202 protein-coding genes, 6 tRNA genes and 1 pseudogene are annotated in these 226,362 nt (G+C 43.3%); 79 read left to right on the top strand and 130 right to left on the bottom strand.

Translation table 11 applies throughout. The features are described from left to right. Positions 1 to 170: 170 nt before the first annotated feature. Entirely contained in the window at positions 171 to 728 is a 558-nt protein-coding gene (locus CW749_RS21620; protein ID WP_101114460.1) for a PhnA domain-containing protein, read from the top strand. A gap of 68 nt (positions 729 to 796) precedes the next feature. Here CW749_RS21620 and CW749_RS21615 read toward each other — a convergent pair whose 3' ends face one another. Next, positions 797 to 988 (bottom strand): hypothetical protein, encoded by a 192-nt coding sequence (locus tag CW749_RS21615; protein ID WP_101114459.1) that lies wholly within the window; start codon positions 986 to 988, stop codon positions 797 to 799. Positions 989 to 1,696: 708 nt separating this feature from the next. Between CW749_RS21615 and CW749_RS28265 the strand changes: the two genes are divergently transcribed. Then, positions 1,697 to 3,334 carry a methyl-accepting chemotaxis protein gene (locus CW749_RS28265; protein WP_180958467.1) on the top strand — a complete coding sequence of 546 codons (1,638 nt, stop codon included), beginning with the start codon at positions 1,697 to 1,699 and terminating at the stop codon, positions 3,332 to 3,334. Positions 3,335 to 3,375: 41 nt separating this feature from the next. Here the strand turns inward: CW749_RS28265 and CW749_RS21605 are convergent, their stop codons facing one another. Further along, positions 3,376 to 4,224 carry a LysR family transcriptional regulator gene (locus tag CW749_RS21605; protein WP_101114457.1) on the bottom strand — a complete coding sequence of 283 codons (849 nt, stop codon included), beginning with the start codon at positions 4,222 to 4,224 and terminating at the stop codon, positions 3,376 to 3,378. 157 nt (positions 4,225 to 4,381) lie between these two features. Here CW749_RS21605 and CW749_RS21600 point away from each other — a divergent pair, with 157 nt between their 5' ends. Then, positions 4,382 to 5,038, top strand: coding sequence for a glutathione S-transferase family protein (locus CW749_RS21600; protein ID WP_101114456.1), 657 nt, complete (start codon positions 4,382 to 4,384; stop codon positions 5,036 to 5,038). 106 nt (positions 5,039 to 5,144) lie between these two features. Here the strand turns inward: CW749_RS21600 and CW749_RS21595 are convergent, their stop codons facing one another. Then, the gene (locus tag CW749_RS21595; protein ID WP_101114455.1) at positions 5,145 to 7,055 is read right to left on the bottom strand and encodes a DEAD/DEAH box helicase; all 1,911 of its coding nucleotides are present in this window, start codon (positions 7,053 to 7,055) and stop codon (positions 5,145 to 5,147) included. A gap of 380 nt (positions 7,056 to 7,435) precedes the next feature. Between CW749_RS21595 and rnb the strand changes: the two genes are divergently transcribed. Continuing rightward, complete coding sequence (gene rnb, locus CW749_RS21590) at positions 7,436 to 9,406, top strand: exoribonuclease II (protein ID WP_101114454.1); 1,971 nt, start codon at positions 7,436 to 7,438, stop codon at positions 9,404 to 9,406. A gap of 245 nt (positions 9,407 to 9,651) precedes the next feature. Next, positions 9,652 to 10,482, top strand: coding sequence for an AraC family transcriptional regulator (locus CW749_RS21585; protein WP_101114453.1), 831 nt, complete (start codon positions 9,652 to 9,654; stop codon positions 10,480 to 10,482). A gap of 63 nt (positions 10,483 to 10,545) precedes the next feature. Here CW749_RS21585 and CW749_RS21580 read toward each other — a convergent pair whose 3' ends face one another. Next, entirely contained in the window at positions 10,546 to 10,905 is a 360-nt protein-coding gene (locus CW749_RS21580) for a DUF3024 domain-containing protein (RefSeq protein WP_101114452.1), read from the bottom strand. Positions 10,906 to 11,172: 267 nt separating this feature from the next. Here CW749_RS21580 and CW749_RS21575 point away from each other — a divergent pair, with 267 nt between their 5' ends. Then, positions 11,173 to 11,991, top strand: a complete 819-nt coding sequence (locus tag CW749_RS21575; RefSeq protein ID WP_101114451.1) for a phosphate ABC transporter substrate-binding protein — start codon at positions 11,173 to 11,175, stop codon at positions 11,989 to 11,991. Between the two features lie 62 nt (positions 11,992 to 12,053). On the opposite strand, the gene CW749_RS21570 is transcribed toward CW749_RS21575, so the two are convergent. Next, positions 12,054 to 12,740, bottom strand: coding sequence for a MaoC family dehydratase (locus CW749_RS21570; RefSeq protein WP_101114450.1), 687 nt, complete (start codon positions 12,738 to 12,740; stop codon positions 12,054 to 12,056). A gap of 348 nt (positions 12,741 to 13,088) precedes the next feature. On the opposite strand from CW749_RS21570, the gene CW749_RS21565 reads away from it, so the two are divergent. Next, positions 13,089 to 13,179: transfer RNA gene (locus CW749_RS21565), tRNA-Ser, on the top strand. A gap of 265 nt (positions 13,180 to 13,444) precedes the next feature. On the opposite strand, the gene CW749_RS21560 is transcribed toward CW749_RS21565, so the two are convergent. The 3 genes from CW749_RS21560 to CW749_RS21550 form a co-directional block, all read right to left on the bottom strand. Beyond that, entirely contained in the window at positions 13,445 to 14,554 is a 1,110-nt protein-coding gene (locus tag CW749_RS21560; protein WP_101114449.1) for a hybrid sensor histidine kinase/response regulator, read from the bottom strand. Positions 14,555 to 14,678: 124 nt separating this feature from the next. Next, on the bottom strand, positions 14,679 to 17,357 hold the full coding sequence (locus tag CW749_RS21555; RefSeq protein ID WP_101114448.1) for an ATP-binding protein: 2,679 nt from the start codon (positions 17,355 to 17,357) through the stop codon (positions 14,679 to 14,681). Positions 17,358 to 17,443: 86 nt separating this feature from the next. Then, complete coding sequence (locus CW749_RS21550; RefSeq protein ID WP_101114447.1) at positions 17,444 to 18,886, bottom strand: substrate-binding domain-containing protein; 1,443 nt, start codon at positions 18,884 to 18,886, stop codon at positions 17,444 to 17,446. Between the two features lie 450 nt (positions 18,887 to 19,336). On the opposite strand from CW749_RS21550, the gene CW749_RS21540 reads away from it, so the two are divergent. After that, entirely contained in the window at positions 19,337 to 19,756 is a 420-nt protein-coding gene (locus CW749_RS21540; RefSeq protein WP_101114445.1) for an MbcA/ParS/Xre antitoxin family protein, read from the top strand. Continuing rightward, entirely contained in the window at positions 19,753 to 20,445 is a 693-nt protein-coding gene (locus tag CW749_RS21535) for an RES family NAD+ phosphorylase (RefSeq protein ID WP_201797027.1), read from the top strand. The genes CW749_RS21540 and CW749_RS21535 overlap by 4 nt, the downstream gene beginning before the upstream one ends. A gap of 56 nt (positions 20,446 to 20,501) precedes the next feature. On the opposite strand, the gene CW749_RS21530 is transcribed toward CW749_RS21535, so the two are convergent. The 4 genes from CW749_RS21530 to CW749_RS21515 form a co-directional block, all read right to left on the bottom strand. Next, on the bottom strand, positions 20,502 to 20,906 hold the full coding sequence (locus CW749_RS21530; protein ID WP_101114443.1) for a PPC domain-containing DNA-binding protein: 405 nt from the start codon (positions 20,904 to 20,906) through the stop codon (positions 20,502 to 20,504). 79 nt (positions 20,907 to 20,985) lie between these two features. Next, positions 20,986 to 21,465: a hypothetical protein gene (locus tag CW749_RS21525; RefSeq protein ID WP_101114442.1), complete on the bottom strand. Its 480-nt coding sequence runs from the start codon at positions 21,463 to 21,465 to the stop codon at positions 20,986 to 20,988. 336 nt (positions 21,466 to 21,801) lie between these two features. Then, positions 21,802 to 22,320, bottom strand: a complete 519-nt coding sequence (locus CW749_RS21520) for an NUDIX hydrolase (protein WP_101114441.1) — start codon at positions 22,318 to 22,320, stop codon at positions 21,802 to 21,804. 122 nt (positions 22,321 to 22,442) lie between these two features. Then, positions 22,443 to 23,375: an exopolyphosphatase gene (locus CW749_RS21515; protein WP_101114440.1), complete on the bottom strand. Its 933-nt coding sequence runs from the start codon at positions 23,373 to 23,375 to the stop codon at positions 22,443 to 22,445. A gap of 274 nt (positions 23,376 to 23,649) precedes the next feature. Here CW749_RS21515 and CW749_RS21510 point away from each other — a divergent pair, with 274 nt between their 5' ends. Beyond that, entirely contained in the window at positions 23,650 to 23,892 is a 243-nt protein-coding gene (locus CW749_RS21510) for a DUF333 domain-containing protein (RefSeq protein ID WP_101114439.1), read from the top strand. A gap of 82 nt (positions 23,893 to 23,974) precedes the next feature. On the opposite strand, the gene CW749_RS21505 is transcribed toward CW749_RS21510, so the two are convergent. The 3 genes from CW749_RS21505 to CW749_RS28455 all read right to left on the bottom strand — a co-directional run bounded on the left by CW749_RS21505 (position 23,975) and on the right by CW749_RS28455 (position 25,679). Beyond that, the gene (locus CW749_RS21505; protein WP_101114438.1) at positions 23,975 to 24,847 is read right to left on the bottom strand and encodes a YdcF family protein; all 873 of its coding nucleotides are present in this window, start codon (positions 24,845 to 24,847) and stop codon (positions 23,975 to 23,977) included. Positions 24,848 to 24,921: 74 nt separating this feature from the next. Continuing rightward, on the bottom strand, positions 24,922 to 25,326 hold the full coding sequence (locus CW749_RS21500) for an OsmC family protein (RefSeq protein WP_101114437.1): 405 nt from the start codon (positions 25,324 to 25,326) through the stop codon (positions 24,922 to 24,924). A gap of 20 nt (positions 25,327 to 25,346) precedes the next feature. Further along, a complete protein-coding gene (locus CW749_RS28455) occupies positions 25,347 to 25,679 on the bottom strand; it encodes a hypothetical protein (RefSeq protein WP_237322522.1) in 333 nt (110 codons plus the stop codon). 376 nt (positions 25,680 to 26,055) lie between these two features. Between CW749_RS28455 and CW749_RS21490 the strand changes: the two genes are divergently transcribed. Beyond that, entirely contained in the window at positions 26,056 to 26,268 is a 213-nt protein-coding gene (locus tag CW749_RS21490) for a hypothetical protein (RefSeq protein WP_101114435.1), read from the top strand. A 71-nt stretch (positions 26,269 to 26,339) separates the two neighbouring features. Here the strand turns inward: CW749_RS21490 and CW749_RS21485 are convergent, their stop codons facing one another. Next, the gene (locus CW749_RS21485; RefSeq protein WP_101114434.1) at positions 26,340 to 26,789 is read right to left on the bottom strand and encodes a GNAT family N-acetyltransferase; all 450 of its coding nucleotides are present in this window, start codon (positions 26,787 to 26,789) and stop codon (positions 26,340 to 26,342) included. A gap of 263 nt (positions 26,790 to 27,052) precedes the next feature. Here CW749_RS21485 and CW749_RS21480 point away from each other — a divergent pair, with 263 nt between their 5' ends. Together CW749_RS21480 and CW749_RS21475 are read left to right on the top strand one after the other, a co-directional pair. After that, on the top strand, positions 27,053 to 28,153 hold the full coding sequence (locus tag CW749_RS21480; RefSeq protein WP_101114433.1) for a mechanosensitive ion channel family protein: 1,101 nt from the start codon (positions 27,053 to 27,055) through the stop codon (positions 28,151 to 28,153). Between the two features lie 206 nt (positions 28,154 to 28,359). Next, a complete protein-coding gene (locus CW749_RS21475; protein WP_101114432.1) occupies positions 28,360 to 30,108 on the top strand; it encodes a formate--tetrahydrofolate ligase in 1,749 nt (582 codons plus the stop codon). A 169-nt stretch (positions 30,109 to 30,277) separates the two neighbouring features. On the opposite strand, the gene CW749_RS21470 is transcribed toward CW749_RS21475, so the two are convergent. Next, positions 30,278 to 30,943 carry an OmpA family protein gene (locus CW749_RS21470; RefSeq protein ID WP_101114431.1) on the bottom strand — a complete coding sequence of 222 codons (666 nt, stop codon included), beginning with the start codon at positions 30,941 to 30,943 and terminating at the stop codon, positions 30,278 to 30,280. A gap of 270 nt (positions 30,944 to 31,213) precedes the next feature. Between CW749_RS21470 and CW749_RS21465 the strand changes: the two genes are divergently transcribed. From CW749_RS21465 to CW749_RS21455, 3 genes are all read left to right on the top strand, one after another. After that, the gene (locus CW749_RS21465) at positions 31,214 to 31,837 is read left to right on the top strand and encodes a thiol:disulfide interchange protein DsbA/DsbL (protein ID WP_101114430.1); all 624 of its coding nucleotides are present in this window, start codon (positions 31,214 to 31,216) and stop codon (positions 31,835 to 31,837) included. A gap of 50 nt (positions 31,838 to 31,887) precedes the next feature. Next, positions 31,888 to 32,361, top strand: coding sequence for an FKBP-type peptidyl-prolyl cis-trans isomerase (locus CW749_RS21460; protein WP_101114429.1), 474 nt, complete (start codon positions 31,888 to 31,890; stop codon positions 32,359 to 32,361). Positions 32,362 to 32,947: 586 nt separating this feature from the next. Then, positions 32,948 to 34,711 (top strand): methyl-accepting chemotaxis protein, encoded by a 1,764-nt coding sequence (locus CW749_RS21455; RefSeq protein ID WP_101114474.1) that lies wholly within the window; start codon positions 32,948 to 32,950, stop codon positions 34,709 to 34,711. A 113-nt stretch (positions 34,712 to 34,824) separates the two neighbouring features. On the opposite strand, the gene folE is transcribed toward CW749_RS21455, so the two are convergent. Beyond that, positions 34,825 to 35,478, bottom strand: a complete 654-nt coding sequence (gene folE / locus CW749_RS21450) for a GTP cyclohydrolase I FolE (RefSeq protein WP_101114428.1) — start codon at positions 35,476 to 35,478, stop codon at positions 34,825 to 34,827. A 163-nt stretch (positions 35,479 to 35,641) separates the two neighbouring features. Here folE and moeA point away from each other — a divergent pair, with 163 nt between their 5' ends. From moeA to CW749_RS21430, 4 genes are all read left to right on the top strand, one after another. Beyond that, the gene (gene moeA, locus CW749_RS21445; protein WP_101114427.1) at positions 35,642 to 36,880 is read left to right on the top strand and encodes a molybdopterin molybdotransferase MoeA; all 1,239 of its coding nucleotides are present in this window, start codon (positions 35,642 to 35,644) and stop codon (positions 36,878 to 36,880) included. Between the two features lie 14 nt (positions 36,881 to 36,894). After that, complete coding sequence (gene moeB / locus CW749_RS21440) at positions 36,895 to 37,641, top strand: molybdopterin-synthase adenylyltransferase MoeB (protein WP_101114426.1); 747 nt, start codon at positions 36,895 to 36,897, stop codon at positions 37,639 to 37,641. A gap of 282 nt (positions 37,642 to 37,923) precedes the next feature. After that, complete coding sequence (locus CW749_RS21435) at positions 37,924 to 40,158, top strand: LruC domain-containing protein (protein ID WP_101114425.1); 2,235 nt, start codon at positions 37,924 to 37,926, stop codon at positions 40,156 to 40,158. Between the two features lie 12 nt (positions 40,159 to 40,170). Next, the gene (locus CW749_RS21430; protein ID WP_101114424.1) at positions 40,171 to 40,626 is read left to right on the top strand and encodes a hypothetical protein; all 456 of its coding nucleotides are present in this window, start codon (positions 40,171 to 40,173) and stop codon (positions 40,624 to 40,626) included. A gap of 139 nt (positions 40,627 to 40,765) precedes the next feature. On the opposite strand, the gene CW749_RS21425 is transcribed toward CW749_RS21430, so the two are convergent. Beyond that, positions 40,766 to 41,656, bottom strand: coding sequence for an MBL fold metallo-hydrolase (locus CW749_RS21425; protein ID WP_237322520.1), 891 nt, complete (start codon positions 41,654 to 41,656; stop codon positions 40,766 to 40,768). Between the two features lie 100 nt (positions 41,657 to 41,756). Here CW749_RS21425 and CW749_RS21420 point away from each other — a divergent pair, with 100 nt between their 5' ends. From CW749_RS21420 to CW749_RS21410, 3 genes are all read left to right on the top strand, one after another. Beyond that, entirely contained in the window at positions 41,757 to 42,668 is a 912-nt protein-coding gene (locus tag CW749_RS21420; protein ID WP_101114423.1) for a LysR family transcriptional regulator, read from the top strand. Positions 42,669 to 42,756: 88 nt separating this feature from the next. Next, positions 42,757 to 43,593: a sulfurtransferase gene (locus tag CW749_RS21415; RefSeq protein WP_101114422.1), complete on the top strand. Its 837-nt coding sequence runs from the start codon at positions 42,757 to 42,759 to the stop codon at positions 43,591 to 43,593. Positions 43,594 to 43,709: 116 nt separating this feature from the next. After that, positions 43,710 to 46,019, top strand: a complete 2,310-nt coding sequence (locus CW749_RS21410) for an EAL domain-containing protein (protein ID WP_101114421.1) — start codon at positions 43,710 to 43,712, stop codon at positions 46,017 to 46,019. Positions 46,020 to 46,112: 93 nt separating this feature from the next. Here CW749_RS21410 and CW749_RS21405 read toward each other — a convergent pair whose 3' ends face one another. Then, entirely contained in the window at positions 46,113 to 47,102 is a 990-nt protein-coding gene (locus tag CW749_RS21405) for a sugar-binding transcriptional regulator (protein WP_101114420.1), read from the bottom strand. A gap of 409 nt (positions 47,103 to 47,511) precedes the next feature. Here CW749_RS21405 and tal point away from each other — a divergent pair, with 409 nt between their 5' ends. Together tal and tkt are read left to right on the top strand one after the other, a co-directional pair. Continuing rightward, the gene (gene tal, locus CW749_RS21400) at positions 47,512 to 48,462 is read left to right on the top strand and encodes a transaldolase (RefSeq protein WP_101114419.1); all 951 of its coding nucleotides are present in this window, start codon (positions 47,512 to 47,514) and stop codon (positions 48,460 to 48,462) included. Between the two features lie 91 nt (positions 48,463 to 48,553). Continuing rightward, entirely contained in the window at positions 48,554 to 50,560 is a 2,007-nt protein-coding gene (gene tkt, locus CW749_RS21395) for a transketolase (RefSeq protein WP_101114418.1), read from the top strand. A gap of 48 nt (positions 50,561 to 50,608) precedes the next feature. Here the strand turns inward: tkt and CW749_RS21390 are convergent, their stop codons facing one another. The 3 genes from CW749_RS21390 to CW749_RS21380 form a co-directional block, all read right to left on the bottom strand. Beyond that, a complete protein-coding gene (locus CW749_RS21390) occupies positions 50,609 to 51,046 on the bottom strand; it encodes a nuclear transport factor 2 family protein (RefSeq protein WP_101114417.1) in 438 nt (145 codons plus the stop codon). A 465-nt stretch (positions 51,047 to 51,511) separates the two neighbouring features. Continuing rightward, positions 51,512 to 52,129, bottom strand: coding sequence for a DsbA family protein (locus tag CW749_RS21385; RefSeq protein ID WP_101114416.1), 618 nt, complete (start codon positions 52,127 to 52,129; stop codon positions 51,512 to 51,514). Then, positions 52,123 to 52,992, bottom strand: a complete 870-nt coding sequence (locus CW749_RS21380) for an MBL fold metallo-hydrolase (RefSeq protein WP_101114415.1) — start codon at positions 52,990 to 52,992, stop codon at positions 52,123 to 52,125. Before CW749_RS21380 ends, CW749_RS21385 begins: the two co-directional genes overlap by 7 nt. 108 nt (positions 52,993 to 53,100) lie before the next feature. Here CW749_RS21380 and CW749_RS21375 point away from each other — a divergent pair, with 108 nt between their 5' ends. Then, positions 53,101 to 53,988 (top strand): LysR family transcriptional regulator, encoded by an 888-nt coding sequence (locus CW749_RS21375; RefSeq protein WP_101114414.1) that lies wholly within the window; start codon positions 53,101 to 53,103, stop codon positions 53,986 to 53,988. Between the two features lies 1 nt (position 53,989). On the opposite strand, the gene CW749_RS21370 is transcribed toward CW749_RS21375, so the two are convergent. Continuing rightward, a complete protein-coding gene (locus tag CW749_RS21370) occupies positions 53,990 to 54,475 on the bottom strand; it encodes a cupin domain-containing protein (protein WP_101114413.1) in 486 nt (161 codons plus the stop codon). Between the two features lie 404 nt (positions 54,476 to 54,879). Here CW749_RS21370 and CW749_RS21365 point away from each other — a divergent pair, with 404 nt between their 5' ends. After that, complete coding sequence (locus tag CW749_RS21365) at positions 54,880 to 55,818, top strand: porin (RefSeq protein WP_101114412.1); 939 nt, start codon at positions 54,880 to 54,882, stop codon at positions 55,816 to 55,818. A gap of 188 nt (positions 55,819 to 56,006) precedes the next feature. On the opposite strand, the gene CW749_RS21360 is transcribed toward CW749_RS21365, so the two are convergent. From CW749_RS21360 to CW749_RS21320, 9 genes are all read right to left on the bottom strand, one after another. Further along, on the bottom strand, positions 56,007 to 56,351 hold the full coding sequence (locus CW749_RS21360; RefSeq protein ID WP_101114411.1) for a HopJ type III effector protein: 345 nt from the start codon (positions 56,349 to 56,351) through the stop codon (positions 56,007 to 56,009). A gap of 93 nt (positions 56,352 to 56,444) precedes the next feature. Next, the gene (locus CW749_RS21355) at positions 56,445 to 57,626 is read right to left on the bottom strand and encodes an MFS transporter (protein WP_101114410.1); all 1,182 of its coding nucleotides are present in this window, start codon (positions 57,624 to 57,626) and stop codon (positions 56,445 to 56,447) included. After that, complete coding sequence (locus CW749_RS21350; protein ID WP_101114409.1) at positions 57,619 to 58,581, bottom strand: GlxA family transcriptional regulator; 963 nt, start codon at positions 58,579 to 58,581, stop codon at positions 57,619 to 57,621. Before CW749_RS21350 ends, CW749_RS21355 begins: the two co-directional genes overlap by 8 nt. A 110-nt stretch (positions 58,582 to 58,691) precedes the next feature. Then, the gene (locus CW749_RS21345) at positions 58,692 to 61,112 is read right to left on the bottom strand and encodes a diguanylate cyclase (RefSeq protein ID WP_101114408.1); all 2,421 of its coding nucleotides are present in this window, start codon (positions 61,110 to 61,112) and stop codon (positions 58,692 to 58,694) included. Between the two features lie 412 nt (positions 61,113 to 61,524). Continuing rightward, the gene (gene agaR / locus CW749_RS21340; protein WP_101114407.1) at positions 61,525 to 62,289 is read right to left on the bottom strand and encodes a transcriptional repressor AgaR; all 765 of its coding nucleotides are present in this window, start codon (positions 62,287 to 62,289) and stop codon (positions 61,525 to 61,527) included. Positions 62,290 to 62,448: 159 nt separating this feature from the next. Further along, positions 62,449 to 63,372, bottom strand: coding sequence for a sugar kinase (locus CW749_RS21335; protein WP_101114406.1), 924 nt, complete (start codon positions 63,370 to 63,372; stop codon positions 62,449 to 62,451). Continuing rightward, positions 63,369 to 64,307, bottom strand: coding sequence for an ABC transporter permease (locus CW749_RS21330; protein ID WP_101114405.1), 939 nt, complete (start codon positions 64,305 to 64,307; stop codon positions 63,369 to 63,371). The genes CW749_RS21335 and CW749_RS21330 overlap by 4 nt, the downstream gene beginning before the upstream one ends. Next, positions 64,300 to 65,802 carry a sugar ABC transporter ATP-binding protein gene (locus tag CW749_RS21325; RefSeq protein ID WP_101114404.1) on the bottom strand — a complete coding sequence of 501 codons (1,503 nt, stop codon included), beginning with the start codon at positions 65,800 to 65,802 and terminating at the stop codon, positions 64,300 to 64,302. The genes CW749_RS21330 and CW749_RS21325 overlap by 8 nt, the downstream gene beginning before the upstream one ends. Positions 65,803 to 65,853: 51 nt before the next feature. Then, positions 65,854 to 66,738, bottom strand: a complete 885-nt coding sequence (locus tag CW749_RS21320) for a substrate-binding domain-containing protein (protein WP_101114403.1) — start codon at positions 66,736 to 66,738, stop codon at positions 65,854 to 65,856. A 406-nt stretch (positions 66,739 to 67,144) separates the two neighbouring features. On the opposite strand from CW749_RS21320, the gene CW749_RS21315 reads away from it, so the two are divergent. Both CW749_RS21315 and gatY read left to right on the top strand, forming a co-directional pair. Next, positions 67,145 to 68,428 (top strand): D-tagatose-bisphosphate aldolase, class II, non-catalytic subunit, encoded by a 1,284-nt coding sequence (locus CW749_RS21315; protein WP_101114402.1) that lies wholly within the window; start codon positions 67,145 to 67,147, stop codon positions 68,426 to 68,428. Between the two features lie 84 nt (positions 68,429 to 68,512). Further along, on the top strand, positions 68,513 to 69,370 hold the full coding sequence (gene gatY / locus CW749_RS21310) for a tagatose-bisphosphate aldolase subunit GatY (protein WP_101114401.1): 858 nt from the start codon (positions 68,513 to 68,515) through the stop codon (positions 69,368 to 69,370). 139 nt (positions 69,371 to 69,509) lie between these two features. Here the strand turns inward: gatY and CW749_RS21305 are convergent, their stop codons facing one another. Beyond that, positions 69,510 to 70,172, bottom strand: coding sequence for a carbonic anhydrase family protein (locus CW749_RS21305; RefSeq protein ID WP_237322527.1), 663 nt, complete (start codon positions 70,170 to 70,172; stop codon positions 69,510 to 69,512). Between the two features lie 426 nt (positions 70,173 to 70,598). Between CW749_RS21305 and CW749_RS21300 the strand changes: the two genes are divergently transcribed. After that, the gene (locus CW749_RS21300; protein ID WP_101114399.1) at positions 70,599 to 71,969 is read left to right on the top strand and encodes an MATE family efflux transporter; all 1,371 of its coding nucleotides are present in this window, start codon (positions 70,599 to 70,601) and stop codon (positions 71,967 to 71,969) included. An 84-nt stretch (positions 71,970 to 72,053) separates the two neighbouring features. Here the strand turns inward: CW749_RS21300 and tnpA are convergent, their stop codons facing one another. From tnpA to CW749_RS21235, 13 genes are all read right to left on the bottom strand, one after another. Continuing rightward, positions 72,054 to 72,488, bottom strand: coding sequence for an IS200/IS605 family transposase (gene tnpA / locus CW749_RS21295; RefSeq protein ID WP_101114398.1), 435 nt, complete (start codon positions 72,486 to 72,488; stop codon positions 72,054 to 72,056). 199 nt (positions 72,489 to 72,687) lie between these two features. Next, positions 72,688 to 74,070 carry a class II fumarate hydratase gene (locus CW749_RS21290; protein ID WP_101114397.1) on the bottom strand — a complete coding sequence of 461 codons (1,383 nt, stop codon included), beginning with the start codon at positions 74,068 to 74,070 and terminating at the stop codon, positions 72,688 to 72,690. Positions 74,071 to 74,080: 10 nt separating this feature from the next. After that, positions 74,081 to 74,464, bottom strand: a complete 384-nt coding sequence (locus CW749_RS21285) for a hypothetical protein (RefSeq protein ID WP_101114396.1) — start codon at positions 74,462 to 74,464, stop codon at positions 74,081 to 74,083. A gap of 76 nt (positions 74,465 to 74,540) precedes the next feature. Continuing rightward, positions 74,541 to 75,701 carry a mandelate racemase/muconate lactonizing enzyme family protein gene (locus CW749_RS21280; RefSeq protein WP_101114395.1) on the bottom strand — a complete coding sequence of 387 codons (1,161 nt, stop codon included), beginning with the start codon at positions 75,699 to 75,701 and terminating at the stop codon, positions 74,541 to 74,543. Positions 75,702 to 75,749: 48 nt separating this feature from the next. Then, on the bottom strand, positions 75,750 to 76,415 hold the full coding sequence (locus tag CW749_RS21275) for a 2-dehydro-3-deoxy-6-phosphogalactonate aldolase (protein WP_101114394.1): 666 nt from the start codon (positions 76,413 to 76,415) through the stop codon (positions 75,750 to 75,752). Beyond that, positions 76,385 to 77,338, bottom strand: coding sequence for a 2-dehydro-3-deoxygalactonokinase (locus tag CW749_RS21270; RefSeq protein WP_101114393.1), 954 nt, complete (start codon positions 77,336 to 77,338; stop codon positions 76,385 to 76,387). The genes CW749_RS21275 and CW749_RS21270 overlap by 31 nt, the downstream gene beginning before the upstream one ends. Before the next feature lie 12 nt (positions 77,339 to 77,350). Beyond that, the gene (locus CW749_RS21265; protein WP_101114392.1) at positions 77,351 to 78,778 is read right to left on the bottom strand and encodes an NAD-dependent succinate-semialdehyde dehydrogenase; all 1,428 of its coding nucleotides are present in this window, start codon (positions 78,776 to 78,778) and stop codon (positions 77,351 to 77,353) included. A gap of 9 nt (positions 78,779 to 78,787) precedes the next feature. Next, positions 78,788 to 79,762: an aldo/keto reductase gene (locus CW749_RS21260; protein ID WP_101114391.1), complete on the bottom strand. Its 975-nt coding sequence runs from the start codon at positions 79,760 to 79,762 to the stop codon at positions 78,788 to 78,790. A 77-nt stretch (positions 79,763 to 79,839) separates the two neighbouring features. After that, positions 79,840 to 81,015 carry an ABC transporter permease gene (locus CW749_RS21255; RefSeq protein WP_101114390.1) on the bottom strand — a complete coding sequence of 392 codons (1,176 nt, stop codon included), beginning with the start codon at positions 81,013 to 81,015 and terminating at the stop codon, positions 79,840 to 79,842. Then, a complete protein-coding gene (locus tag CW749_RS21250; protein WP_101114389.1) occupies positions 81,005 to 81,805 on the bottom strand; it encodes an ATP-binding cassette domain-containing protein in 801 nt (266 codons plus the stop codon). The genes CW749_RS21255 and CW749_RS21250 overlap by 11 nt, the downstream gene beginning before the upstream one ends. A gap of 106 nt (positions 81,806 to 81,911) precedes the next feature. Then, complete coding sequence (locus CW749_RS21245) at positions 81,912 to 82,979, bottom strand: sugar ABC transporter substrate-binding protein (protein WP_101114388.1); 1,068 nt, start codon at positions 82,977 to 82,979, stop codon at positions 81,912 to 81,914. An 84-nt stretch (positions 82,980 to 83,063) separates the two neighbouring features. Continuing rightward, a complete protein-coding gene (locus CW749_RS21240; protein ID WP_101114387.1) occupies positions 83,064 to 83,807 on the bottom strand; it encodes a FadR/GntR family transcriptional regulator in 744 nt (247 codons plus the stop codon). A 309-nt stretch (positions 83,808 to 84,116) separates the two neighbouring features. Further along, positions 84,117 to 85,022, bottom strand: coding sequence for a DUF808 domain-containing protein (locus tag CW749_RS21235; RefSeq protein ID WP_101114386.1), 906 nt, complete (start codon positions 85,020 to 85,022; stop codon positions 84,117 to 84,119). Positions 85,023 to 85,386: 364 nt separating this feature from the next. Between CW749_RS21235 and CW749_RS21230 the strand changes: the two genes are divergently transcribed. Next, positions 85,387 to 85,674 carry a hypothetical protein gene (locus CW749_RS21230; protein ID WP_101114385.1) on the top strand — a complete coding sequence of 96 codons (288 nt, stop codon included), beginning with the start codon at positions 85,387 to 85,389 and terminating at the stop codon, positions 85,672 to 85,674. Between the two features lie 19 nt (positions 85,675 to 85,693). On the opposite strand, the gene CW749_RS21225 is transcribed toward CW749_RS21230, so the two are convergent. After that, positions 85,694 to 87,187, bottom strand: coding sequence for a HAMP domain-containing sensor histidine kinase (locus tag CW749_RS21225; protein ID WP_101114384.1), 1,494 nt, complete (start codon positions 87,185 to 87,187; stop codon positions 85,694 to 85,696). 267 nt (positions 87,188 to 87,454) lie between these two features. Here CW749_RS21225 and CW749_RS21220 point away from each other — a divergent pair, with 267 nt between their 5' ends. The 8 genes from CW749_RS21220 to CW749_RS21185 all read left to right on the top strand — a co-directional run bounded on the left by CW749_RS21220 (position 87,455) and on the right by CW749_RS21185 (position 95,958). Further along, positions 87,455 to 88,471 (top strand): TRAP transporter substrate-binding protein, encoded by a 1,017-nt coding sequence (locus CW749_RS21220; RefSeq protein WP_101114383.1) that lies wholly within the window; start codon positions 87,455 to 87,457, stop codon positions 88,469 to 88,471. Between the two features lie 72 nt (positions 88,472 to 88,543). Beyond that, positions 88,544 to 89,095: a TRAP transporter small permease subunit gene (locus CW749_RS21215; protein ID WP_101114382.1), complete on the top strand. Its 552-nt coding sequence runs from the start codon at positions 88,544 to 88,546 to the stop codon at positions 89,093 to 89,095. After that, positions 89,088 to 90,410, top strand: coding sequence for a TRAP transporter large permease subunit (locus CW749_RS21210; RefSeq protein ID WP_101114381.1), 1,323 nt, complete (start codon positions 89,088 to 89,090; stop codon positions 90,408 to 90,410). Before CW749_RS21215 ends, CW749_RS21210 begins: the two co-directional genes overlap by 8 nt. A gap of 94 nt (positions 90,411 to 90,504) precedes the next feature. Continuing rightward, entirely contained in the window at positions 90,505 to 91,011 is a 507-nt protein-coding gene (locus tag CW749_RS21205; protein ID WP_101114380.1) for a gluconokinase, read from the top strand. Continuing rightward, a complete protein-coding gene (gene gndA / locus CW749_RS21200; protein ID WP_101114379.1) occupies positions 91,011 to 92,522 on the top strand; it encodes an NADP-dependent phosphogluconate dehydrogenase in 1,512 nt (503 codons plus the stop codon). The genes CW749_RS21205 and gndA overlap by 1 nt, the downstream gene beginning before the upstream one ends. 96 nt (positions 92,523 to 92,618) lie before the next feature. Beyond that, positions 92,619 to 93,629: a gluconate operon transcriptional repressor GntR gene (gene gntR / locus CW749_RS21195; protein ID WP_101114378.1), complete on the top strand. Its 1,011-nt coding sequence runs from the start codon at positions 92,619 to 92,621 to the stop codon at positions 93,627 to 93,629. A gap of 214 nt (positions 93,630 to 93,843) precedes the next feature. Beyond that, the gene (locus CW749_RS21190; RefSeq protein ID WP_101114377.1) at positions 93,844 to 94,620 is read left to right on the top strand and encodes a UDP-2,3-diacylglucosamine diphosphatase; all 777 of its coding nucleotides are present in this window, start codon (positions 93,844 to 93,846) and stop codon (positions 94,618 to 94,620) included. A 75-nt stretch (positions 94,621 to 94,695) separates the two neighbouring features. Then, positions 94,696 to 95,958, top strand: coding sequence for a sigma-70 family RNA polymerase sigma factor (locus CW749_RS21185; RefSeq protein WP_101114376.1), 1,263 nt, complete (start codon positions 94,696 to 94,698; stop codon positions 95,956 to 95,958). Positions 95,959 to 96,035: 77 nt separating this feature from the next. Here CW749_RS21185 and CW749_RS21180 read toward each other — a convergent pair whose 3' ends face one another. Continuing rightward, the gene (locus tag CW749_RS21180; RefSeq protein ID WP_101114375.1) at positions 96,036 to 96,389 is read right to left on the bottom strand and encodes a YciI family protein; all 354 of its coding nucleotides are present in this window, start codon (positions 96,387 to 96,389) and stop codon (positions 96,036 to 96,038) included. A 235-nt stretch (positions 96,390 to 96,624) separates the two neighbouring features. Here CW749_RS21180 and CW749_RS21175 point away from each other — a divergent pair, with 235 nt between their 5' ends. The 5 genes and pseudogenes from CW749_RS21175 to CW749_RS28445 all read left to right on the top strand — a co-directional run bounded on the left by CW749_RS21175 (position 96,625) and on the right by CW749_RS28445 (position 101,309). Further along, positions 96,625 to 98,322, top strand: coding sequence for an RluA family pseudouridine synthase (locus CW749_RS21175; RefSeq protein WP_101114374.1), 1,698 nt, complete (start codon positions 96,625 to 96,627; stop codon positions 98,320 to 98,322). Between the two features lie 163 nt (positions 98,323 to 98,485). Further along, positions 98,486 to 99,181 (top strand): CDP-alcohol phosphatidyltransferase family protein, encoded by a 696-nt coding sequence (locus CW749_RS21170; protein ID WP_101114373.1) that lies wholly within the window; start codon positions 98,486 to 98,488, stop codon positions 99,179 to 99,181. Position 99,182: 1 nt separating this feature from the next. Beyond that, a complete protein-coding gene (locus CW749_RS21165; protein ID WP_101114372.1) occupies positions 99,183 to 100,115 on the top strand; it encodes a phosphatidate cytidylyltransferase in 933 nt (310 codons plus the stop codon). A 12-nt stretch (positions 100,116 to 100,127) separates the two neighbouring features. Beyond that, positions 100,128 to 100,766, top strand: a pseudogene (locus tag CW749_RS28450) (lysophospholipid acyltransferase family protein); the annotation flags it as partial. A gap of 30 nt (positions 100,767 to 100,796) precedes the next feature. Then, positions 100,797 to 101,309, top strand: a complete 513-nt coding sequence (locus tag CW749_RS28445) for a GNAT family protein (protein WP_101114472.1) — start codon at positions 100,797 to 100,799, stop codon at positions 101,307 to 101,309. Positions 101,310 to 101,380: 71 nt separating this feature from the next. Here the strand turns inward: CW749_RS28445 and CW749_RS21150 are convergent, their stop codons facing one another. The 7 genes from CW749_RS21150 to CW749_RS21120 form a co-directional block, all read right to left on the bottom strand. Continuing rightward, the gene (locus CW749_RS21150) at positions 101,381 to 102,373 is read right to left on the bottom strand and encodes an ABC transporter permease (protein WP_201797025.1); all 993 of its coding nucleotides are present in this window, start codon (positions 102,371 to 102,373) and stop codon (positions 101,381 to 101,383) included. Between the two features lie 41 nt (positions 102,374 to 102,414). Beyond that, on the bottom strand, positions 102,415 to 103,164 hold the full coding sequence (locus CW749_RS21145) for an ATP-binding cassette domain-containing protein (RefSeq protein ID WP_101114370.1): 750 nt from the start codon (positions 103,162 to 103,164) through the stop codon (positions 102,415 to 102,417). Continuing rightward, positions 103,165 to 103,818, bottom strand: a complete 654-nt coding sequence (locus tag CW749_RS21140; protein WP_180958466.1) for an AAA family ATPase — start codon at positions 103,816 to 103,818, stop codon at positions 103,165 to 103,167. Further along, the gene (locus CW749_RS21135) at positions 103,815 to 104,675 is read right to left on the bottom strand and encodes a PfkB family carbohydrate kinase (RefSeq protein ID WP_180958465.1); all 861 of its coding nucleotides are present in this window, start codon (positions 104,673 to 104,675) and stop codon (positions 103,815 to 103,817) included. Before CW749_RS21135 ends, CW749_RS21140 begins: the two co-directional genes overlap by 4 nt. A gap of 97 nt (positions 104,676 to 104,772) precedes the next feature. Beyond that, on the bottom strand, positions 104,773 to 105,855 hold the full coding sequence (locus CW749_RS21130) for a substrate-binding domain-containing protein (protein ID WP_201797024.1): 1,083 nt from the start codon (positions 105,853 to 105,855) through the stop codon (positions 104,773 to 104,775). Positions 105,856 to 106,003: 148 nt separating this feature from the next. Continuing rightward, positions 106,004 to 107,062: a class II fructose-bisphosphate aldolase gene (fba, locus tag CW749_RS21125; RefSeq protein ID WP_101114367.1), complete on the bottom strand. Its 1,059-nt coding sequence runs from the start codon at positions 107,060 to 107,062 to the stop codon at positions 106,004 to 106,006. A 211-nt stretch (positions 107,063 to 107,273) separates the two neighbouring features. Next, on the bottom strand, positions 107,274 to 108,797 hold the full coding sequence (locus CW749_RS21120; RefSeq protein ID WP_101114366.1) for a glycoside hydrolase family 32 protein: 1,524 nt from the start codon (positions 108,795 to 108,797) through the stop codon (positions 107,274 to 107,276). 238 nt (positions 108,798 to 109,035) lie between these two features. Between CW749_RS21120 and CW749_RS21115 the strand changes: the two genes are divergently transcribed. Next, positions 109,036 to 110,241 (top strand): ROK family transcriptional regulator, encoded by a 1,206-nt coding sequence (locus CW749_RS21115; protein ID WP_101114365.1) that lies wholly within the window; start codon positions 109,036 to 109,038, stop codon positions 110,239 to 110,241. A 101-nt stretch (positions 110,242 to 110,342) separates the two neighbouring features. Here the strand turns inward: CW749_RS21115 and CW749_RS21110 are convergent, their stop codons facing one another. From CW749_RS21110 to fba (CW749_RS21005), 22 genes are all read right to left on the bottom strand, one after another. Further along, positions 110,343 to 112,535 carry a PAS domain-containing hybrid sensor histidine kinase/response regulator gene (locus CW749_RS21110; RefSeq protein WP_101114364.1) on the bottom strand — a complete coding sequence of 731 codons (2,193 nt, stop codon included), beginning with the start codon at positions 112,533 to 112,535 and terminating at the stop codon, positions 110,343 to 110,345. Continuing rightward, a complete protein-coding gene (locus tag CW749_RS21105) occupies positions 112,528 to 113,001 on the bottom strand; it encodes a hydrogenase maturation protease (RefSeq protein ID WP_180958464.1) in 474 nt (157 codons plus the stop codon). Before CW749_RS21105 ends, CW749_RS21110 begins: the two co-directional genes overlap by 8 nt. Positions 113,002 to 113,009: 8 nt before the next feature. Then, positions 113,010 to 114,530 (bottom strand): nickel-dependent hydrogenase large subunit, encoded by a 1,521-nt coding sequence (locus CW749_RS21100; RefSeq protein ID WP_101114362.1) that lies wholly within the window; start codon positions 114,528 to 114,530, stop codon positions 113,010 to 113,012. After that, positions 114,530 to 115,483, bottom strand: coding sequence for an NADH:ubiquinone oxidoreductase (locus tag CW749_RS21095; protein ID WP_101114361.1), 954 nt, complete (start codon positions 115,481 to 115,483; stop codon positions 114,530 to 114,532). Before CW749_RS21095 ends, CW749_RS21100 begins: the two co-directional genes overlap by 1 nt. Positions 115,484 to 115,573: 90 nt before the next feature. Then, positions 115,574 to 117,934 (bottom strand): carbamoyltransferase HypF, encoded by a 2,361-nt coding sequence (gene hypF, locus CW749_RS21090; protein ID WP_101114360.1) that lies wholly within the window; start codon positions 117,932 to 117,934, stop codon positions 115,574 to 115,576. Between the two features lie 79 nt (positions 117,935 to 118,013). Further along, the gene (locus CW749_RS21085) at positions 118,014 to 118,637 is read right to left on the bottom strand and encodes a HupE/UreJ family protein (protein WP_101114359.1); all 624 of its coding nucleotides are present in this window, start codon (positions 118,635 to 118,637) and stop codon (positions 118,014 to 118,016) included. Between the two features lie 46 nt (positions 118,638 to 118,683). Beyond that, the gene (gene hypE / locus CW749_RS21080; RefSeq protein ID WP_237322518.1) at positions 118,684 to 119,754 is read right to left on the bottom strand and encodes a hydrogenase expression/formation protein HypE; all 1,071 of its coding nucleotides are present in this window, start codon (positions 119,752 to 119,754) and stop codon (positions 118,684 to 118,686) included. A 47-nt stretch (positions 119,755 to 119,801) separates the two neighbouring features. Continuing rightward, positions 119,802 to 120,950: a hydrogenase formation protein HypD gene (gene hypD / locus CW749_RS21075; protein WP_101114358.1), complete on the bottom strand. Its 1,149-nt coding sequence runs from the start codon at positions 120,948 to 120,950 to the stop codon at positions 119,802 to 119,804. Positions 120,951 to 120,969: 19 nt separating this feature from the next. Next, positions 120,970 to 121,260, bottom strand: a complete 291-nt coding sequence (gene hypC / locus CW749_RS21070) for a HypC/HybG/HupF family hydrogenase formation chaperone (protein ID WP_101114357.1) — start codon at positions 121,258 to 121,260, stop codon at positions 120,970 to 120,972. Positions 121,261 to 121,334: 74 nt separating this feature from the next. After that, positions 121,335 to 122,873 (bottom strand): sigma-54 dependent transcriptional regulator, encoded by a 1,539-nt coding sequence (locus CW749_RS21065; protein WP_237322516.1) that lies wholly within the window; start codon positions 122,871 to 122,873, stop codon positions 121,335 to 121,337. Beyond that, positions 122,840 to 123,754, bottom strand: coding sequence for a hydrogenase nickel incorporation protein HypB (gene hypB, locus CW749_RS21060; RefSeq protein WP_101114355.1), 915 nt, complete (start codon positions 123,752 to 123,754; stop codon positions 122,840 to 122,842). Before hypB ends, CW749_RS21065 begins: the two co-directional genes overlap by 34 nt. Further along, entirely contained in the window at positions 123,754 to 124,230 is a 477-nt protein-coding gene (gene hypA / locus CW749_RS21055; protein ID WP_237322514.1) for a hydrogenase maturation nickel metallochaperone HypA, read from the bottom strand. Before hypA ends, hypB begins: the two co-directional genes overlap by 1 nt. 299 nt (positions 124,231 to 124,529) lie before the next feature. Then, positions 124,530 to 125,033 carry a cyclic nucleotide-binding domain-containing protein gene (locus CW749_RS21050; RefSeq protein WP_101114354.1) on the bottom strand — a complete coding sequence of 168 codons (504 nt, stop codon included), beginning with the start codon at positions 125,031 to 125,033 and terminating at the stop codon, positions 124,530 to 124,532. A 26-nt stretch (positions 125,034 to 125,059) separates the two neighbouring features. Further along, on the bottom strand, positions 125,060 to 125,554 hold the full coding sequence (locus tag CW749_RS21045) for a hydrogenase maturation protease (protein ID WP_101114353.1): 495 nt from the start codon (positions 125,552 to 125,554) through the stop codon (positions 125,060 to 125,062). Then, positions 125,538 to 127,004 carry a Ni/Fe hydrogenase subunit alpha gene (locus CW749_RS21040; protein WP_101114352.1) on the bottom strand — a complete coding sequence of 489 codons (1,467 nt, stop codon included), beginning with the start codon at positions 127,002 to 127,004 and terminating at the stop codon, positions 125,538 to 125,540. Before CW749_RS21040 ends, CW749_RS21045 begins: the two co-directional genes overlap by 17 nt. 36 nt (positions 127,005 to 127,040) lie before the next feature. Next, positions 127,041 to 127,667 (bottom strand): NADP oxidoreductase, encoded by a 627-nt coding sequence (locus tag CW749_RS21035; protein ID WP_101114351.1) that lies wholly within the window; start codon positions 127,665 to 127,667, stop codon positions 127,041 to 127,043. Continuing rightward, complete coding sequence (locus CW749_RS21030; protein ID WP_101114350.1) at positions 127,664 to 128,368, bottom strand: 2Fe-2S iron-sulfur cluster-binding protein; 705 nt, start codon at positions 128,366 to 128,368, stop codon at positions 127,664 to 127,666. The genes CW749_RS21035 and CW749_RS21030 overlap by 4 nt, the downstream gene beginning before the upstream one ends. Then, positions 128,365 to 130,206 carry an NAD(P)H-dependent oxidoreductase subunit E gene (locus CW749_RS21025; protein WP_101114349.1) on the bottom strand — a complete coding sequence of 614 codons (1,842 nt, stop codon included), beginning with the start codon at positions 130,204 to 130,206 and terminating at the stop codon, positions 128,365 to 128,367. The genes CW749_RS21030 and CW749_RS21025 overlap by 4 nt, the downstream gene beginning before the upstream one ends. 368 nt (positions 130,207 to 130,574) lie before the next feature. Continuing rightward, on the bottom strand, positions 130,575 to 131,270 hold the full coding sequence (gene rpe / locus CW749_RS21020; RefSeq protein ID WP_101114348.1) for a ribulose-phosphate 3-epimerase: 696 nt from the start codon (positions 131,268 to 131,270) through the stop codon (positions 130,575 to 130,577). A gap of 33 nt (positions 131,271 to 131,303) precedes the next feature. Then, positions 131,304 to 132,350: a class 1 fructose-bisphosphatase gene (locus CW749_RS21015; protein WP_101114347.1), complete on the bottom strand. Its 1,047-nt coding sequence runs from the start codon at positions 132,348 to 132,350 to the stop codon at positions 131,304 to 131,306. Positions 132,351 to 132,360: 10 nt separating this feature from the next. Further along, complete coding sequence (locus tag CW749_RS21010; protein WP_101114346.1) at positions 132,361 to 133,287, bottom strand: phosphoribulokinase; 927 nt, start codon at positions 133,285 to 133,287, stop codon at positions 132,361 to 132,363. A 12-nt stretch (positions 133,288 to 133,299) separates the two neighbouring features. Continuing rightward, positions 133,300 to 134,364: a class II fructose-bisphosphate aldolase gene (gene fba / locus CW749_RS21005; protein ID WP_101114345.1), complete on the bottom strand. Its 1,065-nt coding sequence runs from the start codon at positions 134,362 to 134,364 to the stop codon at positions 133,300 to 133,302. A gap of 518 nt (positions 134,365 to 134,882) precedes the next feature. Between fba (CW749_RS21005) and CW749_RS21000 the strand changes: the two genes are divergently transcribed. The 5 genes from CW749_RS21000 to CW749_RS20980 all read left to right on the top strand — a co-directional run bounded on the left by CW749_RS21000 (position 134,883) and on the right by CW749_RS20980 (position 141,355). Next, a complete protein-coding gene (locus tag CW749_RS21000; RefSeq protein ID WP_101114344.1) occupies positions 134,883 to 136,301 on the top strand; it encodes a form I ribulose bisphosphate carboxylase large subunit in 1,419 nt (472 codons plus the stop codon). A gap of 51 nt (positions 136,302 to 136,352) precedes the next feature. Continuing rightward, on the top strand, positions 136,353 to 136,712 hold the full coding sequence (locus CW749_RS20995) for a ribulose bisphosphate carboxylase small subunit (protein WP_101114343.1): 360 nt from the start codon (positions 136,353 to 136,355) through the stop codon (positions 136,710 to 136,712). A gap of 189 nt (positions 136,713 to 136,901) precedes the next feature. Beyond that, a complete protein-coding gene (locus CW749_RS20990; protein ID WP_101114342.1) occupies positions 136,902 to 137,723 on the top strand; it encodes a CbbQ/NirQ/NorQ/GpvN family protein in 822 nt (273 codons plus the stop codon). 34 nt (positions 137,724 to 137,757) lie between these two features. After that, positions 137,758 to 140,229 carry a VWA domain-containing protein gene (locus tag CW749_RS20985; protein WP_237322512.1) on the top strand — a complete coding sequence of 824 codons (2,472 nt, stop codon included), beginning with the start codon at positions 137,758 to 137,760 and terminating at the stop codon, positions 140,227 to 140,229. Between the two features lie 190 nt (positions 140,230 to 140,419). Next, entirely contained in the window at positions 140,420 to 141,355 is a 936-nt protein-coding gene (locus CW749_RS20980) for a LysR family transcriptional regulator (RefSeq protein ID WP_101114341.1), read from the top strand. 47 nt (positions 141,356 to 141,402) lie between these two features. On the opposite strand, the gene CW749_RS20975 is transcribed toward CW749_RS20980, so the two are convergent. The 3 genes from CW749_RS20975 to CW749_RS20965 all read right to left on the bottom strand — a co-directional run bounded on the left by CW749_RS20975 (position 141,403) and on the right by CW749_RS20965 (position 144,668). Next, positions 141,403 to 142,635 (bottom strand): response regulator, encoded by a 1,233-nt coding sequence (locus CW749_RS20975; RefSeq protein ID WP_145997868.1) that lies wholly within the window; start codon positions 142,633 to 142,635, stop codon positions 141,403 to 141,405. A gap of 165 nt (positions 142,636 to 142,800) precedes the next feature. Then, positions 142,801 to 143,289: a methylated-DNA--[protein]-cysteine S-methyltransferase gene (locus tag CW749_RS20970; RefSeq protein ID WP_101114339.1), complete on the bottom strand. Its 489-nt coding sequence runs from the start codon at positions 143,287 to 143,289 to the stop codon at positions 142,801 to 142,803. Then, a complete protein-coding gene (locus CW749_RS20965; RefSeq protein ID WP_101114338.1) occupies positions 143,286 to 144,668 on the bottom strand; it encodes an AlkA N-terminal domain-containing protein in 1,383 nt (460 codons plus the stop codon). Before CW749_RS20965 ends, CW749_RS20970 begins: the two co-directional genes overlap by 4 nt. A gap of 255 nt (positions 144,669 to 144,923) precedes the next feature. Here CW749_RS20965 and CW749_RS20960 point away from each other — a divergent pair, with 255 nt between their 5' ends. Together CW749_RS20960 and CW749_RS20950 are read left to right on the top strand one after the other, a co-directional pair. Beyond that, the gene (locus tag CW749_RS20960) at positions 144,924 to 145,898 is read left to right on the top strand and encodes a hypothetical protein (RefSeq protein ID WP_101114337.1); all 975 of its coding nucleotides are present in this window, start codon (positions 144,924 to 144,926) and stop codon (positions 145,896 to 145,898) included. Positions 145,899 to 146,522: 624 nt separating this feature from the next. Next, positions 146,523 to 147,491 carry a hypothetical protein gene (locus CW749_RS20950; protein WP_101114336.1) on the top strand — a complete coding sequence of 323 codons (969 nt, stop codon included), beginning with the start codon at positions 146,523 to 146,525 and terminating at the stop codon, positions 147,489 to 147,491. A gap of 111 nt (positions 147,492 to 147,602) precedes the next feature. On the opposite strand, the gene CW749_RS20945 is transcribed toward CW749_RS20950, so the two are convergent. The 3 genes from CW749_RS20945 to CW749_RS20935 all read right to left on the bottom strand — a co-directional run bounded on the left by CW749_RS20945 (position 147,603) and on the right by CW749_RS20935 (position 150,033). Then, entirely contained in the window at positions 147,603 to 148,889 is a 1,287-nt protein-coding gene (locus CW749_RS20945) for a DEAD/DEAH box helicase (protein ID WP_101114335.1), read from the bottom strand. 229 nt (positions 148,890 to 149,118) lie between these two features. After that, positions 149,119 to 149,385 carry a hypothetical protein gene (locus tag CW749_RS20940; protein WP_101114334.1) on the bottom strand — a complete coding sequence of 89 codons (267 nt, stop codon included), beginning with the start codon at positions 149,383 to 149,385 and terminating at the stop codon, positions 149,119 to 149,121. Between the two features lie 165 nt (positions 149,386 to 149,550). Beyond that, the gene (locus CW749_RS20935) at positions 149,551 to 150,033 is read right to left on the bottom strand and encodes a DUF2938 domain-containing protein (RefSeq protein WP_180958462.1); all 483 of its coding nucleotides are present in this window, start codon (positions 150,031 to 150,033) and stop codon (positions 149,551 to 149,553) included. Positions 150,034 to 150,124: 91 nt separating this feature from the next. Here CW749_RS20935 and CW749_RS20930 point away from each other — a divergent pair, with 91 nt between their 5' ends. Next, the gene (locus tag CW749_RS20930; RefSeq protein ID WP_101114332.1) at positions 150,125 to 150,508 is read left to right on the top strand and encodes a helix-turn-helix domain-containing protein; all 384 of its coding nucleotides are present in this window, start codon (positions 150,125 to 150,127) and stop codon (positions 150,506 to 150,508) included. A gap of 393 nt (positions 150,509 to 150,901) precedes the next feature. Here CW749_RS20930 and CW749_RS20925 read toward each other — a convergent pair whose 3' ends face one another. Continuing rightward, the gene (locus CW749_RS20925; protein WP_101114467.1) at positions 150,902 to 153,367 is read right to left on the bottom strand and encodes a M9 family metallopeptidase; all 2,466 of its coding nucleotides are present in this window, start codon (positions 153,365 to 153,367) and stop codon (positions 150,902 to 150,904) included. Positions 153,368 to 153,719: 352 nt separating this feature from the next. Here CW749_RS20925 and CW749_RS20920 point away from each other — a divergent pair, with 352 nt between their 5' ends. Further along, positions 153,720 to 153,968, top strand: coding sequence for a hypothetical protein (locus tag CW749_RS20920; protein ID WP_101114331.1), 249 nt, complete (start codon positions 153,720 to 153,722; stop codon positions 153,966 to 153,968). Between the two features lie 149 nt (positions 153,969 to 154,117). Here CW749_RS20920 and CW749_RS20915 read toward each other — a convergent pair whose 3' ends face one another. After that, on the bottom strand, positions 154,118 to 155,029 hold the full coding sequence (locus CW749_RS20915; RefSeq protein WP_101114330.1) for a LysR family transcriptional regulator: 912 nt from the start codon (positions 155,027 to 155,029) through the stop codon (positions 154,118 to 154,120). A gap of 108 nt (positions 155,030 to 155,137) precedes the next feature. Between CW749_RS20915 and CW749_RS20910 the strand changes: the two genes are divergently transcribed. After that, entirely contained in the window at positions 155,138 to 157,213 is a 2,076-nt protein-coding gene (locus tag CW749_RS20910; RefSeq protein WP_201797023.1) for an alkyl sulfatase dimerization domain-containing protein, read from the top strand. 268 nt (positions 157,214 to 157,481) lie between these two features. Here CW749_RS20910 and CW749_RS20905 read toward each other — a convergent pair whose 3' ends face one another. The 9 genes from CW749_RS20905 to CW749_RS20865 form a co-directional block, all read right to left on the bottom strand. Then, a complete protein-coding gene (locus CW749_RS20905; RefSeq protein WP_101114329.1) occupies positions 157,482 to 157,802 on the bottom strand; it encodes a hypothetical protein in 321 nt (106 codons plus the stop codon). Positions 157,803 to 157,864: 62 nt separating this feature from the next. After that, a complete protein-coding gene (locus CW749_RS20900) occupies positions 157,865 to 158,449 on the bottom strand; it encodes a hypothetical protein (RefSeq protein ID WP_101114328.1) in 585 nt (194 codons plus the stop codon). A gap of 1 nt (position 158,450) precedes the next feature. After that, positions 158,451 to 159,359 carry a hypothetical protein gene (locus tag CW749_RS20895; protein ID WP_101114327.1) on the bottom strand — a complete coding sequence of 303 codons (909 nt, stop codon included), beginning with the start codon at positions 159,357 to 159,359 and terminating at the stop codon, positions 158,451 to 158,453. Further along, positions 159,352 to 162,135, bottom strand: coding sequence for a CHAT domain-containing protein (locus tag CW749_RS20890; RefSeq protein ID WP_237322510.1), 2,784 nt, complete (start codon positions 162,133 to 162,135; stop codon positions 159,352 to 159,354). The genes CW749_RS20895 and CW749_RS20890 overlap by 8 nt, the downstream gene beginning before the upstream one ends. A 251-nt stretch (positions 162,136 to 162,386) precedes the next feature. Continuing rightward, positions 162,387 to 162,593: a hypothetical protein gene (locus tag CW749_RS20885; RefSeq protein WP_101114325.1), complete on the bottom strand. Its 207-nt coding sequence runs from the start codon at positions 162,591 to 162,593 to the stop codon at positions 162,387 to 162,389. 111 nt (positions 162,594 to 162,704) lie between these two features. Beyond that, complete coding sequence (locus tag CW749_RS20880; RefSeq protein WP_101114324.1) at positions 162,705 to 163,658, bottom strand: nucleotidyl transferase AbiEii/AbiGii toxin family protein; 954 nt, start codon at positions 163,656 to 163,658, stop codon at positions 162,705 to 162,707. A gap of 1 nt (position 163,659) precedes the next feature. Next, complete coding sequence (locus tag CW749_RS20875; RefSeq protein WP_101114323.1) at positions 163,660 to 164,064, bottom strand: DUF6088 family protein; 405 nt, start codon at positions 164,062 to 164,064, stop codon at positions 163,660 to 163,662. Positions 164,065 to 164,442: 378 nt separating this feature from the next. After that, positions 164,443 to 164,685, bottom strand: coding sequence for a hypothetical protein (locus tag CW749_RS20870; RefSeq protein ID WP_101114322.1), 243 nt, complete (start codon positions 164,683 to 164,685; stop codon positions 164,443 to 164,445). Between the two features lie 39 nt (positions 164,686 to 164,724). After that, entirely contained in the window at positions 164,725 to 164,940 is a 216-nt protein-coding gene (locus CW749_RS20865) for a DUF3820 family protein (protein ID WP_101114321.1), read from the bottom strand. A 149-nt stretch (positions 164,941 to 165,089) separates the two neighbouring features. On the opposite strand from CW749_RS20865, the gene CW749_RS20860 reads away from it, so the two are divergent. Genes CW749_RS20860 through CW749_RS20845 form a run of 4 tightly spaced genes read left to right on the top strand, consistent with a single transcriptional unit; the run spans position 165,090 to position 168,792 of the window. Continuing rightward, positions 165,090 to 165,971, top strand: a complete 882-nt coding sequence (locus CW749_RS20860) for a Fe(3+) dicitrate ABC transporter substrate-binding protein (RefSeq protein WP_101114320.1) — start codon at positions 165,090 to 165,092, stop codon at positions 165,969 to 165,971. Next, positions 165,971 to 167,005 (top strand): iron ABC transporter permease, encoded by a 1,035-nt coding sequence (locus tag CW749_RS20855; RefSeq protein ID WP_101114319.1) that lies wholly within the window; start codon positions 165,971 to 165,973, stop codon positions 167,003 to 167,005. Before CW749_RS20860 ends, CW749_RS20855 begins: the two co-directional genes overlap by 1 nt. Next, positions 167,002 to 167,979: an iron chelate uptake ABC transporter family permease subunit gene (locus CW749_RS20850; RefSeq protein ID WP_101114318.1), complete on the top strand. Its 978-nt coding sequence runs from the start codon at positions 167,002 to 167,004 to the stop codon at positions 167,977 to 167,979. The genes CW749_RS20855 and CW749_RS20850 overlap by 4 nt, the downstream gene beginning before the upstream one ends. A 3-nt stretch (positions 167,980 to 167,982) precedes the next feature. After that, positions 167,983 to 168,792, top strand: coding sequence for an ATP-binding cassette domain-containing protein (locus tag CW749_RS20845; protein WP_101114317.1), 810 nt, complete (start codon positions 167,983 to 167,985; stop codon positions 168,790 to 168,792). Between the two features lie 61 nt (positions 168,793 to 168,853). Here CW749_RS20845 and CW749_RS20840 read toward each other — a convergent pair whose 3' ends face one another. The 4 genes from CW749_RS20840 to CW749_RS20825 form a co-directional block, all read right to left on the bottom strand. Beyond that, positions 168,854 to 169,684 carry a tetratricopeptide repeat protein gene (locus CW749_RS20840; RefSeq protein ID WP_101114465.1) on the bottom strand — a complete coding sequence of 277 codons (831 nt, stop codon included), beginning with the start codon at positions 169,682 to 169,684 and terminating at the stop codon, positions 168,854 to 168,856. Between the two features lie 204 nt (positions 169,685 to 169,888). Further along, a tRNA-Cys gene (locus CW749_RS20835) sits at positions 169,889 to 169,962 on the bottom strand. 162 nt (positions 169,963 to 170,124) lie between these two features. Further along, a tRNA-Leu gene (locus tag CW749_RS20830) sits at positions 170,125 to 170,211 on the bottom strand. A 298-nt stretch (positions 170,212 to 170,509) separates the two neighbouring features. Then, positions 170,510 to 170,869 (bottom strand): MerR family transcriptional regulator, encoded by a 360-nt coding sequence (locus CW749_RS20825; protein ID WP_101114316.1) that lies wholly within the window; start codon positions 170,867 to 170,869, stop codon positions 170,510 to 170,512. An 80-nt stretch (positions 170,870 to 170,949) separates the two neighbouring features. On the opposite strand from CW749_RS20825, the gene CW749_RS20820 reads away from it, so the two are divergent. Further along, on the top strand, positions 170,950 to 171,765 hold the full coding sequence (locus tag CW749_RS20820; protein WP_101114315.1) for an aminotransferase class IV family protein: 816 nt from the start codon (positions 170,950 to 170,952) through the stop codon (positions 171,763 to 171,765). Here CW749_RS20820 and cobA read toward each other — a convergent pair. From cobA to CW749_RS20780, 8 genes are all read right to left on the bottom strand, one after another. After that, positions 171,762 to 172,577 carry a uroporphyrinogen-III C-methyltransferase gene (gene cobA, locus CW749_RS20815; RefSeq protein ID WP_101114314.1) on the bottom strand — a complete coding sequence of 272 codons (816 nt, stop codon included), beginning with the start codon at positions 172,575 to 172,577 and terminating at the stop codon, positions 171,762 to 171,764. The genes CW749_RS20820 and cobA overlap by 4 nt on opposite strands. 78 nt (positions 172,578 to 172,655) lie before the next feature. Further along, positions 172,656 to 173,468, bottom strand: coding sequence for a formate/nitrite transporter family protein (locus tag CW749_RS20810; protein WP_101114313.1), 813 nt, complete (start codon positions 173,466 to 173,468; stop codon positions 172,656 to 172,658). A gap of 160 nt (positions 173,469 to 173,628) precedes the next feature. Continuing rightward, positions 173,629 to 173,970: a nitrite reductase small subunit NirD gene (nirD, locus tag CW749_RS20805; RefSeq protein ID WP_224055891.1), complete on the bottom strand. Its 342-nt coding sequence runs from the start codon at positions 173,968 to 173,970 to the stop codon at positions 173,629 to 173,631. A gap of 2 nt (positions 173,971 to 173,972) precedes the next feature. Continuing rightward, a complete protein-coding gene (gene nirB, locus CW749_RS20800) occupies positions 173,973 to 176,531 on the bottom strand; it encodes a nitrite reductase large subunit NirB (protein WP_101114312.1) in 2,559 nt (852 codons plus the stop codon). Between the two features lie 506 nt (positions 176,532 to 177,037). Continuing rightward, positions 177,038 to 177,148 carry a cytochrome bd-I oxidase subunit CydX gene (gene cydX, locus CW749_RS20795; protein ID WP_101114311.1) on the bottom strand — a complete coding sequence of 37 codons (111 nt, stop codon included), beginning with the start codon at positions 177,146 to 177,148 and terminating at the stop codon, positions 177,038 to 177,040. Positions 177,149 to 177,158: 10 nt separating this feature from the next. Continuing rightward, positions 177,159 to 178,295: a cytochrome d ubiquinol oxidase subunit II gene (cydB, locus tag CW749_RS20790; RefSeq protein WP_101114310.1), complete on the bottom strand. Its 1,137-nt coding sequence runs from the start codon at positions 178,293 to 178,295 to the stop codon at positions 177,159 to 177,161. A gap of 12 nt (positions 178,296 to 178,307) precedes the next feature. Continuing rightward, on the bottom strand, positions 178,308 to 179,894 hold the full coding sequence (locus tag CW749_RS20785) for a cytochrome ubiquinol oxidase subunit I (protein ID WP_101114309.1): 1,587 nt from the start codon (positions 179,892 to 179,894) through the stop codon (positions 178,308 to 178,310). Positions 179,895 to 180,103: 209 nt separating this feature from the next. Continuing rightward, positions 180,104 to 181,528, bottom strand: coding sequence for a PLP-dependent aminotransferase family protein (locus CW749_RS20780; protein WP_101114308.1), 1,425 nt, complete (start codon positions 181,526 to 181,528; stop codon positions 180,104 to 180,106). Positions 181,529 to 181,888: 360 nt separating this feature from the next. Between CW749_RS20780 and CW749_RS20775 the strand changes: the two genes are divergently transcribed. Further along, positions 181,889 to 183,289, top strand: coding sequence for an alpha-amylase family protein (locus CW749_RS20775; RefSeq protein WP_101114307.1), 1,401 nt, complete (start codon positions 181,889 to 181,891; stop codon positions 183,287 to 183,289). Positions 183,290 to 183,329: 40 nt separating this feature from the next. On the opposite strand, the gene CW749_RS20770 is transcribed toward CW749_RS20775, so the two are convergent. From CW749_RS20770 to CW749_RS20750, 5 genes are all read right to left on the bottom strand, one after another. Then, a tRNA-Cys gene (locus CW749_RS20770) sits at positions 183,330 to 183,403 on the bottom strand. A gap of 401 nt (positions 183,404 to 183,804) precedes the next feature. Then, positions 183,805 to 183,891 (bottom strand) — tRNA-Leu (locus CW749_RS20765). An 84-nt stretch (positions 183,892 to 183,975) separates the two neighbouring features. Next, positions 183,976 to 184,049: transfer RNA gene (locus tag CW749_RS20760), tRNA-Cys, on the bottom strand. A gap of 167 nt (positions 184,050 to 184,216) precedes the next feature. Continuing rightward, positions 184,217 to 185,665 carry an ATPase RavA stimulator ViaA gene (viaA, locus tag CW749_RS20755; protein WP_101114306.1) on the bottom strand — a complete coding sequence of 483 codons (1,449 nt, stop codon included), beginning with the start codon at positions 185,663 to 185,665 and terminating at the stop codon, positions 184,217 to 184,219. 14 nt (positions 185,666 to 185,679) lie between these two features. Next, positions 185,680 to 187,338, bottom strand: coding sequence for an ATPase RavA domain-containing protein (locus tag CW749_RS20750; RefSeq protein WP_101114305.1), 1,659 nt, complete (start codon positions 187,336 to 187,338; stop codon positions 185,680 to 185,682). Between the two features lie 268 nt (positions 187,339 to 187,606). On the opposite strand from CW749_RS20750, the gene CW749_RS20745 reads away from it, so the two are divergent. Together CW749_RS20745 and ltaE are read left to right on the top strand one after the other, a co-directional pair. Continuing rightward, positions 187,607 to 188,128, top strand: coding sequence for an NUDIX hydrolase (locus tag CW749_RS20745; protein ID WP_101114304.1), 522 nt, complete (start codon positions 187,607 to 187,609; stop codon positions 188,126 to 188,128). A gap of 5 nt (positions 188,129 to 188,133) precedes the next feature. Next, the gene (ltaE, locus tag CW749_RS20740) at positions 188,134 to 189,156 is read left to right on the top strand and encodes a low-specificity L-threonine aldolase (protein WP_101114303.1); all 1,023 of its coding nucleotides are present in this window, start codon (positions 188,134 to 188,136) and stop codon (positions 189,154 to 189,156) included. 149 nt (positions 189,157 to 189,305) lie between these two features. Here ltaE and CW749_RS20735 read toward each other — a convergent pair whose 3' ends face one another. Then, positions 189,306 to 190,517: a glycerophosphodiester phosphodiesterase family protein gene (locus CW749_RS20735; RefSeq protein ID WP_101114302.1), complete on the bottom strand. Its 1,212-nt coding sequence runs from the start codon at positions 190,515 to 190,517 to the stop codon at positions 189,306 to 189,308. A gap of 503 nt (positions 190,518 to 191,020) precedes the next feature. Here CW749_RS20735 and CW749_RS20730 point away from each other — a divergent pair. Then, a complete protein-coding gene (locus CW749_RS20730; RefSeq protein WP_101114301.1) occupies positions 191,021 to 192,289 on the top strand; it encodes an outer membrane protein transport protein in 1,269 nt (422 codons plus the stop codon). A 123-nt stretch (positions 192,290 to 192,412) separates the two neighbouring features. Here CW749_RS20730 and CW749_RS20725 read toward each other — a convergent pair whose 3' ends face one another. Together CW749_RS20725 and CW749_RS20720 are read right to left on the bottom strand one after the other, a co-directional pair. Beyond that, positions 192,413 to 193,663 carry a DEAD/DEAH box helicase gene (locus CW749_RS20725; RefSeq protein ID WP_101114300.1) on the bottom strand — a complete coding sequence of 417 codons (1,251 nt, stop codon included), beginning with the start codon at positions 193,661 to 193,663 and terminating at the stop codon, positions 192,413 to 192,415. A 131-nt stretch (positions 193,664 to 193,794) separates the two neighbouring features. Continuing rightward, positions 193,795 to 194,382: an ACP phosphodiesterase gene (locus CW749_RS20720; RefSeq protein WP_101114299.1), complete on the bottom strand. Its 588-nt coding sequence runs from the start codon at positions 194,380 to 194,382 to the stop codon at positions 193,795 to 193,797. A gap of 432 nt (positions 194,383 to 194,814) precedes the next feature. On the opposite strand from CW749_RS20720, the gene CW749_RS20715 reads away from it, so the two are divergent. Then, entirely contained in the window at positions 194,815 to 196,023 is a 1,209-nt protein-coding gene (locus tag CW749_RS20715; protein WP_101114298.1) for an aromatic amino acid transport family protein, read from the top strand. A gap of 537 nt (positions 196,024 to 196,560) precedes the next feature. Here CW749_RS20715 and CW749_RS20705 read toward each other — a convergent pair. The 3 genes from CW749_RS20705 to CW749_RS20695 all read right to left on the bottom strand — a co-directional run bounded on the left by CW749_RS20705 (position 196,561) and on the right by CW749_RS20695 (position 199,832). Further along, positions 196,561 to 197,250: an HAD-IA family hydrolase gene (locus CW749_RS20705; protein WP_101114296.1), complete on the bottom strand. Its 690-nt coding sequence runs from the start codon at positions 197,248 to 197,250 to the stop codon at positions 196,561 to 196,563. Between the two features lie 171 nt (positions 197,251 to 197,421). After that, positions 197,422 to 199,233: an HD domain-containing phosphohydrolase gene (locus CW749_RS20700; RefSeq protein ID WP_101114463.1), complete on the bottom strand. Its 1,812-nt coding sequence runs from the start codon at positions 199,231 to 199,233 to the stop codon at positions 197,422 to 197,424. Between the two features lie 62 nt (positions 199,234 to 199,295). Next, on the bottom strand, positions 199,296 to 199,832 hold the full coding sequence (locus tag CW749_RS20695; protein ID WP_101114295.1) for a flavodoxin: 537 nt from the start codon (positions 199,830 to 199,832) through the stop codon (positions 199,296 to 199,298). 241 nt (positions 199,833 to 200,073) lie between these two features. Here CW749_RS20695 and CW749_RS20690 point away from each other — a divergent pair, with 241 nt between their 5' ends. Continuing rightward, the gene (locus tag CW749_RS20690; protein WP_101114294.1) at positions 200,074 to 200,550 is read left to right on the top strand and encodes a CreA family protein; all 477 of its coding nucleotides are present in this window, start codon (positions 200,074 to 200,076) and stop codon (positions 200,548 to 200,550) included. Between the two features lie 119 nt (positions 200,551 to 200,669). Continuing rightward, positions 200,670 to 201,974 carry an inosine/guanosine kinase gene (locus CW749_RS20685; RefSeq protein ID WP_101114293.1) on the top strand — a complete coding sequence of 435 codons (1,305 nt, stop codon included), beginning with the start codon at positions 200,670 to 200,672 and terminating at the stop codon, positions 201,972 to 201,974. A gap of 78 nt (positions 201,975 to 202,052) precedes the next feature. Here the strand turns inward: CW749_RS20685 and CW749_RS20680 are convergent, their stop codons facing one another. Then, positions 202,053 to 203,312 (bottom strand): MFS transporter, encoded by a 1,260-nt coding sequence (locus tag CW749_RS20680; RefSeq protein ID WP_101114292.1) that lies wholly within the window; start codon positions 203,310 to 203,312, stop codon positions 202,053 to 202,055. Positions 203,313 to 203,624: 312 nt separating this feature from the next. On the opposite strand from CW749_RS20680, the gene CW749_RS20675 reads away from it, so the two are divergent. The 6 genes from CW749_RS20675 (at position 203,625) to CW749_RS20650 (ending at position 209,777) form a co-directional block, all read left to right on the top strand. Beyond that, positions 203,625 to 204,446, top strand: a complete 822-nt coding sequence (locus tag CW749_RS20675; RefSeq protein ID WP_101114291.1) for a phosphate/phosphite/phosphonate ABC transporter substrate-binding protein — start codon at positions 203,625 to 203,627, stop codon at positions 204,444 to 204,446. Between the two features lie 5 nt (positions 204,447 to 204,451). Next, positions 204,452 to 206,125 (top strand): ATP-binding protein, encoded by a 1,674-nt coding sequence (locus CW749_RS20670; RefSeq protein WP_101114290.1) that lies wholly within the window; start codon positions 204,452 to 204,454, stop codon positions 206,123 to 206,125. A gap of 161 nt (positions 206,126 to 206,286) precedes the next feature. Further along, positions 206,287 to 207,585: an HD domain-containing phosphohydrolase gene (locus CW749_RS20665; RefSeq protein WP_101114289.1), complete on the top strand. Its 1,299-nt coding sequence runs from the start codon at positions 206,287 to 206,289 to the stop codon at positions 207,583 to 207,585. Positions 207,586 to 207,599: 14 nt separating this feature from the next. Then, entirely contained in the window at positions 207,600 to 208,559 is a 960-nt protein-coding gene (locus CW749_RS20660; protein ID WP_180958461.1) for an ATP-binding protein, read from the top strand. Positions 208,560 to 208,692: 133 nt separating this feature from the next. Then, positions 208,693 to 209,232 carry a YaeQ family protein gene (locus tag CW749_RS20655; RefSeq protein WP_101114287.1) on the top strand — a complete coding sequence of 180 codons (540 nt, stop codon included), beginning with the start codon at positions 208,693 to 208,695 and terminating at the stop codon, positions 209,230 to 209,232. Then, positions 209,232 to 209,777: a hypothetical protein gene (locus CW749_RS20650; protein WP_101114286.1), complete on the top strand. Its 546-nt coding sequence runs from the start codon at positions 209,232 to 209,234 to the stop codon at positions 209,775 to 209,777. The genes CW749_RS20655 and CW749_RS20650 overlap by 1 nt, the downstream gene beginning before the upstream one ends. Positions 209,778 to 209,922: 145 nt before the next feature. Here CW749_RS20650 and CW749_RS20645 read toward each other — a convergent pair whose 3' ends face one another. From CW749_RS20645 to CW749_RS20605, 9 genes are all read right to left on the bottom strand, one after another. Then, positions 209,923 to 210,483 carry a sugar O-acetyltransferase gene (locus CW749_RS20645; RefSeq protein ID WP_101114285.1) on the bottom strand — a complete coding sequence of 187 codons (561 nt, stop codon included), beginning with the start codon at positions 210,481 to 210,483 and terminating at the stop codon, positions 209,923 to 209,925. Between the two features lie 153 nt (positions 210,484 to 210,636). Continuing rightward, positions 210,637 to 211,554: a siderophore ABC transporter substrate-binding protein gene (locus tag CW749_RS20640; RefSeq protein WP_101114284.1), complete on the bottom strand. Its 918-nt coding sequence runs from the start codon at positions 211,552 to 211,554 to the stop codon at positions 210,637 to 210,639. Positions 211,555 to 211,601: 47 nt separating this feature from the next. Further along, positions 211,602 to 213,518 (bottom strand): TonB-dependent receptor, encoded by a 1,917-nt coding sequence (locus CW749_RS20635; RefSeq protein ID WP_101114283.1) that lies wholly within the window; start codon positions 213,516 to 213,518, stop codon positions 211,602 to 211,604. Between the two features lie 98 nt (positions 213,519 to 213,616). Beyond that, the gene (locus CW749_RS20630; RefSeq protein ID WP_101114282.1) at positions 213,617 to 214,960 is read right to left on the bottom strand and encodes a histidine kinase sensor domain-containing protein; all 1,344 of its coding nucleotides are present in this window, start codon (positions 214,958 to 214,960) and stop codon (positions 213,617 to 213,619) included. Further along, on the bottom strand, positions 214,957 to 215,715 hold the full coding sequence (locus tag CW749_RS20625) for a response regulator transcription factor (RefSeq protein WP_101114281.1): 759 nt from the start codon (positions 215,713 to 215,715) through the stop codon (positions 214,957 to 214,959). The genes CW749_RS20630 and CW749_RS20625 overlap by 4 nt, the downstream gene beginning before the upstream one ends. 88 nt (positions 215,716 to 215,803) lie before the next feature. Further along, complete coding sequence (locus tag CW749_RS20620; RefSeq protein WP_180958460.1) at positions 215,804 to 216,565, bottom strand: siderophore-interacting protein; 762 nt, start codon at positions 216,563 to 216,565, stop codon at positions 215,804 to 215,806. Positions 216,566 to 216,752: 187 nt separating this feature from the next. Further along, positions 216,753 to 217,511, bottom strand: coding sequence for an ATP-binding cassette domain-containing protein (locus CW749_RS20615; RefSeq protein ID WP_101114279.1), 759 nt, complete (start codon positions 217,509 to 217,511; stop codon positions 216,753 to 216,755). A gap of 10 nt (positions 217,512 to 217,521) precedes the next feature. After that, a complete protein-coding gene (locus CW749_RS20610) occupies positions 217,522 to 218,469 on the bottom strand; it encodes an iron chelate uptake ABC transporter family permease subunit (protein ID WP_101114278.1) in 948 nt (315 codons plus the stop codon). Further along, positions 218,462 to 219,397 (bottom strand): iron chelate uptake ABC transporter family permease subunit, encoded by a 936-nt coding sequence (locus CW749_RS20605; RefSeq protein WP_101114462.1) that lies wholly within the window; start codon positions 219,395 to 219,397, stop codon positions 218,462 to 218,464. Before CW749_RS20605 ends, CW749_RS20610 begins: the two co-directional genes overlap by 8 nt. A 272-nt stretch (positions 219,398 to 219,669) precedes the next feature. On the opposite strand from CW749_RS20605, the gene CW749_RS20600 reads away from it, so the two are divergent. Next, positions 219,670 to 220,029: a glutaredoxin domain-containing protein gene (locus CW749_RS20600; RefSeq protein ID WP_101114277.1), complete on the top strand. Its 360-nt coding sequence runs from the start codon at positions 219,670 to 219,672 to the stop codon at positions 220,027 to 220,029. Positions 220,030 to 220,196: 167 nt separating this feature from the next. Here CW749_RS20600 and CW749_RS28260 read toward each other — a convergent pair whose 3' ends face one another. After that, positions 220,197 to 220,367, bottom strand: a complete 171-nt coding sequence (locus CW749_RS28260) for a hypothetical protein (protein ID WP_180958459.1) — start codon at positions 220,365 to 220,367, stop codon at positions 220,197 to 220,199. 124 nt (positions 220,368 to 220,491) lie between these two features. Beyond that, entirely contained in the window at positions 220,492 to 221,166 is a 675-nt protein-coding gene (gene yjjG / locus CW749_RS20595; protein ID WP_101114276.1) for a pyrimidine 5'-nucleotidase, read from the bottom strand. A gap of 215 nt (positions 221,167 to 221,381) precedes the next feature. Between yjjG and CW749_RS20590 the strand changes: the two genes are divergently transcribed. The 5 genes from CW749_RS20590 (at position 221,382) to CW749_RS20570 (ending at position 226,175) form a co-directional block, all read left to right on the top strand. Further along, positions 221,382 to 221,777, top strand: coding sequence for a glyoxalase superfamily protein (locus tag CW749_RS20590; RefSeq protein WP_101114275.1), 396 nt, complete (start codon positions 221,382 to 221,384; stop codon positions 221,775 to 221,777). Positions 221,778 to 222,043: 266 nt separating this feature from the next. Continuing rightward, positions 222,044 to 222,334 (top strand): putative quinol monooxygenase, encoded by a 291-nt coding sequence (locus tag CW749_RS20585; RefSeq protein ID WP_101114274.1) that lies wholly within the window; start codon positions 222,044 to 222,046, stop codon positions 222,332 to 222,334. Between the two features lie 746 nt (positions 222,335 to 223,080). Then, a complete protein-coding gene (locus CW749_RS20580; RefSeq protein WP_101114273.1) occupies positions 223,081 to 223,629 on the top strand; it encodes an ECF-type riboflavin transporter substrate-binding protein in 549 nt (182 codons plus the stop codon). Further along, complete coding sequence (locus tag CW749_RS20575; protein WP_237322508.1) at positions 223,630 to 225,336, top strand: DUF3744 domain-containing protein; 1,707 nt, start codon at positions 223,630 to 223,632, stop codon at positions 225,334 to 225,336. It begins immediately after the preceding gene. Further along, a complete protein-coding gene (locus CW749_RS20570; RefSeq protein ID WP_101114272.1) occupies positions 225,333 to 226,175 on the top strand; it encodes an energy-coupling factor transporter transmembrane component T in 843 nt (280 codons plus the stop codon). Before CW749_RS20575 ends, CW749_RS20570 begins: the two co-directional genes overlap by 4 nt. Positions 226,176 to 226,362 lie beyond the last annotated feature (187 nt).

Genomic DNA, 226,362 nt, shown 5'->3' with positions numbered 1-226,362 from the left:
TAACTGATCGGCATTAGCCTTCGGGCTCTTTTTTTATACCTATTAAATATGAAAAGAAAGATTGACGTAAGAAATAGAAATATCGGGATATTAATAGCATCAATGCCCTTTTAATCGTAAGGATAAAATGCATAATACACTCCACTTATTCCTACAAAGGTAAGACCTTAATGTCTACTGAATCTACTCTGATAGAGCGTTGTGGTTCACAGTGCGAATTGTGTGCATCTCAAGCGCCTCTGCAGCCTTATATTGTTGCCCCACATTCCATGGTAACTGTTGACCATGCCATCATGCTTTGCGGAACATGCTTAAACGAAATTGAAGAGCCAAAAAATATCAACCACTGGCGTTGCTTGAACGACAGCATGTGGAGCCCTGTTGCTCCAGTGCAAGTTACGGCTTGGCGTCAGTTAAAGCGTTTATCAGCAAAAAGCTGGGCACAAGATGCACTAGACATGATTTACTTAGAAGATGACGTGGCGAAGTGGGCAGAGATAGGAATGGACGACGACGCAGAAAAGCCACGTGACGTTAATGGTGTGGAACTCAAAAAAGGTGACGTCGTAACAGTTATAAAGGACCTACCAATTAAAGGTTCTAGCCAAGTCATTAAACAAGGTACTGTCGTTCGTGGTATTGGGTTAACCGATGACCCTAAACATATTCAGGGCAAAGCAAATGGTCAGGCCATGTTTATCATTGCCGAATACTGCCGTAAAAAATGATAGTAAGTTTGTATTTGCCATAAAAAATGCCAGCTAAATAAGCTGGCATTTTTACTTGTGAAAAAGTGTTAGCGATAAAGTCCGATATCGCGTTGTAGGTAAGATGAAAGTTGACCAACATTGTGCTTTGGTTCTACTTTGCTTTCTACGAACAAGATATCCAACAAATGAGCAATCAATCCTTTGATATTTAACGCATAGGTCTTTGATTCCATAGACCCTGGAGCAGCTACTGTTTCAATGTGCATTACCTGTGCCATGATTGCCTCACAAATTATTCTGTTTTCTCGATGGCTCAGATAATATTCGTATTCCAAAAATTCAAAAAATGACTTTTATTAGAATTTCAGATTAGATTTTCTAATGAAACAACTCCTTAACATAAGCTTTTTAAGTAAACTACTTATAGTGACTTTTTATTCAAATAAGTCTTTTAAATTGGCACTTTCTTAGAATATATATTCACGAGCATTTTTAGAATTTACAAATAGAGAACATGGATATTTTTCATTTAATTGGAGTTATCATTAGATATACATTCCCAACATTTATTTCATCGCACTTCTTATCTATCTTGCCTATTACTCAACAGGATTAAACACAACATGTGCAACTTTATTTATATATAAAGCTCATAACCTCATTATTGTTACTGTTCTTATATTTTTCATTCGATTACTTTCTTATGTGCTAACCATCTAAAATATAATATTTAGTTTTACTTAACTATTTATTAAAGACCTTTATGTGCTAGAGAACTCAATTTAATAAAAAGCTCAAACCAACATTGCCGTTACATACTGTTACACAGAGCATCTAAAATAAACGTACGTTGTTTCAAACACTTAACATAGTAAGCTTATAGTAGATAACATTATGAGTTAATTACGTATTTCTTTTATTCGATAACAGAATAAAATCAACGCCCATTTTTAAAAATGTTTCGATGTGCAATCAATGGAGTACGCATGCTTAACCGCCTATTAAATCGACTTAATGTGTCAGCAAAAATACAGCTGATTATCATTGTAGCTAGTCTCATAATTTTTGGCGCAAAGATATTTTCCGCATTGAACCTAAAAGATCAGATGATTAACGAAAGAAAGCAAGCTGCTGAATCTTTGGTTCAGAGCGGTATTAGCCAAGTTAATCAAATTGAAAAACTCGTCATTCAGGGAAAGCTTTCATTGGAAGAAGGTCAAACCAGAGCGATAGATCTGATCAATACAAAGCGATATGGAAGTAGCGGCTATTTTTGGCTTAATGATATAGACGGTGTAATGGTCACACACCCAATTAAGCCAGAGTTAAACGGCAAGAATATGGTCAGACACAACACTGCATATATCTCAAAGGCGTTTCGACAATTTGTCGATACTGCTCGTACAGAAGGCAGTGGTTTTGTTGCTTACGACTGGCCAAAGCCGGGTAGCAGCGAATTAGAAAAGAAAGTGTCCTTCGTTGCAAAGTCCAATCAGTGGAATTGGGTGTTAGGAACAGGTGTATATTTTACCGATGTTGAACAAGCATTCGAAGATGAATTAGTAACGACGTTAATCCATACGTTTATTTTTGTTGTTGCTCTTGTCATTTTCTCAAGCCTAATTGCTCAAAATATATTAAAACCATTAAATAAACTTACCCGAACCATGTCTCTTATTGCCGATGACAAAGACTTGTCTATTGTTATGAAAAACAAAGGCAAAGATGAGCTAGCCACAATGGCAACTGCCTTCAATAAGATGAATACGAATCTTCGTGATGTCGTGGTAAATATCCATGGAAACACGGATTCATTAGCCTCTCAGGCTGAAGAGCTATCGAGTGTGACGCATCAAATCCAATCGGGTATTCGAGATCAAAAAGAGCAGACACTTGCAGTGGCTAACCGAGTAGAGCAACTTACTCTCTCAGCAGATTTAGTTTCAGAAAAGGTAGAAGTCGCATTACTCACGACCAGGGAGTCGACCGATACTATTGCAAGTGGTACCCGAAGCGTTCACGAAAACCTCGATGTCATTCAAGGCGTTGCGGAAGAAGTACAAGCTACCGTAAAAATAGCGGAAAACTTGGAAGCATCCTCCAACGAAATTGGCGACATTCTTGATGTCATTAAGCAAATTGCAGAACAAACAAACCTATTGGCGCTGAATGCCGCCATAGAAGCTGCAAGAGCTGGTGAACAAGGTCGTGGGTTTGCCGTTGTCGCTGATGAAGTTAGAACGCTCGCCCAACGTACACAAGAGTCTACCGGAAATATCCAGCGTATTATCTCTGACCTGCAAATGGGCGTACAGCACACTGTCAACTCGTTAGAGAACTGCCAACATAAAGCAGAGCTAGGGATAGAAAAAGCGACAAACTGTGGTGATGCCTTAACTAGCGTACAAGCGTCAATTAAAACACTGGCTGAAATGTCTACCGACATCGCGAACTCAGCAGAAGATCAGCGACATCAAATACTCAGTATTGGAAACAGCATATCCAGTATTTCCGAGGTCGCTGAACAGACGGAAATTGGAACCAGTCATACGTCTCAATCCAGTGAGCAGCTTAGCGTTATGGCACAGCGTTTAAATGGGCTAGTGAACGCGTTTAAGGTGTAGATTTTACTTATTCTATCTAAAGGGAGCACTCGCTCCCTTTTTTATTGATGTAAAGTTTGATATTTGTCGCTCAGACGCCTTGCAAGATCTTGCGGGAACTTGTTTCGTGCAATGGAGGACGTAACCAAAACAATATCAATATTCGGTAGTTTGGGTAACCAAGGTAATTCTAACTTATTAACGCCCTCGCCTATGCTTTTAGATGCCATTACTCCCAACGCTAGCCCCCTTCTGACGATACTTCTTTGTGCCACCGCGCTTCCACAACTGGATATTATTTGGAATGGAATATCGAGCTTTATAAGTCCTTCTGTCGCCGCGTGATAAAACTTACAGTCTTTTTGAAATAGAGCCAGTGGTAAGGGTTTTTGTTCCAATATTTTCTCGTTGTCTCCAATGAACCAGATTCCAATATCATTGGAAATTAGATACCCTTCTTCACTGTTAGGTAGCCTAGTAACAATACCAACATCAAGCCGCCCACTATCAAGCATGATCCGCACACGGTTACTTGGAGCACAAGTGATTTGTAAGTCTAAACTGTCAAACTCCTCATGCAGTAAACTCACTAAGTTCGGTAAAATGGAATCTGCATAGTCGTCTGGGCAACCCAAGCGAATTACAGTTTGAGTTTGCTGGTTCTTTATTTCGCTAACCGTTTCATCGTGTAACTGGAGGATATTTCGTGCATATAGAGCTAACCTCTGACCGTCACCGGTTAACGCTAAGTTCCTCCCCTCTTTAACAAACAAAGGCTTATCAAGTTCACTTTCAAGCTTTTTCATTTGCATGCTGATTGCCGATTGGGTTTTGAATGTCTGTTTTGCCGCTCTCGTGAAACTACCGGTATCGACAAATGCTAAAAAGCTTCGCAGTGCCTCAATGTCCATATCTCATCCTATTTAGTACGACTCTGCACATATTCTCTTATGAGTAATGCTCAAATCACCCATTCATTATTCGAATACAATCTATAAAAACTACGAATTAGTTTCGTTCGCTACTTTTCATTAACTTTAAATGAACTTCATCCACAAGGAAATGCGAATGCTGTTAGTTATTGGAAATAAAAATTACTCAACCTGGTCGCTACGCGCATGGCTAATACTATATAAATCAGAGGTTAAATTCGAAGAGAATCTAATTCAACTTGATACACCTGAATTCTATACAGAGATAAAAAAATTCAGCCCTGCACAAAAAGTACCTACCTTAGTTGATGGTGACCTAACGGTTTGGGATTCTCTCGCTATCTGTGAATACATCAATGATTCTTATATGTCAGGTACAGCTTGGCCTGATGACACAGCACAAAAAGCGAAAGCAAGGTCACTCGCATCAGAAATGCATTCAGGTTTTGTGGCATTAAGGAATGAAATGCCAATGAATATTCGAGCGAGAAGAAGTATTAACCTTTCGCAAGAAGCCAAAGCCGACATAGCTAGAATAGATCAAATATGGTCTGAACAATTTAGAGCCTTTGGAGATAAAGGAGGTTGGTTGTTTGGACGCTGGAGTATTACCGACGCTATGTATGCGCCCGTCGCACTTAGATTTCAAACATACGGTATTGAGCTATCACCAGAGGCTCAGGCTTATCAAGAGTATGTTATGAACTGTGATGCGACAAAAGAATGGATAGAAGGCGCGCTAAAAGAAGAAGAGATCGTTAACAAGGATGAAGCTGGAACGTCGGTGCTTTAACGATATAGGGTAATAAATGTAATTCCGGCTGAGCAATAGAATTAAGCCGTAAATCTCACCAATTGAATATTAAAAAAGCAGGTCCAAGGACCTGCTTTCTTCTATTTTACGCTTCTACGCTACGTGTGCGAGGTGCTCTTTCGCCACGATGGCTTCCGCGGTGATCACCACCTCGGTTACGATCGAAGCGACGCTCGCCGCCTTCACGGTTTCCACGACCTTGGCCACCTTCTCGGTTTCCGCGACCACCCTCGCGATTTCCACGACCTTGACCGCCTTCACGGTTTCCGCGATAGCCGCCGCTACCACGGTGACCTTCACGACGCCCGCCTTCACGACGACCACGAGATTCGCGGAAATCATCAAAGTCACACACAACGGCACCAACTTCTTTCTGGCGAATACGCAGTTTGCGTAGTTTACCAGCCACTTCAGAAGTCATTGCTTTAGGAAGCTGTACGAAGGTATGACCTTGTGCAAGTTTGATTGCACCGATAGAACCTTTAGTCAAACCTAACTCGTTTGCTAGAGCGCCAACGATATCTTTAACTTGTACGCCTTGCTCACGACCAACCTGAAGCTGGTAAGTATCCCAGTCTTGGTTGTTATTGCCGTAACCACGTGCACCATCGCGACCACCTTCACGGCGCTCTTTACGACGTTTCTTATCGCGCTCAATCGCTTCAATCATTGGATCTTCACCAATGTAGAACAGTGGGCGTTTGCCCTGTTGGCGCTTAAGAAGAATCGCTGCAAGTGTTGCAGCATCGATTTCTAGAGACTCTTGAAGTTTTTCAATCAAGTCGCCGAACTTGTCTAATGCTTTGTGCTCTTTTTCAGCAGCAAGTTCATTACCAAGTTTAACCAAACGCGCTTCTGCTACTTTGTCGCGAATAGGAAGTTGGATTTCTTCCATAGATGACTTAGTCACTCGCTCAATAGTGCGAAGCATACGGATTTGGTTAGTGCGAACAAGAAGAATCGCCTTACCTTTACGTCCAGCACGACCAGTACGACCGATGCGGTGGATGTATGACTCTACATCGAATGGGATATCGTAGTTAAATACGTGAGTGATGCGTGGAACATCAAGACCACGTGCAACAACGTCTGTTGCAACTAAGATGTCAATAACACCTTGTTTGATGTGATCAACAGTACGTTCACGCTGAGACTGAGGAATATCGCCGTGTAAAGCAGCTGCTTTAAAGCCACGCGCAGACAACCAATCAGCCAAACGCTCAGTATCTTGACGAGTACGAACAAAGACAATTGAAGCGTCAGTTTCTTCTGTTTCAAGAAGGCGAGACATTGCTTCGTCTTTTTCAACACCTTTAACAACCCAGAATTGTTGTTCTACTTTATCAACGGTGTGGTTCTTACCTGCTACATCAATGTGCTCAGGGTTACGAAGGAAGCGCTCTACAATGTTTTTAAGCATCGGAGGCATAGTCGCAGAAAACAGTACGCGCTGCGCTGTTTCTGGCGCTTGTTCCATGATCCAAGTTACATCATCAACAAAGCCCATGTTTAACATTTCATCCGCTTCATCAAGAACGAACGTGTGGACTTCATCTAGGTGTAGACGATCGCGGTTGATCAAATCTTGAACTCGACCAGGAGTACCGACAACAATGTGCGCACCTGACTTAAGTGCACGCATCTGATCAACGATGGATGCACCACCGTAAATCTCAAGAACTTTAAGTCCTTTAATGTTTTGACCTAGGTTCTTCATTTCAGCCGCTACCTGAATCGCAAGCTCACGAGTTGGGGCAAGAACAATTGCCTGTGGCTTACGCTGGTTTAAGTCAAGCTTATTAAGAAGAGGAAGAGAGAAAGCTGCAGTTTTACCCGTACCTGTCTGCGCTTTACCTAGAGCATCTTTTCCTTCAAGAAGATGAGGAATAGCTGCTGCTTGAATTGGAGTTGGAGAAACGAACCCCATACCTTCAAGTGAAGAAAGAATGGCGTCATTAAGTGCTAATTCACTAAACTGAATTACAGAATCTTGCATTGGGATCCCACTATATTAAAACAAAAACAAACGGTCCCACGTGCTCTACCAATTCCAATACCAATCCAGAAGGTATACTGACTCCGTTCAGATGCGGATAAGTAATAAAACGCATCAAGCCGCTAGGGACATCATTAAGGGAGACGGATTCTGCCTGAAAAGCACAAGAAATGCCAGAAAAAATTGAAATTCATCACATTTTTCATTGTTTTCCTCTTTTTTGGGTCATCAAATGGACATATTGCACACTTTTGCATCTTCGACCCCCGACTTTATAAAGCTTTCAACCCCACTAAATCAGGGGAAAATTTCTACTTTATCTAGCAATGCGGAAATTCAGACTATATAGTGAAGCGGATAATTAACAGCGACCAATAAAGATGTTTCAAGATAACCCGTTACTAGCTCAATTAAAGCAGCAAATAAAAGAAAACCTTCCAACTAAAGAAGGGACAATTAAAGCGACAGACAAAGGCTTTGGATTTTTAGAAGTAGATAGTAAGACTTCTTTCTTTATCCCACCTCCTTACATGAAAAAGTGTATGCATGGGGACAAAGTGGAAGCCATCATCCGAACAGAGAATGAAAAAGAAGTAGCAGAACCAGATAAACTGATAGAGCAGTCTTTAACTCGCTTTATCGGCAGAATTAAAATGTTCAAAGGTCGCTTAAACGTGACCCCAGACCATCCCCAACTTAAAAAACTCTCTTTAAAAGCAAAAGCCAAGAAAGGGTTAAACCCTGAAACCTTAAATGAAGGTGATTGGGTAGTGGCTCATTTGACACGCCATCCTCTTAATGGCGAAAACGGTTTCTTTGCCGAAATTTCAAAAAAAATCACCGACGCGAACGACAAGATAGCACCTTGGTGGGTAACTCTAGCCCAAAACGACTTGCCAAACAGTGAACCGGATGGCATCGAAAATTGGGAACTTAAAGACGACGCTGATCTTGAACGCGTCGACATGACAAACGTTCCTTTCGTTACGATTGATGGTGAATCAACGAAAGATATGGACGATGCGTTATATGCTAAGAAAGACGACAACGGTGGTTTTGACCTCACGATTGCAATAGCTGACCCAACAGCCTACATCACACCAGACGATGAAATGGATAAAGTCGCTAGAGACCGTGGATTCACGATTTACATGCCTGGCAGAAACATTCCAATGTTGCCACGAGATTTAGCCGATGAACTTTGTTCTCTCTTGGAAGACGAAATCCGCCCTGCCCTTTGCTGCTCCGTCACAGTCGATAAAGATGGCGTTATCGGCGACGATATTCGATTCTTTGCTGCTAACATCAAATCGCATGCCCGCTTAGTCTACGACCACGTTTCAGATTGGTTAGAAACAGGTACTTCTGACAACTGGAATCCGAGCGACGCTATTGCTGAAGTAGTAAAAGATTTGCACGAGTTTGCACTAGCACGTGCAGATTGGCGTGAAAAAAATGCTGTTGTTTTTCCTGACCGCCCAGACTATCGGTTTGAATTAAGTGAAGACAACGACGTAATCGCAATACACGCTGATTCACGCCGTACCGCTAATCGCTTAGTTGAAGAGTCGATGATCACCGCAAATATTTGTGCGGGTAAAGCGCTTAAAGACCGTTTTGGTACGGGTGTATTCAATACACACGCTGGTTTCAAAGAAGACAAATTGGCTGAAGCGTTAGAGCTTATCAACACCGACAACGCTGAACCATTTACCTCTGAAGAGGCGAAATCACTAGAAGGATTCAGCAAAATCCGTCGTTGGTTGAGTAACAAGGATACGTCGTATTTAGATAATCGCATCCGAAAATACCAAGCATATAGTGAAATGGGGAACCAACCTGAAGCGCACTACGCCATGGGTTTGGATATTTACGCAACGTGGACTTCACCTATTCGTAAATACGGTGACATGATTAACCACCGTATGCTAAAAGCACTCATCCTTGATAAGGAACCAGTACAAAAGCCCGATGATCAAGTTGGTGAAGAATTAGCGCTTCATCGCAAGCATCATAAAATTGCAGAACGCAATGTCGGTGATTGGTTATATGCACGTACATTGATAGATGCGCCTAAGAACAAAACCTGTTTCCAAGGTGAGATATTCGACGTAAATAGAGCTGGCGCTCGTATCCGTATTTTGGAAAATGGTGCGTCTGCTTTTATACCGAGCTCACAAATTTTAGATAATAAAGAACGCATAGAATGTAACAGTGAACTCGGTCAAGTCATCATCGATAAGTCTGTTGAGTGGCAACTAGGTGATGTGCTTGAAATTATCTTGATCGATGTCAACCTTGAAAATCGTAACCTTGTCGCGAAACCAACTAAAGTTTTTGGAACAAACTAAACACTTCTCAAAGTTTATATAAAAAATAATCACTTAAGAGCTCTCTAAGAAAGGAGAGCTCTTTTTGTTTTCATTAAATAAAATGCGCATTTCAGTTAAAGCAACGCCTTATCAATTACTTACGTTAACAAACTTCTAGTTGTCTCATTAATTGGCATCAGTCATAATTCAGCTCAACTTTCCTTGATTTCAAAAACTCAATAGAAATAATTAAGTTACGGAAGAAACAAAAACAGAGAAGTGCTATGGCGAATGTAACCCTACAAAAGTTCAGCAATTTCCAACAACGAGATCGTGATAGATATCACGCCGCCAATCCAGTCATTTTTATGGTGATTGAAGGCAGCGCTTCATTCAAATTTCCCGATGGCGTTATTGGAAAGTTAAGCAGTGGAGAATTTACTTTATTGGATATCTCACTGCTGACTGATGTAAAGACAGATCTTGAGAATAACGCAATTAATGCAACAGCTATCCATTTGGATACTTCAATTTTACAAAGCATCAAAGCTGGCACTGAAGATTACGTCTTCGGTAAGCAAGAGAATTCCTTTGTTAAATTCGATTCTGATGATGTCGTCGCGCAATCCATCCAAGATTTGCTTATCGGTATTCTGGAAAAAGCAAAAGGACCAAACGAAACAGCGGAGTTTCTTGCTAGAGCACTTGTGAGCGAGATGCTAAAAGTGAACCCAAGCCTTAGACGCTTGATTCACAACTCATTTGAGCTAAAAGTTAGCCAGCGAGTTATTCAACACATTGAAAAAAATATTCGAAGCGAAATCTCGCTTGAAAGCGTTTCTCGCACACTAGGTATGTCTCCGGCGACACTTAAGCGACGTTTGTCTGCAGAAGAGCTCTCGTTTTCGCACCTATTGAAGGAAAAGCGTATAAACTACGCAGCGAACCAACTGCGTGCTTCTCACGAGTCTATTTGTGAAATCGCTTTCCAAAGCGGCTTTAAAAGCGCTGCACACTTCAGTACTGCGTTTAAGAGCATTCAAGGTATGACGCCTAAAGAATTCCGCTCTCGCATTAACTGGAACCGTGAGGAGCTCAGACACGCCACTATGTGAACCTAGTTCTCATAGCGGCGCATTGAAATGAGATAAATTCGCCAATTTGCTTTTAATGAGGAATCAGTACCAAATACAATTCTCTTGGTCTGATTCGATCACCGAAAACACTTGTGACAAATCTCTACTATGTGGCACCACCGGATGTGGGTGCCACACTTTCGACAACGATTCCTTCTGACGCTTATTGACGAATAATTGCCAAGTGTGTTCATCTGGGTCGAATTCTACTTTTGCTACATCTTTTGAATAATCTGGGTGCCCTGAATCCAATTTAAAAAAGGATTTAGTAAACAATACCCCCGATTCTAGAACCTCAAAATGCGCTTTTCCATGCTCAATGGGCAAGCCTTGGTTTCTGTGTTCGCACAGTTTGCTCGCCAGCTTATCGAGGCGTTGGCGGTCAATATCACATACCAACATGGATCTATCCTCCTTCCTTTACCCCACAATAACTATAAACCCACTTCTCAGTTTTATCCTTTATTGAGCGAATATTTTCATCAATTACTCGCCTAAGACTGACTCCATATCTGTTCTTTCAGGATTAAGTACCCTCAAAAAATGGACTTAAGTGAATCAAATATCAGTAGAGTTATATCGATGCTGCTTGTAAAAAGCGGATTCACAAAAGTGTCATTGTTACGACATATGATGGCTCGAAATAATATCCACTATATGGAGTAATCTATGTTTCGCGTTGCGTTTGCCGCTTTACTTTCCTTGTTCGCTTTTTCTATACATGCCAATGAAATCAATGTTACTGGCTCGACATCCATGAGCCGCATCATGGATGTGGTCGCAGAAAAATACAATTCAGAGCACCCTGATACGTTTGTCGCTATTCAAGGAATAGGCTCAACCGCTGGAATAACTTTGGTAAAGAAAGGCGTAGCTGAAATTGGAATGAGCTCACGCTATTTGACGGATGCAGAATTCGACGAGTCACTGGCTGTCTACCCCATCGCATTCGACGGATTAGCTGTCGTTGTTAACCGCGCTAACACAATAAAAAATTTATCGCGTAAGCAGCTGACGGATATTTATTTAGGGAAAGTGAGTAACTGGCAACAGCTTGGAGGCGAAGATCGAACTATCGCTGTCGTGACAAGAGAAACCTCATCTGGGACTCGTTACAGTTTTGAAAGCTTGCTTGGGCTAACTAAAGTCGTCAATAACCGCTTAGTGTCCAATATTAACGCTGAAAACCTAGTCGTAAACAGCAACAGCATGGTGAAAACGATAGTGAACCATAACCCTCAAGCGATTGGTTTTATCTCACTAGGCTCAGTTGACCGCTCTGTGAAGGCGATATCTTTTGAAAATGTAACACCAACAAGTCAAAACATCGCAAATAATAAATATGAACTGTCGCGACCATTTCTATTGTTTCACGATAAAGAAACGATTACAGAACAAGGAAAGTTGTTCATAAACTATGTTTTGTCGGAAAAAGGTCAGACGTTTATTGAGGACTACGGCTACACCGGAATTCACTCCTCTGATTAATAAATAACACCCAAAAATATAAAAAGGCTGCCACTTGGCAGCCTTTTTACGTTAATTAACGACTATATTACTAATCGAATTACCGACACAACGACACACCCAGGTCGGCGAATACCTTCAATTTCCACTTTAATTTCACGCTCAATTTCTATGCCTTTAGAAACTGGAGTAACTTTAAGAAGCTTACTTCTAGCACGAATGCGATTTCCGGCTTTCACTGGATATGGGAAACGAACATGATTCAACCCAATGTTAACCGTCATTTTTGCTGCAGGAAACTGTGGGTTCTCGGGGTCAACACTGTCTGTGAGCTTAGAGAGCATCGACAATGTAAGAAAACCGTGCGCAACTGGTGTTTTGAACGGTGACTCTTGAGAAGCACGCTCTGGATCGGTGTGTATCCACTGCATATCTTCCGTTACTAAGCCAAACGCGTTAATACGCTCTTGGTCGATCGTAGCCCAATCACCAACATGAATCTCTTCATTTAATTGATTCTGTAATTCGAGATACAACTTTTCCGCCTCTTCCGACATTGGAATAAGCGTTTTGTCTACTTGTGGAGACTCTTCATTAACTGCAGGTGTACTGTGATCTTTAACCCATGGAAAAAGATGTTGCGCGTGCGCTCTATTAACAATATCACTCCAGTATTCACGCAGCATCGGAGACATCAATTCACGAAACTCGAAATGATGCTTCTTAGCCAGTGACTCACTTTTGTGTTTGAGAATATCAACAACTTTCATATTTTACCTTACTACACAACAACTCTCATAAGAGTTCTTAATAGTAATTTTGAATGAGATTAGTAAAAGTGGCAAATACTTTCGGGCGAACAAGTGTTGTCTGAAACAGTATATATCCTTAAAAAACATAAAGATAAACAATAAAACAATATTTTATTATCCCCTTATGCCAAAGGGGGAATTGATTATATTTTTAACATTTCGCTATCAAATACTCTCTTTTATCAACTCAATACAATGTCAATGAGTACGAAGTCACCATATCGTTCAAAATACCGCCAAACGTTTTAAAAACTTAATTTATTCCTTTACAAGGATCGAGCATTTACATAGTATTTGCACCGCAACGGAGAGATGGCTGAGTGGTTGAAAGCACCGGTCTTGAAAACCGGCATACGTTAATAGCGTATCTAGGGTTCAAATCCCTATCTCTCCGCCACATTAAAAAAGGGCGCTGTTTTCACAGCGCCCTTTTTGCATTTTAATCTTAGAAAGTTTCGAAAAACAGAAACGCCTCTTTTCACTTACTAGGCACAGCCTCGAAGTTTAGTCTCTGTTCGATCTTCTAGTTATTACGTAAACATTAGACAAGACTAAAATGAGGAAATTACTCTTAGTTTGGTTTTCTGTAGAGGTTAACGAAGCGAGAAGAAATCGGGTGAGTTAGTGCTTATGCCAGATGGCTTAATTATCTTATGTTCACATCAGTTAGTCGGTATTCTTATATTATATTTTAGTCCATCATCCGATTTCACCTGAATACTTCCTTCTAGCCCCCATATTACAGTCATATAAATAATAGTTGCACTAAATCCTAAGTGTTTATCTATTCTCTTGGTTGTGAAGAATGGGTCAAAAATCTTTCCTAAGTCATTAAACTCCATCCCGACACCATTATCTTTATATGTAATAACAATTTCCTTACCATTTTTTTCTAGGTTAATGTCAATCGCCTTATTACCCCCCTCAATGAATGCATGATCGAGAGAGTTTTCAATTAACTTATCGAATAGTTTGATAATAAGTTTCTTCTTTGTTGAAACAGCAATATCATTGCAAACCAGATTCAGCGTAACATTATTCTCTTCAAGTTCTTTCTCTTTTGACTTACTAATATCACAAATTAGATCTTGCAGGTTTACTTTTTCTATATCGGGTAGATCATGTACTGGCAATGTTTTAAAAGCTGTTATTAATTGATTTAATTTATTAAGATTTGTAGTAATCAGTTGAGATATACTTTCTTCCTGTTCAATCCAACTTATTATATCATCGCGTGTAAGTTTATTTGATTCTAGTTTCCCATTCATCCTATTCGTTTGATCTAGAAGATGACTACTTGAGGTAACGCATACTCCAATAGGCGTATTCATTTCATGTGCAACCCCCATTATGATATTAATCATGGTAGAAAAAAGTTGTGCGCGGTATTTCTCTTTTTGTGCTTCTAATATTGATAGTACGCTTTTAACGCGAATGAGAACTTCTTTAGCTCTGAATGGCTTAGTTATATAGTCGTGCCCTCCCGCTGAGAATGCTTCCTCAATTGAATTGGTATCCGAATTGGCACTAATAAAAACAACAGGAACGTCACATAACTCAGGGGTCAATTTTAACTGTCTACACGCTTCAATCCCACTAATCCCCGGCATGTTAATATCCATCAAAACCAAGTCCGGGACATTATTAGCAATGCTTTTTATGGCCATTTCACCATTTATAGCCACTCTAATGTTATAGCCTTCGCCAGTCAAAATTGATTCTAGGAGTTTTAGATTAGCAGGTGTATCGTCTACTATCATAATGTCCTTCATTTTAACTTCCCCCGCTTTTTGCGAAAATACAACACGAAATTATTCATATACTTAAATTCATTAGCTACAACTCCTAGTGCTTTCTAACATTTAAAATTATTGTTAATACAGCACCTTCATTCTGTCACTTATCTTTAGCCTTTAATTTTGCCAAAATATTAGCCAATTCAAAATTTTCTAGCATTTCTATTATCCACTGTGACTCATTACTAAACTCAGCTGGCATTTTTTCGCATAGCTTTATCGCACTTTTTGTATCCCCCATCTCAATCAGCTCAATTAGCGAGTTGTGTTGCTCCGGAGATAGTGATTTTAAATTAATTTCTCGAGGTTCTGTTTCATCTGTTACTTCATCATCATTTGATTTTGTTTCAATAACTGAATGTTCTAAATAGTTAATCAAGCTTTTAATTAATGTTTGCTTTGCCAAAGGTTTAGTCAGTAGATCGTTACATACTTTGAGTAATTCTTGTTGTTCGTCGACCATTGCAGAGGCGGTAACCATCACTAACGGCATACAATTAGGTCCCAAATCCTCTCTGAGTTTAACGCATAGCTCTTGCCCATCGATAACAGGCATTTTTAAATCTGTAAGAACTAAATCTGGCTTAAAAGCATGTATTTTTTCTAATGCGTCTTGCCCATTTTCAGCTTCCATTATGTCGAAAGACCAATCGGACAAATAACTCGATATAAGGCTTCTGTTGTATGGGATATCATCGACGATCATTATTTTCGCGGGTTCAAACTCGATTTTTTCGAAGGAAACTTGAAGACTTTCATTAATCATGTCAGGTAGTTGTGTATCACACTTCTCTACATCGGGTATCATAATGCTAAAACGGGAACCCATATTTTCCCCTTCACTCGAGACATTGATCTCCCCCCCCATTAAATGGACAATTTCTAAAGTAATAGCTAACCCGAGGCCTGTACCACCGTATTCAGAGCTTTTTTGACCTGACATTTGTTCAAAAGCATGAAATATACGCTGCTGCTGTGATTTTGGAATGCCTTTCCCTGTATCGATAACATCGATGTAGATATCGACCTTTCTATCAATACTTGAAGGCGTTGTCCTAATGCTAACTTTGACGCTACCATCGCGTGTAAATTTCACGGCATTGCTACAAAGGTTTATCAATACTTGTTTGAGTTTCAATGTATCAAGTAATACACAACCTTCTAAGTCGTCACTGGATTGGATTTCAAAAAGGATATCTCGCTCACTAGCTTGCTTGTAGAAAAAGCTGTATAGCTCATTCAAGAGTTGCTTAAGCGAAGTGGGGTTATGTTCCAGCTCCATCTTGCCCGATTCAATTTTAGCAAGATCGAGAACGGAATTGATCAAGGCAAGCAACGTGTTACCAGCACTGCTGATTGCTGTTAAATAGCCAATGCTTTTAGTATCGTGCATCTGCGACTTTAGCATTTCAGAAAAACCCAACACAGCGTTTAATGGTGTTCTCAACTCATGTGACATGTTAGATAGAAACTGACTTTTCGCCTGATTAGCCCGTTCTGCTTCGTCTTTGGAAATTTCCGCTTTTTTGCGGGCGTCTTCAGACTGCAACTGTGCCACCGAAAGTTCTTCAGTCCGCTCTTTTACACGCATTTCCAAATCTTGGTTTAGCCGTTTAATATCGGCCAGCATTGTCATTCTTAAAATCGCAGTAACCCCCATTCTAAAAAGGGTCGAAACAAATTCATTTCCGACGTACTGACGCTGCACATTTCCAACCTTTCCTCTTGTATCGAAGATGGCGATGACCTTCTGTTCATGAATCATGGGTATGCAGCATCTCAAATCCGAATTGTTCTCTGCGAATTCTGTTTGTTTTTGATTGATTGATTTTAATAGTAAGTCGTCAATGCTATGAACTTCATCAGAACCTTTGTAAGCCTGCTGTCTTGCATCATTCCATAGATAAATCTCACAAGAGTCGAGCCGTAGGTAGCCCATAAGAACGTTTTTAATAATGGTTAATATATAAATTTCCGATTGCTCACGGTTATCTATCGAAATAATTTCAGAAAGCTCTTCTCCCGTTGTGTTTAAGGTATTTAAATCGGATATTTTCTTACGAATCGAATCTCGCATGATCGCAAAGCTATTGGCTAAACTTCCAATTTCATCCTTTCTTTCCTTTTCTATGTCGCAAGATAAGTTCCCCTTGGCTAACTCGTCTGAAGACACTTTAAGTTTTTGTAACGGATTGATGACAACAATCATAAGAATCATATAAATAGCAGTGTATAGCACCGCAAACAGCACAACGCTTTCTACTATGGTATTTATTATTAAATCAGTTAATTTTTCTCTTAGAAAATCCCTTGTAATATAGACTTTTGCTACCCCAATTACTTCATCATCAGCAGAGTTACCTGAACCCACTGAATTAAATAGGATATTTTCTTCTCTATAATAGAGATTTTCGTTGATGTCCTGAAAGTCTTCGTTTAAACCGACCAGTTCCCAGTTTTCATCTCTGGTTTGACCATGTGTTACGTAGGTATTGGTTGAATCTTTAATAAGGATTGAATGAAACTCTTTATCATTCATTTCAGATATAATGATTTGATATACCTGATCACTATAAATGTTATAGAGTAACTTCCCTAACCCCAACGACATTCGAGTTAAGGTTGCATCCATTTTCTCTTCAACTTGTCTTTCTAGTTCTTTTTCTGACTGGTAATAATTAAACACACCTAAAATGGTGCTAATAATAATGAATACGATTAAAAGAGGGATTCCAAGTTTGCTGCGAATACTATTGAATAAATTGGAATTTTTTATCATTTTATATTCTGCTTAGTTAGTGGAACTATGCAAATGAAAAAGATGCGTATATTTACTTACGCATCTCATTGTAACCGTAATACATATCAAAATTTTCCAACATCAAGCAGCGTGTATATACGGTCTTCTTTACCCAGGTATGCAATCGCCTTTACAGCACCTTCATTCAACACATCCACTGAAGACCAGATTGCCCCCTCAAAGTCAGGGTTTTTCTTCAAAAATTCTTCTACTGATGTTTGTGCTTCTTGCACCGATTTTTCTGAAATAGTCACTTGGCTTCGCCCCATAAGGTCAAGATTGCTGTAGGTTTTTAACACACCATCCATAATCCTTGTTCTTCTTCTAGACGCTACATTGTCTTCTGATGTAATAACCAATAAATCCGTCTTATCGTTTTTTGTCATTTTATCAAACAGCAATGGTGTAATTAGCGCTGAGAGGGTGTAATCATTCAGTGTTTCCCCATCATTTGTTTCTGTTCCCCAATTCCCTTCCATCGTCGGCCAAGATGAGGATTGGACATACTGGTCGGAAAACTCGCCTGTTTCACTCCATGGAAACTTACCTATTTGCGGAAGGTTGTTTTTAGTGGCAAGTATTGTGGGTACGTACAAGTTATAAGGCACGACATCACCGCAATAAATTTTCTCGGATTCGTTGTCTTTGTTGAAGATATCATTCATGCAGTCTGCCACCTGTCTTCCCATCATCTCAAAATTCTGAGATTCTGTAGCCAGAAAAGAAGGCCTTTGCCTGATCATGTCAAATGTCCATTTGTTTCCATCAATACCTGTGGTGTAAACGCTGTTCCCTTTCTTTGCATTTAATATGGCTTGTGTTGCTCCTGCTGCGGGTTCATCCCATGCTGCCCATACCGCTCCGTCGAAATCAGGATTGTTTTTAAGATAGTCCGACACAAAACTTCTTGAGTCCTGCACTTGCCCGGGAATGCTCGTGTGGTGCATTTTTACCAATTTGATATCAGGATACTCCGCCAATATCGCTTCCATTATGTCCGTTCTTTTTCTAATACCGTGATGATCTAACCAAGTAACAGCAAGCAATTCCTTTTTGCCATCGACGAGCATTTTATCAAACAAAAATTTGGTGATTCGGGCTGATAAAAAGTAATTATTTGAAGTTATATTTGTTACTACGTCCTTGTGGAATCCTGCATCCCCATTTATTACCGGAATACCGGCATTTTTTGCTTTCAAAAGTGCAGATTCAATAAGGTTAGGGTCGAGCATATCATTAAAAATCGCATCTACTTCACGGTCGACAAAATCATCAAAGTAATCATCGGCTTTGCTATAGTCTCCGAAAATTTCGGCTTTAATTACATTCCAACCATATTCCTTGGCTCTTAAGGAAAAAGAATTACCGAAGCGGAGCATCGTATTCGATTGAAAATCAACGGTTATTATGGCGACCGTTTTCTGTTTTTCTTCGGCGTTCGTACTCAGAGGACTTATAATTAATATTACAAAAAATGTCACCAGTAACCTTGCTCTAAAATTCCACATTTTCTTACCTAATTGCCGCTTTTAAATTTAGAAAATCAGCCTTGTTTTTTTAATTATTCATGCTAAGACTGAATGAAATATATAAATGCGGAGACCTCTCTCTGGCAGGTTTTTCTGTCTAAGTAGCTATGGAGGAAACGCACATTTAAAAGATAGTTTAGGTTTCTTTAAAACTCCAACCATCGAATACCCGAGTCAAAAGCAATTTATTTTCACATCAATGTTCGAGCGTTTATTCAGACAATCATACCCAGCCATTTACGTTCGTTTGGAGGAATGGAGTGGACGTTTCAAACTGAAACGAGACGCTTTTATTGCAGCGATTTTTTTCTTGTTGCTACAAGCGTACCTTTTCTCCCATCACAAAAGTCTAAAATTGGACATTTATGTACTAATGGTATATTTTTGGACTGAGTTTAAGTGTTGAACTAGGACAGTTAAGGTGGGTTTATGGTTCATTCAACTAACGCTGTATTTGCGAACGGCTTATCTACAGAAGATAAAGAAGTCCGCTCAACAGGCTTAAAAGCTGCATTGAGTATTTTGGAAAAGTGGTCTTTGACTAATAACCAGATGATGCAGATTCTTGGTCTCAAGAAAAGCCAGTTTTTTAAAGCCAAAGCTAACCCAAGTTCTCTAAGTATAAGTAATGATCTTTTAGAACGAATTAGTCTTATTCTGAATATTCATGGTGTGCTGAGAACCGTTTTTACAAACCCAGAGCTTGTCTATGGGTTCATGACACGTAAAAACAACAATCAGTTCTTTAATGGTCGCTCCCCTATTGAAATTATCGAGGGAGGTAACTTCGGCTCTTTGTACGACGTATACCACCGAATTAATGCGCTTCGAGGCGGTCAATGGCAATGAATAACTCCGTAAAATCACTCAAAGACCAAATCGCGTATCGCCTCATTCCTTCTAAATACCCTCCAATTACTTTATTTGATGACGTAGCTAGTGAGGATGAATTCGCGGCATTATACGCCATTCAAGAACTGACTAACCCCCGAATACAGAACGAAGTAGGTAACCTATCTCTAGTCGCATTAAACGACATACCTTTTGGGATTTCTGGTTGCAGCTATGCTCTCGCGCCGTTTGTGCATCTAGGTCGTGATGGTGGTAGATTTAACGACGGTCAATTTGGTGCTTTTTACTGTGCTCAAGAAGTCGAAACCGCAATAGAAGAAGTCTCCTACCATCAAGTTCGTTACATGAACAATATCGATAATTGCCCTTTTGATGTGATTACCTACCGCGGATTAGAGTGTTTATTTTCCGCAAACTTGCATGACCTGACAGCCGTAAGCTTAGATAACCCGATCTACGATCCCAATAATTACGGAGCCAGCCAGCAGTTAGCTAGAGAGCTAAAGCAAATCGGCAAAGAAGGACTTCAGTACTACTCTGTGAGATCGGTAAAAAGTGAACAGATTTGCTTCGCACTGTTTTCTCCAAAATTCATCCAAAGGGTGGTACAAACGGCGCACTTTGAATCATTCTATAGCGATGGAAAAATCATAAAGTTTGAGAAAGTCTCTCCCTGCGGAGATTAAATTCGATTGAAGCTGAATATTACACACAGTATCGCTCTAAATACTGGTTGTTTTGGCTAGTTTATTTTTATTACAAGTTCAGTGAAACCGGTGTTCTTGTCGGGCTCACGTGTGAAAACCAAATTACTGTAGCTATGAACAATCAGCTCTGCAGTAGTATCAATGATTGAACCAGGCATCAAATGCCCACCAAACACCTCTCCTTTTCGGTTTGCAACAGAAATGTGTATGTGTTGATGGGAGTGAGTTAGCGTCCCCATAATAGAGACTATTTCCAAAGGTTCTTCCAACCTTAAATATTCTTGAGCGCCTGCCAGCCGTATATGCAAGCTAGACAAACTTCCAACACACGACGCAATAGAACCAGCTTGAATACCCTTTTCTATCACGACAGACTCAATGGCACCTTTTAAGTCCGCCCCTTTTTGAAATCGAAATGCGAGAGGGATAATTTGATTCATAGAAACTCATAATCTTTTAGTGAAAAAGGAAGCTTATACCCAATCCAGTTCGCGTTGCTAGGTATAAATTTAGGCCATCCTATTTCATTGCTCTTAGCATATGGTCAAATCTCGATTTGGAGTACAGGCGAGGCTTTCGAAAGGTAAATTTCATCCCGATTAAAGAAACAACTAACAGACATGTAGCCATAAGCAAGGGTAACATTTGCTTCTCTAAATTCGATTCGAAACTGCCATACAGAGTGAGTGATAGAGTCATGACCAGAGTAAATAGATATAAAGCAACCGACAAAATTAAAGAGCGGCACACTAAATAGATGAAATCGTCTAACCACACCATGGTACTCAAGACACGTCGATTAGCCAAAAACTGTATTGCAAAGATAAATGCCCAAATTACAAATAATGCAACAGCAAGTAAAAAGTTAAGTGATGAGCCATTGAGCATTTCTGTAAGGACCATTGTATAGCCAAACAATGAAATGCCTACCGCTACACTGACGACCTCGTAGAAATGGCGATAAATCAAGCTGTCTTTGCCGAATTTTGATCCAATCATGCTAATTCCTTAGTAAACCACTAGATACTGTTTAAATATACAGTATCGTTATTATATGAGACAACCTAAATCTGATCTTTTTTACGGACACGCATACACAGTGTTTTCCCTGAACGTTTTTACTTGAGGATGATTTAAAAATGCTATGAAATTCAGATGGTAAGAGTTTTAATAATAGAAATAGAAAGGGATTTTGCAGCGCTTAAGAAAAACCACCTCGTCATGCATAAAGGAGGTAGCTTCTTAAAGTCTCAGAATGGATGAATATCAGAAGAGTATCGATCTATCAAAGAATGATGCTAAATCGATAACCTAGAATTTAACTGAAAAGGAGGCTTATATAAGTTCCTTGGCAATAAGGTGCAATAGATAGGTTTCGCGCTCTATGCTCATGCCTTTTTTGTCGCTTTCAGCCATTGTTCGTTCGTTGTGTGCAATGGCTTCGTGGATATTCATCCATACCGCCTTCATCCCATTCTTGATTTCATATTCTTCATAGTTTGTTTCCCCAAGTTGGTCGTCAACTTTACAGGTGTAACAGTATGAAATCATGTGAACGATATCCGCATCATCTTTGTACCATGGTCGGAACTCTTCATAGATACCATAAGGCTTAACGTTACGGATGTTCTGAGCACCTGTTTCTTCTTCCAGCTCTCGAACCATTCCAGCAATAATATCTTCACCTTCGTCCAAACCGCCACCAGGTATGGTGTAGTCATGATATCTCTCGGTATAGAGCATAAGGATGTCTTCACCACGTAAAACAATAGCTCTCGCTGCATTTCTATTAAATATCACTTTATCGTCGAGATGATCGATATCAGGGTGACGCGTTGTTCTTAAATGTCTCATATTATCGCTGATTATTTGACTTCAGCGCGGAGTGTAACGGTGGAGGGATAAAAAGAAAAGCTTTGCTATGCGCAAAGCTTTTTTTGAGTTTCGGTTATCAAGTTGTACTGGATATTGAAAAGTTAGCCATCAGCATTGATGGTTGCAATAAGCTCTTTCTCGACAGATTCAGCACTATTAACCGCGATCTGGCATGTGCCCGCCGCTTGGTGCCCACCACCGCCATACTTAAGCATCAACTCGCCAACATTTGTTTTAGAACCGCGATCGAAGATGGATTTTCCTGTAGCGAAAACAATGTTCTGCTTCTGGAAGCCCCACATTTTATGAATTGAAATATTACACTGTGGATACAGTGCATATATGAGGAATCGGTTTCCTGCGAAAATTACATCTTCGTTGGTGAGATCGAGCAAAATCAAATTCTCGTGCACCGTAGCGCATCGCTGGATTTGATCCTGAAATTTAATGTTGTGCTCGCGATAAAGGTCAATACGCTCACTCACATCTGGTAAAGCTAGTATCTCTTCGATTGTGTGATTCTTACAATAATCGATCAGATCCATCATGAGGTTATAGTTTGAAATCCTAAACTCGCGGAATCTACCGAGACCAGTACGCGCATCCATTAAGAAGTTGAGTAAGTTCCAACCTTGAGCATCAATAACTTCATCACGCGTAAACTGTGCTGAATCGCCTTTATCAACCGCCACCATCATGTCGTTCCATGATGCTGGAAATACTTTTTCACCACCATAATGCTCCCAAACCACACGTGCAGCCGATGGTGCATCTGGATCAATAATATGATTTGGTCTATCACCAGTGTTTCTTATGGTTTCCGACAAGTGGTGATCGAACACCAAATGCGCGTTATGAACATAAGGCAAGTTAGTTACGATATCGTTGCTTGATATTTCTACAATCCCGTCTTGCATGTCTTTTGGATGTACGAATTTAATATCATCAATTAAATCCAACTTCTTCAAAAGTACTGCACAAACCAATCCATCGAAGTCACTACGGGTTACAAGCCGAAATTTTTTCTCAGACATTTTTGCTTTCCTTGCCTGTTATTGAACATATACCAATGCCAAACTTTCATTAATTTGACATAATACCTATTTCAAATTCACGGTAAACTACGTATAGTTTGCTGAAGCGGCATCGAAGTATTCTAGGCTTCACTTTTAACTCGAAACAGCAAGCGTTTATCGACTTTGAAACTAAATATCACTGTTAATATAGACCCCTTCAACTGTTTTTTCCGCTACTGAGATTACATTTCTAAGAAATTACCATTTATTATCAGATTTTTAGGAGCCAAACATGTTTAAGAACACTCTAATTTTTGCTTTATGCTCAGGAGCTCTGTTAACCGGGTGCGCTGAAAAAAATAATAGTCGTGACAAAGGTGCTGCCTTATCGATGGCGAACCCTGCCTCTGAGTTTTGTGTAGAGCAAGGCGGTAAAGTAAATATTGTTGATACAAAAGACGGACAAATTGGCTATTGTGAATTTGAAGACGGGACGAGCATTGAGGAATGGGAATATTTTCGCAACAACAGCTAGGCTGCGTTTTATATAGGTAACTTAAACCCAAGTACCCACACGGTAATTGGTTCAGCGAGAAAGGGATTTCCTATGATGTACCTTAACGCTTCCACCAGCGTTCATCGTTCATAAGCTCAGGATCGAGCATTCTGTTTAGCATACTTAAATTCACGTCTAATACTCCTAACACTTCTCGAACAGTATGTGGGGCTAGAGTCATTTCAGTTTCCTTAACCGCGCGTTCGATTAACTCCAAAACAGAAAGTACGATACTTTGATTCCTGTGGGTCGCTATTTCGCGAGCTTGCTTGAGTGAGCTAAACGCAATACTTAATGGTATCTTTTGAACTTCTTTCAGTGGTCTAACAATACTATTTGCGTAAACGCCTTCAAGGAAGACGCGATAAGTGGTTAATCGCTCAACTTGTAAAAAGAGTTTTGCATTGTCATGCTCCTGAGCATATGGATAGCGAACAGCAACATGCTTATCGATACAGTAAGGGATGCTTAATTTTATCCCTTCAGTCAAGCAGCGTTTTTGTAGCTCTTTCAGCAAACCTTGCTCATCAATCAATTCTTGTATTTCAAAAATACGTTCCAAGTGATAGTCGTTTGAAACTAAGACCAATTGAATTTCTTCGTTACTTTTGAAGGCTCCACACTCAATCAAAATCGAAGAGAGCATTTGAATGTTCTCTACCGTACTGGTTGAGTTGTTCTCAACTAATATCTCACTAATGACAGGAAGTTTTACGCCCAAAGACGCTGCTTTAAAGTACTGATGCATCTCTTCTGCTTCAGAACTCTGATTACCGTGAGTGACCCCTCCACAAAAGCTGATCACTATTTTTTTATCGGTGTTGTTTAATGATTGCAGAAATTGAACTAATCCCTCGACCCGAGAGCGAGACTCAAGAGTAAGTTGGTTATTTACTAGGCGCTTACCTAGAACCACTATCAAAAGTTTTTGCATGCTTTACCGAATAACTAGGGAATGTTGACCTTAGGTGAGGCTGCTTACGTTGTGTAAGCAGCCATGGGAATCTATTAAGCTGGTATGATTTCGAAGCTGTGCGTCATCTCGATTCCGGCACCAAGCATAAGGCAAACGGAACAATACTTTTCCAAAGAATCGGAGACTACTTTTGCGACAAGTGACTCATCAAGATCATATCCAGTAACTTTGAAATGAATGTGAATTTCGGTAAAGAGCTTAGGCGCACTATCTCTTCTTTCGGATCTGATTTCGGCTGCACAATCTGTGATTTTTTGATTCTTAGACTTCAACCCATCAACTACGTCGACTGAACTGCATCCGCCTGACGCCATTAACACAACTTCCATCGGACTCGGAGCGTGTTCACCCCCATTGCCGTCCATCACAAGTGAATGCCCGGAATTAGACGTGCCTAGAAATTTGAATCCATCAATCCACTTTACTTCTGCTTTCATTTTCATTCTCTTTGATTTTATCAAGCCACTAAGGCAACTTTTCTTTCCAGCGTTTTTATCATGCTATCGGCGGTACTGGAAGAGTCATTTAACCCTTTTATCAATACCATAAAGTATAAATCCATCAGCACACTCGATTTTAGACCATCAAATTCAGGTTGCTTTGAATAGAGGCGCTCCTGAAACTCTACGATTTGAGCTTCGATGCGCTCTGGTTGCCAGATCAATTCTCTAAAAATCTCTATAGAGAATTCGCGGTTATCTAGGTAGTAGCGATATAAATATCTCGCATAATGGACGAGTCTTTCTGAAGGTTCAGATTGTGTGTCGCTGGCTGAGGCTTCTTTCAACACACAAGCAACTCTCTCCTGTATGCCCGCAGTCAACAAATCATATTTTGTAGGGAAATGAGAGAAAACGGTACCATTTGCCACTCCAGCCCTTTCTGATATCTGGCGTGTGGTTGTTGCTGTGTATGAACATTCCTCGAACAATGTCCATGCACACGACAGTATATGATTTCTCGTACGCTCTCTCTTAGACTCTTTTTGCAAACTTACACACCTTCAAATATACGCGGCTCTTCAGACCACCATTCACTGCACCTATTTTGCCGTTTTTCTGCCACATTGCGCAATTCAATTACATGCCTTTTTCTAAATTAACTTGATTTTTGAGCGCGCTCAATTTAATTTATGAGCGTGCTCATTTTTAATTAGAGAGAATAGTATGGAATTGATAAAGCGACTGATGATGTTTGCGGTATATGTGCCCTTTCAAATGGCATTTAGCTATTTAATGGCTCCAATACTGGCAACCATACTTTTATTTGGAGGGATGGGGTTTCTATTCGTTATATTGGGGTACGAAGATGGTGTGAAAGTGTTTCTTAAATCCATGAAACAGCGTCAGGTTCGCCAGAAAGAGAAGCTGGTTTCTTAAAGGCTCTTGACCTTCAGTGATTGCGTTTTGTATTCGCTATGGAATTTTTATTACAGTGCAGGTATCGCGCCTCAAACAAAGGGCAACTGTTTGGTGCATGAAAGCCAGTTTCTAATATGGCGACCATAAGCGTTGCCTTCATTACTTGTATAAACAGATTTATCGCAAAAAGCGGCAACATCCCTTCGCTCCCTCAGTTCTTCTAACATTTTACATACCACACGCTTTGCCATTAGCACAGAATATCTCTTCCCTCGGTATTCAGGTTGAATAAAAACATAATGGATTTGATAGAAGTAAACGGGACATCCGCTATAACGCTCACTATCGACAATATCTGTCCAATACGAGCAATACCCTATTGGTTTTCCCTGTTCAGAAAAAAGCAGCAACACGCGAAACATGTCTTGCTCTAATGACTGACGAAAGCGTTTTTTACAGACCATACTAAAATGATCAAAAGCCGAATGCGTGACGGCGTCACACATTAATTCCTCACCCAATGGATTGATACTAACCATGTATTATTGACTCTTATTTGATAATCCACTCGTTTAATATTCGTACATGATCTCAAGTTTTCAAGCTAGAAACGTAGTTTGCTTACCTCACTGGTTGAGCCGCTTTTTAATTAAGCCTACAATCAACCACCTGCACTACCTGATGGCATGACTAAGTTACATACCTTGCGCCGCGATTAAGATGTTGAACTAAAAAAATTCAAACGCGAAAGGTAAACAAACCCTAATAGAAATGCCAAATATTGAACCTAATGGAAAAATCGATGGACAACCTAGCAAGCTCAATCACTCAACAATTTCATTTGTTAGAACAAACTTGGTTTGGCGATGTGGTCATAATGACAAGCATAAGTTTGGTTGCTTGGATCGCTTGGCGCATAATTTATTCACGAATTGAGTCACTCGCCTCTAAAACACAAAACCGTTGGGACGACGCAATCGTTCATTCATTAAAAACGCCCGTTAGCGCGCTAATTTGGGGCTGGCCAGCCATGGTTTCTATCGGGCTCATTTTACAAACGTACCTAGAGAGCTCTTTAAACTGGCTAGAAACCTTGAAAATGTTGCTGGGAATTGCAATAGCCGTCTGGATTGTGCTGCGCCTCATTACCAATGTTGAAGATGAAGTACTCTCTCAGAAAAAACGAGACGAAACCACCGTGCAAGCGATAGCAAAAGTCGCACGTTTAGCATTTATCATCATGGGTGTTCTTTCGGTAATGCAAAGCCTAGGGCTAAGTCTTTCGGGCTTGCTCACCTTTGGTGGCGTAGGTGGTTTGATTGCAGGTTTAGCTGCCAAAGATCTCCTTTCAAACTTTTTTGGCGGCATGATGATTTACTTCGATCGCCCATTTAAAGTTGGCGACTGGGTGCGTTCACCAGACAGACAAATCGAAGGCACTGTAGAGAGAATTGGGTGGCGCATGACCATAATTCGTACGTTCGATAAACGTCCTCTTTATGTACCAAATTCGGTATTCAGCAATATTGTCGTAGAAAACCCGTCTCGAATGCTAAACCGCCGGATTTACGAAAATATCGGATTACGCTACGACGATACAAAGAAAGTGGATGCGATCATCACAGATGTAAAATCTATGCTTCAAAACCACCCGGACATTGATACCAGCCAAACACTGATTGTTAACTTCAACGCCTTTGGTGCGTCATCTTTGGACTTTTTTGTGTACACCTTTACTAAAACCGTGAATTGGGTTCGCTTCCATGAAGTAAAACAAGACGTTCTTCTAGAGATAATGGCAATCATCCATAAACACGATGCCGATGTCGCGTACCCTACCCAAACGTTAAAAATTGATGCGCCCGACGCGCCGTTCCTTCAAAGCAACCAGAGCACAGATTAGAAGTACTCTCTAACGTCAACTCACTAAAACAGCGAAATATTCTTCTTATTGTTTCGCTGTTTCCAGAGGCAAATTCCACTGTTTATTCCTACCACCTTCGCGCTACAATCCCCTACTAGTAAAAAGGCTTTACAAAGATAAATTGCAAGGTATATTCCCTGCGCAAACGTTTACGTCACTAGTTTCACGCCTTAAAGGGGATTTAAATGCTAAGCGACATCGAAATCTGTCGAACGACTCCGCTTTCTTCTATCGACACTGTTGCATTCAACGCCGGATTATCCAAAACCGAATATACACCTCATGGTAAACACAAAGCGAAAGTATCGCTTGATGCCCTTAACCGCCTAGCTGATCACCCTGAAGGTAAATTAGTTGTCGTTACTGCGATTACACCTACACCACTTGGCGAAGGAAAGACCGTTACAACCATCGGGTTATCTCAAGGTTTAGCAAAAGTTGGGCAATCTGTAATGGCGTGTATCCGACAGCCTTCTATGGGGCCAGTGTTTGGTGTTAAAGGGGGCGCAGCCGGTGGCGGTTATAGCCAAGTCGGGCCGATGGAAGAGCTTAACCTGCATTTAACCGGTGACATTCACGCAGTGACAGCCGCACACAACCTAGCGGCAGCAGCCCTTGATGCGCGGATTTATCATGAACAACGCTTAGGTTATGAGCTGTTCTCTGAACGAAATGATTTAAAGGCTCTGAAGATAGACCCCAAACGCGTTGTGTGGCGCAGGGTCATGGATCATAACGACCGTGCATTACGAATGGTCACTGTTGGTCAAAACGAAGTAGACAAAACAATCAATGGGTATGAAAGGCAGGATGGCTTTGATATCTCCGCAGCTTCAGAGTTAATGGCTATCTTGGCGTTAGCATCGGATCTAAAAGATCTACGTAAAAGAATTGGGAACATCGTGCTCGCCTATGATTTAAATGGTGAACCCATTACAGCAGAAGACTTAAACGTTGCTGGAGCGATGACGGTAACGATGCGTGAAGCCATTGAGCCAACGATGATGCAAACATTGGAAGGTGTTCCTACACTCATTCACGCTGGTCCATTTGCCAATATTGCACATGGTAACTCATCCATTATTGCAGACAGAATTGCTACTCGCCTTGCCGATTACACCATAACAGAAGGCGGTTTTGGTTCAGATATGGGGTTTGAGAAAGCCTGTAATATCAAAGCAAACACATCCGGTAAGTCACCCGATTGTACTGTAATCGTTGCGACTCTTCGCGGTTTAAAAGCCAATTCAGGCTTATATGACTTGAGACCAGGTCAACCATTACCAGATTCAATCTTTAATGAAGACGCTGCTGCTTTAGAAGCCGGTTTCGACAACCTAAAATGGCACTTAAATAATGTGGCAAAGTATGGCGTACCCGCAGTCGTTGCCATTAATCGCTTTCCACAAGATTCTGAAGATGAACTCAATACACTAGCACTCTTGGTTCAAGCCCATTTCCCTAATGTTAAAGTCGCCATCAGCGATGCCTTCTCTCAAGGTGGAAACGGAGCCGTTGAACTCGCCAACGCAGTGGTTTCTGTTTGTGAAACAGACGCACAGTTTTCTCCTCTATATAGCTTAGAGCAAACGCTTGAAGAAAAAGTTATGGCAATCACTGAGGTAGGATACGGTGCTGGACAAGTAACACTTTCAGATACGGCAAAGCGCCAGTTAACTCAGTTTAAAGAACAAGGATTTGATGGGCTCGCCGTATGCATGGCTAAAACCCCACTATCTATATCCACAGACGCTTCCGTTAAAGGTGCACCCGCAGGATTTAACGTCGACATTAGGGAATTTAAGCTTTGTGCCGGTGCAGGTTTCATTTACGCACTGTGCGGTAACGTGATGACGATGCCCGGTCTGCCTGAGAAACCGGCATTTATGAACTTAGACATCGATGAAGAAGGTAATATTATAGGGTTAAGCTAACTGGCTAGTTGGGTTCGAGTTAAATAGAAAAAGGCAACGTAATGTTGCCTTTTTCATTGTCGCTAATTTTTTCTTTGCTGCTAAATTGCGCTCGTATTCAATATTTTCGCTCATCTTGTGTAAGCCGCATCTTATGTATGCCACTCTCGCGAATGGTTGAATCACGCCATCATTTGTCCGTTATAAACATCAACTCAACACGTCGATTACATGCCATTCCTTGCTTAGATAAGTTGGAACATGAAGGCATGTGCTTCCCATATCCGCGGGTGTAAACATTTGAAGCGGGAACTTGCTCTCGAGTGAGTAGGATTTTCACCTGCATGGCGCGCTTGTCCGACAGCGAATCGTTGATCCTATTGCTTCCAGTGCTATCAGTATGGCCATCTATCACCGTTTTGATTGTTGGTTGTGATGCCAGAAATCGACCGAGACCTGATAACCAATATTGTGAAGTATCCGTAACCAGCGCAGATCCTGTTCTAAAGTGGATTTTTTTGTCGAGTTTAATAACCGGATGTTGCCCTGGAACAACGTTGTACCCAATTCCATTCTGGTCCATATAAGCCATCAGGTTTTGGATATCAGACATGTTTTTGCGACCTGTTGGACTCCTAACAGGTGAAGGGCTTCTTACAGAAGAAGGGGCAGCCTGACGTTGGACATATTCCATGCGAGTTGTTGGCTGTTCGATCTCCTCTTCTCCCCAATCAGGGTAGATGAGTTCCGCCTCCGAACGAGGAGCCGTTTCTAACAGATTAGGTGGCTTAAGCGCGGTACACCCACTCAGGGTTCCCAACAGCAGAATGAAAGCCAGATTGAAATGTCTTGTCATAAGGCTACTAATTGCTCTAATTCAAAATGGTGCTGATTAGCGTTTGTTAGCTTAAAAACATAGAGTCAAAGGACTCAACAGAAATAGGCAAACGCATACAGGTTACAATATCTTTATCGGCTGGCAGCTAAAATCTTTAGAAAAATCTACCTAATGCAGCGCTGCCTTTCATTGTTCCTTAGATCGAATACGTTTACCTAGTAAATTTTAGTATGTCCGAAGGGAATTTTCTTCTACTATACTCGCCACAATTTCGAACGACCTATCATTATGCTTAAACGTTTCTATTCTTACATTTCACTTTTGTTCGCTTCTGTCGCACTTGTTGCATGTACCGATGACGGAGTACCGAAGCAAGGCACTCATTTTGAATTACTGCCGGCAGCGCTGAGCTCCGATCTCGTTTCCCCTGTTACTGAGGTGTTCTCTTTAAATTGTGGTCACTGCAGAAGTATGGAGAAATTTCTACCCGAGATTGAGTCTGAACTTTCAGAGAAGATTGGCAAAGTTCACGTCACCTTCAACGAAAGCGCTCAAATAGGCGCACTCATTTATTACGCCGCAGAAATGCAGTTGGATACAACGCCAGATCATCAAATGATGGATGAACTATTTGCAGCAGCACAAATGGGGAAAGGGTTTACTCAAGATGAAATTAAACAAGCCACAGAGAAAGTGTTTACTTCTCGCGGTTTGATTAGCCCTTACGATTTCAACGAAGAGCAGCAAAAAACTTTGTTTGAACACATTTCTAACGCAGAAACAGTAACTCACCAAGCTCAAATCAATGCTGTTCCAACGTTTATTATCAGTGGCAAATATCAAGTTGTTACGTCTGGACACAAAGATGTCAAAGACATTGCCAAAACGATAAATTATCTTCTAACTCTTTAGGGTCTAATGCCCTCATAGAATTCAGCTATTTCCAATCAAAGGGAGCCATTGTGTCTAAGTTAGTTTTTCCGATCATTATTTTTGTCCTTGCCGCCTTTTTCATCTATCGCACGTGGACAAACCATAAAGCGTCAGATGCCAATTTCAAACTGGGTCAAGACTTCTTAATGCAAAACGAACAGAGAGACGGTGTAAAAACAACCGAAACCGGTTTGCAATATGAAGTAATTACCGCTGGTAGTGGCGAAATAAACCCAACAGCAACTAGCCAAGTAAAAGTGCATTACCACGGCACATTGATTGACGGTACGGTATTTGATAGTTCCGTTGATCGTGGAGAGCCAATCTCCTTTCCTTTAAATAGAGTCATTAAAGGTTGGCAAGAAGGCGTTCAGCTAATGGTTGTTGGCGACAAATATCGATTTTATATCCCGAGTAACCTTGCCTACGGGAAAAATGGGTCTGGTCCTATTCCACCAGCGGCAACACTGATCTTTGAAGTGGAATTGCTCTCCATTAACTAAGAGTACTTATTTACTTTGTTGCTACGCTCTAAGAACAAACTTGCTCGTCCAATTGCTCTTCCAAAATTGACGATGCGAGTTGGGGTATGTTTCAAGAGCTGAAGGCATTCAAGTGCGTTAATGTACAACTATTGAACAAGCCGCCCTATTGGGCGGTTTTTCTTTACCTGTCAAATATTTCCTTCCATTGTTCGAGACAAAACACTTATCTAGATTAAAAAAATAATTGATAAGAAACATTAAAGAAAAATTACAAATAGTCGATATAATTGTTACCAGATAGGGAATTGATTTAAACAAGGATTTTATATAATGAACTTAATTGAATATTCTCATTAGTGAAACGCTCATATGAAAATGAGAAACATTATTAAGAACCCATTCATAATATTTCTTCTAACGGGTTTCAAACACAACGTCTTTTATGCACCCTTTTAAAACAATGAGTTAAACCTCTTAATATAAATGTAACGTAAATGTCACATTTATTTGTAGCAGAAGTCTCATTTCTAAATTAACTTTATGAATATTAGTGATAAATAAATCTATCATTAATTATACTTATATCAATAGAAGAAGAATGCTTATGAATATTAAGTCTCGACTAGTACTTTTAGGATTGGTTTCAATCCTTGGCGTTGCGACAATTTTAGGTGTATCTACCATTTCAAGTAAAAATGTAGGTGATTTAAGCGCTGCTAGAACGCAACTATCAGACCTACAAGTCAGCCTGCTGATGCTGAGAAGAAACGAGAAAGATTTCCTTCTTCGCAAAGATGTGAAGTATCTTGATAAATTCAATAAAAACGCAGACAATTTTCTAGCAATTAACGCTCAAATTGCGTCGACTCTTAAAAATTATGACATCCCCTACCCTAATCAACTTATTGCAGATTTGGATACCTATAAGAAGAGCTTTAGTAACATGGTTTCTTCTTTCAAGACCTTGGGTCTAAAGGAAACTGAAGGGTTGCTGGGTAACTTCAATGCGGAATACGACCGTCTGTTCGATGCATCAGACGACATGGGTAAACTTGCTTTAGATACCTTTCATCATGCCATTTTACAAGGCAAGTATGACCCTTCTCTCCTTGGAAACTATGGCAGTAACGAGCTGAAAAACTCTGCGCAAAAAGTAGTGAGTCAATTGGAAGTTATTGGTCTTAAATACAATGTCGGTATGCTTGGTCAAGTGCGTGCCGGATCGCATAAGATTGAGAAACAATTTAAAGCGTCTGCAGAAATTCTCAAAACAGGTGTTGCAGCATACGAAGAGAAAAACATGCAAATTAAATGGGGGATCTCGTTTTTTATTATCCTCATTATTGTCGGTGCTGTTACCCAGATTTCCCTATCCATCAATACAATGATGAATAAGCTTCTTACGACAATTCAGGAAATCTCCGAAACCAACAATATAGGTATGCGTGTCGATATCAATGGTAAAAGCGAACTTTCAGAATTAGGTAAGCACTTTAACCACTTACTTGAAAGTATTGAGAAGCTCGTTTCTGGTTCTCAAATTAAATCCAAAGCATTGTTTAGCAGCACCGAAAGTATGCACTCTCAACTTCAAGGTGTGATTGAACAATTTGATACTCAAGCAGAACATACAACATCAATGGCGACGTCTGTACAGGAAATGGTATCTACGATCAGTGAGATTTCCGAAAGTACTGCGGTTGCCGCTGAAGGTGTTAACCAAGCGGCAAACAATGCGAGATCAGGTAGAGATGTTGTAAGCAGCACAGTTGATAACATCAATGGTCTTTCCGGTACGTTAGCAAATAGCCAAGCTTCCATAACTTCGCTTAACCAACACGTAGACCAGATTGGCGGCGCTGTTGTTATGATTCAAGAAATAGCGGAGCAAACTAACTTATTGGCACTAAACGCTGCCATTGAAGCGGCGCGTGCAGGTGAGCAAGGTCGTGGATTTGCGGTTGTAGCCGACGAAGTAAGAGCTCTCGCTAGCCGTACTCACCAATCGACTGAGGAAATCACCTCTGTGGTTACAGCAATTCAGTCTCAGATGTCCACAGTAGTCACAGACATTGAAACGTGTAATGCGCAAGGTGAGCAAACGAAGCAATATTCACAAACACTGGATGATAGCTTTACTCAAATAATCAGTGACATGGATACAATACAAAGTAATTCAGAACGTATTGCCTCTGCGATAGAAGAACAAGGTATTGTAATGAATCAAGTCAGTGGTTCGATTACTGAGTTGCAAGCCATTTCAGACAACAATATCCATTCTGCAAAACAATGTATGGAAGAAGTTGATGGTGTATCTAGCCAAGCTCACGAAATGGATGAAGCAGTAGCCCAGTTTAAAACAAGGTAACTGTCGTTCAAACCCAACAAAAAACCCAGCATTACGCTGGGTTTTTTATGTTAAGGACACTAATTAGTGGCAGTATTTCAAAACGTTCACCTAAGCAAACCTTGCAAAAAAACTTACCTCAAACCATGAAGGAATTCATGTCGAGTTGCTGGATTCGATTTGAATATCCCACCAAGTGCCGTAGTAGTCGTTTCGCTGGTTGCGTCCATGACTCCACGAGACTTCACACAGTAATGTACTGCATCCATAGTAATGGCAACATCGTCAGTTTCGAGTAATGTTTGAAGAGCAACAAGTACTTGCTGTGTCATACGTTCTTGCACCTGAGGGCGCTGCGCGAAGAAACGAACAATGCGATTGATTTTAGACAAACCAATAATTTTCTTGCGCGGAATGTAAGCCACTGCTGCCTTACCATCGATGGTAACTAAATGATGCTCACAGGTACTTGTTACGGTGATGTCTTTTACACGCACCATTTCACTGCAAGCCATTTTGTTTTCGATCACTGTGATTTTTGGGAAGTTCTTATAGTCTAATCCTGAAAACACTTCATCAACGTACATTTTAGCAATTCGACGCGGCGTTTCTTCAAGGCTATCATCAGAGAGATCCAGTTCAAGAAGTTGAAGAATTTCACGCATATGATTTTCAATACGCGCTTTTTTCTCTTCGCGACTCACTTCGTTTGGCAACATTGGAGTCTCAATGCCCTTCTCTACTAGCGCTTTCTGAACTAACAGTGCTGATTCACTCAAACCAGGCATGTTTACTTCTCCCATGCAATCTTTTACCCCTTTTGGATGGGTGACAAGCATACTCGTATTTTGGAATAATTACACCCATATTTTGAGCGAGGTTACTGGGGTCAAACCCTTAACTATGCTATTGTTCCGCAAATAGTTAAGAATAAAAAATGGGGTAATTTATATGGGTTGTTGTGACGCGCCGGGTCTGATGCCAATCGAAGATGCAATGAACAAAATGCTGGGCTCTGTGTCCCCCTTAACCAGAACTCAAACTATGTCTATTGCCGATGCGTGTGGGTTTGTTTTAGCTGAACCCATTCATTCTCCAATCCATGTTCCCCCTTTCCACAATTCTGCAATGGACGGCTACGCTATCCGCCGAGCGGATATGTCTCAAAACGCAATCATGCCCGTGTCGGGCAAATCATTTGCCGGGCAACCTTTTGTCGGCCATTGGGACAAAGGTGGCTGCATTCGAATCATGACAGGTGCAGAAATACCTGAAGGTTGCGATGCCGTTATCATGCAAGAAAACACGCAGGTACTTGAAAACGGCGCTGTAGAATTTCTGCAAACCGATGTAGAACTGAATAACAACATCCGCCCAATAGGCGAAGACATTCGCCAAGGTGATTTAGTTCTTGAATCAGGGCATCGATTAACCCCTAGAGATATCCCAATGATCGCCTCGTTAGGCATCGCGAATGTCGGCGTATTTGAAAAACCAAAAGTGGCATTCTTTTCGACAGGCGACGAGCTTAAAACCGTCGGTACTAAGTTAGAAGCTGGGCAGATATACGACAGCAATCGGTACGGTATAAAAGAACTCATTTTAAATTTTGGCTGTGACGCCATAGATTTGGGCATTATTCCTGATTGCCCAGAAACATTAAAATCAACATTCATTCATGCGCAACAACAAGCGGATGTTGTCGTCACCTCAGGGGGTGTCAGTGTAGGTGAAGCGGATTATACAAAAGACATTTTAGAAGAATTAGGTGAAATCGGATTTTGGAAACTGGCTATCAAACCTGGAAAGCCATTTGCTTACGGGAAATTAGACAGCGCCTATTTTTGTGGTCTTCCAGGCAACCCTGTTTCAGCTATGCTTACCATGTATGTTCTTGTGCAGCCTTTACTCGCTAAGATCGCAGGTCATTCTCAATGGCAAGCACCTGAATCCATACCCGCTATCACTCGTTCACGCTTTAAAAAGTCCCCTGGTAGAACCGATTATCAGCGAGCTATTTACAGTATCGAAAATGGTCAGTTCTTCGTTGAATCAACAGGAAACCAAAGCTCTGGTGCATTTCGTTCCATGAGTTTGTCCAATTGCTTTGCCGTTTTGGAACGTGACCGAAGCACGGTAGAACAAGGCGAAACCGTTCAGATTCAGCTATTTAACCAAACATTATACTAAGATTAAGAGACACCATGGATATTCTTACCGACAGCGAAATGCTTCGCTATAACCGCCAAATTATTTTGAAGAATTTTGATTTTGACGGCCAGGAAGCTCTCAAGCTCTCTTCGATTCTTATTCTTGGAGCTGGGGGACTAGGCTGCGCTGCCTCTCAGTACCTTGCTACTGCCGGTATCGGAAACATTACTTTAATCGATGATGATCAAGTCGAGCTTTCTAACTTACAGCGTCAGGTGCTCCATACAGACGAAGACATTGGGCTTGATAAAGTAAAATCCGCAAAATCTTCGTTAGAAAAATTGAATCCACATACTCGTGTTCAAGCCATAAACAAAAGACTTGGTGATGAGGATCTTGCTGAATTAGTAGCATCTCACACGGTTGTGCTGGATTGCAGTGACAACGTCACTACTAGGAATCAACTTAATCAACTCTGCTACAAATCTAAAACCCCTTTAATTTCTGGTGCTGCAATACGAATGGAAGGGCTTGTCTCTGTTTTCACTTACCAAGAAAATGATGCCTGCTATGAATGCTTGAGTGCGTTGTTTGGCGATCAAGCCCTCACATGTGTCGAAGCCGGCATTATGGCGCCAGTAGTGGGTATTATTGGCGCAACTCAGTCGTTAGAAGCGATCAAGGTCATCTCCAACTACGGAAAACCTTGTGTTGGAAAACTCCTCACTTTTGACGCTCTTTCTCTTTCTTGGAGAGAAATGAAACTCGCGAAAAGCCCAAATTGCAGTACTTGTAATTAGACGCTGTGGTTTTGGAAAGCAATATGGCTTATTGACGCTTTAACATGTCTTTTATGCTACAACACCGCTATCGATTTTAACTATTTACCCTTCACTTTATCGCGCTCTTTTCTGAGTGCGACAAGGTTAAATTTCTCAATATGACGAAAAGCTCGTTCAATCTGACTACACATTTGAGAAACGTAAAACCTCTTAATTAATTTTTCTTATTTATCAATACTATAAATATGGCATGTTGTTTGTATAACACTGATTACCTATTTGGCTCAAAGGGTAATCGATATGAAAAAAAGACTTGTGAGTACGCTGACACTTGCAATCATAGGCACACTGCCTACCTATACCTCTGCAAGTACTGTCACCTCTTTTGATACCTGCCCAAGCAAAGCATTTTTATTTCAGAGCGAGCCTATTGAGGTTTGGGGGGTAAACCTTGTTACGGGGTCAACCGAACAGTTAAACACCTCAAACTCATACGCAGGAAATATCAATGGTGTCGGATTTGATTTTGGGTTCGCAGAGGGTGAAGACGAGTCTGCGGGAACCGATAAACGCTTCATTTACGGCTATGACACAAAAGATATGAAAATAGTGCGTGTCGGGAAAAACTACAACGTACAGGTGCTCAATGTAACTGGGCTGCCATCAAACACATTTTTTGTCGGTGACGTGTACAACCGAACCTATTACCTTTATCGAAAAAATGTTGGATTATACAAAATAGACTTAACACCACTCGACTCCGACCCTAATGCCACTCTCTCTTTGGATCTTGTTTCTGCCAACTCTACAGTTAACTTAACCGATTTTGCTTTCCACCCTGGGAACGGCAAGCTTTACGGTGTCGATAATAATACAGGGAAACTCCACGAGTTTGCGACTGATGGAAGCGGAACGATTTCAGAAATCGGAGATGTTGGTCAATTAGGAACCTTTGGTGCTGGATACTTTGACGTCGATGGCTACTACTACGTATCACGAAATTCAGATGTGATGTCGGATGGTGAAGTTATTCGTGAAGGTGGGAAAATTTATCGAATTGATCTTACGCTCGATGGAAATGGTGACATTGACCCTAGCGGCATAACCGCTGTCGATTTTGCAAGTGGTCCTACATCCAATCAGAATGATGGGGCTCGTTGTGCTAATGCACCTATTATCGGAACAGATTCAGGTATAGATTTTGGTGATGCGCCAGACGCCTACTCTACTCTTTTAGCCTCTAACGGTCCAAGGCATGAGATTGACGGCACAACATGGATGGGCGTATCAACACCAGATGGTGATGCCGATGCCGCTCAATCTCCGAGTTCAGATAACACTATTGAAACTGCTGATGAAGACGGCGTTGGTTTCGTTACTTCTATTGAACCGGGTCTAGACAGCGTCATTACGGTTTACGCCTCGACGTCAGGTACATTGAATGCTTGGATGGATTGGGAAGGAAACAATCAATTTACCGACTCCTACGACCAAATTATTACAGACTATTCGTTAACCGCAGGGCTAAACACTATTGTGCTCTCCGCACCTATCACAGCCGTTGCGGGTTCCTCATGGTCGCGCTTCCGCTTTAGCCAACAAAGTGGGCTCGGCTATTTTGGCGGCTCAACATCAGGCGAGGTGGAAGATCATATCATCACTATTTCAGACGTAGATACTCGCGAGGAGTTTTTCCCGTCGAATGAAGGGTATGTCACATTAGCGTACGAAGATAACTGGCCAGAAACCGCCGACTATGACATGAACGACTTTGTCGCCCGTTATCAGATAAAGCAGACTCTCAAAACCATCAGTGGTACAGAGTACGTTGCTAAATCAGTCATTAAAGGAACACTTGATGCAGTAGGCGCTAGCTACCGAAGCGGATTTGCAGTCAATATCCCTGGAATCGACAATTCGAATATTGATACGACAAAGACACGCTTGTACCACAATGGCTCGCTTGTCGACTTCGATACGCTAGAGAGCTCTGAAACGACAGAAACAACATTCATCATTATCGAGAATGCACGCGATGCTCAAGTCAACAGCTGCTCGTACTTTAGAACAGTGAAGGATTGTCGTGAAGACGTGGCATTGGAATTTGAACTTCATGTTAGCTACGTTGACCCCACTCTAAATGGTTCAATCGCTGCCATGCCATACAAACCCTTTATTTTTGGTACACCAGGGTATCCTCATGGCTCGGTTTTCAATACACCACCAGGACGTAGTCTAGAAATTCACTTACCGGATAACGCACCAACAAGTAAGTTTGATACCAGTTTCTTCGATTTGCCAGGGGAAGACGATAGCAACACAGAAACAGGGAAATACTATAAAACAAGTAATAACCTGCCATGGGCAATCATGCTTTTCGAAGATGCGGAAGTAGACACTCAATGGATCTGGCCAACAGAAGGCACCGACCTATTAGAAGCCTATCCTAACTTCCAGCATTACACCGAAAACGGTGGTAACACACACACAGATTGGTTCGAAGCGGCAAATGCCGTTGCTGCGAAATGTTACTAAGGGAGAAATGACATGAAAAACATTAGCTTATCTATTCTATTGGGTCTTTCTCTTACCGCCTGTGGAGGAGGCGGCGGAGGTAGTACAGGTGGAGGAAGTGCCGCTACACCAGCTCCCGATGATTCTCAAACCGCGACACCAAGTGTTAAAACTAAAGACTTGGTTGCGCCTGAAGGGTTTGATTATGACCCGATTGAAAACAGAAATGTCGCAATAGATATATCATCGACTTCTATCGCTAGAGCTTATCTTTCAATCTATCGGAATTATCACACATTAAGTGACGGTACATTGCTACCAGATTACGGAAGCAGAATTGTTGCCATGCCACTCAAAGATGGAAAAGCCGATCTATCTGTCATTATTTCTGACAGCTCGAACGACTTGCTCGGAGAGATTTGGTTTTATGACGGTAGCGCACCACTCCAAACACGATTTTATGCGTCACAATCGACATGGAGCTGGTAATGGCTGAGGCTGCAGTCTTTAGGGTCGAAAGACACTAAAACTCCCCAACGAAATGACGCAAAGAAAATAAGCGACACTTTGCGTCATTTCACCCTTTATACCTTTATACCCAAGTATCTAAGCAGACTTGGGTATTTCTTTACCAAGTGCGCTCGCCCATTGCGACTTGAGAGCCCAGCTCTAACGTGAATCCTTTCCCAAATTCTGGGTACTGTTTGTCCATTTTAGCAATCACTTCTTTGCTGTCTTTACTTGAACCGACCGCTTTTTCAAAATGATTCAAATATTGCTGTGTAAAATCGACAGACGACATCGAGAATTCAACACCTTTTGTCGCATGCCCAGGTACAACAACTTCTGGTTTTAGGTCTTTAATTGATTTAAGCGCTTGCTTCCATAGATCGCGTGACGCTGGTGTCGGCGTATCTGCCATCCAAACGTGCTCTCCGCCAACAACATTGATACCACCAACGACTGCTTTTATTTTTGGAATCCAAACATAACTGCGCGCTTTATATTCCTTGTCTAGCCCTTCGATACTCAGCTTGTGCCCTTCGAGTAAGATTTCGTTTCCATCCAATACAGACGGGATGACTGGATGAGATGGGGCATTCATACCCAACTCTGGTCCCCAAACAGACAGCTTGCCATTCAATTTTTTCGCTATTGCGTTTGCTGTAGACTCAGTTGAAACGATATCTGCGTTAGGGAAGGCTTCTTTAATCACCTCCAAACCAAAGTAGTAATCTGGGTCACTGTGGCTGACATACACTGTTTTGAGCTCTTTTCCGAGGTCCAGAATATCAGCAACTAATCTGTGAGCGTCAGATTGTTTAAATAACCCATCAATGAGCACGGCTTCTTTTTCGCCAGTGACCAACACAGACTTTACATTGAAGCTGTCTTCTCCAGCATTAAATACATGAAGTTGAAGCGGCTTAGTATCGCCTATCAATTCCAATTCAGCATTGGCGCCAAAAGAAACTGAAGCAAGAAGTATGGAAGTCGCGAGCAATTGTTGTTTCATCATATGTTCTCTCTATAAGTGTGCTCACAGTTTATCGTTCCAAATAAACGAATAAATAGACCAATAAATACATCTGTGTTACATAAAATAGAACAATGGAGAAATGAATGTGAAAGGCGTTGGTCGGGATTTATTTAAGCTAGTGGTGTTTGCCCATGTCGTTCGGACAGGGTCATTTACTAAAGCAGCGGATACGTTGGAGATAAGCCGATCGGTTGTAAGCAAACATATCGATGATTTAGAAGACAGCTTGTCTGTTCGTCTATTAAACAGAACAACCCGAACCGTTGGTCTGACGGATGTTGGCAAGATGATTTATCAACATGCTGAAAACATCATTGGCGAATACAGTGAAATTTCTTCACGCTCAAACAGTGAACATACTGCCATTAGCGGCAGTGTAAGAATTAGCATGGCTGTCGACTTCGGCGCGACAACTTTAACGCCGATTCTTGCCGAAATTAAACGTTCGCATCCATCGTTACATATGGAGATCATATTTGATAACCGAACGGTAAATTTGCTCGAAGATAACATTGATATCGCTATACGAGTCGGTTGGCTAAAACAAGAGAACTATCCGGTTAGAAAAATAGGCTCTACTGAACACTGGATATGCGCTTCCTCTTCTTTTGAAAAAGAATCGGAAAACTTAACCCCTAACTCCTTAGTGAAATTGCCTTGGATACAGAACAGTCAACTCTCTAAGCAAATCGCATTTACGACACCAGAACAAAGTAAAGTTATCAGCGAACCTGCCGCTACAATGACATGCAACACAGCCCAAGCAACCCGTTTGATGGTACTAGAAAGCCTCGGGTTAAGTTTGTTTCCAGCGTTCTATGTGCATGAAGACGTAGAAAGCGGGCGCATGATAAGAATGCTAAAAGAATACACACTAAGACCGGTTGATATATTCGCTATTTTTCCTGCCCACCCAATTCCTTTTAAATCTAGGTTCTTGGTTGACACTATTGCAGAAAAGCTTCGAAAACTGCCGATGATAGCTGCTTAATACGAAAGATATTCTCACATTCATACGCATACAGGTTTTCACATATAACGAGAGCCTGTGATTCGCTTAACTTCAAGGAAAGATCGTCATGACAAAAGCTTTGGTAACACCCTCTTGGCTAGAAAATAAATTAACCAGCGATAAAGTGGTCGTGCTCGATGCCAGCCTAGATCTCATGATACCAGGAGCACCAGAGCCTGCGCACGCTGGTTTTATTCCTGATTCGCTTCGATTTGACTACGACAAAGTCATTTACGATAAACAATCTCCTCTTCCGCATATGATGCCAACTGAAGAAGAATTTCAGCACCATATTCGTTCGCTGGGCATCGATCAGGACACTACTGTCGTCGTTTACGATCAAGCTGGTACTTATGCCTCGCCAAGAGCTTGGTGGATGTTTAAAGCCATGGGGTTTAATTCAGTTTACTTGTTAGAGGGTGGACTTAGAGCTTGGATAAACTCTGGATACAGAACAGTGTGCTCACTGTCGAATCCAACGCATTATGGTAATGCTACAGCGAAACTAAACGCAAATTTCGTCTATGGCTCACGTGACATGCTAAGTGCGATCTCTAAAGAAAACCATTACACCTTTGATGCAAGACCAAGAGCTCGTTACGAAGGAAAAATCAAAGAACCTCGTGAAGGAGTTAGATCAGGACATATTCCAGGCTCTCATAGTTTGCCTTTTCAAGAAGTGATGAATGGTATTTTCCTTAAACCCGTTAGTGAGCTGACTCATCTATTTAATAAATGGAATTTAAATTCGGATAGTACGCTTATCTTTAGCTGCGGATCAGGTGTTACGGCTGCTATTTTAGCGGTTGCTGCTTATGAATCAGGATATGATAATTTTTCCGTCTACGATGGTTCATGGACAGAGTGGGGTCAGTCGATTGAGCTTCCTATTGAAGTTGGGTAAGCTCTCAAAAATAGTAACAAAACATAACAATTGAGTGACAACTCAATTGTTATTTGGATAATCCAACTTTCCTGCGAATAGTCGCTGTATCGTAACAAGGAAGTCAAAAAGTAGTAATGGCAGACTTAAAAAGGAACATATGGACGTTATATAGGCTGCTTGCATTGATAAGCAGTGTGATATTTCTGTTCATTGCTTGGCAACAGTGGCAGAAAGTTGAGCGTTCGCATTCCCAAGAGCAATATAACGCAGTTCAGATTTTTACCACTGGCATAACGTCACTCCTAAACAATCAAGAAATGGTGCTTGATGTACTGGGCGATCGGTTGCTTTCTGAAAATAACTATCAAAGCAAAGATGCAGGTCAGGAATGGTTAGACAGTTTGCTCACCATCAACAACAACATTGCAGCTTTTGGTCTGTCAGATCCTTACGGCAATATTCGATTAGTCAGCTCTAATCTGAGTATGTTTGCGCAACCTAACCTTTTAGAACAAGACAATACTCGTGAATCCTTCGCTAAAACGCTAGCCAGTGACTCAATGGTGCTAGGAAGAACCTATTACAAAGAAGATATTGATGAGTTTATTCTGCCAATAAGAAAGTCCATTCGTGACAGCTCTGGAAACGTACTTGCGGTAATGACAGCAGGTCTTCAACTCGATAGAACCACACTGTTCAACATCAGGCTTCACGACAGTTTCGAACACAAAATTGGCGTTATAAGAGACGATTATTACGTCCAGTTCATGACTGCCTCACATAACACCGATATTGACTACACTACCCCTATCTCAGAATTATTTTTTGATAACTTGATTCACAGCGTGACGACATCTAATTCTCTCAAGCTGAATGAACTTAAAACCAAGGGCATTCCTACCGTTGGTTATGCATTAGATCAAGAAAACCCAGCACTTTACGCAATCCAATACATTCCTAGATTCAATATTTGGACAGTATCAGAAATCGACTTGCGTCATATCGCTTATGAATACCTTGGAATCATGGCAATTTACCTCGTCATATTTATGTCTATTCAAGCGATTTTCTATCTATTTGTTCGCTCAATAGACAAGCATGAAAAGGATCGCCATGAGGAACTTCTTTTCCAAGCAAATCATGACCCTCTAACTCGTCTTCCAAACCGTCATTTCCTGCGCTCTCATATCCATCGTTGGCTCAGACCAACTGCCCCACCATTTTCAATCTTGTTCATGGATATGGATAACTTTAAAAATGTGAATGACAGTTCTGGGCATGATCATGGTGACAAAGTTTTGCAAGAAATTTCTTCGCGACTTTCGGACGCCACAGATGAACAAGCACTTTTGATCCGAGAAAGTGGTGACGAATTCATCATAGTAACGTCGATGACTGACCACTATGAGCTTAATCGATTTGCCAACAACATCATCCATAACTTGTCCAAGCCATACGAAATTGATCAATGCAGCTTTATATTGGGTTGCAGTATCGGTATCGCACAGTATCCAGAACATGGTACTAGCCTCGATACGCTTTTGCGTTGCGCGGATATTGCCATGTACGACGCAAAGACACGACGCAACTCATTAAGCTTTTTTACTGAGTCGATGCAAAGCAGTTACCTGCATTCAGTTAGGCTAGAACAACGCTTGCGCCAAGCGATACAGCAAAACCAACTGTATATGGTTTATCAGCCTCAGTTTAATGCTCAGGGCAACCTACACGGCGTAGAAGCGCTCGTCCGATGGAACGATGATGAGCTAGGATTTGTGCCACCAGACAAGTTTATCTCCATAGCGGAATCATGTGGTTTAATGCCAACACTGGGTCAGTTGATCATTGATACAACGTTGGCGGAAATGGGCAAATTGCAAAAGCAGCTTGGATACGATTTCCAAGTCTCGATTAACATATCCGTCCGTCAGATTACCCAAGATGACTTTTTGGATAAGTTGATACTCTCTATTCAGACTCAACGTTTCAATCAGCGTAATATTACTTTAGAAATTACGGAAAACCTCTTTATCGAAGATCTGGATATTGTTCGCCCTGTTTGCGACAGTTTGAATAAATTAGGCGTGGGTATTTCTCTCGACGATTTCGGTACCGGTTATTCTTCTTTAAGTATGTTGGGAGAACTGCCTTTCCATGAAATCAAGATTGATAAAGGGTTTATCGATAACATTTTAACCTGCACAAAATCGCTTAAGATGGTTCAAAACATTATTTCTATCGGTAAAAACTTCGATATGCAGGTTTTAGCGGAAGGGGTTGAATACGCAAAGCATGAAGCAGTACTGAAGGAGTGTGGTTGCGATCTATTCCAAGGCTACCTTTACGCGAAGCCAATGCCAGTAAGCGCCCTTGCTGCATTTGTTGAGCCGTATGGTCTTCAGCATCAGCAAAACCTTTCCCAAAGCCAAACCGACGTAGCGTAAACCTTATGAATGACTAAAAGCAAAGAACAAATCTATGCTCTATTCTTTGCTCTTTGTATATTTCTAACTCAAACAATCTTCTGCTGCATCGTATTATTTTTCAATAACGTTCATTTGCTCATCAAGGTTTAGTACTGTTAGAGCAGTACTTACGGTAGTGGCGATAACATCAACCACACCAGTTCTAAGTGCACCGAGTAAAGCAAGAGGCTTACTGTTCTCCGCAGCAATAGCGATAACATCGCTTATGGGGCGGAACTCTTCTAGGTTAAGCCCAATAACCCGATCACTCATAACCGTATTAGCCGAGTTTCCCTGCACATCAAAGAAGTCATAACCAGCAAAATCGCCCACGACACCTTGGTGTAAACGAGCTTGCACAACTTCTTCTGCCGTAAACCACCCCAAGTCCACCATATAGCTATTTTCGCTCATGTCGCCAATACCAACGAGCGCAACATCTGCCTTACGTGCCAAATCTAACGTTTGCTTTACCGTGCTATTTTCCATGAACGCTATTTTTTGCGCTTTGGTTTCTGCGTAGGCTGGCGCGTAAAGTGTTTCCGAAGAACCACCGTATTTTTTGGCTAGTTGTCGACAAATATGGTCTGCATTAAATTTACCGCCTCTAGGGTGAATGCCCCCTATTCCGCAAACAAACTTACAATCTCTTGGTGATATCACACCGATATGATGCGCAACGGCCGATACATTTCGCCCTTGCCCTACCGTTATAACGGTTCCGTTCTTGAGTGTGTTGTTTAGGTAATTTGAGACCAAACCAGCAACTTGAAGGCGTTGAAGTTCTTCTGTCGGCTGGTCGAGCGCAATCAATGCCCTCTTAACGCCAAATCTTTCAACTAACCTTTGTTCTATTTTCGCGCTAAAAACAGGGTGGTACTTCACTGTTATTTCAACAATGCCTTCGTCTCGTGCTTGTTTAAGCATACGTCCGACTTTTGCACGAGAAATAGAAAACTTCTTAGAAATTTCCTCTTGAGTTGCCCCATCCTGGTAATAGGCTACCGAAATCTCTGTCAGTAAATCGCTATTTTCTGAGTTGATGTCATTTTTTGCGGTCATAATTCAATTGGTCCGGTCCAAAAGTGGTGTGTAGAATAATAATTCCTGCTCTAAAGAGCAAACTTTTGATCAACACCGTTACATTTTCTCAGCGTGACTTTTGAGTGCTTTCGAGTTTATTTTTAGAGCTGTTGAATCAGGCAAACGTTTAATTATTTAGTGGTTGTGAGATAAATTACGTTTCGCTGATTTTTCTGTATTGTGACATCAATCAATGATTGACTTTGATCGCTGATCGATTAAATATGGCTACATCATTTACTCACTCATCGAGCATATGTTCATGACAAATGTTCGCTGAGCAAAAAACGTTTAAAGTGGGCGGAATTTGGATTCACCTTTCGCCTGACTTGCTTGCAATTTAGTGCGCGTAAATAGTCTATCGCGCCCAAGAAATAGGATGATCGTAATGAGCAATAAGTTAGAGCAACTTCGTAAACTCACCACTGTAGTCGCTGATACGGGCGAAATTGAAGCTATCAAGAAGTACCAGCCAGAAGACGCAACAACCAACCCTTCTCTAATTCTTAAAGCAGCTCAAATTGCAGAGTACGCACCTCTGATTGACCAAGCGATCGATTACGCTAAAACTCAAAGCTCAGACAAAGCGCAACAAGTTCAAGACGCTTGTGACATGCTTGCTGTAAATATCGGTAAAGAAATCCTAACGACTATTCCTGGTCGTATCTCAACAGAAGTAGATGCTCGCCTTTCATACGACACAGAAGGCAGTGTTGCAAAAGCTCGTCAGCTTATCAAAATGTACAACGATGCAGGCATCACAAATGATCGCATCCTGATCAAACTTGCATCTACTTGGGAAGGTATCCGCGCAGCAGAAATTCTTGAGAAAGAAGGCATCAACTGTAACCTTACGCTTCTGTTCTCTTTCGCTCAGGCTCGTGCGTGTGCTGAAGCAGGTGTTTTCCTTATTTCTCCATTCGTGGGTCGCATCATGGATTGGTACAAGGCAAAAGAAGGTCGTGACTTCGAAGCATCTGAAGATCCAGGCGTTGTTTCTGTAACAAGCATCTACAACTACTACAAAGAATACGGCTACAAGACTGTTGTGATGGGCGCAAGCTTCCGTAACATCGGTGAGATTCTTGAGCTAGCAGGTTGTGACCGTTTGACTATCGCGCCAGCACTGCTTGCAGAGCTAGAAGCAGCAGAGGGCGACGTTGTTGAGAAGCTGGTTGATTCAAACGGTTCGAAAGAACGCCCTGCAGCACTTAACCACGCTGATTTCCTATGGGATCACAACCAAGACGCAATGGCTGTAGAAAAACTAGCAGAAGGCATCCGTAACTTCGCTATCGACCAAGGTAAGCTAGAAGCGATGATTGAAGCCAAGCTTTAATCCAATACTAATTCAAACCTAGGGGAACGTTTTCGTTCCCCTATTTATCTCTTCTTTATTTTTAGTTATTCAATATTATTTGGAAGTAATTATGGATCACTCTCTACAATCTAGAAAGCACCTAGCTAACGCTATTCGTGCCCTTAGCATGGACGGCGTTCAAGCTGCTAACTCTGGTCACCCAGGTGCACCAATGGGTATGGCTGATATCGCCGAAGTACTTTGGCGCTCTCACCTAAACCACAACCCAACCAACCCTGAGTGGGCAGACCGCGACCGTTTCGTTTTATCTAACGGCCACGGCTCTATGCTGATTTACTCTTTGTTGCACCTTGCGGGTTACGATTTGCCAATCGAAGAGTTGAAGAACTTCCGTCAACTGCATTCAAAAACACCAGGTCACCCTGAGTACGGTTACGCACCGGGCATCGAGACCACGACAGGTCCGCTTGGCCAAGGTATCACTAATGCCGTGGGCATGGCACTGGCTGAGAAATCTCTGGCGGCGCAGTTCAACAAAGACGGTCACGACATCGTGGACCACTTCACTTACGCCTTCATGGGTGATGGTTGCCTGATGGAAGGTATCTCGCACGAGGCATGTTCTCTTGCGGGTACGCTGGGTCTAGGTAAGCTGATTGCTTTCTGGGATGACAACGGTATTTCTATCGACGGTGAAGTGGAAGGTTGGTTCTCTGACGACACACCTAAGCGTTTTGAAGCGTACGGCTGGCATGTCATTCCTGCAGTAGACGGTCACGATGCGGATGCGATTAACGCAGCGATTGAAGCGGCGAAAGCGGACCCACGTCCGACGCTTATCTGTACCAAAACCATCATCGGTTTCGGTTCGCCAAACAAGTCGGGTTCTCACGACTGTCACGGCGCACCATTAGGTCATGAAGAAATTGCAGCAGCACGTGAGTTTTTAGGTTGGGAGCACGGTCCTTTTGAAATTCCGCAGGAAGTTTACGCAGAGTGGTCTGCGAAAGAAGCAGGCGCAGCTAAGGAAGCAGCGTGGAACGAGAAATTTGCAGCTTATGAAGCAGCATATCCAGAGCTTGCCGCCGAGTTCAAACGTCGAGTAAACAACGAACTGCCTGCAGAGTGGGAAGCGAAAGCAAGCCAAATTATTGCAGACCTTCAAGCTAATCCAGCTAACATTGCGTCACGTAAAGCGTCGCAAAACGCGTTGGAAGCGTTCGGTGCTATCTTGCCTGAATTCATGGGTGGCTCCGCTGACCTTGCGCCTTCAAACCTGACCATGTGGTCTGGCTCTCAATCACTGACGGCGGAAGACGCATCGGGCAACTACATCCACTACGGTGTGCGTGAGTTCGGTATGACAGCCATCATGAACGGTATTGCTCTGCACGGTGGTTTCGTACCATACGGCGCAACGTTCCTTATGTTCATGGAATACGCACGTAACGCGATGCGCATGGCAGCACTGATGAAAGTGCAGAACATTCAGGTGTACACGCACGATTCTATCGGTCTGGGTGAAGACGGTCCGACTCACCAACCGGTTGAGCAAATCGCCTCTCTACGCCTAACGCCAAACATGAGCACATGGCGCCCATGTGACCAAGTGGAATCAGCAGTCGCTTGGAAACTGGCTATCGAACGCAGAGATGGCCCAACGGCGCTTATCTTCTCTCGCCAGAACCTAGCGCAGCAAGAGCGTGATGCCGCACAAGTGGCTGACATCGCAAAAGGTGGCTACATCCTGAAAGACAGCGATGGCAAGCCAGAGCTTATCTTGATTGCAACAGGCTCTGAAGTTGAGTTAACCATCGAAGCCGCAGCGCAACTGACAGCAGCAGGCAAGAAAGTACGCGTAGTCTCTATGCCTTCAACAGATGCATTCGACAAGCAAGACGCCGCTTACCGCGAATCGGTATTGCCTTCAGACGTAACCGCTCGTATTGCAGTGGAAGCGGGGATTGCAGACTTCTGGTACAAGTACGTAGGCTTCGACGGTCGTATCATTGGTATGACAACGTTCGGCGAATCTGCACCAGCGGGCGAGCTGTTCAAGATGTTCGGCTTCACGGTTGAAAACGTAGTCGAGACCGCTAACGAACTGTTGGCTTAATTTTACTAAACTCTCAAAGCCCCGCTCATTCTGAGCGGGGCTTTTTAGTTATTTTTGGTTCTCTACGTATGCCTTACTGGTGATTTTCCATCCCTTGTCTGACTTCATAAGGATCAAGTAGTCAATGTAGTGTATATCGGGTGTGTCAAAGTCAAATTTTACGAAAGCCATTCTCTCGTCGACGATATCCACCGATAAGATTTTCCCTTTCCATGTTTCTTTTGCCTCAGAAGTGAAATAACCAGAAAAATCCTTAAGGGTTATAGCGCTTATTTTACCTTCATCAAACGACTTTACGTTACCACTCTTCATATCAAATGCGTCTTTCATAAGAGATTTACTTCCTCTATGGAGACCATCGAAGTATTTATAAGTTGTTGATACAACTGATTCATATTCAGAGCTCTTTTCAGTGCTCGCATGTGCAACGTTTAATAAAGGCAAACTTGCAATTATTGTAGATAAAAATAACGTTTTTAATTTCATAATATTAGCCCTGTTTAAATTTATACTGCTCTGTAGTCGGACTGATATTACAATTCACTCGTCTATGGATATATAGACTTAATTAAGCAACTTTATTTCACATATTGACCTAATCAGAATGCATCAATACCGTACTCAACATAGCCCTGAATACTAATTTCCGGAAACGATTTGGTTGAGTTAAGCGAAAACATCAACACTTTAACCATATGCAAGTTTGCCGCGTTTATTGTTATCGACACGCGGCTGCTTGACGACAAAAGCAGATACAACTCTGCCAACTTTAAAAAGTTACCCGTACTTCAGAGTATTTAGAGCTTGGCTTGGCTTGGCTTGGCTTGGCATTAGGTGTGTGATTACAACGAAAAGCGTAAAGCGTCCCCTGCAAAATTGAGAGGACCGACTGTACGATTGGTGATTGGATTACTAGCATGAAGCTTGAGAGTTATCTCATATTATCTTTGATTAGTGTTTCAGCAGCCTTTCAATAAGTGAACTCGGATTATCAAAATATTCAATCAAGTTAATTTGAAACTTATTGCTTTTTCCCTCCACAACTAAAGATGGAAAACCATCCAGAGTGTATTGGCTCATTAATGAACGAGTGTCATTGATTGTTCTTACAGTCTTCTTCTCACATGTAGACATAGCCTCTTGCCAATCTAATACATGTACTCCTAATTTCCCTGCTATATATTCCAATCTGCCTTCTTGATTTACTTTCTCCCCGTCTACATAGTGTGCTGTTTGGATCGCATTTAACATTACCCAAGGATCCCCTCCAATGTGCTCAAATGCCAATATAGCTTTGATAGTAATGTGGGAATCAAGTATCACTTCTTCACTGGAAGAAACTCTAGACAGGTAGCCTTCTCCAAATTCAACACCAGACATTTGAGCTATTTTCAAGTCACTATCGATTACGTGTTGTCGAAAAGGCGGGGAAACCGAATGTTTGTCGAATAACCCACCAGGATAGGATTTGACTACAATTTCATTGCATGCTCGCAATTCTTCTATGATGGGAGCGGCGCCGTAGCACCACCCGCATAGAGGGTCAAAAAAGTAATGTACTATTACCATTTCATCTCGCCTTTGTGAACTTTAGCACCGAGCTGAAGTGATGAAACTTCGGTCGCATTTGGATACTTATCAACCATAAACTTAACCAATTGCTGACTATTTTCAGATTTCGATTTTCCTTCCACAAAATCCTGAATATAGGAATGCGTATAGTCGAGCAGAGACGAATCGAGATTTGAGGTATTGTGGGGCATGTGCCCAGGAACGACTAATTTCGGATTTAAGTTTTTCATTTCCTTTAGCTGCTTTATCCAAGCTTGGACGCTTTCATTCGACTGGTTGTCTGCCATCCAAACATGCATATGACCATATACCCCAACATTGCCTAATATCGCACGTTCAGAAGGAATCCATAGATAAGGTCTATGTGCTAAAACTCCTTCAGTCCCTCGGATTTCGACTTTTACTCCATCAATTGTTAAAGAGTCTGCTGTTATTGCTTGAGGAATATAAGGTTTTACGGGTGCATTGGTTCCCATCTTGGGTCCCCAATAGCCAACTTTAAAGTCTAATTTCTTCTCAATCACCTTTTTAACTGCAGGCGTTGTTACAATTCTTGCGTCAGGGAAAAGATTGTGCAAAGTTTCCGCACCAAAATAGTAATCAGGATCAGCTTGGCTCACGAAAATCGTCTTTAGGTTTTTTCCTGAGTCATATACTTTTGATGCAATTCTTAGTGCATCAGCTTTTGTAAACCCTGTGTCAATGACCATTGCTTCCGTTTCACCATAAACGACTGTTGAGGTAACACTAAAGCTATTCTCATCGCCGTTATACACGTCAAACTTCAATTTCTGACCATCGTAAGCCATGGATTGCCCCGCCATAAGTACAGTAGAGGCCAAAAGTGTTTTCAATTTCATGATGTTTCCTTAGTTGAGTATTAACTTACAAAATCATCTTAAAAAATTGATTGATTCAGAAAAACCACCTAAATTAAACATCATAATTTCAATATTCGATCAAATAATATGGACAAACTGACAGCAGCACGGGTTTTTGTTGACCTATCGATCACAGCGAGCTTCACCTCAACTGCCGAAAGACTTGATATGTCCCGCCCAATGGTGACAAGGTACATAGAATCCATGGAGGATTGGTTGGAAACGAGACTTTTTCACCGAACAACTAGAAAAGTCTCTTTAACTACAGCTGGCGAACAATGCCTACCCAAAATAGAATCCTGGATTGAAAATGCCGAAGATCTACGTCTAGAAATGAAGTCCACTGGGGAGCTTTCCGGTAAAATTCGAATAGCAACAAGTATGTCATTTGGTCACTCTCAACTTCTTTCTGCATTAATTCCGTTTTTAAAGAGGCATCCGGATGTATCGATTGATGTTGAGCTGCAAGACACCGTAGCGAACTTAACGGAAAATCAAGTTGATCTTGCTATTCGGATTGCGTCCAACCCAGACCCTTCCCTAATGGGCAAGCCCATAGCGAAATGTGCCTCTGTCATAGTTGCGTCCCCTGAGTACCTAAGCGATTCACCAAAGATTCTTCACCCAAAAGATCTAGCTTTACATCAATGTGTGGGCTATCGGAATTTTCAGAGGCACGTTTGGCATCTGCACAAACGTGGCTTAACCGAGTCCGTAGAGATTAATAGTCGGCTTACAGCCAATGAAGTAACAGCATTGACACAGGCTGCACTGCAGGGATTTGGTCTTGCGCTTCAGCCAACCTATCTTGTTAACAGTTACATAAGCGAAGGAAAATTAGTTCCAGTTTTACCTGATTGGGCACCTAGTGAACTGACAATATATGCACTTTATTCTTCTAGGCGACATCAATTACCTTCAGTTCGTGCGCTAATAGACCATTTAGCACAATTCTTCTCAGAGAATAGATGGTGACCTACTTCTTTCCTACCGATCCCATAGGTTCATCAATATTGTCTAGATCAACCAAGTTCCAAGGTAACCCTTTGTTGCGATAAATCCGCTTTTTCATCCATGTATAGTCCGCGACGTCGTGATCGAGCCGCTGCCCAACAACGATACAACGTAACGTTACGTCGCTTTCGTTGATAATAGAATGCGCGTCTCCACCAGCGGGGTATCCAATAAAATCGCCTTCTTCAATAGAGAACTCTTCTTCCCCTATCCGTGCTGTCCCCTTTCCTTCAAGAACATAAACACATTCATCCTCAAAATAATGAACATGATGTTCCGTAGACTCAAAGCCGGGTTCAATTTCAACAATGTGAAATCCAAAGCCTTTTATTCCGGCTAGATCCCCAAGAGACTTATTGGTTCTTTGAGCATTTTTATTTAAAAAATGGGTCTTATTTGTTCCCTCAAATTCGTCGATTTCTTGTTTCTTTATCAATCCATTTCTCATACATGCGTCCTTTGTGCATATTTCCTTTAACCGCATACGAACATACAGAATATACAGAACACCAAACCCTAAAGTGATGTGCGTCACATTTTCCAAAACATTTTACAGAATGAAAGACCTTAAACCAATACATTAAACTGAACGGTGCCCTGTTTAAAAAGAAGCACTCTACTCCTTTGTATTAATAGATGTTTTTAACAGAACAACACCCCGTTAGTTTGAGATACAATCTATCCAGCCCATGATTCATACGCTCAATATTCCATCATACAGAACGCTTGACCTTATAATATTTTGGTTTCAGTATGTCGTTCGAATTGAGGGGAAGTCATTCTTTATCAGGCGATTAGCATGGGTAACAGACCTTTCCTCTCCGAATTCTTTTGAACATAAATGGATTAATTATGAAAAAAACTCTTTTGGCAGTGGCTGTAATGGCAGCGGCAGGTTCTGTAAACGCAGCAGAAGTTTACAACAATGATGGTTCTACTCTTGAAGTTAACGGCCGTGCATTTGCCGTTATGCAAGTTGAAGATAATGGCGCTGGATCTGAATCCTCTATCAACGATGGTGGTTCTCGTCTTGGCTTCACTGCTAAGCATCAAGCAACTGAAGGTGTTGCAGCCATCGGTCGCTTCGAAGTTCAATACGGTGATGCAGACACAGCATTCACTTCGCGTGATTTCTACGCAGGCCTTGAATTCACCAACATTGGTACGCTGACATTTGGTCGTCAAACTACCATTTTTGATGACGTGTCTTTCCGTGGTGGATTCGATGAGTGGTATGGCTACTCTCAAAGCCTTGAAGATCGTGGTCGTGATAACGGTATCGTAAAATTCACTGCATCTAACTTGGTTGAAAACTTAACGGCAGGTGTGACTTACCAATTCGCACAAGCAGACAACAACGAGCGTAGTGGTTTTACCATCGCAGGTGCTTATGACCTTCCTATGGGTCTTGGTCTTTCTGCTGGTTTTTACGACTATCAAGATGAAAAAGTGAATGCTGATAACGACAACTTCTCTGGCTTCAACTTGGGCGCGAGCTATAAATTCAAAGCGTTTAAAGTGGGTGCAGACTTCTCTATGGAAGATCAAGCAGGCACAGACGTAATGGCTTGGCGCTTAGGCGGTGAGTACAACATCGATGCAACACGCATCTATGGTGGTTACGGCCAAGTTGATGAAGATAACGCACCAACAGACTCAGGTTTTTACGCAGGTGTAGGTTACGCACTGGGTTCGAAAACAACGGTATTTGTTGAGTACTCTCAGCTAGATACTGAAGCGAAAGGTGATTTCGAGTCAGGCGCGACTGCAGGCATCGTTGTTAACTTTTAATGCGTAGTAGGTTCTCTGTAGCAATACATTGAATCTATGCAATGCGTATAACCAAAGTTAACGAAAACCTTTCCATGGTTTTAAATTTCTAAATTTCATTTTGAAGAGCAATTAATCCACTGCCTTCTGACCGGATAGAGCCTTTGTCTATCCGGTTTTTTTCTTACTAAGAATTCAAGAAGTAAGTTTTATTTTTCTGACAAGGCTTGGCCTTCAAAGCGGATACCTTCCCATCCGAATTTAATAAAGTTCCGAATATTCTGATGATCATCGCCTTCTGGATTCTCTAGTACATCTTTACGGTAAAAATCGCCAAAGCAAGAAAGTGTGCTCTGTGGGTCTAAAGCTTGAATCTTCGCAAACGCAAAGATTTTGCACGAACCGTTGTTTTGCCCCGCTTCATTCAGTGTCTCGCCATTTTGAAATTCGGTTGGCGTGAATTCGTAGTTTGATTCAATCACTGAAATAACATCTGCAAATTGAACAGAGTTTGGAGACTCAGATAACGTAGTAAGAAGATCCTGTAAATCCATGGATAAGATTCCTTTTGTAGCTAGCTAAATTTGATAAGGTTTAGTTGGCTGAGCAGTATACCCAGCCAGCCCAAATACTCAAACCTTTGTCCTCTATCCACTTAGCGCCTTATTGGATTTGTGAACTTTCCTTGCATTAAAGATAAACACTATCAACACTGCCACGACGAATGGTGCCACATAGAGATTGAGTTTCTGCCAACCTATCGTTGCTTCTAGCCAGCCAGACAACATTGCCGTTATCGCAACACAGCCAAACACAAAGAATTCATTAAATGCCTGTGCTTTTGAGCGATTTTTATTGGCATAAGACTGGCTAAACAGCCCCGTTGCAGAAATAAACATGAAATTCCACCCAACACCAAGCAAAATTAACGCGGTAGTAAAGTGCCAAATGGATTGACCGTGGACATTAATTGCAATACACGCAATAAAGATAAATCCGCCCGTCACAATCATAGCGCGAGCACCGAATTTCTCGATCAAGCGCCCAGTGAAAAATGCAGGAACAAACATACCTAATACATGCCATTCAATGACTCCAGCCGCTCGGGTGAAATCAAATCCACACCCAAGCATAGCAAGTGGCGTAGCCGTCATTAATAGATTCATCACAGCGTAAGACACCATTGCAGCAAATACAGCGGTCATAAAGTTTGGCTGTTTAATGATGCTGCGAATGGAATCGCTCACTTCATTGCTCTTGTGTTCTTGAGGAGCAGGAAAACCTATCGTCTGTAATACTATCAAAGCAATGATATTGAGTAACAAAACAGCGCCAAATGCCCCTATATATAGCCCCTCGGGAAACATGGTGTGAGACATTACCGCCAAATTCGGACCCAGCACAGCCGCCAAAACACCACCAGCCATCGAAATAGATATTGCTCTGTGACGGGCATTCTCATCACTGACTTCAATAGCCGCAAACCGATAAAGTGTCCCGAAGCCGATCCCGATACCTAGCAAAGTGGTCGCGACGCAAAATAGCCAAAAGTTGGTTTGGTATAACGCAAACGTAGCCAATAATGCGCCAGAAATCCCAATGATATTCCCTAAACTGAAACCTTTTCTACGCCCCAATTTCCCCATGATCAAAGAAGCGGGTATCGTCGCCGCCATGAGCCCTAGAAACTGCAAACCGACAGGCAAAGTGATCAAACTTGAACTCGGTGCAATCTCTTTCCCGATAAGACCAACAACAGAAATCAACACAATGTTGCCCGTCATGAGCAATGCCTGACACAAAGACAAAAGCCAAACATTCTTATTCATTTATATTCCTTTTAAATCGCTGACGGTATGCCATTGGGCTTATACCATATTGACGTTGAAAAACATTTCTTAAGTTATCGCCACTCGCTAACCCAGAAGTTGTAGCAATTCGTTCTAATGTTAAATCGCTGTTCTTTAATAGATCACAGGCCAAATTTAGGCGCTCTTTAACCACATATTGGTTTGGGCTTATATTAATATCTGACTGGAAAATACGGTTGAGTTGACGGCTGCTCAATCCGACATGATGAGCAATATCTTCAACTCGAATATCCACTTTCAAATGCTGATGAATATAGCGAATCGCACTGGCAATCCTTGTATCGCCTGAACTTTGAGCCAATTGCAACGAAACAAATTGAGACTGTCCTCCTGGTCTCCGATAGAAAACCACAAGCTCCTGCGCAACAGAAACAGAAGTCGCATAACCCAGATCTTGTTCGACGAGAGAAAGGCAAAGATCAATGCCCGCTGTAATACCAGCCGAGGTTGATACCTTACCTTGGTGGAGATAAATTGCATTCGAATCTACATGAATAAGTGGATAACGCTCTTGAAGAGCATCGCAGTGCCGCCAGTGGGTAGTCGCGCTTTTATTGTTAAGAATTCCTGCTTCAGCCAACCAAAACGCACCAGTACAAACCGAAGTAACACGTCGGCAATTTTCCGCTTTAGCGAGAAGCCATTCACGAATATCTTCACGCCCCAAATACGTTCGAGATTGATTTCCACCAGGAATGATAAGCGTGTCTAGCTCATCCAGATTATCCCAGCTTTTATCAGCGTAAAGCGTTAAACCGCCATCCGACTTCAATGTACCTTCTTCGAATGAAAAAATGATGACTTCATAAGCAGGATGTTCATTGAATTTGTTGGCCGAGGAAAATACTTCTGCAGGACCGATTACATCAAGGCTTTGGCAACCTGGGTAAGCAAAAATCCCTATTTTTTTCATTCGTACCTCATGTGCTCGATTTATCTCTAACACATGGGAGTATGAATTGAATCATGGTTGTCCACAACGACGAATATCAGATCATTTCGGACATAGGGTCATGACGAGTGTTATGTTTCCTGTACACACCCTTCATCGAAAATCCTAAACCCATTTTTGCCCGCTGCTTTCGCTTTGTACATAGCAATATCCGCTTGCTTAATCAGCGCTTCTGCCCCGAGTTTGCTTTCTGATTGTGGGTAAAATGTGATTCCAATACTGGCAGACACATGCAACGTGTGTCCTTCGTGAACCATAGGTACGGCGACCGCTTCCAGTATCCGGCTAATAGGAATGTCGTAGGCACACGGCTTAGATACGTTTCGAATAACAAAAACAAACTCATCCCCACCAAACCTTGCAACGGTATCACCTGCTCGAATGCTATTTTGGAACTGTTCGGCAACGTGTTCTAACATCATGTCGCCAACAAGATGACCATAGCCATCATTGATTTTTTTGAATCCATCTAAATCCAAAAAGAGAATGGCAATGTGTTTCTTCGAACGCTCCGTTTGAAGCATGGCTTGACTTAGTCGGTCGGTGAGCAGAATTCGATTTGGCAACCCAGTCAACGAGTCAAAGTGCGCGATGTAATTTAAACGCTCTTCGTGTCGTTTTTTAATCGTGATATCGGAAAAAATGCCGACGTAATGGGTAACTTGGCCATGTTCATTTCGAATCGAGCTGATGTTCAAGTCTAGCGCGACTTCTTCTCCGCTGGAGCGCTTAACCCAAATTTCATCATTCCAATGCCCTTCTTTTCGCAAAGCTTGGGTCATTTCAGTAAATTGCTTGGCTTGCATGAACCTATTTTGGAATTCCAATAAGTTGGCGTTTTTTGACTCGTCAATACTTGTGCCTGCAAACATAAGGCAAGCATCATTGACTTCAATAATGTCCAACTTTGCATTACTGATGAAAATACCTTCGTTGGCATGCTTAAATACGCTCGCTGCCAACTTTTCTTTTTCTTGAGCGACATAGGTGTCGGTAATATCCCTAACAGCACCGACAGTGACATCTGGGCGACCATTGGCAGAGAACAGCGTTTTACCTTCTTGAATCACATGCTTGATTCGCCCGTCGGGCATAAGCAAACGGTGACTGACATAAAAAGGCGTTTTGTTTTCTAAAGACTCTCGAAAAGCGCGATCGACTTTTACTCTGTCTTCCGGATGAATAACATCAAGGAAAAGCTGATAGGAGGGCTCGTGTTCATCCTCTTCAAGCTCAAAAATATGATAGATTTGCTCCGACCAATAGAGCGATTCGGTTTCCAAGTTAAGTGTCCAGCTTCCTATATTCGCAATACGTTGCGCCTGAATTAGGTTACTTTGGCTATCTTCCAGATCTTCAGTGTGCCCACGAATAACCGTTTCAAGGTTCTTTATACTGGCCACGAACGCCCACAATATTATGATTTCTGCCAAGACGTAACCAAGTACCCCCCACATCATGGCTTGGTTAACCGTTTTAGAGAACTGTTCGTATAGCGGCGAGGCGTCTTTCCAGAAAAACACTTTTCCTACTTCTTCATTGCTACCTTTCAAGGTATCGGCATAGCTAATGATAGGAAGCTGAATCACGTTAAGTGGCTTACCATCAAACTCAATAACGTTTTGCTTGTAACCTTGTTTGATTAAAGATGAATCCGTCAACTGCCGAATTAAGTTTGAGAAAGTCGGAGTGGACTGGTGTTTGATGATACAAAGGCAACCTTCAATGTATTGTAATCGATGGTAGTCTTCCTGATAGTCTAACCACATGGATTTCGCGAGAGATGAGGTTCGTAGCGTCACTCCCGCCTCAACATCGATATGATCTCCTATCCGTTTAAGCATATTGCTCAAAGGTATCCCAACATCAATAGCAGCGATAACAGAGCCATTTTCTTTTGAGTCCGTCTTCTCTTGCGCTTCATTGTAATCGCCAAAAACTGGCGCAACGGCTCTAAGCGCAGCTAACGTCCTGCCTACTTCGTACCCAGCTTGTACATCTGCATTGGCTATTGCGTTGGTTACCGTCTCCCGAACCCCATCAACCGAGTCGCCATAGATACTGGGTTGATCCAATCTCAAAAACGCTTTTGCATCAGGAGCTAAAAATACTTGTAACGTTTTAATGTAGTACTGCTCTTGAATCATTTGCCAAGCAGGTTTGAGCTGGTTGGTAAGCTTTTGCCGAAGCAAGTCATTGAGAATTTCGGTGCCATTCTCTTTTTGCTGCGGATTGTTCACTCTTTCACTGATTAAGCTTTTTACATTGGGATCATTGGCGATAACGGTTGCCAATAAACTCATGTCGACTTTTGATTGATCCAAGATGGTTTGGTAGCTCTGAGTAATTTGCTGAGCTTGCTCTTCGATAGAGGCTGAAAGGGATTGTTTTGACGAGTTAATGCTAATGAAAACAAATATCACATCAATCAAAGCGATGATCACACTGAGTATGATGAAATTATTTCGATGGTATTTTGACAGGTACTTCATAGCGTACCAACCCTCGCTCAATCGGAACTACTTACTCCGTATGCAAACATCCTTATTTGCTACAGAACCATCCAACCCTACCTTCATACGCCCAAAATAGGTTCACACTGACAAAAGGTTTGCGCAGAAGAAAGGGTTTGCACTGAAAAAGTTGCGCCATTAGCGCACACTTTATTCGGGTTAATGCGTTCAGTGTCCATTTTTTATTGGACGAATTCGACCCTTACGAGTACCTACTTGCAGCAAGTATCAAAAATGAGCCATAGAATGAATAGGGTTGTTAATAATTTGAAGGGTAACAGATAAGAGGATTGAGGAATGTATGCGTCAGTAAACCTTTACTAGAGCAATACTAGCACAGCAGATGATAATCAAAAGAAAGGAAGTGTTTGAGTATCATGGTCTTGCTGCTCTAAACAATAACGACTTTTATATTTTGATCAATGAGTGCTTGCTTGTGCTCTTCTGAAATCCCGCTATCGGTGATGAGAATATCAACAGCGTTACACGGAATCACTTTGTATACGCTTACTTTCCCAAACTTGCTGGAATCTGTCACAACTATCGTTGTTTTGATGGATTCACACATAACGCGATACAAACGGGCTTCATGTTCACTGTGTGTCGTAATACCGTAGTCCAGGTGAATGCCATCAACCCCCACAAAAATCTTATCAAAATGATAGTCTTTGAGGCTTGATTCCGCTTGCGGACCATAAAATGATTGGCTGTCACAACGTAACGTTCCGCCAGTGATCATGACATCCAAACCAGATGAATTAGACAAAGTTGAAACAATATTCAGACCATTTGTCATTACAACTAAATCGGATTTATCCGCAATGAGTTTGGCTATGTATTCTGTCGTTGTCCCTGCTCCGAGAATGATCGCATCTTTGGGTTGAATGTGTTTTACCGCTTCTTTAGCTATGGCCAGTTTTTCTGGCGTGTGGTGGGTCTGTTTAATTTTGTTCGATGATTCAGCCAAAGAAGACTGATTGCGAATCGCCCCGCCATGAGAACGTATTAGCAACCCTTTTTCGTCAAGGTAATCGAGATCATTTCGAATAGTGACTAGGCTAACATCATGTAATTCGGATAGCTCGTTTACTGAAACACTGCCGTTTAGATTCAGCCTATTCAGTATACTTTCCCTTCTTTTACTCGTTTGACTCATCTTGAGAAGCTACCCTCTTCGCAGAAAAATTTCGCGCTTACGACCAAAGCGAGGATTGTACATGAGGATAATTTTGATAACAATTACCCACTGTTAAGCCGAGAAGTAACGCAGAGTTATGCTGTCCTCTAACCTACAAAATTGAAAAAATCGAGTACGCTAGAGCCCGTTTAGTTCTTCCAGCCGCGATGTGCCTTCCATCGGCCCTGTTACTGTTACAGAACGCGAACCACATTTTGCCGCAATACGCAGCGCTTCCTCTATGCTTTGCCCTCTTACTCGACACGCGATATACGCGCCTCCAAAACAATCTCCTGCTCCTGTTGGGTCCACTTCATCCACTGCGAAAGGTGGTTGGACGTACTTTTTGCTTTGGGTAAAAACAGTCGCGCCTTTTGAGCCACACTTTAAAACCACTTCCTTCACGTTAAAATGTTCGAAGTAATCGTTAATCGCAGCACTCTGATCTTCAAACTTAGATAACGTAGTGATTTCCGCCTCACTTGGCAAATAGGTGTCGGTATTTTCAAGGATTTGGAGGAATGAACGAGCCATTTTGTCATCCAACAATTCTTTCCGAATATTAGGGTCAAAGGACACCGTTCCTCCTTTTTCTTTTACTCTTTTGATAGCCTCAAGAGTAAGCTGTACGATGTCGTCGCTGATCAGAGAAGACCCCATGACATGAAGGTGAGTACAATCTTTAAATACCTCTAGATTCGCGTTTTCTAGACTCAGCTTGCCACAAGCGGCGTTTTTAATGTTGAAGATGAAATCACGATTGCCATCCGAGTGGTAAGTTACAAAAGCACTGCCAGTGGTTTCCTTTTCCAAAACAGTTATCCCACTCACATCGACCCCATCATCGCGAAGTCGGTTGATATTCAGTTCCCCAAACCCGTCATTTCCAACAGCCGACACAATGGCACATTCCACTCCGAGCTTTGCAACTTGGTCAATGAATATCGCAGGAGCACCACTTGGAAACGGGCCAGAAAAAAGTCCGGTCTCTGATAATTGCTGGTTACGCTCTGTCGCCATTATCTCAACGACAATTTCGCCAATGGTTACAATCTTCATCATTTACCTTTCTTGTTTTTGTAAACGTCTATTCCTACCGCGATGAGAATCACAATTCCTTTCACGATTAGAGAAACAAAGAAATCGACGTTCATCAGGCTCATGACATTGCTTAAAACAGCAATAATGAGCGCACCTATCAAAGTACCAATTATCGTGCCTCTACCGCCGGTTAGAGATGTTCCACCAAGAACACAGGCTGCAATGGCGTCAAGTTCCATTCCATTTGCTGATGTAGGTTGAGCCGAGAACATTCGGGATGCCAACATGACTCCACCTATCCCAGCCATTAACCCAGTGATCATGTAGGAATAGATCGTTGTTTTCGCCACATTTATACCGGAATAGGCAGCCGCTTCGGGGTTGCCACCAACAATGTATATCTTTCTTCCGAATGTTGTTTTAGATAACAGAAAGTGGTTGAGCGCAATCATCGTGATAAGAATGATGATAGGAAAAGGTATTCCAAGAAAGTAGCCGTTAAATACAAATTCAAAAGGCGCATTGTCGTACAAAGAAATGGCTTTTCCGTCGCTTGTCAGCATTGCGGCACCACGCCAAATACCCATAAAACTCATTGTGACGATAAAAGGGTGTACACCTAACCATGTGGTAATAAACCCATTCGCAAACCCACAAAATACGGAAACGCCTAAAGCGATGGGCAACATGAGTGAGAATGGCAATCCGCTCGTTAGCCCTACAACCAATACCAGACCAGTCAAAGCGACAATAGAGCCGACAGACAAATCTATTCCAGCCAATAAAATGGCGTAAGTCATCCCGAACGCAACAATCGCAACAATCGATGTTTGAAGTAATATGTTGGTAAAATTATTCATCGACAAAAAGTATTCAGATAGAAATGACGACACGACGATAAGTAGAATGAGTCCACCAAGAATCCCGCCATACTCTTTTACGAACATCCTAATCATTTGAATCCACTCCTGTCGCATAAACCATAACTTTGTCCTGGGATAATCCTTTAGTATTCAATTCTTTAACGATTCGTTTATTGCGCATAACAAACAACCGGTCACTCATATTCAGGGCTTCCGGTAATTCTGAAGAAACCAAAATCACCGCTGTTCCTGTTGCCGTCAAATCTCGAATAATGCTGTAAATTTCAAATTTTGCACCTACATCCACCCCTCTTGTCGGCTCGTCTAAGATCAGAATGTCCGGCTTTTTTTCTAGCCATTTGGCTAGTACGACCTTCTGCTGATTTCCTCCACTCAATGACCCGACAGACTGGTGTTCATCGTGAACCTTAATGTTCATTTTTTTGATGCTACCTTTTGTAATACGAAGCTCTTCGCTCGGGTTTCTAACGCCTGCGGTTGCCACGTCTTCAAAAGAAGCAAGATTGCAATTGATGTGCACACTGTGATCGAGTACCAAACCTTCTTCTTTTCTGTTTTCCGTTACGAACGCAACCCCATGGTTTATCGCAACACTCGGGCTAGATATGTTCAGCGACTTTCCTTTCACTTCGATACTTCCTTGATACGGCAGCATGCCAAAAAGCGCATTCATAACATCGGATCGACCTGAACCAACAAGCCCGAAAAACCCGATAACCTCCCCCGCATGAAGATCAAAGCTGACTTCTTGGAAATAGACTGGATTCGTTAGCGTTCGGACCTTAAGAACAGGTGCGCCAAGCGGTTGCAGTTCATCAATTTTGTCGGGATAAATGTCGTCCATTTCTCGCCCAACCATCATGGTGATCAATGAATCTATGTTCGTTTGCTCTTTTTCTACCGTATCGATGTACTGCCCATCGCGCATCACGGTGATGTCGTCCGAAATTCTCATGATTTCAGCCATTTTATGACTCACGTAAACAATGGCTTTTCCTTCAGATTTAAGCTCAGCAATAATGCGAAATAGTATTTCCACTTCTGAATCAGATAGCGAAGATGAAGGCTCGTCAAAAATAACGACGTCCGAAAAGTAGCTTAGCCCTTTGGCTATTTCGACTAACTGCCGCTGTGCCATAGACAGTGCACTGACTTTTATCGTAGGGGAAATGGGGATCTTGTACTTTTCAAGAAGCGCTTTAGTGTCTTCTATCATTTTTGTGTCATCAATGATTCCTCTTGTTTGGGGTTCATTGTTGGCATATATATTTTCAGCAACCGTTAAGTTGTTACATAGAGAAAGTTCCTGAAAGATAATCGCAATTCCACTCTCTCTTGAGTCCATCGGTGACTTGAAATCGACCTCGCGACCATTGCGTAGGATCTGACCTCGCGTGGGAGAATGGACACCAGCCAGCATTTTAAGTGTTGTGGACTTTCCACAACCATTTTCTCCCAAAATCGTATGTACTCGACCTGATGACAGCTGAATAGTAAGACCATCCACGGCTTTTACCGCACCAAAATGCTTGCTTAAATCTTTTGTTTCTAACAGAATTTTTTGCATAAAGACGTCCTGATTGAAATAGAGCTTCTCAGCTCTATTTCAATCCGATAGCTACATTCCAGTATAAAGAACAGGCACAATTGGGTATTCAGAATCGACTTTCTTACCGTTTAAGTGGTCAACGGCTGCTTTTACCGCTGTTTTGCCCATAGTGTCGGCATCTTGTTTAACCACCCCAATCAGATGCGCATTGTCATCTACGGCTTTGATCCCTTCTGGCATGCCATCAAATCCAATAACGACAGCTTTTGAAGATTGTTTCGTTACCGCCAAGCCCGCGCCTATCATCATGTCGTCGCCAAACGCAAAAATCAGATCAGTCTCTGGGTTGGCTTGAAGCATGTTAATGGTTGAAGTCAACGACTCCTCACGCGTTTTCCCGGGTTGGACAGCAACAATGTCAATGTCTGTGTTGGCTACTGCATCACGGAAACCACGGAGTCGATCTTCTACTGAAGAAATACCAGGGTAAGATAACATCACGACTGTCCCCTTGCCTTGTAAATGCTTCTTAGCCAGTTTTCCTGCTTCTACACCACCACCATAATTATCGGTCGCGATATGCGAAACCACCTTACTGTTCTCTGCCCCTATATCCACAGTGAGCACAGGAATGTTGGCACGCTCAGCTTTTTTCAAAGGTCCTCGGATACCTTTAGAATCGACAGGTGAAATAATAATCGCGTCTACATTCTTTATAATGCAGTCTTCGATATCACTGATTTGTTTTGCCAAATCTTGGTTAGCGATGGACACTTTCAAATCTGCTTTGTTTTCTTTCGCTCCTGCTTTTAAACCTTCACCTAATGCGATGTAAAATGGGTGTGATTGAGTAAGTAGGGAGGCACAAATGGTGTGTTCATTGGCAGCGTGAACATTCATTGAGAACGCTGTCAAAATTGATAACGAAGTAAATAAGTACTTAATATTTTTCATCTTACTTTCCTTGTATTCCACGTTTGATTAGGACGTTATTCGTCCATTTATCTATTAGCAGCCTGCCCGTATATGTAACTGGTCACTCATTTATTTTAGATTACCCAGTTAGGTGTACGTTTTCTGACCACCAAATTCTGCAAGTACAAAAATGATACAACAAGATATAAAAAGCAAAAGAAAGTTAACACAAGTTAGATATTGATCAATTTTTATCGATATATAAGTCAATAACCAGTATATAAATACGTACCAAGACTAAAATGGTTATTTAAGGTGACTCAAATCACATTAAATCGTATTTATAGGCTATTTTTCAATCTACGTGATCAATCTTTTGTTTTTTTTGATCTCTTTCTTTTAAATTCCAACAACAACAAAAAGAAAGCATTCGAAAGGAATTAAAGTGAAAGAGTTGCTTAATTTGGTTACGCAGCATAAATCAGGGAAAAGAGTCGGTATCTATTCTGTCTGCTCTGCTCACCCCTTGGTGTTAGAAGCGGCGCTAAAGCAGTGTTTACAAGATGGGCAGCCCGTTCTCATCGAATCCACTTCCAACCAAGTAAACCAATTTGGTGGGTATACAGGGATGACCCCAATTCAATTTAGGGAATTGGTCTTTTCTATCGCAGAATCAATATCGATGCCTTTGGATAAAATTCTACTGGGCGGTGATCACCTTGGTCCCAATTGCTGGCAATCGGAACCAGCAGCGTCGGCAATGAGTAAATCTGAAGACTTGATACAAAATTATGTAGAAGCAGGGTTTCGGAAAATTCACCTAGATTGTTCAATGCCTTGTTCAGACGACCCCACACCACTTAGTGATGAAACAATCGCGCATCGAGCGGCTGTTCTTTGCTTGGTTGCAGAAGAAACTTGGAAAACCGTCGGCGGACCAGCACCTGTTTATATCATAGGCACCGAAGTTCCCACGCCGGGTGGTGCACTAGAGCCACTTGAAAGCACCCTAGAAGTTACCGACGACAAAGCGGCAGAACAAACGATCATCGTGCACAAAGAAATCTTTACCAAAAAGGGTTTAGGGGAAGTTTGGCAACGGGTTATCGGACTGGTTGTTCAACCCGGTGTCGAGTTCGATCACCACAATGTCGCACATTACAAAACCGAAAAAGCAAAACCTTTAAGTAGCATGATAGAAGGTTACCAAAATCTGCTGTTTGAAGCACATTCCACCGATTACCAAAGCCAAAGCGCCTACAGACAACTCGTTGAAGATCATTTTGCGATTCTTAAGGTAGGGCCAGCCTTAACATTTGCTCTGCGCGAGGCACTTTTTGCGTTAGCCGATGTGGAACAAGAATGGATAGACAAGAAAGAGAGTTCAAATCTTAAGAGAGTAATTGAAGAGGTCATGACTAACGAACCTATTTATTGGCAACGCTACTACGAGACATCAGGTAAGCAGCAGTATATCGATAGACACTACAGTTTGAGCGACCGCATTCGGTATTACTGGCCAAATAAGAACGTAAAGCGTGCCGTAGAACAGTTGTTTGAAAATTTAGTTCACTCTCCTGCTCCAATAACGTTATTAAGCCAGTACTTACCAAATCAATCAAAAAAAATAGGCGATGGATACATATCGAACCACCCGAAAGAAATCGTTTTAGACAAGATCATGGAAGTCACCAATACCTATAGCCAAGCGTGCCATTCAAATACGTAAACGCAGACATCACATTTAACTTTACCGCTTGCTTTTGTCGTTAGTCTTTTTGGTAACGCAAGCATTCATTAAAAGGGAACATTTATGAATAACATCATAAATAGCAATTACTGGTTAAACAAAGCAAGACATGAAGGTTACGCCGTTCCTGCGTTTAATTTTCACAACCTAGAAACAGTGCAAGTCATCTTAGATACTGCCAAAGCAATGGAATCCCCCGTTATTTTGGCTGGCACACCAGGCACCTATCAATACGGTGGTTCGAGAGAGCTTATCCATATGGTGAATGCGGCTGCGTACGAAAGGAACATTCAAGTTGTTATCCACCTTGATCATCACCATGAAATCGCTGATATAGAACAAAAAGTGAAGCTTGGTGTTCGCTCTGCCATGGTCGATGGTAGTGCTTTGCCATTAGAAGACAATATCAAACTCACAAAAGCGACCGTTAACCTTTGTCACTCTTATGGATGTTGCGTGGAAGCTGAAATTGGTCAGCTTGTAGGCCAAGAGGATGACTTAATTGTCGAATCGGTCACGGATCCTTATACCAACCCCGAAGACGCGGTCAAGCTGGTAGAGCAAACCAATATAGATTCACTTGCAGTAGCAATAGGGACGGCTCATGGGCTTTACAAAGACGAACCGAGATTAGACTTCGACCGTCTAGAGCGAATAGCAAAACTCATTGATATTCCTTTGGTATTGCATGGTGCTTCGGGCGTCAGTGTTGCCGATGTTCAGCGCTGCATTTCTCACGGTGTGGCTAAAGTTAACGTGGCTACTGAGTTAAAAATTGCCTTTGCTGACTCTTTAAAAAATGCGTTTGATGAAGACCCAACAGTCAATGATCCAAGAATTTACAACGAAGCACCAAAAGCGGCCATGGCAAAGTTGGTAAAAGAAAAAATCTTGATGTGTAAAAGTGAAGGGAAGCTGTAGGTTACTTGGAAAAATTAAGAGCAGAATATGCGGCTCTGGATCCTGTATATTGAGGTTACTTGGGTACAAAGCGCCTGTTTTCATTGAAAAGCTTAGGCGCTTTATTCTTTTAATGTCTGCCGACACAAACCTAAATTGGCTATTTTACGACGATGCGACCATTAATAGGCTGAACAGGACGCGCATTCATCCCAGTCGATTGAGCAAACGTATCGATTTGATCTTTGCTCGCACTCAATGGCTCTTTCATTAATACCCAACGCACACCTTCGCTGCATGGTGGTGTGGTAAGTGAGCCATTAAAGCGGTAATAATCTTGCTCCTCAGGTAGCAACTGAGCAAGATCGAAACCCGTATCTAACTGCTTTTTCTCTTTAGAATTCAGTGTGTCGCTTAGTAACGCTTTCAGAGACTGATTCGGTTTAGATTCCAGTTCATACATAATACCAACGACCGCCAACTCCCCTTTCGTATTGGCGTGTACAAAGTGCACTTCCAGCGGGAACTGTTTGCCTAGAATGGTGTTCTCGGATGGCGTGTGGAAATGGAATTGCTTCAGTTCGTACTCTCCACCTTCTAAAGTAAGCGTATTGTGCCCTTCAACGTTCACTTGAATAGCGTGCCCATTATTCACAACTTCGGTCGCAGAGCCGTGATAAGTCAGTGTTACTGGCTGCTTTTTTGCTTTTAGTGCGTCAGATATATTCACTGGCGACTGATTTTTCCCTTCCCCGCACGTTGCAAACAGTTTTGCCCACTCGTCAACGCCATGCTTTCCTTCATATGACCAATCTGCAGCCATTGAAGGCAGAGCAAATGATGAAACCAAAACGCCTGCGATCAGTGTAAGTTTTACATTTTTCATATAGTTGCCTCTTTCACTTAACAATTCTCACGCATTAACCAATTAAAGGTGAGATATGAAAACCATGGAAACACTATATTGCGGAATGCCCTTAACTATTTTTATGCAATTAATGATTTCATTTCTCACATATTGCACCGCTGTAACACAATGCATATCTTCGAGCCCTTCTCATAAGAAAAAGAGACGCGTACGTATCCTCGAAATTAATACTAAATTATTAATATCTTTGTTATTAACTATTCCCTGCATTCCCAACTTTGTTACTGAATTTCGCGGATTACTTCTATCCTCTACGTAGGCATTTCTTTATCATGTTTTCATCGAAATTGAGTAACCTCATACTCAAGCAATGGAGTACAAGTGCAAACCTATAAAGATGAAATTTCACGTTTAGTTAAACTGGCTACCCCCATTCTTCTCGCGTCTGTTGCACAGACAGGTATTGGATTTGTAGACACCGTTATGGCTGGTGGAGTGAGCGCAACCGATCTCGCTGGTGTTGCGATTGCCACCAGCATTTGGCTACCTACCATTTTGTTTGGAATCGGCATATTGATGGCGTTAGTGCCAATCGTTGCTCAGCTCAATGGGGCGAATCGTAAAAGCGAAATAGCAAATGAAGTACAACAAGCTATCGCAATGGGCTTGTTTGTCAGTGTGCCTATTATTGCTGTTTTCTTCCAAGTGCAGTGGATCTTAGGATTAATGAATGTCGAGCCTAAACTGGAAGAAATTTCAACAGGCTATATGAACATGGTGATGCCTGCGGTGCCTGCCGTGATGCTTTTTCAGGCTTTTAGAAGTTTTACCGATGGTATGTCATTAACCAAACCCGCCATGGTCATCAGTTTTATCGGTCTCTTTGCGAATATTCCTCTGAACTGGATGTTTGTTTATGGGGAGTTTGGAGCTCCGGCTCTGGGCGGTGTTGGCTGTGGTGTAGCGACAACCATCGTTCAGTGGTTAATGCTTTCTGCCATGGTGTTTTATGTAGTGACCGCGCGAAAGCTCAAACCTATTGGCACTTTTTCTAAATTGTATTGGCCTAAATTCAGCGCTCAGCGCAGGCTATTTCAATTGGGATTCCCGATTGCGGCGTCTATTTTCTTCGAGGTCACGCTCTTTTCCGTTGTTGCCATCATTATTGCGCCCCTCGGTTCGGTTGTGGTTGCCGCGCACCAGATAGCGCTTAATTATTCCTCGCTTATCTTTATGCTTCCTCTCAGTTTAGGGGCTGCAGTGAGTATTCGAGTTGGGCACCAACTTGGAGAAAGTAACGCAAACGGTGCGAAGGTTTCTGCCAATGTTGGGTTTATCGTTGGATGCTCACTTGCGGTATTAACCGGTATTTTAACAGTGGTGTTTCGCGAGGCCATTACAGAGCTCTACACGGACAATACTTCTGTTATTACCTTTGCCATGCATTTACTTTTGTTTTCTGCCGCTTACCAAATGGCAGACACCATCCAAGTTATCGCCGCTGGCGCACTTCGTGGCTATAAGGACATGAGAGCCATATTCTATTGCACCTTTGTGTCTTATTGGCTACTTGGATTGCCCGCCGGGTATGCGTTCGGGATGACGGATATCTTTGGCGAACCCATGGGGGCTGCAGGCTTTTGGGTTGGGTTTATTGTCGGGCTATCAGCAGCCGCCTTACTGCTGTCGCTCAGGTTGAAATGGATACACAAACAAGACGAATCCGTTCGTTATAGCTATATGGCTAAGTAGCGCGAGTAAAATTACTTTTATTAGTTAATTACCACCTTCTAAAGAAGGTGGCTTAGTGTTGACCCCCTAAAAGGGGGCTTTTGTTTAGTCGAGCGCTAACTGTTGCTGTTCCACTCGCTCTTGTTTCTCCTGATACTTTACATATCTGCGGATTATTTCTTCATTGATTCCTACACTATCGACAAAATAGCCTCGCTGCCAAAAGTGATTGCCCCAGAGCTTATTCTTCCGTAGATACGGAAACTTACTGAACAACTTTAAGGCTATTTTTCCTTTCAACACGCCCATCAACTTGGATATCGATAGCTTCGGTGGAACTTTTATCACCAGATGAACGTGGTCTACTTGCACGTTTAGTTCAACTACTTCACATCCAAGTTGATTACAGTAAACATTTATACACCGATAAACTTCTTTGCCTACATTGTTTCTCAATATCCTAAAACGATACTTGGGCGTCCATACTATGTGATATTGACACCGCCAAAATACGTGGGATGCTTGATTATATCTACTCATGTTTTATGTCCTCTTTGACTTCTGGAAAAATCAAGGAAGCATTTAACATGGGTAGTTTTTCAGGCAAAGCCAAAATGGATGATAACCACCTACTGAAGTAGGTGGTTTAGGGCTGAAAACAAAAACAGGCACCGAAGTGCCTGAATCATTACCGCTAATCTACTAGCGAGAGATTGCTTAGTGTGAAGATACGTTCAAATTACTGCGCAATACCACCTTTCGTTAACTTCGCTGGGTCGAGCAGCTTTTGAAGCTCTTCACGTGTTAGATCTGTTTCTTCTTCCGCCACGTCGATAATAGCGCGTTGCTCTTTGTAGGCTTTCTTAGCGACTTCTGCAGCTTTCAAGTAACCGATAACTGGGTTTAGCGCTGTTACTAGAATCGGGTTCTTAGCAAGCGCCACTTGCAAGTTATCCTCACGTACGTTGAAGGTCGAGATTGCTTTATCCGCTAATTGAGTAGATGCATTCGCCAATAGCTCGATACTTTGGATAATATTCAACGCGATAACAGGCAACATAACGTTCAGCTGGAAGTTGCCAGACTGACCACCCACAGTGATGGTTGCATCGTTACCAATCACTTGTGCTGCTACCATTGCAGCTGCCTCAGGAATAACTGGGTTCACTTTCCCCGGCATAATGGAAGAACCAGGCTGAAGGGCTTGCAGTTCGATTTCACCCAGACCAGCTAATGGACCAGAGTTCATCCAACGAAGATCGTTCGCGATTTTCATGATGGCAACAGCGCCTGTTTTTAGCTGACCAGACAATCCAACAATCGCATCTTGGCTAGACATGTTGTAGAAGAAGTTTTCACTCGAAACGAACTCTACGCCTGTCGCTGCCGAAATATTCTTTGCAAACAAACCAGCAAATTCTGGAACCGCATTGATGCCAGTACCAACGGCTGTACCACCCTGAGCTAACGCTTTAACACGAGGTAGCGTTTCTTCAATACCACGCTGTGCTGAGTCAATTTGGAATTTCCAACCGCGCAGTTCTTGCGATAAAGTCACTGGCATTGCATCCATTAGGTGGGTACGACCCGTTTTAACGACATGCTCAACGGCGACGGCTTTCTCTTCCGTTTTATCGCTCAAATACTTAAGCGCGGGCAGAAGTTGCTTTTCTGCGGCTAGTGCGGCGCTAACAGCAATAGCGGTAGGAATAACGTCGTTGCTGCTTTGCCCCATGTTCACGTGATCATTTGGGTTTACGTCTTTGCCGACTTTTTGAGAAGCCAGCGTCGAGATAACCTCGTTGGCATTCATGTTTGAACTGGTGCCAGAACCCGTTTGGAACACGTCTACAGGAAACTGTTCTAAGTGCTGACCATCAATAATTTCCTGACAAGCGGATGAAATCGCATCAGCTACGTCTTGATCTAGCAGATTAAGCTCGGCATTGCTTTTTGCCGCTGCTTGTTTCACAAAAGCTAAAGCTTGAATGAATTTGGCTGGCATGGTGATGCCACTAATTGGAAAGTTGTCTACCGCGCGTTGAGTTTGTGCTTGATACAATGCTGCTTCTGGCACTTGCACTTCGCCCATGCTGTCTTTTTCGATACGGTAAGTGGTCATTCTATTTCCTTTATAGATCGGTAGTGTATTGGATGTTTTGCAGGTCTTTTTGTAGCGATAGAAAACGCTCGTAGCCCGCTGATGAATGGCAGTAATGCCGCTTTAGCGCAATAAGAGGACCGTGAATTTGATCTAAACAGATTTGCCGTAATGTCCGACAATTGGTGGCGTCATTGATGGTTTCTAGAAGGTTGTAATACACTCTGCGAAGAAACAGTTCTTCCAATAGTGGATTAGCAAAGTCTGTCCCCTTTCCATACCAAGAAGCCAAATTAAGGGTAGCTTGGATGTAGCTAAAAACCACTTCGTGCTCAAACCCGTTTTCTTCGGTATGAAACAGAAAGCGATCTTCAGCTTGATAGAACGTTTGATATAAAAAGGTAGACTCTTTCATGATCGACTCAATTAAACTAAATCTTATTGATAACCATTATCATTCTAATTGAGTCGATGTTTCAATGTTTTTGTCGTTAACTAATCAAATATTGCTGTATGAACGACATATCGGGCTCGATACACAAGCCATGCCCTTTGGGTAAACCGATCATGCCGTCTTTATCTTTAACCTGAGACAACACATCCAACGAATGAACAAGTAGGTCTTCTCTAAATCGATTTGGGGTTGTGTCGTATTCCAACATTGGTTGAACGGGATGTGCGCCACCGGGTAAATCGGGCATGGAAGCAAGAAGGTGAATATTGGTTGCTACAGCAATGGCGGAGCCCCAAACATGGTTAACAACAGGAACAAAATGGCTATGGGCCATGGACAAGACTTTTTGGTACTCCGTTATACCACCGAGCGCACAGGTTTCAGGTTGCAACAAATCCACACATTTGTGCTCAATCAAATCACGGAATCCCCACCTCGAAAACTCCGCTTCACCACCAGCAATACACATGTCCAAATGGGTACATAAATCTCGATAACCTTGTTTGTCTTCTGGCGCGACGGGTTCTTCAAACCAACTCACACCAAGCCGTTCTAGTTCTCGTCCTAAAGGCAATGCTTCACGAGTGGTATAAGCGTGGTTGGCATCCACCATGATTTCGATGTCCTTTCCGACAGAACTTCTCACCGCTTCAACTAATTCAACATCTTTTGTCACGCCCATGCCGATTTTCATCTTCATGGCTTTGAATCCCATTGAAGCAATCTTCACGCTTTCTTTTTCGAACCTTTCTTTTAAGTCCGGAACGCGTTGCAACATCATCCCGTAGCCGTATACCGGAATTTCATCTCGAAATGCACCACCGAGTAATTGATACAACGGCTGCTCATAGAATTTGCCTTTAATATCCCAAAGTGCGATATCAACGCCCGAAAGAGACTGCAAAGGCATGCCTTTTTGCCCATGGTCGCGCAGCAAGTTGTACACTTTATGCCAAATCACTTCGTTGTCTAATGGGTTCATCCCTACTATTAATGGCGCAATCACTTGTTCCACAATGGTTTGATTCGCCAGCGCCACTCCACCGCCACCGAATGCTTCGCCGTAGCCCACTAGCCCGTTGTCCGTTGTAATCTCGATAATATGAGCCGTTCTTTTGGCGTAGTATTGCTGCGAATAACCCAACTCTTCTTCTAGGTCATATTGCAGTACATAACTCTTCACCTTTGTTATTTTCATGGTGACCTCTTTACTTCCCTGTTGTACTGACTCAAATTGCGACAAACATCATCTCGAAAGATCAGTCATCCGAACCAAGCGATGCCACTCAGCGACAAATTCTTTAGCATTCTTTGCAAATTCACTATGCGGTATACCTACTCGATAAAGAGCACTGCCTAACCCAAAGCCACTCGCACCGGATTGTCGATATTCCGACATGTTTGAAGGGGTAATTCCACCGACTGGCAACACCTTTACATGCTTAGGTAGTATGGCTTTCCACGCCTTTAAACCTGTCGCTAAAACTTGCTCAGCGGGAAACAGTTTGAGCGCAGTGGCACCAACCTTAAGTGCACCGAAGGCTTCACTCGGCGTCGCGACTCCGGGAATCACCACAAGGTTTTTGTTCGCAGCGTACTCGATGAGCTCGGTGTCCATGTGCGGCATTACGATCAATCTGCCCCCTACACTCTCCACTTCGTCAATATCGTTTGTGGTTAACACCGTGCCAGCCCCAATAAGACAATCATTTCCTAAATCGCTCGCCAATATCGAGATGCTTTTAATCGCGTCAGGTGAATTTAAAGGCACTTCGATAATGGAGATGCCTTCATCAACTAATATCTTTGCGTATTGCAAAACTTCGGTTGGGGTAATGCCTCTTAAAATCGCTACCAAGCCGCATTGACTTAGGTGCCGATTTAGCTCTGTTGCTTGTTGTTCTGAATCCATGAATGCATCTCCCAAATCCCTTGTGCAGCCGTATTGTTGTATTGCTTAATGTTCATTTCCGATTTGAAAAATCTCAGCGCCATTCGGTATAGGTCACACAAGTGCTCATCACCTATTAAAGAAATTTCTGCTGGCAAACCGCCTAATGCTGACTTTGCTTCCTTAATTTCCGCACCTATCAACAAACCAGAGAGATAAGAGAACCGATGGGCACTTTCGACTTCTCCGAATAAAACGGCACTTCGGCATGAAAACAGCTCGGACATGATCCCTGCTGCATTCAAACTTGCATTCACACCTTTTAAAAACGAGTCGATGTCCAGCGATTGTTTCTCTTCACTGTATCCAGCCGCAAGTATCGAGTGCTTTCTTAGGAGTGAGTACAACTCTCCCGTCATGTAGGTTTGAAATTCTGCAATCTGAAGGTTTTGAATCAACACCCACTTGCAATGTGTGCCGGGGAGAACGATCCATCCATCGTAAGTTCGTTCCCAGCTATTCAGGAAAGGCAGTAACTGCGTTTCTTCACCACGCATTAGGTCGATTTGACGACCTTGATAACTCACACCAGGAATCAAATTCACCAATTGGCAATCTTTGGTGAGGAGCGAATGCCCTCCAGCGTGCAGGTCTTCAATGGCACAAGGTGCTTCAACATACGGCACTTCTACCCAACCTATTTTGCTGGTTACCATGCCTGTCAGATAGACATGTAAAGCAGGAAAAGCCATCAACCAGTCGTCGACTGCGGCATAAAACACTTGTTCGTATGTCAGCGTTTTACCGTCACTTTCAGGTAATTGAAGTACCCCCCATGGAAAGCTTTTCTCCGCCATAAGGTCGCCCTTATCACTGAGTAGGTAAGCTCGCAGCATGGTTGAACCCCAATCCATCGCTATAACACTGGCTGTGTGCGTTTTCATTCCGATCTGTCCTTAATCCAGCGCTCGCGTAATTCTTTTCACTGCTAAATAGTCGTGCAGAGCTAAGTGCGAGCAATCGCATCCGATACCCGACTGCTTGATCCCTCCATGGGGCAAGTCGATACCATATTTCACGCCATTGATTTGGATTTCGCCAAATCTAAGCTGCGTTGCACAACGCTGGGCTTTCGCTTGATCTTGAGTAAACACATAAGCGGTGAGCCCTGCATCTGTGTCATTAGCATGATCCAGTACTTCCGCTTCATTTTCAAACTCATAGATTGAGACAACAGGGCCAAAAATTTCTTCTTGGTACATTCGCATCTCGCTATTCAAATGGGTTAACACGGTTGGCATGTAGAAGTGACCCGTGTGTATCAAATCAGGCTTATTTCCGCCATACAAAAGCGCTGCGCCTTTAATGACGGCATCTTGTACCAACTCATCTACCCTTTTTAACGCTTGCGCATCTATAAGCGGTCCCATTTCATTGTCACTTTGAAGCCCGTAACCGACCTTCACCGCCTTTGCTCTTTCGACGACTTTAGAGGCAAATTCACTCGCGACACTTTTTTGAACAAATACACGGTTTGGGGTAACACAGATTTGCCCACAATTGCCAAACTTAACCGCACACACAATATCGGCAGCGAGATCCAAGTCGGAATCGGCAAAAACCAGTACAGGCGCATTCCCTCCTAATTCCATTGAATACCGCTTTATAGAAGTAGAACCCGTTTTCATAATGTGTCTGCCCGTTGCTATCGAACCAATCAGCGTTAGCATGGACGGAATGGTCGAAGCTGAAAGTGCATCGCCGACTTCTGCATCATCGCCACACACAACGTTTACAACCCCAGCAGGAAGACCAATATCGTGGCACAGCTTTCCAACTAAATACGCTGACATGGGTGACTTTAACGAAGGCTTGATGACAATAGGGCAACCCGACGCCATAGCGGGACCAATCTTGAACGCGAGATTCAGCAGTGGGAAGTTCCATGCAAGAAATGCCGCGACAACACCGACAGGTTCATGAACCAATTCATGGCTGTGTGTTCCCTCTTTATCGAGAAGAGAATCGGGGCGAAATCTTGATATTTCTTCTGCATAGAAAGCGAGGCTGTTTACTAAAGACTCAAAATCTTCTTGCGTCCCCGCCCAGCTTTTCCCCATTTCCAATTGAATGGCTTCTCGAAGTGCCATTTCATTTTCAATCACCGCATCTCGCAATTTGTTCATCCACTGAACGCGTTCTGAAATAGTGGTGGTCGACCATGTAGCAAAAGCTTTTTCCGCCGCTTCAAGTGCGTGATTCGCATCGGATGCATTCGCCTTTGTTATTGAGCCTGTCACTTCTAGAGTCGCTGGGTTCACAACGTCGTATACTGATTCGGTTGCGACCAGATTGCCACCAATGTACATAGGTAAAGTGTTCATGCTTTTCTCCTAAAACGGTTTGGTGTCTGAAGACAGATCTAGCCAGTCAACTTCAGCCTGAGACAGTGTAAGAGACGCGGCGTGCAAAGAGGTTTTCACTTGTTCGGGTGTTTCTGCACCGTTAAGTGCAATCACCGGAAAAGGCTGATTGAGCACATAGGCCAATGCCATTTCAAACATGTTGAGACCTTTAATTGAAGCCAGCTCTGTCGCGCGTTTTTTCCTTTCGAAATTGGCGTAGGAATAGAAAACACGTACTAAATCGTCATCACTGGTATCGTTGACGTCACCTTTAGCAAAGAACCCTCTCCCCAATGCAGACCAAGCAACGAGTGGGAAGTCATGTCGAGTAAACCATTGTTTGTCACTTTCTGAAGTCACAACCGTATCTGGCCAGAATGGCTCGTTGGCTTTCGCTAGGGAGAAATGGGGGCTTGAACTCATCATTTCAGCTTTGCCATTGGCCCGTGCATAATCAATGGCTTCTTGGATCCTTTCTGTGCTCCAATTCGATGCGCCATATGCACGGATACGCCCTTTTTTTACTTCCGTATCGAGCGCATCCACTAGCGGTCCAACGGGTTGAGTAAGGTCATCTCGATGGAACATCCAAATATCAAGATAATCGGTTTTTAACCTCGCTAAGGATCCATCAATGGCACGGTGAACCGATTCTGGGTTCACTTTTGCTCCTCCCGGATGAAGGGGCGCACAGTAGCCAGTTATCAAACCCTTGGTCGCAAGCACAATTTTTTCACGCATATCTGGGTTGGCTTCTAACCAATCCCCAATCACCATTTCTGAATAGCCGTGTTCTTCAACTGCACCGTATACTTCTGCGGTGTCTACGTAAGTGCCGCCATTTTCAACAAATGCATCCAACAAACTGAAATTACGATCCTTCGAATCAGGATGGAAAATCATAGTTCCTAGCCCAATAGCCGAAACAGGCTTATTGATGGATGGTAATGAGTACGTTTTCATCGTCATTATTCCTTATGAACAGTTGAGATCTTTAAGAACAGCAAACACGTCTTAAGACCTATAAACGAATGAGAAAATTAGGTTTTTCCTGTCTTCCTTGAAAGTGCATCAATCGAGACAGCGATTAATAAGATTGCGCCGGAGAACATCAACTTATCCGCTGCGCTGGCACCTGATAGGTCGAGCCCATTCCCTAAAGACCCAATCACGAGTGCACCTAAAATGGCATTCCACACACTGCCTCGCCCACCGAAAAGTGAAGTACCACCAATAACCGCTGCGCCTATTGCATCCAACAAGAGCGGTCCACCTGCGAAGGCATTAAACGATACAGAGGCATAACGAGAAGCCCCGACAATTCCAGCCAGTGCCGCCATTAAACCGGTAATAGCAAATGCGGCGATTTTGATTTTGTTTAGCGATATGCCGACTCGTCTTGCCGATTCCGGATTACCACCAACTGCGAACAACGCTCTACCAAATGGAGTGGATGTTGTGATCCACGCGAATAGTAAGCTGATTCCAAATAGGATGAGCACCACCAACGGGACACCTTTGTAGCTATTGAGCGTCATAACCGCAGCCCCAGCTAGCACCGCAAAGAATAGGATTTTTCCAGCGATACCCGATACAGCATCTTGCTCCAGCCCCATTTTCTCTCGCTGGCGATATTCACGAGTGGCGAACAAGATCATGAGGAGAATGCCTGATGCAACAATCGCCCATCCGAGCCAATCTGGAAGGCTTGTTGTGGTAATACCGCGGATAAATGGGTCGCGTACATTTATTGCTCCATGAATACCCAAGATCTTAAGCATCAAGCCCTGAAAGCCCAATAAACCGGCCAGTGTGACCACAAAGGAAGGGATTCCAATATAGGCAACCAAGCTGCCTTGAAACATACTTAAGGCAACACCCGTTCCAATAGCAGCCAGGCATGCCAGCGGTGCAGGTATACCTAAATTGGTCGTCAATACCGCTAAAATGGCCGCACAAACACCGGCGGTAGCCGCAACCGATAAATCAATATCGCCCAAAAGCAAAAGTATCGTGATGCCCACAGCCAAAATGCCGACAACGGAACTTTGCATAAAGAGAAAATAAAAGTTTCGAGCACTTAAAAAAGCCGGCTCCGTGATGCCGAAGTACGTCCAAATAGCGAATAAGGCAAATAACACGGGTACAAAATTGCCAAATTTGGAACTTCTGAGTTTGGTAAAAAGGCTCATATTTTGAGAAGATTTAGCCGACATGCTTCACCTCCTCTTCATGACCGCGAGTCATCGCAACAACGATTTCGTCAGGATTGGTTTCATGAGTGTTGTAGACGCCAATATTCTCTCCGTGGCGCATGACGGTGATTCGATCGCACACTTCAAAAATATCGGACAAATTATGTGAGATATACACAACAGCATGATTGGTTTCACGAAGTCTTTTCACTACATCGAGCACTTGCCTGGTTTGCGCGACACCCAATGCAGCGGTAGGTTCATCCAATAGCACCACGCTCGAATCCGCTCCGACTGCACGTGCAATGGCGATTGCCTGCCTTTGCCCACCAGACAATACTTCTACTTTTGCCCGAACCGATTTCAGTGTTTTTACTTGAAGCTGACCTACTGCTTTAAGTGCTTTTTTCTCCATTTGGAGGTGGTCCAATGGTCTTAGCGCTCTTGGTAGCCAATTTAACCAACCGCTATCGATAACGGGTTCGCTACCGAGTGACAAGTTGGCGGCTACATCCAAGTTTTCGCACAAAGCCAAATCTTGATAGACAATCTGTATCCCGAGTTGATTCGCACTTTGAGGCGAATCGACAGCGACATTTTTACCATCGACAAAGAACTCACCGTGGTCGGCAATATAAGCACCAGCAAGGGTTTTCATTAATGTCGATTTACCCGCACCGTTGTCGCCAACCAGTGCCATGACTTCCCCTCGCTGAACTTCAAAATGCACATCTTTAAGTGCTTCCACACTGCCAAATGATTTCCGAATTCCGGAAACTTTCAAATGAGGGACAACTGAGTCTTGTTCCATTGGCACTCCTTGCCTTTCTTCGTCCATGTTTTCATTCGCTGTGCCGACAGCTAGATGACGTCGGCACAGTATTTACGCGTCATAAACTTATTCACATGTCACAAGTCTATTTACAGAAACGTGTTTTAGCGGCTTCACCCTGACACACATCCGATTTTTCAATTGAAGGATCGTTATCGATAACGTACGCCACGCCGTTTTCACCCACTACGGAATAGTGTTCAACAGGAACGAAGGATACGTCCGCGTCTACGCCATTTTTAACCGTGCCTGATGTCAGTGAATCCACGCTTTGACCATTCAGAAGTTTGTCGACAACCTGTGCCGTCACACCCGCCATTTTGTCGAACGGTCGCCATACCGATTGTGTTTGCTGCCCAAGCAAAATTAGCTGAAGTGCTTGCACTGTCGCATCCAAACCACTGACAGGAACATTTCCCGACATGCCTTGCTCTTCCAGTGAAGCGATGGCCGCAGCAGCATTACCATCATTCGAAGAAACAACACCCTGAACGTTGTTATCCAACTTGGTCAGTGCTTGGTCCATTGAGCGACGAGCAATCGCGGGGTCCCAACCTTGTGTCCAGTTTTCATACCCCAGCTTTCTTTCGCCAGAATCAAACAAAGGTTGAAGCACATTCATTTGCCCTTTAAAGATCACCGCTGCATTCGGATCCGTCGGTGAACCTTTCAACATTACTAAGGTGTCACCTTTACTGGTGTTATCGACGATATGTTGCGCTTGCGATTCACCCGTTTTTTCCATAGAGGCTTGAATCCAAAAGCTGGTGTTTTCTGAATGAATCATTCGATCGTACGCGATAGTAGGTACGGACGATTCCGCAGCAGAGTCGGCAATGATCGCTGCCGATTCACCGTCAATAGGGATAACGACCAATACTTTCGCACCACGCGTTAAAGCCTGCTCCGCTTGGCGTTGCTGGGTGGCTGTATCGTTATTGGCGTTAAACACTTCTACTTTTGTATCTGGTGATATGTTTTTCATCGCTTCCACAAAAAAGTGGGCATCTTGGCTTTCCCAACGGGGATTTACGTTTTCTGGTAGTAGCATTGCGACAAAATCTTCTGCCAGTACTGGTGTGCTGGTCATCGCAACGGCAGACGCAAAGGTCGCCATTGTTAACATCGCTTTTGTTTTCACGTTCCTAATCATGTTTTACTCCTGCTGTTCATTTCCCTTTGTTACAGCCCAATCGCTCTAGATTTGAAGAGCGAACCGTTTCTATTTCCTAGTCGATCATTGAGATTTCCCGTCTAACCTTTCTTTAAGCCGATCACTGGCATCCACCAGCAAGTTCAGCATTCGGTTTTTCGCTTCTTCCCCTTCACCTTTCGCGATCAGTTCGTAGACTTCACGGTGAAAGGGAATGGACGATTCGTTTTCTCTTGGGTCGGTATTGGTCATTCGAATACTGCTAAGGAGTGCAGAAAAAATGATGCCTTCTAAAGCACCTAAAAATTCATTGTGTGTGGCTCTTAATATTGAGCGATGAAATTGTGCATCAGCGAATACGAAATCTTCCGTAGAGCTGGTTTCTTTTTCCATCGCTTCTATGGCGTGTTTAATGTTTTGCAAATCTTCTTCTGTCGCACGTTGGGCTGCCCAAAACGCGGCTTGAGGTTCGAATATCACTCGTACTTCCATTAACTGTGCGAGAAATTCGTCGGTCGGTGGTGTGGCTTGGTACCATGCCAATACATCATCATCTAACAGCCCCCAATCGTTTCGTGAGCGTACTTTTGTGCCGATCCCCCTTCTTACCTCTAATAGCCCTTTGCCGACTAAAATCTTAATCGCGTCTCGCACGCTAGAACGGCTGACCTGATATCTCTCAGCCAATGCGCCTTCTTCTTCTAATAGATCGCCTGGCTTATATAGCCCTGAAACCACTCTGCGCCCTATCTCTCGCGCCACTTGACTGGCTAGACTTGGGGTTAAGCCTGCTATTTGTTTCAAATTGTAGTAAGAAAGCTCATTCATAGGACGACCTTAAACATCTGATGTTTGCGTTGATATTATTAATGCATTTGTTTATTTTTTAATCGAGTGAATTTTATACACAGAATGGTCACTTCTTAACCTTGAAACGCCATTCTCAAGATTGAAGCAAAAAGAATAAGGGATTTGATGAGTAGCCAAGATCCGCATTATGGAGGTGATACAACGAGAGAGTATTGAATAAAAAAAGGGCAGCCAAGATAAGCTGCGCAAAGGTTTGGAGAAGTTTTAGAATACTTTGAGTACTTTGAATAAGAAGTGAGGTGAGCTCACCCAACAGAAAGCAATCTGTTACCTCGATTTGAGGAAACTTACTGCTCCCATTACAGACACCACAATCAGTCCAGCTATGAACCCAGCTAGGCCGTTAAGTAAAGTCGGCAGAAAACCGTTTATAAACGGGATAGACGGGATGGAAGAAATGATGGTTTCTATTAAGTGATGGATCACAGGAACGCCATGAACCACTATGCCTCCGCCCACCAGAAACATTGCCAGTGTGCCAACGATTGTAAGCGTGTGCATGAGTTTTGGTGCAAACGCGACTAGACCGTCACCAAGTGCAGTTATAACCCCATCACCCTGCCCTTTTTCTTGCAGATAGAAGCCAAGATCATCAAGTTTTACGATACCAGCAACCAAACCATAAACACCGATTGTCATCAGTAAGGCAATCACACTCACAACCAATACCTGAGTGGTAAATACTTGGTTTTGTACAGTTCCTAACGCAATCACAATGATTTCAGCCGACAAAATAAAATCGGTACGAATGGCACCAGCAATTTTCTTTTTCTCGTACTCTTCTATGTTTTCAACATGCTCAGAGACTGAAGCGGGTTCCTCATCTTCCTCTTGTACGTGAAACATTTTCTCTAACACTTTTTCTGTACCTTCAAAGCAAAGAAAAAGCCCACCCACCAATAAAAGAGGCGTAATCAACCATGGAGCAATAGAACTAATTAACAGCGCTGATGGCACCAATATGAGCTTATTTTTGAACGAACCTTTAGCAACAGACCACACTACAGGTATTTCTCGGTCAGCACGAACGCCCGAAACTTGCTGAGCATTCAGGGCGAGATCGTCCCCTAAAACTCCAGCGGTTTTCTTTGCAGCGACTTTTGACATCACAGCGACATCATCTAAAACCGTAGCAATATCATCCAACAACGTTAAAAGACTTAATCCAGCCATATAATCCTTCTGAATAGCAACGACATCTAATAAAATACGCGGCGATCCAACTTTAAGCCTTCTCTACCACGTCAAAACAAAGTTCAAATTGAAACTTTAAGAAACACATAATAACACTTTGTTACACTTCAAAATATCAGTTTTTGAAGCTATTTTTCTATTGCGTTTTCTTAATTAACAAACAGTTACCGTACTATTACCGTTTTATTTTGGACCAACTTTGCGTTTTTTGCTGTGTTAGCCGTGGTGAAATCCCGAAATTGAAACATTTTCTCGTCATTCTCAAAATCGGTGTAAATTCGATCTTGTACATATATATAGAACGATATACCATATATGAAATTTTAATTCGATAGGTAACGTCATGAAAAATATAGCTGTACTGCTCATCTCACTTACTTTATCCACCGCTGCCTATGCAGATGTAACGATTCAGAAAAACAGAGTTGTGTGCGAAACCAACGCATCAATACAAAAATTCGTGAAAAGAAAAGCGGTAAAGAAGAACGCGCAATTGCCCGATGGTTCTCGTGTTCTTGAGCGGAAAAGGAAAGTGGAGGTTTTGAAAAACTTCACAAGTAAAGGCTATGTACTGGTAGAAACTAAGTTGGGCGACAAACTGTTTGTCAGTAAAGAAGCGCTCTCTCGCTAGGATCTAGGGTCTGTTGCACTTAGATTGCAGGCTTGTACGGGAACGTAACCTCAAAAGTTGTGCCTTCTCCAGGTCGACTTTTGCAGTTTATTTTCCCGTCGAGTAGATGAGTCACAAGGTTATAAACAACGGCAAGACCTAAACCATTTCTTCCTTGCCCTCTTTGAGTGGTAAAGAACGGATCAAAAATTTTGGCTAAGTTTTCTTCATCGATTCCTTTTCCTTTATCTTTAATCACAATACATATGTCGGTACCAACGACTTGAGTTTCGATTTCAATGATTTGTTTTTCAGTGTCATCAGAGTGATGGATTGCGTTTTCAATTAGGTTGTTCATGACATCAAGGAGAGCTTCTTTAAAAACAAACGCCGATATACCCGCCTGCCCTTCTAGTTCAATTTCTACGTTGTCTTCAGACGTAAGATCGTGATTCGTGACAATGTCTTCGATAAGCTCCGACACCATAACCGCATCTTCATGGACACTTTCATGTTCAATCGCAATTTTCTTAAAGCACTGAATCAACTCTGACGATTTTTCTAGGTTGTCTTGCACCATTTCCAGACAAGATTGGGAATCGGCAATAAATTGTTCGCAGCTTTTCTTCGACAATTTTCCACTGGAAAGCAGCTTTTCAAAGCTCATTACTTTCTCTTTCATATGGGATGCAGAGGTAATACCTATTCCAATCGGTGTATTCAATTCGTGTGCAACACCTTTTACAAGTACACCTAACGACGCCATTTTCTCTGATTCCACAAGCTTCGCTTGCGCTTGTTCCAATGCGAACACATTTTCTGTTAGGTCATCAAACGATTCTTCCAATTGCTTGGTTCGCTGATCAACTTGCTCCTCCAATTGCAAATTTAAACGATCTAACTTCTTAGACGCTTTTCGTAAGCGAGTAATAAGTGAAACAAGAATCGCGATACCTGCCATAACCGCCAATGCAGTGATAGCCAACGTCGTGTATTCGCGATTTCGGTAGTCTCGTAGCAATGCGTTGATGTGTTTCTGATCTTGCTGAATAAGCACTGCGAGTATTTCACTTACTTCCGTTATTTTGGGTGACAAATACTCGATAAGGTCAAACGCGATATCGTCTGAATTTCGTTTCGCCAGTGCAATAATTTCCTTTCTTTCCGGTACCATTTCCTTCATCAAAATGGCTAACCACTTAACATCATCGTTGTTTGGTAGCTGATCTCTTAAATTATTAATCGATTCTTCGAGAAGCTCATTTGTTTCTATAGAAGAAGACACCCCGAGATCGATCAAACTTAGATCATCCTCAATCACCAAGCGAACCAGCTCCGTTTCCAGCGAATTCACCGCTGATGTAGCAGTAAGAATCGCGTTGGATCGTTTCTCTGATAAGTCTATGGTTCGTTCTATTTTATTATTGATTTGTAACAGCGAACTCGCCGCCCAGATACCCAACACAACAAGCATTGCAAGCACGAATATTGATGCTGCTAACATTCTGTCTTTACGATTGCGTAACATACTCATAGTTGGTCTCAAGCCACTCGCTTAACTCTATTTAATAACCCGTTTACGTCACGATCTTTTCTGAATTCCTGCATATTCTCTTAGCAGCTCAACGCTATTCATTCATTTGAGTATAGGCTAACAATAGTCTTGAGCTAAATTTTAACCAATGTGATCGACTTCAAAGACAATTACTCTAAGTTACCGGTAACATTTCCATCACAACGTTACCGGTAACATTACAACAATAAGCCGGAGTTGATGTGAAACTTAACAGGGATAACCTCAATGAAAACTGTATCGAAAACACTTGTACCCTCGCTAATTGCTGCTGTTTTGTCGTCTTCGGCATTTGCTGCAGACTTCAAATTAAAGATTCAATCTTCCGATCCTTCGGGAGATAAAAACTTTCAGGTTCAACAAGAATGGGCTGAACGTGTAGAAAAAATGTCTAACGGGCGGATCGACATCGATCTTCTTCCGGTTGGCGCTGTGGTGAAACACACCGAAACCCTAAATGCGATCAAGATAGGCATCCTAGATGGTCATATCACCGCAACTGGGTATTTCTCGGGTAAAGATCCTGCGTTTGGTTTGATTGGTAACATGGTCGGTGCGTGGTCTGATACCACTCAACTTCTCCAATACATGAACTACGGCGGCGGCAATGAATTGATGACCGAGCTGTATGCCCCTTATGGCGTTCAGTTTGTCGGTGCCTCTACGACTGGCGTTGAAGCGTTTGTGTCTAAGGTTCCCCTAGATGGTGTCGATGATTTGAAAGGGCTAAAGCTACGCGCGCCTGAAGGGCTTGTTCAACAAGTGTTTGCTGCTGCGGGTGCAACACCAGTTAACCTGCCTGGCTCAGAAGTATTTACTGGCTTGAGCAAAGGCGTTATTGATGCTGCCGATTACACGGTATTTTCAACGAACCAAAAAGCAGGCATGAACGATGTCGCTACCCACCCCGTTCAACCTGGCTTCCACTCACTGCCACTTATCGACATTTCGGTAAGCCAAAAAGCGTGGAAAAAAATGCCAGAAGACTTGCAAACTATCCTTAAAACATCGGTACGCGATCTTTCATACGACATAACGACACAGCTTAAAATTGCTGATCAGGCTGCACTGAAAGAAGCATCTGCCAATCCTAAAATCACAATTCACGACTGGTCTGCTGATGAACGTAAGAAATTCCGTGAAATTGCGAAAAGCCAATGGAAAGTGTTCGCCGAGCGCTCACCTAACGCACAAAAAGTCTATGACTCTGTTACCAGCTTCTTAGAAAACAACGGCCTACTTTAAGGCATCGATTTCTGGTAGTTGCAATGCATTATTACCAGTGCAGCTGCCAGAATCTCAAGGATAAATAGTTGTATGAAACATTCTTCTACCGACACTCAAAGTGACGACGCCCCTAAAAATGCGCTTGATCGATTTATTGTGAAACTCGGTAATTTACTTAGCCTTTTGTTCATCTTTACCGTCGCTATTTCATTTTATGAAGTGTTGATGCGTTATGTATTTAACGCTCCGACAACATGGGTACACGAGACGGCATCTTTTATTGGTGGTTCACTATTTGTGATAGGTGGTTTGTACGCGTTCGCACTGGATAAACATGTTCGAGTCGTTCTTATTTATGATCATGTTTCGTCCAAAACCCGAAAGTATTTAAACCTTGTCCACCATATTGTTGGATTAACGTTTGCCGCGATGATGGCTTACGCAGCCTACATAATGGCGGCAGAAGCTTGGTTTACGCCATGGGGTGAATTTCGTTTGGAAACTTCAGGTTCATCTTTGAATCCCCCTTACCCTGCCTTGCTGAAAGGAACAATTTTTGTTGCGCTGAGCGTACTGACTTTGCAATTTTTACTTCACTTGATTGCCGAAATTCGCAACCTAAGGAAGAAAACGGATGTTTGATTTATCTTCAATAGGCATTGGCTGGAGCAGCCTACTCATGCTTGCGTTAATGATCGGCTTGTTGCTCACTGGTATGCAGCTTGCGTTTGTTACCGGCTTTGTTGCATTGTTTTTCACCCTTGGCTGGTTTGGCGTAGATGCACTGCCTTTAGTTACGAGCAGAATGTACGGCTTCGTCGATGGCTACATCTTCCTTGCCGTCCCGATGTTTGTGTTAATGGCGGCATTGCTTGATCGCTCGGGCATTGCCAGAGATCTCTTTGATGCCATGAAATCCGTTGGGCGCAAAGTTCGCGGTGGTGTTGCGGTTCAAACATTATTTGTAGCCGTTCTGTTGGCATCTATGTCGGGCGTTATTGGCGGTGAAACTGTCCTTCTTGGCATCCTCGCGCTACCTCAAATGCTGCGCCTAGGTTACGATCGGAAACTCGCAATCGGCACAACCTGTGCTGGTGGTGCACTGGGCACGATGTTGCCTCCTAGTATCGTCCTTATCATTTACGGTTTAACTGCTAGCGTATCAATTGGAGACTTATTTAAAGCGTCTTTTCTGCCCGCATTCATGCTCGCAACGTTTTACATTCTGTATGTGTTAATTAGATGCAAACTCAACCCCAGCCTAGCTCCATTGCCTAGCGAGGAAGAGCTTGCACAAGACCAAGCAGAGTCGCCCAACTATTTTAAAGCGCTCTTCTTTCCATTGTTGTCTGTTGCTACTGTACTGGGCAGTATTTACACGGGTGTCGCTTCAGTTACAGAAGCCTCTGCTCTTGGTGTTGTTGGTATTATGCTGAGCGCTGTCATTCGAAAAGAAATGAACATGACAATGCTTAAAGAAAGTGCCATCGCAACAATGCGAACCTGTGGCATGATCATGTGGATCGGCATCGGCGCATCTGCCCTCGTTGGTGTTTATAACTTGATGGGTGGTATTGATTTCGTAGAAGAAACCATTTTATCACTCAGTGGCGGTAGCCCAACGGCAACACTCATCATCATGATGGTCATTTTGTTGGTTCTTGGCATGTTTCTCGACTGGGTTGGCGTCGCGCTGCTTACCATGCCAATCTTCGTTCCCATTATTATAAGCCTTGGTTACGACCCAATTTGGTTTGGCGTGGTCTTCTGTCTGAATATGCAAGTGTCGTTTCTTTCTCCACCCTTCGGTCCTGCTGCGTTTTATCTTAAGTCGGTGGCACCAAAAGACATTAGCTTGGGAGAAATATTCACCTCCCTATTGCCCTTTATTGCTCTGCAAATACTCGCGCTGATTCTAGTGATTGTATTTCCTCAATTGGCGTTGTGGTGGCAGTAGCAATTTGATTTTAGGTAAGGTTGCCCTTTGGGTTGATCTAGTAAAGATTTTTACGTGCTGGCGACATCGGTCAGCACAAAGGAAATAGTGCTCCATGAATAATAAGAAAATTTTGGTAATGGGTGTTTCTGGTTGTGGTAAGAGCCTTATTGGAAGCAAGCTCGCCCTAGCGCTCAAGTATCCGTTTTTCGATGGCGACGATTACCATTCCGCCCAAAATATCGAAAAAATGCAGCAAGGTGTTCCGCTTTCTGATCAAGACAGGTTGGGTTGGCTGCATAGGCTGAATTCGCTGTTTATAGATAACGACCGAATTGTGATTGCATGCTCTGCACTCAAGCCAGAATACCGCGACATATTGAGAGAAAATGCTCAAGACATCACCATTGTCTACCTAAAAGGCAATTTCGACACTATATGGTCTCGACACCGTTCTCGCCCTAATCACTACTTTAACGGCAAACAAATGCTAGAAAGCCAGTTCAACACACTGGTTGAACCTTTACCATCTGAAGCCATTACGGTCGATGTTACTGCCAACGTTGAAGACGTTCTCGCCTCTGCTCTGTGCAGTATCCGAGCTATGGAGAATCAAGCGTAATGGGTGAAATCAAAACGGTGTCCGTTGTCGGTTTAGGTGTTATGGGAAAAAGCCTTGCGCTGAACCTGTTAGAGAATGATTACTCGGTCATTGGATTCGATCTTAATACCAACTTAGTTCAGCGCGCTCATAGCGAAGCCGAGAACCTAGCGACCTCTGCAAAGTTTTTTCCGGCGTCGGCAATGTCAGCGATCATTTCAGGTGCGCAGAGCCCGAGAATCGTTATCTTATCGGTTCCCGCTGGTGATGTGGTTGATCACGCTATCGAAGATTTGTTAGAAGCAGGGCTATCTGAACACGATATTGTTATCGACACTGGGAACAGTTTGTGGACCGATTCGATTAGCCGAGAAGACAAATACAATGGGCGAGTTCGATTTTTCACAACGGCTGTTTCTGGTGGAGAAATGGGTGCTCGATTTGGTCCCTCACTAATGCCAAGCGGGAATGTTGAAGACTGGAAAAAGGTACAACCGATACTTGAAGCCATTTCTGCCAAATATAGTGACCCTGTAACCTATATTAACACAACGTCTAACCCTTGCTGCGCATACATTGGTCCTGCTGGTTCTGGGCACTACGTCAAAATGGTACATAACGGCATCGAATACGCTGATATGCAGCTTATCTGCGAAGCGTACCATTTGCTGCGTGATGCTTTGGATTTAAACGCGAGCGAAATTGCTAAAGTGTTTGCACGTTGGAATCAAGGTGTTTTAAGCAGCTATCTTTTAGAAGTAAGTGCAGAGGTTTTACGACACCAAGATGACAAAAGCGGTAAACCTTTTGTTGATATCGTTCTCGATAAAGCGGAGCAAAAAGGAACAGGGCTTTGGACTGCGTTAAACAGCCTTCAAGTTGGCTGCCCTGCACCTTCTTTAACCGAAGCCGTTTATGCTCGCACACTTAGTGCCCAAAAAGCGCTTCGTCAGTCCATCTCGCAGTCCGCACCTAAAATTCTTAGTCAACCTTCCGCTCATGAAAGCTGTTCTGCAAACCGTGAAACGTTCATCAATAACCTTCACGACGCCATGTACTGCGCAAAAATCAGTATCTACGCTCAGGGTTTTGATTTGATGCGCGTGACGGCTTTAGAACAAAACTGGGATCTTAACTTTACCGAGATTGCTCAAATTTGGCGCGCTGGCTGTATTATTCGAGCGGACTTGTTAAACCCAATCGCTGCTGCATTTGCTGAGGGAGGGCATGATCAATCTAAGCTGGAACACCTGTTCTTAAATCGCTCAATACACAAGGTTTTACAAGACAATCAAGAAGGTTGGCGAAAATCCGTGATGAGTGCTGTTTCATTAGGGGTGCCCATTCCGGTGATCGCATCTTGTTTAAACTATTTCGATTCACTTCAATGCGATACGTTACCAGCAAATTTGCTGCAAGCTCAGCGTGACTACTTTGGCTCCCATGGTTATTCACGCACCGATGAAGCCGAGGATAAGAAATATCACACCACGTGGCACAGCCACTCTAAAGAAGAAGTCCGAATCTCCTAAAACATTTCTTTCTATCACCGATATTTCTCACATAATTTGCGATTATTCGCTGCTTTTTTAGGATGCTTTCCATAGAATGTTACCAGTAACAATTCTATGGAAAGCCGTATAGTGAAGAAAAAGCGCCCTACACTACAAGATGTCGCCGACCTCGTTGGTGTGACTAAGATGACGGTGAGCCGTTGCCTTCGTGACCCTTCACAGGTATCCGAAAAATTGAGTGTGAAAATTCAAAAAGCCGTTGAAGATTTGGGGTACATCCCTAACCGGGCTCCTGACATTCTGTCTAACGCGAAGAGCAAAGCCATTGGCGTCCTCGTGCCTTCATTAACCAACCAAGTCTTTGCAGAAGTGATTCGAGGCATCGAGCAAGTTACCGCACCTGCTGGCTACCAGACCATGATTGCTCACTATGGCTACAGTTCCGATATCGAAGAGAAGAACATTGCGTCCCTTCTGTCGTACAATGTGGATGCCATGATCTTGTCGGAAAGTGTCCACACTCCAAGGGCAAAAAAGATGCTTGAAGTAGCTGCTATTCCTGTAATCGAAATCATGGACAGCACCTCTGAACCACTTCACCAAGCCGTCGGATTCGATAACCACGCCGCTGCAAAATCAATGACCGAAGCCATGATCCAATCTGGCAGAAAAAACATCGCTTACTTTGCCGCGCGTATGGATTTGCGTACTCGATTAAAAATGGCTGGCTATCGCGAAGCCATGACCAACGCAGGGCTTACCCCTCTCGAACTGCAAACAGAAAGCGCGTCTTCTTTTACGTTAGGTGCCGAATTGCTCCAGAAGGCCATTGCAGATAACCCAGATATTGATGGCATATTTTGCACTAACGATGACTTAGCCATTGGCGCATTTTACGAATGCCTTCGATTGGGCATGCGTGTGCCGGAACAAATGGGCATTGCTGGATTCCACGGACACGATATAAGCCAAGTCATGACGCCAAGATTAGCCACTGTCATTACCCCACGTGAAGAAATTGGCGTGACCGCCGCAACAGAACTGCTAAAACGACTTAATGGTGAACCCATTACTGGTGACGTTATTGACCTGAAATACTCGGTGGATATGGGTGAGAGTTTGTAGAGTCGTAAGATAAGTAAGGTTCGAGGTTTTAAATAAACAGCATGAAAATAGATAAGGAGCCGAAGCTCCTTTTATCTCTATCGCTATTCCCAATACCCAGTTCTTCGATATAAATCGACATTTAAACAAAGCATCATCAATCATTAACTAGACTGTCATTTGCACCTCCTAAGTTATTACCTAGAAACGTTGTAACGACTTCAAGCAGGTTAATATGAAGCAAAAACTTGATGTAAGAAGCATGTTTATCTCAGACCTACATTTAGGGTTTAAAGATTGCAAAGCGGATTACCTCCTCGACCTCCTTCGAAATTGCCAAACCGATACCCTCTACCTTGTTGGTGACATTATTGACCTTCAATCCCTTCGAAAACGTATGTTTTGGCCTTCCAGCCACCATAGAGTGATCCATCGGCTCATTAAGCTTCAACAAAGTGGGACTCGTGTTGTCTATATTCCAGGCAATCATGATGCCGCGATGAGGCGTTACTTAAAGCAGTTTTTCGCAGGTGTCGAAATATTGCCTTACGCTGAATACGTGACATTAACTGGAAAACGTTACTTGGTTTGTCATGGCGATCAATTTGATTCAGAGGTGTGCCTTGGTAAATGGCAAGCGACTTTAGGCGACGTGCTTTATGATCTGTTGCTGTTTATCAATCGCTGGTACAACACATTTCGAACCATGGGTGGCATGGAGTATTTCTCTCTTTCCAATTACATCAAAAAGAAGATACCAAAAGCCAATCAAGCCATTGCACGTTATCAGCAAGCAGGTTTGAACTACGCCGAAAAGAATGGGTACAACGGCATTATATGTGGTCATATCCACTACCCTGAAATCGCCTACCGTGGCGACATGACATACATTAACGACGGCGATTGGATTGAGAACTGCACGGTATTTGTAGAACATCACGATGCCAGCATGGAGCTGATCTACTGGACAAAGCAACAAGCTAGCGTTTCCAAAATACCAAAAGCAGCGTAGAACGGGTCTCATTCATGGCACTAAGGCTCTGATAAACTAGACTAATAGTTAATCTAATATGCTTGAGCTTAGAGAATGAACGTAGAGAGCACCCTATCCTCACTTTATCGCGCTGAGTCGCCCAAGATACTGGCTTCCTTGATCCGTATCTTCGGCAATCACAATATCGATCTTGCAGAAGATATGATGCACGAAGCGTTCAATACGGCACTTCTTAAATGGCACGAAAAAGGGCTGCCAGATAACCCGAAAGCTTGGCTCATTCAAACCGCTCGGAATCGCGCCATTGACGTTATTCGATCTCAAAAGAATAAGCTCAAGCTTTCAGAGCAGCTTTCTGATTTACTTGAAAGCGAATGGACCATGAGCCACTCGGTAGATGAGTCATTTAACGAACCATACATTCGTGATGAACAACTACGAATGATCTTTCTCTGCTGCACCACTGACATTAAGCCACAAAATCAAATTCCATTTATATTAAAAGCGCTCTGTGGCTTTAATAACCGTTCTATAGCCAGCGCTTTGTTGTTGCCTGAAGAAACCGTAAAAAAACGCTTACTCAGAACCAAACAGCAGCTAAAAGCTTTACCGGATCAACTGCCCAATGAAGAAGACTATCAACGGGTTATTGAACGCGTTCATACTGTTCTTTATTTGTTGTTTAACGAAGGTTTTCATTGCTCCGACCATAAATCAGCGATTCGCAAAGAACTGTGTCAGGACGCTATTGCACTGATGAAGTTGGTGATAGAGCACCCTACACTTCCTAATAAAGAAACCCTTTCACTGTTTGCGCTGATGCATTTTCACATTGCGCGGATAGATACGCGGCTAGATGATCACGATGCTCTGATCCCTTTAAACCTACAAAATCGTCAACTATGGAACACTAAGTACATAGACGCAGGCTGCAAAATGCTATCCATCGCTAAAGCAGCTCAAACCTCTTCGGAAGGGCGCTTTTTTCTAGAAGCGGCGATAGCCGAGAAACATTGCACCAGCCAGACATTTGAGGATACGTGCTGGAAGGATATTGTTGACCTTTACAAATCCTTGGTCGAACAAACCGATTCAGATGTGGCGAGGCTAAATTTAGCGGTTGCCCTTGGATACGCAGGTTTTTCCGAGCAAGCCATTGCAGTAGTGACAAAACTTGGGAGTTCCCCCCTCCTATCCAAAACACATATGTTAGACGCCACCATGGCGCACTTACATGCAATGACAGGTGATGAAGAAAAAGCCTTCGCGTACGCAAAAGCATCGGGTGAAAAAGGCGGCACACCTCATGAGCAAAAATTGATGCACCAACAACTCACTCACCTTTTACGCGGTTAACTTAATTCACAAAAACAGCCTAGGTTGGCAGTTAACCTAGGCTGCTGTTCGATATAAGAGCTCAATGAGACAGCTCTTTATCCACCCATTTCCATGATTTCTCGCACTTCGACCGAGCAACCAGGGTGATTGAAAATCGGACACGTCTTGGTGATTTCAACCGCTTCATCAAAGCTTTCCGCTTTCACAATAGAGTAACCCGAAACCAGTTCTTTAAACTCACTCGCTGCGATGTCGGTGACAACGCCTGCTGAATCAACGCGTTTTCCACCATAGTTAAGCGGGTCTCCCCCTTCGACTAACTGACCTTTTGCACCGAGGTTTTCCATCCAATCAGTCCATGCCTGCATAGCGGTTTCCATTTCTGCTGGTGTCGTATTTTGTGCCCACTCTGGATCGCCACCTACGTAAATCAACATGTAATTGCTCATTCTTTTTCTCCTTGTTAAAAAACTTGTTGTTTGAACTAACTCATAAGAATTGCTGGTTAGTTACACCCTAGACGAATCGCATCTCTAAACAGGGACACTTTTTTCAAACTATTTTTATCTTTTTAAAAAGGTCCAACTTTTCATAAGGTTAAATTGATAACAATTTCGGACATGACTTTTTAACCTAAATCCGTAAAATTCACCGCTCCCTTACTACTTGAGTATATAAGCCAATATGTCGAAGGCGCCGCGTTGTTTCACTTCTTTTGAATCGTCTACCGAGGCTTACTCGCTTCCAGAGCGTTTTACGTTTCCGTTTTACTACCAGCCTCACCCGCTTTGCGTGTTGGCCGCGGAACAGTTGCAACGACACCTGCAAACTCAAAGCGAATGGCAACATAACTTTGGTTTAGAAGGAGATGAAGCCCCCGGAAAAGGGAAAATGTTTGGTGTGCTTCTGGTGGAAACAGAGCAGTCGGAGATCGGCTTTCTTTCTGCCTTTTCTGGCAAAATTGCGGATCAAAATCTATTACCGGGGTTTGTACCTCCGGTATTCGATATGCTCTCTGAAGACAGCTTCTACCAAGATGAATTGGAAGAAGTCACGCTGATCAATAGTCAAGTAACAGAACTAAAGTCGAACCCAGAGATTGCTTCACTTAACGTGTCCATCAGCGTATTACAACGCCAGCGAGATGAGGAAATAGAAGCGCATCGCCAACTCATGATTGCAGGTAGAGCGAGTAGAAAAGTACAGCGACAAGAAGCAGAGTTAGCCGCCTCAGAAAAAACGTTAGATCAAAGTGCATTTTCCTTATTGATCGAAGAACTCGGCAAACAAAGCGTTGCAGAGAAGAACAAACAAAAGTACTTGAAGCTGGAATGGCAACAGCGCATCGACCAAGTGCAAGCGAAACTCGATGGCTTCACCCTTCAGCTTGAATCTCTGATGGAAAAACGCAAAGTGTTGTCTGCCAAGTTGCAAAACAAACTGTTCGACCAGTACCGATTTTTGAACCAATCCGGAGACATGAAATCGCTGCTGGACATCTTTGCCGCAACCAGTAACCCAATACCACCAGCTGGCTCCGGTGAATGTGCTGCTCCTAAACTCTTGCACTACGCGTTTGCCCATGGCTTAAAGCCGCTCGCTATGGCGGAATTTTGGTGGGGCGTATCGCCTAAATCTGAAGTGCGTCAGCACAAAAAATATTACCCTGCGTGCCAGAACAAATGCCATCCCATTCTAGGGCATATGCTGCAAGGCATGGAATTAGACGATAACCCATTACTTGAAAACCCAGCAGAAGGTAAAGATATCGATATTCTCTATCAAGACGAAGCCATCGTTGTGGTGCACAAACCAGCTGAATTTCTTTCCGTACCTGGGCGCTTTATTCAAGATTCGGTTTACCATAGGCTTCAACAGCAATTCCCTGACGTAGAAGGACCTTTTGTTATCCATAGGCTGGATATGTCGACCTCGGGTATTTTGGTGTTTGCCCTCACCAGACGCGCCAATAAGAGCCTTCAAAAGCAGTTTATTACACGCCACGTGCAAAAACGCTATGTCGCCATGATTGAAGGCGAGCTTACTTCTCCGACTGGCGATATTCACCTGCCGCTTAGAGGTGATCCGGATGACAGGCCAAGACAACTTGTGTGCTACGAACACGGAAAACCAGCAGAAACGAAATGGGAAGTGGTTTCGGTAACATCAGGCAAAACCAAAGTGCGGCTTTTCCCCAAAACAGGCAGGACCCATCAATTAAGAGTGCATTGTGCCCACCACCTTGGCTTGGGTATGCCCATTGTTGGCGACGATTTGTATGGCACAAAAGCCAACCGATTACACCTGCATGCAGAGTGGCTGTCGTTTGATCACCCGTACACGAAAGAGCCGATGACATTTCAAGTCGATGCCGATTTTTGATTCTGTAAAAAAACAGATCCTATTGATTTAAAGGAATGGCATTCTCAACTTTGTAAAAAATTAGGTATTTGAGATCAAGGCGCTACTTGATTGTGCAATGAAGTGATTATAATCCCCTTCACTCTAGGGTCTGTAGACCCAATTCTATTGCAGGGAAGGTCAAGTGTCGTCAAACCAAGAAGTTGAAGGTCGTCGCCCATTGAAGGTACGCCAAGCCGGATTCAGTAAAAAAATTGCCGCTTGGTTAGCTGGGAAATCCATTACTCCGAACCAAATCTCCATAGCCAGTGTCGTGTTTTCCGCATTATCCGCCATCTGCTTAAGTACCTACCCGTTCGCTTACGAATATGCAGCAGCCGGTAGTGTATTCATCCCAAACACTTTGCTTGTTCTAACCGCTCTGTTTATTCAGTGCCGACTGCTTTGTAATTTGTTTGATGGCATGGTTGCGGTAGAAGGTGGGAAAAGTACACCTTATGGTGAACTGTTTAATGACATTCCAGACCGCGTCGCCGATTCCTTTATCTTTATCGCACTTGGATTCCACCTAAGTGCCTTTTTTCCTTATGCTATGCATTTAGGCTGGGCAGCGGCGTTACTGGCTGTCTTTACTGCTTACGTTCGAACACTCGCCACCAGTATTGGCAGCAAAAGTGATTTTCGCGGACCAATGGCAAAACAGCACCGCATGGCGTTAGTGACTCTGGCTTCAATCGCGACGATCTGGGAGCACCTTTGGTTCCCACAAGGCAGCATTCTACTCGCCACACTCATTGTGATTGTTTTAGGCTGTGTGATTACCATTGTCAGACGAGCACGCGCGGCTTATGTTTTCTTAGAATCAGGTACAGAGAGCTAATATGTTCGGAGTTCCGCAATATTCGTTTTATGTCATGGTTCTGGTTTTGGCATTATTGTGCTTGGGCAGTGCCGTATGTTGGTTCAAAAAGCTCAAACATCCAGAAAAAGATTACACCGAACTGAGCCAAAGGATCACTTCTTGGTGGTGGATCATAGGCTTGGTCTTTTTCGTTTTAATACTCAGCAAAAACGCCGCCATCGCCTTTTTTGGGTTTGTGAGCTTTCTTGCCTTGAAAGAGTTCCTTTCCATCATCCCTACCCGTCTAACCGACAGACGCGTCATTTTGTGGGCGTACATTGCGATTCCACTGCAATACTTATGGGTCGGGTACGAATGGTATGGGATGTTCCTCATCTTTATTCCCGTCTACGTCTTTTTGTTCTTACCGATGCGCATGGTGTTACTGGGCGAAACCAAAGGGTTTATCCATTCTGCGGGCGTGCTCCACTGGGCAATGATGTTAACGGTGCTGTGTATCAGCCACATCGCTTACTTGTTGGTACTGCCGGTTAAGAATGTCGACGCTGGTCATATTGGTCCGATTCTGTTTTTGCTGTTTATGACGCAGTTAAATGACGTATCGCAATACGTTTGGGGTAAGTCGTTTGGCAAAAGAAAAATTGTGCCAAAAGTCAGCCCAAATAAAACATGGGAAGGGTTCATTGGTGGGGTTGCAACCATTTCATTAATGAGTGCCGCTATCGCCCCTTTCCTTACCCCGTTCTCCCATGCACAAGGCTTATTAGCCGGCGCATTGATTGCGTTTTCGGGTTTTGTTGGCGATCTGGTTATCTCCTCGGTAAAACGCGATCTACAGATCAAAGACAGTGGCACCCTTATTCCAGGACACGGCGGTATTCTTGATAGGCTAGATAGCCTTACCTTTACCTCGCCGCTCTTTTTCCATTTACTCTATTACTTGCACTATTAAGAGGGCACACACATGAGTCGATTCGTTAAAGTGCTCTTTTTTGCCTTGGTCGTGAAGCCCTTTGTTCTCATTGTGATCGGGCTAAACGTACGTGGGCGTGATAATTTCCCTAAAACCGAAGGCTGTGTGGTTATCGCCAATCACAACAGTCATCTCGATACGCTCGTATTGATGAGCCTATTCCCTCTCAATCGAATACATAAGATTCGCCCAGTCGCAGCCGCCGACTACTTTTTAGAGCAAGGCGGATTCAAAGCTTGGTTTGCCAGTGTATGTATCGGAATTTTAGCGTTAGATAGAAAAGGTAATACCGATAAAAATGCCCTTTTTGATGAATGCCATAAAGCACTCGACAATGGCGACACCTTAATTCTTTTTCCTGAAGGCAGCCGCGGAAGCCCTGAAGAATTCAGTGAATTGAAGAAAGGTATATACTATTTGGTTGAGCAACATACCCATATAAAGGTGATACCGGTTTTGATGCACGGGCTCGGAAAAGCCATGCCGAAAGGCAGTAAAATCCCTGTTCCATTTAACTGCGATTGCATTATTGGAGAAGCTTTACCTACCAGTCATTCTGCAGATGAGTTTCTTGATTATGTCATTGTGTCTTTCACCGACCTTTCTGAGCATTGCTTAACTCGCGACAAATCCAAAGATCTTGAATTCAATCAGCCGGACATCAAGCTCAACACCGAAAGGTTAACCATTCGTCGAATCAAGCTTGCTGATAAACAAGATGTATCGCACTACGTCACCAACCCAGACGTTGCGCGCTACCTTCCTGAAGGTGCATTGGACGCACAAAAAATGGATGAATGGCTAGAACAAGAAGTCAATGGCACGCCCACAACCTATGCGGTTGAATTAAAAGGAAGTGGTAAGGTGGTCGGGCACATGATCTTTCACCCATGTTTTAACGAATACACCTTTGAGATTGGCTGGGTTATCCATTGCGACCACCAACGAAACGGATACGCCTTTGAAGCTGCTCAAGCGCTGATCGACTATGGGTTTTCTAAAGGGAACGTACACAGAGTGATTGCAACGTGTCAGCCACAGAATACCTCCTCGTATCGATTAATGGAGAAACTGGGCATGCGACGCGAAGGCCACTTTAAAGAGTGTGTTCACCGAGAAGACGGCGAGTGGTGGGATGAATACCTGTATGCGATTTTAAAAACAGAACGTTAATCTTAAAAAATTTGAGGCGGCTGTTAAAGCCGCCTTATATTCATTTTGGCTTGGTTTACTTAACACTCGGTTTACTTAACAATACCAATCTTCTTACGATCCAATGAAATAGCAATTGCGACGATCAATAGTGCACCACGAGCCACCTCGCTCCACGAAGGAGGCACACCCGCAATGGTCAGCCCATTTGAAACGACCGTAAGTATGAGAGCGCCAATGATTGTTTTAACAACGCTGCCATGCCCTCCTGTTAACAGTGTTCCGCCCAAAGCAACCGCAGCAATGGCATCGAGCTCCATCATCATTCCTGCTTGGGGTGTTGCAGCACCAGAACGCGCTAGGTTAATAACCGCTGCAAGACCTACCATGAAACCGGCTGCCGCAAAGACTTTGACTTTCACGACATTAACGGAGACACCAGCCAAAGATAACACTTCCTCATTCCCCCCCAATGCCTTGAGTTGCTGACCAAACGCCGTTTTACGATAAAAAATCCACATCAATACCGCGATAACCGCCGACACAATGAAAATCGTAGGATATTGCCCTAGCTCTAATAGCCACGGAGCAAAGACCGAACGAATGCCACTGCTACCCTGAACCTCATTTTCAGTAATGTAGATTGAACTTCCATCTGAAATAATGATCAGAAGCGCTCGCAATATAATCAACATGGCTAACGTCGTCACAAAAGACGGAATTTTGAGCACAGAAATGATCAACCCATTGATAGCACCTATAAACATACCAGCCACAACACCAAGGACTAAACCAACGTCACCGAAGTACATCATGCCCATTGCACCAATAAAGGCACTGAAACCAAGGCTCGAACCGACAGAAATGTCGATTGAACCCGTCGTTACAATAATCAATTGAGCAAACGCCAATAGCATTAACACGGGTAACTGCTGCGCAATAAACGTCCAGTTCCGTTCAGAAAGAAATCGATCACCACTGATGATTCCAAACAGTAAAATGACCAAAACAATGGAGATAAAAGGGACATTTGAACGCAGCAGCTCCATTCTCGCTGCATTCCTTTTGGATACATCTACGCTCATGTTTCGTGATCTCCTAATAACTTAAGCATTCCTAACTCCTTTTACTCCCCAACGGTTATTGCTTTAATCAACCGTTCTAGAGTTATCTCCGATTTATCGAACTCTTTAGACGTCACCCCATGATGAGTCACGATAATTCGGTCTGCTAAACGAAGAACTTGGTCTAAATTGTGGCTAATCAAGATCACTGCTGTTCCATTGTCTCTCACTTGCTCAATGAGCCGCTCGACCTCTTCCGTCTCATTGGGACCTAACGCCGCTGTCGGCTCATCAAGAATGATGATGTCTTTTCCCCATGCGATAGCGCGCCCTATTGCAATACTTTGTTGTTGCCCGCCTGACATCTCTGATATCGGTTGAGTCAGGCTTTGAACCGTTGTCACGTTAAGCATTTCCAACGCTTCACGTGTTTTCTCTTTCATTGCCTCTTCATCGACAAACAAGCCAAACTTGGTTGGGATTCTTCCTAAAAACATGTTGTAGGGGGCGCTCATATTCGGCACTAATGCCAAATCTTGATACACCACCTCAATGCCTAACTCGCGCATTTTTTTCACGGAATGCTCCGCTCTTGGCACGGGTACGCCCTTAATTGATATCGTTCCTGCGTCCGGGGTATGAACACCCGAAATCATTTTAATCAGTGTTGATTTACCTGCCCCATTTGCCCCGACAACAGCAAGAACTTCGCCAGTGTTTAAGGAAAAAGATCCGTCCCGAAAGGCATGCACACCACCAAAGGATTTCGCTACGTGCGATACTTCTAATATCGGTTTACTGGTTGAATCCATTCATTTGTCTCCTTGTTGAACGAGCACTTTCCCTAAAGGGTCTATCACTATATCAGCGGCGGATGAGCTGGATGAGATAAGTGAAGCGTTAGGTAGGTCCGTTTTATTTACTTTGTTTTGCGCTTCTTGCTCACTCTTACCGCCTACTAAGTGGCGCTCGATTAATCTCTTTTTCAATATGTCTCTTGGAACTTCAATAAAAATTTTCAAATCGAGTGCATCGCGAATGCGTCGCCACTCACCTTCATTAAAAAAGATATAGTTACCTTCCACGATAAAAACGCGTGTTTCCCTACGGATTTCAACGCCTTCTTTTATCGGGTTGTGCAGTTCTCGGCTATACGTCGGCCAGTAAAACGGTTTTTCTTCACTTCGCAGCCGGTCAATATCTTTTTTCATGCTTTGAGCATCAAAGGTATCGATTCGTCCTTTATGTTTCGTTAGCTGTTTCTCATGCAGTTGCTGATTCGTGAAGTGATAGCCGTCCATGGGGCAGTATTGTGCACTTATCGCATGCTCATGATTTAGCTGGTCCACCAACGCCAACGCTAACGTAGACTTTCCCGCTCCAGGTGCGCCACTAATGCCAACTAGGATGACATCCCTACTTCTTTTCGCTTGTTCACAGATGGTTCGGATAATCGCATGGTTCATTTCATCCAGCTCCTTGTCCCCATCTGAGTACATGCTCTCGCAGCAATCACCTTTGCTTGCTCTAGCGCGTTTAGAAAGTCGTGATTTTCTGCATAGAAATAGCAAAATGCCCCGTGAAAAATGTCGCCTGCACCCAGCGTGTCTACCGCATCAACATTGCAAGCGGGTAACTCATGGATCTTGCCATCACAAGAACACCTAACGCCTTTTTGCCCTAATGTCACCGCCCAATTTTCAAACCCACTTCTATGGCTATCTGAAGCGCTAAATGCGTTCAAATACGACTCCACACCCAATGGCTTAAACTTTTCAGAAACAATCGGGATATCCGCTAAGTTGAGAAAAAACTCGCTCCACGGTTTCTCACTGCCGCCATCTAAAACAATAGGACAACCTAACCCTTTTATTTCTTCTTGATACTTTTCAACAAAGTGACGTTCATATTGGTCGATCAACACCAAATCAAATTGCTGTTCAAATACAGATAATTTATGGCTGACATCCCTACACTCTTCTTGCGCGGCATTCACCACAAGCCTTGCCGCATCATCAGCAGATGAAATAATGGAAGAAACCGGAATTTGATAAGTCTCTTCTTCACAAACATCGATGTACTTAACCTTATGTTCTTTGAGGTCGGCTTCCACAATCTCTTTCGCTGCACAATCTCGACCTAGCGAAGTCAACAGTGTCACATTCGCCCCTAACCAAGAGCACGTTACCGCCGCATTCAACGCAGATCCGCCAGCTCCCATGAAATTACTGATTGCTTTTGCTTTTGAATCTGGCTTAGGGAAAGACGATACCAAGCTGATCACGTCGAGGGTGGAACGGCCAATAAATAAAACGTTACTCAATTCGATTCCTCCGAGTGTCGTTTTAGTCTTCATAGGAGAAGGCGTGATGCCTTCATCCCATGAAACGACTGACTAAAACTACAGACTTGAACTCTAGTTACTTAACAAATTGCTCCCAACTTTTTGAGAAGCTGTCGATAAATCCTGGGAGATTTGCATCAGGGTTATAAACCCTTGATAAGCTGCGAATGTCCTCAGGGCTTAAAATACAGCCATTGAGTAATCCGTTTGAGTAAGTATCTACGTTGGCTTTTGTTACCGGAATCAGGCTGAAAAGTGGTTGTGTATCTTCAACAGGGAATCCGTGAAGGTAATCGTACAGTTGGATTAATCCAAACCCACCGACCATCCAGTGGCCTCCAATACTGAACTCAAGACGATCATTTTTGATGTGTTGAGCCACTTGTTCATCTATATCGGTTGTAATCACCGAGACGTCCGTTCGTTTCGCTTGTTCGATTGCGAATTGACTACCGAGACCGGCAACCGCACCAAGCACAATGATGGCGTCTAACTCACCTTCTTGAAAACGCGCTAAATACTGCTCGGCGTACTTAATGCCGTTTTCACGGGTAAGTCGATCCCATGATTCCGCAATCACTTCTACATCCGAATGATTTTCAAATACACTTTCGGCGCCTTTCCAAATTTCCTCAGCCGACGTTACGCCTTTTTGGTTCCAAATCATGGCAACTTTTTTATGACCAGCGATCACCGCGGCTTGTGCAATGGCTTCACCCCATGTGGTGTTATTTTGAGTCACTTGCCCAATAAAGTACTTCCCATTCGGGTAATCTCTATCGTAGTCACTGACAACCAAACGCCCTACAGCAACGCCAGGGGTTTTATTTCGCTCGAGTAATCGTGCGACTTGCAGACCTGCGGGGGATGTCAATGGGTTGAATACAACACCGTCTGGTTGCGAAGCGATAATCGACTCAGCTTGGCTAATGTGCTTTTCTTCTGAGTTTTGGTCATCGAATTCGTTTAGTTTCACTCCCAGCGCATCCGCGACGCATCGCTCGAATCGATGGCGATTGATCACCCAAGGATTGGTTTCAGGTTGTCCTAAATCTGCAATTTGTAATCCCTTTTTGGGTTCTACCGCAAAGCTAGGTAATGACAATGTTGATGAAATAGCAGCGACGACTGCCATGTTCAGTAACGTTCCTTTTTTCATGTCCTCGTTCCTTCTACTTATCGATGCTTAGGCATCCAATAAACTTGGTGGATGATTACCACCCATTTTCAAGCATTCATGAGTACAACGGTTAAACACAAATGCGAGTTCTCTGATGTTATCTGGCTGTTAACTAATCAATAGATAACTAGCGAGAAAGGTCGCCATGCGCATATCGGCTCGCCATGTCATCCAGTGAAATTGGCGTAATATTTGAACCATGCCCCGCGCACCCAAAACGTTCAAAACGGTTGAGGCAAAGGGTCGTTAATTCTTCCATGGCTGCCAGCAAGAATTTTCTGGGGTCAAACTCTAGTGGTTCTTGCATCGCGAGTTTTCTAAACCGACCCGACATTGCCATACGGCAATCGGTATCGATGTTTATCTTACGCACACCTAGTTTGATCCCACGCTCAATCTCCTCTACCGGCACCCCATAGGTTTGGGGCATTTCTCCACCAAATTCGTTAATGAGATCCTGTAGATATTGTGGTACGGACGACGCGCCATGCATCACTAAATGTGTGTTGGGGAGCTTTTTATGAATGGCTTCAATCACATTCATCGCGAGAATTTCACCATCGGGCTTACGGCTGAATTTGTAAGCTCCGTGGCTGGTACCACAAGCAATGGCAAGCGCATCGACCTGCGTTTTTCCAACAAAATCCACCGCTTGGTCAGGATCCGTCAGAAGTTGGCTTAACTCCAGTTTTCCTACTGCCCCAGCGCCGTCTTCTGCCTCTGCTTCGCCAGTTTCTAGCGAGCCAATACAACCCAGTTCACCTTCAACAGAAGCCCCAACCCAGTGTGCCATTTGGGAAACGCGTTGGGTGATATCAACGTTGTACTGGTATTCACTAGGAGTCGAAGCATCGCGCTCAAGTGACCCATCCATCATGACGGATGTAAACCCATGTCGAATGGCAGACAAGCATGTTTCCTCACTGTTGCCGTGATCCTGATGAAGCACGATGGGTGTTTTGGGAAACATTTCTGACAAGGCGGTCACCATTTTGTAAAGCATGATGTCACCTGCATAGCTTTTTCGAGCATTGATACTGGCTTGTAAAATCACACCAGAGTCGCATTTCGCTGCCGCTCTCACTATCGCCAGCCCTTGCTCCATGTTGCTGATATTAAATGCGGGCACGCCATAATCGTGTTCTGCTGCGTGGTCCAAGAGTTGTCTTAACGTCACTATAGCCATAATTTCCGTATATACCTTACATTTAATTGTTACCTGCAATTAAATGTAAGGTATATAATTGCACCAAACAATTAATGAGTTATCAAATTGTGAAATAGATCGTTTTTTAATCAAGAGAGATCGTAAAGGGAGATACAGATATCAAAGAAAAAGCCCTCTCCAATCAATGGAAAGGGCTTTCTACAAGGTATTTAATACGTTATTCGATTTTCTATTCTGAAACCTTCTTCATTCCAAATGTTTTGAGTGAACGAATCGTTGCGTTGCCTTTTTTAGCGTAGACATAAAGCCCATCGCTTGTTTCATCTGAAAAAATGTTGTTGGTCATTGTCGTTCTGCCATGGTCAGTAAAAATTTCTACCGAAATGCTATCCATGAAAATTCGTATGTTTAACTGATCGTCTCTCGTTGATTCCAAAGCGCAGGTTCTGCGCAGTGCGGAAATATTGCCAGACTGAGAACGATCAAACGCCAACTCTCCTCGCTTGAGGTCAAGTTCAATCAACGTTTTTTCCTCCCCTTTACTGCGGATTTCAAAGACAATGCTTTCACACTCACTCGCGGATATATCAATGTCGGCAAGAATTTCACAATGAATGTTGTCTCCTGCAGTGAAAGCAAACTTTTCGCCATCACTCAATTCAATTTGGCTATACCGCTTAGGTGAATGGCGCAACATTTCCACTTCAGAAACCGGTCTAAATGACAATTTTCCATCTTGGCAAAGTGACACTTCCCTTGGCAGGGAAATACTTCCATACCAGCCGAGATCACTGGTGTCATAGGTCCCGTCACACCAAGGCATAAACGGCCAAGATCCGATCCACGCTTGAATCAAAGTTCGTCCTTGTTCATCATCAAATACTTGAGGTGCGTAATAATCAAAGCCCCAGTCAACCGATCCCATCACAGACCAGTGGAATTTGCCCGTTTTGTAATCCAAATCCCCAACCAAATATATGGCTTGTCGCTGTTGAAGCCCCATAGGTGAATACATCAAGACGTGTTTTCCACCTAATTTGAACATGTTCGGACACTCAAGCATGGTACCTAACTCACCAAGACTCTCGACACAGTACCCTACAAACTCCCATTTTTTCAGATCGTCAGATCGGTGCATGCACACTTTACCAAACCCGTTGCTCTCGTAGTTAGAGGCGTTAATTAGGTCGCTAACCCCATCAGTGACACCTGTTACCATGTACCACTTACCTTCGTGTTTCCATACTTTGGGGTCGCGAAAATCATGGCGGTTAATGCCTTCTGGTGGGTCGGTAATGATTGGATTTCCATCGTATTTGTCAAAGTTGACGCCATCTTTCGAAGTCGCCATACATTGCACTTGTCTGTCCTGAGCGCAGCCCGTATAAAAAAGAGTGAGCTCTCCGTCATTGTTCACTGCACTTCCGGTAAAGATGCCACCGCCATCCCAACCATCATAATCTTCACTTGGTGCCAAAGCTTCTGGCATTGTTTCCCAATGAATCAGGTCATTACTGGTTGCGTGCCCCCAATGCATGGTTCCCCACTTTCCACTAAACGGATGATGCTGATAAAACAGGTGATAAACCCCATCTATTTGAACCAAACCATGAGGATCATTGATCCAACCTACGGGTGCTTGATAATGGTAATGTTCACGCCAATGATGCTGCTTTACGTCGGCACTATGCTTTTTAATATACTGTTCTACTTGATTTATTTTGTCTTGATGCTTCTTTTTATCGAATGTCATATACGTCCCTGTCCGATTCATATTTCATTTAATTGTAAGGTGCAATTAAACTAGGCTATTTAATTGTAGAGAACAAATATAGTATGGTTAACTTGAGATTGCGCTCACACTCTCTCTGTTAGGAACACACAAGAATACGATTAAACTATTGATTCAAATGAATTTATAATTTAAATAGTCATGTACTTGTTAATCCATTGATATTCATAACAATAGAAGCAGATTAAGGTTTTACACGATGAAAAGATCTCTACGCGGCGGTGTTGGTGTTTCCATGGACGACGTTCAAAGCCACAACAAACGCGTTATCCTTACCGCCTTACACCAAAACGGAAGCTGCTCGCGCAAGGAAATAAGTCAATCCGTTGGATTAGATCAGGCAACCGTCACCCGCGCAATCAAACCTCTTATTGAGGAAGGCATAATTGTTGAAATTGGCACGCAAAAAGCGGCGCGAGGTCGGCGTTCAATCGATTTAGGCTTCAACGAACAATATTTAAAAATCTTATCGATTAGGCTGCAACGCCTAAACTTCTCGATTTCTATTTTTGATTTATCCGGCAAGCTTATCCATACGCAAACCCACCCTATCGACCACGATTTAAACTTTAGCGTGGTTGCCAACGACATCATTTCACTCGTCAAAGAGATCAAAGTAGCGCACCAAATAGAATTATTGGGAATTGGCGTCGCCATGCCTGGTCCTTTTTTGGAATCGGATCATCGAATGATGCTCATGACAGACACACAAAATTGGCAGGACTTCGACTTTATTGCCTATTTGGAAGAAATGTTTGAAGACTGCCCTATTTACGCCAGCCACGATGCGAAAGCTGCGTCATTGTCGGTGTGGAAAGAACTGCGTACACAATATTCACCAACAGCCTTGCTCTATGTCTCTCTGGGCCAGGGGGTGGGTTCTGGTCTTGTTATTGATGGTCAGGTGTATCACGGTAGTCTTGGTTCCGCTGGGGAAATTGGTCACACTTCGATTAACTTTCAGGGAGAGGAATGTAAGTGCGGGAACATTGGTTGCTTAGAACTGTATTGTTCAAGCAAGGCACTGATTCAACACTACGAAGATTTAACCCAAAGCCAATCGGTCACACTAGAATCTGTGATATCGAAATTTCATGAAGGCGATGTCGATGCGAAAAGTGCTGTTCATCACCTCGCTGTCTGTTTATCGCATGGTCTAATCAATATTGTGAATCAGCTCAACCCAGACTTCATCGTTATTGGCGACGAACTTGCGGCACTCGGTCAAGGTTTCTTAGATGATGTTACGCTCAACACAACGAAAAGGCTTCTGCCAGATTTGGCCCATCACTTAACGATTTTGCTTGATGCAGGCTCTGAAGATATTGTTCACAAAGGTAATTACCACTTGGTTATGTCTAACGAACTGCTGATCCCAACAACCCATCTTGGTTTTACAGGCTAACTGGTAGAATTAGGGTTAAATTAACTCGCACAAAATTTAACTGAAAAAGGGCAACACCCTCTAAAATTTATAACATTGATTTAAATATGTTGGGCGTGAAATTAAACTTCGCCTCTTTGTTTTTTTAAATAGACTGCGATCTCTGATCGTGTTCTTTCCCTGAGCTTTTCGATTTCTCGCACACATATAGACGCAGACTCAAATTCTTGATCTTTTATCTTTTGTTCTGCGTCTTTGCATAGTTGCGATAAAGCATCAGCCCCCGCAGTAGCACTGGTACCAGCTAAATCATGTAACATATCCACAATGAGATCTGGCTGTTGTTCCACATGTTTGATTCGAATAGATATTTCATTAAGATCCAATAGGTACTGCTGTATTAGTTTTATATAGACACGCTTGTTGCCCCCCATACGTGCGATAGCACGGTCTGGGGAAAATAGCCGACCTTTAAGCGACACATCTTGCCATTCTTGGCTGTGTCTGACTGTTCTTCTTTGAGATAGCCCCTTAGATAGGGCACTGGTCAAATGTGTAAGATCGATAGGTTTAGGGACGAAATCATTCATTCCTGCGGCGCGGCACTGTTTCTGTATTTCAATGGTGGTATTTGCAGATAGTCCAACAATATAAAGCTCGTTTCCATGCGGAAGGCTCCGGAGTTTGCGGGTCGTTTCCAACCCATTCAGACCTTCCATTCTGATGTCCATCAGGATTACGTCAAAACGTTCTTTATGCACTTTGTCCAACGCTTCTTCACCACTTCGGACGATGCTGACAACCATCTCAAAACTTTCAAGTAATGCTGAAATCATGTCGAGGTTCATGTTGTTGTCATCAACCGCCAATACCTTTCTACCACGGAATGCTTGATTACGCTCCTGAGCTTTTTCACTATCTAAAACTGTTTCATTCGGATACTGACACTTCTCGACTTCTAATATCGCAGTAAATCGACATTGGGTTCCCTTACCAAATTCACTGCTAATTTCGATCTGCCCTTGCATCAATTTTGCAAGTTGTTGGCTAATCACTAATCCTAATCCCGTCCCACCATATTTTCGCGTTGTGCCGATGTCGGCCTGCTGGTATTGGTTAAAGAGCGTCGATAGTTGTTCCTCTGTCATACCAATACCGGTATCGTTAATAATGAAATTCAGGTTAACTATCGTATCCGAATGATTGGTTGCAATCACATCTAAGCTCACTGCACCGCGATTCGTAAACTTTACAGCGTTCCCGACTAAATTGACCAACACTTGCTGCAGCCGCAACGCATCTCCGATCAGAAAGGGCGGAACATTACCATCAATATGAATGCGAAAAGCAATTTGACGTTGAGCAACTTCTAAATTGAGCACGTGACTGACGTTATCGACCACTTGCTTTAAATTAAAGGATGTGTTTTCAAGCTCCAGTTTCCCCGCTTCTATCTTAGATAGATCGAGCACGTCACTAATGAGGTGAGCCAATGAATGAGATGCGACATCCACTTTATAAAGGTAGTCCCTCTGCTCTTCACTGAGGTTATCCCTCAAGCAGAGAGTGGTAAAACCGATGATGGCATTGAGTGGTGTGCGAATTTCGTGGCTCATATTCGCGAGAAACTGTCCTTTAGCTTGGTTGGCTGCTTCAGCCTCTTGTTTGGCATGTTGTAACGCTTCTTCACTTTTCTGAAGTGCCAATTCGCGTTGACGCAATTCAGAAACATCCGTTGCTGTCAGGAGCACACCTTGCAACTTCCCTTGGTGGCTGTAAAACTGTTCTCCCTTAATCAGATAGACCGCGACAGTTAACGTTCCATCACTGCGAAATAACCGACTTTCTATCTCTAAATGGCTGAGACGGTTAATGGTGTATACGAGGCTAGAGGTGTTAGTGCTATTCGGCTCTATTTGTCCGATATTCTCAAATGCGTCGGAGGGTACAATCTCATCAACATTCAATGTCCCTAAACTTCTTTCCCCCCAACCAAGGTGCTCCGAAAAAACACGATTAATTTGAGTAACAATGCCATTTCGATCCGCAACAATTAACAAGCTGTCCATCGTATCATTGATACTGCGAATATAAGCATTCAACTCCAAAAGTTGTTTGTTTTTCTTTTTCAGTGCATTCTGCTGGTATTCCATTTCCAGCAGCATTTCATCCATCGCTTTTGTTACAGCCAATAGCTGTTGCTCTTGGGCTGTCCCGGCTGCATAAAGTGCATCAATTTCTTGCTTTAACTGCTTCAGCCCTTGCTCAGCATCTTTATTCACACCAGTACTCACCTTGCCCTGAGAGTCATTCATGAGCGCTTACTGCGTGTGACCTACATTGCACTACTCGAAGTACCTCTTTTTTCACTGTGTCGATTGCGTTTTCAACAGGGGAAGATAACTCAGGGTGAAAACTTCTGACACTTTCTATCTGTACTCCTATTAGCGCCAACTCAGGACATGGTTCAACTAGTGCTTTCACTGCATTTAATAAGTAACTCAACCCACCATTATGGTCTTCAACTTGGTTGTCTAGATTGATGACTTCATCGACGTCAAGGTATCTCCAGCTACCAGCGGCTTCTCCTAAATCATAAGCATCTATCATGAGCACATAGCTGCAACCTGAAAAAAATGGGAGCGCATTTAAGCCTGCCACTCCACAATCAAATACTTTCATCTGAGTAGGCAGATTTTCGTCTAGTAGATGAGAAGCCACCATTGGTCCGACACCATCATCACCATGTAATCGATTTCCAAAACAGAGAACATGCAACATATTGCCTCTCATATGCCAAAGTGAATCTTACGTCTATCTGGTAACATATGAACCGTACACACCAAACACGGATCATGAGATCGAATAACATGCCCAATCAATACGGGCGATTTTGTATCCTCAACTGGTAACCCAAGCAAGCTTTGTTCCCAGTGTCCATGCTGACCTTGAGTATCTTTAGGGGACGCATTCCATGCAGTGGGTGTAATAATTTGATATCGATTTACAACACCGTCCTTGATACTTACCCAATGACCTAACCCACCTCTGGCAGCCTGAACTAGACCATAGCCCTGACCATCCGTTTCTGATTGCGGATCGGGTGGAATGAAATGATCGCCTGCGAGGTTCTCAATCAGAGAGTCAACGAGCCGCAGCATTTGATTGAGGCTGTGCCCGATACGACGCAGGCGCGAAAACTGACGTAACCAAGTGGACGCCCCTTCCTCATGGAACAGCGACAGAATGAGCTTATCATCACCAATGAAAAGTTCTGCCATTGGACCAGTTTGAACAACTTCGTTTCCGTACCGAGGTGCTTTCGCCCAAGTATATCGGTCGCTATCTGGCTGGAAGTCGGGAAGAGTTTCACCATTCGATGGATGCTTACCATTTTTATAGGGTTTGAACCAAGAATGACGAACATGCTCGTTAATCAGACTCTGGTCAAAGTCGCGAATTTCGCCATTTGTCTTACTATAATACCCGGAAGGAAATACCACATGTTGAGGTCTATCAGCGTCGCAAACCGCTCCATAACTAAGCATATTCTCCACTCCAATACCTAACTGGTGCAAGTTCAGCTCTCTGGCAAAGCGAGTAAACAACCCCGTCGCTGATTGACGAAAATTGCTTGATTTATCTAACAACTGAAACAGTTCTTGACGATCCGTAAGCGTAAGCCACTTATCCAACGCCAACCCCGTTACACTGCGTTCGTACCAATGAATAAGATTGACAACGGTGTCTTTTGCCTCAATCAGTTTGCGTATAGTAGGCTTACTGACCACGCCCCCGGGTAAAATAAATGAAGAGTGCGGCCATTGTCCTCCAAACAGTGCGACGACACCGATAATGTCGCGAGAATACGCCAATGCCTCTAAATGATACTCCCCTTTAAACGGTTCGAATTTAGACATAATATCCGCGTACAGCGCATGATGCTGATATGACGGATGACAGAAATCGACTAAAAACATAAGAAAAGACTGGCGAATATCATTTTGAACACTTTCAGCCAGTAAACATAAGCTACGAATGCGCATAGCGTTATCTGGCACTGAGGTTTGCCAAATCTGTTCTAATGCCAGTGTGGCGGCATAAAGATGTGCGGTACCACAAATACCGCAAACTCTTGGAGTGATCACCGCAGCATCACGAGGCGTTCTGCCAATCATGATCTGCTCGAACCCCCGATACATCACACCAACGCACCTGGCATCAACCACTACGTTATCTTCAATATCCAACTCAAGCTCTAAATCGCCTTCGACTCTGTTGAGATCAATATTCAATGTGCGTCTGACCATCAGGGCTCCATTTCTCTTTTTTTGACGCGCGTCGGCGCAGCCGCTTTAGCTAAATTCTTATATGCCATGTAATTGGCTCGCTCGACACCAACAGGAAGCTTAACAGGGATCGGGCCCAGTTTTTCAGTATGAAACATATCTTCATCGCTAGGAAATTGAGGAGAAGTACAACCAAAACAGGGCACGCCAGCTCTAGTTTTGCTGCTTTTGCCATTCCAAAGGTCAGTATTACAAGTGGCTTGGGTATAAGGCCCCTTACAGCCAAGATTGAAATACATACAACCATTTGACCCGAATTCTTCGTCTTCTACATCATATTCATGATACTCGTTTCTGGTACATCCTTGATGTACAAGAGTACTGAAAAACTCTCGGGGTCGATTCAGCTCATCAAGCTGAAGTACGATGCCGCTAGCAATCATCGCCAGCGTTTTCGTAATCGTATTAGGATGCGCTGGACAACCTGCAATGTTAATTACCGGAAAGTAGGCTCCTGAACGCCACTCTGGTGGTAATAGTCCTCCGATACTGTCCTTAGTAAATTGTAAACCAACACAGTCTGAAGGGTTAGGGGGAGCAGCATGTACACCTCCAAATGCTGCGCACGTTCCCATGGCAACCACATATCTCGCTTTGTCGACCAGACGAGTCACCCACTCTTTTTTGGACTTTTTACGGTATTGATCGAACATTCCTGTACCATCAGGTGCGGTAATGATGCTACCTTCGACACACAGGATATCTAGAGCTAATCTATCGTTCAAAATATCTTCAATCACTTCATCCAGATTTTGTTCTATAGAAAGAGAGAGCGAAGGTTGCCAGAGCAAGCGAAGTCGATACGTTTCCAAGAGATTGACGAATGAAGGACGATCAGCATTTAACAACGCCATAGTATCTCCGCCACAGCTTCCTGTTTGAAACCACAGAATGGTCATTTCTTTATTTTTCATATGGTTTCTCCTTGCCCATTGTTTTGTGTTTATCCCAAGACTTTTTTATCCCATTTAATCCATAAAGAAGCGAATAGAAATGCGTTATTCTCAGCCATTTCTTAATTTATGAGCAGCAGCAACGAATGCCTGACCTAAAGCTAAGCCGCCATCATTAGCTGGCACGTACTGGTGGGTGAGTACCGTGAATCCATGAGTTGTAAGCAAAGTGTAGGTGCGTTCAAGCAAGAGTTTATTCTGAAACACGCCACCACTAAGAACAATGCATGGAGTTTGGTCAAATTGCTCACAAAGTTTAAGCACCGTTGCTAGCACCGCTTGGGCTAATCCAATATGAAATCTTTTTGCGATATCCGCTTTGCTGGTGCCGGAATGGAGATCATCAATCAATGCTCTCCACATTGGCTCCGAGCTAACGATCAGGTTGTTATCACTTCGCCATTCAAACGGATACGCAATATCCTCAGATTGACCTTGTAAGGCACAGGCTTCCAGCAACATTGCCGCTTCACCTTCGTAACTTGTTGATGTCGGAGTGAGTGACAACGCAGCAGCAACAGCATCAAACAAACGCCCTACAGAGCTGGTTTGTGGGCAGTTGAGTTGGTTAGTGACCATACTCCGTAGTGTTTTAAGAGGTTGCTCATTGAGCGACGCGGCAGCTACCCAACCATTGATACAGGTAAAGTCGATGGAGTATCGGTCAAGCCACGCTAACAAATTTCGCCATGGTTGAGTGATCGCTTGGGTACCACCAATTAAGGGGATCGTATCAAAGTGCGCTATGCGCGAATATCCTACATAATCTGCCTTGATAAATTCCCCGCCCCAAAGCGTTCCGTCATCTCCATAACCTATCCCATCAAATACCACACCCAGCACTGCAGGATGTTGCAATGGAATTCGATTTTCCGCTAAGCAACTCACAATGTGAGCATGATGGTGCTGTACCGAAACAATGTTGAGTGGTTTCAGACCGCTGGCGATATTCTCGTTTAGGCTATTTGCATATTTTGATGCGATATATTCTGGGTGGGAATCATGAGCCAAAATAGTCGGCGAGAACTGAAACAACCCTTTATAATGCTCAATCATGGCAAGAAAATCCTGCCAAACGCGATGACTTTCTAAATCGCCAATGTACTGACTTAGTACTGCCCCTTTTGACGTCAGCATACAGAACGCATTTTTTACTTGCCCGCCAACGGCCAACACTGCACCAGTGTTTTCGAATCCTTCAGGAACTTGGATTGGTAATGGAGCGTACCCCCTTGCACGGCGTAAGAGCTGCACTCCTAGACCGGTTTGACGTGCGACGGAATCATCCACGCGAGTAACGATGTCTCGATTATGCATCAACCACACATCCGCAATATCCGAGAGGTCACTCAACGCCTGCGTGTTATCTGTACACTGAGGATTTCCGCTAATATTGGCAGATGTCATGATTAAAGGGCGTTCAACGTGGAGCATCAACATTAAGTGCAACGGAGTATTAGGTAACATCACTCCAATTTCATTCAAGTTAGGAGCAACGTGCGCACTAATTTTCTTCAACCCCTCCCGCTCGTATGAAGGAGAACGTTTTTGAGGAAGTAAAACAATCGGAGCGGCACTGCTTTTCACAAGACGTTCACTTTCTAGCGTGATGTGACAATAGTGACGAACCATATTCAGCTCGCTCATCATGATCGCAAAAGGTTTAGCTGGTCGAAATTTGCGAGCTCTTAATGTCTCAACCACGGTGTTGTTGGTTGCATCGCAAACCAGATGAAACCCACCTACCCCTTTTACAGCAGCAATCTGACCTTCAATAATCCGCTTGCCCAATTCTTCAATAACATCACTGCTTTCGAATACCAAGGAATCTCCGGACTGATCGCATAACCACACACTCGGACCACATTCTGGACAGGCGACAGGCTGAGCATGAAAGCGTCGATCTACGGGATCCATGTATTCATTATGGCAAGCTTCACAAAGCGGAAATACCGCCATGCTTGTCAGCGGACGATCGTACGGCATGGATTTGATAATGGAGAGTCGAGGACCGCAATGGGTGCAGTTAGTAAATGGATAACGATACCGTCGTTGGCTTGGGTCTGATATTTCTTTGGAACAGGCTTCACATGTGGCCGCATCAGCAGGAACTCCAGCGGTAATGTTGACGCTAGACTGACTCGTAGAGATACTAAAACCGACGGGACTGTTTTCCTGTTCGATGATAATACGGTCTATGCTTTCTATGTTCGCCAAAGGGGGACATTGACGATGAAGTTCAGCAATAAACGTATCGTGGCTAGCTTTACTATTCCACAATTCAATAAGCACCCCTTCACCGTCATTAAACACTTGTCCGTTAAGCCGCATATTGTTAGCAATACGCCAGACAGTAGGACGAAACCCCACCCCTTGCACTACACCACTCACTCGCAAGCGTTCACCTTTCATGCACTCCCCTCTCCGTTATGTCGTGAGAATACAACGCACATCGACACATCCGACACAGTAAATGAATACATACCACTTACTACACTGAGAGTGAATAAACACCACTTAATGATATAGCCACGCCAATAATCTTGCTAAAATGCCCTACATAACGGTTTTTTACTTGTCTTGGAAGCATGAAACTAAACAAAATAGCCCCCATCGCATGCAATAGTGCCGTTGAAAAGATAAAGCCTAAGCTATAACCTATTACTCCTGCTTCAAACGGAATTTCCGCACCATGAGCAAGGCCATGAAAAACCGCAAAACCCGCAACGATAAATGCTCCAAATCTAGCACTGACTTTGAGACCAGCGATCAACAATAACCCAATCAGTACAGCTGATAATCCAATTCCGGGCTCTACAATGCTTGCTGAGATCCCAACACCGACCATAGCAAGCAGTGCTGAAACAGTCATCGCCAGGACAAAGGCCAGTGGCACCTTCCAAAGCACACTGGTATTGTGCTGCTGATAAGCGAGTTGAGCCGCCCACCCACCAACGGCTATCATCACGAGTGCATGATCGAGTCCGGTTAAGGGGTGAAGTACTCCTGCAGCAATACTGCCCATATTACCCGTCGCATCGTGTGCAAAGACCATTCCCGAGAAAAAAACGGTAAACACCGCGCCTAATTTAACTGCCAGTTGATTCCACTTCATTGTGATAACTCCTTGTTAGATATATATTGATGTTTATATCCTGCGTTCAACAAATCCTTGGGAGCTGATCGCCAATCAGCATATCAAGCAGACGCTCGCTGCCCAGTGATGTTGTCGTTGTTACCGCAGGTTTAGGTTGATGTTGAGCAACTGCTTCGATTTTGCCAATAATGGCCGCTTGCTCTGCACCTTCTATTCGTCTCAATACCGCTACACAGTCGTCGGCGTAAGCTTGGGGAACAACAGCCACAAACTTGCCTTCATTGGCGAGGTATAAAGGATCAAGACCCAGTAATTCACACAACCCTCTGACTTCTGGGCGAACCGGAATAGCGGACTGTTCTAGTACAATTCGCACCTGACTACTGTGAGCAAATTCATTAAGAACCGTTGCCAAACCTCCCCTTGTCGCATCCCGTAGACAATGAATATCCGGACATACTTTCTGAAGCGCTTGAACTTCACGAGTGAGTGGATGGCAATCAGAAGTAATGGAGGCTTTGATCGCTAGATCATTTCTTTTTGTCATAATGGCGGCAGCATGATCGCCGACCCAACCATTGACGATGACGACATCCCCTGGTTTCGCACGATCAGCTCGAATGTCTACATCAGATGCTATGACACCCACGCCACTAGTATTGATGAAAATTTTATCTGCTGTTCCGCGATGTACTACTTTGGTGTCACCGCTGACAATGGCGACGTTTGCCTTATCTGCCGCTCTCCGCATACTTGCAACAATCTGGCGAAAAGTTTCGAGAGGTAGCCCCTCCTCAATGATAAAACCGCAGGTGAGATACAGGGGCTGAGCGCCTCCCATAGCCAGATCATTGACCGTACCATTCACCGCCAGAGAGCCTATATCACCGCCGGGGAAAAAAATTGGATCAACAACGAAAGAGTCTGTCGTAAACGCAAGCCTATCGCCATATTCGGCTAACTGGCTCAACGGAATACGAGCTTGATCTTCCAAAGGCGTCAATAGTGGGTTTTCAAAAGCAGCTACGATCTCTTTTTCCACTAAGTCCCGCATCGCTTTACCACCACTACCATGAGACAACGTGATCGCTTCTGTAAACCGCATGCTATTCATTGAACCTTGTTGTTGCTTCATACCTACCTCACATACCCGCATAACCATAAGCTCGACACTGCCACTTTCTATGCGCTAATTTTGTCTGGGGCCCTGATACCATGGTTGTAATATGCCGCGCATGCGCCTTCCGATGAAACCATCAACGCGCCTGTTGGGTTCTGTGGCGTACAGTTTTTTCCGTAGAGCTCGCACTGCCAAGGCTTTATCAGCCCCTTTATAACTTCCCCACATTGGCAAGCCTCCGGATCGGTCACCTTTGTTTGAACGAGCGAAAACTTACGCTCGGCATCCCACAAGGCGTACTTATCGCTTAATCTGACGCCCGCTTCACCAATATCACCTAGCCCTCTCAACTCCGTGACATTATGTGCTTGATAGACTTCTGCCATCGCTGCAAGCCCTGAATAGTTTCCACTGTCATGCACAACGCGACTGTATTGGTTTTCGACCTCACATCGCCCTTCTGAAATTTGTGTTATCACCATGAGCAGTGAATGGAGAACATCAAGCGGTTCAAACCCAGTGATAACGATGGGCTTCGAGTAATCCTGTGCAATGAACTGAAATGGGTCTGTGCCGACCACCATGCTGACATGACCGGGGGCTAGAAAACCGTCCAGATGTAAGTCTGGCTCTCTCAATATTGCTTCTATCGTTGGTGCCGTTGTAATGTGATTACAAAACAAGGAGAAATTTGTGACCCCTTCACGTTCAGCCTGCTTTACTGTCAGTGCGGTACTAGGCATTGTCGTTTCAAACCCAAGTGCAAAAAAAACTACTTCACGAGTCGGGTTTTGCTTGGCAAGTGTCAGCGCATCTAACGGCGAGTAAACCATTCGGATATCATACCCAGCCGATTTTGCGTCAAGTAGGCTTCCTTTTGAGCCTGGCACACGCATCGCATCGCCGAAGGTCGTAAATATAACGTTTGGCAAGCTGGCAATGTTTATGCAGTCATCAACACGTCCCATCGGCAAGATACACACGGGACATCCGGGACCATGCACCATTTCTACCCCTTCAGGTAGCAACGATTCGATACCATATCTAAACAGGGTATGAGTGTGTCCCCCACAGAACTCCATCAGTTGTAAGGGCTTAAACACGTCCCCTGTGGAAAGGGTGCAGCGCTCTATATCGGCAACTTTTGTATGAATCGCCTTAATGAGCGCTTTTGCTTTATCTGGATCTCGGAACTCGTCGACATATTTCATCTCACTTCTCCACAGGTAATCAGTTTTGCTGCACTACCTTCATTTCTTCTTCCAATTCGCCAAGTTCGACAAGCAACGATAGTGTTTTCTGTGCTTCTAATTCATCGATGATGCTCATCGCAAACCCCACGTGAACTAACACCCAACTTCCTACATAGCTTGATAAGGCACAAGAGTTTGATAAGGCACGAGAATCTTCGACAACGCATGCAATATTTACCGAGCGCTCAATGCCCGATATATCGACGGTAGCAATGCAATTCTTCTCGTCCACGATAGCAACAATTTGACCCGGAATTCCAAGGCACATATTCATTTCTCCTCAACACGCTTGGCTTGTGATGACTAGGGTCTGGTAATTTACGTATCACAATCAAAGTATGGTTAACTACTGAGTTTATTTGGCTCCAGACCGTAGCGGTCTAGTTTGGCTCTAAGACCAACCCGTGATAAACCAAGCTCTAAAGCAGCCTGACTTTTATTCCATTTAAGCCTTATCAAAGTTTCACGTAAGATTTTGGCTTCCAACATTTCCACTCTGTCTTTGAGATTGCCTTCCTTCCCAAGTAGAGATCCTTCGTCGGATTCAATGTGCCGAGTGCCTTGAATAACATGAGGAGACAATAAATCGGCGTCCAACCAGTCATTTTTTGCTAGTACCAAAATACGTCGCACCTCATTTTCCAGCTCACGCACATTCCCAGGCCAGTGATAATCCGTCATGCACTCTATCGTCTGTTGCGTAAATCCTTTTACCGGTTTGTTATATGTTTTCATGGTGTTGCGTAACACGGCGTCTGCGATAACAGCAATGTCCATTGGTCTGTCCCGTAACGATGGGATATGAATTGGCATAGCAGACAATCGGTAATAAAGGTCTTCTCTAAAGCGCCCTTCTTTGACATCTTTTTTGAGATTCCGGTTGGTCGCCGAAATAACACGCACATTTACGTGTCTACTACGATTACTTCCAAGAGGTCTCAACTCACCCTCCTGTAAAAAGCGCAGTAACTTAACTTGAAACTCCAGAGACGTATCCGCAATTTCATCCAACAGCACAGAACCTCCATTCGCCTGCTCAAGTAATCCAGTACGTTCTGATGCCGCTCCTGTAAATGCCCCCTTGGTGTGACCAAAAAGCTCACTTTCTAGCAATTGAACAGGCAACGCCCCGCAGTTTTCCGTAAGAAACGGACGATCAGATCGATGGCTAGCATAATGAAGACAGCGCGTGATCAGCTCCTTGCCCGTACCCGACTCTCCAGTAATGAGCACGGGGATATCAAATGGCGCAACTTGTTCTACCTGATCGAAAATAGCCATCATGGGGCTTTCAGGTGAACAGACAATCTGTTCAAAACTATGATGCCGTTTGAGTCGTTGGCGCTTTTCTCGATTAATTTTATGAACCGAATCGAGTGAGCGACGCAATTCTAGATTCAATAATCCATTTTCTTTTTCCAGTGCATACAGCCAGCAAGCATTTCTCACGGTAAGTAGCAACTGCTCTGGTTGCCAAGGCTTGGGAATAAACTGGTAAATCCCTGCTTCGTTAATACTTTGAATGAGCTCATTAGGCTCTGTGTACGCAGATATCATCATACGTACGACATCTGGCCATTTTTCTCTTACCTGAGTGAGAAACTCACTACCACTGGTATCAGGCATTCTCTGATCGGCTAAGACGACTTGCACAGGCATCTCCAATAATGCCTTTTCCGCTTCTTCAACGCTTTCTGCCGTGATCACGGCAAACTCGTCCTGAAGATTTCGCCTTAGTGCTTGTAGTGACAGACGTTCATCATCCACCACCAACACAACAGGGCGTTCTGTCTGAATAAAATGTTCACTGTCACGCGGCTCGTTTAAGTCGTCCATGTATGCCTTGCTTACTGAATCTTCGGTACGGAGCCCAATTGACACTCGAGTTCCTCGAGTTGTTTACTAAGCACATCTTTACACTCCATTAATAGAGTGTTTCGACGCTGATGAATCCAATTCAACCAGCGATCCATACCTGCTCCTGATGTGGCAGACACCTGAATAATGTCTGCGCTAGGATTAACTCTGTTGATGCACTGTATACATTCATCCAGATCAAAATTAAGGTGCGGTAGAAGGTCAATCTTATTAATCAGTATTAGGTCAGAAGCCGCAAACATATCGGGGTATTTCAGCGGTTTGTCCTCACCTTCCGTAATAGAGAGAATCGCGACTTTGTGAGCCTCCCCTAAATCGAATGAAGCCGGACAGACTAGGTTTCCCACGTTTTCAATAAAGAGTACACCGTAATCCGGTAGCTTTAACGTTTCCAATGCGTGACCCACCATATGCGCATCCAGATGGCAACCTTTCCCGGTATTGACCTGAACCGCTTTGACGCCGGTTGATCGAATACGCTCTGCGTCATTTGTCGTTTGTTGATCGCCTTCGATAACGGCTGTTGGAATAAGAGAGGCGATACTTTCTAACGTTGCTGTGAGTAAGCTGGTTTTACCTGAACCAGGACTGGATACCAGATTTAGAACAAACTGGCTCTTCTGAGTGAAAAGGCGGCGATTTAACGAAGCATATTGGTTATTTTTTCCCAGAATATCCTGCTCGATTTGCACCATTCTAGACTGACTTAGCCCAGGTACATGCGCGCCTGCTGGTCCATGACCAAAATGAATGTCGCCCACATGCGTTTGACCATCATGTGAATGATGATGTTCATGCGAGTGTGCGGGCTGATATTGACTATCATCGTCCGTAGATTTCTCAATCGACACTTCACCGTCGGAGCATCCGCATACAGTACACATTAGTTCACCTCCACTTCTTTAATTCGCATCTCATCGCCTCCGGTAAGCAGCAAACCAAAAGAGCCGCAATATTGACAAGGCGAATAACGAGCTTCCAGAGCTACCGTCCTCTGACAGGGCTCGCACCAAGCACTTCCCGCAACCCGCTCGATAACTAATTCCGCACCATGCGCAATAGTGTCGTTGGCAACAACGTCAAAGCAAAACGTTAATGCATCGATCTCCACACTGGCTAACTGACCAATTTCTAAGCAAACGGTTTTCACTCTCGAAAATGATTGCTGTTGAGCCTGTTGATCCAATGTCTGAACAATGCTTTCACAAATGGACATTTCATGCATAGGTACACCTTTCAGAATTGCTGGACCGCGGATTGATGTCGTTAAAGCCCCTTTGTCGACAAATCTTCCTTGACCTGCAAGATAGTTATGACTAAAGAGATAATACAAAGACCATGCCATACCTGGTAAATTCATGGTACACATCCATTTAACTAATAAATAACACCAGGTTAACAATTATGGGATTTATTGATCCGTTGACCCATCTAAAATAATACTTACTCCAAGTGAACAGCCTCTTTCCANNTGGAAAGAGGCTGTTCACTTGACATATTCATTCTAACGCCGAGATTTATGGAAGGAACATAAGAAAAGAGCCCTAGCATCAGCATTAGGGCTCGGTTGGCGAATTCTATATATCGGAAAATCATCACTTTCATAAGCAGTGAATATGGCTACCTACCTTTGTATAACGTTGGATAGCTAGACTGGATTTACGAACGACCTCTGCCACCGCTGGCAATATAGTGTGTTAGCTCAGATTGCTGCTGACCGATAGCTGACACCGTGTGATGAACCCGTTTCACAATCGCTCGCATAAAGTTAAAAATAACTTTTGGGTACTCATCAATTAATGGGTCGATATCCTGCCGATCAAAGCATAAGACAGATGCTTCGCCGAGCGCCTGCACAGACACGCTTCTTGGTTCACCATCAATAAAACTCAGTTCACCAATCAGATCGCCTTCTTCAAGTACATGCAGTAGCGTAATTTTACCCGTTTTCTGGTTCTCCCTTACTAATCCAAGGCGTCCGGTTACGACCATATAAAAACTGCTTGCTGAGTCTCCCTGATGATATAAAAATGCACTATCTTTCAGCTGTTCAATTCGAGCTGCTCGCTGAGCGAGTACCTGTGCTCCCTCCTCTCCAATATAGGAGCCTATCGGTGCCTGAATTATCTGCTTCACTACTTGCTCTATTTGGGGTTTGTTCATTACTTCACTCCTTAATTTAATAAGACTTAAACGTTAGCCATCGCCAACCCGCACGGATAAACACCCACCGTCATCACCTCATTGATAGCGCGATTTAACCTTTTCCGTGCACGATCAGTAAGACCAAGCTTAAGCTCCCATTCATCACCTTTTATCGCTAACAGCCAAACATCCGGATACGACTGATACACGTTGTGGCACAGAGCTAAAATGGTCTGCACCGTGATGGCATGTGAAGTAAATGAATCATCCAGTCTTGGCTCGACTCTTGATAGGGAAAAGCTTTCGGTATCAGAGCTTTTTGTGGCATCAACAAACAACACTCTTTTGTGGCGCCGCAATAAATCCACGTCTTCAAAAAAGAGCTGATAATGTCGAACCAGTACGCCATTGATATCGTACTTCTTTTCAATTTCATCAATAAAAGCCCATCCCAAACCATCATCTTGCCTACCGATGTTGCCAATTCCATAGATCAGGTCAAACGAGTTGAGTGGTATCGGACTATCTGTATTTTTCATCCAATAACCTCCCTGATTTATCAATAAGGGAGACTTTCAACGGCATTTGCCCCATTGCATGGGTCGCACAACTTAAACAAGGATCGTATGCTCTAATCCCCACTTCAATTGCATTCATCATGCCTTCAGTGATCTCTGGTTTGCCCGAAATCCAGTCCTGTGCCACCGACTGCACCGTTCGGTTCATCACTTGGTTATTTTGAGTGGTAGAGACGATCAAGTTGGCAAACGTCATGTTACCGGCTTCATCAGCACGATAATGGTGAAGAAGCGTTCCACGAGGTGCTTCAACAACACCGATTCCCTCTCCCGTCCAAGCTTCTTTTTCTGGGGTAATGATCAGTTGCTCGCCTTGTAAGTCTGGATCAACCAACAACTCTTTAATCAGTTCTGCAGAATGAAGAATTTCAATCGCTCTCGCCCAGTTGGTATGTAACGTCATATTATTTGCTTTACCGTGTGTGTAACTATGAAAGCTTTCCAGTGCTTCTTGGGCTAATGGCGTGTTGTAACGGCGCGTTACGTTAACCCGTGCAAGTGGACCAACCCGAACAGAACCCGATTCTCTACCCAAAGACTTGAGATAAGGGAACTTCATATAGCTCCATGGCTCAGTCGCTTCAGAGAAGTAATTAAGATAATTATGATAATCCGTTTCTAGAACCGTATTCTTGTCTTTGTCGATAACTTTCAATGTACCGTGGTAGTAGTCAACGTCTCCGTTTTCATCAACAAGACACATATCCAAGGCTTCCACGACACCAAAGCTATCAATTTCTTTTCTATGCTTTTCATGGTAATCATAGAAAAGATCAAGGGCATCTTGCGCATAATCAATGACTTGATCGATAGAAAGAATGTCTTTGTCACCGCTTAGAAAACGATCCCTTTGTTCCTCAGACATATTGCTATTTACGCCCCCTGGAATGGAGCTGATCCCGTGCATCCGTTTACCCAATACCGCCTGAATAAGCTCTTGCCCCCAGCGTCGAAGCTCAATCACTCTTTTAACTAAATCGGGATTTGCTTCAGCAAGCCCTAAGATATTCCGTTTTTCTGGTGCCTCTTCAATTCCAAACACCATCTCCGGAGCGATCAGGTAGAAATACGCCGTAACATGTGACTGCAACTGCTGTGCGTAATGCCCTAAACGACGCATTTTTTCCGGTGTGGGCAGCATTTGAATGCCATCACTCAATCCTACGCCGACCATGTCATCAAGTGCTTTCGCGCCACACAAATGGTGGCTCACAAAACAAATGCCACAAATGCGTTGTAACAACATTGGGGCTTCCCAATATGGGTGCCCCTGAATAAATCGCTCAAACCCCCTAAACTCGACAACCTGCAGTTTAGCGTCTGTTACTTTATTACTGTCATCAAGTTGCAGTGTTACTTTCCCGTGCCCTTCTATTCGGGTAACCGGATCAATCACCAATGTTCTGCTCATGAGAATCCCTTCCATTGTGTTAGTCATATCGATGTGTTAGTCATACCGATTTATCGATGATGGTAAGTCGATCTCACGACCATTCACGAAATCATCCAAAACTTTAAAAATGGCGTCCCCATCAGGTGGGCAGCCGGGTATGAAGTAATCCATTTTTACAACTTGATGCGCGGGGTATACTTTGGTTGTGATACGCGGTACATCAATATGAGGGATGACGTTGTCCGAACCTGGTGGACGTGTCGTTGAAGAAATGTAAGCTTCCTCTAAACATTCGGTTAAGCTGACTTGATTGCGCATAGCCGGAACACCGCCCCATACAGCGCAAGCACCGACAGATATTAGGACATCGCAGTTTTCGCGAAAATGTTCCAGCGTTTCGATATTCTCTTCGTTGGCGACACCTCCTTCAACAAACCCGAGCACACAACGCTCTGGTATACGCTTCACATCAGTAATAGATGAACGAGTAATCGTTACTTTTCCCAGTAAACCGAGGATGCGTTCATCCATATCGAGGAAAGACAAAGTACAGCCCCAACAACCGCATAACCCGATCATGGCCACTTTAATTTTATCTTCACGAAGTGCCTTCGTTTCCGCATCCAGCGGAGTTTTAGGTAGCTCGTGAGAGTAAATTACGTTGGTATTACTCGTGCTCATTTGTGCTCTCCTCTTAAAGCGCGTTCACGAACGGTTTCGATCTCGAATTTCCGTTTACCTATCGGAGCATCGAATCCCACCGCCTTTTTGAGGATGCAGCCTACTGGGCAGATATCCATCGCGGATTTCGTCTGCTCGTCGCTCATTTTATTCGCCAATTCAACGTCTATCTCTATCCGAGCTTTCGCCCCTCGATGACTGATGTTGAAAATTTTCTGCCCAGTCTCTTCATCACGAATAAACTCCACACAGCGTTGGCAAAAAATACAGCGATCACGCTCTAACCAAATGTTATCGGCGCGGAAATCATTTTCGGTTATGGGAAAACGATATGGAAAGCGAGACACCATCATGCCGACTTCGTAACCGACAGCCTGAAGATCACACCTGCCACTCTTTTCACAACTTGGACAATTGTGTTTACCTTCTACAAACAATAATTCAATCAACGCCTTACGCATATCTTGAACTTCAGGTTCTTCCACTTCTACAACCATCCCATCTTGAACGGGAACCGTACATGACGCGACCGCATTGCCGTTCACCTTACAAGTACAGACCCTACACGTTCCCAAACAAGGTTTTCCCCGTTGGTAGCATAATGATGGGATGTATACTCCAGCGTCATTGGCTACATCAATCAACCCCTGACCTTCTTCCGCGGTTACGGTCTTTCCATCAATTGTGAGTTTAATTGTCATTTGACTGCCTCCGGAGCTTCTACAGTGCCTTTCCCTGTCTTTGGCATCAGGATGTCAGATGCCACCGCATACCCTTCCATCGCTTCGTTGAGATCAAAAGATGCCAATAAAGGACCTTGCTGCTGAGTGAGCTTTTCTTGGTAGATTTCCGGAAACTGGTTCAGGGTTGTTAAAATGGGTTTAGGAGATGTAGTACCCAGACCACAACGGCTTGTACTGCGTATGATGTTCGACCAAGCAATAATTTCATCTAGATCTTCCTCAACGGCGTGACCTGCAATGACTAAATTAAGTTTGTCGTAAAGCGCCACATTACCAGCACGACAAGGAACGCAAATCCCACATGACTCTTCCACAAAGAAATGGATAAACTCGCGTACAATGGTCAACAGATCCCGCTGGTGATTGAATACCATCACCGAGCCATTACACGATAAATCGTTGTAGTCAAACGTTCTTTGCGCGCCTTTAGAGACGGATACACATTCACCGGAAGGGCCACTGACTTGTACCGCGCGGGCATTTTGTGCACCGACCAATGACAACACGTCAGAGAGCGTCGAACCCCATTCGATTTCATAGATACCCGGTTTCTCTACATCTCCAGCCACACTGATTAATCGAGTGCCCGCTGAGGAGTTTGTTCCCATCGCCTCATACCACTTTGCCCCTTTCTGCATAATGCTTGCAACGGTAGCAAAGGTTTCGACATTATTTACTGCGGTGGGTTGACCAAGATACCCTTGCTGAACTGGAAAAGGCGGTTTAACTCGAGGCGTTCCTCGCTTTCCCTCACAAGATTCAATGAGCGCAGACTCATCGCCACATATGTAGGCTCCAGCCCCCAGTTGGATGCGAATGTCAAAACTGAAGTCCGTTCTACCCTGTATTTGATCGCCCAGTAAGTTCTGGCTTCTCAAAGCGCTCAATTTTTTCTCAAGGTATGGCACGAGATAGGTGTACTCTGAACGAAGATAAAGTATCCCCTCTTTAGCTCCAATGGCATACGCCGCTACAATCATACCTGCAAGCACTTGTTCCGGACTTTTTGTCAAAATCACTCGGTCTTTATAGGTACCAGGCTCCCCTTCATCCGCATTACATATCAGGTATTTTTCCTTCCCTGGCGCGTCACGACAAAGCTGCCATTTCAATCCTGCAGAGAAACCAGCACCACCACGACCACGTAGCTTTGAGGCACTAGTGGAGTAAACCACCTCTTCAGGACGCTTAGCGAGAATATCAGTCACAACGGCTTTTATATCAAAATCATCTTGAAAGAAGATCGGACCCGATTGATGGATCTGACTCCCCGCTAGTGCTTCAATATATTCAATCGTATCGTCCGGTAACTGTTGCGGATTTGCCAAAGCTTGCGCAGTAGTGCCGTTTTGCAAGGCCGTGATAACGGATCGGACTTTTTCAGGATCAAGGTTCGTAAAGGGAATGCCATCAACCAGCATCGCAGGCTCTTGATCAGATAATCCAATACAGTGGGTATCGAAGAGTCCAAAACGACCATCTGCTGAAACCTCTCCAAACTGGCACCCAACCACTTCTTCCAGCGCTTTTCGAACCGATTCGTAGCCATTCATACGTGCGATCACGGTATCGGCAAGATAGATTTTGTGCTCTCCAGATGGTCTGTCATGAAAAAAGTGGTAAAACGACAGTGTTTCCTGTACATCCAGAAAAGACAGATTTAGACCAGTGGCTAACTCTTCTACGGCTGACGGTGAGATAAATCCGTCTTGGTTTTGAACTTGCCAAAGCATATCAATTAGCCTTTCTCGGCGATGTTGATAATGGTTTAAAATTGAAGATACGTCATTGCTCATATGTGCACTCCTTGTCACGTATTGCCGGCTACCGGCTCATCCACGTTACTTCCCAGTAATTCAATTTATTTAATTTTTATTTGCTGTTACTAATTCGAGTATCTGACGAAACTCAATCTGTATGGCTAGAGGAAAACTAAAAACGTGTTTATCCCTTAGGTTGTGTGGTTATGCAAAGGACAAGCCATTAGTTAATAAATTGTTAATTTCCCATTTTTTCATATAGATACAAGTGGACACTTGTTACCTAGAAGTGGCTGAATACTCAATTTCCTTCCACTTTTTGCTTAGACTGGTCACTTAGCTTCCAGTTACTAAGGGCAACCCAATTCATGCCTAACTGACACCTTTACTGCTTACTTCCAAGTTCACTCAGTGATGTCATAAGGAGCAAAATCAACTGCTTCATGAAATTCTGCGAGTGTTTCCTCGTAATCTGATGTTCGGAAAATAGCGGAACCAGCGACAAAGCAATCCGCGCCTGCGTTGGCCAGTAGAGCGACATTATCTAGGTTAACTCCGCCATCTACCTGCAAACGGATTTCACGGCCTGACGCTTCGATCATTTTTTTGACTTCCGCTATTTTGTCGAGTGCTGAGTCAATAAACACTTGTCCCCCGAATCCAGGATTAACTGACATCACCAAAATGAGGTCAATTTTATCCATCACATATTTGAGCGTTTCAGGTGAAGTTGCAGGGTTAAGTGCAACACCGGCTTTGCAGCCACAGCTATGAATGAGTTGCAGTGTACGATCTAGGTGCGGACACGCTTCTTGATGGACGGTAATCCATTCCGCACCCACTTTGGCAAAGCTCTCAACCAGTTGGTCAACAGGCTCTACCATCAGATGAACGTCTAGCGGAGTGGTGATACCACGCTGGTGTAGATGTGTGTGTAAGGCTCGACAAACATCCGGACCAAAAGTCAAATTTGGTACAAAATGGTTGTCCATGACATCGAAATGGATTAGGTCAGCGCCGGCATCAATCACTTTTTCGACCTCTTGACCAAGACAAGCAAAATCGGCGGCTAAAATCGAAGGGGCTATCCATGGTTTCATTGTTCTATTCCTACTTTGTTTGATCTTCCAGGTTCAACTTGTTTGCTTTTTCAAGTTCAATTGGTTTGAGTCATCCGTTTCTTTGTAATAGCGCGTCAACCGTTCTACTTCTTCTTTGGCACCAAGAATCACTGGCACACGCTGATGTAGTGACTCAGGTACAACAGAAAGTAAGCGCTTGTGACCGGTTGTCGCCGCTCCACCAGCCTGCTCAATAATAAAACTCATCGGATTTGCTTCGTACAACAGCCTCAAACGACCATTTTTTACATTTTCTCGACTGTCTGCGGGATAGAGGTAGATACCTCCTCGCATCAGAATACGATGAACCTCAGCTACCATTGATGCGATCCAACGGGTATTGAAGTTGCGCCCCCTTGGTCCGTCCTCGCCTTCAATCAGTTCATCGATGTAGCGACGAATGACATTGTCCCAATAACGATGGTTAGAAACATTGACGGCAAATTCGCTGGTTTTTGGGGCGATAGTCATTGCTGGGTGAGTAAGAATGAACTCTCCAATATCATGATCGAGCGTAAATCCATTCACGCCATGCCCTGATGTAAGAACCAGTGTTGTCGACGGTCCATAAAGCACATAACCTGCACAAACCTGACGTACTCCGGATTGTAGGAAATCCTGTTCCGTTGGTTCACTCACGCCTTCAGGGCAACGTAAGATAGAGAAAATCGTCCCGATTGAGACATTGACATCGGTATTTGATGAACCGTCTAGAGGATCAAATACCAACAAATACTTTCCTTTAGGGTATCGCCCTGGGATCTGATAAACATCTTCCATCTCTTCAGACGCCATCCCCGCAAGATGACCAGACCACTCAAGTGTTCGCAACAAGATCTCGTTAGTGATTACATCCAATTTCTTCTGCGTTTCCCCTTGAATATTTTCACTTTCTGCACTGCCTAATACATCGATAAGTTGACCACGGTTAACGTCGTCTGCGATCTCCTTGCACGCAGTGATAATGGCGTTCAAGAGCAATGTAAACTCACCAGTGGACTCCGGAATGCGGCGCTGCTCTTCCATGATAAATCGAGTAAATGTAATTCCTTTGCTCATAACAACCTCCTTATGCTCTTATTTCGTTTTTGGAGAAACGATCATGAGTGGTTTCGACACTGACTCGGTTTGAGCCATGAAATACTAAATCTTCAATCAAAGGCTGCATAATCAGCTCCATCGCGAGCCCCATTTTCCCTCCGGGAACAACGATATTATTACGTCGGGACATAAATGAGCCGTGAATCATGTTCAACAAGTATTGGAAATCAACACCCGTTTTCTTTGGATCCTGGAATCGAATCACGACCATACTTTCATCCAGTGTAGGAATAGCACGTGCAATAAACGGATTCGAGGTATCGACCATGGGTACGCGTTGAAAATTAATATCAGTGCAGGAAAATTGTGGTGTGATGTAATGTACATAGTCATGCATACGGCGCAAAATGATGTCAGTAACCGCTTCACGGCTGTACCCACGTACGCTGGTATCACGGTGAATTTTCTGAATCCATTCCAAATTCACTATCGGGACAACACCAATAAGCAAATCCACATAACGAGCAACGTTACAAAATTCGGTCACCACACCGCCATGCAGACCTTCGTAAAACAGCAGATCAGTCCCTTCCTGAATAGACTCCCACGGCGTAAAGGTACCAACCCGATGATTAAACTGTTGTGCTTCCTCTTCATTGTGAACGTAATGTCGAAATTTCGCTGTTCCTGTTTCGCCATAGGTTTTAAGTGTTTTTTCAAGATCCTTAAAGAGATTCCCTTCCGGACCAAAGTGACTGAGGTTCCTTCCATCTTTCTGAGCCTTTTCAAGGCGTGCTCGCATCTCTGCACGGTCATATCGGTGATAGCTGTCACCTTCAACGATCGCCGCTTTATAGCTGTTTCGCCGAAAAATCTGCTCCATAGCATTTTTTACCGTTGACGTTCCGGCACCAGAAGATCCAGTAACGGCAATAATGGGGTGTTTAATAGACATAATGGGTACTCCTTAGCTTGTGACAGCGGCTAAGTCTCCAGATTGGTAACGGGACGCCATTGATTCCAGGCTGATTGGCGTTATCTTCGAAGCCATACCTGCACAACCAAAAGCCTCGTAGCGCTCTAGACACAGCGCTTGCATTGCATCCGTAGCCGCTTGTAGAAACTTGCGTGGATCAAACTGTTCTCTGTTCAAACACAAGTACTTTCTGACTGCTCCGGTGCTTGCCATGCGTAAGTCGGTATCAATATTCACCTTTCTCACACCATGCTTTATCCCTTCAACAATTTCTTCAACCGGGACTCCATAGGCTTGCCCCATGTCACCTCCGAAATCATTAATAATGGCGAGCCATTCCTGTGGTACGGAAGAAGAGCCGTGCATGACAAGATGGGTATTAGGTATACGTGCATGGATGGCCTTAACCCTATCTATCGCGAGAATGTCTCCGGTCGGCTCGCGAGTAAATTTATACGCTCCGTGGCTAGTACCGATGGCAATAGCCAATGCATCTACATCGGTCATCGAAACAAATTCGGCCGCCTGCTCTGGGTCGGTTAACAGTTGATCCCATTCCAGTTTTCCTTCTGCTCCAGAACCATCTTCCTCCCCTGCCATACCACTTTCGAGCGAACCCAAGCAGCCGAGTTCACCTTCAACAGACACGCCCCCCGCATGGGCGATCTCTACGACTTGTCGGGTAACTTCACAGTTATATTCGTAGCTGGCTGGCGTTTTCATGTCATCCCGTAACGAACCGTCCATCATCACGGATGTAAATCCGTTCTGAATCGCTTGTAAACACACACTTGGTGACGCACCATGATCTTGATGGACAACAATGGGTATCTGTGGCCACTGTTCGACAGCTGCCAACATCAAGTGACGAAGAAATGTACTACCTGCATACTTCCGCGCACCGGCAGACGCTTGCAAAATAACAGGTGCATTACAGGTTGCTGCTGCACGCATAATGGCATGAACTTGTTCCATGTTATTCACATTAAATGCAGGTACGCCATAACTGTATTCCGCCGCATGATCGAGCATTTGTCTAAGACTGATTAACGCCATAATAGTTGTCTCCTTGTCCTAAGACAGAATAATTTAAATTAGACCCATTCATTACTTGGTTATTCTTATAATTTAATACTCATTGGTATAAATAAAACTTTTACATAAATAATTTCGCAATTTATATAGGTATAAATTCTGATATGATATCGTCTTATAATAATTATTAACTTCAAAACTAATCATCTAACAACATTAATTCACAGCAAGACAATACAAACCAATAAGAATTAATTTGTTAGATGATAAATATAATTTATATGATAACTAATAGCTTTATATATCAATTATATAAAGAATATATTACTTAGAAACAATATGATGAACTCTGTTTGTCCCAATTCAAATAAACAGTTAATAGTTAGTCATAAAAAATATAAAAACGATAAGTTAACTTTTACTTATGGCAACCATAACTATTTCCAATTTTCATAAATCAAATTGTCCTATAACAATATATATACATCGCGCTCATACCTTAGAGCTGATGAATCACCATCTGAAGAAAGGAAATGATTATGGCTAAAAACTACCAAGCGGGGGTTAAGGAATATCGTGAAACCTATTGGGATCCGACTTACCTACCTGCGAACACCGATCTATTGGCGTGTTTTAAAATAGACCCTCAACCAGGTGTTCCAAGAGAAGAGGCAGCAGCAGCCGTCGCAGCCGAGTCTTCAACCGGAACATGGACGACAGTCTGGACTGACTTGTTAACCGATTTGGATTACTACAAAGGTCGCGCATATGCCATTGAGGATGTGCCTGGGGATGATACCGCTTTCTATGCATATGTCGCTTATCCTATTGATCTTTTTGAAGAAGGATCGGTGGTCAACGTACTAACATCGCTGGTGGGGAACGTGTTTGGTTTTAAAGCGATACGCGGATTACGGTTAGAAGATGTACGCTTCCCGATCGCTTATGTCAAAACGTGTGGTGGTCCACCAAATGGCATTTTTGTCGAACGTGATCGTCTGAATAAATACGGTCGAGCTTTGCTAGGTTGTACCATCAAACCTAAGTTAGGTTTGTCTGCCAAAAACTATGGTCGTGCCTGCTACGAAGGGTTAAGAGGCGGCCTGGATTTCACGAAAGATGATGAAAACGTCAATTCACAGCCTTTTATGCGGTGGCGTGACAGATTTGGTTACGTCGCCGAAGCGATACACCGCGCGGAAAGTGAAACCGGAGAGCGCAAAGGTCATTACCTTAATGTGACCGCAGCGACGCCGGAAGAGATGTACCGCCGCGCAGAATATGCAAAAGAGCTAGACATGCCAATCATAATGCATGACTTCTTCACTGCCGGATTTACCGCCAATACAGGATTGGCAAATTGGTGCCGAGAGAATGGCATGTTACTGCATATTCACCGTGCTATGCATGCGGTGGTCGATCGCAACCCTCGCCATGGTATTCACTTTCGCGTACTAACAAAGTGTCTTCGCCTATCAGGGGGGGATCATCTCCACTCAGGAACCGTCGTGGGCAAGCTGGAGGGGGATCGCAACGCCACACTTGGATGGATCGATATTATGCGTGAACGTACCATTAAAAAAGATCGCTCACGTGGCATTTTCTTTGACCAAGATTTTGGCTCCATGCCCGGTGTATTCCCCGTCGCATCTGGTGGTATCCACGTTTGGCACATGCCAGCATTGGTTTCCATTTTTGGTGACAACGCGATATTCCAGTTTGGTGGAGGTACATTGGGTCACCCTTGGGGAAATGCGGCAGGCGCAGCTGCAAACCGTGTTGCTCTTGAAGCTTGTACGTTAGCTCGAAATGAAGGCAAAGATCTTGAACGGGAAGGTAAAGAAATACTGAAAGCTGCCGCGAAGCACAGCCCCGAACTCAAAGTCGCAATGGAAACATGGAAAGAGGTTAAGTTTGAGTTTGATACGGTAGACAAGCTAGATACCGCTCACGCTTAATAAATCCACAATTACGCCAGATTCACAACCACCTCATTAAGGAGAATGACGATGAGTGAAGTTAGAGATTACCCATCAAGGCTAACCGACCCGCACAGCCGAAAATTTGAAACCTTTTCTTACTTACCGCGTTTAACGGCAGAGCAAATTCGTAAACAGGTAAACTACATAGTGAAGCAGGGCTGGAACCCTGCCATCGAGCACACAGAACCGGAAGAAGCGAGTTCCTCCTTTTGGTATATGTGGAAACTCCCCATGTTTGGTGAGACAGATGTAGACCAGATTCTGTCAGAAGCTCAGCTCTGTCACAACAGTAATCCAAATCACCATGTTCGTATTATCGGCTATGACAACCTAAGCCAAACTCAGGGAATGGCGACCGTCATCTACCGTGCGCCTGGCTTCGAATAACCCTGACTTCGAATAACCCTGACTTCGAATAACATAGGCTGCGAATAACACAGCCGATACACCAGAGCGTCCGTTATTTGGGAACAAAAAATCAGGTCAGCAGACGACGTAAAATAGGTAAGCTGGTAAAGGTGGTGAAATACCTCATATCCGGCTCTTTTCTCCACTCATAGGATGGAGCTTTAAACGATGAATCAAGCAATCAAAGCGTTACCCACCCTTAATCAATACATGATTGAAACTGAGCCCTATTATCAAGAAACAGGTGATGAACTTGCTGCATACTTTGCCGCGTATGATGCACGTATCCCAATGATGCTCAAGGGTCCAACCGGTTGCGGAAAGACCCGTTTTGTTGAACATATTGCCTGGAAGTTAAAACGACCGTTGATCACCATATCGTGCCATGAGGATATGACTGCATCGGATCTGGTTGGTCGGTATCTTCTCAATCAAAACGGTACTTACTGGCAAGACGGTCCATTGACTACGGCAGCGAGAGTCGGAGCAATTTGTTATCTTGATGAAATTGTTGAAGCACGTCAGGACACCACAGTTGCCATTCATTCGCTGACGGATCACCGCCGCACCCTATCGCTCGAAAAAAAAGGAGAACTCGTCTCCGCTCATCCTGATTTCCAGCTAGTGATTTCATATAACCCAGGTTATCAAACTCTGATGAAGGATCTAAAAACATCGACCAAGCAACGCTTTGCCTCGCTGGTCTTCGATTATCCAGATCCGTTGGTTGAAGCCACCATTATTTGCCACGAAGCCGGTGTGGACAGTGACACAGCAGAACGGCTGATCCGTATCGCTGGTCATGCTAGAAATCTGGTTGGACATGGGTTGAATGAAGGGATATCTACTCGTTTGCTGGTGTACACAGGTCAGTTAATTAACAAGGGAATCCCCCCCATTGCTGCCTGTAAAATGGCGCTGGTTCATCCACTTAGTGATGACCCCGACATCTGTGAAATCATAGAAACGGCGGTCAGAGGCTGCTTTTAGAGTCTGATATGGGCAAAGACACGAGGATTGGAACATGGAAGCGACTGAGGCACTGACAAGTCAATTACTTGAATCGATTCGAGCCGGTTCTCCGTCTATCAATGTTAAAGGAGAAAAGAGTCGAGACGATGACCTTACCCAGCTTGAGGAAGCCATCATTCAGGCGACATCAACACTACCACAGCCTGTGGTTTGTTATTGTGTTCACGCAGCTTGCTCTATTTATCAACGAAACCCTAATCGTTCTCTATTGTATTGTTGGTTTCACAACGTCACAGAAATGGTAAATACCTGCCACGGAGATACGCCTTACCAAGACAATGTTGAAGTGCTATGTACACTGATTCAACAAACAGAGTCAACACTATTTGTGCTGAATGAATTGATGGGGACAGAGCGCCTTATACAATTTTTGGACTCACTTCTAATCGCATCCACTCGATTAAAATCCGTTGCCGCATTGAAGCAATACCTCTCTTTAACGGAGTCTCTCGCCACACAAGCCCCCCGATGTTTAGCGCCTTTTTTTAATTATTTAGATAGGTACCTTCGCCAGTTATCGATATCCGGCTTAGAACATTGGGCAATGTGGGGTGTTCGCGCGTTTGCTCATCAAAACGAGACATTGCATAGCTATTTTTCATTACAAACCAGTGACAGCCTTTCTGTATTTCAGCAACAGAAAAATGGTCTTTTGTTCGTCGATACCCAACGTCAGTTGCAATATTTTTTATGCGCTATTTGGGGAGAGGATTTTTTGCTTCGCCCTGTTAGTGTTCAATTTAACGACGAGAGCGCAGCTACCTCCAATATACGACCTTCAATATTGCACCAGATGATTCTGTTGCCAGATGCAATCGATGATTACTCGAGCTCTCTTCCCGACTGCGACCACCAAACGGACCAGGTAGGTATTCCTGCTAAACTGATGTATCGAGCTGCCGCAGCTCACTGCGCCGCCCATATTCGGTTTTCGACCCCCCGTCGCCGTTGTGATTTCACGCCGCTTCAACAATTTTTTATTGGCGTCATTGAGGATGCTCGTGTTGAAGCGCTTGCCATCGAGGTGTTTCCAGGGCTCAAAACGCTTTGGCACTCAATTCTCTCTCTTCCCCGTCATCAAGTCTGTTTGCCTGAGTCAGGGTTAACCTTGGTCGAACGCGTAGTCGTTGCATTATTGAACCAAGATTCCCGTGATCCTCATCCACTGGTCGTAAAAACGTGCCAACGCTTTTCTGAACTGTTAGCGCAGCCCAATCCCACACATGCAGCCGCCGTTAATCAACTAGGGGTATGGTTAGCCGAAGCACTACCATCACATTGTCGTCATACGTCGGTTGCTCAGTATTCTCGGGAAGTCATCCCTTATCGCGACGATAACCAGTCTCTTTGGCAAGACAAAGATGAATTGGATAAATGGGCATCACTCACCCCTCCTCAGGTGAAAAAAACCGTCAGTGTTATGGAAATGGTTAATGAACTGGATTGTGAGCTTGCCGATGATGATGCTCAGGAAATATGGGTTCTTGAATCAGAATTTTTCCGTGATGGTGATCCTGAGGACGTCAGTATCAATACGCTCGAAGGAACAACGCAAGTGTCTTCCCCTTTTTATTATCCGGAATGGGATTATCGATCGGCAAGTTCGAGAGCAAACTGGACAACGGTTACTGAACACACGGGTAAGATAGGATCATCGGCTAACATTGAACAACTGCTTGATATTCATCGACCCTTAGTTAAACAGCTCCGACGATTAGTGGAAACAGTTCAGCCCAAAGGATTACAAAGGCTTAGAAAACAGAACGATGGTGATGATTTTGATCTGGATGCTTTGATCGAAGTTTATAAAGAAATCAAGCGTGGTAGCTTACCCGATTTAAACGTTGATCAGCGTTTAAAAAGACATCAACGCGATCTGGCGGTCGTCCTGTTGTTAGACTTGTCTGAATCAACAAACGACTCAGTTGACGAACATGGTACGACGGTCATCAGGATTACCAAAGAAGCAACGACTTTATTGGCAAGCGCAATTGAACAAATTGGCGACCCTTTCGCCATTCACGGCTTTTCATCTAATGGACGTCATGACGTCCAATACCAATGTATTAAAGCGTTTAATCAGGATTTTGATGATAATGCAAAAGCAAAGTTGGCGGGGGTAAAAGGAGCATTGTCCACTCGTATAGGTGCAGCCATGCGCCATGCTGGTCATTATCTTATGAAACAACCCCAAAGTAAGAAGCTGATCTTGTTACTCAGTGATGGAGAGCCATCAGATATTGATGTACGTGACCCTGAGTACTTAAAATCCGACACACACAAAGCGGTTGATGAATTACTTTGTCAAGGTATTACACCTTATTGCCTAACTATCGACAAAAACGCAGAAACATACATCGATGCGCTTTTTGGGCAAGGGCGCTACACCATTTTAAACGATGTAGCTCGGTTGCCATCCTTGCTGCCGCACCTTTTTGCGAGCTTGACGAAAAAGACAGATTAGCGAACGGGTTAGCGGAATGTACCTAACCAATGAATGGATAGACACTTTCCAATGCATAGGTATTATCTCTTTCCATTGATGACGTAATTTATGCATTCTGGATTAAAAGCAAAACGTTAGGTGAATATATTTCTATAGGCACACATTATGCAAAACCAGTAAGCAATCGAATCGTTGTTCAGGACTGCACATGCACTTAACTCTTCGCCAACTGAATATTTTTTATGCCGTTGCAAGCCAGCTCAGTTACACAAGAGCGTCAGAAATTCTTCACCTAACACAACCGGCCGTTTCTATGCAGGTAAGACAACTTGAAGAAAATATCGGACTTCCCTTATTCGAACAATTGGGTAAATCACTTTTTCTGACCTCTGCAGGTGAAGAGTTGGTGGGGTACTGCGAACGAATAAATTATATCGTTAATGATGCCGAAAATACGTTCAACAGCATGAAATCACTTTCTAGAGGGAAGTTAAAAATCACCGTGGCAAGCACAGCCAATTACTTTGCGGCGAGTTTACTTTCTGCCTTTTCTCAACAGCACGAGCACGTACAACTTGTGTTGAATGTGACGAATCGAGATCATTTACTAAAAGATCTAAAAAACAACCTCTGTGATTTAGCAATAATGGGTAAACCACCTTCAGAGTTGGACACTGAGAGCACGGTGTTAATGGAGAATCCCTTAGTCGTTATTGCGCCCCCAAATCATCCTCTTTCAAAGAGAAAAGCGATTCCTCTTAGCACCTTAACGCAGGAATCGATTGTGGTGCGAGAAAAAGGCTCGGGTACGCGTGGTGCTATTGAGCGTTTTTTCGATTTACACGGTCTTTCATTTAATGTGTCCGCTGAAATGAGCGCCAGTGAAGCAATTAAACAGGCTGTGTCTGCTGGATTATCGTTAGGGATCGTCTCTTTACATACCATTCAACTTGAGTTGGAAGCAAACAAACTGGTCGTCCTTGATGTAGAAAATATGCCTATAATCAGGCATTGGTACTTAGTTCGCCACAAAGAAAAAAGGCTGTCACCTATCGCGGAAGCTTTTCAGCAATTCTTACTGAATCAGGTACAGAATATGTCACCAACTGATTTCCTAAACGTGGACAATATGGTGAACGGGTAGAGTCTGTTTATCATACAAGAAATTTGACAACGAAAGGTCAACACGCCCTAGTCATGCCAAGGTAGTGTCAACGTAAAACATACCCCTTTGTCAGGGTTATTTTCTGCGGTAAGAGTCCCCTTGTGTTCAATCACTAAGCCGTAACTGATCGATAAACCTAGTCCGGTTCCTTCTCCAACTTTCTTGGTGGTAAAAAAAGGATCAAAAAGATGCTCTAAATGACACGGTTTAACACCTGTACCATTATCTTTAATTATTAGTACTACGCTGTCTCCACAACGTTCACCGGTTATCGTGACTTTCGGTTTGGCTTCTTCTTTCAAAGCGTCTAAAGCATTGGTAAGCAAGTTCAGTATCACTTGCGTTAGTTGACCTTCATTTCCTTGTACAGGCAAGTTATCTGGAAGAAAAAGCACGATATTTGCCATGGACTGGTTACTTTTTCTAACCCAATTCACTGCTTTTTTAACCAACGCGGAAAAATTAATGGCGAATTTATCTGTGACTCCTTTAGCACTAAACGACTGCAGATCTTTAACGATATTATTGATTCTTAGTGAAGATTCAAGAACATCATCAACAGCAGGAACCAGTTCCGTTAATGTATGTTCAAAGAGATTATTTTCATTGGAATCTCTTTCGCAAGAGAACTTATTGTTACGGTGTAAGTCGAGAAGGTTTGTTAGATCACGTTGAATGATATGAGCATTACCGATAATAAAACTGACAGGATTATTAATTTCGTGTGCAACTCCAGCTACTAATTTGCCTAGCGAAGCTAGCTTGCCAGTCTGTATCAGTTGTCGCTGAGCATTTTTTAACTCTTCGAGAGTTAAGGTTAATTGGGTATTCTTCTCCTCTAGGGCTGATTGATAACGACGCAAAGACAAATGGGTTTCTATCCTCGCCTGCACCTCGGCCATTTGGATTGGCTTGGTAACATAATCCACAGCACCGACCTCAAACGCTTTTAGCTTTTCATCGATATTACTGTAGCTACTTATTACAAGCACAGGAATCTCTGACAATGCCCCATTAGACTGCATACGCCGACATACCTCGTAGCCATCCATATCCGGCATATTCAAGTCAAGTAAGAGAAGATCTGGGATATCTTTTTGCATGCCTTCTAAGGCTGCAATACCCGAATAGTAGCCTTCAGTACGAAATCCTAAATCTGCAAGTAGCTCACAAAACGTGTCACACAAAGTTTTGGAATCATCAATGACTACAATTTTTTCCTGTTTTTCTTGACGTGTATTTTCTGTTTTTTTAACCACAAAAGTCAGCAACCCTATCCCAATAAATTATTTCTCACTCATGCTTTAGCATATACCCAATCGACCTTTGGGTACTAGGTTCAGCGAAATTTGACTCAGTATATACCTGCATCAAGGTCAGGGGCGGCTTTCACTGGGCTAGTTCACCTACCCGCGCTTAACCATCTAAAGAATCCCTTCTAACTTCAATAACGCTTCTTTACGTTCTAACCCACCAGCGTATCCGGTTAGCTTACCGCTTTTGCCTATCACGCGGTGGCACGGCACAATCACTGATATAGGATTTTTTCCATTGGCAAGCCCGACTGCTCGCACCGCTTTCGGATTTCCAATAGTGTTTGCGAGATCTTGATAACTCCAAGTTTCTCCAAAAGGAATTTGCGTTAACGCTTGCCACACCTGTTTTTGGAAATCGGTGCCTTTTGCTGCAAGTGGCACATCAAAGGTTTTTCGGCTCCCTTCAAAGTATTCCGTAAGCTGCTTGCAAGCTTCTGCTAATACATTGTGTCTGCAATCTTCACGTCCAAGCTCTTTTGGTTTTGTCGTGTACGTTTCAAACCAAATACCTAACAAACCGTCATCATTTGCTTGGATCGTGACATCCCCCAGTTTGCTGGACAAAATGGTATAAACGTTTTCAGATGAATTTTTCATAGTGGTAAATTCCAACAATGTAAGGTGGCGTAACTGCCCCAAGGGGCGACATTTTCAGGTGACATTTCTGGATAGTGGACCATCGCCTTCTTAACGACGAGATCGCCACCTAAAAAGCAATTGGCTATGGATTGACCACGAAGCTGAGCGTAGTTAATGGTCCACGGTCCAACCCCTTTTATTTCTATCCATTCAGATGGATCGGCATCGGGATTGTTCAAACAATAATCTGCAAATCGAGCCAGCGTTTCTTTTCGACTGTAAGGCATTCTAAGGAAGGTTAAATCCGCACTTGCCACTTGCTCTGGCGTAGGGAAATAACGGATACCCGAACTGTCTTTTGATTTGTCTGCCGAATTCAGTTTCTCAGTCAACAAATTAAGCTGACCTATCGCCGCTTTAACCGATACTTGCTGCCCTAAGATGGCTCTTACCCCTGCTTCCCAAGGGCTCCAAACACCGGGGATTCTGATCCCACTTTCTCGGATAAGATCTGAGGCTATCGCTGTTAGGTGATGTTCAACTTCGGTGATGTTCACATCAAGATCAAACATACGACGCAACTTGACCACTAGTGCTTTCAATTGGGTGATGTCATCAAGTTCGAATTCAACCTGCATGTGCTGGTTAGAAATCACAGAAGCACGAAACCACCCTTTTGACCCATTTAAGCTAAAGTACCGCTCGTAAAAATCGCCTCCAATGGTTTCGACCCCTTCAATGGCTCGCATCCGATAGAAACTCAGCATATGCTGCCAATGCAAAGGCGATTTGAAGCCTAAGCGTATATGGTTGGTTTTCGATGCATCGCCCTCAGATTTTCTCACTTGGGTCGGTGTTAGCTTTAACAAGCTTTTAAATGCATCATTGAACCGCCTTACACTGTTAAAACCACTGGCAAATGCAATGTCACTAATGCTTATCGAGCTTTCATGCAAAAGCTGTTTTGCGAACATCAGCTTGTGATACTGTGCGTATTGCTTGGGAGACATGCCGAGGTACTTATCAAAGAGTTTTCTTAGGTAGCGATCAGATATGCCTAAACGATCAGACAAATCGGAAATACCACCGGATTGCAGAGCCCCTTGCTCTATCAGTTTGATCGCACGTTGGAACGACGTTTCTGCCCCTTTCCAAGCCCAAGAGCTGGGTGCACTGTCTGGCCGACAACGCAAGCACGGACGAAACCCAGCCTGCAAAGCTTGTGCTTGGTCGAAATAGTAAGTCACGTTCTTTTCCTGCGGTAAATTTGCAGGGCAGATAGGACGGCAGAAAATACCGGTTGTTTTTACGGCTATATAGAAACGACCATCAAACCGCTGATCTCGTGCCATTCTCGCTCGCTGACATTCCTCAATTGAAAGTGGCTGATTACTCATTGGCGTCGCATCCTTAGCTGAAAACTCTGATTTCATATGTGAAGCTGATGTTATCCAGTCTACTCAATTTTGAAACTCAAACTAGCCATTTTCGGAACCAAATGAGAATTCACTGAATAGTGAGATTTATAGACGTGAGGTCAGCCCAAAAACAATAAACTTTCTTAGTGACAAGCTCATATTCAACTAGTGGATATAAAACGCGAGTGATAGATTCCAATCAATCCTAACTCAATAGTTTTTAAGGAATTTTCCATGTTTAAAAAAGCATCAGCTTTAGCACTGACCATTAGTAGTGCGTTGGCGTTTTCTGCTCAAGCAACCAGCCTTTCTGTATCTGAGCCTCTATTAAATACCACCTTCCCTTCTGCTTCCGGTGTGGTGATAGACGGGACAACATTGTATGCAGTTGGTGATGACTCGCCTTGGCTTTACAACATGGACTTGGATTTCAATATCCTTAGCCAAGACCTGATTAAGCATTATCCTGTCGGCGACAATGGTCGAATTCTTAAAAAAGTAAAACCAGACTTTGAAGCCATGGAGTCGTTCACCGTAAACGGTCGCCCAGCTTTGGTTCTTCTTGGCTCGGGAAGCAAACAAGACATTCGCGAGTGGGCATACGTCATCAGCAAAGATAAGGGCGTCAAGATTGAGCGTTCACTGGTCGCGCTTTATGAACAGTTATATCGCGCCAGTAAATTCAGTGGTAAGCAAGAGCTAAACATTGAAGGATTGGCTATTTCAGAAGACACGGTTTACATCTTCAACCGTGGAAATGGCGGCTCAAACATTATCTTTTCCCTTACAGCCGCAGAGTTTGAGGACTACCTTTTAGGTAAGCAAGACAAAATCGACTCTTTGCGCACGTATCATGTTTCGCTTCCTAACGTTCAAGGATTTGAAGCGGGTCTTTCTGGCGGCACGTATTGGGAAGAAACAGATAGCTTAGTCTTTACCGCTTCGGTAGAAGCAACAGGAGATGCCTATAACGATGGAGAGATCTTAGGCAGCTTTGTCGGTCATTTTGAAGTTGGACAGCTCAGTGAAACTAAGACATTGGATCTTAGCCCATACGCTCAATCCATAGACAAGAATGGCAAACCGGTTATTACCAAGGTTGAATCCGTTTCGATAAAAGTCAGCACCCCAGAATCCATTGAAGGCGCATTAGCCAGTGATAACGATGACGGTACGAGCGAGTTTTTCTCGTTTAGCTTACACAAGTAGGACTTAGCCCATTCTCTGCCATATTTAAAACCACGCCTGTTCTCGCTGCAGAAATAGGCTTGGTTTACAGGAAATATGGCAGTTTATTTTTATTCCCCCACAGCTCTCATTTCAGCTATTGACTTTTAAGTCACAGAATTAGCTCAATTTATTTCCTTTTAAGCTCAGAAATATTGAAAGGGCTTACCATCCAAAACCTGATTGTGCCGAGTGTATGAATTCATAAGAGAGGCACAATGAGTGTGATTTCACTCATATTTCCGTTTAACCGTCTCATTTATTGGAATGAATATCTGGTTTACGGTATAAGTAGATGCTAATTTTCGAGATATGCATCGCAACACATTAGGGTCTGATAACCTTGCGCGGTTAAATTTTGTTCGAGTTCAATGCGTTTTAATCGCGGCTCAAGGTATGCAGCCTAGCCACTCTACGTAAATACCTTGTAACAAAGAGTAAAGCGCATTGAAACGAACCCTTTGGGCAGTATTTGTGTGCTATTTCTACTGCGTTATCGCCTATTGATGTAGAGCGACTACACCGAATAAGCTCTGCCTTGCATAAACAGCACACAAATTTCTGCAAAAATCATCTCGAAAGGTCATCAGACCCTAAGGACTATCAGTGAAAAAAGGAATTTTATTTACGGCTCTCGCTATCGGATTACCATTTTCCGCTTCCTCAGCAGATTTAACCGTTACGACACCAAAACAAAACACTGCCTTTCCGTCCGCCTCTGGAATTGTTTACACCGAAGACATGGTTTATGCCGTGGGTGACGATTCACCTTGGCTATACAAGATTGGTTTGAACTTTCGAATCGCAGACAAAGATCTCATCAAACACTACCCAGTCGAAGAAAATGGGCGCATCCTTAAAAAAGTAAAACCTGATTTTGAAGCGATGGAGTTGTTAAAGGTCAATGGTAAGCCTTCCTTTGTTATGCTTGGCTCTGGAAGCAAATCCGGCATTCGTGAATGGGCATTTGTTGTTAGCCAAGATAAGCAGATCCGAATAGAGCGTTCACTCATTCCTTTATACGAACAACTTTACCGAGAAAGCCGTGAATATGGTGTAGAAGAGTTAAATATTGAAGGCTTAGCCGCTTCAGAAGGAACTGTTTTCATCCTAAATCGCGGAAATGGTGGCTCAAACGTAATATTCACTGCCCCTGTACAGCAGTTTGAAGATTACCTCACGGGTAAAACAGACACGATCGCTAACTTAGGCAGCAACAAAATCACGTTGCCAGAAGTGGGCGGATTTGAAGCGGGTCTTTCTGGCGCAACCTATTGGAAACAAGCGAAACGATTAGTGTTTACGGCTTCAGTTGAGGCAACAGGCGACGCTTATAACGATGGCGAAATCCTTGGCAGCTTTGTCGGGTCATTCCCCGTTTCTCAACTTGAGTCTGGTAAAGAACTCGATCTCACTAACGTAGCCAAACCCGTCTCAATTAAAGGTAAGCAAGTTATCACTAAGGTTGAATCAGTATCCGTTACCCAAGACGGTTCGCAAGCAATCAAAGGCGTTCTAGCCAGCGATAACGATGATGGAACCAGCGAGTTTTTCAAATTCCGCCTTACTCAGTAGCGCTACGAAGCAATAAAAGCGTTATTCCAAATGCTTTCAAGAATTCAACCAAAAAGAGCATCCAAATGGATGCTCTTTTTATGTTCTTACGTTATCTAGTCTAAATGGCGACTATTTACCGCGACGCGCTTTGATTCGGTTCATCATAGAGAGTCTGCGTTCAGCAGAAGCCTGATCTTTCGGTGCGTCTGGGTTATTGGTGCGACCACGACGTTTCTTAAACGCATCTTTACTGTTGAGTTTTTCAACATAAGCTTCACGGCGTTTTGGCTCATACCCAGGTTGCTCTACGCGGCGAATACGCTGCTTGATGAGGTTTTCTACCTGAACCAACGTCAACTCTTCTTCACGGCTAACAAAAGAAACCGCATGACCTTGTTTACCTGCACGACCCGTGCGGCCAATACGGTGAACGTAGTCTTCCGCAAGGAAAGGCATGTCGTAGTTGATTACGTGAGGCAGACTTTCAATGTCTAATCCACGAGCAGCAACGTCTGTTGCAACCATCACTCGCGCTTTGCCTTCTTTAAAATCATCCAATGCGCGTCGGCGAGCACTTTGTGCTTTATCACCATGGCAAAGTACCGCTTTTATGCCATCTAATTTAAGCTCTTTAACAATTTCGTTAGCCGTTTCTTTGTAGTTCACAAACACGAGAACTTGTTGCCAGTTTTTACGACCAATCAGCTCAGAAAGCAGTTCGGTTTTACGCTCTTGGTCTACCGGATAAACAACGTGTGCTACAGTCGCAGCAGTCGAGTTTTCATGGTCAACGCTGATGCGTTTAGGTTTGCGCAAAATGTCCGCAGAAAGCTGGTTAAGCTGGCTAGATGTTGTCGCAGAAAACATCATGATCTGAGGTGCTGTTTCGACTTCCATCATGATTTCACGTACCGCGTTGATGAAGCCCATATCAAGGATTCGGTCTGCTTCATCAAATACAAGAAATTCAAGGTTAGCTATCGAAACGTTGCCTTCTTGCATGTGTTCACTCAAGCGACCAGGTGTTGCAACAAGAATATCAACACCACTTTCCAATTGGCGAACCTGAGACGACATCTTATTGCCACCGTATACGGCTGCCACACTAAGAGAGGTGTATTTGGTGTAGGCTTTGATGTTGTCTGAAATTTGCGCAACCAATTCACGAGTCGGAGCCAAAATCAAAGCACGTGCGGTACGGCGCGAAGGCTGCTTGCCCGAATCCAATAAGTGTTGGATCACTGGTAACGAGAACGCCGCCGTTTTACCTGTACCCGTTTGCGCAGTGGCAAAAATATCGTGCCCTTTACGCGCCATAGGGATGGCTTTTTGCTGGATCGGCGTAAGTTTTTCGTAACCGATTTCGGTCAGTGCTTTCGCTACTTCAGGAGCGAAACCTTGAGAAGAAAATGACATTGAAGCAAGGTCCTTTATCAGACAACCTTTGATGGCTGAAACGCAAGCCTATACTTCGCTTGCCAGCCAAACTGGTACATGAATTTCAATTAGCGGCATAGTATACCCAAATAGCTTAAAGATGCTAGGTTCATCAAGCATTGCCTTCAAATAGAAGACATAAAAAAACCGATCAAATGATCGGTTATTTAGGGGTTGTAGCCCCTAATAAAAAGGGAGCGAAGATAACTCAATGAGTCGACGAGAGATAAGAACCGTTATCAATGCTGTTAAACCATACTAAATCGCGTAAGTCCGAAATATCTTGGCTAGAGCGTACCCGAACGCTTTTTCCAACCAGTTCTTGTGCCTTCGAATACACTCGCTCTGCACTTTCTTTATAACTGACGATACTCATTTTCAGTTGGCACCCTTCCTCATTAGATACCCAAACAAATTTTTCGTCTTTTGAGACGCTTTTAAGCACCCCAAAATCATTCCAACTGTTGTTACTCATAACCTCTCCTTTTTTCTTTTAGTTCTTTGTCAAACCTTCTTTTCTTAGTATTGCTAGCCTATGCAACACCGAAGACTGAACAATTAATATGCAACTAAAGTTTAAAAATGACAAGGCAAAGTTCTTATCTCTTATATCAAATGATGATAACCCCTATTATTTACCTTATAGCCATAAGGTTATTGAGATTCCACTCAAATACAATCCTACCCCGTAAGTAATATGTGCGAGCATACTCTTTGCCCTTACCACGCTTGGATTGGGCGTTTTTGCTGCTGCAATACCCAACCCAAAGGCAGGTTGCAGAACAAGAAATGGGGCGAGAACACTGATTACACCCACAGATAGTGCGACAACTAAGCTTGGTGATCTTAGCCAATCTGGAAAGGCAAGGATCAAAGCAGCGGCAAACACAATGCCTATAAGGTAATGCGCCCCCCACCCTATGACGATCTCTCCGTGCGCATTAGGTGATTTGAATATGGGTTTGTGAAAGTATTTCCCTTTCCTTAGTGCCAATAGCCATCGACCGACTAAGGCATAATCCAGCGATGTCACGCCGAAAAACCGATTTTGTACCCACGCGCAGATATCCATGAATAATGTGGCACCGATGCCCAAGACAACTGCACTTACTGCTGTTTCCACCACGACCTCTCCTTATCTTATTTTCAACGCCTTGAATTTGGCGGGTTTTCGATGTTTAAATGTTACTACTTGAAGTTAACTTGAGGTCAAGATGAAAACACTCGATATCGGCGTCGTGGCAAAGCGAAGCGGTTTGAATTCTTCGGCGCTCCGTTATTACGAAAGCATTGGTCTGATTCATTCCATTGGGCGAAATGGCTTAAGGCGGCAATATTCCGAAGATGTTTTGCAAAAATTGGCTTTGATTCATTTGGGAAGAAAGGCGGGGTTATCGCTCGAACAGATAAAAGCAATGTTTAATCAAAACGGTAACTTGAATATCAATCGTGACGCTTTGCTTGAAAAAGTGTCTGAAATAGAACAGTCCATCCGACAACTGATATGCGTTAAAGAGAGCCTTTTACATGTCGCTAACTGCCCGGCAGACGATCACCTAAGCTGCCCTTCCTTTCAAAAAATGCTCAATGAGCTGTAAGCCCTTTGGCATCGAATAGCTTTTGGTATCGACTCGCTTTGGCATCAATGAGTATTCAGTAGGTATATACCCAAGTGACTTCAAGATGCAGGATTCAGAGCTTCATATTCTGTTTCAGTTCAAGGAAAATAACGCAGTGGAATGACCAGTCCTTTCCAAGTTCTTTGACGATGAAATGGAACAGAATATGAGCTCCCAAGGGCGAGTTTAACTGGCTTTTATACTGCGTTACCGATTCTTGATTTAGAACCACTAGATCTTCAAATCGGTGTCTTGCCTAAAAGCCAGTTAATTCTCGCTGAACCAAGCATCTTGAGGTTACTTGGGTATAAAACACAAACAAATAAAGCCGAACACAGAGGTTCGGCTTTAAGTTTGTTTACCAAGCATTAGTTAGTGAAAGTGCACCAACATCTCAACCTCATCCCCTTTTTGCGGTGCGTTCAGCGAGAAGTGCAAATAGCCCGCTTCCGTTACTGGGATTTGCAGATATTCATTGCTGCCCGAATAATTAGATACGTATTCGTGCTGCTCTGCTGTTGGCCAGTACGCTTGGCTCGCGTACAGGTCCACGTTGCCATTATTTGCACTGGTGGAATCGTTAGTATCACCAGTATTGGTGTTCTTATCTGTTAGCCACACGCGCACTTCTTGAACACCCTGCGGGACATAAACCGCAGCATAGCGTTGTTGGATTACTGTAAAGGCCTGCGCTTGACCCGATTCCAATACCACTGGCGCTAAATCATCTTGCTCCGGTTTTAGTGGTGTTGGCGCTTTGGTTTCCAATGAAGCCGTGAGCGTCACCGCATCAAATGCAGTTCGACCCGCGATGCTCATGTAGTAGCGACCTGGTTTGATGTAACCCGATGGCTCTGGTTCAAACGTTACGATCTCATTGTTGCCCGTGTCATATTGGCTGAACTCAAAATCGTAGTAATGAGCGACTTTCTCAAAGCTCATGTACAGATCCGCATCGCCTTGGCTGCCACCTTGGATCTCAACTTCAAAGTGAGTGGCGTTTTCTGGCACATCAACGTAGAACAACTGCTCGCTGTAAGCCTCACCGCTTAACACCACGCTTTGGTTTATCGCTAACGGTGTTACTTGATCCGAAGGCTCTGTTGGTTCACCCGGATTTGGGGCTGGGTTTGGATCAGGCTGTTCTGGTTCGCTAGAGATAGAATCTAACCAACGGTCAAACTCACCATTGTATTGCTCACCAAATAGTTGAACCTGTTTTGCCCATTCGGCAAATTGACCAGAACGAGAAAGCGCCAGTAGACGGTCGGCCTCTTGCGGGTGCTCTTCCAACATAAAACGTACCGCTAAGTAGCTCCAACGATACACGCGATTCGTATCATGGGAATAAGTTGTCGCAACCACATCCGCTAGGCTCATCTTTCCATCAGCAATCACACCAATCGCCGCGTCGTAGCCTTGTTTATAATGCATGTACTCAGCAAAGCCCTCTAGCCACCACACAATGTAACCATGAGCCAAGTTATCGCTGAATGAGCCATATTGGTTAAAGCGTGCATCGAGATAGTGAACGTATTCATGCTCTAGATTAAGAACTGATAGCTCGTCCCCATTTGCGAAACGGTAAGCGACAAAACGCGCCACGTTGCCTGCCTTTGCCGGATCCCCTTCAAGATACTGACCGCCGTTATCCGTCGAGTTACCAAACAAGAAAGACGAGTAATCCTCGTAGCTTCCATTATTCGCAAACACCGCGACTTCGACTCGCTCGTTGTTGTCGTCTGCCACTGGCTGATTGCCCGTGTTCGCCACTTGATGGAAGTCTGCCTCCGTTGCCGCTAAAACCTCACACGCTTCAACCGCTTGGGTTTGCGTTAAATCTTGAGAGCGAATGATTGCCGGACCATCACACTCATAACGGTTAGGCAGCACGCGAGCCGCCAAATCACGTTTCGCTTGGTCTAAATCCAGGCCGTTCAAATGCTCTGGCGCGAAGTAGTTCATCATCTCAACCGCCGCCAACCAAAGCTTGTCGTGTTCGCTACCAAGTGGGTTCTGTTCCATCACTTGCTGCATCACACGCAATGCCTTTTCTTTGGTTTTTTGGTTTGGGCTAGCTAATAAACGACCAGTTTCGCGCACTGCGTTGTAAACCAAGAAGCTCGCGTCCGTATCCAGTGCCCACGCGTTATCACGAGCAAACACCGCCAGCGTGTCGATGTGTTGCGTATTGCTCGCCATATAGTTGTAGAAGTCATCTCGCGCAGCGTGACCGGCCATTGCACGAAAGAGATTGTTAAGCCCATCCACCCATTGTGTATCTTTCGCCATTTCACGATTGAACTGACGCAGTGCCGTAAGTTGTGCGCTCATCGTCAAAGGAAGCTGTTTTATGTTATCGACCATCAAAGTCAGGCTTTTCATTGCCCCCACTTGTTCACGACCTTGTTCTAAAGCGTGTGGGTTAGCTAAAAACGCATTAATCGACTGAGCAAAACGTTGGCCTAATGCCTGTGAAAAGTCCGGCTGCTGGGCGTTATAGCGAACGTAATAAGCCGCGCGTACAAATTCACCAAGGTTTTCTAGTTTGCGTGCTTGCTCTGCCTCACCTTTGTAAGTAGCAATGGCTTGGTTTAACGCGATTTGAATACGGCTTAGGCTCGCTTCACTGTATATGTCGCTCAGGGAATCAGCAGGTGCAGAGAACCAAGCACTATAGCAATTGTGATTTGCGTCAGAGACGGCTAAAGCAAGATCAGGTGCCTGTTGGAGATCAGGAATATCACACTGCTCTTGAGCAAAGGAAAAACTGGAAACACTGGCAAGCATACAAGCTAGCGCCAAGCGATGACGTGGGAATAAACGGGGATGGGACATAGCTACACTCATTAATTAGTTATATGTTTGAGGGCGCTGTTATATTCCTTGTTCTCAATAAGATTAACTCAGTTGCATATAATTTATGAACCCAGTTCAGAAAATAGAATATATGCTCTAATTTTAAAATTGTTCACTAAATTTGTTGAACACCTCTCTCCGAAAACTACACGAAAAGTTTAATTATTATAAAAATCAACAAATTAGAAACAAAAAACTGAAATGCGCCTGTCTTTTTGGTTAGCAGCGTTTACCAACGAGATTCCATTCACTCAGATTTGTCGGTACAGTACGCCCATAAATAGGGTGCCTCGACAGCACGCCATAGAAATAAGAAGTACAGGAAAAGAAAATGAATAACGATCTCCCGATAATTGAAACCTTAGATGAACTAGAACTGTTTTTAACCGCAGTTGAAAGTGGCGGTTTGGGGCTAGAAGGTGTTACGGGTATTGCGATGGCAACGAGTAACTCTGATGGTCGCCCTTTCGTTGCAGTATTAGGTGAGAAACATCAACTTCTGCTTGGTCGCTGGGTATCCCAAGATGTCTACGAAAATGGCAAAGATCGTGTGCGAAACGGCCCGAGCAAAAAACACTAATCCCGCTGCTCTATAAACGGAACTCAGAAAAAGCTCAGAACATCATGTGATGGTCTGAGCTTTTTTGTATTAGCAGTTTGTGTGTGAGATCTGTTCTATGGATTTGAGCCCTGATATCTGCACCAGAGCCCTTATATTTGAATCAGAGCTTAAGCACCCTTCAAGTATTGAGTGATCTTTTCTCTTAACCACACATGGGATGGGTTTGTTTGCGTACGGTTGTGCCAAATCATGTGCTGCTCTATCGGGGTTACTTTGAATGGCTGCTCTATGATCTGCAAACCAAACAGCTCGGCGTATTGTGTCGCAACGGTGCGAGACGCACTGCCAATAGAATCACTATTCGACACCAACGCCATCATTGTGATCAGAGAATCACACTCTGCACTGATGTTGCGCTTCTCTAAAGGCTCGCTGGTAAAATAGTCCACCGCGTATAAGTTACCCCTTCGGAGCCTCAAGGTTATGTGTTTCTCGGCGTAAAATTGCTCCATCGTTATTGAGCCTTGTACTCTTGGATGAGAATGGCGTGCCACTAAAACAAGTTCATCCGTCTTAATCGGTGTTGATTTAAACCCAGAGTCATGAGGCCTAAAAACATCAATAGCCAAATCGGCTTTTTGCAGGCTCAGCGCTTGCAACATCATCTCTTCATTGCTGGAAACCATATTGAATATGATCGAGACATTGGCGAGATCTTTATCTGACTCGACAAGGGGCTGAAGTGCCAGCAGCGCCATCTCATTTACCAACACGTTAAATTGCCTTGGTTGATCGAGCGTAAACTGCTTAATACTTCCTATCGCTCTTGAAACGTTTTGCAGCGCCGGTTCAAGTTGGTCAGCCAACTGCACAGCGGCATGAGTAGGAGAAATACCGCGACCTTCCCGAACAAACAACTTCGTGCCAATCTGATCTTGTAGCCTTTTTAGCGAACCACTCACGCCCGGCTGAGTCATGTCTAAAGACTCGCTTGCCAATGTAATCGAGTTAAGTCGGTACACCTCTAAAAATACGCCTAACAGGTTTAAATCAAGCTGTTCAGATAAATACTTTGCCATTACATAACCAATTGTGATGTTTTAAATAAACTTTACTTTATTTTTAGTTATGTTTCACGTCGATACACTGATTTCGAAATCTAAGAAATAGTCTTTTAAGAGGTCAGTATGAAAGCGCAAACAACAAATAAAATCGTTAGCAAAAAAGCCACACTAACCCTCGCCATCATGTTCGCCATGCCCGTTATGGCATCAAACCATGACCACGATCATGTTCACGGCGATCTGCAAGTGCAAGGCAAAAACGCAACAGCTCATACCATTCAAGCTAATAACGACTTCTCGAAAACACTCAACTGGGACGACAGAGATGCCTTCGAGCGCAATACTAAAGGGCTCATCGTCCCTTTAGATCAACACAGCGCAAACATCATGAGGAACAATTTTGACTTTATTTCTCAAGATGAGATATCCGACTCCGTTAACCCATCCTTATACAGACAGGCGCAAGTCAACAACACCGCGGCAGGGCTTTATGAGGTTACAGACGGGATCTACCAAGTTAGGGGCACCGACCTTTCAAACATTACCTTCATACGCGGCAAGACCGGTTGGATTGTTTATGATGTGCTGCTAACAAAACAAGCAGCAGAAATTTCAACAAAATTCTTCCTAGAGAATGTTCCTACGGGCGGCGACCTACCCATTACTGCGATGATTTATTCTCACAGCCATGCCGACCACTTTGGCGGTTCCCGTGCTATTCAGGAGATGTTCCCTAACGTAAAAGTGTACGCCCCCGTGAACATGACCAAAGAAGTGGTTGATGAAAACGTGCTGGCTGGCAATGCGATGTCGAGACGTGCTTCTTACCAATATGGCGCAACATTGGGCACACACGAACACGGCATTGTCGATGCTGGGCTAGGCAAGTCCACGTCCACCAGCTCTCCGGAATACGGCAAAGGGGAAATCACCTACGTCAAACCGGACTACAACTTCAACCAAGATGGGAAATTTGAAACCTATAGCATCGATGGCGTAGAAATGATTTTCATTGATACGGCTGGCACAGAAGCGCCTTCTGGAATGGCAACCTACATCCCTTCTAAAAAGGCGTTGTGGTCTGGTGAAATGATGTATCACGGCATGCACAACATCTACACATTACGCGGAGCCAAGGTTCGAGATGCATTGAAATGGTCGAAAGACATCAACGAAATGATCAATGCATGGGGTGAAGACATTCAAGTGCTGTTCGGCTCTCACTCCTCCCCTGTTTGGGGGCAAGATGACGTCCTCGATTTCATGAAATTACAGCGCGATAACTACGGCTTTGTTCATAACCAAACCCTAAGGCTGGCGAACAATGGCGTCGTTTTACAAGACATCGGAGACGCGATTTTAGAAGAGCTGCCAGAATCGATTCGCAAGTCTTGGCACACCAACGGCTACCACGGCTCGTACAGCCATAACGCCAAAGCCGTCTACAACATGTATTTGGGTTACTTTGACATGAACCCAGCCAACTTAAACCCACTTCCGCTGCAAAAAGAATCGCTCAAATATGTTGAATACATGGGAGGCTCAGACGTCATTGTAAAGAAAGCCCACCGCGATTTTGAAAAAGGCGAATATCGCTTTGTCGCCACAGTGTTAGATAAAGTCGTTCACGCGGAACCAGACAACAATGAAGCGCGAAAACTCTTGGCCGACACCTATGAACAATTGGGCTATCAATCGGAAACCATGGGCTGGAGAAATACCTACTTAACGGGCGCACAAGAACTTCGAGTCGGCACCTTACCTGGCACACCGAAAACGGCATCACCGGACGTATTATCTGAAATGACGGTAGAGAACCTGTTGGACTACATCGCTGTGCGAGTGGATTCTAAGAAAGCGCAATTTACGCCATTCTCGATGAACGTGGTTGTGCCCGACACTGGCGAGATCTATTTTGTAGAGATGTCGAATGGCAACCTAAGCAACGGTAAGGTATACAGCGAAAAAGAAGCCGATGCTACGCTTTACCTAAACAAAGCCGACATTACTCAAATGCTGCTGGGTAATACCGACTTAACGGCACTTTTAAAGCTCAAACAAGCAGGCATTAAAGGGAAAACAGAGGTTCTGACTAAACTACAGGACACGCTTGTAGACTTTGATACCAGCTTTGAAATTGTCCCTCGCCCAGCGAAAGGCAAAGAAGTAGATGCCAACCTTTACCAACACAAACATTAAACACCAGTAAACAGGCTGAGCGTGTAACGAAAAATGGGACTTTAAAGTCCCATTTTTTATGGCGAGCTGAAGCTAATCCAATTTGCCTTTTGACCAGCTCTTTTTATTAAATCAATATTTTACCTTTTTGAGTGTAATCGAACGTAATCAGTAGGTATTATTTATTCTCGCCCATAACTAAATCCATAGTCCTATCTATGCAACAACCACAAAGCTATAAAACTTACTTTTTCAAGCTTCGTACTCTCATAACCAATTAATAACACTATTAAAAATGCTTAAAATGTTGCTCATAGCCTTGTCGTCGACAAAGCTTGAAAGTAAGTCGTTTGTTCTCTTTAGATAGGATTAAGCGAAAGCTACGCCCAATTCTGAATCGAATCAGGGATGGATTAGATTTAATGTTTTTACCGCCTAGCACAGTAAATGGCGTACCTTGAGCAATTGAGTTCACTACGCTCAATGTTTTTTGACGAGTTGAGTTTGGCAGATCGCGCCAGATTTTTTTGTCAACAAGACAGATGCAGTAAGGGTTTGAGCTGGTTAGCTCAGGACTGCGTGGTTGGTATTTGAATACGATATTTTGCATTTAGACGTACCTTTTTTGTGTTGGTACGTCTATACGCATAGAAAAACAATTTTTTTCGCTTTTTATTTCAACAAAGGCAACAAAACAATATAACCTACTGATTTTCCTGGATTTAAACTTGCAGTTAGATCATCATTTATCACATCACCATCTATAAATGTGAGCATTACAGCTCCTTCATCAGGTGAAAACTCCCACTTATCATCAGAAGTTATCCAGCCTTCTAAGTCATCGTATCTATAGTGTATTTGAACCTGTGATTCTGTGTTGAACGACACTGTTTGCTCACCTTGAATCTCAATTAACTGCCGATCTCCCCACTCGACGGTGATCAAAAGTGGTTCCTTTACCTCGTCCTTCTCATTTAATGATAAAGCTAGATCACCTAATAGATCATCATCACGAATCAGAGATACTATTGGAGAATTTATAGACTGTTTAACAAAGCACTTTGCTTGCTGATAATAGCGCACAAAATGTGGCCACTTGGCAGCAAAATAGCAAAACTGATCAAGATGCTCTCTACGCGTAACAGCTTCACTCCAAACTCGTTCACGCTCTGGATCTTTAACCAGTTCTTTCCAGTCATCAGTAGTGCTGTTTCGACCTTGAACCATCTCATCCAATGAAAGTTTATCTAACGCCATATCAAGCCTCCTCCTTTATTGGGGACTTCAATGCTGAAAGCTGATTCTTTAGTTTTTCATAATGAACAAATTCATCATTAATCTCATACTGAGCTAGTAAGCTTTTTTTAGCAGCAGACTTAAGTAATTTTTGACATAAAACGGGGGGAGCATCACTGTTAACTCGATGAAAGTAATCAATAATTTTTGCAACTGATTTACGGACTTCAAACTTTTCTAGGTGTGATTCAGTTCCATCCGCTACATACTGGGGTTCATTCTTACCTCGTGTTAAGTACTTTCTTTTATACTTATCAAAATCGGAGACTTTTGAGTCAACATTAAGATAAAGGCAAAGATACCTGAACGATGCATCAGCTTTGTACTTTGACCATTTTGCTGGTGATCCCTTTAGCTCTTGAGCAACATTTGGGTCAACATTGATAAAGCCGATCAGCTCATCTAATAATTTTTTGTTCGCTAGGAACCAGTAACCAACAATGTCTGGCGCGACAGAATGACTGAACAAAGTTAAGCATCTCGAGAGCTTTTCAATATCGTGCTCAATATCATTGCCTGTCAAACCATCATGACCTAAAAGATTGGAATCTAACGATATCTGTTGAATGCTTTTAACACTGATACCTGTTTTGTATTTACACCAGAAATCGATTTGATTGAAAAGCCCCAAATTACAAGGAATACTTCTTTTGAGCAGCTCTTTCTTATCAAGCCTCTCAGAGACAAACATATCTAGAATTTTATCTTTCGCTTTATCTTGACAACCAAAAACACTTGATAGCTTTGGCCCATAAAACTCTTCTAGAGCATTAGATAAAATCACCTCAATTGTTATTCTGTGCTCCTCAAGATACTGTTTTCGACCTTCTACGCTCCAATCGTTAATTTGCGACAATTCTGTATCACGCATACTTAATAAATCCAGACTTTAGTTGTTGTTGTGCTAAATGATTTTTTAGGAGATTCATTTCATTAGCTGTCAGCTCTACTTGTTCTTTACAAACGACTCTGTTGATTTGGTCTGCAATACCACAAAATCTTAAGCCAGCCCAAGAAGAGGGATGCAAGAATAGTTTTTCAGCTTGTCTTAACTTGTATTCGTTCTGCGTTGTGTTAGTTTTCATCGGTCCTAACATCGCATCCATTTTTTCATGACAACCTAAGGTAACGAAATATGCCGAAAACCCTAGCTCTCTCATTTTGTAAAGTTCGGTTTTAGCACCTTGTTTAACCCACCATCGTTGAGCAGCAAGCAGGGCTTTCGATGGTGACGTACCATTATTCACAAGTTGGTCATAGTGAGATTTGATATGTGCTGTAACAATATCAGGTAAAGCCCACAATGAACCGATTGAGCTAACAGCGCCCCACTCTATCATTCGCATATCGAAACCAAATGCTTCATTAACAGGGATAGAGAAGACACTCAAAGGTATATTACTACCGCTTTGGCAAGCCCAAAACTCAACGCGCTCCATTCCAGCAACTTGGTTAACCAGTTCTACGTCATTCATGTCAAAGTGTTTCGTTTTCAGATAAGGCCGATTAGGAGGTTCATGTGCGCAATGACCATAATAGGATATGACTTCACTGGTACGAACCACTTCAACAAAGTCATCTTTTTGAACATCAGTCATAAGACCTGAAGCGTGCTTGTTCGCTACATTGTGAAAACGTGTTCCACCTCCATTGATGCATCTAGTACCACTGCGCTCGCTAAAGTGCGTTACATGGTTACAAAGATATAAAACTGTTGGAAGCCAATTAATCTCATCAACCAATGTATAAAGTTCTTCACCCTCAATTCCAGTAGCTGCCCACGGTATCTGTGATGCAAAAAAAGAGGTTAACAATCCCAGGCGTTTACAGTCATCGGGTAATATTTCACGCCAGTTTATGAAATCTAGAACCCAAGTTTTAAGGCCATCAGCGTTTCCTTTTACATATGCACCAATATCATTAACTAAGTTTCTTGGTAAGCTAACACTATGACCTGTTACCACTAGTTTTCCAGCATTCATCATAGCGACCAAAATGAGTACGTCGTCATAATTCGACTCAATGTCAATTCTGACCAAAGTCAAATTAGGATTCCTGCATAAGGCTTCTTCAAAGTGCTCAATTTGAACTGAATAGTCACTGTTTCTCCGCTTCAAAAATGCAGGGTCTAGCTCGTCAATTAAACTTTCAATCTTAAGAAAGTCAGTTAAACAGTCATTTGATTTTTGTCGTAGAAATGCAATCGAATCTTTGTCGTCTATCGCACTCTTAAGCACCGCAGGATACAGTGAAGGCTCGTAGAAGTTGGTAGATTCCCTCACTTCTTCCATGATTGAATCTTTCTGTGATCTTTCAAAAACCTCAGTTAGTGCAGCCTCAACATCCTCTTCACTTAAATACTCTAACATCAGCGCAAGTTCGTTCAGATTAAAATAAGTAGCCCCCATCTGAAGTAAATTACTACGTAAAGGCAAACAAACTTTTTTTTCTGGGACTTGCCAATGTTTGTTTGCGCTTTCACAAAAACGTAGAGCACTACAATTTTCAAGTAACCTGAATGTAGCTGTTAAATCTTTCTGTTCCACTAGTATACGAGCAAGTCCTGAACATGTTCTTTGAACTAGAGATGCTAATACATCGGCTTCTGCATCACTCTTGCAAGTTCGCCGAATTTCCATCAATTCATATTGCTTTTTGAATAGCTGTTTTAAGTTTTCAGGTGACGGTTTGGCTTTTGCAGTTCGCAACAAGTAATCAATTTGTTGCTCAGGGCTAGCTATATCGACCTCAGGGTTAATTGTCATAATTTTAATAGGGTCAACTCCGAACCGAGGTGCTATATCTAAAATGGTTTCACATAGTTCTTTGTATTTTGGGGAGTCTGAGAAATGCATCAACCTCGCAAAACTTAGTCCTAGACCTTGTGCTGGAGCCATAGCATTCATAAAAGCTGGCAATTTGTAGTTCAAGTAGCCTAAGTACAATTCAACTGATTTCGCTTGTGACTCACATGCTTTCTGATTAAGTCCTTGATCAAAAAGTACACTAGCTAGATTGAAGTAAATAATTGAAAGTTGACCATCTTTAATCGCCTGAGGAACTTGACTACTCCCCATTAAATCGATTGCTTGAACATGCAATGATTTGGCTTTTTCTAAGCAATCAACATCTTTATCTGGCCAAAGATAATCATGCGCAGCCCTACGATATGTTGCTGCTAATTGCGAGAGACTAGAAGCGTATTTCTCAGGGATACGTCGCCTTTCAGGAGTATCTATCGCACGGTTAAAATACTGAATAGCCTTGTTTAAGTTATGGTAGGTGCCACCTGGTAATTCAATGTGATATGAAAAGTGCAAGACCCCTAAGTCATGGCAAGTTGAAGCTCTCGCTAGTGGCTCCTTAAGAGCGATCTTCAATGCTTTGGACAATAACTTTTCTGCTTTCGCGATAGATTTTGCATCTTTTGTCTTTATGAGTTGCTTTGCAGTTTCAGTGAGATCGAACCATTTACGTGTTATACGGCTACGAAGCTGTAAGTATTGCTTAGTACTGTATTCGATAGCATATGTAGCTTGCAAATTAAAATATGTCATTGAAATTTCGATATTAATATTTTTTAAAAAGTTACTGCTCTCAGCTAAGAGAATTCTCTCAAAGTTACATGCTTGGCCACTGTAACCCACTCATCATATTAACTAAATTGAATAATATCAAAACAACTAATGTTCTGTATGTAACCTTCCAGTATGAGTTTGAACGCACTATATCGGCATTAGTTATGCTTGTTCAAATGGAAAGCCCAGAAGTGTTATGAATAATAACCCTAAATACGAATGGGGCAAAAAAGAGCCAATCTAACGGTCTCACTCTTTTGAATAGGAACAGATTTCTGTTGAGAGAGATTCAGGGTACGGTAGCAGGTTACTGCCACTTATTACTTAGGGTGCTGACCCGTCTTCTTTGCAAACTTTTGCATCACTTCGGCAAATGTTGTTGTTCCACCTTTGGCTTTAACCTGTATTACCTTGTATCTCATTTTTTCTAGCGCTTGGCGCTCTGCCAAAACGGCTTTGTCGCCTTGCTGGCCGCCTTGGGCTGGCTGATGAATGTAACACCCTTCTAATTGACCACCTTTGACCAGTTGGTGGTGTCAAAGCAGACCAGAGCGATCTATTGATTTAATTTTGGTTCAGAGGGGCTTGGTTGCTTGATAATAAATAGCGGTGAATGACACGAATTATTCTGAAATAGATTAAATTGTTTTAATTAACAACTCTGCAATTCGCTTAAAAGACGCAAAACAAGTATCAAAATCATGAGGCTCGGTGCTAAACACCATTGGCGTAACAAAGTCTTGGAAGCGTTGGCGGAAGGCTGGGTTTTCTTCAATTTCTTGCAATCCGAGTTGGAGCTCTTGTTTTGGGTTGGCGACAAACTCTGCATGTTGACTGCCAAAGCGCTCAATATCTTCTTCTAACACTGTTTTAAATAACGGTGTTAGTGCCTCAAGGTCTAGGCTTTCTGCCTGCTCTTCTGTCTTTAAAATGCAGTAAACATCATAGATATGGCGTACTAGTGTGGCATCATCCTTACGCTGTGCATCGCGCTTCACCGACATGGTACGTCGCAACATTGAAATCACTTTTTCGACTAATGTAGCGTGGATAGAAATGCAATCGAAAGCGCTCACTTCTTGTGGTTGTTTATACAGCTCTGCAACCAGTGATTGAATGTTGCGAGGTTCTACATCGAGTAACGGGATTGTTTCCATCAACTCCAGTTTAATGATGGGACGAAGGCATGGTGACTGGCTAAATTGCTGTGGGTATCTGAATTCGAATTCAATATAACGATATTCATCATTTACAGTACGCTCTTCAATCGTAAATAGGTTTGATTGAGTGATGACCTGTTCGATCTCGTTAATGCATATTTTACGAACCGCTTTCTTTTTAGCGCGGCTTAGCTCATTAAACGCTGGTTTGGGGATTAATTTAATGTCTACATCTTCTGACATTCTAAGAATTTTAACGTTTGATTTTGCAAGGGCTGTACCGCCAGAAAAGACCATTTGATGAGAGTTTATCTTCACCTTAGCTAGCTCAGACAATAGCGCAACAACCCAATAGTCTTTTTCAATGATGGCTGGGTTTCCGAGCGCAAGCGCATCGGAAACTTCAAGGAATTGTTGTTTTAGTTTTTCCATATTAACTTGGCGAATTTAACACTCGGTTACCGACAACCAATTTGCGATTAAACTGTTTGGGATTCCATGAGTATTGAACGGATGATGGAATTTGGGTGCTTTCACCGGACAGGCTTTGCAAGGATAGGCTGTCTATTTCAAAATCGACGCCTTTCATCTTTAATATCTCACGCATCAGAGCATCGCTTCCACCGGGGTTAGTGGGCATAGGCTTACCTGTTAAGCTGTTAATCCTTGCCTTGGTGTAGAGACCATAGCCAAGCTTTATTAACTCACCTTGTTTGACCAACTGCCTTAACGCTCGACCAATTTGGTCGTAGCTGGCAAAACCATCAAAGTCTTTGCGCTCAAAAACATAGCGTCTGGAACGCTTTATCTTTTGATAAACACGATCAACTGCTGTCATTTGAACCCCCTAACTTTCGTACGTTTTCGAAGTATAACGCAAGGTTGTAACTTTAGGAATAAATACGGCATATCGAAAAGTGGAAATACGTCATATCAACTAACATTAATTATAATAATATATTGTATTTAAAGGAATATAATAAAACAGAATGATCACGACCTAGTTCTACTTTTCAAGCTGACCTTACTATACCCCCCTCCTTTCAAGATGTTCAGCGCATCCTCTATTTCAACGCCAAAATAGCGAATGCTATTATCCAGCTCTGTGATGTTTCCTTCGATTTCGAGCCTAGTGCAAATTCACCAAATACCCCAAGATTGGAGGGCTTTCCTTTTGAGAGAGTTTAAGAAGAATGTCGCAGTTCAAAACCGCTTATTACTTAGCCTGATGCCCCGTCTTTTTCGCAAGCTTTTGCATCGCTTCGGCAAAGGTTGTTGATCCGCCTTTGGCTTTAACCTGTATTACCTTGTATCCCATTTTTTCTAGCGCTTGGCGCTCTGCCAAAACGGCTTTGTCGTCTTGCTGGCTGCCTTGGGCTGGCTGGTGAATGTAACACCCTTCTAGTTGGCCATCTTCGACCAGTTGGTGGTGTCTCAGTGTATCGATATCAAAATTCATAGTAAGTCTATTATTCTTAGTGAGGTGTGCTGTAGTGGGTTACATTCGCTTTAAAGGCTTAACCACGCTATCAAGCCCTTCAATTTTCAGTGCTAGGCAAAGCTTCAAAAGCTCACCTAATTCGCCTTGTGGCCACCCTTTCTTATCAAACCAGAGTAGGTATTCTTCTGGCAAATCGATTAGTACCCTGCCTGCGTATTTTCCAAATGGCATTTGCATTCGAGCGAGTTTGATTAAATTTTCTTTTTCCAACATATACCCAAATCACCCAAAAAATTATTTCGCAGCAGAATACCAAATCTTTTGAACAAAAGCTGATTCTATCTCAACCTTAGTTATGATAATGATTATCATTTGTGATATAAGGGATGCAATTAAATAATAATCATATTAAGGATTTAAATATGTTTAAAAAATGGTTAATGCCCTCCCTTTTGCTCCTCACCTTTCAGGCATTTGCATCCATTGAAGTTAAAGACGAACTGAGCACGCTAAAACTTGAAAAAGCGCCTGTTCGAGTTGTGGCTCTTGAATTCAGCTTTGTTGATGCGTTAGCTAACCTTGGTGTTTCCCCTGTTGGTGTTGCCGACGATGGCGACGTAAACCGAGTTATAGAGCCAATACGCAATAAAATCTCAGATTGGACGTCGGTAGGCTCTCGCTCTCAACCGAGCTTAGAAGTTATCTCGTCGCTAAAGCCCGATTTAATTATCGCCGATATCGAACGCCATGAAACGATCTATGAAGATCTTAGACGTATTGCGCCAACGCTAATTCTTAAAAGCCGTGGCGAAACCTACGAAGATAACCTCGCTGCGGGTGTAAAAATCGCCGCTGCATTTAATCGCGAAGAAGAAATGAAGTCGCTGGTTGCTGCGCACAGTAAGCGTATGGATGAGGTTGCCAATCGCGTGAACAAAAAAGCGACGGTTATGTTTGCTGTCTCTACATCGAAGGGCGTTTGGATGCACGGCCCTAAAGCTTACGCTGGCGGTGTCGTTTCTCGTTTAGGTCTTAGCTCTCCTATTACAGAAGATGGTGGCAAAGCCTACATCGGCACGACATTAGAAAACCTAGTTAAGCTGAACCCAGACTATTTCCTTGTGGGTGAGTACGGCTCAGAAACCACCGTCGATAAATACAAGCAAAACCCACTTTGGCCATTAATGACATCGGTTAAGAACGATCAATACGTAGAGACAGATGCAAGATTGTGGTCTCTAAACCGTGGAATGATTGCTGCGGAAATTATGGCTTCAGAAATTGAGCACTTGCTAAGACAGTAATGGAAACAACACTTTCAATTACAAAACGTCAGCCCTACCGCTTTCCAGCGATGATCTTAGGGCTCACGTTTTTTCTTATTTGGGGTATGGGCTGGTCGCTGATTAACGCGGCCAGTTTTCCAATGAACTGGGCTGATGTTGCCGATTTCCTACTGGGTAGAGAAGGCAATGTTATCCACCAACATATTATTTATTCCATCCGTTTACCTCGCACTTTAGCCGCAACCTTTGTGGGCGTTGGGCTTGGTGTCGCGGGTTTGTTAATGCAGTCGATCACGCGAAACCCACTCGCCTCCCCTTCTATCTTAGGGGTAAGTGCCGGTGCCGCATTTGCGTTTGCCTTCGCATCTACAGGTTTACTGCCGTGGCTTGAATCCGTCCCTGTTCTGGTTGTTACGTTTGCAGGTGCTGCATTTGCTGGTACGTTGGTGTTCTTCCTTGCTGGGCTTCATACTGCTAGACCACACCCACTTCGTATTATTCTTGCCGGTATCGCACTGAACTTTTTGTTTATCTCTCTTACGCGTGCTGCCGTTATCTTTGCCGACGAAAATGCCTATGGTGTGCTGCATTGGCTAACGGGTTCTGTCGCGAATACGGATTGGGACGACGCGTTGTTAGTGATACCCAGCGTAACCATTGGCTTTTTGGTTTCGGTCTATCTGGCGTTTCAGCTCAACCTGCTCAAACTGGGAGAAGAATTGATGCGCTCGGTTGGCGGTAATCTGTTCCGTGTTCGAACGATAAGCAGCATTGTTGTTGTATTGCTTATTGCATCTAGCGTCAGTGTCGCAGGGCCAATCGCCTTTGTTGGTTTGATTGCTCCGCATCTTGCTCGCTTTTTGGTGGGCTCAGATATTCGATCTCAACTGCCTGTAACGGCGCTTCTGGGTGCAAATCTCGTTATGTATTCTGATATTGCCAGTCGATACCTTTCGCAAGGGCAAGAAACGCCCGTCGGCATTATTACCACAATGATTGGTGCGCTGTTCTTCCTTGGTTTCGTTCGTTTGAAAATGGGAGAGATCCGATGATTCGTTGGTATCACTGGACTGCGTTGCTCGGTTTTATTTGGGTAGGATTCGCGACATGGCACGTTAGCGCAGGCGCGGTTGTTATTCCATGGGATCAAATATTCTCGACATTATTTGGGCAGTCCACCGAGCATGAGTTTGTGTTGTACGGATACAGAATGCCGAGAATGTTAGTGGCAAGTTTAGTTGGAGGAGCGTTAGCGCTCTCTGGTTTGCTGGTTCAAGGCGTCGTGAGAAACCCATTAGCCTCGCCCGATATTCTTGGCGTAACGTCTGGTGCCAGTTTCGCGGTTGTTGTTGCCAATATATTTTTTAACGACATGCCCATCCATTGGTTGCCTGTTGTCGCGCTCACGGGCGGAGCCGTGTCTACGCTTATTTTGTTGTTACTCGCGAAAGGCTTGCTAGATAGACCCGCCTCTTTTGCCTTGGTCGGCATTGCGCTTGCTGCTGTTTTTTCTGCTGGTATCGATTTCCTTTTGGTGAGTTTCCCATTGGAAATCAATACCTCAATGGTTTGGCTAACTGGCTCTGTATGGGGACGAAATTGGACTCACGTGCCGACATTGGTTCTTTGGTTACTCTGTTTAGTGCCTTTTGCGGTTTACCTCGCTTATAAACTGGATCTACTCAGCCTAGGCGACGACACGGCCCACAGTTTGGGTGTAGCGGTGCCATTCACTCGGTTATTTGCTTTGGTGGTCTCCATTGCGCTGGCGTGTGTGGCCGTTTCTATTTGTGGCAACATTGGCTTTATCGGTTTGGTTGCACCACACGCGGCACGAATGATGGTTAGAGGAAGCCACCTTGTACTCATTCCGGCAACCATTCTTATTGGGGCGGTTTTACTACTCAGCGCCGACCTGTTTGCTCGAATATTAATGCCACCTATCGAGCTTCCCGCTGGTGTGCTCACTGCCTTCATTGGCGCCCCCTACTTCATCTATTTACTCAGCCGTTACAAACATTGGTAATTTATGAATCAATCTACTGCGTTCCGCGTAAACAACCTGGAATTAAAATACCAACAAAACATCATTATCGAGTCACTCAGCACCTCTATTCAAAAAGGAAAAATGACGGCGCTGATTGGCCCAAATGGCTGTGGTAAATCGACCTTTTTAAAATCACTTGTTCGGTTACTTAAGCCTTCTAAAGGGGATGTTTTTCTTTATGGCGACAAACCAGTTCAAGGTTTTAAGGATAAAGAATACGCCGCTCAGGTTTCTCTCCTACCCCAAACTCCAATTATTCCTGAAGGCATTACAGTAAAAGAGTTAGTGGGATATGGCCGCGCTCCTTATCTCAACGCCATGGGGAGGCTTTCAGTCGCAGACAAGCAAGCGGTAGATGAGGCAATGGAAACCACAGGCGTAACCGAATTGGCAACGAGAAGGGTTGATGAACTTTCAGGAGGTCAACGACAGCGAGTTTGGATTGCCATGGTATTGGCACAAAATACGGATATCATTTTGCTTGATGAACCGACGACGTATCTGGACTTGTCACACCAATACGAGCTACTCGACTTAATGGAAAGGCTTGTAAAACAAGGAAAAACCGTTGTTGTGGTACTTCACGATCTTAGCCAAGCGTGCCGTTATGCCGATGAACTCATCATTCTAAAAGCGGGCGATTTGTACGCCCAAGGCTCGCCTAACACCGTGTTTACTGAAAGTATGCTTAGCGAGGTATTCAACCTAAACGCGCGTATTATTCAAGATCCAGAAACACAAACGCCAATGGCGATTCCAAGAGCAACTAAGCCGATAGAAGAGCCAGCCTAACCTTACAAGCTCCCTATACCCAAGCATCTTTAGGTGACTTGGGCATAGGTGACGGACAGAATTACGAGATAAGATCGTCGAAACGTGGGTTGCCGCGTAAGGGTTCGAAATCTTTTTCTTCATAGATATGATCCCGAACTGATGGGCTGGATTGAATGGCTTTTTCCAAGTCTTCTATCGCTTGCTCTTCTGCACCTAAACGAGAATACGCACAGGCTCGTTGATACAGTGCTGGACCATTTAATTCGTCCAAATCCAAAACGCGATTACATAAGCTTAATGCCCAGTGGTATTCACGAATTTCCATTGCAGCATCGGCTTTGTATGTCATGGCTTCTAAATCGCCGGGGCGAATACGCAATATTTCATCATAAACCTCCATTCTTTGCTCTGGCGTCGGCATGCTTTGTGCCCTTAGCCACAAGTTGTGGATCTCGTTTATCACTTCTATATCTTTGTTATTCTGACTAATAATGCGCGTCTTGCGTTTTAAGTCTCTTTCAAGTTCAAGGAATTTCTTCTCATACTCCAGCGCGATATCGTCCAAGCGCTTATCGGCCATTTCTTGGGTGTTGTTTTTAAACTCCCTAAGCGATTGCCAACCCACAAGCGCAATAAGCGAAGCAACACCCGCAATGATGTAGAAGAAATACGTTACGGTGACATTTGCGTAATTCAACGACTTGTCGGCTACTTGCAACTCTCTTTCGGTAAACTGAACAGTGAGTCTTTTTTCTAGCGATTGCTGTTCTGATCTTAGCGCTTTCAATTCATCCAAAATATAGCGCTCCATTAATGGCCTATCTAACAGATCGGATTCGGAGTACTTCTGGGGAGTTTCTGCACTGGCAAAACCTGACAACATAACAGTGAGCAGGAGCAAAAAACGCATTTGCATGGCTGGCCTATTGATAAAATAAATATGTATTTTATTAACTCTAGCAATACCAGTAACTGATTCAAAGAATGGAAATAACGTGTGTGTTTAATGATGTGAGCTAACGCTACAAAATAACGCTTAATCAATAGGGTCTGAGTTTTTTAACGATGGGAGGTTCTTTAGGGGAAAACTACAAAGTAAGAGAAAACAAGAAAATGGAGGCGCCTCCCGGAGTCGAACCGAGGTCCACGGATTTGCAATCCGCTGCATAGCCACTCTGCCAAGGCGCCATTTTCTAATTTGAAGAACGTGTTCTGAATGAACAGTTCAACAGGGTAAAACGAAATATTGATGGTGCCCCGGCTGGAATTGATGGTCCGACATTTCGGCCGGTCAGTTCGAGCGCTGAGATTATGAATCTCAATAACAGTTCACTAAAAATATCATATTGATGGTGCCCCGGGCCGGACTTGAACCGGCACAGCGCGAACGCCGAGGGATTTTAAATCCCTTGTGTCTACCAATTCCACCACCAGGGCAACGCAATATTCTTGCGATGCTGTTTACTGAAGAAGTAAGACACCATCATAGAAACGATTTAACTGTTTCTATTTTTCAGCACCTTAAGCGCTGAAGACGAGGTGTACTTTATCGTAATTCTGTTTTCAGTCAACGGTAAATTTGAAATTCCTGTTTGTTCGGTCAGATTCTATCCAAGTCGTATACAGAAAAACCGAAAAGACCAGTTACAAGGTTGTTGTAACTGGCCGATGTTTAATAATAGCAACCACTAAACTTCGTAGAAATCATGTAAACCACATTAAAAATGTAACTCAATTAAATGGGGCTATTTTCAATTTGATGCAGGAAACTCTTCAATATTTTCTGGCTTTCAGCCAACTCCGCTGCTTTCTTATCCGAAATTCGAATTTGTTCTCGCAACAATAACCTCAGTTCGTCACAAGGTTCAAAAACGGGTTCATCACCACGGATACAAGGCAAAAATTGCAGAATGGTATTCAAATTCATACCAGCACTGCTTAAAAGTTTGATCCTTGCAATTGTGCGGATTTCTTTCAAATCAAAGTCACGATACCCAGCATGAGTTCGATTAGGTTTAAGCAATCCATGTTCTTCGTAATAACGCAGCATTCGGATACTTACTCCTGTTTGCTTGGATAATTCACCAATCTTCACATTTCCTCCTTGACCCTCACACTACTGTGAGGGTTTATGCTAATCGCTCTAAAACATTAGTTCAATTAGGACCTTACATCATGACAAAACACATAATCGCTGAACAAACTCTAATGAACGAGCAATCAGTACCAAGTTCTGAAATAACAAGGTTGGCATTTTCTGGCTTTGCACATTTTACGGCACTTCAAGTCCGCAACAGAATGGTTAAAGCATTGGACTTGCATTTGAATCGATTGCATAAGGCTTCAATCGAACTTTTTGGAAAAACAGTACCAGATAGGCTTATACGCTCTTACGTTCGAACTGCGATAGAGAATGGACCTGCGGATCAATCACTCACCATCACGGTGTATTCAGTGGAAGGAGAATTTACAACAGACAGTATGGATGTTCTACCTAAGGTGCTCATTCGCACGGGTTCACCTTCGAACGGTCCCAGCGGTCCACTTCGATTGGCAACGGTGAATTATGAAAGACCGCTCGCTGAAATTAAACATGTGGGAGAAATAGCAAAAACGTATTATTTACACCAAGCTACACGGCGCGGATTTGATGATGCCATTTTTATAAACAAGTATGGTCATTTGAGTGAAGGGACGATTTGGAATCTCGTTTTTTGGGATGGTGAAACCGTTATTTGGCCACAAGCCGACATGTTAAAAGGGACGATGATGCAGATGATTCAAAGGCAACTCGAACTGCTTAAAATTCCACAACGTAGCGAAACAATAACGCTTGAACGCTTACAGCAGCTCGATGGTGCCGCAGTGATGAACTCTTGGACTTCAGGTATCGCTGTTTCTATGATTGAAACCAAAAGGTTCAGTCAATCAGAATCACTCATTTCACTTCTACAAAAAGCGTATAGTGCTGAGCCCAGTGAAAATTGTTAACACCACTTCAGTTTGTGGTGAAGCTGGGTGACTTCCCCGACAACGATCAACGATGGGCTTTCTGCTTGCTTTGCTACGCTAGGGAGTTCTTTTAATGAACATACCCACACTTTTTGATCTCTCGTGGTGCCTTTTTGGATGATAGCGCACGACGTATCTTCTGAAAGCCCATGAGTGATCAGATTGTTCGCGATATTGCCGCTTTGCTTTAAGCCCATATAAAACACCAACGTATTGTTGGATTGGGTAAGTGAATCCCACTGAATTTCTTGGCCGTCCTTTTGAATGTGACCCGTAATAAACTGAACGCTCTGAGCGTAGTCTCGATGAGTGAGTGGTATACCCGCGTAACTGGTTGCGCCAGCAGCAGCGGTAATACCCGGAACCACTTCAAAAGAAACGTCATTTTCTGCCAGTGTTTCAAGCTCTTCTCCACCGCGACCAAAAATGAACGAGTCGCCGCCTTTTAAGCGAACCACGCGTTTTCCTTCATTCGCTTTATCCACTAGGATTTGGTTGATTTGATCCTGAGGCACACAGTGGTAATCCAGCTTTTTACCTACGTAAATCATTTCTGCATTTTCATTTGCTAACGCTAATATCTCCTTTGATACCAAGCGGTCATACACCACCACTTCCGCTTGCTGAATAACACGATACCCTTTCATTGTGAGTAAATCTGGATCGCCGGGACCTGCACCAACCAACGAAACAAATCCGTTTTCTGCAGAAACACGTTTTTTATCAGACAACTCAGCTGTTTTTTCAGCGATAACCGTTTTTTCAGCAATAGCAATTGGAGAAGAAGACATAGGCAGCTCTATTGATGACATCAGAAAAAGAAAAAAGAGAAAAGAAAATGAGCCCCTCGTAAGGAGCTCAATGATGGTTTATTTAGCGTTGCGAGCTGGAAGTGTTTTCGCGTGAGTCACGTAAAGGCTCATACCCGTGATAAGAAGACCACCGACTAAGTTCCCCAAGGTCACTGGAATTTGGTTCCATACTAACCAATCCGTAATGGTGAACTCTGCACCAAGCATCATGCCAAGTGGGAATAGGTACATATTTACTACAGCGTGTTCGAATACTAGGCCAAAGAAAATGAAAATTGGGAACCACATTGCCAGAACTTTACCGCTCACGGATTTAGAAACCATCGCCCCAACAACGCCTAGCGATACCATCCAGTTACACAGAATGCCTTTAACAAAAACGGTGATCCAGCCATCCATACCATGTTCTGCAAAGCCAAGAGTACGAGAGGTCGATGCTTTGATAAACGCTTGCCCCACTGCTCCAGGATCCATGCTGAAGTTCATTGTGAAGGTAAGTGCAACAAGGAAAGCAACAGACAAAGCGCCAATTAGGTTACCTAAGCCGACAAGCAACCAGTTACGCAGTATACCCGCTTTGGTTACGCCTGGGCGTTTCTCGAATAATGCCAACGGTGCCAAAGCAAATACGCCCGTCAGCAAATCAAAACCCATTAAGTTTAAGATACAAAAACCGACGGGGAACACCAACGCGCCAACAATTGGAATACCCGTTTGTACTGCAGCGGTAATCGCTACGGCAACGGCAATTGCCAATACAGCGCCAGCCATGATCCCGCGAATAAGCGTATCACGCGTAGACATGAACACTTTGCTTTCGCCAGCATCAATCATAGTTTGAACGAATTCAGCAGGTTTTACGTAAGACATAATCGACCTTATTCCCTAAGAAAGTTAAAAATTAAAATTGAATAGACAAAGGCTCCCCGCACTTCCTCGCTCTCTTACCGTGCTGGAGAGCGGGAAACCTTTTTGCTATTAAATTTCTGTAGGCTTGAATCCCGTTTGGATTCTGGAAGCGCGACGCAGTTTAAGCGGAAATTTCAACAATGCCACTATTAACTCGCGCTTGATAAGATTTCACGTTAAAACGCTCATCTTCCATACAAACACCTGTCGCTAGGTTGAAGTGTTGCTTCTTGAGAGGGCTTGCTACCCATAACTCCCCTTTATGCTCCCCTATCAAACCACGTGACAACACATTAGATTGCGCGAAAGGGTCGGTATTGCTGATGGCAAATACTGCCTCTTCTTCTGTAGGGCGAAAAACCGCCACTTGCTGCCCGCTCACTAATGCACAAACGCCTGTGCCGGGTACGATGTCGTTGATGTCGCAAATTTGTTCAAACATTTGAGCTTTACCTTTCGTCATGATTACCCCTCCAGTTCCACATGCAAGATGTCGCCTTTCGCATCGGGATGTTTTTCAGTAAACGTTGCAGGTCGATGTTGCTCACGCTCTGGGACAAACAATACGTTGTCATCTCGCTTATCGGAGTTAATGAAATGAGAGAAACGCTTAAGTTGATTTTCGTCATTAATCGTATCCGTCCATTCGCAACGGAATTCCGAAACCAACTTGGCAATGTCTGCTTCTAACTGGTCGTTAAGACCTAGCTTGTCATCGACAATAACTTCTCTTAGGTAATCCACACCACCTTCTAGATTGTCTAGCCACACAGAGGTACGCTGAAGCGGCGCAGACGTTCGAATGTAGAACATCATGAATCGGTCGATGTAACGGATCAGCGTCTCTTCATCTAAGTCCATGGCGAGTAGGTCTGCGTGTCTTGGCTTCATACCGCCATTACCACACACATACATGTTCCAACCAGCATCCGTCGCGATGATACCCAAGTCTTTACCTTGTGCTTCTGCACATTCACGGGTACACCCTGACACACCAAACTTCATTTTGTGTGGAGTACGAATGCCTTTGTAGCGATTTTCGATACGCGAACCTAAACCGACAGAATCCTGTACACCATAGCGACACCATGTCGAGCCCACACACGTTTTCGCCATGCGGAGTGCTTTCGCATACGCCTGACCTGTTTCAAAACCGGCGTTAATCAGCTTGCGCCAGATCTCGGGAAGATCGTCTTTTTGTGCACCAAACAAACCGATACGCTGCGCACCTGTCACTTTGGTGTATAAGTTGTATTCTTCGCCTACCTGAGCCAGCGCCGCTAGTGCTTTTGGTGTGACTTCACCACCCGCCATTCTAGGAATAACCGAGTAAGTACCGTCTTTTTGGATGTTTCCAAGGAAGTTGTCGTTGGTATCGTGCAATTTGACCAATTGCGGTTTAAGAATGTGTTCTCCCCAGCACGATGCCAAGATAGAACCCACCGCAGGTTTACACACTTCACAGCCGTACCCTTTGCCGTGTTTTTCTAGTAATTCGTCGTACGTTTTAATTTCTTCAATGCGAATCAAGTGGAAGAGTTCTTGGCGTGAATAAGCAAAGTGTTCACAAATATCACTTTTCACTTCAATGCCAGATTTCGCCAGTTCCGCGTTTAGAACGGAAGTAACCAGCGGAATACAACCCCCACACCCTGTTCCTGCACCCGTAACGGCTTTGATGTCCGCCAGAGTGTGATGCCCTTCTGCAACTGCCGTGGCAATTTTGCCTTTGGTCACATCGAAACAAGAACAGATAACCGCCGTTTCAGGCAATGAATCTGCGCCTAAAGAGGGTTTTTCTGCCCCTGCATGAGCAGGAAGAATTAATGTATCTGGGTGTTCAGGTAGGTCAATTTCATTCAGTTTCAGCTGAAGTAGATCACCATAGTCAGATGTGTCGCCAACGAGCACAGCACCTAGCAGCTTTTTGCCGTCTTCTGAAACGGTAATACGCTTGTATACTTCGTCTTCTTCGTTTTGGTAAACGTAGCTTTTCGAACCCGGTGTACGCCCGTTAGCATCGCCAATGGAGCCCACTTTCACGCCCAACAGTTTAAGCTTGGCGCTCATGTCAGCACCTTCAAACTGGCTTTCGTTACCCAATAAGTGATCGACAGCGACGGTTGCCATTTTGTAACCCGGAGCTACTAGACCGTAGAAAGTCTGATTCCAAGAAGCACATTCGCCTATTGCGTAAATGTTTTGGTCGGTTGTTTGGCAGCGGTCATTGATTTCGATACCACCACGCGGCGCTACGCCTAACCCCATTTGACGGGCAAGTTTGTCTTGCGGGCGGATACCTGCGGAGAACACAATAAAATCGGTTTCTAGTTCAGTGTCGTCGGCAAAACGCATTACGTTGCGAGCGTCGACGCCTTCTGGTGCAATTTCTTGGGTGTTTTTACTGGTATGTACTCGAACGCCCATCCGTTCGATTTTGTTACGCAGCTGTAATCCGCCTTGTAAATCAAGTTGCTCCGCCATTAGAACAGGGGCAAATTCCACTACATGCGTTTCAACGCCTAGAGCTTTTAGTGCACCTGCCGCTTCTAAGCCAAGTAAACCACCGCCGATAACCACACCACTTTTGCTTTTCTTAGCACAAGCTTCGATTTCTTTTAGATCTTCAATGGTGCGGTAAACAAAGCAATCTTTATTTTCGTTACCTTTAATTGGTGGAACAAACGGAAAAGAACCAGTAGCAAGAACCAACTTGTCGTATTGGATTTCGCGACCGGTGCTTGAATACACCATTTGTTTTTCACGGTTAACGTTGATAACTCGCTCACCGATCAGCATGTTAATACCGTGTTTTTCGTAGAAGCCTTCTTTTACTAACGAAAGCTCGTCCGCAGTATGGTGAGAGAAATAAGACGATAAGTGGACTCGGTCGTAAGCGACGCGGGGTTCTTCACAAAACACAGTAATGTCTAATTCAGACACGTCCGTTTTGTCGACTAAATCTTCGATATAGCGATGGCCGACCATGCCATTCCCTATTACGACTAGCTTCAACTTGCTCATAAGACTTCCTGACGGTTTTTATTCTTAACTGAGCTTATTCTTAATTGTGAACGAATATGAAGACATGATGTAAATCAATTACGATTTCAAACTACCCTAAAGTGGTAGATCAAACGGATAAAGATCCATCAATCTAATTGAAATATCACTCTACAACCTTTAACAACAACGTGTTAAGACCAACATTTAACCAATCATCAATGTGTAACAATATTTCATTTAAATAACTAATTTACGTATATATCAATTAATAAACTGACAATTAGTGTAATTATGCAAGACTACTTACTAGGGGCTGTTGTTCTTTTTTCGAATGCGCAGACCCATTCGAGCCAATTTGAGCGCCTCGGAAAACCTCCAATTGTGATGGTTGAGCTCGTGTATTTCTTCCCTAATAAACTCGATACCATAAGGTTTAAACTTTGAATTAGAAGCCCAGTAAGTGTCTTGTTAGTCGAGCAACACACTACTGAGCTAAATTTTGAAGGCGTTAGAGTCTGCGCGTCCTAGTCGTGAACGTCAGAATCCAACGAATCGGAGTATTCAAGCCAAAGTGCGTTAATAATGCCAAACGCTGCCGCAAGCAGTAGCCCCAAAATCCATACGAAATACCACATACTTTCTCTCCTAGTACAACGACCGACTGTTATTTTCGACAAATTGGGTATCCAATCGACCAAACATTTTGTAGTAACTCCATGCTGTATAACAAAGAATGGTAGGCACCATAACGAACGCCACAATGGTCATCGCATTCAATGTAAGTTCGCTTGATGTTGAATCCAATAACGTTAAGCTGTGATTAGGGCTGTGGCTGGAAGGAATGATAAAGGGAAACATCGTACAACCGGCTGTTGCGATGATGGCGGCATTGGCAAGGCTGCTAAACAAAAACGCCCAGCCATTTTTAGAAAAGCCAGACATAATGCTCGCAAGTAAGGGTAAAGCAATACCTAAGATAGGCGCTATCCAAAACGCTGGGTACAAAACATAATTTTTGAACCATAACCCTTCGCCTTGAACCACTGATTTTATTAATGGGTTTGAATCTGCATTTACACCTAGCTGCCCCGCTATTTCGTAGCCGTTAACCTTTGTTAACATCCAGCCTCCAGCAACAAAACACAGCGCCAAAACGACGCCAACCCATTTGGAGATCGTGTTGGCTCGTGTATACACTTCCCCAGCGGTTTTCATCGATAACCACGCGGAGCCTTGCATCAGCGCCATTAGGATGCCAACAACACCACACAATAAGGCAAACGGGTTAAGCAATTCGAAAAAAGTCCCGTGATAACTCGGCATAAGAAGGGCGTTCAATTGAAATGGAATACCTTGGATAAGGTTGCCAAACGCGACACCAAACATAATGGGAGGGACAGTGCCCGAGAAACAAATGGCGATATCGCAGTTACGACGCCAAGTATCACTTTCAATTTTTGCGCGATACTCCAATGCTAAAGGGCGAAACCACAGTGCAATTAATGTGATGTACATCGCTACGTAAAAGCTCGAAAAGGACGTGGCGTAAACCAAGGGCCAAGCCGCAAATAGCGCGCCACCTGCGGTAATAAGCCAAACTTGATTACCGTCCCAATGTGGGGCAATAGAGTTAATCATTACTCGGCGTTCATTATTCGTGCGCCCAACAAGTGGCAATAGTGCTCCTACCCCCATATCAAAACCGTCGGTGATCATAAAACCGATGAGCAAAACACCAATTAATGCCCACCAAATGAGTCGAAGCGTATCGTAATCAAACATCTTTATTCTCCTTTACGCCATCACTTGCTTAGAAATGTGGGCTTGAACATCTTCTTGCTGGTTTTCATAGTGATATCGCCCTGTCTTTAAGCTGCTTGGTCCTTTTCGTGCCACCTTCACCATCAAATAGGCTTCAACAATCATAAATACGGTATACAGCGCGAGTATCACAGCTAAAGAGAAGATCAAATCCGAAATAGGTAAGGCAGAGGCCGCCACATCAACAGGAAGAATCTCGCCAACTGCCCAAGGTTGTCGGCCATATTCCGCAACAAACCAGCCTGCTTCAATTGCTACCCATGGCAGTGGAATACTGAACAACGCCGCTTTCAATACCCAAGGCTTTTGAGTGATTTTTTGACGGCAGGTTTGCAAGAAAGCCATGCCAAAAACAAACAACATAATGAATCCACACCCAACCATAATTCTGAATGACCAAAACAGTGGCCAAACCGTTGGAATCGAGTCGTCGGCTGCAAGTTGTATCTGCTCTTCACTGGCGTCGGACACCCTGTCGGTGTAGCGCTTAAGGAGCAACCCGTACCCTAAATCTCGTTTCAGCGCATCAAACTGTTCTAGCGAATGCTCTGTTTGATCGCCTGCCCTGAGTTTTTCAAGTAACTCATAAGCCAGCATGCCATTGCGGATACGTTCGACATGCTCTTCACGTAAATCAATGAGCCCCGTTACTTGTTCTGTCAGTGAACGTGTTGTGATGAGCCCCATAACGTATGGAATTTTAATCGCGTAGTCGTTACGCATATTTTCTTGATCTGGAATACCGACTAAAGTAAACGCAGCGGGTGCAGGTTCCGTGTGCCATTCCGCTTCTATCGCGGCAAGCTTTACTTTCTGAACATCGCCCAATTCATATCCGGATTCATCACCCAAAATGATCACTGAAACGATAGAAGCCATACCAAATGAGGCAGCGATGGCAAAAGAGCGACGCGCAAACGCCACATCCCTTCCCTTTAACAAGTAGTACGCACTGATGCCAAGAATAAACATTGCACCGCAGGTATAGGAGGAAGCGACGGTATGCACAAATTTCACCTGCGCCACTGGATTTAGTACCACTTCGGCAAAACTCACCATCTCCATTCTCATGGTGGTGTAGTTAAATTCTGAACCAACAGGGTTTTGCATCCACCCGTTTGCAACCAATATCCATAATGCTGAAAAGCTAGACCCTAAAGCCACCAGCCAAGTCGCAACCAGATGCTGACGTTTGCTTAGCCTATCCCAGCCAAAAAAGAACAACCCGACGAATGTAGATTCTAGAAAGAAGGCGACTAAAGCTTCAATCGCCAGAGGTGCGCCAAATATGTCACCGACATAGTGTGAGTAATAAGACCAGTTAGTACCAAATTGAAACTCCATGGTTAGCCCCGTTGAAACACCCAGCGCAAAGTTGATTCCAAAGAGTTTTCCCCAGAACTGAGTCATGTCTTTGTAGATAACTTTTCCGGTCATCACATAAACGGATTCCATAATGGCGAGCAGGCAAGACATACCAACGGTAAGCGGTACAAATAGGAAGTGAAACATCGCAGTTAAGGCGAACTGCAAACGCGATAGCTCTATAACATCAAACATTAAAGCTCCAAAACATCAGCTAACATTTTACCGAGCCAACTTGGTTGCTTTAAAAGACGATTAGAATTGGAAAGCTCGCAAATCGACGCTCGATTTCACGGGCTATTCCAACATAAGGGAGGATTCTCTAACTAGAACAGATTACGGAACAAAAAATAGAACAGTTTGCTGGGCAATAAAGGGAGTAGGAACGTATTCACACCGACTCACTATCCACTCGCAGAGTCCGATAATGCCTGAATCAAAACACCCAGTTGAGTGACTGCCGCCAGAACCCTATCGTCACATGGATACGATGTGTTGATTCTTAGGTGGTGACAGAATAATTTGTCGCTACTGAAAATGATCCCGGGAGCGATCGAAATATTGGCTTTCAAAGCGGCTTCATACATTGTTTCTACATTCACTTTCTGCTCTAGTTCAACCCAAACAAAATACCCACCATCGGACGCTACAACCTTCGCGCTCTTAGGAAGAGATTCAGTTAAACTTTTGATATACGCTTTTTTGCGCTCGTTGAGTATTTTACGCAACTTTTTTAGATGATTGTCGTAGTTGTAGAAGGTCAAATAATGAGAGAGCGCCAATTGAATAGGAATACTGGTGGATAACGTTGATAGATGCTGTAAACGTTGAATGGAAAGTGCCCGATCCCCAGCAACCACCCAACCGATTCTAAACCCCGGAGATAAGGATTTGGAAAACGAACCACACAGCATTATTTGATTGGATTCATCATACGCTTTGGCGGGTAATGGTGCAGTTGTCCCGCTGTAAAGTTCGCCATAAACATCATCTTCAATCATTGGGACCTGATATCGGGCAACGAGAGTCGCGAGATCTCTCTTTTTCTCTTCAGAAAGGCTAAAACCCACGGGGTTTTGAGCGTGTGTCATAAACCAACACGCTTTAATATCCATGGTGGCAAGCGCAGATTCCAAAGCCCCTAAATCAAGACCATTCACCGCATCTGTAGGGATTTCAACAGCGGTTAAATTTAACCTTTCAATGGCTTGTAACGCGCCATAAAACGCTGGATATTCGATGGCAACCAGATCGCCTGGCTCTGTGCACGATTGTAAACTTAAGCTAAGCGCTTCCATTGCACCCGAGGTAATTACAATATCGTCGGGTAATACATTCACCCCCCGATGCTGATATCGCTGGGCAATTTGCCTGCGTAAAGATTCGCTCCCCGGCGGTAGGTTGGTTAGCATGCTATTACTTGGCATTTGCCTGCTGGCGCTGGCAAGGCTTCGGGATAATGCTTGGTGTGGAAACAGTGCTGGATCGGGAAAGGCAGAACTGAGCGGAATAATACTTGGGTCTTTTGCCCTCTGTACCACATCGTACAAAAGATCACTGATTTTAACAGGAAAAGGCTGAAGCTTTTTACGTTCATTTTGGCTTTGAACTTCTACCGTTCTTCTAGGCAAAACAAAGTAACCAGATTTCGGTTTCGATTTTACATAACCTTGATTTTCAAGTAGCTGATAGGCCTGTAAAACCGTTTCAATACTCAAACCATAGCGTTTACACGTTTCTCGTATTGAAGGAATTTTTTCACCGCTCTGCCAGATTTTATGCTCGATTTGCTTCTTCAGCTCATGAGCGAGTTTTTGCGGTTTCTTCATGCCGTTAATTCCTTACAGTACTCAAATAACGTCAAAGTGAAGAAAATATAATAGTCTCATAGGGTTAATACAAGTCTATCGAACACCTGCTAGCTATATATGTCAAAAGTGCGGGATGACTGAAAGACCGACTAACTTGAGTGCTCCAATAACCATTGCGATCACAGTGAGTGACATTGTCACATGTGTGTTAATTTGATCTCTCCCCTAATGTCTAAGCAAAATTCTAACGAGCACACAATTTGGGACTTTTTACCCATACAGATGTTGACGACCTTTCAGGTATAAATCTCAGGCATCTTTACTTATACATTTATGAATATAACTTTTTGCATTCACCAACAATAAAAGACCTACCCTATGCAAAAAATAACGAAAATAACCATCGCGGCTTTGGCTAGCCTCGCCGTACCTCAATTCGCTTCCGCAGAAGCTATTCTCCATGCGTTTAACTGGAAATACTCCGATGTAACCGCAAAGGCAGAACAAATTGCACAGGCGGGTTATAAGAAGGTTTTAATCTCTCCGGCTATGAAATCACGTGGAGATCAGTGGTGGGCTCGCTACCAACCTCTTGATTTTCGCGTAATTGACTCACCTATTGGAAACAAACAAGACCTCCAAGCAATGATTGATGCTCTTAACCGTCATCAGGTAGCGGTTTACGCCGATGTTGTTATGAATCACATGGCGAACGAGTCATTAAAAATCGATGGGCTGAACTATCCCGGTAGTGACGTTTTGCAAGACTATGCATCACGATCCGCCTACTATCAAAATCAAACCTTGTTTGGCAATCTAAGCGATAACCAGTACTCCTCCTCCGACTTTCACCCAGCTGGGTGTATCACCGATTGGAATAACCCAGGTCACGTTCAGTACTGGCGCTTGTGTGGTGGGAACGGTGACACAGGCTTACCCGATTTGACACCTAATCACTGGGTTGTGAATCAACAACGTCAGTACTTGCAAGCGTTGAAAAACATGGGGATCAAAGGCTTTCGGGTTGATGCCGTTAAGCACATGAGTCCACTTCACATAAACCAAATATTCACCCCTGAAATTACGGCAGATATGCACATTTTCGGCGAAGTCATAACCGATGGCGGCAGAGGAAATGCAGGTTACGATGGGTTTTTAGCCCCCTACCTGAACGATACCAATCACTCGGCATACGATTTCCCCCTATTTGCTTCGATACGCAGAGCGTTTTCGTTTAATGGCAGCATGAACTTGCTGCACGATCCGCTCGCATACGGACAAGCGTTGGAAGGGGCACGAGCCATCACCTTTACCGTAACTCACGATATTCCGAACAACGACGGATTTCGCCATCAAATAATGGATCCAAAGGATGAAGAACTCGCGTATGCCTACGTATTAGGAAGAGACGGTGGAACACCACTTATCTACAGTGATGAGTTGCCTGATCATGAGGACAGAGACAATGGTCGCTGGGAGAACGTGTGGAACAATAACACCATGAAGAACATGTTGCGTTTTCATAATGCAATGCAAGGACAATCAATGACCATGCTGCATAGCGATACGTGCTCGTTGCTGTTTAAGCGTGGAAAAGTGGGTGTGGTTGGCATTAATAAATGTGGCGAGTCTCGTAATGTGACTGTCGATACATACCAGCATGAATTTAATTGGTACATGCCCTACACCGATACGTTATCGGGTGCTCAGACGACGGTAGATTCTCGTTACCACACATTTGAGCTGCCTGCTCGCAGTGCGAGAATGTATAAGCTTTAAATCAGGGTAGTAACGTATATAGGAACAGAAGAATAAATAATGGAGGCGCCTCCCGGAGTCGAACCGAGGTCCACGGATTTGCAATCCGCTGCATAGCCACTCTGCCAAGGCGCCATTTTCTGTTTTTTATGCGGTTTTTTGATAACGGATAAATCGGATCAGCTCGAGAGCGAGATATTGAATCTCGATACCATTTTTACTATCAAAATTAAATGATGGTGCCTCGGGCCGGAATTGATGGTCCGACATTTCGGCCTGTCAGCGCAAGGGCGAGATGTTGAATCTCAATACCATTTTGCTATCAAAATTAAATGATGGTGCCCCGGGCCGGAATTGATGGTCCGACATTTCGGCCGGTCAGCTCGAGAGTGAGATATTAAATCTCAATACCATTTTGCTATCAAAATTAAAAGCGATGGTGCCCCGGGCTGGAATTGATGGTCCGACATTTCGGCCGGTCAGCGCGAGGGCGAGATGTTGAATCTCAATACCATTTTGCTATCAAAATTAAATGATGGTGCCCCGGGCCGGACTTGAACCGGCACAGCGCGAACGCCGAGGGATTTTAAATCCCTTGTGTCTACCAATTCCACCACCAGGGCACGCAAACTTGTTGCGATGCTGCTAACTGAAGAGTTAAGACACCATCAAGATATCGTAATGTTTACCATATCTTTCAATTTGAATGGAGGCGCCTCCCGGAGTCGAACCGAGGTCCACGGATTTGCAATCCGCTGCATAGCCACTCTGCCAAGGCGCCAATTGAATCGCTGAAGCCTTCGGCTCCGTTGCGTTCGATGCACACTTTACGGATTCATCATCAGGAGTCAAACAAAAATTGATGTTTTTCATTCGGTTGCTGATTAATAAAGCAAAGCGATGAGGGTTTGATCTCTATTTGCCCAAAAATCGTAAAGGCGCGACCTATTACCACTTCTTAAACATTCGCCCCACTAAATTGGGGTGATAAGACCAACAATGATCGAACATCGACATCAACTGCGGATTGCCATATTTAGATAAGCTAATGGCATGGAAGCGATTTGATTTTTCTTTTAACTGATTTACTTTTTCTAAAATATGCTCTGGCTGCTTAGGAGCGATGAAATCGGAAATAACCACCAGATCCGCATTGCGGTATTTATCGGTAGACATCAGATCGATGGATTTTTCGATAACCGGATCAATATCTGTACCGCCATGGAACGTGTAAGAAAGAAAATCACTAGCTTCACGCAAGCCATCTTGTCTGGTTAATTCGTAGGTAATTTGCTCGGTCGAGAAGATGATCACATAGCACTCTCTTCCCTCTGCTAGCGCTATTTGCATTAATGCATATGCCATCGCTTTTGCGCATTGTTCAGGAAATCCGCTCATAGAACCGGAAGCGTCGACACAAATAATAAACGGGCCTTTTTCTATCTCTACCTGAGCGTTGTCTGGCGTTTTTGCTCTGACTTTACGGAGTTTGCGAGATTTACCCTGTGTTTTGTAGTTCAATAGCCGCTTGTCGATCAAATGTTTATAGAAAATCACTTCCAATTCAGGGTAAGCCAGAAACATCGTTTCATTGGGCAACAGCTTATTTAAATCGTCACTCTCGTGAATGCCGACGATATCGTCCGTTGCTTCGTCGCTTTTCTCTTCTACAACTTTCAGCTCTTCATTTGGCGCTTTATTCAAATCGGGATCAGACACTTCACTGGCCATTCGACCAAGTTGCTCTGCTATTTCTTGCAACGTGCCGTTTTTCTTCAAAAAATCAGCGTGGTGCTTCATGGTTGAAATGTCGGACTTCGACAATTTGGCAGACGCCATGTCCCATAACTTACCGATTTGCCCTTCATCACCGGATTCAGACACTTTATCCATATTTTTCATGGTTTCTATGCGCTGATATAGGTCAGTCAGTAGCTTTTCTTTATCAGCTTCCAGCTCGGTTACTTGCGCCTGTTGCAGCGCTTCACTCAAGCTTTTGTACCACTGATCACAAAAATAATGAGGGAACATAGGGTTATTCACCCCTTTATTCTTTTCGAGTAGTCGCCTAGCGGGCAAATAAAACGCCGAGTGCCACTCTAGGCGTTTTAACACATCGTTTATCTTTAGGAAAAACTCATCCTCAGTCCAATGAATGACTTCTTGATAGAGGGCAAGTTCATTACGAAAGTGCTCTGTTTCACACACCTTCGTCATTTTCTTTTTAACTTTACCTCGCCATTTCAATAGGTGGTTTTTCATGGAGGTTTTTACACCTCGGTTATTATCGACCACCATCATTACCTGAGATCGAGCCATCAGATCGTTGACCGCAGTATCGATTAAACCGGATTCTGCGATCATCAATGCGAGGTTTAAGCTATCTGCTCCTAACATGATTCACCCCTAACCTACTCGAAATACTCATTCAGGTGTTTAATCCGAAATGCACTTTTCTCACACTGCGCTTTCGTTGATTCTAAACGCTGACTAATAGATTGGATGCTGGCTTCCATTTGAGTAGGCAATTCAGGGTCGATAAAACTGTGCGGTAACGCGCCGTGGAAATCAGATTTAACCTGAAGCAGGTGATGTTCGGCGTGAGTAAGTTGTTCCAAGGCATGGCTGGCTTTCGCGCTCCACTCTTCGAATACGCTGTTATCTAGCCCGTCTTTCGTCACTAAAGTCACCAGTACCGAACGATTGGCAATGTCTTTAACTACGAGTTGCTCATCGGCATCTAAACCAAACTTAAGCCGTCCGAGGTTGGTATTTTGGTTTACGTAACCATAGGCATCACCACCCCCTTCTTTGATGACACGCTCTAACTCTGTCATAGAAAGGTAAACCCAACGCGTGTTCCCTTTTTCTCCCTCCCAAACAGACATGTTGCTTTGCAGGAGAGCCAATTTGACGAGCCCAGAGTCGCGACCGACTTGGTAACGCTTGGCATTGCTCGTATCAAAATGGTGGATTTCTTTTTTCAACAACTTGCCGGTGCTATCCATTGAAAGGTGCATCGCATATTGGCTTTCAAGCTCTTCCTGAATGTCGTCCAATTCTTCTTTACACGTTTCAATCTGCTGGCTAATAACGCCTTGATCAAACGCGGAATGAATGGCGAACTCACGAACAACCTCTTCAACGACATCTCGTGAATCTGGGCTGTTCCACAAACAATCTTGAAGTAATAAAAGATCCAGTGGGTTAATGGTGTCGCGCCCATTGAAATACGCGCTGGCTTTCAACAATTTAACCGCTTTTTTCCAACGCCTGTCCGACACATACATGTCTGTTTCAGAAATATCGACCGCTTCATCGACACGCTGTTCAAGCATCGACTTCAATTGGTAAAGTTTTTCAAAGCACGATTCGGATAACGAGAGCTTATCAAGCTCTTCTAGCCACAAATGATATTCATCGTTAGTAATGGCAAGGCCTTCTGGCACTTGCGCTTCTTGCGCTGTCCCTACGGTTAACATGGAGCGGAAGTTTTGTTTGTCTTGAATTCGGTTAACGAACACGCGAACCAACATCCGGTCGTAGAGCGCCTCTAATCCACTGTCTTCATCTGGTAATTCGTTCGAAGCAGAAACCAGTAGCCTCATCGGCACTTTTTCTATTTCGTTACCATTCTTGAAGGTTTTTTCGTTCACTACCGTTAGCAAAGTATTCAATATCGCCGGTCCTGCCTTCCAAATTTCATCTAAGAAAACGACTTGCGCCGTAGGCAAATAACCGTTGGTTAAGCGAACGTATTTTCCGTTGTCTTTCAATTCCTGAATGCTAAGGGGGCCGAACACCTCTTCAGGTGTGGAAAAACGTGTCATCAGGTATTCAAAGTAGGAACTGTTATCAAACGCTTGAATAAGGCGTTTGGCGATAAGGCTTTTTGCGATTCCAGGAGGACCGAGTAGGAAAACACTTTCGCCAGACAGTGCAGCGAGTAAACACAGCTTAATGGTGTGTTCTCTTTCGTACACCCCATCTGAAAGTGCATGAACCAGTTTATTGATTCGTTCTGAAAGTAGTGCCTTTTGAGCATGGCTGGGATGATTTGAACCTAACATTTAGGCACCTCGGTATTAGGCAACATGGTTATAAACATATTAGCATTTTTATACATTTGTTATTACTTTGTTACAAGTAATATCTTGTTTTATTAGACTCTTATAGCAGATCTACTGAAAAACCATGGGAGGGAAATCTTTGATTGCGTAAATGAGGTTTTAATCAAGAATAGTTATAGGTACGTCAAATGTTGTACTTTTTCACTATTGGAGCTTTACAAAACAAGGAACAGGCAGGCAGTATCAATAAAAAAGCGATGGAAAAGCTATGTCCCGCACGATCCACAGTTGGAAAAATATAGAGCTTTGCGAAGAGGATGTTCAACTTCCAAATGGAAACGACATTACTCACACCACCATAGTGCACCCCGGTGCTGCCGTTATACTGCCCATTTTTTCGGACAACCGAATCTTACTGATTAGGCAATATCGTCCTTCTTTAAAAAAATGGTTGCTTGAGGTTCCCGCTGGTACCAAGGAACTCAACGAATCCCCTGAAACCTGTGCCAGAAGAGAGCTTGAAGAAGAAACGGGTTACAGCGCATCTGAATGGCATTCCTTAGGACAAGTGACGCCGCTCGCTGGTTTCTGTGATGAAATCCAGCACTTATTCGTTGCGAAACAACTTGAGCAGACCAACCGTCTGGCCTGCGATGAAGATGAAATTATTGAGCTTCTCCCTTTTTCCATGAGTGAAATCGAAGCCGCTATTCGACAAGGTGAACTCACCGATGCCAAAACCATCGCCTGCATTTACAAAGCCAAACTGTGTGGATATTTAAAGGATTAAAGACAATGGATTTTCGTTCTGACACCGTAACATTACCTACTCCAAATATGAAAAAAGCTATGTCGGAAGCCTTATTGGGAGACGACGTATATGGGGATGACCCAACAGTCAATGAATTGGAACAATGGGCAGCGCAAAGACACGGTTTTGAAGCTGCAATATTTACGAGTTCCGGTACACAAGCCAACCTACTTGCTTTAATGAGTCATTGCGGCCGTGGAGACGAATACATTTGCGGCCAGCAAGCGCATAACTATAAATACGAAGGCGGAGGCGCAGCCGTATTAGGATCCATCCAACCTCAACCTATCGAAAATCAACCTGACGGCACCATTTGCCTTAAAAAAGCAGCAGCCGTAATCAAGCCGGATGATTTTCACTTTGCTCAAACGAAACTGATGAGCTTAGAAAACACCATTAACGGAAAAGTACTACCACTAAGCTATTTAGAAGAGGCTCGCGCTTTTACACGCCAACATGGCTTACAACTCCATCTCGATGGCGCGCGAGTTTACAATGCTGCTGTTGCATTGAATGTGGACATTAAAGAGATAGCCAAACATTTCGATTCAATGACCATTTGTTTATCTAAAGGTTTGTCTGCCCCTATTGGTTCTCTTCTTCTCGGCGATAAAGAGTTGATCAACAGAGCTCGTCGTATCCGCAAAATGCTTGGCGGTGCAATGCGACAAGTGGGCATGCTTGCGGCTGCTGGAAAGCTTGCCATGACAGAGCAAGTAGAACAGCTCAAGTTGGATCATAAGCATGCGAAACAGTTGGCATTAAATTTAGCCGATATCCCAGGGTTTCATGTAAAGCCTGAATTGGTACAAACCAATATCGTGTTTGCGAAGCTGGATGAGCAGGTGGATATTGTTGGTATTGCAGAAAAACTTAAAGCACAAGGTATTACAATTAGCCCCGGTAACCCTGTTCGGTTTGTGACTCACAAAGATGTGTCTTCGCAAGATATTGAAATACTGACAAAACACATTTCTGATTTAGTCGGAAACCGCAAGTTTAAGTAAGCTGTTGTTTCAAATGTAATTTTTACTGCCATTTCTTTTTGGCGAAAAACGATAAAAGGGAAGAGTGTACTCTTCCCTTTCTATATTCAATCTGCCTTTCAGTATGAACCTCATCTTCTAGGGTCGGTTAGCCTATTAATGGCAACGAGTCACATGTTCATGCAGTTTGCATAGTAAGTCGTGGTTGCTGGCCAGTCTGAGAACACGCCCAATACACCCACCTCTTTCGCCAATACATCCAGTAAAACCATGGTGTCGCCATCATTGTTGGTCGCGTCTTTGATGGATTGGTAGTACCAACCGCCACCATTCCCTAATGGTCCTGAGCGTTCAAGTGTCCAAGTAATGATGTCCAAACCCGCTTTCTTAGCCAATTTGGTATATTCAGACGGGACAATTTTGCCAGACGCATCTAATGTCACTAACGCGTACATTGGTGGGGCAATAATTTTCACGCCCGAAGCTACCAGATCTTTCATTCCTTGCAATGTAGGTTTGAAATTTTCGTCGTTGTACACGCGATCATCCAAATACACCGCCTGCTTACCAAACTCTGGGTTGTTTTGAATCCAGTATTTCACATCTTCAAGATTAAATGATTGAGCAAACACATCGCTTGCGGGTACGTTCGCAGAGCGATATTCACTTACCAACTTCTCTGCGTACATTTCCTGAGTAAAGCCATTGAACGGCATTTCAACCGCAGGTGCTTTTAGCTCAGGTGTCATTTTTACCCCATGCTTTTTAAACAGCGCGATACTTTCTGCATGTGTCAGCAATGTGCCCTTACTGGAATACAAATCCGTTCTCCAGCCGGCTGTACCATTCATGTACTCTTCTACAGTTGTCGCCATAGCGTTCGCGCCATCCATTTTGCCTTTTAGACGCTTGAATTCCGCTAACGTGAAGTCTGAAGTGCGGCATTCCGCTTTCGCTTTTTCACCCGTTGTAGGGTTAGCAGGTTGGAATGGTACGGTGCATTTTGCCGCGAGATCTGGGTGCGCTAATACATCGGTAGTGGTGTGCAAATCGCTTTGCGAATGACGACATACCAGCTCTTTATCTTTGGTGAAGGTAACATCGCATTCTAGTATGCCTGCCCCCATTTGAATGGCCGCAAGATAAGATTCTTTGGTGTGTTCTGGAAACTGCATTGGCGCTCCGCGGTGACCAATGGAGAAATCACTGCGATAAAAAGGACCGGAACTGCAGTTCTGTAACTTACGTTTAAGTGCTCCGTTATCCATGTCCTCTATTAAATAGAAAGGGCGAGGTCCAAGTTGTACTGTTTCGTGTGCAATGGCATTAACCGACGAACCAAGCAATACCACTGCTGTAATCGCCTTAAGTAAACTCTTCATTTAGTGACTCCTGTCAGCTATTTTTTGTTTTGAAGAAGACACGGTAATTACCTGAAATGACAAACGAGTGAATAACTTATGGCACTTTTATGTAAGTGATAAAATCCTCAGTATAGAACTCTCACTATAGGAGCTACCTCGCAAGGCTCCTTGGGTTCCATTTCTATAAATACTTTCTACATTCCCCTCGTACTGCGCCCTGCTCAGACAGTAATTTGGCGCGTCAGGACAAAATATCAGCGGAAGTAAAACGTACTATTACCCTATCAACGCGGAAGCAAATGGGTTCACCCACTTAGCGATTGATTGCTTATATGGATGTAAATACATATACCCAAGTAACCTCAAACTTAGGGTGCAGAGCCTCAAATTCTGATTCGGTTCTAGAAGAAGAACGTTGTGGAAATGGTCCGTCGTTTCCAACTTCTTTAAGGAGTGGTGGAACAGAAGTTGAGATCCAAGGGGCGAGGTTACTTGGTTATATAAAATGACAAGGAGGTCATATGTTTAAAACAAATTCCCTGAATTCCTCAACTTTGAAGGCTTCACTCTTTATTGTATCTGTGCTGAGTTCAGGCATTGCCAACGCTGCAGGTTATCAAATTGCATTCGATTCGGTCAGCGGTCTAGGCAGAGCCTATGCGGGTGAAGCTGCCATTGGGGACAATGCGACCGCCATGGGGAGAAACCCAGCCACAATGGTACTATTCGAACAAGCTCAGTTTTCGGGCTCATTGATCTATTTCGATGCGGCTATCGACGTTGTTGGATCGAGTAGTGCGCAATCTTCTAGTGATATTGTTCCTTCGCAAGTGATTCCTGCCAGTTACTACGTTCAGCCACTCAGTGATAAGTGGGCGTTCGGTATTGGTTTATATTCCAACTATGGTTTAGGCACCGACTTAAAAGACACGTTTCAATCAGGAGATATTGCTGGCGATACATCTGTAAAATCCGTCAACATCAACCCTGCTCTATCATATCGAATCAACGACATGCTCAGTGTCGGGGCTGGGATAAGTTACATCTACGCAATGGGTAAAGCGACTCGCCATTTGGGAGGCGGTGCATCTTCTTTTGGTAAGCAAAGTACAGACAAACTTCTTAGTTGGGAGGGTGATGGCGGCGCGTTCGGGTGGAATATTGGTGCTCTTGTTGAGTTAGACGAAAGTACACGCTTTGGTCTGTCTTATCGTGCGAGTTCTACCCCGAAGTTAAAAGGCGACTTTACTGACCATACACCGGGCGTTGTCGCGATTCCTGGCGGTGGAACCGTATCCAGCAGTGCTGCCGTGCCGCTACCAGCCACTTTGGAGTTTTCTGGCTACCACGATTTAAACGATACTTTCGCCATTCATTACAGCGCGCTATGGACAAACTGGAGCGAATATACTGAATTCAAAGCATCTGGAAGCGGCTGCACAGTTAATTCCGGAACGTGCTTCAGAAAACAAGAAAGCTATAACGATAGCTGGCGCTGGGCATTAGGAACCACCTACCGGTTAGATCCATCTGTGCGTCTTCGTGCTGGGCTTGCGCTTGATAAAAAAGCTGGAGACACAACGTTAAGCATCCCAGATCAAGATGCTATTTGGTACACCGCAGGTATGGAGTACCAACACTCGGCAGATTGGTCTTTTGATTTTGGGCTTGCTTACATGGGTCGTTCTACTGAAAAGTTCACTGAGAGCAGCTTATTTGCCAGTAATCATAATTATGAAATGAAAGGGCATCTGGTCATTGTCGGTATGCAAGCCAATTATAAGTTTTAGTTCGAAAAGCTGTGTTCGCTTGATTCGCCTTATACCAGAGTGACCTCACGATACTTTCTTCGTTAGGTCTGCTTATTTTCACGGTGTCATCTAATTCGATGACACCGCAAGAAGCAATCAGACCTATTTCTTGGATTTCCCGCGACCTTTGTGAATATTCATTTTTGCTTTCATTTTACGTTTTTCTGCACTTCGACTTTGGCGCTTTCTTGGTTTATCTTCTGAAAGATCTTCAACCAAGCTAGGCTCAAAACCCGCTAACCACTCTTGTGGTAAACGCTTATCCAGCAGGCTCTCAATGGCCTTGAGCAAGTATTCTTCGTCTCTACTCATTAGTGAAATAGCAAAGCCATCACTGCCCGCACGGCCCGTTCTTCCGATTCTGTGAATATAGTCTTCTGCTTTGTATGGCATATCGTAGTTCACGACTTGCTCTAACTGGTGAATATCCAAACCTCTGGCTGCTACATCTGTCGCTATCAGCGCTCTGACCTTTCCAGATTTAAAGTCATCCAATGCTTTTTGTCTTGCGCCTTGGCTTTTGTCTCCATTGATAGACGCTGCTTTGATTCCATCCAATTTGAGTTCTTTCACCAATGAGTCTGACCCCTCACGGGTTTTAGTAAACACCAATACTTGTTGCCAGTTTCGCGATCCAATCAAATAGGCCAGTAGTTCAGCTTTGCGCTTTTTATCTACTGGGTAGACCATCTGTTTTACAGTTTCAGCCGTTGAATTGCTTGGCGTCACCTGAACCTCTTCAGGATCGGTGAGTATCTTGTAAGCGACCTTTTTTACGTTACCGGCAAAAGTAGCAGAGAAAAACAACGTTTGACGAGCATCATTCAGCTTACGGAGTATTCGCTGAATATCGGGCATGAAACCCATGTCTAGCATGCGATCGGCTTCATCCAGAACAAGCACTTCCGTCTCAGTTAGCTGGATGTTTTTCGTAAAGACATGATCCAGAAGTCTCCCCGGAGTTGCCACCAATATGTCTACCCCACCTTTTAGATTGTCCGTTTGAACGCGCATACTCGTACCGCCATAAACGGCAAGCGCTTTTATATCCAGCTCTTTTGCGTAATCGGTTAGGTTATCCAGAACTTGCTGCGCGAGCTCTCGCGTTGGCACCAATACCAACCCACGTACAAGTTTGTCTTTTAGAGGCTTGGGGTTTTCGATGAGTCGCTGAATGATGGGTAAACCATAAGCGGCAGTTTTACCTGTTCCTGTCTGCGCCCCTGCCAGTACATCTTTCCCTTGAAGAGCAAGCGGTATAGCGCGCTCTTGAACAGGTGTTGCCTCTTTGAAGTTGAGTTTAGAAAGGCGAGTAAGAATGGCTGGCTGTAAGCCGAGTTGTTCGAAAGACATGGTTTACAAAATCCGGGAGCAGTCACAAGAAGCGCGGATTGTATACCTAAACTGCCTAAAGATGCTAGCGACAAGCTTTTAGGCTCGTATGCTCTTATCTCAGAATGTTTGATTCTATGAAGGCAAGCTGGCTACAAAGCTTCGAAGAATTGCTTTGAATGAGCAAGAACATCAGGGTAAAGCGTGTCAAATGCTTCAATGAGTGGATCATATTGTTGCGCCAGCACTTGCGAGCAAAGACTCAGCTTTTCTAGCTTTGGCCGGCGCATCGCCATTCGCGATAACGCAAACTGGATGTTTTCAAGATCCGCATAGGATTCCATCCATCGACCTTCCCACATATGCGAAGACATGGTGACAAAACGCGAAGGCAGCGAACTAGGCTGGGTTCGTTTGATGAGATGCTCCGAGTGTGAGCAAAATTGTTGGAGTGATTGGATATGATGCTCTTCCCACCGATTCGCTAGGCAATGATCCCAAAACATATCCAGTGCAATGGGTGCATAGCGACGCAGTTCTGAAGGGAAAAGTGGTTTCAGCGATTTAACCAAGTGATGTGTGTCGGTATATGAATCAACAAATCGGTGTAGCTTGATGCCATCGACGATGTCTTTGTTATAGCGACCTTCAGGAGACCCTTTGACAAAGTCCCCTAACAAGTTTCCTAATAAATTGCTTTTACAATGATCGGCAATATGAAGATGAGCGAGATAGTTCATGAACTGGAAGTGGTTACTGAGCGATCAGCATTCGTCTTCCGCTAATTCTTCCAGTAAGTAGTTTGATAAGTTTAGCCCGATCTCCATTGCATCTATCAGTTCAAGGTTTTCTTCATCATTACGTTCTTCAATCATACATTTTCCTCTGAATGGGAATTTACTACATACGCGTTTATCAATTAGCTATATATCAATAGACCGGAAATTCATATTAAAATTCGTTGCCGCTTCAATGAAATTTTGACTTACCTCTAGAAATCACCACCAAACGCAAATGTAAACTTTATCTTACAGGCTAAGTTTACTTTAGTTTACATGCATATTTGTATCATTAAGCACGTTCTGGCACAGTCCTAAAAATCTAATAAAGTAGGTTATTTCATCATTTCTGACTGCTCTGCTTTCCTTTAAAATACTAAGTTGTACAAAAAAATGAACACACAAAAATCTCGCATCTTTGGCAGTACTTTAATTATTGCCGGGACAACGATTGGAGCAGGAATGTTAGCCCTGCCCCTTGCATCAGCAGGTATTGGCTTTTTGGCGTCGTTGGTCATCATGTTTTTCATATGGCTATTAATGGTCTATACCGCACTTCTTATGTTGGAAGTACACCAATTTGCGGGTCATGATGCCACTCTTCATACGCTTGCCGAGCAATTCCTAGGGCAAAAAGGGAAATGGGTAGCCAGTTGTGCGATGTTATTTTTGTTTTATGCACTTTGCGCAGCCTACATTGCTGGCGGTGGTGGGCAATTTCATCAACGCTTAGTATCCACACTGAGCTTTTCAATCAGCCAAGAGACGTCTACGGTTCTGTTTACGGTTATCGTAGCGGCAATTGTCACCATGGGCACAGCGTCTGTCGATAAAATTAACCGGGTATTGTTTTCCGTAAAAATTATCGCAATGGGCGTCGCTTTATACGTTCTGGCACCTAGGATAAATACAGGTTACTTAGTGAATATGCCTTTGCAGCAGGGGTTATTAATTTCAGCGCTCCCAGTTATTTTTACCTCTTTTGGATTTCACGGCAGTATTCCAGCAGTCGTAAAATACTTAAATAAAGACATAAAAGGCTTAAGAGTCGCGCTGATCATTGGGGCATCTTTACCTTTACTCTTATACATACTCTGGCAAATCTCGACGCTGGGTGTTTTAAGCCAGAGCGATCTTGCCGATCAAAGTGGTTTAAGTGCGCTTATGGTTTCGCTTACCGATGCTTCTCAATCGGGTACCATCAAAAATGCCATTGCTGTATTTGCTGATCTAGCGCTGCTAACATCATTCTTGGGCGTCAGTTTGGGGTTATTTGAGTTTTTGGGGGACAGTCTTAAATCGGTCGTCAAAGCATCGAGAATCCGGACAGCGGCTATTACATTTATCCCACCGATGGCATTTGCTTTGTACTATCCCCAAGGTTTCATTATGGCATTGGGGTATGCGGCAATTGCTCTTGTTGTGCTCGCTATTTTCCTTCCTGTCAAAATGGCTCATAAAGCGCGGAAAATTCACTCAGAAGAGTTTGAGTATAAAGTGGCGGGAGGCTCGTTAAGCCTTGCGGTATGTACGATAGCCGGTATCGTCATTATTACTACTCAGCTACTGATTTCTTTCGGATTTTTAGCATCTGCTGGATAGATTTCGATCACAAACGCTTGCAAACTGATTTCATTTTGCAAGCTAGATCGCTGTTTTTATCAAACTACATTCAAAAAATTTGAATCTTGGCGCACTTCCAAGTGAATCTGGTAACATATCGGAAACGCAAATAGATTTCTAAAAATTCGACTGCTATATTCAAAAACGTTGTTGCAGCAAGCGGTTAATGCAACCCAAACCTTTTTTGTGTGACGTTACTTCCAGTTTATAGTGAGGTTGATATGCCGTTGAAATTTTTAAGCTTCACTCCAGTCCAATATGAAACAAAACCTGTTTGTTCCTGCCCACATTGCGGCAGTGAAGATTATTTGATTTCTGAAAATGGAAAAACGTTAATTTGCGAACAGTGCGGAAAGGTTTCGAAAGAAGAGACTTCCGAAGAGAGAAACCCTGAAACAGTGCATTAATGAAGATGCAATAATCAGTTAGACCAATTTAAACAAGGCACCGAAAGGTGCCTTTTTGTTATTAGATGAAATTGAAACACAGAGAATTAGAGCTGATAGGATTTTCCATTTAAAGTGCTGAAAAATTTAAATTAAACTGAGGATCTTTTTCTTCAAGCGATTTTAGCAACTCTTCTATGTTGGATATGGTGTGCACCAGTTCATGATCGACTTGATACTCTGGCTGACTCGGGCGGTAGTAGTAAGTTTGCATCCTCGCTTTTATACCCGCTTCCACCCCTTTAAGGGTGTCATCAACATAAATACACTCTTTTGGAGAAACTCCCATATTTAACGCTGCATAAAGGAGTAAATCAGGTTCTGGTTTCCAGCTGTTTGCATCAAATGCACTGTAAATGGCGTTGTGGAAAAAACCATCTAAGTTTGTGAGTTCAAGGGCGTGTGCAATTCTGTCGCTTTCGCTGTTAGAGGCTATGCAGACATTTATACCCATTTGCTGCAACTGTTTTAGCAAGTAGCTTGCTCCCTTTACGGGTTTAAGCTTCGCTTCATACAAAGACTGCTTTCTATCTCTATATAAAGGCTCAAGCAAGTCCAGAGATAAATTGCAATTTAAGCGATGGCAAGTTTCAGACAAGATATCCGCAGGCTTTCCGCCCTGAAAATGATTGAGGCAATCTTCAAGTGATATAGGCTTGTTGAAATGGGCGAACACATCGACAATCGCCTGACAGCATAATGTTTCACTATCAACCAAGGTGCCTTCACAATCAAAAATAACGCAACGTATTTTATCCATATTCCACCCAACTCCTCTGAGAGAAATTTCAGTGTTGTACAGACATTCTTTTTTGAAAAGATCAATTGACAAAAACTGCTATTAGCAACGCGAGTTTCTATCTAAAGTGGCATCTTGATCACGATGCGTATGATTATGTATATCACTGTCTTGTTTAAGTGTGATTGTAGACTATATGGCATGCTCTAAAGGAACGACATTGTCAGGGTGAAGATGACGCAACTCTATAAATTCTTCCATATTTTCAATAAGTAAGGTGCAAATTTCCGGATCGAATTGCTTCCCGCATTTTTCCATAAAAAGCTCTTTAACTGCAGAAACGGACCATGCATTTTTATAACACCGCTGGCTCAAAAGTGCATCGAATACATCTGCGATTGCTGTGATCCTAGCGTAGATATGGATGCCCTCTCCCTTCTTACCATTTGGGTAGCCATTACCGTCCCAATGCTCGTGATGTTCCAGAGCAACAACAGCCGCAAGCGCCATAACGTCCCCGTCTGATGAATTGAGCAAGTTGAACCCACTTATTGTATGAGTCTTCATCAATTGCCATTCTTGTTCAGTCAGTTTCCCTGGTTTGTCTAATATCGCTTCTGGAATGGCTATTTTACCTACATCGTGCATTGGGCTAATGACTTCTAGTAGATCGCATTCCGATTTATCCAAACCGTAAAGTTGAGCAAGCTTACTAGAAAGGCTTGCAACACGCTTTACGTGGTTACCTGTTTCTCCAGAACGCGACTCTATTGCCTCACCTAAGATGTAAATCATGTCTTTCTGAACATTAAGTGTCTTGTCCTGAAGTTCATAAATTTTCCTGTTCTTATTCGCAAGCTCCCTTTTTTGCCGGATTGAAACAGACTGCATCGCTATGATGACGACTAAGACAGCAATGATGCTCCCAGAGATGAATAGTATTCGTAAGTTCGCTTCGACAAACGAAGTGGGCTTATTCACTATTTCTGCACTCTTGGGCAAAACGAATTTTGAAATATTAAATCTTTCAAGCGCTGCGTAATTGAATAGATCTTGATACGGTTTGGAATCGGGAAGAGACTGAGAAAGCAACAGTGGCAACTCTTTACTTAGCAGCTTAACGGCATATATACCCAAAGAATACGGATCTTGCACGCGGCCACCAAGAATGTCGCCTTTTATGTTATGCCGCCATAGAACGAATACTGGTGCAGAACTCGAATGGCTGATTTTGCGAGCAATTTTATCGTAGCTATGGAATACGCCACTTTCTAATTCACTATTAAAGTGTGTTAAGAGAACAGCATCATTCTCAGACGCATGAATGAGGACTTCTTGTGCTTGTTCCAGCGTTTCCGCAGTCAGTTCAACGAGCTCAATATTCTTAAACTGACGAATATGCGTTTTTATTTCACCTCTAACAATTGACGACGTCATACTATTATCAGAAAGAAGATACAACTTTTTAATATTTGGTCTTATTTTTATAATTAATTTAATATTATCTAATATATTATCTTCTTCGTATACAATATGTCCCGCTTCAGATAAAGAAGTTAAAGATGCATTTTTATCATTAATACCAATAGCAACTATTGGCACGTTTTTCACAAGCTCACTGTCAAAACTTTTAATAAATCTAAGCGCTCTATCATCACTTACAATAATTCCATCAAAGTGATAATTTTCATATTTAAGGTTAAGAAAGAGTTTAAACGATTCATAATATGACTTTTCATGAATGCGTTTTGAGTCTAGGTATTCGATTGAAGGAGCAACGAGAGCGTTGCTGTGTTTAAAGGCAGTATTGATGCCTTGCTGAATATCGGCTGTCCATTCATAAGAAGGGTCGTATGAATGCAATATAAGAACATGCTGTGAGTGCTCTAGCCTTTCAGCGGCAAGCTTCAACTGCTCTGAGGTTATCCGCTCACTTGCAACGAGCTGAGCAGAAACCAAGCAGGTTAAATAGATCAATAACGTTAGTAAGAACGAACATCTCATAAGCCAATCGTGCATATATTTGCAAAACTATGCGAAACATATCACATAACGAAAAGCACTGTCTACGACGTAATCAAGTGAGATTCGTGGTGTTCAATTATGTATTTATCAACGTCAAAATTATTATCTGTAAAATTAATAATTTGCTGAACAAAGTTAAGATAACTTCCTTTTTCATCATTCAACAAATATATGTCGGAGATCAATATTTCTCTATCACAGATTGTCCCTAAAGCACATCCAATGGGCTCACCATTCTTAAATGCGATAATAATGGGAAAATCAGGTTCCAATATTATTTGAGTTAAAAACTCAATGATGAGAGATTGCGATTCTTTGTCATCCCAATGGTTAGAATATAATGTTGCAAAACAGATCGTCAGCCGGTGAAAGTCGACAATAAAAAGGTCGTCGGCAACATGGCTAGTTAATGAATGATTTACCGATTCAGTGCTATACGTTTTATTGGCTTGAAATTGCTTATAAAGTTTACGCCCAGCCAAGCTTTCTTTTGTTGGGTACTTTACGTCGACTTGCGAGTACAACCACTGATTTTTTCTTTCTTTTAGTGATTGGTGTTCTTCGTTTTGATTACTCAAATGCTTGTGCCTTTTCCCCAAATTACGCAAATGCACGAGTTGCAAGTGCCATTGAGTGATGAACTACATGCAGAGAGCATACAGACCACCACCAGCAACCACAATAACTTATGCACTCTAGCTTCCTTTAACGTGTTTAAAAAGCGGTACTGGTTAGCCTTATGGGCATATATTGCTCGCAGGAATCCGCTTAATGTTGTAGGTTGATGGATAACTAATGGTTAAATAATTGGGATCTAATATGTTGAAAAAACTTGCGATTGTTCCCCTACTCGCTTTGGGTTTAACAGCCTGTGACAGTAGCGACGAAGTCGGTGATGTAGGGCTGGGCTGGTTCACCATGAAAGACATTAAGTTGAATACTTGGGTTGATCCTGTGGTTACAGGGGTTACCTGCCATGTTGCGAGTATAGAAGCAGATTTAAGCCTATCGGATCCAAGTGACAGCTCGATTTCATGCCGGCAAACGGGCGACATAACACCAGAGATGATCGCACAAATTGATAAGTCGAAATCGGGTGAAGTGGTATTTAAAAAATCAAAAAGTATCTTTTTCAAGAGCATGAAGATTCGCCGTATTTTTGATCCAAACACTCAGACTTTGATGTACCTTTCCTATTCAACAAAAGAAACGACAGGTAGCTTCAAGCACAGCTTATCAACTGTTCCTCTTTGGGGAACAAAGGCATTTGTTGAAAAAGCCGATATTCAGCAATAAAAAGAAACACCTGTAAAGGTTACCCCAAGCGGAGATTCAACCTTCTCAACTTGGGGTGACTTGAGTTTTAATTTTGTGTAGAATCCGCGCTTCGTTTTTCAAATGTCGCTTGTATCAGCATGAAATTTCCCGGTCAGCGTAAGTCCAAACACTATTTCCCTACCCATTCTCGTGATCCACTTGTTAATCAGATTCGTCAAACACCAAAATTAAGTCGTCCTACCATTATTGGTGTCGGTCAAACCATTGTGGATATCGAAGCGAGAGTTGATGATGACTTTCTTGAACGCTATGAATTAAGCAAAGGTCACTCTCTGGTACTGGAAGAGCAAAAAGCAGATGCTTTATACCGCGAATTGACCGAGAAAAACCTGATTACTCATGAGTACCCGGGCGACACTATCGGTAACACACTTCACAATTACTCTGTGTTGGCGGACAGCAAATCTGTTCTGTTGGGTGTAATGAGCAAAAACATCGAAGTGGGTTCTTACGCTTATCGCTACCTATGTAATACGTCTTCTCGCATGGATTTGAATTACCTTCAAACGGTAGATGGTCCTATTGGTCGTTGCTACACATTGATCTCTGATGACGGTGAGCGCACATTTGCGTTGAACGTCGGTCAAATGAATCAGCTATCGCCTGAAAGTATTCCTGAAAAAGTATTCGAGAAGTCAGCCGCGTTGGTGGTTTCTTCTTACTTGATGAGGGGAGAACCAACAGACCCAATGCCACAAGCGGTTCAGCGAGCGGTTGAACTGGCGAAGAAGCACAATGTCCCTGTTGTTCTCACCTTGGGGACGAAGTACGTCATCGAAGGTAACGAGACGTGGTGGCAAGAATACCTCAAAGAAAACGTCACTGTTGTTGCCATGAATGAAGATGAAGGTGAAGCACTGACTGGCGAAAAAGATCCTCTACTGGCCGCAGATAAGGCGCTTGAGTGGGTCGACCTTGTTTTGTGTACGGCAGGTCCTGTGGGCTTATATATGGCGGGGTATACAGAAGATGAGAGTAAGCGCGAAACAACCTTTCCATTGTTACCGGGCAATATTCCAGAATTCAATAAGTATGAATTTAGTCGCTCGATTAAAAAAGAAGAATGTCGTCACCCTGTAAAAGTGTACTCTCATATTGCGCCTTACCTAGGTGGTCCTCTTGAAATAAAGAATACCAACGGAGCAGGTGATGCCGCCCTTTCTTCTTTGTTGCACGATATGGCAGCGAATCAGTATCACAAATCCAATGTGCCCAATTCGAGTAAACATGAACAAAACTTCTTAAGCTACTCTTCCCTCTCACAGATTTGTAAGTATGCCAACCGAGTGAGTTATGAAGTGCTTACCCAACACTCTCCTCGCTTAAACCGCGCATTACCAGAACGCGAAGACAGCTTAGAAGAGACTTACTGGGATAGATAGTTTCTGAATCCGAAATATAAAAACGAGAACAGTAAACGGGGCTTGAAGCCCCGTTTTTAGTTTTGATTTAATTCGAGATTAAGAATTAGCCAAAGACTCTTTTAGCTCTTCTTGCTTAGACGATCTGGCTTCCACCAGCTTGTACAACCAAATCATCACACCACACAAACCAATGCAAAGTGCCCATAACCAGTCAGCATCGAGTGTATCCAGCATAGCTCCTCCAACAAGAGGCGCTATCGCGAAACCTAAGGAGTATATCGCTGCCGCTCCAAAGTAAGATCCCCTTAAATGTTCAGGCGCGAGCTGATCTATTTGCACGCTCAACGTTGGGAAGGCGATAACTTCACCGAGGCTGACAATGAAACAACCTAGTGCCCAGCCAAGTACCCAGTTTTCAGGTGTTACGATAAAAGCAACTTGACCCAACCCCATTAAAAGCATGCCAATTCGTGTTCTCATAAATAATGGGAAACGCTCCATCAATTTAAGCATGGGGAACTGAAATACAATAATCGTAAGGGTATTCACTAACACTAGTGTAGCGATCAGTGTCGCCGCATCTGGCAGAGAACTTCTTACTAGTACTTGAGGCAAAGAAGATTCTAATTGAGCATAAACAAACATCATGATCAGGTTGGCGATTAAAAGGATTTGAAAGATTTTGTCGCGTGCGATGACTTTCACCGTCGCTTTAAAATCAGGTATCTCCCCACCCTCGCTTTGTGTTGTTTCAGGGCGACGCAAAAAGCTTAACCACAACCAAGCGCCGAATAATAGGTATGTAATCCCTGTAACAATAAAAAGTTGTTGTGGAGCGGCGAGTGCTAACGTAATGCCGATAAGTGGCCCGATAGCGCCACCAAGATTAAGCACAAAGTAACGAATATTAAGCGCAAGCTCGCGATCTTTAACATTACTTAAATTATCGCCAATTACCGCTTTGGCTGGAGCTTCAATCATAGGTCGCATCAACCCACACAGAGTGAGTAGCACAAAAAACTGCCAAATTTCATTCGCGACACCTATACCGCTGTATGCGAGTGCCGCGATAGCGCTGCCAGCAATCATGACCCACTTTCGACCAAACTTATCAGAAAGGTACCCCGAATAAAGCCCAGTAAACACACCAACTAGTCCGGAAGCGGCAAGCATCCCACCTACTTCTAGGGCCGTCGCATTATAATCTTGATATAGGAAAACAATGAGATAAGGCCAAGCCATAAAGTAGCTGGTTCTTGCCAACAACGTGCCACTGAGCACTGTCCATATGGTGAAATTAAACCGTTGAATTCGTTGCCACTGAAATAAACTTCCCTGACTGCCTTTTTCTCCCATTACACTTCCTTTTGATAAATACCGTTCCGAATTCATCCCTTGTTAAGTGGAATCATTCTTCCCTCTTGAACTCAGTATCATGGATTCTGACTTTCTATCAAAGAAACATATGAGTGTTTATTTTGATAATTTAGTTGTATATCAACAGATTCTACTACAGACGTTATACGGTACTTCTTATGACTGATTATTTATTAAGTAAGCTCACAAACTGACTGTTTTTCGAGCAGACTAACGTTTCAAATTTCCAATATCTGGGTTATGTCCTATTCTTTAGTTATTAGTGGGTTAGGAATATCAATAGGAAAAATAATGAATAAAACTGTTTGGCGATTACTTTCGGTACTTTTGGTTTTTCCATTACATAGCTACGCAGCGGATGTTTCATTTGGAATCGTACCGCAACAATCAGCAAAAAAATTAGCAGCGAAGTGGGGGCCTATTTTTCTCTACCTGAGTGATAAAACCGGTCACAACATCTCATTTGCGACAGCAAAAGACATTCCAACGTTCGAGAAAAGACTCTTGAGTGGCGAGTATGATATTGCCTATATGAACCCTTACCACTATACGGTTTTCAGCCAAAAGCCTGGGTATGAAGCGTTTGCTAGACAAGCAAATAAATCCATAAAAGGTATTGTTGTTGTTAGGAAAGACAGCGAAATAAAAAACCTCGCCGAACTAAATGAACAGCAATTGGCTTTTCCTTCCCCTGCAGCTTTTGCAGCCAGCGTATTGCCACGGGCGAAAATGAATCTGGATGGCATAGCGTTCACCCCCAACTATGTTTCATCTCATGATTCGGTTTATCTTGCAGTGTCGAAGGGTATATTCCCCGCCGGAGGAGGTGTATATCGAACATTCAACAATACCTCTCCAAAAGTTAAGGAATCACTGAAAGTGCTTTGGGATACCCCTGGATATACCCCTCATGCTTTCGCAGCATCACCAGATTTAGATGCCGATATTTTGAAAAGTATCTCCAAAGCCATGATGGAAATGACAAAAGATCCTCTAGGTCAATCCTTACTTAAATCTATTAATTTTAAGGGAATTACAAAGGCTGACGACAAAGATTGGGACGACGTCAGGTCGCTCGAAATTACATTACTTTCACATCTACTGGAGCAGTAACCGCTATGTCTCTTCGTCTTAAGACTATTTTCGGTATCGCGTTAATTGAAGCAGTGCTCCTTGCACTGCTCGTCACCTTGACGCTTGGTTATCTTAAGACAACCAACTACGACAGTTTAACAAAGCGCGCAGAGACAACAGCAAGTTTATTCGCTAGTACAGTTAAAGATGCGGTTCTGAGTTGGGACTTAGCTTCGCTTGAGTCCTTCACTCAGGAATTGATGACTAACCCCGACCTGCTCTATGTAAGAGTATTAGGCAAAGATGGTAAGCCACTAGCCGCACTGGGTGACGAGAAACTGTTAAACCATTATTCAAAACCGGAAATGAGTGCCGAGTTGGTTACCGACGGTATTTTTGATGTCGCTCACCCGATAAAAGAGGCTGGAATTGTTTACGGCGATGTCCAAATTGGTTTGGATATGTCATCGCTCAACAAAAAAATAGAAGAGGCAAAGAAATGGAGCTTCTTTATCGTAATGGGTGAAATGGCACTAGTTGCACTTTTCTCATACGTTTTAGGGGCTTTTCTCACTAAGCGACTCACCTACTTAGAAAAAGCAGCCGAGAGATTAGCGCGTGGTGAACGAAACATTACGGTTAACGATACAGGCAACGATGAGATTTCACACTTAGCTCAAGCTTTCAACACCATGGTGAGTAAACTAGTTAAATCGGAACAGACCAGCCAAAGCTATCAACAGCAGTTAGAGGCGCTTAACAGCTCGCTTGAAGCAACCGTAAAAATCCGAACCGCAGAATTGAAAGCGAACAACGAACATTTGGTTGAAACAAATCGGCAACTAAAAGAGATGCAAGGAAAGCTGGTACAAAGTGAGAAGATGGCGTCTATCGGTACCATGGCATCTGGCTTTGCTCACGAAATCAATAACCCTATAGGTACGGTCGACAGCAATATTCAAACCGCTTTAGAGTATTTGGATTGCTATAAAAACCTCGCGACTCTCCAGTTCACCATTATTAATGAAAAAGACGACGAACGTAGGAATCAACTCATTGCGTCCCTAAGCGCTTGGGTAGAAAAAAATGATATGAGTTTTATCGAGCATGACTTTGAGGATACGCTGCAAGATGCTTTAGCCAATACGCATCGAGTTAGAGATATTGTACAAGGGTTAAAAAGCTACTCTGTCTACCAAAAGGATTCGCCGCAGTCTGAAAACAACGTTGATGAAATCCTTAAACAGTGTGTCGAACAAGTTAAATACGAATACCCCTGTGAGACAACCATAGAAACGAAACTCGACAGCAATGCACTGGTCTTTTGTAATCCAGCCGAACTCAAACAAGCATTTAATGCCGTTTTGAAAAATGCACTTCAATCAATGCAAGGGCGGTCAAAAGGCAGTGTTGAAGTGACGACTCATAACGAAGACGATTTTGTGAGTATTACGATATCCGATGTCGGAGTGGGTATTGCTTCAAATCAGATTTCACAGGTTTTCGATCCGTTTTATTCAACCCGAAAAGTTGGCGATGGTACGGGGCTCGGGCTAACGTTAACTCACAATATAGTAAAACAGCATAGTGGCACGATAGAAGTGACTAGCCAGCTACATCAAGGCTCCAAAATTATGATTCGCCTACCTTCTGAAGCCTTAGCAAGCGATCTCAAAGAGACAGGCAAAATGAGAACCAATATGAAGAATTTTCCCTAGATACATGATTAATATTGAGAATTAGATTGTTTACAGCCGAATAACAAAGCTGAAATCACCAATTAAAATCTAACTTGCTGAAATAAATTAGTTATTTAAATAGCAAAGTTAATTGGCATATATATTGAATAAGAGTATCTGGAACTGAAATTGGAGGTGCCATGGACGACTTAAATGCACTTAACACAATTAGCAAACCCAAATTGGTTCTGCTCGATGACGAGGCAGATATACTTAAAGCGCTAACACGCGTACTTAGACGCGACTTTGAAATCCACCCATTTACAGAACCTAGCGAAGCGCTTTCTTATCTTGAAGCACAAGAGGTCGCCATTATTGTTTCAGACATGAAAATGCCAGACATGGACGGTGCAACTTTTTTTGGTTACGCAAAAGACATTCAACCAGAAGCCGTTCGTATATTGCTGACGGGCTACAGTGACGTAGAAGATACCGTTCGAGCAATTAATGATGGAGGTGTAAGCACCTACCTAAGTAAACCTTGGGATAACGACAATTTACGCTTCACGTTGCAACAATCTTTGGAGTTTTTCCGAGTAAAAGAGGAAAAAAACCGCTTAAGTAAAGAGTTGGAATCCAAAAATGAACAATTGGCACAAGTCAATGTTGCATTGGAAGAAAAAGTCGCTTTGCGGACTGAAGCATTGCGTGAATCCAACGCGAAGTTAAAAAATACATTGAAAAGCCGCTCTGGGCTTTTTAGAGATGTGCTTTCGTTGATCACAGGGCTTATTTCATTTAGGACAGGATGCAACGCACAAGACATTGAAAGAGTTGCTTATCAATCCAAACAAGTGGCAATTTTATATGGGCTGGATGAAGCCTATGTTAAACAGACGTACATGTGCGGAATTATGCACAAACTTGGAATCATAGGGACCGACCAAGAAGTTCATTTGGGTCGGAACTATCAGCAAAGCCATATTGCGCCGTCAAGTAACCCAGACCTTGGGGCAGAGCTTATTTCACAGCTGCCACGCTTCCAAAGCATTGCTTCTTTGGTTAGACACCAAGATGAGAACTTTGATGGCACGGGCTACCCCGGTCATATCAAAGGAAAAGATATCCCTATCGCCTCACGTATTCTTCGAGTTGTAAAAGACTACGACTACATGGTTGCGGGAGAAAATAACAAGATTCATAAGTCCCCGTTTGCTGCTCAAAACTACCTGCAGTCAAACTCAGGAACGATATACGATAGAGAAGTAGTGAAAACGTTTGTACAGGTACTTCAGGAAAGACCACAAGATGGTGTACATGAAATCGAATACTGCGTTGGCGTTAATGAACTTAACGTTGGTGATGTGTTGAAGCGAGACGTTATGCTTTCCAATGGGTCAGCTATGTTAACAAGAGGTAGCGAGATAAATGAGGCAATGCTAAGACGTTTGATTGATTATGAGCGCCACAACAATACAACACTTGCGTACTTCATATGACACGGAAAGTGCCTATGAATAAAGAAAATTCAACCGAAAGCTCTGATCTTGAGTTTTTCAAACGTGCTTATCTGCGCGAAAAGAAAATTCGTAAAGAGGCTGAGGCGCTGCTTGAAACGAAATCCAGAGAGCTCTATCACAGCCTAAAATCGCTAGAAGAAACACTGGATAACGTAAGTAAGCTTCAACACCAAATGGTGCACACCGAAAAAATGGCGGCAATTGGTCAGCTTGCAGCAGGTGTCACTCATGAAATCAATAACCCTGTGAGCTTTGCTCTATCGAACATAAAGCTTTTGAACGAGTACGTTAGCGATTTGATCAGCCTTGACCAACTCGCTATGCAAAGCAAAGAAGACAATGGGGACTTTAGCGCTTATGTTGCGTATCGAGAAAAAATCGACATTGATCACTTAGCGCTAGACATCAGTGAACTTTTGACAGAAACAACCCAAGGGTTGGAACGTATTCGAGAAATATCCCACAATTTCAAAAAAGCTTCACACAAAGGGACAACCGAACTCACACCGATTGACATCAACGAATGCGTTGAAACGGCCCTAAAAGTCGTTAACGGTGAAATTAAACATTCACTAACACTGAAAAAGAACCTTGATTATGTTCCTCAAGTCATGGGTTCCACAACTCAATTACAGCAAGTCTTCATCAATTTATTTATCAATGCCAAACACGCAACACCTGATAAAGGAGAACTCACAGTAGTAACAGAGCCTATTGATATGGGAGATAAAGACTGGGTAAAAATAACAGTAAGAGACACAGGCAAAGGCATTAAACACGAGGACTTAGTCCACATATTTGAACCCTTTTTTACAACAAAAGAGGTCGGAAAAGGTACAGGGCTGGGGCTTTCCATAACCTATGAGATTATAAAGCACCATAAGGGCTCCATTGAGGTGGCCAGCGAGCCAAATAAAGGCACAACCTTTACTATTCTTTTACCTGGTTTGTAAGTGACTAGAAATCGGATTCTAGTATCAATAAATCAATATCTTGCCGTATTCTGAATTAAATTGAGATCTAAACTGCACCTTTAGGTTACTTGGGTATACAATACTTCCATACCCTCTCTCAAAGACAAAAACTGTGGCTCTTAAACCTACTATATACAAATTTCGTATCACGTTAACGGATATGAACAGAGATTATTACGATTCTCTGAATCTAACGATTGCTCAACACCCTTCTGAAAATGAACAACGCATGATGGCTAGAGTCATCGCATTTTGTTTAAATGCCCAAGAAGGGCTTGAATTTACCAAAGGTCTTTCAAGCATTGAGGAACCAGATATCTGGCAGAAAAGCTTAGATGACCAAATCCAACTTTGGATTGATGTCGGCGAACCTGATGTAGAACGAATCAAAAAATCCACTCGCTTGGCAAAAAAAGTGCACGTATACAGCTTTAACACCAAGTCGAATGTATGGTGGAATCAAAACCAAGGCAAGATAGGCATGCTGGATGCGTCTGTTACCCGACTCGATTGGGATGGCATTGAACAACTCGCCTCTTTGGTCACTCGCACTATGGACCTGTCTGTGATGTTAACAGGTAACTCTGTGTTTGTTACCGCCGATAACGGTGATTGCGAGATTGTTTGGGAAACGTTAAAAGACGCATCCTAATGACCAATCTCACTGACATTTTAGCCTCTGCCGGTATGAACGAATTAACACTCTCAAGCGAAGACCAAGTCAGAAGCCGCAATATCATCAAAACATGCGATGCAATATTCAACCAAGCTTGTCAAAATAACCCAGAGAAAAGCCCTTTTGATATGGCGCTTGGGACGCTTACAAAGGCTCAAATGGAGCTGATGGTCAATATTGAAACACAAGCCGATAAATTAAAAAGTATGGGTGACATCATTCAAGATACGCTGGGTGATGAGCATTCCAATAAATTCAGCGCTGAATTGCCGAAAGATCTACTTTGCTGTACGCGATTATGGTTAATGGCTCAAGGCTATCTACTAATGGACTTCAGCCTGGCAAATGATCACGCTACTCAAACCAGTGAAGCGCTTGCAATGGTAGAGAACTCCGATATCGAAAAAACGCGTACTGAACTAATGAAAGCCTTTTACATCGGTAAGTCTCACAATTCGGTGGTTGCGAAACATTCGGTATTTTCTAAGGTTTCATCTTGGTTCTCGAAAACCTTTAGCTAACGTAAATTTACGCCACCATACCCATTCAAATTAGCCATGATAAATCAAAAGGGAGCAAGCGCTCCCTTTCTGTTTCTGCATCCAAGATAGAAAGAACAAAAAACTATACAGTTCCACAGCCCTATTTCGCTAAAGATATGAACAGCTATTGCTCAATGTTTCTTATAACCCGACATGGGTTGCCTGCAGCAACAACATTGCTAGGAATATCTTTCGTTACCACGCTTCCAGCCCCAATTACAGAGTTATCTCCAATCGTGACGCCAGGGCAAATAATGCTCCCTCCCCCTATCCACACATTGTCGCCAATACGAATTGGCTTCGCATACTCTAAGCCCTCAGTTATCCGTGTTTTCACGTCTAAAGGGTGTGTCGCGGTATACACTTGTACGCTTGGTGCAAACATAACGTTGTCACCAATTTCGACTGAATTGGCATCCAAAATCGTGCAACCAAAGTTAGCGTAAAAGTTCTCCCCCACCACAATGTTACTTCCATAATCACAGTAAAAAGGGGGTTCTAAATAAACCTCGCCCTTTGCTTCAGGTAGCAGCGCGGCAATGGCATCTTGCCACTCTTTGCTATTTGGTAGACTCTGATTTAGCTTTTGTAGCCAATATCGACAAGCAATACGCTCGCTGTGAATTTCATCATCCCAAGGCTCATACAATTCGCCCGCTAGCATCTTCTCTTTTTCAGTGGTCATTTACTTACCTTCAATTTGAGGTGATTGAATTCATACTAGCCAAATCAATAAGTTCAAAATTAGGGCAAAATCAAAGGACATAAAAAAAGACCACATTTTGCGGTCTTTTTATACTTTTCTGCATCAAGTTAGTAACGAATACCTAATTCATAGCTACTGTTTGTGTGCTTTCTTCATATCATCGATCATGATTTGAGTCGCAGTCACACCACTCGCCGAAATGTACCAAACAGGTGCACTAACATATGTAATGTTGTTGTTTTTGAACGCATTGGTTTTCTTGATAAGAGCGTTATCAAGTTGCTTCCTCGCTTCACCTTTCGATGCACCGATTGCTTCATCGCGATCTAAAACAATAAGTACATCAGGATTCGCTTTCGCGATGAACTCATAGCTAATGTTGTCGCCGTGCGACTTAGCTTTGATGTCTTCGACCGCTTGCTGGAAGCCGAACAACGTATGAATGTAACCATAACGAGACTCTAAGCCAAATGCACCAATTTTGCCGCCACCAGTAATGATAGCTAACGCTTTAGCACCTGAATTCTTTGATAACTCTTGAAGCCCTTCGATTTGTCTTTGTTTGTCTTGGATTAGCGCTTCTACAACGTCTTGTTTTTCAAAAACCTCGCCTAGCATACGCCAAGCTTTCTTTGTTGAACCCCAGTAATCCTTTGAATCTGCTAAGAAAAGGATTGTAGGTGCAATTTTAGAAAGCTCTTCCATAGAGCCAGAACTACGGTTACTAACAATAATCAGATCAGGCTTCATACTGTAAATAGCTTCAAAATTAGGCTCGAACAATGACCCTGCTGCCTTATACTTATCGTCCTTATACTTGCTCAGATAAGTTGGCAAATGACCCTTCACAACCCCTACTGGTTCAATACCAATTGCATCAAGAACATCGAGGCTATCTTGACCTAAAACCACAACATTTTTAGGTTTAGACTCTAGGGTCGTCTTCCCCATTTGATGTTCAACAGTAATGGACTTTGCTGTTGCGACACTGGCAAACAGTACACTTAATCCAATAAGTGCACTTTTCAGCAAGGTTTGCGATGTTTTCATTGTCTTTCCTTAATTCACTATTTCTAGTTTTGCCTTAAAAAAGTTGGTTAGAATGACCAACTCACGTTGAATCTGATGTCTCTGCCTGCATTCGCGAAGCCACGTGCAACGGTACTGTTGCCATAAATGTAGTAAGATGCGTGATCAAAGTAGTATTCATTAAACACGTTCTTCACTGACAATGTTAATGCCAACTCCTCATCCGTTAGCGGCATCCAACGAGCGTAAAGATCATGCACACTGTAGCCTGCTTTTTCGTTTTCAGTTGCCGCGTTACCTGTTTCAGTCAAGCGCTCTACAATCTTTGTATTCCAGCCAAATTCCATCGTTTCTTGTGGCTGATAAATGAAATCTAAAATCCATGTGTCACCTACAGATGTTCCGATAGTCATGTTGTCGTCTGTCAGTGGTTCACCATCTAACTTAGGACTGGATTGGCTGTAGCTAAGCCTTGTAGATAAGTCACCCACTTCGTAGCCTGCAAACGCATTCGCACCTTTGTTGGTCAATTTGCCAACATTGGTCATTTCTTTGCCTTTGTTGCTTACAACATCTTCGATTTCACTATCGAAAAGAGTGATACCGGCGCTAAAACCATTGTTATAGTACTTTGCACCGACTTCAGCATTCGTTGCTTTTTCTGGCTTACGGTTCGGGTCGTTGTATCTGTTATCCAGAACAAACAACTCTTTGGTTTGCTGACCTCTAAACGCTTTAGCGTAACTTGCAAATACGTCCAGCCCGTCGATCACGGTGAACGTAGCTCCTACATTTGGGCTAAAACCATTGGAGTCGAATTCAACATCTTTACTATCGGTAAGCTTGTAGGTGTCGTATCGAGCACCGGCCGTAAGCAATAACTTCTCCGTTGCTTGCCAATCATTTTGTGCAAACAAACCATACACAGTCCCTTTTTCAGTACTGTCACTTCCACCTGTGCTCAGTTTTGCGTTGTCTTGCTTAAAATCCACGCCAACGACAAATGAATGATTACCTAGTTGGCTAGTGTTAAACACCTTACCGCCATACGTATTCATGCTTCCTGCACTGGTTCCCCAACGCGGGTGATCTTTGTGCGTTAGCGTTTGTTCGTTGGTGTATATCGTTGTATCAACGTTGACGTAATCGCTCATTGCAATTTGGTGGTTCAATGTCAGTGTTTGACGACCTGTTTCTTGCTGCAATACCGCATTTTTCTTACTAGGCACCCAATGCGGACGATTTAACTTTTCACCACTGTCGTCACTGAAATCATAACTAATAGAGAGTTTTTGTGTATCCGTTAGATTTCCTGAAAGCTTTACTAACGCAAATTTCTGTTTCGAACCGCTGTAATCTTGCTCATCACCATTGCCATCGACTATGTTCTTGGAATCTTTGTAGCTAAAACTGGCTAACACGCCCCAGTCTTCCGTTACGTTTCCATAAAGGCTTGCTGACGTTTTATATGCGCTATTATTACTGTAATAACCTGCTTTAACGTTACCGCCGAATTGCTCTCCACCATTAAGTAGGTCTTGAGCATCTTTGGTTTCAAATTTAATCGCACCACCCAGTGCTCCAGGACCATCTGTCGCACGACCAGCGCCTGCATTAACCTCTACTCTTTTTAAGAGCTCAGGTTCAATGGATAAACGCCCTTGGTGATGGAAAAGATTACCGGATTGTTCAGCACCATCTACGCTAACGTTCAACATCGTGTCTTCTAAACCACGAACGTAAATTTTTTGCGATACGGAAGAAGAGCCACCAACACTTACTTCCGATTCTTTACGGAAGACATCGTTTAAATCGTTCGCTTGAGCGTTTTCTAACGCGCTTTGATCGATAGAAATGTCAACGGGTTGATGTTGACTTCCTTTTACTTCGATAACTTCAATATCGTCTTGTGCAACGCTTACGGTTGATACCAGTAACAATGCACTTGCAATAGGTGTTAATTTAAATTGAGAAATTGAGTTCACGGACAACTCCATTGGTAATGAGAACTATTATCGCCGTGAATTCTGCTTATCCATCCCTATTGAGTAAATCACTTTTACAAGTGTTACATATCAAACCATTATGCATCATGTGGCAAGGTGATGATCATTTCTAGACCATCAGTTGCATTGTTTACCGCTATGATTTTTCCTTTAACGGATTCTATATGTCGTTTAGCCAGCGCGAGCCCAACACCAAATCCGCTACGCCCTTCGTTGTTTTTTTGTTTTACTTTGAAAAACGGCTTAAAGATTTGAGAAAGCATCGACTCAGGAACACCCGGACCAGAATCTCGAATTTTTAAAACAACCTCATTTCCCATTCTTTCCGCAGATACATGAAAACTTCCCTGCTCTGGCGTATATCGGAGACCATTACGGATTACGTTCTCAATTGCTTGCCCTAAGGCGCGTTGGCTAGAATGGCTTAGGACTAAATGATCGGGTAGCGATGCTGATATCTTGGCATTTGGATATTCGAACGATGCATCTTCAATGATTGAATCTACCAATTCCGTTAGATCGAACGTTTCTTTTCGAAGATCAGGTCGTTCGTTCTCTATCCAAGCAAGAGTTAGCGTATCTTCCGCTAATTGACGTACATTGCGCACTTCCGTTTCGATCCGATTGAACATGCCTTTTACATCGATACCGCGCTCGATACAGTTCAGCGCCAATTCTATTCGGCTAATTGGTGTTCGAATCTCGTGAGACATATCGCTAATCAGGTTTCGGTGGTGTTCAATAACCGTCGACGTACGCTCTGCCATTTCATCAAACGTTTTGGCGATTTCACCAAACTCGTCGTTACTGTTTATTTCTGAGTTCCCTATTCGTTCCTGATAGTTCCCTCGGCTAAATTCTTGCGTCGCATTGTGAAAACGCTGTAGTGGTTTCATCACGTAGCGGTAGATATAAACCGTTAAAGCGAGTAAGGCCATAAATGGGATAACAAAACGGAACAACCAAAATGCATGAGACATATACGTACCCGGTCTCATTCGATCAGGTAGTATGATTAAAAAGTGATAATTCCCTTGCCTAAGAGCCACTTCCATAATGGGATTGTCCGGAAAATAAAGGTGTATTTTCCAATCAACATTTCGACCGATCCCATACCCTTCAAAAAATCGTTGGTTAAGCGCATTCCCACCGATTACATCCAACTGTGAACGCACGAGGGTAGCCCACGTATCTTCTTGAACCGCCAGTTCTTTTAACCAAAGATCCAACTCGTCTAATCGGTTTTCGTCTACTAAATCTTGTGCTTTGCTACCCCAAGCGAGAATTTCATCTCGATGCGACTGCTTGATGTAGCTCATTTTTTCTTCAGATAGAATCGCAACACTGTGAAGCAATGAGAAAAAGATGACGACGCCTAGTGAAAGGATGATAAACAGTCGCCAAAAAAGCACTTTCTTCATACAAACAGATAACCTTTACCGTGAACAGTTTTTATACGGGTTGAAGGCATGCCTTCAGCAACAAGCTTTTTACGAATTCGACTCAGGTGCATATCTAGGCTTCGATCGTATTGGCAAAAATCACGATCCAGCACAGCTTGATATAGATAAGGCTTAGATTGCACATGCCCTTTGTTTTGGGCTAACGTCCACAACAGTTTGAACTGAATAGGCGTGAGTTGAACATCGGCAGGCTCTTCTTTTGCCTGAACCGTTACGATTTGCGTGTACTTGTTAAGGATAAGTTCTTCATGAGTAAGTTGAGATGAACTGCTTATGGGCTTACTACGTGACTGCGTGCGCCTTAAAATGGCTTCTATTCGCAAACATATCTCGGTGAAGCTGCATGGCTTAGAGATGTAATCATCAGCACCAAATTGTAACCCACGGATCCTGTGCTCTTCTGCGCCATAAGCAGTCAGCATAATGACTGGTGTGCTTGAATGTTCGCGGACAAAGTTCAATAACTCAAAGCCATCAACATCAGGTAAATCGACATCCAACACAATCAAATCAAACGAGCTCGTCTTCATGCACTCTAACGCCGCTGAACCCGATTCAAAACTTGTTACATTGTATTGTTGAGACGACAATAATGCCGAAAGTTGAGAGTTAAGATCTGGGTCATCCTCTACCAATAACAGGTTAATTTCTTTCTCATTGGTACTGCTTTCAAATGCTGAAGAAAGCTCAAAACTATTGACCGCGTCAAACATATTTCCATATCCAATCTAACTATAATGAGAATCATTATCATCTTATTAAAAAGCAAAATCAATGTGATCTGTTTAATATTATTATGTTTTATTTTGCTTGCTGTTCTGCGTCTTTTCTTTTGTCGACTTTGTGCTGATCTTCTGTACGCCCATGCTTCCAGTAACTGCTGATGTAAATTTCATCTCTTTCAACTTCACGCTCGTTTCTGAAGTATTTCCTAAGTTGTCTCATGGTTGAGAACTCGCTCGCACACCATATGCCTGGTTTGCCTTCAATCCACTGTTGCTTTTCAACCGTAGAAGCCAGTGATTCAGAATCACCCTTAATTACCCAATGGAATTCTACACCTTCGGGCGCATCAATCTCTTGTATGTCTTCTGGTGTATTTACTTCAAAAACGGCGTATCCCTTAAGGCTGCGATCAAGGCTCTCAAGCACGGTTGAAGCGCCCGGCAAACCCGTCATGTCTGCCACAATGAAACACCAATCAGTATTAGGTTCTATCGTTTTAACGCTGCCAGGACCGCGAACAGAGAGACGCTCTCCGACTTGAGCCTGCTGTGCCCAATATGAAGCAAGACCGGCTTCAATGCTGTTTCCATGAGTCACAAAATCTACATCGATTTCGTTGTTTTCTTTATCAAGTCGGCGAATGGAGTACGTTCTTAGAGTTGGGTTACTCAGTGAGCCGTTTTCAAGATGGCTTTGACCTTTTTCGGTAAACTCTAGCTTGATGTATGCACCCGCAAAATCATCAGCAAATGTCTGAACACACTCACCACTAAACGTAATTCTGAGCATGGATGGGGTAATGAACGATTTTGATTTAACAGATAAAACCTGAGTCATTAATTTGTCCTTTATATTGAAGCATTTGAAGAATGCAGATAAAAATCGTTTTTTCATTGAGTATAAGCTCTCGGAAATGACGGACGTTACGCGACGCTCCCTTCATGACACTGAGACAGAAATTAGGCACTGAAACAAAGAGTAAGGTCAGAATCCCGAATTTTGGGTTGCTTAGGTATGAACTTCTTTATTGGTAATACATACAAATACGCTGACCATTCACTTCATGTATTTGGAAGTCAGTTTCATAGATTTCCGCTAACACGTTGGAGTCAATAACTTCACTTACAGTTCCACGAGCTGCCACTTTTCCTTTTTTTAATGCCACAATATTGTCGGAATAACAGGAAGCAAAATTGATATCATGAATCACGATGACCACGGCTTTCTTTAAGTCATGTGCTAACGTTCGAATATTTTTCATGATCTGAAGTGAGTGCTTTATATCAAGATTATTAAGAGGCTCATCAAGAAAGACGTAATCCGTATCCTGAGCCACAACCATTGCAATGAATGCCAGTTGCCTCTGCCCACCACTCAGTTCATCGAGATATTTGTCTTCTATCTCCTTAAGATCTAAATAGTTGATCGCCTTGTCGATCACTTCGACATCATGTTTCCCCAGTTTTCCACCGCTGTGAGGAAATCGACCAAATGAGACAAGCTCACGAATCGTAAATCGCATGTTCAAATTGTTAGATTGTCTAAGCACTGCCAAACGTTTTGCCAGTTCCTTCGTATCCCAATCCGCGATTTCTTTCGTGTCGATGAAGACTTGTCCTTCATCCCTTTGCAACAAGCGACTCGCCATGGACAACAGTGTGCTTTTACCTGCACCATTAGGACCAATGATTGACGTAACCTCACCTTTCACAAAGGACGCACTAGCCTGGTCGACGACTTTATAGTTACCAAATGCTTTGGTAAGTTTTTCAATTTTAATCATGATGCAACCACTACACTTTCTGCCTGATCAGCAAGGAAAGAAAATACAAACCACCAACAAAATTCACGATGACACTCAACGTTGTTTCAAATTCAAATACGCGCTCTATCACCCACTGCCCACTTAATAACATGCAAACCCCCATTAACGAGGCACCCGTCATCAAAATCTTATGGCGATAGGTGTTAAAGCATTGCCGAGTCAAGTTAGCGACCAACAAGCCGAAGAAAAGAATAGGTCCAACCAACGCTGTTGAAACGGCAATCAAAATAGAAACCAACACCAAAACTTGTTTCGTTACTTTGTTTACGTCTACACCTAGGCTCAATGCGTTATCTTTATCGAGCCAAAAGACATCCAGTTTGTTGTGTAAGAAATACAAACACCCAATAACAATGGATAGAGGAATCAAGCACAAATAGACTAGGTCACTGTTTACATTATTAAAACTCGCAAACATGGCACCTTGAAGGAAAGAAAATTCTGTCGGGTCCATTACCATCATAAAGAAGCCCGCGATATTGGAAAACAGCTGCCCAAAAATCACGCCAGTCAGTAGAAGCGTCATGATATTGGGGTTTTCTCGACGAAAGTAAAAACTGAAAAGTGCTAGCGAGAAACCCACCATAACGGCAACGGATATCGAGAATTTAACGAATGAACTGAGTAACACGGAACCCACACCACCCAAGATCACCAAAATACTGACTTGAATGAGTACATACAGCGAATCAAACCCCATGATACTTGGGGTTAATATTCGATTGTGTGTGATTGTTTGAAACACCAAAGAAGACTGTGCGATCGCAATGGAGGCAATAACAATCGCCATCACTTTAGGGGTTCGACGAGATAAAAAGTACTCATAATTATCTGCGTTAAGTCCCACCCCAACAAACAGAAAAACAAACAACAAAGCGACGATTAGAAAACCAGTTAAGACGATTCTGTCACGCATTATGCTTTCCTCTCAAAATGAGGAACAAGAAAGCCGTGCCACCAAGAATACTAATGATCATGGAAATAGGGACTTCATAAGGGAATATGATGAGCCTGCCAGCAACATCACAGACTAGAACGAGAATCGCTCCGCACAGTGCCGTATAAGGGATATTTCGGCGAATATTATCTCCCATATATGCGGCAACTAAGTTAGGAATTATCAGCCCTAAAAATGGCAATTCACCAACAATCATCACTATGCTGGCGGAAGTAACGGAGACCAACATAACGCCCACAACCACAACCTGTTGGTAATTAAGCCCTATGTTTGTTGCGAAATCCTTACCCATTCCAGCGGCAGATAACCTAGCCGCATACCAATAACTAAAGACGGCAACAGGAACGGCGATATAAAGCAGTTCGTAATTGCCTTGTAGAACAGTAGAAAAGTTCGCTATCGCCCATGTCGATAAGCTTTGGACGAGGTTAAATTTGTAAGCAATAAAGGTCGCGGCAGCCGATACGACATTACCGAAAATGATACCTACCAAGGGAACGTATATCGCATTCTTAAACTGAATGGTGTTGATGAACCTTACGAAAAGTAACGTACCAAGAATTGATGTACCAAAGATTAGAAATAGATTTTCACCGTGACCAAATATAAGGATGCTAAGTAAGTACCCCAACATCGCGCATTCGATGGTGCCCGACGTAGAAGGTGCGGCAAAGCGGTTTTGGCTAATTTGCTGCATGATAAGACCAGCAATACTCAACCCTGCACCTGCCAGCCAAATCGCCAGCAAACGTGGAATGCGGCTAATCAGCAATATTTCCCAAGCAGCTTCATCGCCTTCCAGGAGCTTTTGCAAGCTCAAGTCGACCACACCGACAAAAAGTGATCCTGCACTTAATATAATTAAAACAAAAACTAACTTAAACACAGCAAGCTGTAACCTCAATACTAATCATTCTTATTCAAAAAACGACTTAAAATATACCATCCTCTATTAAAATCCTAGTCATCGATACAATATTTACTTTTTTGAACAAGCGATTGCGCTTTTCTAAAGAGATAGAGGCATCTAGCCACTTAAGTCGGAGAATAGAGTACCGTTATCTCTGTCAATGTATTGGCATTGAGCAGGATTTAGGATAAGTTCTGTTGTCGTTTCGATATTATTATCAATGCAACACCTGCAGTAAGGAGCAAGCAATGAAGTTGATACGTTGGTTTTTGGGTAAGATCATTCTAGGATTGAATTTTGTTTTCTCACCAAAGGGTGTAAAACGAGATCAGAATGAACAGCAAATCATCAACCAAAAAACCAAGCAGCTGTCTCTTTACCAATTCGAAGCTTGCCCATTTTGCGTGAAAGTTCGCCGTGAAATGAAAAGGCAATCATTGAACATTGAGTTGCGCGATGCGAAAAATAATGCAACTCACAGAGAAGAATTAGAAAATGGCGGCGGACGAGTGAAAGTACCTTGCCTTCGCATAGAAAAAGACGGTGAAACGAAGTGGATGTATGAATCTGGCGATATCGTTGCGTATCTCCAAAAAGAATTCGCGTAATTAATCTCGCCTACTTTTGTTAATAAACCTAGCTTTTATTAATACACCTAACTTTACAAATCTATAATGCCGCAGCGTTTATCTGCGGCATTTATACCTTAGAAAAGCGTAAAGATACTCGGGTATCTGCCCTTCAAAGGCTCGTTATTAGGTAACCTCAGCTCAGGTTAAGTAACTGAGAGATCAGACTCTTTGGTTTCTCTACGTTCCACTTCTATTTCATTAATTTCATCGTTATCTGAATTGATGTGTTCCGATTCGAACAAAGAATTATCGCTATTGTAGTATCGGACAACAAACGGCGTAAGCATGACGGACGAAGGAAAAAAGCGCTTCATAACATAACCCTCTTTAGTAAATTAAGGTTATGGTAATTCGGCGCTTTTCATAAAATAATGACGTAAAACAAAGAAGGTTTACACTGAGTAATCTTAGCTTAAAAGCGTGAAGTGCAATCCAAGTTTAACCCAGTAAAAGTGTTTGTAACTCTTTCCAGCACTTTACTTCATAGTGTGGAGTGATCCCCTCTGGTGTGGGCGCTTCGTCAACATTTAACCAACACGTCTCTATTCCAGCATTCAAACCACCTAGAACATCTGAATGTGGGTTATCTCCCACCATCAACACTTGTTTTTTATCTGGGAAACCCATCTTTTCAATCGCTACGTTAAAAATAGCGACATCGGGCTTAGCTGTTCCAACTTCTTCAGAAATAATAACGTGGTCGAAAAAATGACTTAACCCCGTTCGTTCTAGACGAATACTTTGCAGCTGAGTAAACCCATTCGTGATGATCCCAAGGCGAGCATGTTTACTGATTTTCTCCAACGCTTCGACAACAAAAGGCAGCGGTTTACAAATGTCAGCCATCGCATCAAGAAATAACCGATTCAATTCAGACGGATGGACGTTAAGTCTTTCTCCCCAAGCAACAAAACGGTCCTCCTGAAGTTGTTGCGCGGAAATTTCTCCATCCTGATACTTGACCCACAGTGGCTTATTCACTAACTGGTATTCGTCAAAATCTTCTCTGCTGAATTCAACACTTAGGCGGGAAAACATTGTTTGTAAGCCTTGGTATGCGTCAAAGCTGAACAGAGTTTCATCCGCATCAAACAATACCCAACTGTATTTCATACTACGTTCCTTTTCATGCTTATAATTTGATCTAATGGCAATGCTTAAAGTTTAATGAAACTGATTTTATACGCTCGTCATCTCAAGAACCATGCAATAAATTTGAAATGTAGTATTCCAATACCACCACTTAATCACAAAACCCATGAATAATACCGGCCTAGCGCGCCTAGCTAAAAAAGCAATAGCACCCCAACAACAATCAGGAGCGATACATGACAAAAGCAATACACTCCATGATTCGGGTTTTCGATTTAGATAAATCGCTCGACTTCTACAACAAAGCCCTTGGCTTATCTGTTGAAGATCGCTTTGACTTCGATGGTTTTTCTCTTATCTATCTTAGAAATGAAGAAACCAGTTTCGAGCTTGAACTGACTTACAATCATGACCAGCAAGAACCTTATACTCATGGTTCAGGTTACGGTCATTTAGCAGTATCAGTGGAAAACATCGATAAGCACTATCAGATCGTTACTGAGTTTGGATTAGATCCGACACCAGTTAAAGAGTTTTTCCACAATAACGAGCGTTTGGCTAAGTTCTTTTTCTTGCAAGACCCAGATGGGTACAAGATCGAGTTCATAGAGCGGGACGGTCGATTCGAATAAGAAATGTCATTTCTGGTCAAACAGAAGTGCGAATAATAAAGAGCCTCACTTCGTAAAAAGTTAGGGTTCATCTCTCATCCTTGTCTTTGGCTGTTTAGTTTTCAGACCCCCTCGGCACACTCCAACCCTCATATGTGTCGAGGAAAATTAAACCGCCCCTTTTCTTTTTATACCCTGTTTACCAATTGATAATTTTTGAAACGTAACATTCAACACGATAACTATCCATACAATAACTATTCGTACAATAACCATTAGGAAACACTATGATTCATTTACTTGCTTGCTTTAAAGCCAAATCGGGAAAAGAAACAGAACTTCAACAAATGCTAAGTGCAATGGTTGAACCTACTAAGGCAGAACCTGGATGCCTACGATATGAATTGTTTGAGGATAATGGCGAAGAAGGCCATTTTATTTTTAACGAATGCTTTGTTGACCAAAGCGCATTTGAGGAGCATCAGGCGACCGCCCATTTCGCTCATCTTATTGAAAATGTGAACGACCTTATTTCAGAAGAAATCAAAATTATTACTCTCTCGCCAATTGCGAGCTAAAACCGCTCCTCTTCAATAACGCCTTTACTATCTGATAGTTAACTAACCTCACATGCGAGTTACATCAAGCATGCTGAGGTTATTTTAACGCTTCTTTTGAGAATGTAGCTTTTGTATGGCTTAGTTGCTGAAATCCATTGAACCTCTGCTTAGTCCCACATTCAGGTCCCAGGTCTTCGTTAAAAGCCTCTAAGACTAAGTATTGCAGGGAGGCGGGCTATACGTTGTCCGATGAAGATAGATAGGAAAGCAGAACCTATGCTCAGCTCAAAAATAAAAAAACGCCTTTGACAGTCAAGCTCTGCCAAAGGCGCTTGTCCTCCACCCCGAGGATAAAATCTAAATCATCAATTGGAAATAAGCTTTCTTATTGAGCTTAATTAAAATTTAGAACATCCTTACTTAAGCGCAAGCTTAATTTAAAATTTTTCATATATTTATGTAAAAACCACCCAAAAGGACTAGTTTCTAACCAAACCAAGTCAAAGTATGAAAGATTCCTCATCCAACTGTTTCAAGATCGAGATCGCAAAGCGAAAACAACCCACCAACGTTTATGTCATATGAGCTCAAATTTATAAGATCCATATGATACTGTACTTCCGTTAAGCAACCCGGAACCCACGTACGCCAAGTAACTACAAGATACTTGGCGTCGTATGTTTTATTTTACACCGCGTTTCGCCTTAGAGTAGAACGCGTTGCCTATTTATTGCTCTGTTAATTATTCACTACAAGGATTCGTTATGAACTTCTCAGCAAAAATGGTTGTTGTCATTGCTATTGGTGCGGCACTGTACGGCATTGGTGGATTACCCATGTTTGGTATCCCTGTTTTTGCCAATACAACACTGAAACCAGCCATGGCCGTATTGGCTCTGTTTTCCGTTATGTTTGGACCGGTCGTCGGCTTTTTGGTTGGATTCATTGGCCATTGGGTAACAGACTTATTTGCTGGCTGGGGCGTGTGGATTACGTGGGTGTTAGGTTCCGGAGTCGTTGGTTTGGTCATGGGGCTGTTCCCTGTTCTGACTCGAGATCGACTAAAGCAAGGTGAACTCCCTGTCAAAGACTACGTCCTGTTTGTCCTTTTAGCGCTCATTGGTAACATTGTCGGCTACGGTTGCTCCGCATTTTTGGATACCATTCTCTACGCCGAACCGTTTACTAAGGTCTTTACTCAGCTCACCATTATTGCCTCAGCCAATACCGTTCTGATTGCTATAGTTGGGTACTTTATTCTCAAATCCGTTGCGAAAAGAAAAAAGCAGAGCCGAAACTTATCGGAGGCTTAAGTGTTGGGTTCTATCGAATTCTCTAACGTCTCTTTTCGATATGAGTCGCTGGAAAAGCCGACTTTAAACAACATCAATCTGAGGATAGAGAAAGGCGAGAAAATTCTCATCATCGGACCCAGCGGAAGCGGAAAGACGACGCTGGGTCACTGCCTTAATGGGCTTATCCCTTCAGCAATCGACGGGCATGTTACGGGCAGCTTGTCCATCAATGGAGTCACATCCAACACAATGAAACTCCATGACTTCACTGAGCAGATTGGCACTGTACTGCAAGATACCGACAGTCAATTCGTTGGGTTAAGTGTGGCTGAAGACATCGCTTTTGCCCTTGAGAACCAGCTCGTTCCAAACGATGAAATGCTCGAAACAATGCGAGATACTGCACAACTCATCGACCTTGAATCTTTACTGCATCATTCTCCACATGACCTTTCCGGTGGACAGAAACAACGAGTTTCACTTGCAGGAGTGATGGTGGATGACGTCGACTTGCTGTTGTTTGATGAACCACTAGCGAGCCTAGACCCAAAAACAGGCAAGCGAACCATCGAAATCATTGACCAAATTCATCGTGATACCGGAAAAACCATCGTCATCATTGAACATAGGCTGGAAGATGTCCTACATCGAAGCGTAGACAGAGTCATCTTAATGGAAGGCGGTGAAATCATCGCAGATATGACGCCAGATGCCTTGCTACATTCAAACCTTTTGATAAAACATGGTATCCGCGAGCCCCTTTACCTTGCAGCGTTAAAACACGCAAACTGTCGATTAGACCCTTCTATGCCAATCGCTAATTTAAGTGCGATTCCTGTGGGCAGCTTTCAGCCTGAACTCGTAAAATGGATGACATTTGATAACCCCATTACAACGCCAATACACTCGAAAACACTGCTAAAAGTCGACAAACTCACTTTTTCTTATGATGGTGGAAAAAACGCCCTTGAAGATGTCTCATTTGAAGTTAAAAAAGGCGAATTTGTCTCAATACTTGGCAAGAATGGTTCTGGGAAGTCGACTCTTACCAAGCTGGTGATGGGTGTACTCAAGCCGGATTCTGGCTCAATTTCGATGAACGATGCCAACATGGCGGATCTTTCTATATTTGAACGTAGCCAAAAAGTTGGAGTCGTAATGCAAAACCCAAATCATATGATTTCGCACCATATGATCTTTGATGAAGTGGCATTTGGGCTTAGAAACCTCGGTTTGCCCGAACCTGACATTGAAGAAAGGGTTTTGCACGTTTTAGAACTGTGCGGGCTAAAACAATATCGCCATTGGCCAATCGAGGCGCTAAGTTACGGGCAGCGCAAACGTGTGACCATCGCATCCATATTAATATCAGAACCGGAACTGCTTATCCTAGATGAACCGACAGCTGGACAAGACTATCGCAACTATACGTCGATGTTGAATTTCATTAAGGCACTCAACCAGAAGTTAGGCATTACCGTTTTAATTGTGTCACACGATATGCACTTAGTTCTTGAATACACCACCCGTTCAGTCGTGATTTCAGATGCAAAACTCATCGCTGATGCCCCCGTCACGGATGTGTTCAGCCAGCCAGATTTGCTAGACAGTGCCAACCTTGCTCCGACAAGTTTGTACGAATTAGCGGCGAAAGCAGGCATAGATAATTCGAATGAATTAATGCGCCGCTTTATCTCGCAAAGCACCTCTATGGAGGGGGTATGAACAACGCCACAAAAATGAATTTTGGCATCAATTACATCAATACAGGCTCGCCTCTTCACCAATTGAATGGCATAACCAAATTCGTAATATTTGCTGCTTGGGTTACCGTTGTTCTGACGACATTTGATTTACGCGTTTTACTCCCAATGATTGCATTAGGGATACTGCTGTTAAAAGTAAGCCGAGTCCCTTTTCGAGTTTATCGCCCGCTATTTATCGCCACGGTAAGTGTGCTCTCGCTCAATGCTGTCTTTATGTATCTTCTCGCGCCGAGGCAAGGCGCTGAACTCATTGGCAGCGAACACCTTTTATTGCCGTTGTGGGGCAACTATTCGCTATCGCAAGAGACACTGTATTACCTTATAACGGTGACACTAAAATACTTCAGTATGTTCCCAATTGCTTTGGTCTTTGTGTTTACCACCCACCCAACCGAATTTGCAGCCAGCTTAAATCGCATTGGTATTCCTTACAAAATTGCTTATGCGGTGAGCCTAACACTGCGTTACTTACCTGAAGTAAAGAAAGACTTTGTTAATATCATGCATGCTCAACAAGCTAGAGGGCTTGATCTCTCTAAGAATGCTCCTTTATTTCAAAGAATTCGAAATGTAGCCCACATTCTCGGTCCGCTTATTTTTTCTAGCCTAGACCGTGCCGACACCATATCAAACGCCATGACTCTCAGAGGTTTTGGCAAAAACAAATCCCGAACTTGGTACAGTTCAAAACCTCTTACGACGATAGATAAAGGGGTAATGTCTGCCGTAATGATCATCGTCTGTTTAGCGTTTGTGAAGCGATACCTTGAACCCACCCTATTCTGGTACCCATTTTAGCGTGAATGAAAAGACATCTAACTTATCAGTTACACGAAGAATTTGTGGTGCATCCAAAATACGGGCGAACAGGTAATTAAAACATTGTTTTAATTAAATTATTAGGCACAATAGCACTTGCTACATATGATTTCGCTTGATTAAAACAGGAAGCCCGCAACTTGCGGGCTTCAGACTGCTGACAAAG

Source organism: Vibrio sp. vnigr-6D03 (assembly GCF_002835515.1).
GTDB classification, from domain to species: Bacteria; Pseudomonadota; Gammaproteobacteria; order Enterobacterales; family Vibrionaceae; genus Vibrio; species Vibrio penaeicida.
The sequence above is the reverse complement of the archived record's forward strand: the minus strand, read 5'-3'. Positions and strand labels throughout refer to the sequence as shown.

Bases quoted from the DNA above. Each gene is read 5' to 3' on its own strand.
- CW749_RS21620 (WP_101114460.1), top strand. From the start codon at position 171: ATGTCTACTGAATCTACTCTGATAGAGCGTTGTGGTTCACAGTGCGAA.
- CW749_RS21615 (WP_101114459.1), bottom strand. From the start codon at position 988: ATGGCACAGGTAATGCACATTGAAACAGTAGCTGCTCCAGGGTCTATG.
- CW749_RS28265 (WP_180958467.1), top strand. From the start codon at position 1,697: ATGCTTAACCGCCTATTAAATCGACTTAATGTGTCAGCAAAAATACAG.
- CW749_RS21605 (WP_101114457.1), bottom strand. From the start codon at position 4,224: ATGGACATTGAGGCACTGCGAAGCTTTTTAGCATTTGTCGATACCGGT.
- CW749_RS21600 (WP_101114456.1), top strand. From the start codon at position 4,382: ATGCTGTTAGTTATTGGAAATAAAAATTACTCAACCTGGTCGCTACGC.
- CW749_RS21595 (WP_101114455.1), bottom strand. From the start codon at position 7,055: ATGCAAGATTCTGTAATTCAGTTTAGTGAATTAGCACTTAATGACGCC.
- rnb (WP_101114454.1), top strand. From the start codon at position 7,436: ATGTTTCAAGATAACCCGTTACTAGCTCAATTAAAGCAGCAAATAAAA.
- CW749_RS21585 (WP_101114453.1), top strand. From the start codon at position 9,652: ATGGCGAATGTAACCCTACAAAAGTTCAGCAATTTCCAACAACGAGAT.
- CW749_RS21580 (WP_101114452.1), bottom strand. From the start codon at position 10,905: ATGTTGGTATGTGATATTGACCGCCAACGCCTCGATAAGCTGGCGAGC.
- CW749_RS21575 (WP_101114451.1), top strand. From the start codon at position 11,173: ATGTTTCGCGTTGCGTTTGCCGCTTTACTTTCCTTGTTCGCTTTTTCT.
- CW749_RS21570 (WP_101114450.1), bottom strand. From the start codon at position 12,740: ATGAAAGTTGTTGATATTCTCAAACACAAAAGTGAGTCACTGGCTAAG.
- CW749_RS21560 (WP_101114449.1), bottom strand. From the start codon at position 14,554: ATGAAGGACATTATGATAGTAGACGATACACCTGCTAATCTAAAACTC.
- CW749_RS21555 (WP_101114448.1), bottom strand. From the start codon at position 17,357: ATGATAAAAAATTCCAATTTATTCAATAGTATTCGCAGCAAACTTGGA.
- CW749_RS21550 (WP_101114447.1), bottom strand. From the start codon at position 18,886: ATGTGGAATTTTAGAGCAAGGTTACTGGTGACATTTTTTGTAATATTA.
- CW749_RS21540 (WP_101114445.1), top strand. From the start codon at position 19,337: ATGGTTCATTCAACTAACGCTGTATTTGCGAACGGCTTATCTACAGAA.
- CW749_RS21535 (WP_201797027.1), top strand. From the start codon at position 19,753: ATGAATAACTCCGTAAAATCACTCAAAGACCAAATCGCGTATCGCCTC.
- CW749_RS21530 (WP_101114443.1), bottom strand. From the start codon at position 20,906: ATGAATCAAATTATCCCTCTCGCATTTCGATTTCAAAAAGGGGCGGAC.
- CW749_RS21525 (WP_101114442.1), bottom strand. From the start codon at position 21,465: ATGATTGGATCAAAATTCGGCAAAGACAGCTTGATTTATCGCCATTTC.
- CW749_RS21520 (WP_101114441.1), bottom strand. From the start codon at position 22,320: ATGAGACATTTAAGAACAACGCGTCACCCTGATATCGATCATCTCGAC.
- CW749_RS21515 (WP_101114440.1), bottom strand. From the start codon at position 23,375: ATGTCTGAGAAAAAATTTCGGCTTGTAACCCGTAGTGACTTCGATGGA.
- CW749_RS21510 (WP_101114439.1), top strand. From the start codon at position 23,650: ATGTTTAAGAACACTCTAATTTTTGCTTTATGCTCAGGAGCTCTGTTA.
- CW749_RS21505 (WP_101114438.1), bottom strand. From the start codon at position 24,847: ATGCAAAAACTTTTGATAGTGGTTCTAGGTAAGCGCCTAGTAAATAAC.
- CW749_RS21500 (WP_101114437.1), bottom strand. From the start codon at position 25,326: ATGAAAGCAGAAGTAAAGTGGATTGATGGATTCAAATTTCTAGGCACG.
- CW749_RS21490 (WP_101114435.1), top strand. From the start codon at position 26,056: ATGGAATTGATAAAGCGACTGATGATGTTTGCGGTATATGTGCCCTTT.
- CW749_RS21485 (WP_101114434.1), bottom strand. From the start codon at position 26,789: ATGGTTAGTATCAATCCATTGGGTGAGGAATTAATGTGTGACGCCGTC.
- CW749_RS21480 (WP_101114433.1), top strand. From the start codon at position 27,053: ATGGACAACCTAGCAAGCTCAATCACTCAACAATTTCATTTGTTAGAA.
- CW749_RS21475 (WP_101114432.1), top strand. From the start codon at position 28,360: ATGCTAAGCGACATCGAAATCTGTCGAACGACTCCGCTTTCTTCTATC.
- CW749_RS21470 (WP_101114431.1), bottom strand. From the start codon at position 30,943: ATGACAAGACATTTCAATCTGGCTTTCATTCTGCTGTTGGGAACCCTG.
- CW749_RS21465 (WP_101114430.1), top strand. From the start codon at position 31,214: ATGCTTAAACGTTTCTATTCTTACATTTCACTTTTGTTCGCTTCTGTC.
- CW749_RS21455 (WP_101114474.1), top strand. From the start codon at position 32,948: ATGAATATTAAGTCTCGACTAGTACTTTTAGGATTGGTTTCAATCCTT.
- folE (WP_101114428.1), bottom strand. From the start codon at position 35,478: ATGCCTGGTTTGAGTGAATCAGCACTGTTAGTTCAGAAAGCGCTAGTA.
- moeA (WP_101114427.1), top strand. From the start codon at position 35,642: ATGGGTTGTTGTGACGCGCCGGGTCTGATGCCAATCGAAGATGCAATG.
- moeB (WP_101114426.1), top strand. From the start codon at position 36,895: ATGGATATTCTTACCGACAGCGAAATGCTTCGCTATAACCGCCAAATT.
- CW749_RS21435 (WP_101114425.1), top strand. From the start codon at position 37,924: ATGAAAAAAAGACTTGTGAGTACGCTGACACTTGCAATCATAGGCACA.
- CW749_RS21430 (WP_101114424.1), top strand. From the start codon at position 40,171: ATGAAAAACATTAGCTTATCTATTCTATTGGGTCTTTCTCTTACCGCC.
- CW749_RS21425 (WP_237322520.1), bottom strand. From the start codon at position 41,656: ATGATGAAACAACAATTGCTCGCGACTTCCATACTTCTTGCTTCAGTT.
- CW749_RS21420 (WP_101114423.1), top strand. From the start codon at position 41,757: ATGAATGTGAAAGGCGTTGGTCGGGATTTATTTAAGCTAGTGGTGTTT.
- CW749_RS21415 (WP_101114422.1), top strand. From the start codon at position 42,757: ATGACAAAAGCTTTGGTAACACCCTCTTGGCTAGAAAATAAATTAACC.
- CW749_RS21410 (WP_101114421.1), top strand. From the start codon at position 43,710: ATGGCAGACTTAAAAAGGAACATATGGACGTTATATAGGCTGCTTGCA.
- CW749_RS21405 (WP_101114420.1), bottom strand. From the start codon at position 47,102: ATGACCGCAAAAAATGACATCAACTCAGAAAATAGCGATTTACTGACA.
- tal (WP_101114419.1), top strand. From the start codon at position 47,512: ATGAGCAATAAGTTAGAGCAACTTCGTAAACTCACCACTGTAGTCGCT.
- tkt (WP_101114418.1), top strand. From the start codon at position 48,554: ATGGATCACTCTCTACAATCTAGAAAGCACCTAGCTAACGCTATTCGT.
- CW749_RS21390 (WP_101114417.1), bottom strand. From the start codon at position 51,046: ATGAAATTAAAAACGTTATTTTTATCTACAATAATTGCAAGTTTGCCT.
- CW749_RS21385 (WP_101114416.1), bottom strand. From the start codon at position 52,129: ATGGTAATAGTACATTACTTTTTTGACCCTCTATGCGGGTGGTGCTAC.
- CW749_RS21380 (WP_101114415.1), bottom strand. From the start codon at position 52,992: ATGAAATTGAAAACACTTTTGGCCTCTACTGTACTTATGGCGGGGCAA.
- CW749_RS21375 (WP_101114414.1), top strand. From the start codon at position 53,101: ATGGACAAACTGACAGCAGCACGGGTTTTTGTTGACCTATCGATCACA.
- CW749_RS21370 (WP_101114413.1), bottom strand. From the start codon at position 54,475: ATGAGAAATGGATTGATAAAGAAACAAGAAATCGACGAATTTGAGGGA.
- CW749_RS21365 (WP_101114412.1), top strand. From the start codon at position 54,880: ATGAAAAAAACTCTTTTGGCAGTGGCTGTAATGGCAGCGGCAGGTTCT.
- CW749_RS21360 (WP_101114411.1), bottom strand. From the start codon at position 56,351: ATGGATTTACAGGATCTTCTTACTACGTTATCTGAGTCTCCAAACTCT.
- CW749_RS21355 (WP_101114410.1), bottom strand. From the start codon at position 57,626: ATGAATAAGAATGTTTGGCTTTTGTCTTTGTGTCAGGCATTGCTCATG.
- CW749_RS21350 (WP_101114409.1), bottom strand. From the start codon at position 58,581: ATGAAAAAAATAGGGATTTTTGCTTACCCAGGTTGCCAAAGCCTTGAT.
- CW749_RS21345 (WP_101114408.1), bottom strand. From the start codon at position 61,112: ATGAAGTACCTGTCAAAATACCATCGAAATAATTTCATCATACTCAGT.
- agaR (WP_101114407.1), bottom strand. From the start codon at position 62,289: ATGAGTCAAACGAGTAAAAGAAGGGAAAGTATACTGAATAGGCTGAAT.
- CW749_RS21335 (WP_101114406.1), bottom strand. From the start codon at position 63,372: ATGATGAAGATTGTAACCATTGGCGAAATTGTCGTTGAGATAATGGCG.
- CW749_RS21330 (WP_101114405.1), bottom strand. From the start codon at position 64,307: ATGATTAGGATGTTCGTAAAAGAGTATGGCGGGATTCTTGGTGGACTC.
- CW749_RS21325 (WP_101114404.1), bottom strand. From the start codon at position 65,802: ATGCAAAAAATTCTGTTAGAAACAAAAGATTTAAGCAAGCATTTTGGT.
- CW749_RS21320 (WP_101114403.1), bottom strand. From the start codon at position 66,738: ATGAAAAATATTAAGTACTTATTTACTTCGTTATCAATTTTGACAGCG.
- gatY (WP_101114401.1), top strand. From the start codon at position 68,513: ATGAATAACATCATAAATAGCAATTACTGGTTAAACAAAGCAAGACAT.
- CW749_RS21305 (WP_237322527.1), bottom strand. From the start codon at position 70,172: ATGGCTGCAGATTGGTCATATGAAGGAAAGCATGGCGTTGACGAGTGG.
- tnpA (WP_101114398.1), bottom strand. From the start codon at position 72,488: ATGAGTAGATATAATCAAGCATCCCACGTATTTTGGCGGTGTCAATAT.
- CW749_RS21290 (WP_101114397.1), bottom strand. From the start codon at position 74,070: ATGACCACTTACCGTATCGAAAAAGACAGCATGGGCGAAGTGCAAGTG.
- CW749_RS21285 (WP_101114396.1), bottom strand. From the start codon at position 74,464: ATGAAAGAGTCTACCTTTTTATATCAAACGTTCTATCAAGCTGAAGAT.
- CW749_RS21280 (WP_101114395.1), bottom strand. From the start codon at position 75,701: ATGAAAATAACAAAGGTGAAGAGTTATGTACTGCAATATGACCTAGAA.
- CW749_RS21275 (WP_101114394.1), bottom strand. From the start codon at position 76,415: ATGGATTCAGAACAACAAGCAACAGAGCTAAATCGGCACCTAAGTCAA.
- CW749_RS21270 (WP_101114393.1), bottom strand. From the start codon at position 77,338: ATGAAAACGCACACAGCCAGTGTTATAGCGATGGATTGGGGTTCAACC.
- CW749_RS21265 (WP_101114392.1), bottom strand. From the start codon at position 78,778: ATGAACACTTTACCTATGTACATTGGTGGCAATCTGGTCGCAACCGAA.
- CW749_RS21260 (WP_101114391.1), bottom strand. From the start codon at position 79,762: ATGAAAACGTACTCATTACCATCCATCAATAAGCCTGTTTCGGCTATT.
- CW749_RS21255 (WP_101114390.1), bottom strand. From the start codon at position 81,015: ATGTCGGCTAAATCTTCTCAAAATATGAGCCTTTTTACCAAACTCAGA.
- CW749_RS21250 (WP_101114389.1), bottom strand. From the start codon at position 81,805: ATGGAACAAGACTCAGTTGTCCCTCATTTGAAAGTTTCCGGAATTCGG.
- CW749_RS21245 (WP_101114388.1), bottom strand. From the start codon at position 82,979: ATGATTAGGAACGTGAAAACAAAAGCGATGTTAACAATGGCGACCTTT.
- CW749_RS21240 (WP_101114387.1), bottom strand. From the start codon at position 83,807: ATGAATGAGCTTTCTTACTACAATTTGAAACAAATAGCAGGCTTAACC.
- CW749_RS21235 (WP_101114386.1), bottom strand. From the start codon at position 85,022: ATGGCTGGATTAAGTCTTTTAACGTTGTTGGATGATATTGCTACGGTT.
- CW749_RS21230 (WP_101114385.1), top strand. From the start codon at position 85,387: ATGAAAAATATAGCTGTACTGCTCATCTCACTTACTTTATCCACCGCT.
- CW749_RS21225 (WP_101114384.1), bottom strand. From the start codon at position 87,187: ATGAGTATGTTACGCAATCGTAAAGACAGAATGTTAGCAGCATCAATA.
- CW749_RS21220 (WP_101114383.1), top strand. From the start codon at position 87,455: ATGAAAACTGTATCGAAAACACTTGTACCCTCGCTAATTGCTGCTGTT.
- CW749_RS21215 (WP_101114382.1), top strand. From the start codon at position 88,544: ATGAAACATTCTTCTACCGACACTCAAAGTGACGACGCCCCTAAAAAT.
- CW749_RS21210 (WP_101114381.1), top strand. From the start codon at position 89,088: ATGTTTGATTTATCTTCAATAGGCATTGGCTGGAGCAGCCTACTCATG.
- CW749_RS21205 (WP_101114380.1), top strand. From the start codon at position 90,505: ATGAATAATAAGAAAATTTTGGTAATGGGTGTTTCTGGTTGTGGTAAG.
- gndA (WP_101114379.1), top strand. From the start codon at position 91,011: ATGGGTGAAATCAAAACGGTGTCCGTTGTCGGTTTAGGTGTTATGGGA.
- gntR (WP_101114378.1), top strand. From the start codon at position 92,619: ATGGAAAGCCGTATAGTGAAGAAAAAGCGCCCTACACTACAAGATGTC.
- CW749_RS21190 (WP_101114377.1), top strand. From the start codon at position 93,844: ATGAAGCAAAAACTTGATGTAAGAAGCATGTTTATCTCAGACCTACAT.
- CW749_RS21185 (WP_101114376.1), top strand. From the start codon at position 94,696: ATGAACGTAGAGAGCACCCTATCCTCACTTTATCGCGCTGAGTCGCCC.
- CW749_RS21180 (WP_101114375.1), bottom strand. From the start codon at position 96,389: ATGAGCAATTACATGTTGATTTACGTAGGTGGCGATCCAGAGTGGGCA.
- CW749_RS21175 (WP_101114374.1), top strand. From the start codon at position 96,625: ATGTCGAAGGCGCCGCGTTGTTTCACTTCTTTTGAATCGTCTACCGAG.
- CW749_RS21165 (WP_101114372.1), top strand. From the start codon at position 99,183: ATGTTCGGAGTTCCGCAATATTCGTTTTATGTCATGGTTCTGGTTTTG.
- CW749_RS21150 (WP_201797025.1), bottom strand. From the start codon at position 102,373: ATGAGCGTAGATGTATCCAAAAGGAATGCAGCGAGAATGGAGCTGCTG.
- CW749_RS21145 (WP_101114370.1), bottom strand. From the start codon at position 103,164: ATGGATTCAACCAGTAAACCGATATTAGAAGTATCGCACGTAGCGAAA.
- CW749_RS21140 (WP_180958466.1), bottom strand. From the start codon at position 103,818: ATGAACCATGCGATTATCCGAACCATCTGTGAACAAGCGAAAAGAAGT.
- CW749_RS21130 (WP_201797024.1), bottom strand. From the start codon at position 105,855: ATGAAAAAAGGAACGTTACTGAACATGGCAGTCGTCGCTGCTATTTCA.
- fba (WP_101114367.1), bottom strand. From the start codon at position 107,062: ATGGCTATAGTGACGTTAAGACAACTCTTGGACCACGCAGCAGAACAC.
- CW749_RS21120 (WP_101114366.1), bottom strand. From the start codon at position 108,797: ATGACATTCGATAAAAAGAAGCATCAAGACAAAATAAATCAAGTAGAA.
- CW749_RS21115 (WP_101114365.1), top strand. From the start codon at position 109,036: ATGAAAAGATCTCTACGCGGCGGTGTTGGTGTTTCCATGGACGACGTT.
- CW749_RS21110 (WP_101114364.1), bottom strand. From the start codon at position 112,535: ATGAATGACTCTCAGGGCAAGGTGAGTACTGGTGTGAATAAAGATGCT.
- CW749_RS21105 (WP_180958464.1), bottom strand. From the start codon at position 113,001: ATGTTGCATGTTCTCTGTTTTGGAAATCGATTACATGGTGATGATGGT.
- CW749_RS21100 (WP_101114362.1), bottom strand. From the start codon at position 114,530: ATGGTCAGACGCACATTGAATATTGATCTCAACAGAGTCGAAGGCGAT.
- CW749_RS21095 (WP_101114361.1), bottom strand. From the start codon at position 115,483: ATGAAAAATAAAGAAATGACCATTCTGTGGTTTCAAACAGGAAGCTGT.
- hypF (WP_101114360.1), bottom strand. From the start codon at position 117,934: ATGAAAGGTGAACGCTTGCGAGTGAGTGGTGTAGTGCAAGGGGTGGGG.
- CW749_RS21085 (WP_101114359.1), bottom strand. From the start codon at position 118,637: ATGAAGTGGAATCAACTGGCAGTTAAATTAGGCGCGGTGTTTACCGTT.
- hypE (WP_237322518.1), bottom strand. From the start codon at position 119,754: ATGAAGCAACAACAAGGTTCAATGAATAGCATGCGGTTTACAGAAGCG.
- hypD (WP_101114358.1), bottom strand. From the start codon at position 120,950: ATGAAATATGTCGACGAGTTCCGAGATCCAGATAAAGCAAAAGCGCTC.
- hypC (WP_101114357.1), bottom strand. From the start codon at position 121,260: ATGTGCCTTGGAATTCCGGGTCAAATTGTTGCTATCGTGGACGAGAAG.
- hypB (WP_101114355.1), bottom strand. From the start codon at position 123,754: ATGTGTACTGTATGCGGATGCTCCGACGGTGAAGTGTCGATTGAGAAA.
- hypA (WP_237322514.1), bottom strand. From the start codon at position 124,230: ATGAATTTACCAGGTATGGCATGGTCTTTGTATTATCTCTTTAGTCAT.
- CW749_RS21050 (WP_101114354.1), bottom strand. From the start codon at position 125,033: ATGAACAAACCCCAAATAGAGCAAGTAGTGAAGCAGATAATTCAGGCA.
- CW749_RS21045 (WP_101114353.1), bottom strand. From the start codon at position 125,554: ATGAAAAATACAGATAGTCCGATACCACTCAACTCGTTTGACCTGATC.
- CW749_RS21040 (WP_101114352.1), bottom strand. From the start codon at position 127,004: ATGAGCAGAACATTGGTGATTGATCCGGTTACCCGAATAGAAGGGCAC.
- CW749_RS21035 (WP_101114351.1), bottom strand. From the start codon at position 127,667: ATGAGCACGAGTAATACCAACGTAATTTACTCTCACGAGCTACCTAAA.
- CW749_RS21030 (WP_101114350.1), bottom strand. From the start codon at position 128,368: ATGACAATTAAACTCACAATTGATGGAAAGACCGTAACCGCGGAAGAA.
- CW749_RS21025 (WP_101114349.1), bottom strand. From the start codon at position 130,206: ATGAGCAATGACGTATCTTCAATTTTAAACCATTATCAACATCGCCGA.
- rpe (WP_101114348.1), bottom strand. From the start codon at position 131,270: ATGAAACCATGGATAGCCCCTTCGATTTTAGCCGCCGATTTTGCTTGT.
- CW749_RS21015 (WP_101114347.1), bottom strand. From the start codon at position 132,350: ATGAGCAAAGGAATTACATTTACTCGATTTATCATGGAAGAGCAGCGC.
- CW749_RS21010 (WP_101114346.1), bottom strand. From the start codon at position 133,287: ATGTCTATTAAACACCCCATTATTGCCGTTACTGGATCTTCTGGTGCC.
- fba (WP_101114345.1), bottom strand. From the start codon at position 134,364: ATGGCGTTAATCAGTCTTAGACAAATGCTCGATCATGCGGCGGAATAC.
- CW749_RS21000 (WP_101114344.1), top strand. From the start codon at position 134,883: ATGGCTAAAAACTACCAAGCGGGGGTTAAGGAATATCGTGAAACCTAT.
- CW749_RS20995 (WP_101114343.1), top strand. From the start codon at position 136,353: ATGAGTGAAGTTAGAGATTACCCATCAAGGCTAACCGACCCGCACAGC.
- CW749_RS20990 (WP_101114342.1), top strand. From the start codon at position 136,902: ATGAATCAAGCAATCAAAGCGTTACCCACCCTTAATCAATACATGATT.
- CW749_RS20985 (WP_237322512.1), top strand. From the start codon at position 137,758: ATGGAAGCGACTGAGGCACTGACAAGTCAATTACTTGAATCGATTCGA.
- CW749_RS20980 (WP_101114341.1), top strand. From the start codon at position 140,420: ATGCACTTAACTCTTCGCCAACTGAATATTTTTTATGCCGTTGCAAGC.
- CW749_RS20970 (WP_101114339.1), bottom strand. From the start codon at position 143,289: ATGAAAAATTCATCTGAAAACGTTTATACCATTTTGTCCAGCAAACTG.
- CW749_RS20965 (WP_101114338.1), bottom strand. From the start codon at position 144,668: ATGAGTAATCAGCCACTTTCAATTGAGGAATGTCAGCGAGCGAGAATG.
- CW749_RS20960 (WP_101114337.1), top strand. From the start codon at position 144,924: ATGTTTAAAAAAGCATCAGCTTTAGCACTGACCATTAGTAGTGCGTTG.
- CW749_RS20945 (WP_101114335.1), bottom strand. From the start codon at position 148,889: ATGTCATTTTCTTCTCAAGGTTTCGCTCCTGAAGTAGCGAAAGCACTG.
- CW749_RS20940 (WP_101114334.1), bottom strand. From the start codon at position 149,385: ATGAGTAACAACAGTTGGAATGATTTTGGGGTGCTTAAAAGCGTCTCA.
- CW749_RS20930 (WP_101114332.1), top strand. From the start codon at position 150,125: ATGAAAACACTCGATATCGGCGTCGTGGCAAAGCGAAGCGGTTTGAAT.
- CW749_RS20925 (WP_101114467.1), bottom strand. From the start codon at position 153,367: ATGTCCCATCCCCGTTTATTCCCACGTCATCGCTTGGCGCTAGCTTGT.
- CW749_RS20920 (WP_101114331.1), top strand. From the start codon at position 153,720: ATGAATAACGATCTCCCGATAATTGAAACCTTAGATGAACTAGAACTG.
- CW749_RS20915 (WP_101114330.1), bottom strand. From the start codon at position 155,029: ATGGCAAAGTATTTATCTGAACAGCTTGATTTAAACCTGTTAGGCGTA.
- CW749_RS20910 (WP_201797023.1), top strand. From the start codon at position 155,138: ATGAAAGCGCAAACAACAAATAAAATCGTTAGCAAAAAAGCCACACTA.
- CW749_RS20905 (WP_101114329.1), bottom strand. From the start codon at position 157,802: ATGCAAAATATCGTATTCAAATACCAACCACGCAGTCCTGAGCTAACC.
- CW749_RS20900 (WP_101114328.1), bottom strand. From the start codon at position 158,449: ATGGCGTTAGATAAACTTTCATTGGATGAGATGGTTCAAGGTCGAAAC.
- CW749_RS20895 (WP_101114327.1), bottom strand. From the start codon at position 159,359: ATGCGTGATACAGAATTGTCGCAAATTAACGATTGGAGCGTAGAAGGT.
- CW749_RS20880 (WP_101114324.1), bottom strand. From the start codon at position 163,658: ATGGAAAAACTAAAACAACAATTCCTTGAAGTTTCCGATGCGCTTGCG.
- CW749_RS20875 (WP_101114323.1), bottom strand. From the start codon at position 164,064: ATGACAGCAGTTGATCGTGTTTATCAAAAGATAAAGCGTTCCAGACGC.
- CW749_RS20870 (WP_101114322.1), bottom strand. From the start codon at position 164,685: ATGAATTTTGATATCGATACACTGAGACACCACCAACTGGTCGAAGAT.
- CW749_RS20865 (WP_101114321.1), bottom strand. From the start codon at position 164,940: ATGTTGGAAAAAGAAAATTTAATCAAACTCGCTCGAATGCAAATGCCA.
- CW749_RS20860 (WP_101114320.1), top strand. From the start codon at position 165,090: ATGTTTAAAAAATGGTTAATGCCCTCCCTTTTGCTCCTCACCTTTCAG.
- CW749_RS20855 (WP_101114319.1), top strand. From the start codon at position 165,971: ATGGAAACAACACTTTCAATTACAAAACGTCAGCCCTACCGCTTTCCA.
- CW749_RS20850 (WP_101114318.1), top strand. From the start codon at position 167,002: ATGATTCGTTGGTATCACTGGACTGCGTTGCTCGGTTTTATTTGGGTA.
- CW749_RS20845 (WP_101114317.1), top strand. From the start codon at position 167,983: ATGAATCAATCTACTGCGTTCCGCGTAAACAACCTGGAATTAAAATAC.
- CW749_RS20840 (WP_101114465.1), bottom strand. From the start codon at position 169,684: ATGCGTTTTTTGCTCCTGCTCACTGTTATGTTGTCAGGTTTTGCCAGT.
- CW749_RS20820 (WP_101114315.1), top strand. From the start codon at position 170,950: ATGACAAAACACATAATCGCTGAACAAACTCTAATGAACGAGCAATCA.
- cobA (WP_101114314.1), bottom strand. From the start codon at position 172,577: ATGTCTTCTTCTCCAATTGCTATTGCTGAAAAAACGGTTATCGCTGAA.
- CW749_RS20810 (WP_101114313.1), bottom strand. From the start codon at position 173,468: ATGTCTTACGTAAAACCTGCTGAATTCGTTCAAACTATGATTGATGCT.
- nirD (WP_224055891.1), bottom strand. From the start codon at position 173,970: ATGACGAAAGGTAAAGCTCAAATGTTTGAACAAATTTGCGACATCAAC.
- nirB (WP_101114312.1), bottom strand. From the start codon at position 176,531: ATGAGCAAGTTGAAGCTAGTCGTAATAGGGAATGGCATGGTCGGCCAT.
- cydX (WP_101114311.1), bottom strand. From the start codon at position 177,148: ATGTGGTATTTCGTATGGATTTTGGGGCTACTGCTTGCGGCAGCGTTT.
- cydB (WP_101114310.1), bottom strand. From the start codon at position 178,295: ATGTTTGATTACGATACGCTTCGACTCATTTGGTGGGCATTAATTGGT.
- CW749_RS20785 (WP_101114309.1), bottom strand. From the start codon at position 179,894: ATGTTTGATGTTATAGAGCTATCGCGTTTGCAGTTCGCCTTAACTGCG.
- CW749_RS20780 (WP_101114308.1), bottom strand. From the start codon at position 181,528: ATGAAGAAACCGCAAAAACTCGCTCATGAGCTGAAGAAGCAAATCGAG.
- CW749_RS20775 (WP_101114307.1), top strand. From the start codon at position 181,889: ATGCAAAAAATAACGAAAATAACCATCGCGGCTTTGGCTAGCCTCGCC.
- viaA (WP_101114306.1), bottom strand. From the start codon at position 185,665: ATGTTAGGAGCAGATAGCTTAAACCTCGCATTGATGATCGCAGAATCC.
- CW749_RS20750 (WP_101114305.1), bottom strand. From the start codon at position 187,338: ATGTTAGGTTCAAATCATCCCAGCCATGCTCAAAAGGCACTACTTTCA.
- CW749_RS20745 (WP_101114304.1), top strand. From the start codon at position 187,607: ATGTCCCGCACGATCCACAGTTGGAAAAATATAGAGCTTTGCGAAGAG.
- ltaE (WP_101114303.1), top strand. From the start codon at position 188,134: ATGGATTTTCGTTCTGACACCGTAACATTACCTACTCCAAATATGAAA.
- CW749_RS20735 (WP_101114302.1), bottom strand. From the start codon at position 190,517: ATGAAGAGTTTACTTAAGGCGATTACAGCAGTGGTATTGCTTGGTTCG.
- CW749_RS20730 (WP_101114301.1), top strand. From the start codon at position 191,021: ATGTTTAAAACAAATTCCCTGAATTCCTCAACTTTGAAGGCTTCACTC.
- CW749_RS20725 (WP_101114300.1), bottom strand. From the start codon at position 193,663: ATGTCTTTCGAACAACTCGGCTTACAGCCAGCCATTCTTACTCGCCTT.
- CW749_RS20720 (WP_101114299.1), bottom strand. From the start codon at position 194,382: ATGAACTATCTCGCTCATCTTCATATTGCCGATCATTGTAAAAGCAAT.
- CW749_RS20715 (WP_101114298.1), top strand. From the start codon at position 194,815: ATGAACACACAAAAATCTCGCATCTTTGGCAGTACTTTAATTATTGCC.
- CW749_RS20705 (WP_101114296.1), bottom strand. From the start codon at position 197,250: ATGGATAAAATACGTTGCGTTATTTTTGATTGTGAAGGCACCTTGGTT.
- CW749_RS20700 (WP_101114463.1), bottom strand. From the start codon at position 199,233: ATGAGATGTTCGTTCTTACTAACGTTATTGATCTATTTAACCTGCTTG.
- CW749_RS20690 (WP_101114294.1), top strand. From the start codon at position 200,074: ATGTTGAAAAAACTTGCGATTGTTCCCCTACTCGCTTTGGGTTTAACA.
- CW749_RS20685 (WP_101114293.1), top strand. From the start codon at position 200,670: ATGAAATTTCCCGGTCAGCGTAAGTCCAAACACTATTTCCCTACCCAT.
- CW749_RS20680 (WP_101114292.1), bottom strand. From the start codon at position 203,312: ATGGGAGAAAAAGGCAGTCAGGGAAGTTTATTTCAGTGGCAACGAATT.
- CW749_RS20675 (WP_101114291.1), top strand. From the start codon at position 203,625: ATGAATAAAACTGTTTGGCGATTACTTTCGGTACTTTTGGTTTTTCCA.
- CW749_RS20670 (WP_101114290.1), top strand. From the start codon at position 204,452: ATGTCTCTTCGTCTTAAGACTATTTTCGGTATCGCGTTAATTGAAGCA.
- CW749_RS20665 (WP_101114289.1), top strand. From the start codon at position 206,287: ATGGACGACTTAAATGCACTTAACACAATTAGCAAACCCAAATTGGTT.
- CW749_RS20660 (WP_180958461.1), top strand. From the start codon at position 207,600: ATGAATAAAGAAAATTCAACCGAAAGCTCTGATCTTGAGTTTTTCAAA.
- CW749_RS20650 (WP_101114286.1), top strand. From the start codon at position 209,232: ATGACCAATCTCACTGACATTTTAGCCTCTGCCGGTATGAACGAATTA.
- CW749_RS20645 (WP_101114285.1), bottom strand. From the start codon at position 210,483: ATGACCACTGAAAAAGAGAAGATGCTAGCGGGCGAATTGTATGAGCCT.
- CW749_RS20640 (WP_101114284.1), bottom strand. From the start codon at position 211,554: ATGAAAACATCGCAAACCTTGCTGAAAAGTGCACTTATTGGATTAAGT.
- CW749_RS20630 (WP_101114282.1), bottom strand. From the start codon at position 214,960: ATGAAGAAAGTGCTTTTTTGGCGACTGTTTATCATCCTTTCACTAGGC.
- CW749_RS20625 (WP_101114281.1), bottom strand. From the start codon at position 215,715: ATGTTTGACGCGGTCAATAGTTTTGAGCTTTCTTCAGCATTTGAAAGC.
- CW749_RS20620 (WP_180958460.1), bottom strand. From the start codon at position 216,565: ATGACTCAGGTTTTATCTGTTAAATCAAAATCGTTCATTACCCCATCC.
- CW749_RS20615 (WP_101114279.1), bottom strand. From the start codon at position 217,511: ATGATTAAAATTGAAAAACTTACCAAAGCATTTGGTAACTATAAAGTC.
- CW749_RS20610 (WP_101114278.1), bottom strand. From the start codon at position 218,469: ATGCGTGACAGAATCGTCTTAACTGGTTTTCTAATCGTCGCTTTGTTG.
- CW749_RS20600 (WP_101114277.1), top strand. From the start codon at position 219,670: ATGAAGTTGATACGTTGGTTTTTGGGTAAGATCATTCTAGGATTGAAT.
- CW749_RS28260 (WP_180958459.1), bottom strand. From the start codon at position 220,367: ATGAAGCGCTTTTTTCCTTCGTCCGTCATGCTTACGCCGTTTGTTGTC.
- yjjG (WP_101114276.1), bottom strand. From the start codon at position 221,166: ATGAAATACAGTTGGGTATTGTTTGATGCGGATGAAACTCTGTTCAGC.
- CW749_RS20590 (WP_101114275.1), top strand. From the start codon at position 221,382: ATGACAAAAGCAATACACTCCATGATTCGGGTTTTCGATTTAGATAAA.
- CW749_RS20585 (WP_101114274.1), top strand. From the start codon at position 222,044: ATGATTCATTTACTTGCTTGCTTTAAAGCCAAATCGGGAAAAGAAACA.
- CW749_RS20580 (WP_101114273.1), top strand. From the start codon at position 223,081: ATGAACTTCTCAGCAAAAATGGTTGTTGTCATTGCTATTGGTGCGGCA.
- CW749_RS20570 (WP_101114272.1), top strand. From the start codon at position 225,333: ATGAACAACGCCACAAAAATGAATTTTGGCATCAATTACATCAATACA.